The 221,159-nt window shown below is 51.5% G+C and carries 177 protein-coding genes and 3 tRNA genes (1 of these 180 cut by a window edge); 69 read left to right on the top strand and 111 right to left on the bottom strand.

The window, feature by feature from the left end:
- Positions 1 to 224: 224 nt before the first annotated feature.
- From DEV76_RS14490 to DEV76_RS14440, 11 genes are all read right to left on the bottom strand, one after another.
- Positions 225 to 572 carry a hypothetical protein gene (locus DEV76_RS14490; protein ID WP_157962899.1) on the bottom strand — a complete coding sequence of 116 codons (348 nt, stop codon included), beginning with the start codon at positions 570 to 572 and terminating at the stop codon, positions 225 to 227.
- A gap of 327 nt (positions 573 to 899) precedes the next feature.
- Positions 900 to 2,471 carry an SLC5 family protein gene (locus tag DEV76_RS14485; protein ID WP_109698626.1) on the bottom strand — a complete coding sequence of 524 codons (1,572 nt, stop codon included), beginning with the start codon at positions 2,469 to 2,471 and terminating at the stop codon, positions 900 to 902.
- Positions 2,468 to 3,856, bottom strand: a complete 1,389-nt coding sequence (locus DEV76_RS14480) for a hypothetical protein (protein WP_109698625.1) — start codon at positions 3,854 to 3,856, stop codon at positions 2,468 to 2,470. The genes DEV76_RS14485 and DEV76_RS14480 overlap by 4 nt, the downstream gene beginning before the upstream one ends.
- A 15-nt stretch (positions 3,857 to 3,871) precedes the next feature.
- Positions 3,872 to 4,630: an SDR family NAD(P)-dependent oxidoreductase gene (locus DEV76_RS14475; protein ID WP_109698624.1), complete on the bottom strand. Its 759-nt coding sequence runs from the start codon at positions 4,628 to 4,630 to the stop codon at positions 3,872 to 3,874.
- Between the two features lie 24 nt (positions 4,631 to 4,654).
- Positions 4,655 to 5,833: a galactonate dehydratase gene (gene dgoD / locus DEV76_RS14470; protein WP_109698623.1), complete on the bottom strand. Its 1,179-nt coding sequence runs from the start codon at positions 5,831 to 5,833 to the stop codon at positions 4,655 to 4,657.
- Positions 5,830 to 7,152 carry an aspartate aminotransferase family protein gene (locus DEV76_RS14465; RefSeq protein ID WP_109698622.1) on the bottom strand — a complete coding sequence of 441 codons (1,323 nt, stop codon included), beginning with the start codon at positions 7,150 to 7,152 and terminating at the stop codon, positions 5,830 to 5,832. The genes dgoD and DEV76_RS14465 overlap by 4 nt, the downstream gene beginning before the upstream one ends.
- A gap of 258 nt (positions 7,153 to 7,410) precedes the next feature.
- Positions 7,411 to 8,889, bottom strand: a complete 1,479-nt coding sequence (locus DEV76_RS14460; RefSeq protein WP_109698621.1) for a RagB/SusD family nutrient uptake outer membrane protein — start codon at positions 8,887 to 8,889, stop codon at positions 7,411 to 7,413.
- An 11-nt stretch (positions 8,890 to 8,900) separates the two neighbouring features.
- On the bottom strand, positions 8,901 to 11,987 hold the full coding sequence (locus tag DEV76_RS14455) for a SusC/RagA family TonB-linked outer membrane protein (protein ID WP_109698620.1): 3,087 nt from the start codon (positions 11,985 to 11,987) through the stop codon (positions 8,901 to 8,903).
- Between the two features lie 686 nt (positions 11,988 to 12,673).
- Positions 12,674 to 13,306, bottom strand: coding sequence for a GntR family transcriptional regulator (locus DEV76_RS14450; protein WP_109698619.1), 633 nt, complete (start codon positions 13,304 to 13,306; stop codon positions 12,674 to 12,676).
- A 70-nt stretch (positions 13,307 to 13,376) separates the two neighbouring features.
- Entirely contained in the window at positions 13,377 to 14,303 is a 927-nt protein-coding gene (locus DEV76_RS14445; RefSeq protein WP_157962898.1) for a YihY/virulence factor BrkB family protein, read from the bottom strand.
- A gap of 125 nt (positions 14,304 to 14,428) precedes the next feature.
- Positions 14,429 to 15,199: an alpha/beta hydrolase gene (locus DEV76_RS14440; protein ID WP_109698617.1), complete on the bottom strand. Its 771-nt coding sequence runs from the start codon at positions 15,197 to 15,199 to the stop codon at positions 14,429 to 14,431.
- Positions 15,200 to 15,680: 481 nt separating this feature from the next.
- On the opposite strand from DEV76_RS14440, the gene DEV76_RS14435 reads away from it, so the two are divergent.
- The 4 genes from DEV76_RS14435 to DEV76_RS14420 all read left to right on the top strand — a co-directional run bounded on the left by DEV76_RS14435 (position 15,681) and on the right by DEV76_RS14420 (position 25,300).
- On the top strand, positions 15,681 to 19,049 hold the full coding sequence (locus tag DEV76_RS14435; protein WP_232826952.1) for a histidine kinase dimerization/phosphoacceptor domain -containing protein: 3,369 nt from the start codon (positions 15,681 to 15,683) through the stop codon (positions 19,047 to 19,049).
- Positions 19,046 to 22,396 carry a tetratricopeptide repeat-containing sensor histidine kinase gene (locus tag DEV76_RS14430; RefSeq protein WP_109698615.1) on the top strand — a complete coding sequence of 1,117 codons (3,351 nt, stop codon included), beginning with the start codon at positions 19,046 to 19,048 and terminating at the stop codon, positions 22,394 to 22,396. Before DEV76_RS14435 ends, DEV76_RS14430 begins: the two co-directional genes overlap by 4 nt.
- Positions 22,393 to 24,312 carry a sigma 54-interacting response regulator gene (locus DEV76_RS14425; RefSeq protein ID WP_109698614.1) on the top strand — a complete coding sequence of 640 codons (1,920 nt, stop codon included), beginning with the start codon at positions 22,393 to 22,395 and terminating at the stop codon, positions 24,310 to 24,312. The genes DEV76_RS14430 and DEV76_RS14425 overlap by 4 nt, the downstream gene beginning before the upstream one ends.
- Before the next feature lie 70 nt (positions 24,313 to 24,382).
- Positions 24,383 to 25,300, top strand: a complete 918-nt coding sequence (locus DEV76_RS14420; protein WP_109698613.1) for an NAD(P)/FAD-dependent oxidoreductase — start codon at positions 24,383 to 24,385, stop codon at positions 25,298 to 25,300.
- On the opposite strand, the gene DEV76_RS14415 is transcribed toward DEV76_RS14420, so the two are convergent.
- From DEV76_RS14415 to DEV76_RS14400, 4 genes are all read right to left on the bottom strand, one after another.
- Positions 25,301 to 25,972, bottom strand: coding sequence for a Rossmann-fold NAD(P)-binding domain-containing protein (locus DEV76_RS14415; RefSeq protein ID WP_109698612.1), 672 nt, complete (start codon positions 25,970 to 25,972; stop codon positions 25,301 to 25,303).
- Positions 25,973 to 26,080: 108 nt separating this feature from the next.
- Complete coding sequence (locus DEV76_RS14410) at positions 26,081 to 27,286, bottom strand: multidrug effflux MFS transporter (protein WP_109698611.1); 1,206 nt, start codon at positions 27,284 to 27,286, stop codon at positions 26,081 to 26,083.
- Positions 27,287 to 27,408: 122 nt separating this feature from the next.
- Positions 27,409 to 28,569 (bottom strand): mannonate dehydratase, encoded by a 1,161-nt coding sequence (gene uxuA, locus DEV76_RS14405; protein ID WP_317048086.1) that lies wholly within the window; start codon positions 28,567 to 28,569, stop codon positions 27,409 to 27,411.
- Between the two features lie 25 nt (positions 28,570 to 28,594).
- Positions 28,595 to 29,815 carry a molybdopterin molybdotransferase MoeA gene (locus DEV76_RS14400; protein WP_109698610.1) on the bottom strand — a complete coding sequence of 407 codons (1,221 nt, stop codon included), beginning with the start codon at positions 29,813 to 29,815 and terminating at the stop codon, positions 28,595 to 28,597.
- Positions 29,816 to 29,911: 96 nt separating this feature from the next.
- Between DEV76_RS14400 and DEV76_RS14395 the strand changes: the two genes are divergently transcribed.
- The 7 genes from DEV76_RS14395 to DEV76_RS14360 all read left to right on the top strand — a co-directional run bounded on the left by DEV76_RS14395 (position 29,912) and on the right by DEV76_RS14360 (position 37,913).
- Entirely contained in the window at positions 29,912 to 30,955 is a 1,044-nt protein-coding gene (locus DEV76_RS14395; RefSeq protein WP_198652064.1) for a cyclic nucleotide-binding domain-containing protein, read from the top strand.
- 390 nt (positions 30,956 to 31,345) lie between these two features.
- Positions 31,346 to 32,710, top strand: coding sequence for a mercuric reductase (locus DEV76_RS14385; RefSeq protein WP_109698607.1), 1,365 nt, complete (start codon positions 31,346 to 31,348; stop codon positions 32,708 to 32,710).
- Positions 32,707 to 33,438 carry an ABC transporter ATP-binding protein gene (locus DEV76_RS14380; protein ID WP_109698606.1) on the top strand — a complete coding sequence of 244 codons (732 nt, stop codon included), beginning with the start codon at positions 32,707 to 32,709 and terminating at the stop codon, positions 33,436 to 33,438. The genes DEV76_RS14385 and DEV76_RS14380 overlap by 4 nt, the downstream gene beginning before the upstream one ends.
- Positions 33,435 to 34,979, top strand: coding sequence for an ABC transporter permease/substrate-binding protein (locus DEV76_RS14375; RefSeq protein ID WP_109698605.1), 1,545 nt, complete (start codon positions 33,435 to 33,437; stop codon positions 34,977 to 34,979). Before DEV76_RS14380 ends, DEV76_RS14375 begins: the two co-directional genes overlap by 4 nt.
- Position 34,980: 1 nt before the next feature.
- Complete coding sequence (gene egtB, locus DEV76_RS14370) at positions 34,981 to 36,162, top strand: ergothioneine biosynthesis protein EgtB (protein ID WP_109698604.1); 1,182 nt, start codon at positions 34,981 to 34,983, stop codon at positions 36,160 to 36,162.
- 3 nt (positions 36,163 to 36,165) lie between these two features.
- Positions 36,166 to 37,149, top strand: coding sequence for an L-histidine N(alpha)-methyltransferase (gene egtD, locus DEV76_RS14365; protein ID WP_109698603.1), 984 nt, complete (start codon positions 36,166 to 36,168; stop codon positions 37,147 to 37,149).
- 128 nt (positions 37,150 to 37,277) lie between these two features.
- Entirely contained in the window at positions 37,278 to 37,913 is a 636-nt protein-coding gene (locus DEV76_RS14360) for a glycoside hydrolase family 18 protein (protein ID WP_109698602.1), read from the top strand.
- Positions 37,914 to 37,990: 77 nt separating this feature from the next.
- Here the strand turns inward: DEV76_RS14360 and DEV76_RS14355 are convergent, their stop codons facing one another.
- Complete coding sequence (locus DEV76_RS14355) at positions 37,991 to 38,881, bottom strand: aldo/keto reductase (RefSeq protein ID WP_109698601.1); 891 nt, start codon at positions 38,879 to 38,881, stop codon at positions 37,991 to 37,993.
- A 4-nt stretch (positions 38,882 to 38,885) separates the two neighbouring features.
- The gene (locus DEV76_RS14350; RefSeq protein ID WP_109698600.1) at positions 38,886 to 41,117 is read right to left on the bottom strand and encodes a beta-N-acetylhexosaminidase; all 2,232 of its coding nucleotides are present in this window, start codon (positions 41,115 to 41,117) and stop codon (positions 38,886 to 38,888) included.
- A gap of 126 nt (positions 41,118 to 41,243) precedes the next feature.
- Here DEV76_RS14350 and DEV76_RS14345 point away from each other — a divergent pair, with 126 nt between their 5' ends.
- The 7 genes from DEV76_RS14345 (at position 41,244) to glsA (ending at position 49,711) form a co-directional block, all read left to right on the top strand.
- Entirely contained in the window at positions 41,244 to 42,665 is a 1,422-nt protein-coding gene (locus tag DEV76_RS14345; RefSeq protein WP_109698599.1) for an amidohydrolase family protein, read from the top strand.
- Positions 42,666 to 42,861: 196 nt separating this feature from the next.
- A complete protein-coding gene (locus DEV76_RS25935; protein ID WP_157962897.1) occupies positions 42,862 to 43,056 on the top strand; it encodes a hypothetical protein in 195 nt (64 codons plus the stop codon).
- 198 nt (positions 43,057 to 43,254) lie between these two features.
- The gene (locus DEV76_RS14335; protein ID WP_109698597.1) at positions 43,255 to 44,220 is read left to right on the top strand and encodes a GlxA family transcriptional regulator; all 966 of its coding nucleotides are present in this window, start codon (positions 43,255 to 43,257) and stop codon (positions 44,218 to 44,220) included.
- 292 nt (positions 44,221 to 44,512) lie between these two features.
- Positions 44,513 to 45,904 (top strand): glutamate decarboxylase, encoded by a 1,392-nt coding sequence (locus tag DEV76_RS14330; protein WP_109698596.1) that lies wholly within the window; start codon positions 44,513 to 44,515, stop codon positions 45,902 to 45,904.
- Between the two features lie 34 nt (positions 45,905 to 45,938).
- The gene (locus DEV76_RS14325; RefSeq protein ID WP_109698595.1) at positions 45,939 to 47,390 is read left to right on the top strand and encodes an amino acid permease; all 1,452 of its coding nucleotides are present in this window, start codon (positions 45,939 to 45,941) and stop codon (positions 47,388 to 47,390) included.
- Positions 47,391 to 47,415: 25 nt separating this feature from the next.
- Positions 47,416 to 48,693 (top strand): DcaP family trimeric outer membrane transporter, encoded by a 1,278-nt coding sequence (locus tag DEV76_RS14320; RefSeq protein ID WP_157962896.1) that lies wholly within the window; start codon positions 47,416 to 47,418, stop codon positions 48,691 to 48,693.
- Positions 48,694 to 48,712: 19 nt separating this feature from the next.
- Positions 48,713 to 49,711, top strand: coding sequence for a glutaminase A (gene glsA, locus DEV76_RS14315; RefSeq protein WP_109698593.1), 999 nt, complete (start codon positions 48,713 to 48,715; stop codon positions 49,709 to 49,711).
- Between the two features lie 83 nt (positions 49,712 to 49,794).
- On the opposite strand, the gene DEV76_RS14310 is transcribed toward glsA, so the two are convergent.
- Together DEV76_RS14310 and DEV76_RS14305 are read right to left on the bottom strand one after the other, a co-directional pair.
- Entirely contained in the window at positions 49,795 to 50,685 is an 891-nt protein-coding gene (locus DEV76_RS14310) for a 3-hydroxyacyl-CoA dehydrogenase family protein (RefSeq protein ID WP_109698592.1), read from the bottom strand.
- Between the two features lie 62 nt (positions 50,686 to 50,747).
- Positions 50,748 to 51,386 carry a carboxypeptidase-like regulatory domain-containing protein gene (locus tag DEV76_RS14305; RefSeq protein ID WP_109698591.1) on the bottom strand — a complete coding sequence of 213 codons (639 nt, stop codon included), beginning with the start codon at positions 51,384 to 51,386 and terminating at the stop codon, positions 50,748 to 50,750.
- A gap of 109 nt (positions 51,387 to 51,495) precedes the next feature.
- Here DEV76_RS14305 and DEV76_RS14300 point away from each other — a divergent pair, with 109 nt between their 5' ends.
- The gene (locus tag DEV76_RS14300; RefSeq protein ID WP_109698590.1) at positions 51,496 to 52,593 is read left to right on the top strand and encodes an Mrp/NBP35 family ATP-binding protein; all 1,098 of its coding nucleotides are present in this window, start codon (positions 51,496 to 51,498) and stop codon (positions 52,591 to 52,593) included.
- Here the strand turns inward: DEV76_RS14300 and DEV76_RS14295 are convergent.
- Positions 52,590 to 53,033, bottom strand: coding sequence for an RDD family protein (locus DEV76_RS14295; protein ID WP_109698589.1), 444 nt, complete (start codon positions 53,031 to 53,033; stop codon positions 52,590 to 52,592). The two genes, DEV76_RS14300 and DEV76_RS14295, sit on opposite strands and share 4 nt — an antisense overlap.
- Positions 53,034 to 53,089: 56 nt before the next feature.
- Between DEV76_RS14295 and DEV76_RS14290 the strand changes: the two genes are divergently transcribed.
- Positions 53,090 to 53,716 carry an FMN-binding negative transcriptional regulator gene (locus tag DEV76_RS14290; RefSeq protein ID WP_109698588.1) on the top strand — a complete coding sequence of 209 codons (627 nt, stop codon included), beginning with the start codon at positions 53,090 to 53,092 and terminating at the stop codon, positions 53,714 to 53,716.
- A gap of 43 nt (positions 53,717 to 53,759) precedes the next feature.
- Here DEV76_RS14290 and DEV76_RS14285 read toward each other — a convergent pair whose 3' ends face one another.
- Entirely contained in the window at positions 53,760 to 55,130 is a 1,371-nt protein-coding gene (locus DEV76_RS14285; protein ID WP_109698587.1) for a Gfo/Idh/MocA family protein, read from the bottom strand.
- Positions 55,131 to 55,160: 30 nt separating this feature from the next.
- Complete coding sequence (locus DEV76_RS14280) at positions 55,161 to 56,024, bottom strand: sugar phosphate isomerase/epimerase family protein (RefSeq protein WP_157962895.1); 864 nt, start codon at positions 56,022 to 56,024, stop codon at positions 55,161 to 55,163.
- Positions 56,025 to 56,138: 114 nt separating this feature from the next.
- Between DEV76_RS14280 and pyrF the strand changes: the two genes are divergently transcribed.
- Positions 56,139 to 56,939: an orotidine-5'-phosphate decarboxylase gene (gene pyrF / locus DEV76_RS14275; RefSeq protein ID WP_109698585.1), complete on the top strand. Its 801-nt coding sequence runs from the start codon at positions 56,139 to 56,141 to the stop codon at positions 56,937 to 56,939.
- 62 nt (positions 56,940 to 57,001) lie between these two features.
- Here the strand turns inward: pyrF and DEV76_RS14270 are convergent, their stop codons facing one another.
- The gene (locus tag DEV76_RS14270) at positions 57,002 to 57,439 is read right to left on the bottom strand and encodes a YciI family protein (RefSeq protein ID WP_109698584.1); all 438 of its coding nucleotides are present in this window, start codon (positions 57,437 to 57,439) and stop codon (positions 57,002 to 57,004) included.
- 74 nt (positions 57,440 to 57,513) lie between these two features.
- Between DEV76_RS14270 and DEV76_RS14265 the strand changes: the two genes are divergently transcribed.
- Entirely contained in the window at positions 57,514 to 58,692 is a 1,179-nt protein-coding gene (locus tag DEV76_RS14265) for an acyl-CoA dehydrogenase family protein (RefSeq protein WP_109698583.1), read from the top strand.
- A gap of 20 nt (positions 58,693 to 58,712) precedes the next feature.
- Positions 58,713 to 59,699: an FAD:protein FMN transferase gene (locus DEV76_RS14260; protein WP_157962894.1), complete on the top strand. Its 987-nt coding sequence runs from the start codon at positions 58,713 to 58,715 to the stop codon at positions 59,697 to 59,699.
- A gap of 70 nt (positions 59,700 to 59,769) precedes the next feature.
- On the opposite strand, the gene DEV76_RS14255 is transcribed toward DEV76_RS14260, so the two are convergent.
- The 9 genes from DEV76_RS14255 to DEV76_RS14215 form a co-directional block, all read right to left on the bottom strand.
- Positions 59,770 to 60,393, bottom strand: a complete 624-nt coding sequence (locus tag DEV76_RS14255) for an outer membrane beta-barrel protein (RefSeq protein WP_109698581.1) — start codon at positions 60,391 to 60,393, stop codon at positions 59,770 to 59,772.
- Between the two features lie 49 nt (positions 60,394 to 60,442).
- The gene (locus tag DEV76_RS14250) at positions 60,443 to 61,084 is read right to left on the bottom strand and encodes a DUF4136 domain-containing protein (RefSeq protein ID WP_109698580.1); all 642 of its coding nucleotides are present in this window, start codon (positions 61,082 to 61,084) and stop codon (positions 60,443 to 60,445) included.
- Between the two features lie 266 nt (positions 61,085 to 61,350).
- A complete protein-coding gene (locus DEV76_RS14245; RefSeq protein ID WP_109698579.1) occupies positions 61,351 to 61,992 on the bottom strand; it encodes an HAD family hydrolase in 642 nt (213 codons plus the stop codon).
- A gap of 63 nt (positions 61,993 to 62,055) precedes the next feature.
- Entirely contained in the window at positions 62,056 to 63,369 is a 1,314-nt protein-coding gene (locus DEV76_RS14240; protein WP_109698578.1) for a DUF2130 domain-containing protein, read from the bottom strand.
- 137 nt (positions 63,370 to 63,506) lie between these two features.
- A tRNA-Leu gene (locus DEV76_RS14235) sits at positions 63,507 to 63,590 on the bottom strand.
- A 96-nt stretch (positions 63,591 to 63,686) separates the two neighbouring features.
- The gene (locus tag DEV76_RS14230) at positions 63,687 to 63,944 is read right to left on the bottom strand and encodes a Txe/YoeB family addiction module toxin (protein ID WP_109698577.1); all 258 of its coding nucleotides are present in this window, start codon (positions 63,942 to 63,944) and stop codon (positions 63,687 to 63,689) included.
- Between the two features lie 2 nt (positions 63,945 to 63,946).
- The gene (locus DEV76_RS14225) at positions 63,947 to 64,201 is read right to left on the bottom strand and encodes a type II toxin-antitoxin system Phd/YefM family antitoxin (protein WP_109698576.1); all 255 of its coding nucleotides are present in this window, start codon (positions 64,199 to 64,201) and stop codon (positions 63,947 to 63,949) included.
- A gap of 87 nt (positions 64,202 to 64,288) precedes the next feature.
- Positions 64,289 to 64,372 (bottom strand) — tRNA-Leu (locus tag DEV76_RS14220).
- Positions 64,373 to 64,425: 53 nt separating this feature from the next.
- Positions 64,426 to 65,568, bottom strand: a complete 1,143-nt coding sequence (locus tag DEV76_RS14215; RefSeq protein WP_109698575.1) for a sensor histidine kinase — start codon at positions 65,566 to 65,568, stop codon at positions 64,426 to 64,428.
- 113 nt (positions 65,569 to 65,681) lie between these two features.
- Between DEV76_RS14215 and DEV76_RS14210 the strand changes: the two genes are divergently transcribed.
- Together DEV76_RS14210 and DEV76_RS14205 are read left to right on the top strand one after the other, a co-directional pair.
- The gene (locus DEV76_RS14210) at positions 65,682 to 66,722 is read left to right on the top strand and encodes a glycosyltransferase family 2 protein (protein ID WP_109698574.1); all 1,041 of its coding nucleotides are present in this window, start codon (positions 65,682 to 65,684) and stop codon (positions 66,720 to 66,722) included.
- Positions 66,723 to 66,781: 59 nt separating this feature from the next.
- Complete coding sequence (locus tag DEV76_RS14205) at positions 66,782 to 66,976, top strand: hypothetical protein (protein WP_109698647.1); 195 nt, start codon at positions 66,782 to 66,784, stop codon at positions 66,974 to 66,976.
- A gap of 542 nt (positions 66,977 to 67,518) precedes the next feature.
- Here the strand turns inward: DEV76_RS14205 and DEV76_RS14200 are convergent.
- Together DEV76_RS14200 and DEV76_RS14195 are read right to left on the bottom strand one after the other, a co-directional pair.
- Entirely contained in the window at positions 67,519 to 68,283 is a 765-nt protein-coding gene (locus DEV76_RS14200) for a hypothetical protein (protein ID WP_109698573.1), read from the bottom strand.
- 278 nt (positions 68,284 to 68,561) lie between these two features.
- Positions 68,562 to 68,634: transfer RNA gene (locus tag DEV76_RS14195), tRNA-Gly, on the bottom strand.
- Between the two features lie 196 nt (positions 68,635 to 68,830).
- Here DEV76_RS14195 and DEV76_RS14190 point away from each other — a divergent pair.
- Positions 68,831 to 70,039, top strand: coding sequence for a DUF6786 family protein (locus DEV76_RS14190; RefSeq protein ID WP_109698572.1), 1,209 nt, complete (start codon positions 68,831 to 68,833; stop codon positions 70,037 to 70,039).
- Here the strand turns inward: DEV76_RS14190 and DEV76_RS14185 are convergent, their stop codons facing one another.
- Positions 70,040 to 70,636 (bottom strand): IMPACT family protein, encoded by a 597-nt coding sequence (locus DEV76_RS14185; protein ID WP_109698571.1) that lies wholly within the window; start codon positions 70,634 to 70,636, stop codon positions 70,040 to 70,042. It lies immediately after the preceding gene.
- A gap of 9 nt (positions 70,637 to 70,645) precedes the next feature.
- Complete coding sequence (gene ribD, locus DEV76_RS14180; RefSeq protein ID WP_232826950.1) at positions 70,646 to 71,635, bottom strand: bifunctional diaminohydroxyphosphoribosylaminopyrimidine deaminase/5-amino-6-(5-phosphoribosylamino)uracil reductase RibD; 990 nt, start codon at positions 71,633 to 71,635, stop codon at positions 70,646 to 70,648.
- Between the two features lie 99 nt (positions 71,636 to 71,734).
- Here ribD and prmC point away from each other — a divergent pair, with 99 nt between their 5' ends.
- Positions 71,735 to 72,595 (top strand): peptide chain release factor N(5)-glutamine methyltransferase, encoded by an 861-nt coding sequence (gene prmC, locus DEV76_RS14175; RefSeq protein ID WP_157962893.1) that lies wholly within the window; start codon positions 71,735 to 71,737, stop codon positions 72,593 to 72,595.
- Between the two features lie 57 nt (positions 72,596 to 72,652).
- On the opposite strand, the gene DEV76_RS14170 is transcribed toward prmC, so the two are convergent.
- From DEV76_RS14170 to DEV76_RS14155, 4 genes are all read right to left on the bottom strand, one after another.
- Positions 72,653 to 73,066 carry an ExbD/TolR family protein gene (locus DEV76_RS14170; protein ID WP_109698568.1) on the bottom strand — a complete coding sequence of 138 codons (414 nt, stop codon included), beginning with the start codon at positions 73,064 to 73,066 and terminating at the stop codon, positions 72,653 to 72,655.
- 26 nt (positions 73,067 to 73,092) lie between these two features.
- Positions 73,093 to 73,812, bottom strand: a complete 720-nt coding sequence (locus tag DEV76_RS14165; protein ID WP_109698567.1) for a MotA/TolQ/ExbB proton channel family protein — start codon at positions 73,810 to 73,812, stop codon at positions 73,093 to 73,095.
- A gap of 73 nt (positions 73,813 to 73,885) precedes the next feature.
- Positions 73,886 to 75,136, bottom strand: coding sequence for a peptidase T (gene pepT / locus DEV76_RS14160; RefSeq protein ID WP_109698566.1), 1,251 nt, complete (start codon positions 75,134 to 75,136; stop codon positions 73,886 to 73,888).
- Between the two features lie 75 nt (positions 75,137 to 75,211).
- On the bottom strand, positions 75,212 to 75,640 hold the full coding sequence (locus tag DEV76_RS14155) for an FKBP-type peptidyl-prolyl cis-trans isomerase (protein WP_109698565.1): 429 nt from the start codon (positions 75,638 to 75,640) through the stop codon (positions 75,212 to 75,214).
- 99 nt (positions 75,641 to 75,739) lie between these two features.
- On the opposite strand from DEV76_RS14155, the gene DEV76_RS14150 reads away from it, so the two are divergent.
- Both DEV76_RS14150 and fmt read left to right on the top strand, forming a co-directional pair.
- Complete coding sequence (locus DEV76_RS14150; protein WP_109698564.1) at positions 75,740 to 76,900, top strand: exo-beta-N-acetylmuramidase NamZ family protein; 1,161 nt, start codon at positions 75,740 to 75,742, stop codon at positions 76,898 to 76,900.
- Between the two features lie 19 nt (positions 76,901 to 76,919).
- A complete protein-coding gene (fmt, locus tag DEV76_RS14145; RefSeq protein ID WP_109698563.1) occupies positions 76,920 to 77,837 on the top strand; it encodes a methionyl-tRNA formyltransferase in 918 nt (305 codons plus the stop codon).
- A gap of 67 nt (positions 77,838 to 77,904) precedes the next feature.
- Here the strand turns inward: fmt and DEV76_RS14140 are convergent, their stop codons facing one another.
- From DEV76_RS14140 to hemH, 6 genes are all read right to left on the bottom strand, one after another.
- A complete protein-coding gene (locus tag DEV76_RS14140) occupies positions 77,905 to 78,957 on the bottom strand; it encodes a LysM peptidoglycan-binding domain-containing protein (RefSeq protein WP_109698562.1) in 1,053 nt (350 codons plus the stop codon).
- 123 nt (positions 78,958 to 79,080) lie between these two features.
- The gene (locus DEV76_RS14135; protein WP_109698561.1) at positions 79,081 to 80,463 is read right to left on the bottom strand and encodes a methyltransferase RsmF C-terminal domain-like protein; all 1,383 of its coding nucleotides are present in this window, start codon (positions 80,461 to 80,463) and stop codon (positions 79,081 to 79,083) included.
- 27 nt (positions 80,464 to 80,490) lie between these two features.
- Positions 80,491 to 82,059, bottom strand: coding sequence for an NAD(P)(+) transhydrogenase (Re/Si-specific) subunit beta (locus tag DEV76_RS14130; protein ID WP_198652063.1), 1,569 nt, complete (start codon positions 82,057 to 82,059; stop codon positions 80,491 to 80,493).
- Positions 82,060 to 82,065: 6 nt separating this feature from the next.
- On the bottom strand, positions 82,066 to 82,374 hold the full coding sequence (locus tag DEV76_RS14125) for an NAD(P) transhydrogenase subunit alpha (protein WP_109698559.1): 309 nt from the start codon (positions 82,372 to 82,374) through the stop codon (positions 82,066 to 82,068).
- Positions 82,375 to 82,402: 28 nt separating this feature from the next.
- Complete coding sequence (locus tag DEV76_RS14120; protein WP_109698558.1) at positions 82,403 to 83,536, bottom strand: Re/Si-specific NAD(P)(+) transhydrogenase subunit alpha; 1,134 nt, start codon at positions 83,534 to 83,536, stop codon at positions 82,403 to 82,405.
- A 138-nt stretch (positions 83,537 to 83,674) separates the two neighbouring features.
- Entirely contained in the window at positions 83,675 to 84,718 is a 1,044-nt protein-coding gene (gene hemH / locus DEV76_RS14115; protein ID WP_109698557.1) for a ferrochelatase, read from the bottom strand.
- Positions 84,719 to 85,029: 311 nt separating this feature from the next.
- Here hemH and hemA point away from each other — a divergent pair, with 311 nt between their 5' ends.
- The 7 genes from hemA to hemL are packed head-to-tail and all read left to right on the top strand — an operon-like array spanning position 85,030 to position 92,151.
- The gene (gene hemA / locus DEV76_RS14110) at positions 85,030 to 86,283 is read left to right on the top strand and encodes a glutamyl-tRNA reductase (RefSeq protein ID WP_109698556.1); all 1,254 of its coding nucleotides are present in this window, start codon (positions 85,030 to 85,032) and stop codon (positions 86,281 to 86,283) included.
- A 15-nt stretch (positions 86,284 to 86,298) separates the two neighbouring features.
- The gene (gene hemC, locus DEV76_RS14105; RefSeq protein WP_232826949.1) at positions 86,299 to 87,210 is read left to right on the top strand and encodes a hydroxymethylbilane synthase; all 912 of its coding nucleotides are present in this window, start codon (positions 86,299 to 86,301) and stop codon (positions 87,208 to 87,210) included.
- Positions 87,200 to 87,919, top strand: a complete 720-nt coding sequence (locus DEV76_RS14100; RefSeq protein WP_157962892.1) for a uroporphyrinogen-III synthase — start codon at positions 87,200 to 87,202, stop codon at positions 87,917 to 87,919. The genes hemC and DEV76_RS14100 overlap by 11 nt, the downstream gene beginning before the upstream one ends.
- Positions 87,916 to 88,944 (top strand): uroporphyrinogen decarboxylase, encoded by a 1,029-nt coding sequence (hemE, locus tag DEV76_RS14095; protein ID WP_109698553.1) that lies wholly within the window; start codon positions 87,916 to 87,918, stop codon positions 88,942 to 88,944. The genes DEV76_RS14100 and hemE overlap by 4 nt, the downstream gene beginning before the upstream one ends.
- A 1-nt stretch (position 88,945) precedes the next feature.
- Positions 88,946 to 89,851 carry an oxygen-dependent coproporphyrinogen oxidase gene (gene hemF, locus DEV76_RS14090; protein ID WP_109698552.1) on the top strand — a complete coding sequence of 302 codons (906 nt, stop codon included), beginning with the start codon at positions 88,946 to 88,948 and terminating at the stop codon, positions 89,849 to 89,851.
- Between the two features lie 26 nt (positions 89,852 to 89,877).
- On the top strand, positions 89,878 to 90,849 hold the full coding sequence (hemB, locus tag DEV76_RS14085) for a porphobilinogen synthase (RefSeq protein WP_109698551.1): 972 nt from the start codon (positions 89,878 to 89,880) through the stop codon (positions 90,847 to 90,849).
- 12 nt (positions 90,850 to 90,861) lie between these two features.
- On the top strand, positions 90,862 to 92,151 hold the full coding sequence (gene hemL / locus DEV76_RS14080) for a glutamate-1-semialdehyde 2,1-aminomutase (protein ID WP_109698550.1): 1,290 nt from the start codon (positions 90,862 to 90,864) through the stop codon (positions 92,149 to 92,151).
- A gap of 98 nt (positions 92,152 to 92,249) precedes the next feature.
- Here hemL and DEV76_RS14075 read toward each other — a convergent pair whose 3' ends face one another.
- Together DEV76_RS14075 and DEV76_RS14070 are read right to left on the bottom strand one after the other, a co-directional pair.
- Positions 92,250 to 93,023, bottom strand: a complete 774-nt coding sequence (locus DEV76_RS14075; protein WP_109698549.1) for a carboxylesterase family protein — start codon at positions 93,021 to 93,023, stop codon at positions 92,250 to 92,252.
- A gap of 59 nt (positions 93,024 to 93,082) precedes the next feature.
- Positions 93,083 to 93,871 (bottom strand): hypothetical protein, encoded by a 789-nt coding sequence (locus tag DEV76_RS14070; RefSeq protein WP_109698548.1) that lies wholly within the window; start codon positions 93,869 to 93,871, stop codon positions 93,083 to 93,085.
- Between the two features lie 172 nt (positions 93,872 to 94,043).
- Between DEV76_RS14070 and DEV76_RS14065 the strand changes: the two genes are divergently transcribed.
- Positions 94,044 to 94,637: a DUF4142 domain-containing protein gene (locus tag DEV76_RS14065; RefSeq protein WP_109698547.1), complete on the top strand. Its 594-nt coding sequence runs from the start codon at positions 94,044 to 94,046 to the stop codon at positions 94,635 to 94,637.
- A gap of 228 nt (positions 94,638 to 94,865) precedes the next feature.
- On the opposite strand, the gene DEV76_RS14060 is transcribed toward DEV76_RS14065, so the two are convergent.
- Positions 94,866 to 95,342, bottom strand: a complete 477-nt coding sequence (locus DEV76_RS14060; protein WP_109698546.1) for a hypothetical protein — start codon at positions 95,340 to 95,342, stop codon at positions 94,866 to 94,868.
- A gap of 365 nt (positions 95,343 to 95,707) precedes the next feature.
- Positions 95,708 to 96,184: a hypothetical protein gene (locus DEV76_RS14055; RefSeq protein ID WP_109698545.1), complete on the bottom strand. Its 477-nt coding sequence runs from the start codon at positions 96,182 to 96,184 to the stop codon at positions 95,708 to 95,710.
- Positions 96,185 to 96,622: 438 nt separating this feature from the next.
- On the opposite strand from DEV76_RS14055, the gene DEV76_RS14050 reads away from it, so the two are divergent.
- Positions 96,623 to 97,396: a hypothetical protein gene (locus DEV76_RS14050; RefSeq protein ID WP_109698544.1), complete on the top strand. Its 774-nt coding sequence runs from the start codon at positions 96,623 to 96,625 to the stop codon at positions 97,394 to 97,396.
- A 354-nt stretch (positions 97,397 to 97,750) separates the two neighbouring features.
- On the opposite strand, the gene DEV76_RS14040 is transcribed toward DEV76_RS14050, so the two are convergent.
- Together DEV76_RS14040 and DEV76_RS14035 are read right to left on the bottom strand one after the other, a co-directional pair.
- The gene (locus DEV76_RS14040) at positions 97,751 to 98,149 is read right to left on the bottom strand and encodes a hypothetical protein (RefSeq protein ID WP_109698542.1); all 399 of its coding nucleotides are present in this window, start codon (positions 98,147 to 98,149) and stop codon (positions 97,751 to 97,753) included.
- A 19-nt stretch (positions 98,150 to 98,168) separates the two neighbouring features.
- On the bottom strand, positions 98,169 to 98,582 hold the full coding sequence (locus DEV76_RS14035) for a DUF3592 domain-containing protein (protein WP_109698541.1): 414 nt from the start codon (positions 98,580 to 98,582) through the stop codon (positions 98,169 to 98,171).
- A gap of 197 nt (positions 98,583 to 98,779) precedes the next feature.
- Here DEV76_RS14035 and DEV76_RS14030 point away from each other — a divergent pair, with 197 nt between their 5' ends.
- Positions 98,780 to 99,883 (top strand): calcium:proton antiporter, encoded by a 1,104-nt coding sequence (locus DEV76_RS14030; protein ID WP_109698540.1) that lies wholly within the window; start codon positions 98,780 to 98,782, stop codon positions 99,881 to 99,883.
- On the opposite strand, the gene DEV76_RS14025 is transcribed toward DEV76_RS14030, so the two are convergent.
- Positions 99,884 to 100,276, bottom strand: coding sequence for a DUF5071 domain-containing protein (locus DEV76_RS14025; RefSeq protein ID WP_109698539.1), 393 nt, complete (start codon positions 100,274 to 100,276; stop codon positions 99,884 to 99,886).
- A gap of 22 nt (positions 100,277 to 100,298) precedes the next feature.
- Entirely contained in the window at positions 100,299 to 101,090 is a 792-nt protein-coding gene (locus DEV76_RS14020; protein ID WP_232826948.1) for an O-methyltransferase, read from the bottom strand.
- A gap of 191 nt (positions 101,091 to 101,281) precedes the next feature.
- On the opposite strand from DEV76_RS14020, the gene DEV76_RS14015 reads away from it, so the two are divergent.
- The 9 genes from DEV76_RS14015 to DEV76_RS13975 all read left to right on the top strand — a co-directional run bounded on the left by DEV76_RS14015 (position 101,282) and on the right by DEV76_RS13975 (position 114,287).
- Positions 101,282 to 102,517, top strand: coding sequence for a hypothetical protein (locus tag DEV76_RS14015; protein WP_157962891.1), 1,236 nt, complete (start codon positions 101,282 to 101,284; stop codon positions 102,515 to 102,517).
- A 113-nt stretch (positions 102,518 to 102,630) separates the two neighbouring features.
- Entirely contained in the window at positions 102,631 to 103,581 is a 951-nt protein-coding gene (locus tag DEV76_RS14010) for a hydrogen peroxide-inducible genes activator (protein ID WP_109698537.1), read from the top strand.
- 58 nt (positions 103,582 to 103,639) lie between these two features.
- Positions 103,640 to 104,200 carry an RNA polymerase sigma factor gene (locus DEV76_RS14005; RefSeq protein WP_109698536.1) on the top strand — a complete coding sequence of 187 codons (561 nt, stop codon included), beginning with the start codon at positions 103,640 to 103,642 and terminating at the stop codon, positions 104,198 to 104,200.
- Between the two features lie 94 nt (positions 104,201 to 104,294).
- Positions 104,295 to 105,377, top strand: a complete 1,083-nt coding sequence (locus tag DEV76_RS14000; RefSeq protein ID WP_109698535.1) for a FecR family protein — start codon at positions 104,295 to 104,297, stop codon at positions 105,375 to 105,377.
- A 242-nt stretch (positions 105,378 to 105,619) separates the two neighbouring features.
- Positions 105,620 to 108,874, top strand: coding sequence for a SusC/RagA family TonB-linked outer membrane protein (locus tag DEV76_RS13995; protein WP_198652062.1), 3,255 nt, complete (start codon positions 105,620 to 105,622; stop codon positions 108,872 to 108,874).
- A gap of 11 nt (positions 108,875 to 108,885) precedes the next feature.
- Entirely contained in the window at positions 108,886 to 110,379 is a 1,494-nt protein-coding gene (locus tag DEV76_RS13990; protein WP_109698534.1) for a RagB/SusD family nutrient uptake outer membrane protein, read from the top strand.
- Positions 110,380 to 110,400: 21 nt separating this feature from the next.
- Positions 110,401 to 111,225, top strand: a complete 825-nt coding sequence (locus DEV76_RS13985; RefSeq protein WP_109698533.1) for a LamG-like jellyroll fold domain-containing protein — start codon at positions 110,401 to 110,403, stop codon at positions 111,223 to 111,225.
- A 9-nt stretch (positions 111,226 to 111,234) separates the two neighbouring features.
- Positions 111,235 to 112,578 (top strand): glucoamylase family protein, encoded by a 1,344-nt coding sequence (locus DEV76_RS13980; RefSeq protein ID WP_109698532.1) that lies wholly within the window; start codon positions 111,235 to 111,237, stop codon positions 112,576 to 112,578.
- A 2-nt stretch (positions 112,579 to 112,580) separates the two neighbouring features.
- Entirely contained in the window at positions 112,581 to 114,287 is a 1,707-nt protein-coding gene (locus DEV76_RS13975) for a family 43 glycosylhydrolase (protein WP_109698531.1), read from the top strand.
- Positions 114,288 to 114,362: 75 nt separating this feature from the next.
- On the opposite strand, the gene DEV76_RS13970 is transcribed toward DEV76_RS13975, so the two are convergent.
- Together DEV76_RS13970 and DEV76_RS13965 are read right to left on the bottom strand one after the other, a co-directional pair.
- Positions 114,363 to 116,504, bottom strand: coding sequence for a carboxy terminal-processing peptidase (locus DEV76_RS13970; RefSeq protein WP_109698530.1), 2,142 nt, complete (start codon positions 116,502 to 116,504; stop codon positions 114,363 to 114,365).
- A gap of 210 nt (positions 116,505 to 116,714) precedes the next feature.
- On the bottom strand, positions 116,715 to 117,896 hold the full coding sequence (locus DEV76_RS13965) for a PQQ-dependent sugar dehydrogenase (RefSeq protein WP_109698529.1): 1,182 nt from the start codon (positions 117,894 to 117,896) through the stop codon (positions 116,715 to 116,717).
- A gap of 131 nt (positions 117,897 to 118,027) precedes the next feature.
- On the opposite strand from DEV76_RS13965, the gene DEV76_RS13960 reads away from it, so the two are divergent.
- Positions 118,028 to 119,284 (top strand): MFS transporter, encoded by a 1,257-nt coding sequence (locus DEV76_RS13960; RefSeq protein WP_109698644.1) that lies wholly within the window; start codon positions 118,028 to 118,030, stop codon positions 119,282 to 119,284.
- 7 nt (positions 119,285 to 119,291) lie between these two features.
- Here DEV76_RS13960 and DEV76_RS13955 read toward each other — a convergent pair whose 3' ends face one another.
- A complete protein-coding gene (locus tag DEV76_RS13955) occupies positions 119,292 to 119,783 on the bottom strand; it encodes a YkgJ family cysteine cluster protein (RefSeq protein WP_109698528.1) in 492 nt (163 codons plus the stop codon).
- 175 nt (positions 119,784 to 119,958) lie between these two features.
- Between DEV76_RS13955 and gcvP the strand changes: the two genes are divergently transcribed.
- Both gcvP and DEV76_RS13945 read left to right on the top strand, forming a co-directional pair.
- The gene (gene gcvP, locus DEV76_RS13950; RefSeq protein WP_109698527.1) at positions 119,959 to 122,841 is read left to right on the top strand and encodes an aminomethyl-transferring glycine dehydrogenase; all 2,883 of its coding nucleotides are present in this window, start codon (positions 119,959 to 119,961) and stop codon (positions 122,839 to 122,841) included.
- Between the two features lie 336 nt (positions 122,842 to 123,177).
- Complete coding sequence (locus DEV76_RS13945) at positions 123,178 to 125,970, top strand: TonB-dependent receptor (RefSeq protein ID WP_198652061.1); 2,793 nt, start codon at positions 123,178 to 123,180, stop codon at positions 125,968 to 125,970.
- A gap of 265 nt (positions 125,971 to 126,235) precedes the next feature.
- On the opposite strand, the gene DEV76_RS13940 is transcribed toward DEV76_RS13945, so the two are convergent.
- The 6 genes from DEV76_RS13940 to DEV76_RS13910 form a co-directional block, all read right to left on the bottom strand.
- The gene (locus DEV76_RS13940; protein ID WP_109698525.1) at positions 126,236 to 127,558 is read right to left on the bottom strand and encodes a sensor histidine kinase; all 1,323 of its coding nucleotides are present in this window, start codon (positions 127,556 to 127,558) and stop codon (positions 126,236 to 126,238) included.
- A 2-nt stretch (positions 127,559 to 127,560) separates the two neighbouring features.
- Positions 127,561 to 128,238, bottom strand: a complete 678-nt coding sequence (locus DEV76_RS13935) for a response regulator transcription factor (protein WP_109698524.1) — start codon at positions 128,236 to 128,238, stop codon at positions 127,561 to 127,563.
- Position 128,239: 1 nt separating this feature from the next.
- A complete protein-coding gene (locus DEV76_RS13930; protein ID WP_157962890.1) occupies positions 128,240 to 129,100 on the bottom strand; it encodes a hypothetical protein in 861 nt (286 codons plus the stop codon).
- A gap of 408 nt (positions 129,101 to 129,508) precedes the next feature.
- The gene (locus tag DEV76_RS13920) at positions 129,509 to 130,216 is read right to left on the bottom strand and encodes a hypothetical protein (RefSeq protein WP_109698521.1); all 708 of its coding nucleotides are present in this window, start codon (positions 130,214 to 130,216) and stop codon (positions 129,509 to 129,511) included.
- An 85-nt stretch (positions 130,217 to 130,301) separates the two neighbouring features.
- Positions 130,302 to 131,825 carry a DUF4955 domain-containing protein gene (locus DEV76_RS13915; protein ID WP_109698520.1) on the bottom strand — a complete coding sequence of 508 codons (1,524 nt, stop codon included), beginning with the start codon at positions 131,823 to 131,825 and terminating at the stop codon, positions 130,302 to 130,304.
- 59 nt (positions 131,826 to 131,884) lie between these two features.
- Entirely contained in the window at positions 131,885 to 132,394 is a 510-nt protein-coding gene (locus DEV76_RS13910) for a DinB family protein (RefSeq protein WP_157962889.1), read from the bottom strand.
- Positions 132,395 to 132,478: 84 nt separating this feature from the next.
- Here DEV76_RS13910 and DEV76_RS13905 point away from each other — a divergent pair, with 84 nt between their 5' ends.
- From DEV76_RS13905 to DEV76_RS13895, 3 genes are read left to right on the top strand one after another with little or no spacing between them, the layout of a single operon-like run.
- Positions 132,479 to 134,368, top strand: coding sequence for a CocE/NonD family hydrolase (locus DEV76_RS13905; RefSeq protein ID WP_109698518.1), 1,890 nt, complete (start codon positions 132,479 to 132,481; stop codon positions 134,366 to 134,368).
- 29 nt (positions 134,369 to 134,397) lie between these two features.
- Entirely contained in the window at positions 134,398 to 135,099 is a 702-nt protein-coding gene (locus DEV76_RS13900; protein WP_157962888.1) for a membrane or secreted protein, read from the top strand.
- A gap of 35 nt (positions 135,100 to 135,134) precedes the next feature.
- Positions 135,135 to 135,848: an FKBP-type peptidyl-prolyl cis-trans isomerase gene (locus tag DEV76_RS13895; protein ID WP_198652060.1), complete on the top strand. Its 714-nt coding sequence runs from the start codon at positions 135,135 to 135,137 to the stop codon at positions 135,846 to 135,848.
- Between the two features lie 132 nt (positions 135,849 to 135,980).
- On the opposite strand, the gene DEV76_RS13890 is transcribed toward DEV76_RS13895, so the two are convergent.
- From DEV76_RS13890 to DEV76_RS13815, 16 genes are all read right to left on the bottom strand, one after another.
- Complete coding sequence (locus DEV76_RS13890) at positions 135,981 to 136,961, bottom strand: TlpA disulfide reductase family protein (protein WP_109698516.1); 981 nt, start codon at positions 136,959 to 136,961, stop codon at positions 135,981 to 135,983.
- Between the two features lie 63 nt (positions 136,962 to 137,024).
- Positions 137,025 to 138,209, bottom strand: a complete 1,185-nt coding sequence (locus DEV76_RS13885) for a TlpA family protein disulfide reductase (RefSeq protein ID WP_109698515.1) — start codon at positions 138,207 to 138,209, stop codon at positions 137,025 to 137,027.
- A 27-nt stretch (positions 138,210 to 138,236) separates the two neighbouring features.
- Positions 138,237 to 140,381, bottom strand: coding sequence for a carboxy terminal-processing peptidase (locus DEV76_RS13880; protein WP_109698514.1), 2,145 nt, complete (start codon positions 140,379 to 140,381; stop codon positions 138,237 to 138,239).
- Positions 140,382 to 140,480: 99 nt separating this feature from the next.
- Entirely contained in the window at positions 140,481 to 141,308 is an 828-nt protein-coding gene (locus tag DEV76_RS13875) for a hypothetical protein (RefSeq protein WP_157962887.1), read from the bottom strand.
- Positions 141,309 to 141,337: 29 nt separating this feature from the next.
- The gene (locus tag DEV76_RS13870; protein WP_109698512.1) at positions 141,338 to 142,825 is read right to left on the bottom strand and encodes a RagB/SusD family nutrient uptake outer membrane protein; all 1,488 of its coding nucleotides are present in this window, start codon (positions 142,823 to 142,825) and stop codon (positions 141,338 to 141,340) included.
- 25 nt (positions 142,826 to 142,850) lie between these two features.
- On the bottom strand, positions 142,851 to 146,504 hold the full coding sequence (locus DEV76_RS13865; RefSeq protein WP_232826947.1) for a SusC/RagA family TonB-linked outer membrane protein: 3,654 nt from the start codon (positions 146,502 to 146,504) through the stop codon (positions 142,851 to 142,853).
- Positions 146,505 to 146,587: 83 nt separating this feature from the next.
- Positions 146,588 to 147,709, bottom strand: a complete 1,122-nt coding sequence (locus DEV76_RS13860; RefSeq protein WP_109698510.1) for a FecR family protein — start codon at positions 147,707 to 147,709, stop codon at positions 146,588 to 146,590.
- Positions 147,702 to 148,253 carry an RNA polymerase sigma-70 factor gene (locus DEV76_RS13855; RefSeq protein ID WP_157962886.1) on the bottom strand — a complete coding sequence of 184 codons (552 nt, stop codon included), beginning with the start codon at positions 148,251 to 148,253 and terminating at the stop codon, positions 147,702 to 147,704. Before DEV76_RS13855 ends, DEV76_RS13860 begins: the two co-directional genes overlap by 8 nt.
- 297 nt (positions 148,254 to 148,550) lie before the next feature.
- Positions 148,551 to 149,546, bottom strand: a complete 996-nt coding sequence (locus DEV76_RS13850; protein WP_109698508.1) for a chorismate synthase — start codon at positions 149,544 to 149,546, stop codon at positions 148,551 to 148,553.
- Between the two features lie 5 nt (positions 149,547 to 149,551).
- A complete protein-coding gene (gene aroA / locus DEV76_RS13845; RefSeq protein ID WP_109698507.1) occupies positions 149,552 to 150,829 on the bottom strand; it encodes a 3-phosphoshikimate 1-carboxyvinyltransferase in 1,278 nt (425 codons plus the stop codon).
- 2 nt (positions 150,830 to 150,831) lie between these two features.
- On the bottom strand, positions 150,832 to 151,857 hold the full coding sequence (gene aroB, locus DEV76_RS13840; protein WP_109698506.1) for a 3-dehydroquinate synthase: 1,026 nt from the start codon (positions 151,855 to 151,857) through the stop codon (positions 150,832 to 150,834).
- 22 nt (positions 151,858 to 151,879) lie between these two features.
- A complete protein-coding gene (locus tag DEV76_RS13835; protein WP_109698505.1) occupies positions 151,880 to 152,965 on the bottom strand; it encodes a chorismate mutase in 1,086 nt (361 codons plus the stop codon).
- A 37-nt stretch (positions 152,966 to 153,002) separates the two neighbouring features.
- Entirely contained in the window at positions 153,003 to 153,845 is an 843-nt protein-coding gene (locus DEV76_RS13830) for a prephenate dehydrogenase (RefSeq protein ID WP_109698504.1), read from the bottom strand.
- Positions 153,842 to 155,026, bottom strand: coding sequence for a pyridoxal phosphate-dependent aminotransferase (locus DEV76_RS13825; protein ID WP_109698503.1), 1,185 nt, complete (start codon positions 155,024 to 155,026; stop codon positions 153,842 to 153,844). Before DEV76_RS13825 ends, DEV76_RS13830 begins: the two co-directional genes overlap by 4 nt.
- Positions 155,027 to 155,048: 22 nt before the next feature.
- On the bottom strand, positions 155,049 to 155,879 hold the full coding sequence (locus DEV76_RS13820; RefSeq protein ID WP_109698502.1) for a prephenate dehydratase: 831 nt from the start codon (positions 155,877 to 155,879) through the stop codon (positions 155,049 to 155,051).
- A 1,298-nt stretch (positions 155,880 to 157,177) separates the two neighbouring features.
- Complete coding sequence (locus DEV76_RS13815) at positions 157,178 to 157,390, bottom strand: hypothetical protein (RefSeq protein ID WP_109698501.1); 213 nt, start codon at positions 157,388 to 157,390, stop codon at positions 157,178 to 157,180.
- A 136-nt stretch (positions 157,391 to 157,526) separates the two neighbouring features.
- Here DEV76_RS13815 and DEV76_RS13810 point away from each other — a divergent pair, with 136 nt between their 5' ends.
- From DEV76_RS13810 to DEV76_RS13800, 3 genes are all read left to right on the top strand, one after another.
- Positions 157,527 to 158,090: an RNA polymerase sigma factor gene (locus DEV76_RS13810; protein WP_109698500.1), complete on the top strand. Its 564-nt coding sequence runs from the start codon at positions 157,527 to 157,529 to the stop codon at positions 158,088 to 158,090.
- Between the two features lie 22 nt (positions 158,091 to 158,112).
- Positions 158,113 to 159,189 (top strand): trypsin-like peptidase domain-containing protein, encoded by a 1,077-nt coding sequence (locus tag DEV76_RS13805; RefSeq protein ID WP_109698499.1) that lies wholly within the window; start codon positions 158,113 to 158,115, stop codon positions 159,187 to 159,189.
- 207 nt (positions 159,190 to 159,396) lie between these two features.
- A complete protein-coding gene (locus tag DEV76_RS13800) occupies positions 159,397 to 160,623 on the top strand; it encodes a hypothetical protein (protein ID WP_109698498.1) in 1,227 nt (408 codons plus the stop codon).
- Between the two features lie 65 nt (positions 160,624 to 160,688).
- On the opposite strand, the gene DEV76_RS13795 is transcribed toward DEV76_RS13800, so the two are convergent.
- From DEV76_RS13795 to DEV76_RS13725, 15 genes are all read right to left on the bottom strand, one after another.
- Positions 160,689 to 161,429, bottom strand: a complete 741-nt coding sequence (locus DEV76_RS13795) for a carboxypeptidase-like regulatory domain-containing protein (RefSeq protein WP_157962885.1) — start codon at positions 161,427 to 161,429, stop codon at positions 160,689 to 160,691.
- 136 nt (positions 161,430 to 161,565) lie between these two features.
- Positions 161,566 to 161,751, bottom strand: a complete 186-nt coding sequence (locus DEV76_RS13790; protein WP_109698496.1) for a CsbD family protein — start codon at positions 161,749 to 161,751, stop codon at positions 161,566 to 161,568.
- Positions 161,752 to 161,821: 70 nt separating this feature from the next.
- Positions 161,822 to 162,757, bottom strand: coding sequence for an aldose 1-epimerase (locus tag DEV76_RS13785; protein ID WP_157962884.1), 936 nt, complete (start codon positions 162,755 to 162,757; stop codon positions 161,822 to 161,824).
- A 14-nt stretch (positions 162,758 to 162,771) separates the two neighbouring features.
- Complete coding sequence (gene xylA / locus DEV76_RS13780) at positions 162,772 to 164,100, bottom strand: xylose isomerase (RefSeq protein WP_109698494.1); 1,329 nt, start codon at positions 164,098 to 164,100, stop codon at positions 162,772 to 162,774.
- A 12-nt stretch (positions 164,101 to 164,112) separates the two neighbouring features.
- Positions 164,113 to 165,603: a xylulokinase gene (locus DEV76_RS13775; protein ID WP_109698493.1), complete on the bottom strand. Its 1,491-nt coding sequence runs from the start codon at positions 165,601 to 165,603 to the stop codon at positions 164,113 to 164,115.
- 37 nt (positions 165,604 to 165,640) lie between these two features.
- Positions 165,641 to 167,284: a sodium/sugar symporter gene (locus DEV76_RS13770; RefSeq protein WP_109698492.1), complete on the bottom strand. Its 1,644-nt coding sequence runs from the start codon at positions 167,282 to 167,284 to the stop codon at positions 165,641 to 165,643.
- Between the two features lie 136 nt (positions 167,285 to 167,420).
- Entirely contained in the window at positions 167,421 to 168,890 is a 1,470-nt protein-coding gene (locus DEV76_RS13765; RefSeq protein WP_109698491.1) for an alpha-L-fucosidase, read from the bottom strand.
- A 19-nt stretch (positions 168,891 to 168,909) separates the two neighbouring features.
- Positions 168,910 to 171,297, bottom strand: coding sequence for a glycoside hydrolase family 95 protein (locus DEV76_RS13760; protein WP_157962883.1), 2,388 nt, complete (start codon positions 171,295 to 171,297; stop codon positions 168,910 to 168,912).
- An 86-nt stretch (positions 171,298 to 171,383) separates the two neighbouring features.
- A complete protein-coding gene (locus DEV76_RS13755) occupies positions 171,384 to 172,493 on the bottom strand; it encodes an NAD(P)/FAD-dependent oxidoreductase (protein WP_109698489.1) in 1,110 nt (369 codons plus the stop codon).
- Positions 172,494 to 172,791: 298 nt separating this feature from the next.
- A complete protein-coding gene (gene ilvA, locus DEV76_RS13750) occupies positions 172,792 to 174,048 on the bottom strand; it encodes a threonine ammonia-lyase IlvA (RefSeq protein ID WP_109698488.1) in 1,257 nt (418 codons plus the stop codon).
- A gap of 132 nt (positions 174,049 to 174,180) precedes the next feature.
- Positions 174,181 to 175,224: a ketol-acid reductoisomerase gene (gene ilvC / locus DEV76_RS13745; protein ID WP_109698487.1), complete on the bottom strand. Its 1,044-nt coding sequence runs from the start codon at positions 175,222 to 175,224 to the stop codon at positions 174,181 to 174,183.
- Between the two features lie 49 nt (positions 175,225 to 175,273).
- Positions 175,274 to 175,816 (bottom strand): acetolactate synthase small subunit, encoded by a 543-nt coding sequence (gene ilvN, locus DEV76_RS13740; protein ID WP_109698486.1) that lies wholly within the window; start codon positions 175,814 to 175,816, stop codon positions 175,274 to 175,276.
- Positions 175,817 to 175,842: 26 nt separating this feature from the next.
- The gene (ilvB, locus tag DEV76_RS13735) at positions 175,843 to 177,594 is read right to left on the bottom strand and encodes a biosynthetic-type acetolactate synthase large subunit (RefSeq protein WP_232826946.1); all 1,752 of its coding nucleotides are present in this window, start codon (positions 177,592 to 177,594) and stop codon (positions 175,843 to 175,845) included.
- Positions 177,560 to 179,239, bottom strand: a complete 1,680-nt coding sequence (ilvD, locus tag DEV76_RS13730; RefSeq protein WP_109698484.1) for a dihydroxy-acid dehydratase — start codon at positions 179,237 to 179,239, stop codon at positions 177,560 to 177,562. Before ilvD ends, ilvB begins: the two co-directional genes overlap by 35 nt.
- Positions 179,240 to 179,498: 259 nt before the next feature.
- Positions 179,499 to 180,401 (bottom strand): branched-chain amino acid transaminase, encoded by a 903-nt coding sequence (locus tag DEV76_RS13725; protein WP_109698483.1) that lies wholly within the window; start codon positions 180,399 to 180,401, stop codon positions 179,499 to 179,501.
- Positions 180,402 to 180,413: 12 nt separating this feature from the next.
- Between DEV76_RS13725 and DEV76_RS25930 the strand changes: the two genes are divergently transcribed.
- The gene (locus tag DEV76_RS25930) at positions 180,414 to 180,650 is read left to right on the top strand and encodes a hypothetical protein (RefSeq protein ID WP_142676385.1); all 237 of its coding nucleotides are present in this window, start codon (positions 180,414 to 180,416) and stop codon (positions 180,648 to 180,650) included.
- A 194-nt stretch (positions 180,651 to 180,844) separates the two neighbouring features.
- Here DEV76_RS25930 and DEV76_RS13720 read toward each other — a convergent pair whose 3' ends face one another.
- Both DEV76_RS13720 and DEV76_RS13715 read right to left on the bottom strand, forming a co-directional pair.
- The gene (locus DEV76_RS13720; protein WP_109698482.1) at positions 180,845 to 181,912 is read right to left on the bottom strand and encodes a phosphotransferase enzyme family protein; all 1,068 of its coding nucleotides are present in this window, start codon (positions 181,910 to 181,912) and stop codon (positions 180,845 to 180,847) included.
- Positions 181,913 to 181,917: 5 nt separating this feature from the next.
- Positions 181,918 to 182,817 carry a sugar phosphate nucleotidyltransferase gene (locus DEV76_RS13715; RefSeq protein ID WP_109698481.1) on the bottom strand — a complete coding sequence of 300 codons (900 nt, stop codon included), beginning with the start codon at positions 182,815 to 182,817 and terminating at the stop codon, positions 181,918 to 181,920.
- Positions 182,818 to 183,077: 260 nt separating this feature from the next.
- Here DEV76_RS13715 and DEV76_RS13710 point away from each other — a divergent pair, with 260 nt between their 5' ends.
- The 4 genes from DEV76_RS13710 to DEV76_RS13695 all read left to right on the top strand — a co-directional run bounded on the left by DEV76_RS13710 (position 183,078) and on the right by DEV76_RS13695 (position 188,534).
- Positions 183,078 to 184,448 carry an alpha-L-fucosidase gene (locus tag DEV76_RS13710; RefSeq protein WP_109698480.1) on the top strand — a complete coding sequence of 457 codons (1,371 nt, stop codon included), beginning with the start codon at positions 183,078 to 183,080 and terminating at the stop codon, positions 184,446 to 184,448.
- Between the two features lie 36 nt (positions 184,449 to 184,484).
- Positions 184,485 to 186,806: a family 20 glycosylhydrolase gene (locus DEV76_RS13705; protein ID WP_109698479.1), complete on the top strand. Its 2,322-nt coding sequence runs from the start codon at positions 184,485 to 184,487 to the stop codon at positions 186,804 to 186,806.
- Positions 186,790 to 187,695: a 1-aminocyclopropane-1-carboxylate deaminase/D-cysteine desulfhydrase gene (locus DEV76_RS13700; protein ID WP_109698478.1), complete on the top strand. Its 906-nt coding sequence runs from the start codon at positions 186,790 to 186,792 to the stop codon at positions 187,693 to 187,695. The genes DEV76_RS13705 and DEV76_RS13700 overlap by 17 nt, the downstream gene beginning before the upstream one ends.
- Positions 187,696 to 187,826: 131 nt before the next feature.
- Positions 187,827 to 188,534 carry a hypothetical protein gene (locus DEV76_RS13695; protein ID WP_157962882.1) on the top strand — a complete coding sequence of 236 codons (708 nt, stop codon included), beginning with the start codon at positions 187,827 to 187,829 and terminating at the stop codon, positions 188,532 to 188,534.
- On the opposite strand, the gene lipB is transcribed toward DEV76_RS13695, so the two are convergent.
- The gene (gene lipB / locus DEV76_RS13690; RefSeq protein WP_109698476.1) at positions 188,531 to 189,262 is read right to left on the bottom strand and encodes a lipoyl(octanoyl) transferase LipB; all 732 of its coding nucleotides are present in this window, start codon (positions 189,260 to 189,262) and stop codon (positions 188,531 to 188,533) included. The two genes, DEV76_RS13695 and lipB, sit on opposite strands and share 4 nt — an antisense overlap.
- A gap of 45 nt (positions 189,263 to 189,307) precedes the next feature.
- On the opposite strand from lipB, the gene DEV76_RS13685 reads away from it, so the two are divergent.
- Positions 189,308 to 190,372, top strand: a complete 1,065-nt coding sequence (locus tag DEV76_RS13685) for an RluA family pseudouridine synthase (protein WP_109698475.1) — start codon at positions 189,308 to 189,310, stop codon at positions 190,370 to 190,372.
- A gap of 80 nt (positions 190,373 to 190,452) precedes the next feature.
- Here DEV76_RS13685 and DEV76_RS13680 read toward each other — a convergent pair whose 3' ends face one another.
- Positions 190,453 to 194,769, bottom strand: coding sequence for a T9SS type B sorting domain-containing protein (locus tag DEV76_RS13680; RefSeq protein WP_109698474.1), 4,317 nt, complete (start codon positions 194,767 to 194,769; stop codon positions 190,453 to 190,455).
- A 310-nt stretch (positions 194,770 to 195,079) separates the two neighbouring features.
- On the opposite strand from DEV76_RS13680, the gene DEV76_RS13675 reads away from it, so the two are divergent.
- The 5 genes from DEV76_RS13675 (at position 195,080) to DEV76_RS13650 (ending at position 201,355) form a co-directional block, all read left to right on the top strand.
- Positions 195,080 to 195,925: a hypothetical protein gene (locus DEV76_RS13675; RefSeq protein ID WP_232826945.1), complete on the top strand. Its 846-nt coding sequence runs from the start codon at positions 195,080 to 195,082 to the stop codon at positions 195,923 to 195,925.
- Positions 195,926 to 196,226: 301 nt separating this feature from the next.
- Positions 196,227 to 197,030, top strand: coding sequence for an SDR family NAD(P)-dependent oxidoreductase (locus DEV76_RS13670; protein WP_109698472.1), 804 nt, complete (start codon positions 196,227 to 196,229; stop codon positions 197,028 to 197,030).
- Between the two features lie 540 nt (positions 197,031 to 197,570).
- The gene (locus DEV76_RS13660; RefSeq protein ID WP_109698470.1) at positions 197,571 to 198,497 is read left to right on the top strand and encodes a hypothetical protein; all 927 of its coding nucleotides are present in this window, start codon (positions 197,571 to 197,573) and stop codon (positions 198,495 to 198,497) included.
- Positions 198,498 to 198,594: 97 nt separating this feature from the next.
- Complete coding sequence (locus tag DEV76_RS13655; RefSeq protein WP_109698469.1) at positions 198,595 to 199,560, top strand: FimB/Mfa2 family fimbrial subunit; 966 nt, start codon at positions 198,595 to 198,597, stop codon at positions 199,558 to 199,560.
- A 106-nt stretch (positions 199,561 to 199,666) separates the two neighbouring features.
- Positions 199,667 to 201,355 carry a T9SS type B sorting domain-containing protein gene (locus tag DEV76_RS13650; RefSeq protein ID WP_109698468.1) on the top strand — a complete coding sequence of 563 codons (1,689 nt, stop codon included), beginning with the start codon at positions 199,667 to 199,669 and terminating at the stop codon, positions 201,353 to 201,355.
- 69 nt (positions 201,356 to 201,424) lie between these two features.
- Here DEV76_RS13650 and DEV76_RS13645 read toward each other — a convergent pair whose 3' ends face one another.
- The 7 genes from DEV76_RS13645 to DEV76_RS13615 form a co-directional block, all read right to left on the bottom strand.
- Positions 201,425 to 202,339 carry a hypothetical protein gene (locus DEV76_RS13645; RefSeq protein WP_109698467.1) on the bottom strand — a complete coding sequence of 305 codons (915 nt, stop codon included), beginning with the start codon at positions 202,337 to 202,339 and terminating at the stop codon, positions 201,425 to 201,427.
- A 60-nt stretch (positions 202,340 to 202,399) separates the two neighbouring features.
- Complete coding sequence (locus tag DEV76_RS13640) at positions 202,400 to 203,251, bottom strand: anti-sigma factor (RefSeq protein WP_109698466.1); 852 nt, start codon at positions 203,249 to 203,251, stop codon at positions 202,400 to 202,402.
- 8 nt (positions 203,252 to 203,259) lie between these two features.
- Positions 203,260 to 203,811, bottom strand: a complete 552-nt coding sequence (locus tag DEV76_RS13635) for an RNA polymerase sigma factor (RefSeq protein ID WP_109698465.1) — start codon at positions 203,809 to 203,811, stop codon at positions 203,260 to 203,262.
- 113 nt (positions 203,812 to 203,924) lie between these two features.
- Positions 203,925 to 204,503, bottom strand: a complete 579-nt coding sequence (def, locus tag DEV76_RS13630; RefSeq protein WP_109698464.1) for a peptide deformylase — start codon at positions 204,501 to 204,503, stop codon at positions 203,925 to 203,927.
- A 52-nt stretch (positions 204,504 to 204,555) separates the two neighbouring features.
- Positions 204,556 to 204,969 (bottom strand): Holliday junction resolvase RuvX, encoded by a 414-nt coding sequence (ruvX, locus tag DEV76_RS13625; RefSeq protein ID WP_109698463.1) that lies wholly within the window; start codon positions 204,967 to 204,969, stop codon positions 204,556 to 204,558.
- Between the two features lie 3 nt (positions 204,970 to 204,972).
- On the bottom strand, positions 204,973 to 205,845 hold the full coding sequence (locus DEV76_RS13620) for a UbiA-like polyprenyltransferase (protein WP_109698462.1): 873 nt from the start codon (positions 205,843 to 205,845) through the stop codon (positions 204,973 to 204,975).
- 3 nt (positions 205,846 to 205,848) lie between these two features.
- Positions 205,849 to 206,385 (bottom strand): RNA methyltransferase, encoded by a 537-nt coding sequence (locus DEV76_RS13615; RefSeq protein ID WP_232826944.1) that lies wholly within the window; start codon positions 206,383 to 206,385, stop codon positions 205,849 to 205,851.
- 86 nt (positions 206,386 to 206,471) lie between these two features.
- Between DEV76_RS13615 and mutS the strand changes: the two genes are divergently transcribed.
- Positions 206,472 to 209,069, top strand: coding sequence for a DNA mismatch repair protein MutS (mutS, locus tag DEV76_RS13610; protein WP_109698460.1), 2,598 nt, complete (start codon positions 206,472 to 206,474; stop codon positions 209,067 to 209,069).
- A 311-nt stretch (positions 209,070 to 209,380) separates the two neighbouring features.
- Here mutS and DEV76_RS13605 read toward each other — a convergent pair whose 3' ends face one another.
- The 6 genes from DEV76_RS13605 to DEV76_RS13580 form a co-directional block, all read right to left on the bottom strand.
- Positions 209,381 to 211,072, bottom strand: coding sequence for a SusD/RagB family nutrient-binding outer membrane lipoprotein (locus DEV76_RS13605; protein ID WP_109698459.1), 1,692 nt, complete (start codon positions 211,070 to 211,072; stop codon positions 209,381 to 209,383).
- 18 nt (positions 211,073 to 211,090) lie between these two features.
- The gene (locus tag DEV76_RS13600) at positions 211,091 to 214,378 is read right to left on the bottom strand and encodes a SusC/RagA family TonB-linked outer membrane protein (RefSeq protein ID WP_109698458.1); all 3,288 of its coding nucleotides are present in this window, start codon (positions 214,376 to 214,378) and stop codon (positions 211,091 to 211,093) included.
- Positions 214,379 to 214,966: 588 nt separating this feature from the next.
- Positions 214,967 to 216,271 carry a calcium-binding protein gene (locus tag DEV76_RS13595; protein WP_109698457.1) on the bottom strand — a complete coding sequence of 435 codons (1,305 nt, stop codon included), beginning with the start codon at positions 216,269 to 216,271 and terminating at the stop codon, positions 214,967 to 214,969.
- A gap of 10 nt (positions 216,272 to 216,281) precedes the next feature.
- Positions 216,282 to 216,815, bottom strand: a complete 534-nt coding sequence (locus DEV76_RS13590) for a redoxin domain-containing protein (protein ID WP_157962881.1) — start codon at positions 216,813 to 216,815, stop codon at positions 216,282 to 216,284.
- 100 nt (positions 216,816 to 216,915) lie between these two features.
- Positions 216,916 to 218,607, bottom strand: coding sequence for a SusD/RagB family nutrient-binding outer membrane lipoprotein (locus tag DEV76_RS13585; protein WP_109698455.1), 1,692 nt, complete (start codon positions 218,605 to 218,607; stop codon positions 216,916 to 216,918).
- Between the two features lie 34 nt (positions 218,608 to 218,641).
- Positions 218,642 to 221,159, bottom strand: the 3' portion of a protein-coding gene (locus DEV76_RS13580; RefSeq protein ID WP_109698454.1) for a SusC/RagA family TonB-linked outer membrane protein. 839 nt of this gene lie beyond the right edge of the window; 2,518 of the gene's 3,357 nt are visible here — the last part of the coding sequence; its start codon lies beyond the right edge, outside the window — the gene reads right to left on this strand; it ends in the stop codon at positions 218,642 to 218,644.

Below are 221,159 nucleotides of genomic sequence, written 5' to 3'. Positions count from 1 at the left end.
TGGGCTATCGCTATGCGCTCTGAATCTGAATATTGGCTTTTTCTGCCCTGCGTCTTCTTCATAAAGGAAATTTAATTTAAACGTTATTAAATCCCTAAACTGTAAAGCCAATTTTGAAATAAGACACCCCAAAGGCAGTAACAAGGCAGTGAAGAGGCAGGAATTAACATAAAAGCGCAGAAAATCATGCCCGGAGTAATGTTGATAGTGGGTTACAGGTTCTGCTATTCGGTAAAAGCCAGCAATCGTTTCCGGGTGATGACGCCATAGCCCCGCTTAGCAGGGTCCGCATCATAGAGCCGGGCCATGGAGGCCGTGGACTCCTTAGAAAGCCATTCCACAAATTCCTCCCGGGTACGGAACCGGCGCGGCTCGTATATTACCCCTTTGTATAATTCCCCATAAAGGAAATCCCCGTAATCGTCTTTCTCCATCCCCATCCCGCAATATCCCGCGCGGCGGTAACCAATGGAACAACCTTCTTCCAGTTTTGCAGCCACCTCCATAGCCAGCTCCTCCCCGAAAGGCGCCCTGTCTTTATACATTTCCCTTAAAGAGGGTGTTGAACTCATTGCATTCCTCGGTTTGACGCCATGAAAGTAATGGAATACGGATAAAAACTTTCATGAACAGGGTTCATAAAGGGTACTGAAAAGCCATTTAATCGTAGAGAAAATGGCTTCTAACCGTATTGTAACCGTATTAAAACAGTATGCTAACCGTATTGTAACCGTATTAAAACAGTATTCCTGAAGTATCAGCGTAGTAATAGCCCGGCAGTAATATCGCATTGTAATCGTATTACGGCAAAAGAGGTCAGGCGGCACTTAGACTTCCAATAAAAACGGGAATGAGGACAAAGCCCCACTCCCGCTATCGTCTATGAGTGCAAAAAGAAATTAAGCGAAACGGATGTAGAAGAACAAAACCACCGCCGTAATGATAGCCCACCAGAAAGCAGGGTTGCGGATGCCACGGTTCATGGCCCGCTGGTCTTCCGGCAGGGAAAGACTTTCCTTATTCCAGATTAGCCCCGCCAGTTCTGCTTCCGGTTTGGGCTTAGTAAGGAGGCTCACGATCACGCAAACCGCCATACAGGTCCAGAATACAATGCCGGTTCGGTTGAAGAAAGGCATCTCCTTAAAATAGTGATCCAGCACCAGCGACATGGGGATGGTTAATATCCCTGCAGCCAGCGCACCCGCATTGGTGGTACGCTTCCAAAGGATACCCAGCAGGAACATCACAGCAATACCGGGTGTGAACCACCCATAAGCATTCATGAGGTAGAGGAACACCGGCTTCTCACTGTTGGTAAGGAACAAAGCCGTACAGCCTACACCAATCACAATCACTACCGCCCCGGAGATCTTACCGAAACGCACCGCCTCTTCGTCGGTAGCGTTCTTTTTGATGTAAGGCAGATAAATATCGTTGGTGAGGATGGAAGTACAGGAATTGATAGCCCCGCTCAGGTGCGACATCACGGCCGCAATAAGCCCCGCCATCACTAAACCTACCAGTCCGGGAGGTAAGAGCTCCGCCACCAGTACGGAGAACAGCATATCGGGCTTCTCCAGGTTGGGAAACAGCTTAGGCGCTACCAGCGCGGGAACGGTGATGATGAGCGGAACGAGGAATTTGAGATAGTCTCCAAACACCACACCCATCCGCGCATGCCATTCGTTTTTGGCTGCCAGCACCCGCTGTACGAGGAACTGGTTGGTGGCGCAATAAAATACACTGATACAAACAAGTCCGCCGAGGTACATGGTCCAGGGGAAGTCGGCATCGGTATGCGGGAGGATGAGATCCCAGTCTTTCGAAGTTTCCAGCACGGCAGAAATACCCCCTGCTTTGGAAACCGTTACGTATGTAAGAATGATACCGCCCAATACCAGCACACCCAGCTGCAACATCTCCGTCCAGATCACGGCGCGGAGCCCGCCGGTGATGGTGTACACCCCGGTTAACCCGGCGAGGATCACCACACAGGTCATCACATCTATCCCGAACAGCGAATGCAGTGAAAGTGCGCCGAGATACAATACGGCACTGATCTCCACCAGCACATACGTAAGCAGGATAAGCCCGGCGTAAGTGGAACGGGCTGCGCTGCCGAAGCGCCGTTCCAGGAACTCGGGCACAGTGTAAAAACCATTACGGATATAGAATGGCAGAAAGATCCAGAGTAATGCGTTGAAGCCAAGCAGGATGGCGCCCCACTCCATGGCGATAGCCACAAAGCCGCGGTTGTAAGCCATACCCATGGCGCCTACAAGGTGGTGGGAGCTGATGTTGGCGGCAATGATACTGCCCCCGATCATCCACCACGACATTTTATCGCCGGCGAGGAAATAATCGCGGCGCGTTTTTTTATTCTGACGGGATGCATAGATACCCAGGGCTATTACCCCCAGAATATACACGCCGAAAATGGCGGCGTCCATGGCAGTTAAGTGGAGATTCATGCAGGGATGTTCAGTTGATGTGAAATGTTCAGCGCGGTGCGGGTAAGCAGTTCAAGACCTCCCTCGCGGAAGGGCGTTTGCCATACGGCATAGCTGTCGCGCTGATAATGACCGGCCGGGGGCAGATAGCCCGCATAGCCGTTTACGATGTTGATGACCGCTACGGCTGCGGGCGCCAGTTGAGCCCGCAAATCAATCTGGAAGGCGGAATAGGCTTCGTTAGGCTGGCCGGCGAGGAAAGCGCCTCCCAGTTTCCAAACCCAAAGGGGCATGTCTGCATGTGTACCATCGCCCAATGATTTGCGGATACCCCGCTGCCGCCAAAGGCGTTCCTTGCGCACATGGTCTTCACAGGAAGCCCATAATGCCTCGATCTCTGCCAGCGTGGGCAGATCCTTCAACGGCATGGAGATAACCTCCATTTGGGCCTGTAAATCGACAGAAGGGGCATAATCCTCTTCCTGCCAGATACCCAGGGGCGCACCGGATTCCACGGCTCCCTGGTATACGAGCTCCTTTCCTGCGGGCAGCAATCCGTCGAGGGCTGATAACACAGCGTGCCCCAGCTGGCGGCCATAACGGTCGGCCAGACGGGTATCGCCACTATACTGCTCCCTCGGCGAAAGCTCTCCGGAGGCACCCTGCAGAAAAAGGCAGGGAGCACCGGTGGCCGACTCTACCGTTTCCCGCATAGCGCCCACGTAATCGGGTGAAATAAGTGCGTTGTCCCATGCAAGGGTGGTGGGGTGACAGGCGTAATTGACGACCGTACCCATCACACGCCCTTCCCCATCCGTGATACGCCCGGCCAGCAGGGTATCGTCTGCCGCTTCTGATGGGTTAAAACCCACCACATACCGGTTACCTCCCGGCTCGGGGAGGTCCCTGTTTACGGCGAGGGAGCAATGCCCGTAAGCCCAGCTCAGGATAGCAGGTAAGGCGGATTCCAGTGCTTCCGTTGCGGCTTCAATAGCCATGGCCTGCACATGCTGCAGGAAGGGAATAATGTATTCTCCACCTGGCTTCCCTGCATCTTCACTGAAGGTGCCGGGGCCGGCGTGGGTATGGGAAAGACAGAACATGAGGCGGGAAGCATCCAGCCCCAGTGCCTGCAAAATGCCTTCGCGGAGCGTACGCTCATCCTGCGCGCTCTTCCACCATCCCAGATCCGCACCGATGAGTACGAGCGGCTCGCCTGCATCGGTATCACGGAAAGTAGTGCATACCAGCATCAGCTGACGGTGAACGCCCGAAGCCACATCGTGCTTTGCAGCGCCCCAGTTACGGGCGAAGATGCCAACCGGCGGTGTGATATCTCTCTGCGCCACCCCAATAATACCGGCAAAGGCTGCAGGATGCTGGGGCGCTGTGGAAGAACGGTGCATGGAAGGAAATACTATTTAGCGTAATAAATTGAGGCCGCCATCCATCAGCAGCGTAGCGCCGGTGATGTGGCGGTTTTGCGGATCGCAGAGCTTAACGATCTCCCTTGCGATCTCCGCGGGAGTGATCAGTTTGCGGACGGGAGTTTTCAATGCTGCGGCGGCACGCTGCTCGGGAGCTTTCTCCCAAACCTGCCGGCTCACCCCTGCATCTACATACCCCGGTGCAATTTCATTGACCATAATACCATGAGGCGCCAGCTCCAGCGCCATGCTCTTGCTCAGCATGCGCATACCCGCTTTTGATACTGCATATGCAGGAATGCCGGGGTGAACGGCTTCTGCCGCCCAGCTGCCTACATACACAATGCTGCCCGTCAGTTCGAGGTCCAGCATCCTGCGGGCGGCTGCGCGGGTAAGATAGAAGGCACCATTGAGATTGATGTCTATCTCCCTTGCCCACTGACCCGCCGTAACATCCAGCAGTCCGGCGAGGGTAACGGTAGCCGCATTGGCCACCACCATCCGCACGGGCCCCAGTGCTGCTTCGGCGGTAAGTATCCATTGATCCACCGCCGCTGCATCCGTTACATCTACCCGGGTGTAATGAGCAGCTACGCCCTTGCTTTCGAGTTCTATGAGCAGGGGCGCAGCTTTGTCCTCCGGCAATACGTCGCCAATGGCGATGTTTGCACCGAGCGCGGCAAAAGCCATCGCCACAGCGCTCCCAATGTCTCCCAAACCACCGCTGACTGCGAGTGTTGTACCGTTGAACATATGAATGTTTTGAAAAATTATCTTTTACCAGTCGCCCACAGCCCCGTCTGCATAGAAAGAGCGCTGCAGCACTTCCTGCCGGAAGGGATGCTTCTTTACCACGGCTTCGTTGATCTCGATGCCGAGACCCGGACGGGTATTGGGCTTCACGATGCGGCCTTTCTTCTCCACCACAAATCCTTCGCTCACCACTTCCTCACGCCAGGGCACATCGCTGTGTACGCTTTCACATATGGCGTAAGATGGTGTGGCAAAGCCCAGCTCTATTGATGCGGCAGTACTTACCGGCCCCTGCGGGTTATGCGGCGCCAGGGCCACGCGGTAAGCTTCTGCCAGTGCGGCAATTCTACGCGCTTCACTCAGTCCGCCGCAATGGGTGATATCCGGCTGCAACACGCTCACTGCGCGTTTCTCCAGCATATCCCTGAAGGCTGCGATACCAACGAGGCGCTCCCCGCTGGCGATAGGTGTTTTTACCGCACGCTGGATAGCGGCGATATCATCCATGGCTTCGGGCCAGCAGGGCTCTTCAAAGAAGTACAGGCCATATGGCTCCAATGCCTTGGCAAACTGCATACCCATCAGCGGACTGGGCCGGGCATGACAGTCAACCATAATATCGATATCCTCCCCTACCGCATCGCGCATGGCTTTTACGCATGCTTCCGCATAGCGGATAGGGCGCATGCCTTCGAGGGGCATGGTTTCAGGAACCGCCATGGATTTGAAGGCGGTAAAACCATCTTCCACAGCCGCCTTTGCCAGTTCGCCAAAGCGGTTGGCATCATCGGCACGGGTTTCGTAAAAGTCTTCCATCTTACCACCGCCAAGGTGGCAATATAAGCGGATGTAATCCCGCACCCGGCCGCCCCATAGTTCGTGGCAGGGTACGTTATGTATTTTACCGAGGATGTCCCAGAGGGCGAGGTCGATGCCGGAAATGGCCGTGCCGCGCACGATGCCGTTGCCATGCCAGAAGTGCTGGCGGTACATCATCTGCCAGAGATATTCGATGCGGCGGGGATCTTCCCCGATAAGCAATTGCGAAATATCTTCAATGGCGCCTACTACAGAGCGGGTATGCCATTCCAGCGTGGCTTCGCCCCAGCCATAAAGTCCCGGCTGGTCAGTGATCACTTTCACGAAAATCCAGTTACGCATCCGCGCATGGCATACCTGCGTTTCTATTGCCGTTATTTTCATATGGCCGCAACGATTTTTTGAGTTTTTTCAAGTGTTTCCGCAATATCCGCTTCGGTATGCGCGTAAGAAATGCTGCCTTGTTTAATAGGCGTGGGGAAATTGAAGATCCCCTCGCTGATGAGCCTTTCCCGGTACTGCTTATCGAAAGCGAAATCGTGGTGATTGGCAATATCATGAAAATCCACGGGAACATGGTCCATGAAATATACGCAATATGCCGATCCCTGCCGCGCCACCTGGAAAGGACGACCCTTTTTGGTAAAGATCTCAGTCAGTCCTTTTTCCAGCGTAGCACCCAGCCGCTCCACATGGCCGTATACATCCGCTTTGGGATCTGCCAGCTTTTCTACCGTGGCAATAGCCGCGGCAGTTGTAAGCGGGTGCGCGTTATATGTTCCTGCAATGAGCACCCTCTTTTTCTTTTCGGGGTGGATGAAGTAATCCATGTACTCCTTCTTCCCTGCAATTACACCCATAGGGTAACCATTGGCCACGGCTTTACCGAAAGAGCTAAGGTCGGGCTGTACGCCAACGATAGACTGGTACCCGCCGAGGGCATGCCGGAAGCCTGTTTTCACTTCATCGAAGATAAGCAGGAAACCTTCCTCATCCGCCAGTTTGCGTACCGCCTGCAGGTAACCTTCCTGCGGTTTCAGGATGCCCACGTTCTGAAGGATGGGCTCCATGATGAGGCAGGCTACGGGATATCTTTTCAGCACATAGCGGATAGATTCAATGTCGTTGTAGTTCACCACATGCACGAGGCTTTGATGGCTGGTGGGGATACCGGCAGACAGGGCGTCTATCGGATATTCTCCCGGGCTCACTCTTGCACCGATTTCACTGAGTGGGCTGATTACGTTGCAGGCCACATCGTTGTGCCAGCCATTGTAACCGCCCTGCATCACGATCACATGGTCGCGGCCGGTAACGGCACGGGCAATGCGGATGGCGTGATAAGTGGCTTCGGAGCCGGTGGTGGTAATCTGGATACTGTCTGCCGTAGGCACATGCTTTACAAACAGCTCGGCAAAGATGCCTTCCAGGTTGGTGGGGCCGGCGCTCATAAGAAGTGAATCTGCATGCAGCGTTGCTTCCACAGCACGGTTCACATCGGGGTCGTTATGCCCTAGGAATGCAGCGGCAAAGCCCGCCTGATAATCGATGTACTCGTTGCCTTCCAGGTCCCAGACACGGCTGCCTTTCCCTTTCACGAAGCAAATGTTAGGTTCGGATTTGCGGTTCAGCGATACTACGCCGCCAGGGATCCATTTTTCATTTTCCTGTAATAATGCGGATGATTTGGGCCATGCATTCATAAACTTGTAACGGTTATATTCAAAAATTAACTTTCCTTCTTAGTTGCACCGGCTGCTGCTTTAGTGAGTTGCCCCGGTGAGTGTTTTCCGCGGATGCAATACTGCTCCTGCCGGATAATGACCAGCCGGGAGGTACTTCTCCCGGCCTGTGGTCATCTTAACTTAATCCAATGCAAATGTTCCCTTCCGCACAACACATCAGCGTCGTACCTTTCAAACACAGTGCGGAAGTGAAACGGTCATTCATCCTTTCTTACTTTACTTTTTATATCCTTCGTTCTGATCCATCACACCGGGATTGTACTGATCAATCTGGCGCTGCGGAACAGGAAATACTGCCATATAAGACTGCGGCGTAAGTGTTACGGTTTGAGCAGCGTTGTTGGCCGGTACATACAGGCGCTCTTCCTTCGTCATTACCGTGAGGAATTTACCGGTACGCACAAGGTCGAACCAGCGCTCCCCTTCAAAAGCCAGTTCCAGCTGGCGCTCCAGCAGCAGCTTGTCGAGGAAGTCTGCCGGAGCAGCGATATCGGCAGCGGTATAATTATGCGAAGCATCACCGAAAGCTCTTTCACGCACTTTGTTCAGCGCGGTAAGCGCCCCGGCTTTATCGTTCGTATTATACAGTGCTTCCGCCTGCAGCAGCAGCACATCGGCATACCGGATCACCGGAATATCCAGACCGGAAGTATTGTACAGATGCTTGTTAGCGAATTTGCTGACATAGGGATAGAAGACAGGCGGATCGTTCGGTGCCGTGGGCGACACTACGAGATCCGTGATGGTATTAGCCTTCCGCTTATCTCCTGCTACATATAGCTTATTAAGGCTCCACGAAGGCAAGGCAGTTTCCACCCCGCGCTCTACGATGTTGTACACACCGCCGTTGGGGATGAACGCGGTAGACAGGGTTTGTCCGTTCACGCTTTCCACATACTTCATGGTGAAAATGATCTCACTGTTATCTTCCGTGGCCGGGTTCCACATGGTAGCGAAGTTGGGCACGAGGTTATATCCGAAATCGTTGGCTGCTTTGTTCAGCAGATCCTTCGCATTCGCATAATCCTTCCGGTAGATGTATACCTTACCCAGCAGTGCGGTAGCCGCACCTTTGGAAGCCCTGCCCTTTTCCATAGCGGCGGCGAGGGGCAGTTTATCCACTGCATCCTTCAGATCGGAGATGATGAGATTGTACACATCATCTACCGAAGCGCGGCGCTGGTTGCGGGCTTCTTCAATAGAAATCTGTGTGGTTACGAGGGGCACTGCGCCAAAGGCACGTACCATATCGAAATAGAACAGGGCGCGCATGAATTTGGCTTCCCCGATAAACTGGTTCTTCGCATTACCGGTATAATCAGTTGGCTTATCAATATTCAGCAGCACCTGGTTGGCTCTGTAAATACCTGCGTAGTTCGATTCCCAGAAACCCGCCACCACGTTGTTATCGGGCGTAACGGTAAGACCATCGATATCACCTGCACCTGCAATAGGCGAGTTGGTAGACATATACAGGTTATCGGAAGGCGCTTCCATCAGCACATAGTCCGACATGCGGCGTGCCTGCAGGTTGCTGTATATACCGATAACGGCTTTATTGACTTCGGAAGAAGACCGGAAGTAATTAGTGGTGGTCAGTATGGACTCAGGTTCCATGTTCAGCAGGGCATCATGACAGCCGGCTGCGCCGAGCAAAATGGCCAGTGCCTGCAACGAGAAAAATATTCTTTTCATACTGATGGCAATTAGAAGTTAAAGTTGAAACCGATGGCGTACACACGATTGACAGGCTCAGAACCGGAGTTGTAACCGGGCTTGCTGCCGATACCGCTGATCTCACCCAGCGTGGTACCTTCCGGATTGTAACCGTGGAATCCTTTTTTCGTGAAGATGAAAGGATTGCTGGCCGACAGGTAAGCACGGAAAGAGTTGATGCCTGCGCGTTTGAGGATACCATTGTCGGGCAGGGTGTAGCCGAGGTTGATGTTGCGTACTGCAAGGAAGCTGGCGTCTTCAATATAAATATCAGAACCGGCCTGGCGGGTGAGGGTAGACAGGGCGCTGCCGGGCATCCGTCCGTTTCCGGGATCAGATACCGACCACCACTGGTCCTGCACGAGCGAGCGGCGCATAGCACCGAGGAGCGCACCCTGATAGAACTGGTTTTCGTAGTTATACATTTTAGCACCAAGGGAAGCCTGCATGGCAATGCTCAGGTCGAAGTTCTCGTACGTGAAGTTGTTCACCATACCGAGGATGGCTTTGGGCTGGAAGTTGCCAAGGATCTCCTTGTCGGCGGGCGTTATGCTGCCATCGCCATTGGTATCCTGGTAAATAGGCATACCCGGCTTGGTACCTGCGAGAGAAGGATATTTGGAAAGTGATTCCGCATCTTTATACACACCAATTGCACGGTAACCGTAGTAAGAGAACATCGGCTCCCCTACTTTCAGAATCCAGGACATACCCTGCGCATCAGGCGTAATACGCTCGGTTACACCGCCCAGATCTTCCACACGGTTCTTGTTCATAGCCACGTTGAAGGAAGTCTGCCAGCTGAACTTAGGCCCTACGATGTTGCGGGTTGTCAGTTCTACTTCAAATCCTTTATTGCTTACGTCGCCAATATTGGTAAGGCCGCTGGTAAAGCCGGTAGTGGAGGGAACGGATACGTTATAAAGCAGGTCGTAAGTGCGCTTGCTATAGTAATCGGCCACGATCTGGATACGGTTCTTCAACAGGCCCAGTTCAATACCCACATCCCAGCCTTTGGTTTTTTCCCAGCCGAGGTTGTTGTTCTCGAAGTTAGACTGCGCCTGTCCTTTGATCACCCCATTGTTGGGAGAATACACTGCGTCTTTGATCTGCCCGAGGTACTGGAAGTCGCCGATGTTGAAGTTACCGGTAACACCCCAGCTGCCGCGTACTTTCAGGTCGCTGATAGCAGTGATGCCTTTCATGAACTCTTCCTGTTTCACACGCCAGGCCACGGAAGCAGAGGGGAAGTAACCCCATTTGTTATTCGGGCCAAAGCGGGAGCTGCCATCTGTACGGATAGAGGCAGAGAAGAGATACTTTTCTTTAAAGCCATAATGAACACGGCTGAAGTAAGATACCAGGCCCCATGCGGAGTTGGCGGTGTAAGACTTCGTTTGGTCGATCACCGCATTGTTCAGCGTATGGATGGTTTCGTTCACATAAGAATTGGGAACGGCATACATATAAGAGCCTTTCGAACGGTTCTTCTGGTACGATGCACCGGCAATGGCTGAAAGCTCATGGCCGCCACGGAAGGAAGTATTGTAGCTCAGTACGTTTTCGTTCAGCATATTAATGCTGGAAGTAACGATATCGCTGCCGCTGTTCTGGAAGGTAGACAGGGCGTAGCTTGTCTGGAAGAAATCGGAATTGTTATAAGAGATGGCCGACCCTACGGAAGAGCGGAGAGACAGGCCTTTGGCCAGGTCTATCTTCAGGTAGCCTTCACCGAGGTTGGAGAAAGTAGCGCCATAGCTGAATGTACCGTTCAGGATCGCAGCAGGACTGGTTTGACCAGACACCACGGCAGACCAGTAATCCCGCGGACGGGGGTAGGTACCATTGGCACGTTTCCCTTCTACAAAGCTGGGGATCTTGGCGTAATCGCTCACCACACGTTCAGACAAACGGCGTTTGCTGTACGAGGGGTTCAGCATAAAGCCGATGGTCACGTTTTTGCTGGCTTTTACATCTACATTGGCACGCACGCCATAGCTTTTGAACCAGGTATTCTGTACAGTGCCCACTTCATCTTTATAGGTGCCGGACACGTAGTAAGTCATTTTTTCAGTACCACCACTTGCGGAGATGTTGTAGCTCTGAATAGGAGCGGTTTGCATCACTTCATCCTGCCAGATCACGTTTGCACCGTTATTGATAACGGGGTTCACCTGGTAGGTAGCGGGCCTGCGGGCATCGCCCCAAACGGGGATAGATACATCGGCGCCGGGGTTGGCCCAGAGCCATTCGCGGTTCTGGAATTTCACGGCATAGTCGTAATACTCCTGACCGGTTATCCAGTCGTCGTGTACCCTTGCTTTTGAAATACCGGCGAAGCCGTTGAAGTTGAAGCGGGTTTTACCTGCCGAGCCTTTTTTCATGGTAACGATGATTACACCACCTGCGGCGCGGGAGCCGTAAATGGCGGCAGACGATGCGTCTTTCAGTACTTCGATAGACTGTACATCGTTCATATTGATCATACCGAGGTTACCACCGGGTACACCGTCGATCACCACGAGGGGTTCGTTACCGGCGTCGATAGAGCTGGCGCCGCGGATGCGGATGGTGGGAGCCTGGCCGGGCTGGCTGCGGTTCTGGGAGATGTTTACCCCGGCAAGGCGGCCAACGAGGGCGGCTTCAGGCCTGCCGGCGGGCACCTGGTCGAGGATGGTGTTCTCTACTTTGGTAACGGAGGCGGTTACCGAACTTTTTTTCATGGTGCCGTAACCGATAACCACCGTTTCGTTCAGCATGGTTTTGCTTTGAGCGAGAACGATGCGGATGCTGGAGCGGCCGCTTACGGGTACTTCAATTTTGTCGTACCCGATATAGGATACCACGAGTACCGCATTGTCTGCAGCGCGGATGGTGAATTCTCCTGCGGGAGTGGTAGCGGCGCCGTTGCTGGTGCCTTTAACGAAGATGGTGACGCCAGGAAGCGGGGTGTTGCCGATGCTGTCGACTACGATCCCTTTAATTTCGCGGGCATCCTGGGCAAGTGCGGGCCTTGTGGAAAAGAGGCCGGCGAGTGCAACAAATAACCCAAAGAGGTAAAGCTGTCTTCCTTTCATGATGCTGGTTAATAAAATGACGATTAAAAAAGCTGGTTTCACATCCGATCGGGCCGGTAACAGGCATAGCGATGCCCCTCCGCCCGAAGCGGTGTTTCTCATGACGGTATGTTAAAATCTAATGCTGGTCTGATGGTAATTTCCCGGGCATCCACCCCTCTTGAACAAATCCCGGGTACGTACACGTCTTCATAACGATGTCTACAAATATATGGTTCTTTTGTAAACAAAAAAATAATTCAGGGAATTTCCGGTAATCTTCTTTTGCCGGGAAAACAGCCTTCCTGAGGGATCAAAACCCGTGGCGGAAGACATTACCGGGGGAAGCTTCGGGCATACTTCCAGGATAAGGCACTTTAAAGGGCTGGATAAAGCAGAGATAAGCCGCCCTTAAGCCGCCTTTAAGCCGCCCATATCCCGCCCATAAGCCGCCCCTATATAGAGGCGGCTTATCTACGGGTTATCCCCGGATTAAGGGAGGGTTATTTACGGATTATCCTGCTATCAGGTATACGATCGGCCTCTCTGAACCCGGGAGGAGCCATAAATCTTAAGGAATTGAGCAGTAAAGGAGGCGGAGTGCTTAGCGGAGGGTTGGGGCAGCTGTAAGCGAAGAATTATGCCAAAAAAGAAGGGCCGGGAAAGGATTTTTGTCCTTTTCCGGCCCCGGATATCGTGTAAGTCGTTTAAATCAGTCCAAGGGCGGTTTCCTCCCCTCTTTCGAGGTGCTTCACCAGGGTTGCCTGGGCCAGCTTGAGATCCTGCTTGCGGAGGGCGCTTACGATCTGGCGGTGCTCCCGGTCGGTTTGTGCGTAATCGTCCATGAGCATTTTGCCCAGTTTCATATGGAACAGCGGGATGTTACTGTATTGGTACAGCTCCATGAGCTTGGCGTTGCAGGCGCCATAGATAAGGGTTTCGTGAAACTTCATGTCTGCATCGCAGGCGCCGCCGAGGTAGCCTTTTTCGACCATGGCGGTAAAGTCTTCACAGATCTTGTCGAGCGTATCGAACAGGGCGGGGTTGGGTTTCTGGTGCAGGAGGCGGAGGGCACCCAGCTCCAGCAGCTCCCGCAGTTCGCGGATCTCCCGGATGTCATTGGGGGTCATCGACTTTACGAAATAGCCGCCCTTTTCCCCGAAAACCACCAGATTTTCGCCCAAAAGGCGGGTAAGGGCCTCACGGACTGCCATCCGGCTCACTTCCTCCTTACGCGCCCACTCATCTTCTTTGAGGCGCATTCCGGGAACGAGCTGGTTGGATAAAATCTGACGACGGAGGTCAACATATACTTTATTCGCTAAGGAATCTGTCTTCATGGGTATTTTGTATACGAATTTCGACTGTAAAAGTAAACAAGAAAAACCATACCGTCAAAGTCCGCCCCCACTACTCCGGCTCCACATCCTGTAACTGGTATTTGATAGCATACTTCCGGGGCTGGATAGGCTTGCCGCTGGCATTGGCCCATACATTGGCAAAGGTGGCCCCGTAGTAAAAGATAAGCGAAACATAGAAAACGAACAACAACAATAATACGGTAGAGGCCGAAGCCCCGTAAATACTGTTGATATTACTGTACGTGAGCAGCCAGCGGAGTACGATTTTCCCGATCGTAAAAAGCACCGCCGTTACAAACGCCCCTGTGAAAATTATCTTCCAGCGCACCCTGCCATCGGGCAGCAGGTAAAACACCAGTGCAAACCAGAGGGTGGCGGTGAGCAGGGAAAGGAGGTATTGCAGAACGCTGTTGTAGTATACGCCAACGTTTGGCCAGTACCGGGTGAGGTATTCGCCGATAAATGCCTGGGCCGAATCGCCCACGATACCGATTACGAACAGCACGCCCGTACACAGGATGAGCGCCACTCCTTTCAGGCGCGATACCATGATCTGTTTGAAATTACCCCGTACAACGGGCCGGAGGCTCCACAACTGGTTCACGGAGCTGGTCATTACTTTCAGGAGGGTGGTGGCTACAAACAGGAGGAATACGAACCCAACACCTGCGATGAGCCAGTTTTGTGCAATGCCCCTGAATGCCTGGAGGGTTTCCACTACTTCGTGGGTAGCTTCGGGACCAATCACTTCCCGGAGTTCGCCAAACAACTGGCGGGAGATGATACGCGGCTCAAAAATAAGCCGCAGGGTTTGAATGATGATGACGAGGATGGCCGGCAGGGCGAAGGTGGTAAAAAACGCCGTGGCTCCCGCCATCCGTAAAGGATCGTTCGCCTGTAGTGCATTGAACGCATCCCTGAACGAATAAACGAAAACCTTCCATCGCTTTTCCTGCCTTGTGTTGCTCTTTACCATACATTCCGGAGGGCACACCATGGCGGCCCGGCGCGAAATTAAATGAAAAAACCGGAACAGGACTATTCCGGTTGGTTCGTTTAACCTACAACTGTTACACTATCAGTAACTAATATCATATGCCTTTATACATTTTTCTTCAGCCATTGATGGATGAACGCGGCATTCCCCTCCCAGCCACGCTGCCCCAGCACGGAGTGGGTTTTACCCGGGAAAAGCTTGTATTCCAATACCCCTTCGCTGCGGCTGTATTTCTTATAATTCGTATGGTTCAGGGATGCGGGCATGATGTGATCCTTTTCTCCGGCCACAAATAACAGGGGCACATGGGGCTTCCGGAAATCGATCTTCGCCTCCTTCCCCAGCCCGTCGCGCGCCAAACGCTTGGATTCGGGAAGCACCAGCTTATCATATGTTTCCTGCTGCTCACGGAGGCTGAGCCCGTTCGTGAATGCATACTGCCACTGGGACAGCGACATGAGGAAGGTTTTGGAAGCGGAAGTGAAAAGGCCCAGCGGCCCCCAGGTAGACCGGAAGAAGGATGGCTCGAATGTTAGCACCCCTGCCGGCGGCACCGAATGGATGGCCACCCCTGCCGCAGCAATATCTCGCTGGAGCATGAGCTGTACCAGCAGGCCGCCGAAAGAATGCCCGATAAGAATGGGCTTTTCGGGCAGGCTGGAAATGATATCACTGAAGTAGTTCTTCAGATCGGCCAGGCGGATGGAAGCAATGGCGGGGTCGGGATGACGTGCGCGCAGGACAGGCGCAGGCTCGCTTTTGTGAGGCCATGGCGGAACTATACACTGGTAACCTTCTTTTTCGAAATAAGCCTTCCAGTCGTCCCAGCAGGAGTGGTGAACGAAGCAGCCGGTGAGAAAAACGATCGTTTTCATATAGGTTGTTTTGAGGTTTTTGCCAAATGGGGTGCCATAATATCAACTCCTTATCCCGCAAGGGTTTCCACTTTTCTCACCGGATATTGCCAGCGAAATATCGTTGCAATCCATAACGGCTCAACGAAATAAAGTGGTACTTTCATCCCGGAAAACCAATCATCGCTCCCATGTCTTTCACCTACCATGCCTTTGCAGGGCATATTCTCTGTCCGATAGCCTTAATTCAACACCATGCCCGGAATTTTGTTCTCCCGCACCTTTGTCCGGCCTTCCATTTACAACGAAATTTCGTGGTCTGCTTCTTTCCGCAACGAAATAAAGTGGTATCTTGATAATGGTAAATCGTTGTCCCGTTAAATCTACATCATCACCAATCAATCCGGCAACCCGCCCCCACGGGCACACCGGCCCCAAATGGCGTACCGGGATAAGCAGGAAAACTTTCGGCTTTGGCTTGTTTTATGAACTGGCGAATCTAATGAACAGTATGCTGCGCACTTTGTTGATGCTATGCCTGACCGCCCTCCTGTACCTGCCGGCTTCCGCGCAGGACGGTCCGCATCTGCGCGACTCCGTAGCCGCCGCGGCCAATGATACCGCCCGGGCGCTTTACCTCATACGCCTCGGCGAACATTACCTGACAAGGCCCGGCAATCTGCCAAACGATATGGACAGCGCCCTGCTGGTGTTGGAAGACGCGCGAAAACTGGCCATCAAAAACAATTACCTCCGGCTATATACCCGCTGCATCTTTTATCAGTGCCTCGTACATATTGAGGCCGGCAATATCTCCCATTCGGTAGCCCTGCTCCCGGCGCTGGACAGCAGCGAGCAAACCATCGTTTCCGTTTTCCTCGCTTCCGCCTTTCTCACTAAAAACGGGGAGTACAAATACGACCTCGACAGCTCCGTGATGTATGGCCGCCAGGCACTCGTACTGGCTAAGGCAACCGGACAGGACTTCTACATCCCCCATATCAACGAAACACTGGCCACTGCGCTGACAGACAACCGCGACCTTCCCGCCGCCCTCGCCATGCTCCCCGATGTGGCGCCCGCCACGCAGGTGAGGATACTTTACAACATCGGTAACTATTACCGGGCAAAGGAATTAGAAAAAAAAGAAGACCTCGATACGGCCTATATGTTTGCTTACCGCGCCATGGAACTGGCAAAACAACTGAATGACCCCAAAGCCATCAGCGATTGCGCCTACCTCCTTTCGCGGACGGATATGGAAGCCGGCAGATGCAAGCCGGGTATTTACTACTTCCCACTCCTGCGCGGCGAGCAGCTGGGCCATGTAGCCTACTGGACGGCCCTGGAATCGCTCCGGTACGGAGACCCTGCAGACAGTACGCAGCGCTACATGCAGCTATCCCGGAATGCATACGGCTCCGTTAAAAACACTGAAGGATTGCGCAAATGCGGAGAAATGGACAAAGCCATCCGGCTGCTGCAAACCAGTGAAGCATTTATCCGTCAATTACCTGCAGACCGCCGCTTCCAGGCCTGGTGGGATACCGCGGCTAAATATGCCATACCCGGCCCCCTGCTGGATGATCCCCTCATGTTTGCCGCCATTGGCTGCTTACACCGCGCACTGCAATTAGGGGATTCCATCAACAATAATAACTACCGCTACAAAGCCTGGATGCAGCTGGGCAACTATTATTGCAAAACGGGGCTTACGGGCCTTGCCTGGAACTACTTCAGGCTGGCTGCAGATCAGCAGCTGCAGCTAAACCATACGGCTTCAGTAGCTGCCATCTGGCAATATGCGGGCGATGTACATTATGTATCGCGGTATAATTTCGCGAAGAAAGCAGCTGCATACCGTATGGCAAGGCACTACTTCCTCCTTGCGAAAAATGACAGCAGCGCCCTGAAAGCCGGGCTGGAAGAGGCCCGTAATTATTTTGACGACAGCCGCATAGCCGAAGCCAACGCTCTGCTGGATACGCTGCTCCAGCAATTCCCACCGCACAGGCATAAGGATGCATTCAGGATCTATCAGTTCCTATCAGGCATAGCACAACAAAACGGAGATAACACCACTGCACTCCGGCATTCCATTACAGCACTCAGGGAGGCGGAACTGCAAAATAACCGGCACCAGGTAAAAGCAGCCAAAGTACGGCTGGCAGAGATCTACAACGACCTTGGCGATTATGAAAAAAGTATCGGCCTGTACCGCAGCAGCCTCGACCTTCACCGGCAGCCCGGCTTCTTCTTCGACTATGCCTCCGCTTTCATGCTGGCAGAACTGCTCATAGAACACCGGAGCCCGCAGGAAGCACTGGACTTTCTCGAAGAAGCCAGCAGGGCGCATGCTCCTAACGACCACTACTCCCGCATCCTGCTGGCAGGCACCTGCGGCAGGTGTTATCATGCCATGGGCCTACGCACCCAGGCCGAAGAAGCTTTTCAGCAATCCATCAAAAACATGAAGCTGGAAAGGATCACCGCCAGAGTAGGCAGCCTGCTGCAATACAACATCGGTAAATTCTATTTCGAAAACGCCCAGTACCGGCGCGCTGCAGAACATCTTAATAATGCAGCCACCAACAAATCCAGCCATACCGGGATCAGTCTTGCCCGTAACATACAATACCTGCTGTTCCAATGCGATTCTGCGGAAAACCGTCATGAGCAGTCCATCGCCCATTACCAGCTTTACAAATACTACAACGATTCCCTGTTCAGCATCGCCCAAAGCAGGCAGATATCGGAGTTGAACATCCAGTATGAAACGGAACAGAAAGACCAGTCGCTGCTGGTGCAGGCGCAGGAAATACAGCTCCGCAAACAGCACATTGCCCTGCTGGAAAGGCAGGGGCTGCTGCAACTGAACATGCTGCAACATGCGCAACTGGAACAGGAGCACAGCATTAAAGAAGCGTTGCAGAAAGATCAGGAGATTAAGCTGAAAAGTAAAAGTGTTGAGCTGCTGAAGCAGCAATATCAATATCATGAAAGTGAGCTGGCGCAGGAAATGCTGCTCCGCAACGTAACCTTCGGCGGCGGGGCATTGCTTATCATCATCATAGGCCTGCTGGTAAACGGTTACCGGCTGAAGCAAAGGAACAACCGCTCGTTAAGGCAAAAGCAAACCGAGATCGGGCAAAAGAACCTGTCGCTGGAGAAACTGCTGGGCGAGAAGGAATGGCTGTTGAAAGAGATACACCACCGGGTGAAGAACAACCTGCAGATCGTGATGAGCCTGCTCAACAGCCAGAGTGCCTATGTGCAGAACGATGCAGCCCTTACCGCCATCCGCGACAGTCAGCACCGGGTACAGGCTATTTCACTCATTCATAAGAAACTGTACCAGTCCGATAATGTAGGGCTCATCTTCATGCCGCATTACATACATGAACTGGTGGATTCCCTCATACAGGGCTTTGATGCAGACCGGCACCTGCGCTTCCGGCTTGAGGTGGCGCCTATTCAGCTCGATGTATCACAGGCGGTGCCATTGGGCCTTATCCTTAATGAAGCAATTACCAATGCCATCAAATACGCTTTCCCCGGTAACCGGGAAGGGCTGATCGATATTACTTTTGAGCAAACTGCGGAAGGGTATTATGCGTTAACGATTAAAGACAATGGAACAGGCTTACCGGAAGGCTTTGACCCTGCCCAATGCCGCTCACTGGGTATGAGCCTCATGGAAGGGCTTAGCAGTGAACTGGGCGGCCACTTCGCCATACGCAACAACGGAGGTACTGAAATCCATATATGGTTCCAGACAGAAAACTACCTCCGGCATGAGTTAGTACTGCAGGATGAGAGCGCCCTTCCCGCCATGCAAACATCACCTTTAAAAGCAGCTGCAGCAGAATGAGTCACTCCAATACATATGGCCTTCTTCTGAAAGCATGGTTACTGCTATGCTGGCTGCTGGTAAACGGAGGAAGTGCCTGTGCACAAAATGCCGCTGCCGTCCGTGATGCCATTACCAATGCAAAAAGTGATTCCCAGCGTGTAGTCCGTTTACTGGACGCTGGTAAATATTATATGCTTAAACCCGGGGAAGCAAAAGCGGATATGGACAGTGCGTATCACTTCCTCGAACGCAGCCGCCAGCTGGCCATCCGTATCGGTTACCAGGAGAGGTATATGTGGATACTATACAGCATAGCCAACCTGTGGATAGAGATGAAAACACCATGGCGGGCTGCACAACTGGCCCCTTCCCTTGCACCTGAACAGGAAGCATCCATCTACTCCAACCTTTGCTACCATTATACCCTGAAGCCCGGAGAACACAGGTATGATCTGGACTCTGCCGTGCTGTATGGGAAGAAGTCTATCGCCATCGGTAAACGGGAAAAACTGACGGGCATCACAGATGCCAGCTTCATGGCACTCATTTCCGCTTTGATGGAAAGCAAACAACTTGCCGCCGCCGTAGCCCTGCTTCCAGAAGTACCAATAGGCAGTAAAGTTCACTTACTGCACCGCATCAGTTACGACTATCTTACAAGGAACTCCGGAAGAAACGCTCTTGATCTTGACAGTGCGGATATTTACGCCAGGCAATCCATCCGCCTGGGCCGTGAGCGGAATGAACTTGAACTGGAGCACCGCAGTTTTTATATACTGGCATATGCTGATCTCCATCGTGGCCAGCATACCCGTGCCAAGCAATATGTTCCTCACCTGAAAAACACTTATAAGGGCGATATATGTATGATATTGGCCAACTGGCACCTGAATCCGCCATTTAATGCAGACAGTGCCCGCTATTACGGAAAGCTGGCGGCAGAAGGGTATAGCATGGCAGGTAATAAAAACGGTATCACCCGCGCCAATGACCTGGTGAAAGCGGCAGATGTAGTGCTTTCCACCCCCTCCCGCCTCCCCGCCTCTCTAAACGGAGCAGCGCGTTACCGGAAGCTGGTGGATATGGGGCGGCAATACCAGTCGGGCTTCCCCGCCTTCGACCCCAACCAGCTGAGTATTGCCGTCAATTACTTCAGCACAGCCCTCCGGATAGCAGACTCTCTTGGCCGGGATACCATGCGGGTAGAAACCTGGAAAGAACTGTGTAAAACGTATTGCATGATGGGTGATCCTGACAAAGGCAGGAAGTATTTAGACCTGGCCCTCGCACATTATCAGGCAAAGCGGCACATTACCATGATCGCATATCTATGGGTGTATTACGCCAACAGCATCCGCCGCCAGCGGCTCAACTACCATCTCATAGCAGCAGCTTATGGTAAGGCAAGGCAATACAATGCCATGGCAGGAGATAAAGAAAATGAAATTGAAACGGCCCTGGAAGAAGCCAGTTACCTCCGGGAAGATGCCCGGCCGGATGAAGCAAGGGCCTTGCTGCTGGAGTTGTCTAAGAAATATGCCAATATGCACCCTGTGGCTTATAAACTCAACCGCCACCTCGCCTTCCTTGCCCAGTTGCGGGGAGATATGAGCGCCGCTTTACAATATGCTTTAACCGGCCTCAAAATGGCGGAACATGCGCGCGACACTTCCGACATCAAAATATTCCATACCCGGCTGGCAGATATTTATTACGACCTGGGGCAGTACGAAAACAGCATACAGGCATATCAGAAAGTGTATAAGAATGCCCACAACAGGGGTATTAACGTCGACTACTATGCTGTGATTGCACTTACAGAATCCCTTATCAGGCACCGCAACCCTGCAGAAGCACTCGCTTTCGTTCAGCAGGTATACCGCGAGCACCCGCCTGGCTCCTTCTATCCCGAAAGACTGCTGCAGGGCGCCCTTGCATTAAGTTACCATGCGCTCGGGCAAAACGATCTTGCTGAAAAATACTTCATGCAATCCATCGACAACCTCGACAACATTCGTGTTGGCGATAAACTCTATACCCTCCTGCATTTCAATACCGGTAGTTTTTTCCTCCATAAACAGAAGTATACCGAAGCAGCGGAGCACCTCCGTAAAGCCATCCGCTTCAGGGCTGATATTGCCAGTGTTGCCCTTACCAACAACGCGCACTACATGCTGTTCCAGTGCGATTCAGCGCTGGGCAACTACCGGCAGGCCATCGGGCATTACCAGTGGTTCAAGTATTATAACGATTCCCTGTTCAACGTTTCCAAAAGCAGGCAGATTTCGGAACTGCAGATTCAATATGCTACGGAGAAAAAGGATCAGTCGCTGCTGGCACAGCTGCAGGAGATCAAACTGCGTAACCAGAGCATCCTGATCCTGAAGCGCGATAGTTTGCTGCAGCAAACCAAACTGCAACAGGCAGCATTGCAACAGGCAGAGATTACCCGCGATGCGGAACGGAAAGACCAGGACCTTCTCCTGAAAGAGAAAAGTATGCAGGTACTGAAAAAGCAGTCGCAGATCAAAGTAAGCGAGGTGAGGCGGGAACGGATCATCAGTAACGTATATTTTGGCGGTGCGGCACTCCTGCTTGTCATCATCGGACTGCTCATCAACGGTTACCGCCTCAAGCAAAAGCACAACCGTTCACTGAAGATCAAACAGGTGGAAATAGGGCAGAAAAATACTTCGCTGGAAAAGCTCCTCACTGAAAAAGAATGGCTCCTGAAAGAAATACACCACCGGGTGAAAAACAACCTGCAGATCGTAATGAGCCTGCTCAACAGCCAGAGCGCTTACCTGCAGAACGATGCTGCGCTGGGTGCCATCCGCGACAGCCAGCACCGCGTACAGGCCATTTCTCTCATCCATAAAAAGCTGTATCAGTCCGATAATGTAGGCGTCATCCACATGCCGCATTACATCCATGAACTGACGGATTACCTGCTCGACTGCTTCGGCGCCGGCCGCCGCATACGCCTTCAGTTAAACATCGCACCCATCCAGCTCGATGTATCGCAGGCTGTGCCATTGGGCCTCATCCTTAACGAGGCTATCACCAATGCAATCAAGTACGCCTATCCCAATAACGCGGAAGGTATTATTCACATAACGCTTGAACAGGAAACAGGCGGTAATTACGCACTTACCATTGCCGACGATGGTAAGGGACTGCCGCCTGATTTTGATCCGGGACATAGCCGCTCGCTGGGCATGAGCCTTATGGAAGGTCTTAGTAATGACCTCGGCGGACAGTTCAGCATCCACAGCCGGCAGGGCACCGTGATTCATATCCGGTTTACGGAAGACACGTTTGCCCACCCGGTATTGTCCATTCACCAGGAAAACCTCGCAGTATGAACGAAAAAGTGTTGATCGTAGAAGATCAGTTTGTAGAAGCCAACGATATCCGGCTTATGCTGGAAAAGAACGGCTACCGGGTTTCCGGCATCGCACGCTCGGTACCCCAGGCGCAGGAAATGATCCTGCAGGATAAACCCGACCTTGTGCTGCTCGATATATTCCTCAAAGGCCGGCAAACCGGTATCGACCTTGCCCATGAACTGCGTGAAGCCAACATAGCATTCATTTACCTCAGTGCCAACTCCAGCCAGGATGTGCTTACGGCCGCAAAAGCCACAGAGCCTTACGGCTTTCTCGTGAAACCATTCCGGGAAAGGGATGTGCTGGCCACGCTGGAAATAGCGCGTTTCAGGCATGTAAACAGCCTTGAATCACATTTGCGGAGAGAGAAGGTGCTGCGTAAAGCACTTGCACAACTGCAAACCGCAGGCGGCACCACGGAAGAGCGGCTATTGCAGGCGGGTATGGCATTGCAGCCTTACATCCCGTTCGAATACCTGTCTGTAAGCTTCCGCCGCAAAGGACAGTTTACCCACCTCCGCGACTACCGCCGCATAGGCTACAACGAATACCAGGAGCTGGGCCTTCCTGAACTGGGGAACATTACCGGCCAGCAGCCGGAAGCATTGGCGCAGTTGCAGGGATCGCAGTCATGGGAACAACCTGCGATCTTTAATGGTACCGCATTTGTAAAGGAACAACGAAATGTTCCTTTCCTGCAGTTGCTGGCAAAATCGTTCCGGCTGCAATCATCTTTCGTATATCCCTGCCTGCTGCAAAACGGCGATACCTGCCTGCTGCACTTCTTCAGTAAAATGCCGGAAGCTTACCTGCCCATACATCAGGAGATCTGCCAGCGCCAGCGCGATCTGCTGGCTGCACTTACAGATGACAACAACGGCAAATCACCTGCTACGGAAAACACCCCGGTTGTTAAAAAAGCACAGCAGGCGAAGGTGTTCGATGGCATCGTGGGCAGCAGTCATTTACTCCTGAAAGTATTCGACCACCTGTCGCAGGTAGCCCCTATCGACACCTCGATCCTCATTCTGGGAGAAAGTGGTACCGGTAAAGAAAGGATCGCGGATTGCATTCACCGGCTATCTCCCCGGCGAAACAAGCCCTTCGTGAAAGTGAACTGTGCTGCCCTGCCGGCATCGCTCATAGAATCTGAGCTTTTCGGCCATGAGAAAGGCGCTTTTACCGGTGCGGCCGACCGCAGGACCGGTAAGTTCGAACAAGCCAACGAAGGCACCGTATTCCTCGACGAGATCGGTGAAATGCCCATAGAGCTGCAGGCAAAACTATTACGCGTATTACAGGAACGGGAAATAGAACGCCTCGGCAGCAGGGCGCCCATTCACATCAATGTGCGCTTCATTGCCGCTACCAACCGCAACCTCGAGAAAGAGGTGGCAGAAGGCCGTTTCCGGCTCGATCTCTATTACCGCCTGAACGTATTCCCCCTCACACTGCCCAGCCTGCGCGACCGGTCGGAAGATATTCCGGCACTGGTGGCACACTTCATATCCGTCTTCAACCAGAAAACCGGGAAAAGGATTACAGGCGTTACAGATAAGGTTATGGCGCAATTGCAGCAGTACCACTGGCCCGGCAACATCCGGGAACTGGAGCACCTGATAGAGCGCAGCATGCTGCTCAGCCGGGGGCCTAACATCGAGGAAGTAATACTCCCCGGGTTCCGGCAAACTGAGCATATTCCCGCCCCCGTTACCGATAACCGCATTAAAACCATTACTGAAAACGAGCGCGATCACATCCTGAGCGTCCTCAAAAAATGCAATGGCCGTGTATGGGGAGCCGGAGGAGCCGCAGAACTGCTACAGGTGCCGCCTACCACGTTACATTCCAAGATGAAAAAGCTGGGAATCCGGAAGGAACACCTTCCTTAATCCGTGAAAAGTACAATTATGACCGGCATTAACACAATGGTCCGTATACTGTAATCACTACTTTTGCAACATGGTAGCAAATAATAACAATTCCTACGAAGTGATAGTAGTCGGCGGCTCATCCGCAGGCCTTAGTGCGGCCCTTACTCTGGGGCGTACCATGCGGCATACGCTTGTACTCGATGGTGGCGCCCCACGCAATAAACCTGCCGGGCATGCCCATAACCTCTTTACCCGTGACGGTACGCCGCCGGCAGAACTGCTGCGCATTGCCCGGGAGCAGCTGGTGCCTTACGAAACAGTAAAGCTCCAGGAAGGATATGTTACCACTGCCACAAAAACCGATAGCGGCTTCCTGCTCACAACGCAGGACGGCGTGCAATATGCCACGAAGAAAGTAATACTCGCCACCGGTGTGAAGGATGACCTTGCTGACATTCCGGGGCTGCAGGAATTGTGGGGGAGCCGCGTGATCCACTGTCCGTATTGCCACGGCTGGGAAGTACGCCATCAACCCGTATGCGTGATCGCTAACGGTGAAGCGGCGGAACATTACGGCATTACACTCTCCAACTGGCATAACGATATTACCTTCCTCACACAGGGAGAAAGCACTATCAGTACAGCAACCTTCGATAAATTCAAAGAGAAGGGTTACCAGGTAAAAACTGCTGCCATTGCATCGCTGGAGAAAAGCGGCAGCGGGGTGAAAGTGAAACTGGAAGATGGGGAGGAACTAACGGCAGGTGCGGTGTATTACCGTCCGGAGAAACTGCGCTTTCATAATTCACTGGCGGAGCAACTGGGTTGTGATATCAGTCCTGATGGTGTGGTAACCGTAGGTGCAGCATTCGACACTACGGTGCCTGGTGTATTTGCCGCGGGTGACCTCACACATCCCGGTTTGCACCAGTTGTATATGGCCGCTATGGGAGGCCACCTCGCAGGTACCAACGCCAACCGGCAGCTTACTCAGGAAGCCTGGTGATTACTTGATGGCAGCCAGCTTGTGAATATCTTTCACTTCAATAACCCTTGAAGAATATCCGTTGCGCGATACTTCGATCATGGCTTTGCCCAGCTCCTGCAAGGTGCTGGCGAACCCGGGGAAGAGTGTTCTGAAGAATGGGAACATCCAGCCCATGTACTTATAGGCTTTCAACAGGTGCTTTTGCCCAGGCGTTGCTTTAAGTAACCCGGGCCTGAAGGCGTACACAGCGCGGAAAGGAAGCTTCATCAGATCGTTCTCCGTTTTCCCTTTCACTCGTGCCCACATTACGCGGCCCTGCTCGGAGCTATTGGTGCCGGAGCCGGATACGTAACAGAAAGCCATTTCAGGGTTACGCTCTGCCAGCATTTCTGCCACATGCAGCGTTAGCGTGTAGGTAAGCCGGTAATACTCCGGCTCGTTTTTTCCCACGGAGGAAACTCCGAGGCAGAAGAAGCAGGCATTATACCCTGCCAGCTGATCGGCTATGGGACGGATGTTGAAGAAATTCTCATGAATGATTTCCCGCAACTTGGGATGTGTTATTCCGGAAGGACTCCGGTTGATGATCAATACTTTATCTACATGCGGATTATCAAGGCATTCCAGCAGAACGCCCTCTCCGACCATTCCGGTGGCGCCCGTGAGGATGACGCTGAGATTTGCAGGCATGTGGGGTAGTATTTTATCCGAATGTAACACAATTCCACAGTACTACCTATGACAAACTAACTACAGCTGATCTGCCGGATATATCCGTTACCGTGATGTGGCAGTATTTCAGGCATTTACGGTTTTGGCTGCAGCGATCCTGCTTCTTCCTATCAGCAGGACTAACAACGATAAGAAAGCAGCACCAGCCATACATGCAGCCATGGGCAATGCAGTATTTTCTTTAAACAGGCTCACACATACAGAAGCCAATGCCCCTGCCCCCATTTGCAATGCTCCCATAAGGGATGATGCTGTGCCCGCATTCCGCGCAAAAGGCGCGAGGGATAATGCGGCGGTATTGGGATTCACGAAGCCAAGAGAACTGAGCAGCACGGCCAGTATGGCAATGGTACCACCCAGGCCCAGCCAGCCCTGCCAGGCACCTAGTGCAAATATGATGGAGGCTACCGTCATAACAGTTAAAGCAACCGGCAAAATCTGTTCGCTTCTGAAGCGTTTCAGCAACAAAGTATTTACCTGGCTGGCCCCGATAAAGCCCACGCTCAGTGCGGCAAATATCCATCCATACGCTTTATCCGACAGGTGGAACACTTCCATGAATACTTTTGGTGAACCGGAAACATACGTGAACAAAGCAGAGAAAGCCACCGCACCGGTGAGGGTGTAGGTATAAAACTGCGGTACCGTCCACACCGACCAGAAGTTCTTAATGATTGGCATCGGCATGAGAGAAAGCGTAGTATCTGGCTTGAAGCTGTCGGGCAGCCAGAGGATGCATGCCAGCAGCAAAGCGATGCCCATCACTGTCAATATCGTAAACACGGAATGCCAGCCAATGGAACTGGTTACATACCCGCCAATAGTGGGGGCCACCATGGGCGAAGCGCCTACTACCAGCATGAGCAATGCGAACACTTTCGCGTTTTCATTCACCGGAAAAAGATCGCGCACCATGGCCATAGCGGCTACAGCAGCAGCACAGGAGCCTACTGCCTGGAAGAAGCGGAGATAAATAAGGCTATCCAGCGAGGTGGAGAATATACAGCCAATGGATGCCGCTATATACAGGAGCAACCCGGCATAGAGGGGTTTCTTTCTCCCGAAGCGGTCCAGCAGCGGGCCGTATAACAGCTGGCCCAGTGAAATACCGATGAAATAGCTGGAGAGTGTAAGCCCCACTTCCGATACATCCACCCCCAGATCTTTCGCGATGGCGGGAAAGCCGGGGAGGTACATATCAATCGTAAAGGGGCCCAATGCGGTAAGGCTCCCCAGGATGAGGATCAGTGATAAATAAGCAGAACGTTTCAAAGCAAGGTTTTGAAATAATAGTTACACCAAACAGTTATTCACCGTTCAGGACAACATCAGGTAATACAATAAATTAAAAGGCAGATTGTTGGGAAGAATGCACGCAAAGATAGGAAAATGTTTTAAAACCGGAGCAAAGCATGCTCCAGCCCCCTCAGCTCTGCAAGTCCTTTTAACCGGCCAATACCACTGTAGCCGGGATAGGTTTGCTTTGCCAGATCATCAAGCATCTGGTGCCCGTGATCGGGCCGCATGGGTAATGAAACCTTGCGCCTGCGCATGATACCGGTGAGGGCGCGGACCACAGCAAACATGTCAACATCCCCATCGAGGTGATTGGCTTCGTAGAAATCTCCGCCGCCATTGCGGCGGATGTTGCGGAGGTGGATAAAGTGAATCCTGTCTCCCATCCGCTCCACGATACCGGGCAGGTCGTTATCTTCCCGCACGCCGAGAGAGCCGGTGCAGAAGCATAGTCCGTTTGCAGCAACGGGCACTGCATCCAGTATGGCCTGCAGCTGCGCTTCGGTACTTACAATGCGGGGGAGGCCCAGCAGCGGGTAAGGGGGATCGTCCGGATGAATGGCGAGACTCATACCAATTTCTTCGGCTACCGGCGCTACTTCACTGAGAAAGGCAAAGAGGTTTTCCTGCAGGGTATCTGCATCGATTTGAGCGTATTGCGCCAGTGCGTAGAGCACTCCCTCCCGGGTAAAACGCTCGTCGCTGCCGGGGAGGCCCAGCAGGGCATTGTGAAAGAGTGTTTCGCGTTGGGATGTTGAAAGCGTATTTAATTTGGCTTCTGCCAGTTTAATCTCTACAGAGGAATAATCCTGTTCTGCATTCGGGCGCTTCAGGAGAAAGAGGTCGAAGGCGATGAAGGCTGCCCTGTCGTAGTACAGTGCGCGTGCGCCCGTGGGCAGTTCATAATTGACATCCGTCCGCATCCAGTCCATCACCGGCATAAAGTTATACGTAACCGTTTTAATTCCGCATTGGGCGAGGTTATGCAAACTGTCTTTATACCGGCTGATATACTGTTGTACGTTATCCGCAGATTGTTTGATGTGTTCATGTACCGGGAGACTTTCCACTACCGACCAGCGCATGCCCGCAGCTTCAATAAGGGCTTTTCGCTTTTCGATCTCATCAACCGTCCAGATATCACCAACGGGAATGTGATGTAATGCGGTTACCACACCGGTACAACCGGCCTGGTGTATATCGCGCAGGCTTACGGGATCGTTAGGCCCGAACCAGCGCATGGTTTGCTCCATCGGCATGGAAGTGGAAGTTTAGATGCGATGGTCAAGTTGGAAAATTCTGCCTGAATATCCAAACGGGAAAGGCATTTCCGGCTTCGAAAACGTTTGAAGTTGATGGAAGCGCCATAAAACCATCGGCATGGGTGAGTGCCCAGAGGTCGCCGGAGCCCATATGCGGAATAGGTTGTGCCAGCAATACTGCTTCCGGTGATAGGGCGAGCTTAACGGGTATAAAGTATTCGAGGGGGCGCGTGAAAGTGAGTGTTTCCGACAGCAGGGCCATTACAGGCTGGCGGAGTGGTAAACCAAGGCAGGCTTCCAGCCAGGGGCGGATGTAGCGAGCGTAGTTGGTCATGACAGATTGCGGGTTTCCCGGAAGGGCAAATATTACCGGGCCTCCCGGCAGCTTTCCGAAGCGGATCAGTTTTCCGGGCTTCTGCCCTATCCCGTCCACTATAGTTTCCATCCCTGCTTCGGCCAGTATTTCAGGGAGGTGGTTAAACCGTCCGTCGCCCACTGCGCCTGTGCAAATGATAACATCGCAGCGGTACAGCATGGGGAGTAATTCATCTGCCATGCGCGGCTTCTCATCGGCCAGGTGTACTATATCTGCGGGGATGCCCATGTCCTGTAAACCGGCGGCCAGGCTAAATACGTTCGACATACGTACCTGGTGGGGCTCCGGTTTGTTCCGCACTTCCACCAACTCGTTCCCGGTGGCTACCAGCAGCACTTTGGGCAAAGCGCTTACTTTCACTTCCGCCTTCCCTGTTCCGGCGAGGATGCCTATTTCTGCGGGGCCTATCCTGATGCCCGGCTCCAGCAGGGGCTTGCCGGCATGTGCGTCGGCACCTTTGCGGTGGATATGCTGTCCCGGTTCCACATCTCCTGTGATGGTGAACCTTCTGAACCCTTCATGCTCCGTTACTTCCAGCTGGTCGAAGGGTACCACGGTATCGGTGAGTTCGGGCATTACGGAGCCACGCATTACTTCCATGCCATCGGCCAGGTTAGCGAGCTGCAGGCAGGGCATCCCTGCCGCCTGTATGCCTCCGGAGCCAAATACCCGCTGCCCGCGGGCGTAGCTGTCGAATGCGATGGCCAGTCCGTTTACGGTTACGCGGTCGTATGGCGGCAGCGGCCTGTCGGCATGCACCGTTTCGCGCAGTACACGGCCTTCTGCAGCTTCGAGCAGCACGGTAGTAACGCCAAACCCCGGGGCGGCACGCATCATGGCGGAGAAAGCTTCGGAAACGGTCATCATAACGGTGGGTTTTGCTTACTAAATTTAGCCTATTGCCGCCAATGCGGCAAATCCGCGGCGGCCAACAAATGCAGCAAGGGCTTTGTTTATTATGGCATGCCTACCATTCTCCTGATCGAAAAGAAAGACCGCAAACGCGGAAGTATCGCCCCCTTACTGGAATCTGCCGGTTATACCGTAGCGCAGGCTGCCGGCGGACAGGAAGGTATTTCCCGCATGCGCGTACACCCGCCCGACCTGGTGCTGTGTGATATGAATATGCCGGGGGTAGACGGGCTGGGCGTGCTTCATGTGATGCAGCAGGAAGGCCCGCTGCAGTTGGTGCCCTTCATCCTCCTGCTGGATGCCTGGGACCCGCATCGCTTCAGGGAAGCCATGCAACTGGGGGCCGATGATGTGATGATACGTCCCTTCTCCGGAGCGGAAGTATTACAAACCATTGCCGTGCGGCTGGAGAAACGGCATCTGCTCCTGCAGAACGCTGCCGCCATTAATCCTGCCAGTGAAACTGATTTCCGGAATATCATCCGCGCTTTTATCACCGACCGTAATACCGTACGCCTCGCACCCCATGAGGTGATTTACCGGGAAGGTGAAACACCGCGGTACATGTTTTACATCCTCTCAGGAAAAGTGAAAACCATTAAAACGCATGAAGACGGGAAAGATTTGCTGATCAGCCTGTACAAACAGGGCGATTTCTTCGGATACATTGCACTGCTGGAAGAAGACCGGTATAAAGCAACGGCCCTTGCGATGGATGAAACGGAGCTGGCATTGATACCCAGGAATGATGCGGAAGAAATGCTGGAGCGGGTGCCACTCATCTTTCAGAAGTTTGTGCGGATGCTGGCACGCAACCTAACGGAAAAGGAAAACCGGCTGGTAGGGATCGCTTATGATACGCTGCGCAAAAAAGTGGCCAGTGCGTTGGTGCATTTGCGGAACAAATACCACCAGGGCACCGGCCAGTATAAGGTTAACATTGCCAGGGATGAGCTGGCTTCTCTCGCCGGAACTGCAACGGAATCACTGATCCGTACGCTCGGCGAATTCAAGCAGGAAAAACTGGTGGCCATCAAAGGCCCCGTTATTACATTGCTTGAGCCCGGCAGGCTGGAAGAAATTGCGTTTCATTGAAGCGCCTGCCGGATGTACATATATAACAAAACAACACCACTGATTTTTTTGTAATGAACCCCTGAAACAACCGTATTATGCTATACTGTCATATATTCATTCGTTGTTTCATTCATCGGTTGTTCCTGCGGGGTCTGGTTTTTCCGGATATAAACCGCCCCCTTTCGAAGGCGGCTATCTGGTATGTATGAAGCGGTTACTTCGTTTGCAATAATTGTATAATGCAAATGTAGAAAGGGTGGGAAATGTGGGAAATGACACGCGTCAGGCAGCAACTGATACTCGTCAGGCGGAACGGTTTTTGGAGAGCCTACAGAAACCATGTTCCGAACATTGTAAGGGCGCAGTTTGTTATAGAGCTTTACAGCGCCTGAAAAACCCTTTTTCAACATGAAAAAATACGATGCCATCATTATCGGGGCCGGTCAGGCAGGTACCCCGCTTGCGCGGAAGCTGGCAGGTGCCGGCTGGCGCACCGCACTGATAGAGCAGCGCAGGATAGGCGGCACCTGTGTAAACGACGGGTGTACCCCTACCAAAACCATGATAGGCGCTGCGCGCATATGCTACATGGCTGGCCGTGCCCGGGAATTCGGTATCACTTTATCCTCCACCGTCCCTGATCTCTCTAAAATAAAAGCGCGAAAAGATGAAGTAGTACAACAATCTTTTGACGGCCTCACCCGCGCAGTTTCCAAAACCGACAACCTCGATTATCTGGAAGGCAAAGCCGTATTCACCGGGATGAAAACGGTGGAAATAAACGGCGAAACACTGCACGCGGAACATATATTCATCAATACAGGGGCCAGTGCGGCTATACCACCCATAAAAGGCCTCAGCACCGTTCCTTATCTCACCTCCACCACCATCCTCGACCTCACGGAAGTACCGGAGCACCTTTTCATACTCGGTGCGGGATACATTGCCATGGAAATGGGGCAGATGTACCGGCGGTTCGGATCGCAGGTAACCATGCTGGAAAAGAGTAACAGGATTCTGGGGAAAGAAGATGAAGACATTGCTGCGGAAATTCATAAAATACTGGAAGAAGACGGCATTACTATCCTTACTGGTGCCGAACTGAAACAGGTGACATCCGATGACGGGCACCTGCGGCTGGAAGTATCGGAGAACGGAGCAACGCGCACCATCACCTGCAGCCACATACTCATAGCAGCGGGGCGGCCACCCAATACTGCAGACTTACAACTGGAACAAACAGGGCTTCATGCAGAAAAAAATGGTACCATTGCTGTGAACGACCGCCTGGAAACCAGTGTTCCCGGTATTTATGCATTGGGCGATGTGAAAGGAGGGCCTGCATTCACACATATTTCATATAACGATTACGTTATCGTATGGCAGAATCTCCTGGAAAATAAAGAACTTTCCATCCGCAACAGGCATGTTCCGTATTGCATGTTCACCGATCCGGAACTGGGCCGTATCGGGCTTACAGAGCAGGAAGCAAGGGAGCAGGGGAAGAACATCCTTGTTGCTAAACTGCCACTTACGAAAGTGGCACGCGGTATTGAATCAGGAGAAACAAGGGGATTGATGAAAGCCATAGTAGATGCTGATACCGGACTGATATTGGGTGCTGCCATAGTGAGCGTTTCCGGTGGAGAGATCATGTCGGTTTTACAGATGGCCATGATGGGTAACCTTACCTGCCGGCAATTACGCGATGGAGTATTCGCCCATCCCACCTTTTCAGAGTCCCTTAATAACCTGTTTATGTCCATCACATGATTGAAGCCAGCCAACTTTATAAAGCTTTTGACGGGCGCCCTGCGGTGCAGGATGTATCATTCACCGTTCCTGAAGGCGGGCGCCTCATGTTACTGGGCACCAGCGGCAGCGGTAAAACCACTACCCTCCGCATGCTCAACCGCCTGCTGGACCCCGATAACGGAAAGATATTTTTCCGGGGGAAAGACACCCGCACCTTCCGTCCGGAAGACCTCCGCAGGCAAATGGGCTATGTGATGCAGCAATATGGCCTCTTCCCGCACTATACCGTGGCAGAAAACATCGCCATTGTACCTAAACTGCTGGGTTGGGATAAAGCCCGCATCCGCCAGCGTACCGAAGCACTGCTGCAGAAACTGGGCCTCTCCTGGGAAGCGCATGCCCATCAATATCCCGCACAGCTCAGTGGTGGCCAGCAGCAGCGTGTAGGCCTTGCCAGAGCGCTTGCGGCAGACCCTCCCGTTCTCTTAATGGATGAACCCTTTGGCGCCCTCGACCCTGTTACCCGCGCACATATACGCCAGGAGTTTAATGAGCTGGACGAGTTCAAAAACAAAACCGTAGTAATGGTCACCCACGATATCCGCGATGCCCTAGAACTGGGCGACCGTATCGGTATCATGGACAAAGGCCGGCTCATCCAGACCGGCACGCCTGAAGAACTGCAGCAGAACCCTGCCAACGATTTTGTGGCGGCATTCCTTCACGGTAAAACCGAGGCGCCATGAACGATTTCCTGCAATTCCTCCAGAGCCAGTCGGGCAAACTGCTAGAGCAAACGCTCACGCATATACATCTGACTTTATTATCGGTTGCCCTCGCCATCCTTGCGGGTGTGCCATTGGGCATCCTCATCGCCCGGAAGCAGAAGCTGGTGGGTATGATACTCGGGTTTGCCGGAGTCCTGCAAACTATTCCCAGTATTGCATTGCTGGGTTTCCTTATCCCGTTACTGGGCATTGGCCCTAAGCCTGCCATCTTTGCATTATTCCTGTATGCACTACTCCCCATCATCCGCAATACCTATACAGGCATCCGCGGGGTAGATGCCACGGTGCGCGAAGCGGCAGTTGCCATGGGCATGACGAACGGACAGGTACTCTTTAAAGCAGAAATGCCCCTCGCCATGCCGGTAATACTCGCCGGCATACGTACTGCCGCCGTCATCAATGTGGGGGTAGCTACGCTGGCAGCGTATATTGCCGCGGGCGGACTGGGAGAATTCATCTTCGGAGGCATAGCATTGAACAATACCAACATGATACTTGCGGGTGCTATTCCTGCTGCGTTACTGGCTATCCTGTTCGACTTCCTGTTGTCGCGCGCACAAAAGCTCAGCATGCGGCATTTCCGCTGGGCAGGTGCTGCAGCAGTGATTGTGTTTGCCCTCTCCGCCATGACGCCTGCTGCCAAAGGCAAATTACTGGCGGGCTTTACGCCTGAATTCATGGGCCGGGAAGATGGATGGCTGGGACTTAAACGTATATATCACCTGCGCATCCCCACCGTTGTCATCAACGATGCCGTGATGTACCAGGCTTTACATGAAGAGAAACTGGATGTGGTGAGCGGATATAGTACTGACGGGCGCATCAGGGCATATAACCTTGTTATCCTCGACGATGATCAGCACATCTTCCCGCCATACTACGCCGCCCCTGTAGTCCGCAAGGATGCACTGGAGCGCTTCCCGGAACTGGGTCCGGCGCTTGACCTGCTGGCCGGACGTATCAACGATTCGGTAATGACATACCTGAACTACCGGGTAGATTTCCTGCATGAAAGTCCTGCCACCGTAGCCCGCGACTTTCTTGACAAACAGGGCCTCCTGAAACCGCAAAGGCATGGGAAAAAAGGTGTGGTGCGAATGGGTTCGAAGATCTTCACGGAGCAATACATCCTCTGTGAAATGTATAAACTGCTGGTGGAAGGAAACACAGAATTGTCAATTTCTTCCAAAACAGGACTAGGTGGCACGAAAATTTGTTTTGATGCATTAACGAATGATCAGATTGATTTCTATCCTGAATATACCGGCACCGGCCTGCTCGTGATATTACAGCAGCCTTTAACGGAGAATCTGAGAAATAAAGACAGCGCCTACAATTTTGTGCGCGACCGGTTCGAACAGCAATACGGGCTGCGCTGGATGCAGCCTATTGGTTTCAACAACGCATATGCACTGATGATGCGGGAAGCAGCGGCAGCGCAATTCGGCATCCGCTCCATTACCGGTCTCACTCGTTATCTGAATACGCAAAAAAATTGACATGTTAGAAGTAAGCACTCCCTCCGCGCTTGCCAGGCATTACCTGCAGGTGCGGAAATGGACGGAAACGATTTGCCGCCCGCTACAAAAAGAGGATTATGTGGTACAACCTGTAGAAGATGTGAGTCCGCCTAAATGGCACCTCGGCCACACCACCTGGTTTTTTGAGACCCTTATTCTTAAAAAATTCCTGCCTGGCTACACGGAATACGATGCCATGTTCAATTACGTGTTCAACAGCTATTACGAAAGCCTCGGTACCCGTGTGATCCGGACAGACAGGGGCAACCTGAGCCGCCCCACGGTAGAGGAGATCTACAAATACCGCAGTTATGTGGATTCTGCCATGGAGCAGCTGCTATCCCGGTCTTTATCAGCAGAAGCCGAAACACTCATTACCCTCGGCTGCCAGCACGAGCAGCAGCATCAGGAGCTGTTATGGACAGATATCAAATACATCCTCGGCCACAACCCCCTCTTTCCCCCATACAACCTCGAAGAGCCTCCTGCGCCGCAAACCGTGGTAAAGCAAAAGTTCATTAACATGGAGGAAGGAGTCTACGAAATTGGCTTTGAAGGAGAAGGCTTCTGTTACGACAATGAACTGAACCGCCATAAAGTATACCTCCAGCCTTATGCGATAGCAAACAGTCTGGCCACCAACGGTGATTATCTCGCATTCATGGAAGCAGGCGGCTATAAGGAATTTTCCTACTGGCATGCCGAAGGCTGGGACTGGGTGAAGCGCACGCAGGTTAATTGCCCGCTGTACTGGCATCAGGAAAACGGCCAATGGATGCATTACACCCTGCAGGGCGTGGTGCCAGTTGTGCCAGGCGATATCCTTACGCATATCAGCTTCTATGAAGCTGCCGCATTTGCTGCCTGGAAAGGGATGCGGCTGCCTACTGAGTTTGAATGGGAAGCGGCGTCACATCTTTTCGGATGGGGCAGGCGCTGGGAATGGACGGAAAGTGCGTACCTCCCCTATCCCGGCTTCGAACGGGTGGCAGGCCCTGTAGGTGAATACAACGGAAAATTCATGGTAAACCAGAAAGTACTGCGCGGCGCATCCGACTTCACACCGGAAGGCCATAGCAGGCATACATACCGCAACTTCTTTCATCCGCATTTACGCTGGCAGCTGACAGGCATCCGGCTGGCTAAAACCTTAAAACCGTAACCGATGAGAACAGTAACCGCCATTATGGCCCCGCCTGCCTCAAAAGCACGCCAGGCTTTTCTCCGCGACGTGCTGGAAGGCTTACAGGGCCACCCGAAAAGGCTGCAGTCGAAATACTTTTATGATGCCACCGGCGATGCCCTCTTTCAGCAGATCATGCATTGTGCAGAATACTATCTCACGCGCTGCGAAATGGAAATCCTCGAAACACAATCGGCCGCTATAGTTGCCACCATCCGTGCAGTAGTTCCCCAGGCCGATCTTGTGGAACTGGGCGCAGGAGACGCTTCCAAGTCCGTACACCTGCTGCGCGAATGGATGCGTGCAGGTATGGGGCACCGTTATTACCCCATCGATATTTCGGGCAACATCATCCGGCATTTGCAAAATAAACTTCCTGATGTCCTGCCCGGCCTCGAAGTGCATGGCCTCAATGGAGAATACATGGAGATGCTGGCCCAATCAGGTCAAACTGCAGGCAAACCCAGACTGGTAATGTTCATGGGCAGCAGCATCGGTAACTTTACGCCGGAAGAAGCCACCGGATTCTTATCGGAAGTACGGCGACAGCTGCGCCCCGGCGATTTCCTGCTTACCGGTTTCGACCTTCAGAAGAACCCGCGCCTCATCCTCGATGCGTATAACGACAAGCAGGGCCTTACCCGCAACTTCAACCTCAACCTCCTTACCCGCATTAACCGGGAGCTGGATGCTGACTTCCTTACACAACAGTTTCTTCATTACCCTACATACGACCCCGGTACAGGAGCCTGTAAAAGCTACCTGATCAGCCTCCGCGATCAGGCAGTACATATCGGCGGCACCGTTGTCCGCTTCCGGAAAGATGAGCCCATTTACATGGAGATATCGCAGAAATATACGCCTGAAGGTATTCTTCAGCTGGCTGCCAGCTGCGGATTTACACCCATAAGAAACTTTACAGACGAAAAGGGCTGGTTCACAGATGCATTATGGCAGGCGAAATAGCACAACAGATATTGAATATCAATGAATAGTACTTCCCATCTGTATGAGTGAATACATCCGTACGGATGGGAAGTAAAACAATTCCTGTTAAGTCTTGTTAGCATAGGAAGACTAAATGCACCAAAACCATGAAAACTTCTTACTGTTTGACCCTCTTTGCAGCTGTATTGCTATCCGCCTGTGGTACTACAACCCAGGTCACTAATTTCTGGAGAACCCCGGACGCCCCTCAGAAAACGTATCATACTATCTTCATCGCAGCCATGGTACATAATGTAGGCGCCAAGCAGTCGATCGAAAACAACCTGGCAGCAGCGGCACAGAACAAAGGCTATAAAGCCATTAAAAGCGGAGACATCTTCCCTCCCAACTTCACCAAAGAAAACGTGCCTTCCAAAGAAGCTATCCTTAACAGGGTGCGTGAACTGGGATGCGATGCCATTTTCACGATGGCTGTTGTAGATAAAACCAGCGAAACCCGTTATGTACCCGGCTCCGGACCTTATGCCCCCTACCCCGCCTGGGGCTGGTACGGCAGCTTCTGGGGATATTACAATTACTGGTACCCCACCATGTACAATCCGGGATATTATACTACCGATAAAACCTATTTCCTCGAAAGCAATATGTATGATGCGCAAACGGAATCACTGCTGTTTTCCGTACAGTCGGAATCCATCAACCCAGGCAGTATAGAAGATTTCTCACGCAGCTATACGAAGTCGCTGGTACAGGCGCTGGAGCGGCAGGGCTTATTGAAATAAATCACGTGAATGTACAGATAAGAAAAAAGGCTGATCAGTTTAACTGGTCAGCCTTTTCCATATAGGGTAATTAAAAACTATACATGCTGATCGTATTCCCGCACCGGCACGCTGGCAGTGAGCATCTCGTATTCCGCTTCATTCAAGCGGGGAGCTGCCGATGCCGCATCTTCCAGCTGATGCACCGTGCGCAATCCGGTAACGGCACTTGTCACAGCAGGATGCATCTGCACGAATTTCAAAGCAGACTGTGCCGGGCTGCGATGTGTGCCGGAAACTTCCGCGATGGCCTCCTGCGCATGTTCTACTTCCTTTTTCGTTAAGTGCAGGTAATCCACGGCAGGCTTCCCTGCCAGTAATCCTTTGGCGAGGCTTCCACGTGCCAGTACGCCAATGTTATGCTGTTCCAGTATTGGCAAACACGACATCTCCGGACGCCTGTCCAGCAGGCTGTACTGCATCATCACACTCACGATCCTGCTCCTTCGTGCATATTCACGGATCACATTCGGCCGGATGGATGATATGCCATAGTACCTGATTTTACCCTGCTCCTGCAGCAGCTCGAATGCTTCTATGGCCTCGTCTATCGGATCATCGATGGTTCCGCCATGTAACTGGTACAGATCGATGTAATCCGTTTGCAGACGCTGCAGGCTTTTCTCCACACATTCCAGGATGTAGGATTTACGCGGGTTCCAGTCCCACCCCGAACCATCGGGCCGCCACTGGTTGCCCACTTTGGTAGCCAGGATCACGTCTTTACGTTTTCCTTTAAATGCTTTACCAACGGAGCTTTCATTGAAGCCTTTCTCATACAGGTCTGCCGTATCAAAAAAGTTAATTCCCAACGCCACAGCGCGATGGATGATGCGTGCATTATCCGCATCATCCATCCCGAGCGACATACACCCGAAAGACACTTCGCTGATCTGCAGCGCGCTGCTGCCGAGGGTTTTGTAATTCATACTTCTAATATACGATAATCTCATCCGTGAACAGGAAACCCTTCTGCACCGGAGCTTTCACCCTGATGTAACGGCCTTTCTGCCCACTGAGAACGAACCTAAAATCTTTGAAGATGAGCTTTTCGTGGGAAGGCGGTACATCATTCGCCACCGTGATGGCAGGTATGCTTTCAAATGCCTTCGGGTCATCTGCCACCTGCACTTTTACTTCTGTTGGCATATATACACCCGGGCCGGTAATCTGCATAAAACCGATGGACAGGCTTTCCAGTGGCTGCGAAGTACCGAGGTCGATGGTTACATCCAGTCCTTTGCCGAGGAAGCCCTGCCACTGTCCGTCGCCGTAGGTGAGCGACCCGCGGTAACCATTCACCAGCGTGGCCGCTTTCTGTGCGGGATAGCTGCCGCTCCATGGAGCGTTGTATGTGACGGTTTTGCCGATTGCTTTATGATAATGAACCGGCACTGTTACGGGGCGCCCCATCAGCATGGTATCACGGAAAACTGCGGCCGTCAGCTGAGCGGTACCCGGCACTTCTACCGGAGCAGTATATAAAGCGGATGCTGCATTGGGGCGCGTACCGTCGAGGGTATAGCGGATCACGGGTTGGTATTGTTCTGTTTCAAAAGAAACGATGGTTAGCTTACACACCGTATCGATCACCGTTTTCGGTTCCAGCTGTACCGACGGGCGGTAGTAATTCACCTGTTTGCGTTGAAGCAGGCGGTAATGTGCCTGCAGTCTTGTTTTAAAATCGTTCCAGTTGCGTTTATCCTTTTGCGACCATACTACTTCCGAAAGTGCGAGCATTCTGGGGAACACCATGTATTCCACCTGGTAGGTGGTAGGCATATATTCCGCCCACACATTGGCCTGAGCACCCAGTACGTGATGTGCCTTATCTGCAGATAGCTCCGCCGGCACAGGCTCATAGGAATAGACTTTAGACAGCGGCAGATAACCGCCGATGGTGAGGGGCTCTGTGGAAGGGTCGGACTGGTAGCTGTCGAAGTAACAGTAACCACCCGGTGTCATCACCACATCATGCCCTTCAGAAGCGGCAGTAATGCCACCCTTCTCACCACGCCAGCTCATTACAGTGGCTTCCGGGGCAAGACCGCCTTCCAGAATTTCATCCCAGCCCATCAGCTTGCGGCCGTTGGCGATGAGGAATTTCTCCATCCTTTTCACAGCATAACTCTGCAATGCCTCTTCATTAGCCAGATGCTCGTGTTGCATACGGCGCTGGCATTTGGGGCACTTCTTCCAGTGAGATTTATCGGCTTCATCTCCGCCAATGTGGATGTATTGAGATGGGAAAATGGTCATTACTTCGCGCAGTACATCTTCGAGGAAAGTAAATGTGCTGTCGTTCCCGAGGCAGAATTCTGATTGTTTATAAGGCTCTCCTGCACAGGACAGGTGCGGGTACACCGCCAGTACTTCTTCAGAGTGGCCGGGCATTTCAATTTCCGGGATCACCGTGATGCCGCGGCGAGCCGCATAAGCCACTACTTTACGGGCTTCATCCTGTGTATAATAACCGCCATAGGCATTGGGATGGCCTTCTTCCAGATAATGGCGCGGGCTTTTCCACCATTCCATGTAGTTGGCATGTGTGCGCCAGGCAGCCTTCTGCGTTAATGCGGGATACTTTTTGATTTCGAGGCGCCAGCCTGCGCCATCGGTAATATGCCAGTGGAAAATATTCATTTTGTACATGGCCATCAGGTCTATGTACTTATACACAAATTCCAGCGGAAAGAAGTGGCGCGACACATCCAGGTGCAGCCCCCTGTATTTGAAACGCGGCTCATCTGCAATCGCTACTGCGGGTAATACCCGCTGGTTGGCCTGCGTGCCCATGATCTGGAGCAGTGTGTAAATGCCATGGAGCGCACCGGTACGGCCGGAGGCGTATATTTTTACTGATTGCGGGTCTATTACAAGCCGGTAGGCAGCACTATCGGCCTGTTTACGGAGTATTTCTTTCAGGATGCGGATACTGCCGGTTTGCGCTCCTTTCCCCTGCAGCGGAATGCCCGATTGCTCCGACAGTAATGCCGCCGATTCCCGGAACACCGGATCTGCGGAAATAACCGTTTGGGAGGTAATGGTAAATTGTCCCGCTGCTTCCTGTAACTGAACGGGGGCGGGTATTACATTTACCCGCTGCGTTTGCGCCTGTGCAGTTATACCTGCTGCCAGCAGCGCCATCAATCCGAATCGCTTCATTATTCACTGTTATTTAAATACCGGGGTGAAATTAATACATCCACGGGGAAAGTGCTTCTTTTAAAAGTCCCGGGATTGTTTCAACAAGTACCATTGCAGCAAAATGCATGGGTGTATTTTCACAGGATGAAACGAACGCTGTTCTTCCTTTTCCTCTCGGGAACCTTCTTTTCCGCGCATTCCCAGAAAGCTCCGGCCGATCTTATCATCCGCTCCGTGTCGGTGATCGACGTGGAACGTGGCCGCACCGCTGCCAACCAGGCTGTGGTGGTGAAAGACGGGCGTATTATTGCCGTAACACCTGCCAGCAAATTACGCCACGCCGCACCTGTGGAAGTAGACGGTACGGGTAAATTCATTATGCCCGGCCTGTGGGACAACCACATGCATTTTGGCGGTGGCGATACACTTGCCCACGAAAACCGTAACCTGCTGCCCCTTATGCTGGCCTATGGCATTACCGGCGTGCGCGACTGTGCTGCAGACATCAGTCATTTTGTACTCCCCTGGCGCGATTCTGTTGCTAAAGGACTGCTCGAAGGCCCGCACATCTTCACCTCCGGGCCTAAGCTGGAAGGGTATAAATCTGTGTGGAAAGGCGATATAGAAATCGGTACGAAAGAAGAGCTGGGCAAAGCGCTCGATTCTTTACAGGGACTGAAAGTGGATTTCGTGAAGATCACGGATAACACACTGAAAGCGGATCTTTATCTCGAAAGCATCCGGGAAACACGCAAACGCGGATTCGTTATTTCAGGGCACGTGCCTTACGCCATTCCCATGAAAGAAATCGTGGATGCAGGCATCAGCTCTATTGAGCATATCACTTACCTGCTGAAAGCCGGATCTTCGGAAGAAGAAAGCATCAGCCGCAAAGTAGCTTCCGGCGAGCTGAAGGGCCGCGCGCTCACCGATAAAGTAAACAGCACTTACGATAAAGCTTCAGCACTGAAAATGTTCCGCTATATGGCGTCTAAAGGCGTGGCGGTAACACCTACGCTGAGCCTCGGGCATATCCTGTCGTACTGGGATAAGCACGACCGCCGCAACGATGATTACCTGCGTTACATCGGTAAAGGACTGCAAAGTACCTATGCCGGCCGTGTAAACAGCATCATGAAACACGATTCTGCCGCAATTGCATTCCGCAAGGCGAACTACGAAAAATCGTCTGCCGTGCTGGCCGATCTGCAGCAGGCAGGCGTAATGATCCTCGCGGGTACTGATGCGGGATACCTCAACTCTTATTGCTATCCCGGCCTGGCGCTTCACGAAGAGCTGGCCCTGATGGTACGTTATGGAATGACGCCGCAGCAGGCGCTGAAGGCTTCCGTGATAAACGGACCTAAATTCCTCGGCAAGAAAGGTTATGGCACGGTAGCCCCCGGCATGCATGCCGATCTCCTGCTGCTGGATGCCAACCCGCTGGAGGATATTCACAACACACAGAAAATCCGCGGCCTCGTTTCCGGAGGGAAATGGAGGGACCGCGTATATCTCGATGAACTGCTGGCCGAAACCGCAAGGCGAACGGCTGCAGGGATTTGATATACCATTCCCATGGTAAAAAACCGAAGGGCTGTCTCCATTCCGGAGACGGCCTTTTTTTATGGTTTCATATTTGCCGCTCATCAAGGAGATTACTCAGTTAGTATATTTTTAATATATTTAAACAATTAATACTAGCGGATAGACACCGATAGTCTGGAAAGTAGCCATTAGAAGAACCGAAAACACCAGGAAAATGAAGGAAGAAAAGCACAAACCGCTGGAGATTATTGAAAACCTGAAACTGCCACCGCCGGAAAATGAAGCCCCTCAGCAAGGGAGGGATTGTCCGGCATGCGGGGCACGTTCGAGCAAACAGGCAGGGCTTACCCACTGTGTTTATTGCGGGCATGAGTTTCAGACGGCCCCGGCAAAAAGGGAACGCCGGTAAAGAAAAATTATGTATGAAAAACGGGTTAAGCCGGCTGGATCAGCCGGCTTCCCTATTGGAGGCAGGGTTCGGAATGATGTGTTAAAACCCAGCATAGAAGGGCCTTTCGTGCCATTGTTGTTTCAGGATGCCACAGGATACGGGCTGCATGTGCCGGAAAAAAACAGTATTTTCGATGTTCATCCGCCAATGCCATTTATGAAAAAGCTATCCGTACTACTCACGAAGCATTACAGGCCCATCAGTATCGCAGCAATCCTGGACGTATTTCAGACCGTAAATCACTATTATCAGGAAAACACCGGCTTACCGTATTTCGACATCCGCCTTATCAGGCATCCGGAAGACGAAACGGCTGTATTCCCTGACGAGCAGTATCAGCCTCTTTCGCATGAGGAAGTTACCGCATCGGATCTTGTGATAATTCCCGCATTCAGACCGGGGAACATTGCAGATTTTTTACGGGAGAATACGGCCTTTGTGCCCTGGGTACGCCAACAGGCCGCCAATGGAGCCGAAGTAGCGAGCTGCTGTACAGGAGCTTTCCTCCTCGCGGCCACAGGCTTGTTAAACAACCGCCGCGCTACCACGCATGTAACAGCCGTAGAAGCGCTGTCGCGCATTTTCCCTGAAGTAATCGTGGACCCCGATGTGGTGGTGACCGACGACCGTGGTGTTTACACCAGCGGGGGCGCCACATCCACTTTCCATCTGCTCCTGCACATCCTGGAAAAGTATTGCAACCGCACTACGGCCATTTACACGGCGAAAGTATTCGCCATTGATATGGACCGTGCGCAGCAATCCTATTTCGCCAACTGGCTGCCTTCCCGCGCGCATAACGACGAGCTCGTGACTGCTGCGCAACAACGCATGGAAGAGCGTTTCCAGGACAGGGTAACGGTGGAAGAAGTGATCCACGACCTGCCCGTTAGCCGCCGCAACTTCATCCGCCGCTTCAAATCCGCCACCGGCGTAACCCCCATCGAGTATTTGCAGCGCATCCGTATCGAAGCCGCAAAGAAGTTGCTGGAAGAAAGACAGGACAATATCACCGGCGTTATGATACAGGCCGGATATGAAGACGCCAAGGCCTTCCGCCAGCTGTTCCGGAAAATGGTAGGCCTCTCCCCGAAAGAATACCGCGAAAAATACGCGGGCTAAAATCTCCCTGATACTGACTCTAAAAATTTTTGTACTGACCCGCTTTCCCTGGAAGTGGTACGGTAATCCTTTGCCCCTCCTTTGCCCAATAGCACAATCGTCACGATTTATCATCTTCCCTTCCTGCTCCCCAACTGCCGCTGAACAAATTCCAATTTAATCCTGTTAATCAATCAGTAAACCCTTTCCGAACATCAGCACTGCACCCTATTGTAAGCATGCGCACCGGCCGCGCCCGGCGTAGCTATGCCTTGAAGTAACCGTATATCCTTAATCCAATAAATAACGTAACATGGCATTACATGAAAAAAACGCGGTTCGGGGCTTCTTTAAAGAAGCAGTGTATGCTTCCTCAGACCTGACGATCTCAGCGCCGAAATACAAATTCCCCGGCGTGGAAATGGACCCCAGGCATGCTTATGCAATTGTGTCGGACGAAATGCTGCTGGATGGTAACTCACGGCAAAACCTCGCTACTTTCTGCCAAACGTGGGTAGAGCCGGAAGTACATCAGATCATGGATCTGACGATCGATAAAAACATGATCGATAAAGATGAGTATCCCCAAACGGCCGAGATAGAAAACCGTTGCGTACACATGCTGGCCGACCTCTGGAATTCGCCCGATGCAGAAAACACCATCGGCTGCTCTACCACAGGATCATCAGAAGCCGCCATGCTGGGGGGCCTTGCACTTAAATGGCAATGGCGCAACCGCCGCAAAAAAGAAGGGAAAGATACCAGCAAACCCAATATCATCACCGGCGCCGTACAGATATGCTGGCATAAATTCGCGCGTTACTTCGATGTGGAAATCCGCGAATTGCCCCTGAGCCCCGATAAGCTCACCCTCAACCCCGAAGATGTTGCCGCTGCCTGTGATGAAAACACAATCGGTGTAGTTCCCACCTTCGGCGTTACGTTTACCTGTATGTATGAAGACGTAAAAGCCATAGGCGACCGTCTCGATAAACTGCAAAAAGAAACCGGGCTCGATATCCCCATGCATGTAGACGCCGCCAGCGGCGGCTTCATTGCTCCGTTCGTAAACCCTGAAATAGTATGGGACTTCCGCATCCCCCGCGTGAAATCCATCAACGGCTCCGGCCATAAGTACGGCCTTTCTCCATTAGGCGTGGGTTGGATCATCTGGCGCGACCGGGCCGACCTTCCCGAAGACCTCATCTTTTACGTAGACTATCTCGGTGGCAACATGCCCACCTTTGCACTGAACTTCAGCCGCCCCGGCGGACAGATCATTACCCAGTACTACAACTTCCTCCGCCTTGGCCGCGACGGGTATAAGAAAGTGCAGGAAGCCAACCTCGGTCATGCCCAGTATATCGCTGACGAAATCGAGAAGCTGGGATTGTTTACGCTCTTCTACAATGGCAGAGGCGGTTTACCCGGCGCCAGCTGGAAGATCAAAGATGGGGTAACACCCGGCTTTACGCTGTATGATCTGGCAGACAGGTTGCGGATGCGCGGATGGCAGGTGCCCGCATATCCCCTGCCTGCACATATGCAGGATGTGGTGATACAACGGATACTGGTGCGCCACGGCTTCAGCCGCGATATGGCCGCACTGTTCATCAATGATGTGAAACGCAGTATCGAGTACTTCACCAACCACCCGGTAGCTTCTTCTGCCACGCAGAAAGAATCCGGCGGTTACCACCACTAAACTGCACATCCCATTCCTCATCAACAATTACAACATGGCATCAGAAAATAAATCGATCACCACCGTACAGCTGGCACTAATGACAGCTGCGGCGGTGATCTCCCTCCGGGGTTTGCCCATGATGGCGAAAGAAGAACTGACGATGTTTTTCTACATCGGCTTCGCCACCTTCCTGTTCCTCATGCCTGCCGCACTGGTAGGCGCAGAGCTGGGCAGCGCCTTTGCCGCTAAAGGCGGCGGTGTATACACCTGGGTGAAGGAAGCATATAATCAGAAACTGGGCTTCCTCGCTATTTTTCTGCAATGGATTCAGAACGTAGTATGGTACCCAACCGTGCTGGCATTTGCCGCAGCGGGTATCGCATATATGATTGGCCGGCCGGAGCTGGCGCTGAACGGTACATTCGTTGGCGTTTTCTCCATCGGTATTTACTGGTTCGCCACATGGATCACCTTTAAGGGAACCGACATCGTTTCAAAAATATCGAGCCAGGGTTTCCTGATCGGTACTGTACTACCGGGTGTTACCATCATTGTGCTGGCTGCTATCTGGCTGGCATCCGGCAATCCGCTGGAGTTCCTGAATGTTCCGGCAGAGCAGCATTCACTGGTACATGAAGTGCAGGGGCGCATCCATCCCCGCCTCATTCCCGGCATCAATGGCATGGGTGATATAGCTTTCCTCGCTGGTATCCTCCTCCTGTTTGCAGGGGTGGAAGTACACGCGGTACATGCACAGGAGCTGTCTAATCCGCAAAAGCAATTCCCGGCAGCTATATTCCTCGCTGCATTGATATCTTTCGGACTATTCACACTGGGGTCTCTTGGTATGGCGGCTATGCTGCCTTACGATCAGATCGATCTGCAGGGCGGTTTGTTAGTAGCGTTCGACCAGCAGTTTGCCCGCCTCGGCGTGCCCTGGGTTACTAACGTAATGGGCGCCCTTACCGCATTTGGTGTACTGGCGGGTGTGATGTCGTGGATATCCGGTCCCAGCCGTGGTTTATTGTGGACAGCCAAAGACGGGCAGCTGCCGGCATTCCTCGCGCATACCAATAAAAACGGCGTACAAAGTCATATCCTCATCGTGCAGGGCTGCATCGTGTCTGTATTATCCAGCCTCTACTTTATCATGGATGATGTAAACGTGGCCTTCTTCCTGCTCAGCGCCCTTACCATCGGGCTGTACCTCATCATGTACATGCTCATGTATGCCTCGGCCATTAAGCTGCGGTATACCCAGCCCGACCTGGTGCGTGCTTATAAAGTGCCGGGGGGCAATACCGGTATGTGGCTCATTGCAGGCATAGGGTTCCTGGCGGTGGCGTTCTCCTTCGTGGTAGCCTTCTTCCCGCCAACGCAATTGCCGGTGGGTAGTCCGGCCTTCTATGTGGGCGTGGTGGGCATCGGAACCGTGGTTTTCGTAGCGGCACCATTTATCATCAGCGCTTCCGTGAAAAAGAAACCAACACCTGCAAGAACCTGATTCACCTAATACGCACAGCATGAATATGCGACAGATAATGTGGCAGGCGGCAAGATGTGCGCTCCTGGTGGCCGGCATGCTTACTTTCAGGCATGCCGGTGCCCAGGACCCTCAGTCGCAAAAGCGCCTGGACTCCCTCGACGCCAGGCTGCGGCGGCTGGAATTCCGTATAAACCGCATGGACCCCGAAGCCCGGTCACAAACAAGAAGCGCAATCGAATCCGGCAGATATGGCGGCTTTGTGGTGACCGATAACAAAGGTGTGTCCCTGGAAATCGGCGGCTTCGTACAGTTCGATGCCATTCACGATTTCCACCGCACTACCAACCACGATGCCTTCCAGCCCAGCGCCATCCTCATCCCCAACGATCATAAAACAAGTACTTCCTATTCCATCCGGCAAACCCGTTTCAATTTCATCGGGTCTGTACCTGTTGGAAAGAATACATTGAAAACCATTCTGGAATTCGATCTCTTCAACCCCGACGGTTCTTCCACTCCCCGCCTCCGTCATGCATGGGGAGAATATGGAAGGTTCGGGGCAGGCCAATACTGGTCTAATTTCATGGACATCGATGTGTTTCCCAATACACTGGATTATTATGGCCCGAATGCCATGATCTTTTCCCGGCAGGTGCAGGTACGGTATACACAACCGGTGGGGCAGCACACGAAAATCGCCCTGTCGCTCGAAAAGCCCAGTGGTAACATTACACTGCCTGCAGACAGCGGATATGCCAGTTTGCAGCAGCTGCCCGATGCGGTAGTCAGTATCCGGCACGATTGGGGTACGGGCAATCACGTCAAACTCGCCGGGGCATTTCACCCGCTCACGTATGAAACCCCTGCGCTCGACCGCAAAAGCACGCCCGGCTGGGGTGTGAACCTTACCGGCAGCTTCCAGTTTCAGAATAAAGACAACATCGTATACCAGGCAGCCTATGGTGAAGGGATCGCCAATTACTTCAATGATATCGGCGGCAACGGGTATGATGCCATTTATCATTCTCCCGAGCGGAAGCTCAATACCGTTCCGGCTCTGGGCGTGATGGGTTTCTACGACCACTGGTGGTCGGATAAGTGGAGCACCACTGTTGGCTGGGCTTATCTCACGCTGAGGCCCAAAGCTTACCAGCCGCCCGCAGCATTTCATTTTTCACATTATGGCGTGGGCAACCTGCTTTGGTACCCCAACGGGTTCATGAAAGTGGGCATAGAATATCTGTACGGTTACCTGAACAATAAAAGCGGTTTGCATGCAGACAATCATCGTTTGCAGCTGTCTGCCATGTTCAAATTCTAAACCTCAAAAACGTGCGACAATGAAACGTTTGTTACTAAACCTGCTGGTAGTTGTATGTATCCCGCTTGCCTTGCCGGCGCAGGATCTGAACGCGCTCCTGAAAGAAACGCATGCGAAGTTCAACAACCTGCCCGGTGGTGCCAACGCCAATTACATACCCTTTCTCGCCAACGTACCATCCAACCTCTTTGGCATTGCAATCGTAACGGCAGACGGGAAGGTGTATGAAGTGGGCGATTCGAAATATGAGTTCGGTATCGAATCTATTTCCAAAGCATTCGTACTCTGCAAAGCCATGATGGAAGTGGGGCCGGACAGTATCATGCATGGCATCGGCGTTAACGCCACGGGTATGCCCTTTAATTCCGTCATCGCCATTGAGCTGGAAGGTTACTCGCCACAGAACCCGCTCGTGAATGCGGGGGCCATGGCGGCCAACAGTATGGTGAAAGGGCATAATAAAGATGCCCAATGGCGAAACGTTTTAAATTACCTCAGTGAAATGGCCGGGCGGCCGCTTACGCTCATTGAAGAACTGTATAAATCAGAAGCCGCCACCAATCAGCACAACCGTGCCATTGCCATGCTTCTGGAAGCATATGGGCATATGTGGGCCGACCCGCTGGATGCCTGCGACAGCTACACCAAACAATGCTCTGTGGGCGTTACCGCCAAAGATCTGGCAGTGATGGCGGGCATGCTGGCTAACGGAGGTGTGAACCCTGTTACACGTAAACGGCTGCTGAATGAGGCATATGTGCCGAAAGTACTGGCAGCCATGTCTATGGAAGGATTGTATACTACATCAGGGGAATGGCTGTATAAGGTAGGCCTGCCGGGTAAAAGCGGAGTAGGCGGCGGTGTAATTGCCGTGGCACCGGGGAAGATGGCCATAGCCGCATTTGCGCCCCCGCTCGATCCTGTGGGCAACAGCGTGAAAGCCATGGCCGCCATTCAATACATCGCTGAAAAGCTACAACTCAACCTCTATCAGTCTGCCGCAAGGCATCAGCAATAACAGAACTTTGATGTGGGATTTGATGAAAAGACCCGCCTGGCGATTTAAACTGCCGGCGGGTCACTTTTTTTATGGCAATATCATTACTGGCGGAAGCGGTCGCTCACGACGAGATCTTTCCCTGCGCCTTCGTATTTGTAGAATCCTTTGCCGCTCTTCACACCAAGGTGCCCTGCGGTAACCATGTTCACCAGCAGCGGGCAGGGCGCGTATTTCGGCTGGCCGAACCCGTCGTGCAATACACGGAGGATGGAAAGGCAAACATCGAGACCGATGAAGTCGGCCAGTTGCAACGGGCCCATTGGGTGCGCCATGCCCAGCTTCATTACGGTGTCGATAGATTCCACACCGGCCACGCCTTCATACAAAGCCTGGATGGCTTCGTTGATCATGGGCATGAGGATGCGGTTGGCAATAAAGCCGGGGTAATCGTTTACGATGCAGGGAACTTTACCCAGTTTGAGGGAGAGCTCGCGTACCGTATCCGTCACTTCATTTTCCGTGGCATAACCGTTGATGATTTCCACGAGCTTCATAACCGGAACGGGGTTCATGAAGTGCATGCCGATCACTTTGCCGGGTTTGGAAGTAGCGGCAGCGATCTTAGTGATGGAAATGGAAGAGGTATTGGTGGCGAGGATGGTGCCGGGAGCGGTGAACTGATCCAGATCGCGGAAGATGCGCAGTTTGAGATCCGCATTTTCGGTAGCGGCTTCCACTACCAGGTCTACATCTTTTACACCGGTTGCAAGGTCGGTGAAGGTATGGAGGTTGGCGATGGTATCCTGCTTAACGGATTCGGTGATAATTTCTTTGGCGAGCTGCCGGTTAAGGTTGCGGACGATGGTGTCGAGGGCTTTATCGAGCGCGGGCTGCGCCACGTCGATGAGGTGAACGGTGAACCCGTTTTGCGCAAACACGTGCGCAATGCCATTTCCCATCGTGCCGGCGCCGATCACGGCTACTTTCTGCATAACGTACAATTTTGGTGAATGATGCGGCAATTTAGGAAAAAGGCGGCAACGGGCCGCGAAGGTTAATCTTTCCTTTTGAAATCGCCCCGCTTCCAGGATTCCAGGAACTGTGCCCAGGCAAGGGGGTTGAAGATATTCTGCGGAGGCACCTGGCCTGCGTAGTACAGCGATTGCTGCTGCTTTTGCATGAACACATTATACGCCCCGCCTCCATCGATAGCCATGCCCTGCGCAATTGCACGCAGTTTGGCCTGCTCGTTGTTCTTTCGGGCAATCTCATACATATCGTTGGGGATATCCATGCTCACAAAGAGCTTTTCGAACTCTTTGCGTGTGGGGTATGGTTTGATGATGGTTTCGGTCAGATATACGGTATCCTCCGCCATCAGCTGGATCATGGAATAACGGTTGCCGGGGAGGTCCAGCGGAATTTTGTAATCCTTCCTGCGGAAGCCCACGGCGCTGAAAGAGAGGGTATCCCCCTTAAAAGCAACAATAGAAAAAACCCCCACGCTGTTGGAGATGGTTCCACGGCCCTGGCCCTTTACCAGAATACTCACTGCGGGTACGGCCCGAAGGCTGTCTGCCGTCATGGTTATACCGGAAATTTGTATAATGCTGTCTTTGAATGCTTTGAATTGTGCAGAAGCAAATAACGGCAAACACACCAGGGAAAAAAGTATGACAAGATTTCTATACATGTAGGTACTAAGATACAGGATACTGCCCGCAATGTCCAATATAAAAGCGACAAATTAAACCTCATTTATGGTTAACTTTGCTGATCGCAATCAAATTTAACAACAATTTATGATCACAAAAGAGAAGGTCCTCGAGGCGCTGTCGAATGTGGAAGAACCCGATCTGGGCAAGGATCTGGTGACCCTCAACATGGTGAAGGACATTGAGATCGACGGAAATAAAGTGCAGTTCACCGTGGTGCTTACCACACCCGCTTGTCCGTTGAAAGACATGATCCGGAATGCCTGTGTAAATGCCATACACCACCTCGTTAGCAAGGAAGCAGAAGTAGAAGTTAAAATGACGGCCAATGTTAGTACCAACCGGAAAGACGGGCAGGCCCTTCTTCCCAACGTCAAGAATATCATCATGGTCGCCTCCGGTAAAGGCGGCGTAGGTAAATCCACCGTTGCCGCCAACCTCGCCCTGGCCCTCGCAAAGGACGGAGCGAAGGTAGGCCTCATGGATGCAGACATTTACGGCCCCAGCGTTCCTATCATGTTCGGCGTTCGTGGTGAACGACCCATGATGGTAAACGTGAATGGTAAAGGGATGATCGCTCCCATGGAGAAGTTCGGTATCCAGTTCATGTCTATCGGCCTGCTGGTAGATGAGAAACAGGCTATCGTATGGCGCGGCCCCATGGCCAGCAGCGCTCTCAAGCAATTCGTGAGCGATGTTCACTGGGGCGAGCTGGATTACCTGGTGATAGATATGCCTCCCGGAACGGGCGACATTCACCTCACCCTCGTACAGTCTGTACCCGTTACCGGTGCGGTGATAGTAACCACTCCGCAGGATGTGGCGCTGGCAGATGCCAAGAAAGGTATCGCGATGTTTGCCAGTCCGCAGATCCGTGTGCCGATCATCGGCCTGGTGGAGAACATGGCTTACTTTACGCCTGCAGAACTGCCCAACAACAAATACTACATTTTCGGGAAAGAAGGCGGTAAGCGCCTCGCTGAAGAGCTGGAGATCCCCTTCCTGGGGCAGATCCCGCTTGTACAGAGCATCCGTGAAGGCGGAGACGAGGGCATTCCGGCAATATCCGGCAACGACCCCGTGTCACAGAAAGCCTTTGCAGACTTCGCCGGAGCTACCGCACGCAGCATTGCCATGCGTAATGCCAACGTGGAGCCCACGAAAATCGTAGAGATCGTCGTTTAAGGCAACGAATTTTTCAATACCACTACACTCCCGGCGCTGAGGTCGTGAATGGCCCGGCGCTCGGGATTGAAGTGGATCGTGATAAACGACAGCCAGCCGAGCATAAATTTTACTGCATACCGGATAAACGCCGCCCATAAAGGGATCTTTCTCCGGATATCTTCCGCCCGGCGCACCCTGATCCCTGTAATCCAATTGCCGACCGTACATCCGAAGGCCGTGCCCAGCGGTTCATAAACACCCCAAAGCGCAATAAAAATGGCGATATTCACCCACTCAGGAGCCCCATCGCCCAGCGCATCCAGCAACCGCGAAGCAGGCACCATTAACAGGATGATAAAAAGAACATCGATCAGTGAAGATTGAATACGTTTGACGATAACGGGAAAAGCAGGCTCCTGCGTTTCGGCAGGCTCAACCCGCGGAACAGTTGCTTCCATGGCATCAGGGATTTGAATTCGTAACAATATTATCTCAATTATTCATACCTGCCAACATGTATACGCCCAAATATTTCCAGGAAAACGATTGGAACACCGTATCCGAATTCATCCGCAAGCATTCTTTTGCCCTCCTGGTAAGCATCCACGGCGGGGAGCCCTTCGGCACTCACATCCCCGTTGAACTCGAAGAAACCGAACCGGGAACCTTTGTGCTGAGAGGCCACATCGCCAACGATAACCCCCAGTCGCAGGACTTTACCTCCGGCCAAACCTTCCTCGCCGTATTCACCAATCCCCACGCTTACATCTCCTCCTCCTGGTACGAAAAGGAAAAAATCCCTACCTGGAACTACATAGCAGTACACATTTACGGTAAACTCCGCATCCTCACCGAAGCAGAGCTGACAGACTCTCTCACCAAACTGATGGACAAATACGAGTCTTCTTCCAAATGCCCCGTTCACATTTCTGACATCCCCGAAAAGTCTTTACAGAATAACCTCCGCGCCATTACCGGCTTTGAAATGTCGCTGGACAGGGTGGAGACGCGTTTTAAGCTCAGCCAGAACCGTAACGACCGGGATTACCACGAGATCATCCACCAGCTGAAAGCTTCCGGTGATTCGCAGGCAGCGGAGATAGCGGAGGAAATGGTTAAAAGAAGAAAGGCTGAACAGTAGAAACTGCCCAGCCTGCCTTTTCCTATAGGTTAGGTTTAAACGATTAGAGTGTAAATACCTTTCCTCCTACCATCACATCCTGCTTTGCTTCGTCGAACGTGGCTTTCTGCCCTGTACGGTAAGCTGCCGTGCCCATAATGAGCGCGATGGAGTGGCTGTAGGCCGCTTCGATAGGAGCATTTGTTTTCACGTCCTGTTTGCGCACACATTCCATCCAGTTGCGGACGTGGGCATTGGTGGTATCGTCTCCTCCGGTATTGGCGCCGCTTTCCACAGAGCCTGCTGCTTTGGACAGATCCATATCCGGGAGCAGGTTGGCTTTGAGGCCCATGGCGCTGGCTTCTTTCTCACGGAGACCGCCGTTGGAAGAGATTTTATTGGTGCTCATATCGATCATGCCGCCATTGGAGTAGTACAATTCTTTCGTACCTCCGGCGGAGTTATGGAAGCGGGAGCTGTACACCACCTGGAAACCCGATGCGGGATCGTTTTGAGGGCCGTATTCCAGCACAGCCGTGAGCGTATCCGCATTGGTACGGCCGTCTTTCCACTGATAAATGCCGCCGCCTGCTACCACGCTGCGCGGGTGTTCCAGTCCGGAGAACCAGTGAACGGTATCGATCTGGTGCGTCATCCACTGGCCGAAGATGCCGGAGGAATAAGGCCAGAAGAGGCGGTATTCCAGATACTTGCGGGGATCCCATGCTTCTTTGGGACGGGTGCAATGGAACCGGGCAAAATCCACATCGGCCTGGCGGATATCCTTTACGAGGTCGGGCCTCCGCCAGCGGCCGGGCTGGTTCACGTTCCAGGTCATTTCCACCATGGTGATAGGCCCGAACTTACCTTCCTGTATGAATTTTGCGGCCGCATGATACCCTGCACCACTACGGCGCTGCGTGCCTACCTGGAAAATGCGTTTGGAAGCTTTCACGGCTTTGAGGGCATTGCGCGCATCTTCCATCGTTTCCGCGAAAGGCTTTTCGCAATACACGTCTTTCTTATTGTTCACGGCCTCAATAGTGTGAAAGGCATGCTGGAAATCGGCCGTGGCAATCATCACAGCATCGATATCCTTGTTGCGGTACAGTTCATCGTTGTTCACACAGGCTTGTACGGAATGGCCGAGTTTGCCTTCCAGTACAGACTTCCCTTCTTCCCGGCGGCGCTTCCAGATATCGGAAACGGCGATGATATCGAAGTTCAGATCTTTGTGATTGTTGAGAAAACAAGGCATCAGCGCCTGGCGGAAACGGTCGGAGAAGCCTACAACGCCTACATTTACGCGATCGTTGGCGCCTATAATGCGTGCGTAGCTGCTGGCAGGCATACCCATGGCACTGAGTGCCACGCCGGCGCCTCCCATCATGGAAAGCTTCAGAAATTCCCGGCGGTTCTTGTTGCTAATAGTCATAGTGGAATGTTTTTATCGTGTTGTTATTGGTTACTGGTATACGGCGGCGAGCTGGTTACGGAGGTAATCCAGAGCCGGGCGGCACTCCTGCGGCATGTTCTTCCATCCGCATTCCATGGTGATGCGGCCTTTGTAGCCTGCGGCTTTGAGGGCGGCGAGGTAGGGCTTAAAGTCTTCCCCCGAAGTGCCCGGTGCGCGGCGGCCTTCTTTTTCGGCTATGTGGCAATGCACGAGGTAAGGCGCGGCGGCGGCGATGGCCGTTGGCGATTCCCCTTCGCGGAGCATATGGTAAATATCGACCGTGATCCTGAAATTGGGATGATCCACCGCTTTGGCGATTTGGGTGACGATGGCCAGACTGTTGATGAAATTATCTTCTTTGGCGTTCAGGTTCTCGATGGCGATGATGCGGCCGTGTTTAGCTGCCACTGCGGCCATCTTGCGGGAAATGGCGATCAGTTCTTTCATGGCGGTGGCTGAATCCTGTCCTTCTGCCAGCTTGCGGGCTCCTGCGGAGCCGAAAACGATGATGCGCACCCCTGCTTCCTTAGCCCGTTGCATGAGGGTGTCTACATACCCGAGGATGGCTTTCTCGTCGGCTTCGGCGCCGGTGAGGCGGATGGTGCCGGGGAGGAAGAGGTTACAGGTCACCACTTCCAGCTGCATGGCTTTAATCCTTGCCAGTGTACGGCGGTAGGCGGTGTCGGGAACGGAGGGGGCAAAGAGTTTGCGGGCGCCTTCTTCTATGTAGGTATACCCGGCGGCGGCCAGTAAACTGTCGTTATCAATCGAGGTTGCCACCCCTATTTTGGGCATCCCCTTCTTTTGTGCATTCGATTGCATAAAAGACAGGAGGAGGAGTGCGGAAAAGACGTATGTTAAGTAAAATTTCATGGAATTCAGTTTTTCGGAAATCGTGGATGGTGGAAAAATTAAGAAGGAAAATTGGAAAATCAAAATCCGGAATTGATAAAAATGGCGGAAATTCGCGCTAACTGAAAATATATTATGAATAGACAGGAATTGGTGAAGCTCATCAGAGACCGGAAATCGTATCTCTGTGTAGGACTGGATACGGACATGCACAAAATCCCCCGTCATCTGCTTTCTCACCCCGACCCGATGTTCGCCTTCAACAAAGCCATCATCGACGCAACCCGCGATCTCTGCGTGGCTTACAAGATCAATACGGCCTTCTACGAATGCCAGGGCATCCGGGGCTGGGAGAGCCTGCAGCGCACAGTGGAATACATCCCTAAAGACAATTTCACCATTGCAGACGCAAAACGTGGCGATATCGGCAACACATCCACCTACTACGCTAAAACATTCTACGACACCTATGGCTTTGATTCCGTGACGGTTGCACCGTATATGGGGCGCGACAGTGTGGAGCCTTTCCTCGCTTTCCAGGAGAAATGGGCTATCGTACTGGGGCTTACCAGCAATGCCGGCAGCCAGGACTTCCAGCTGCAACCATCAGGTAACGGCCAGCTCTACGAAACCGTTATCCGTACCTGCGCCTCCTGGGGCACGCCGGACAATATGATGTTTGTAGTAGGCGCCACCCAGGCAGATTCTGTAGCTGCCATCCGCAAGATCGTACCGGACCACTTCTTCCTCGTACCCGGTGTGGGCGCGCAGGGAGGCAGCCTGAAAGATATTTCCGAAAAGGGAATGAACGGTGATGTGGGCCTTTTGGTAAATGCCAGCCGTGCCGTTATCTATGCAGGTAACGATGAGAAGTTTGCGGAAGACGCGCGTAATGCCGCCCTCGCCCTTCAGCAGGAAATGGCCACTTATCTGTAAAAGTATATTGGAAATCATAGCGAAACGCTCCCGGAAGGGGGCGTTTTTGCATTCAGGGGAGTTTATTTGAAAAGACAGTTGCGGGCCGTCCACCAGGGTTTTACTTCAAACTGCAGCCTGCCCGTAAGTACGGCGGTATCGCCTTTCACCAGCGAAACGGCCTCCAGGCTGTCGGCCGCTTTCAGCACATACATGCCGCGCATGGCATCGTAATCCGCGAAAGCGCCCGCTAGGATCATCCTCCCGTCTTCCACCAGGCGGCGGATGTGCAGGATATGCCCCTCATCGATCAGCGCGGCAGATGCGGGATCCTGCTTTGTATTGGCCCCGTCTTTGAAAAATACCATCCAGTATTGCTGAACGATAGTGGTTTTGGCCACCGTATCAGTTACGGCCGAAATATTCCGTTTTGCTTTATGCTGCTGCAAACGGGACGAAAAACTGGCTATCACAAACGTCAGGAAAACCCCGAGGAGGAACACAGGTATCAATTTGGCCATATCACAGATTTGCGGGCCGAAGGTACAACTTTGGCGTAATTCCGTAAATTCGGACGTAAGCAAAAATCTAAGCCATGCACCAGGACCTTTTCCAATCGCCCGATTATTATGCCATCGATGAACTATTATCTCCCGAACACCTGCTCGTGCGCGATTCCGTGCGCGAATGGGTAAAGAAAGAAATATCCCCGATCATAGACGACTGCTGCCAGCGTGCAGCGTTTCCCGCACACATCCTTCGCCCCCTGGGGGCACTGGGCTGCTTCGGTCCCACCATCCCCACTGATTTCGGTGGCGGCGGAATGGACTATATCGCGTACGGGCTCATGATGCAGGAGCTGGAGCGGGGCGACAGCGGTATCCGGTCCACGGCATCCGTTCAGGGTTCGCTCGTCATGCACCCGATTTATACATTCGGCAGCGATGAACAGAAACAGCGCTTCCTGCCCCGCCTGGCCACCGGTGAGCTCATGGGCTGCTTTGGCCTCACAGAGCCTGATTTTGGCTCTAATCCGGCCGGTTTACTCACATACTATGAAGATGATGGCGACTACATCCGCCTGAGCGGTGCCAAAATGTGGATTTCCAATGCCCCCTTTGCAGATATTGCCGTGGTTTGGGCCAAAGACCCGGAGAATAAGATCCGCGGTGTAATTGTGGAACGAGGCATGGAAGGGTTCAGCACGCCTGAAACCAAAGGCAAGTGGAGCCTCCGCGCCAGCGCTACCGGCGAGCTGGTGATGGACAACGTACGCATACCCAAAACGAATATACTCCCCGGCGCCCGCGGACTGAAAGCCCCCCTCTCCTGCCTCTCCTCTGCCCGCTACGGTATTGCATGGGGAGCCATAGGTGCAGCGATGGATTGTTATGACACGGCACTCCGCTATGCGAAAGAGCGCGTACAATTTGGCCGCCCCATAGCCGGCTTCCAGCTCATACAAAAGAAACTGGCGGAAATGATCACCGATATCACCAAGGCGCAGCTCCTCAACTGGCGGCTGGGTGTGCTGCGCAATGCAGATAAAGCCACTCCCGAACAGATTTCCATGGCCAAGCGCAATGCCTGTGAAACCGCTACGCATATAGCCCGCGAAGCCCGTCAGATTCTCGGCGCCATGGGTATCAGCGGCGAGTACCCCATCATGCGGCACATGATGAACCTCGAAAGCGTGATCACCTACGAAGGCACACACGAAGTACACCTGCTCATTACCGGTATGGACATTACCGGTCTCAATGCTTTCTCATGACCTTTTATTATTTTGGGCGCATGAAGGGCATTATTCTGGCAGCATGCTTACTTGCCGGTCTGCACACTGCAGCACAGCAAACCGTTACCATCTCCGGTAAAGCACAGGGCACCTATTACATGGTCAAATACCTGAGTAAAGACACTACTTCACTCCGCCCCGAAGTGGAATCCCTCTTCCGGCAGATAGACCGCTCTCTTTCCCTCTACCTCCCCGGCTCCCTCATCAACCGGTTTAACGAAGGAGAGAAAGTAGTGATGGACGTACATATGCGCCCCGTGATCCGCAAAGCACAGGAAGTAAGCCGCATTACAGGCGGACTATTTGATATCACCGTTAAACCACTGGTAGACCTGTGGGGCTTTGGCGTGGTACGCCATCAGAAAGGCAAACCGGCCGATGCGGAGATTCAGCGCACGTTACAGCGCGTAGGCTACGATAAGCTGCTCATCCGCTCCAAATACCTGCTGAAAAAGCAACCCGGTGTGGAGATCGACTGCAATGGCATTGCGCAGGGTTATACCACGGATGTGATAGCCAGGTTCCTGCAGTCGCGCGGGATTCGTAATTACCTCGTGGATGTGGGCGGCGAGCTGATGGCTATGGGGCATAACGATAAAGACCAGCCGTGGACGGTAGGCATCGAGCGCCGGCAGGAAGATACTGCCAGGCCCGAAAAAGGATGGCTCCGCCTTACTAATCGCGCGGTAGCCACCAGCGGTAATTACCAGCGTTATTTCGATGAAGGCGGTACCCGCTTTGCCCACACCATCCATCCCAAAACCGGCGAAGCCATTCACAACAACATCATCACCGTTACCGTTACGGCACCCAATGCCATGACGGCCGATGCATTCGATAATGCCCTCATCCTCCTCGGAGTAGAAAAAGGCCTGGCCTTTATCCGCGAACATCCTGAGCTGGGGCTGCAGGCATTGTATATCTACAAAGATGCAGACGGCACCGTCCGCGAAAAATATTCCGAAGCCTTCTTCGAAGTGCAGTAGGTACAAAAAAATGGGGCCGCCCTTACGGCGGCCCCTCCACTTCACATGTTCCGTTAATTGGTGGTCCTTATTACTGGATATGGAACTTCAAACCTATGTTAGCCTGTACTGAGTTGAAATTCTTGATCTCATACTGCTTGTAAGGCGCATAATTATATTGCACGCTGGCGTTGAACATAAATGGTGAGTATTTTCCGAAGGGTACGTTGATACCCAGCTCGGGGCTCACCTGGAACGCCCACTTATTCTCTTTCTCTACAAACTCACCCCAGTACTTTTCGTAATTCATATTGGCAGTACCGATACCGATGCCTGCATATGGCAGCACGGCTGCGTCGGGCTTGGTAAAGGTGTACTGTGCCGTGGCGAGGATGGGGATGGTTTGCAGTGTACGGGTTTGTACGGCGGAGATGTCTTCGCCTTTACCGGGGTACACGGCGCGGGGTAATCTTTGGTAGTAATCCGCGAAACCGGTTTTCAGTCCTACGGCAAACTGATCATTGATATGATACTGTACGCCAACGTTCCATCCGCGGAAGCTGGTTTTATCCGCATAGTCTTTCAGGGATCCGAGGGGCTGTGCTGCGGAATAATTGATATTTACGGAAAGGGGCGGACGGCTTTGTGCGTGAGCGGCTACAGTACCGCCGGCGATGATGGCCAGGCCCATTATAATTGCTTTAATACTTTTCATGTCGTTCGTTTTTTTAACATTACCTGTCTGTTACAAAATCCCACCCGTATTAAAGAGTGGTTTTCAGATACTGGCTCTGATCGAAGATGGATTTAACCATGCTATCGATGTTGTTGCCATTCCAAACACCGGTACCGCGCAGCATGGCATTCCAGATGGCTGTGAGCTGGTTGTTGCCGGATTTGGCATTCTTCAGGTCCACCAGGTCGATGGCCACTGATTTTTCATTGTACCTGAAAACGGAGTAGTAGCTGGGGAACCAGTAATTGAACCCGGGATATCCCCAGTAGCCTGCATCCCAATAGCCGGGGAAGCCTGCCCAGTAACCGGGATTGTACCCGATGGAAGTACTGGTAACATCGATACGGCTTACGTTCATGGCGAGGTCGGGCTTAGCCGCTTTATCTACCAGTGTGTAGCCGCGGGACTGCATCTGGGATTTCAACTGGGCAAGCAATTGCTTGTCGTACTGCGTCAATTCTTTTTTGGATGCTTCCCGGTTGCTGATCACCGCAACAGAGTCCACTATACTGAACGTTTTAAATGAGGTGAAGTCAGCTTTCTCGTCGTAGTTGGTCACATAAATGCGCGATTCGTCGGCGGTCATGTCATTCAGCGGCTCCTTGCGGCAGCTGCTGATGAGTACCATTGCTACTGCGAGCGCACTTAACATCAGTCCTGTCTTTTTCATATGTGTTCTATTTTATTTCCTTATAGTCAAATAGCCGGAAATGCTGCCCGTTACTGCTGCAGGCGGGCATGCATTTCTTTGCTTCTTCACACATTATCATTTTCACGTTCCGGCCTGTTTACTATTCAACGCTATAGACGCATGAATGTTACCGGCCGTTTACCATAAAAACGTTAAAGTTGACTAAAGGAAATGTTAAAGCAAAGCCGCCATGACGGCGGCTTGCATATGAAAATACGATGATATGAAAAGAGGGAGGAATATTACTATTGTTGCTGTAACGCAGCAGCGGTGAGGATTCCGCGGGATTGGAGTGCTTCGCGGAGTTGTTCGGGAGAAGTGAAGTGGATAGATTCGATACCGAATGCTTCCGCACCCTGAACATTGCGGAGATTATCATCAATAAAGATGGCCTGCGATTTGTCGACCGCGAAACGATCTGTCAGTAACTGATAAAATGCCGCATGCGGTTTACGCAGTTTTTCTTTTCCTGATACTACAATACCATCGAACCACTGCAGCCAGGGGTATTCCATGATAGCGATGGGAAATGTTTCGCTGGACCAGTTGGTGAGGGCGTATAATTTATAACGGCCACTGTCTTTCAGTGCTTTCAGAATCTCCACCGTACCGGGAATATCTCCCCCGAGCATTTCCTTCCATCTGCCGTAAAACGCGCGTATCTGTGCTTCGAAAGCAGGATGCTGCGCCACGAGCAGTTCTGTTCCGTCTGCCAGGCTGCGGCCTTCGTCCTGCATCTCGTTCCAGTCGGATGTGCAGATGTTTTCCAGGAAGTAATCCGTTTCCTCCGGCGTGGCAAAAACTTTACTATACAGGTAACGCGGATTCCAGTCTACCAGCACAGCGCCCAGGTCGAATATAACGGATTGATACGTGTGGTTATTCATGCAGTAAATGTATGTCGGGAAATGCCCCGGTGCAAGGATTATATAACATTTATTTTGAAAATATTAGTCGTTGGTACCGTCGGGCGTCCCAAGGAGTGCTTCGGCTGCATCATCGAGCAATTGGAGGTCTACCGAATCGCTTCCCGCAATGCCTTCGATGGAGCCTTTGATGTGGGCTGCGTTGAGCAGTACTTTCTCCAGTTGTTTTTCGCGGGCTTTCCAGAGCTTTTCCATGGCTTCGCGTTCTTTCTGGATAGACATCTTCATGGACCGGAAACCCTCGCGTATAGCGCTCCATTGTTCCGCAAACTCACCGCTGGTGAGGTAGTGGTACAGCAGGTGCATTTTATCGCCTTTGTTCTCCTGGCTTTTTACGGCGTTGTATACTTTGAGGATGGCATCGCGCAGTACCCAGGTAAGGCTTTTCACTTCGGTGAAAGTGCAGATCCAAACGCCGTCTTTTTCACCGAAGCGCTCCATGTCTTTCGGCAGGGCCTGTGTTACGAGTACGGCCACGTCGGCGCCTTGTGAGCGCATGTCTGCCTTCAGTTTTTCGATCCATTCGCGGGAGAAGTCTTTCGTGCGTTTGGATTCATAAATAATGCGGCCGCATTCCTGGCCGAACTGATTGCGCACGGTCTGGATACAGTCTGCACCGCGCACGCCTTTACCTACTTCGCTGATGGCATCGAAAGGGAAGGCGGAGCGGAGCATTTCTTCCAGTGCCAGTTCCATTACTTCGCCCTGCAATTGCATGGAGCCCTGTTCGGCTTTGCGGCGCATTTCTTCCGCGAGGCGGCGCTGATCTTCCAGCTGCTTTTCCATTTCGCGGAGGCGCAGCTGGTATTCGGTTTCCCGTATGTTATTACGCTCCGATTCTTCGCGGCGTATCTGTTCTGCGATGTGGTTGCGTTCTTCGATGATCTTCTTCTGCATGATGAGATCCAGCTCCTGTTCGCGGTTCTGGAGTTCCTGTGTTTTGCGGAGGAAGTCCAGCTCCCGGAGGCGTGCTTCTTTCAGCTTTTCTTCATTCGCAGTTTGGGCTTCGCGCATGAGGTTGAGCTGGTTTTCGAAGTCGGCCGATACGTTTTTACGGATCTGTTCACCAAGTGTTTCCTGCAATTTTGCTTTTTCGGACTGGAGGCGTTTATGGAGTTCATCTTCCTGGCGCTGGCGTTCGGCCGAAACCTGCTGGCGTTCGAGAACTATTTGTTGTTTGGCCTGTTCTACTTCCGACTTCTGGGCTTCGAGGGTTTCCACTCTTTTGCGCCATTCGGATTCCATTTTACCACGGAGGTCCTTTTTTATTTCGGCGGCCATGGCATCTTCCATGACAAACTGTGACCCGCAGTTGGGGCAGTTAACGTTTGTTCCCATATTTCACATGATTTAGCCTGCGGTCAAGTTACAGGCGTTGGTGCGCATAGTATCTGCGCGGTGGTAAAGTTAGCCGATTTTCCAGTTCGTGGATGAGGGGCAAAAAAAATCACCGGTTGAAAATCAACCGGTGATAGTGCGGAGGAAGAGATTCGAACTCTCACACCCTTTCGGGCTCTACCACCTCAAAGTAGCGCGTCTACCAGTTTCGCCACCTCCGCTGTTGTCAGGGTCGCAAAAATAGTTTCTTTTCTGATAAATTGATCATTTATCGGAATAATCTGAAGAATATTTTTCCTGTTTCCATTGATATCCCTTCAATGATAATGAAATCTACACTGTAAAATATGCAGCCGTTTTTCCTTGACAGCATATACCAAGCGATGTTCATCGGTTATCCGCCTGCTCCAATATCCAGCCAAATCTCCTTTAAGTGGCTCGGGTTTACCAATACCCTTAAAGGGAGACCGCATTGCATCTTTAATCAGTTCATTTATGCGTTGTAGCACTTTTTTGTCCTGTTGTTGCCAATAAAGATAATCTTCCCATGCATGGGTTTGCCACGCTAACTCCATAACTATTTTTCAATTAGTTTATGTTTAACGGATTTTCCTTTATTCATTTCCGTTATTGCTTCTTCTAGTCTTTTACGGTTAGCCTTGGTACTTGTCAAATGTAAGGTTTCTTGCAATGCATTATATTCGTCTAAATCCATTACAACAACATTTTTTCCCTGAGATCTGGCAACTACAACAATTTCTCTATCGTCATTGACTGCATTTAAATTTTCAGTGAGATTACTGCGAAACTCTGAATAGTTAACAACTCTCATAAGTACGTATTTGAGTACAAATATACGTACAAATATTAATAAATGCAATAATAAAAAAGCACCGACTGGAAACCAGCCGGTGCTTCGTGCGGAAGAGGAGATTCGAACTCCCAAGCCCTTTCAGGCACTACCACCTCAAAGTAGCGCGTCTACCAATTTCGCCACCTCCGCGTGCGTTGTTGGGGATGCAAAAATAAAGCCTTTTCGTAAATATCCAAATAAATTTATTTCCGTAGCCAGATCCGGAACGTGGTACCCTTGTTTACTTCAGACGATTTCACCGTCAGCCGCCCTTTATGGTAGTCCTGAATGATACGCCTGGCCAGCGACAGGCCCAGCCCCCACCCTCTCTTCTTGGTACTGAACCCCGGACGGAATATTTTCTCCTGCAGGCGTGCGGGAATCCCTTTTCCGGTATCGGAAATATCGATAATAAGGTGTGCCGGATGGTTTTCTATAACGATCTGTATCTGCCCTTTCCCCTCCATAGAGTCGAGCGCATTTTTCAGGAGGTTCTCCACTACCCAGTCGAACAATGTGGGCGAAATCATGGCCGTTACTTCATGCTCCGCCGTTTGCAGTGAGAAGTTCACTTTCTGCGGGGCACGTTTCTTAATGTACGCCATCATGGAGGCTACCTGCTCCACCACATTGCGTTCTTCCAGTTTGGGCACACTGCCTATTTTCGAAAAGCGGTCGGTAATCAGTTTAAGGCGGTCTACATCTTTGGCCAGCTCTGTGGCCAGGGGCCGCACTTCTTCATGCTCTTTCAGCAGTTCCACCCAGGCTTCCATGGATGATAATGGCGTACCCAGCTGGTGCGCGGTTTCCTTCGCCATGCCCACCCATACCTGGTTCTGGATGGCACGGTTGGTGGATGAAAGTGCAAATAATGTAAGCCCGATAAACAGCGCTACCACCAGCAGCTGTATATAAGGATAGTAACGTACCTGGCGCAGAATAAGGGAATCGCCGTAGTAGATGTAGTTGTTGGAATGACTATCCACCGCCATTACAAATGGCGGATGCTGGCGCTTAAAGCCTTCCAGCTGGCGTTCAAGATAATTTGTGTCTTTGGCCACCTGCTGCGAATCGAGGTTGCGGTGGTCGATGATCTGGCCCTGTTCGTTGGTGAGGATGAGAGGGATGGTGGTATTGGTAGTCACGATCTCCACGGCCAGGTTAAGATTGGCATCGGGAGAGGCTTGCAGCAGTTCGCGGTTGGCTTCTACCCATGTGGCCACCTTCTTCGTTTCTTCCTGCTGTATTTTTTCGGAGAGGTTATTCACAAACCAGATGGTCGTTACAATTATAACGACCGCCACTGCGATCAGGGAAAATTTCCAACCGGTAAATTGTCTAAACATCAGGATTTGGATAAAGACTGCAAGCCTTAATAATAAACTAATTTAGTAATATTTGGAGGCTTTGTTGCATATTTGCAACGCTAAAAATTTACTTAAAGCCAAAACATACCCTTTTGTCAGCATTGCCATCGGTAGCGGTCGTTATCCTCAACTGGAACGGAAGAGATTTCCTCGGGAAGTTTCTGCCCTCCGTGTGTGCGTCTGTGTACGGTAATCTGGAAATTTACCTGGCCGACAATGCATCTACCGACGATAGTGTGGCCTTCACCCAACAGCACTTCCCAGCTGTAAAGATCATCCGCAACGCTACCAACAGTGGTTTTGCAGGCGGTTATAATGAGGCCCTCCGGCATGTGAAGGCAGATATTTTCGTGCTCCTGAACCAGGATGTGGAAGTGGAAGCCAACTGGATAACACCTGTTATAGAACATATGCAGGCCAATCCGGATATGGCTGCCTGCCAGCCTAAACTGCGTGCGTGGCACGACCGGGAAAGCTTTGAATACGCCGGTGCTGCAGGCGGATGGATGGATATCCTCGGGTATACCTTCTGCCGCGGGCGCATCCTGTATACAACGGAGGTAGATAAAGGACAATACGACACCCCGCAGGACATCTTCTGGGCCAGCGGTGCAGCGCTCTTCATCCGTTCTGCCGCTTATTTTGAAATGGGCGGCTTCGATCCCTATTTCTTCGCGCATATGGAGGAAGTTGATCTTTGCTGGCGGCTGCAGCGGGCGGGGTATAGGATCGGGTACTGTCCACAGTCGGTAGTATACCACGTTGGCGGGGGCAGCCTGCCGCAGGGGAATCCGCGGAAGCTTTATCTCAATTTCCGGAACAACCTGATCATGCTGCGTAAAAACCTCCACTTCCAGGAGCAATGGATCATCCTTTCGCAGCGCCTGGTGCTGGATATGCTGGCAGCGGCTAAAAGCCTGGCGGCCGGCAAACCGAAAGATATGATGGCCATCTTCCGTGCTTACCGCGATTATTACCGCTGGCGCCGCGAAGTGGAGAAAACACTGACGGACACACTGCCCCGCAAACGGCTTTTTGATCTGCAGGGAGTATTCCATGGCATCATGATCTGGCGGTATTATTTCCTGAACCGCCGCAAGTTTTCCGAACTCTCCAAGCCGGGGAAGAAATAACCCGGTAATTTGGGATTTGATAATATACTTTGTAAGTTTGCACAGCGAAAAAAATGTATATGGAGCATACAGTTGAAAATAAGAATGACTTCACCCGTGACTGGGTATCTTCCTCCCGTTTCCTGTTTTACCTGAAACTGGCTTGTATCCTGGGTTTTGTATTAGGCGGTTGCTATAAACTGTCTGAACACAGATACAAAAAACCGAAAGTAACTGTACCGGAAAGCTCCCAATACAGCCCGAAATACAAATAATCTCCGGATTAAAAATATAGAAGCCGCACTGCACAGTGCGGCTTTTTTCATGCCCTGAATGGCCACTTTTAAGCCCTTTCCCGGGATGATTTTCGTCAGTTTGGATAGATGCATTTATGCATTAAAACCGTTCGGCAAATAAGCTTCATCATTACAAGGCAATTAGTCCATTTTAACCATAGGAATACAACATTGAGGCATAGATGGGAAAAAGCGGTGTAAAAGAGCATTTATAAGGGGGATAATGAAGGGTTAAAAGAGGCTTTAAACAGGGTTCAATATGCCTGTAACTATCCTTCAACCTACCGGTAACATAGCAGCAACCTACCAGTACCCATGGAGTAAAGGTGGACTTGATGTGTAGTTGATGTCTATTTGAGCTGCAGGTGAGTTATAGTAAATAACAGGCATGTAAAGTGAAGGCCGGATGCCTGCAGCCCATGACAATGCCTGGCGGAGGAATGGCCTGCCGGGCAAATTGGGGTTCCATATTATTTGATAATGAATTAATTACAACAAAATATCCCTTTTATGGCTGTGGGTCATTCCCGGGGCATTTGATCCTGACCGTTATTGGCGGGAGCCGTATGCTGTGGAAGCTCCGGCGGCAGGAGGAGCAGCTTCTTACGGGGACGCGATTTGGGAAGGGGCGCTTCCCGGGGCTGATCCCCTATCACTGCAATGATATCCGCAGCATTATACTTCCTGTCATAGGAGGTACCGTCTTTCAGGAAGGTTCTCACCTGAAGAGTCACCAGCAAAGTTCCTTTACCGGGTACGTCTACCGACAGGTCCGCTCCTGCGAAAGGTTGCTCCAGGTCGATGTGCAGCACGTCTGCATCCATCCCTGTAACACTACGGGTGGTAAAGTCGATCCGGGTGGCGATGATCTTTAACTCCATTCTTACAGCATCTCCATAGCCCTGCAGCTTCTGCGCGGGGATGTGAAGTTTACCATTCTGCGAGAAGACAGGCTGCCCGGGGAAGAACTTTTCTATACCGGCGTGCCTGTTGAACCTAAAGCCTTTCAGCCCGGCGTGGTTATTTCTGCCGGCGGTTACGATGGTACTATTAAGCCGGTTCACGACGTGGCCATCGCAGAGGATGTCGATATCAGGCGCAACAGCGCTGCGGATAAGGGCGCCTTTGCGGCTGGCAGCACCGAACCATTTGGCGGAACGGCGGGTATTTGCCGTTTGCCTGACGGTTTCCGGGGCAGTGCGCACACAGTATTTACCATTGCGCTTGTAGGCTATGAGGTTGCCTACCTTACCTGAAAAAGTGATAATTGAAGTTAAAATGGCCATTACAGGACTTTTTTGTTGTAACTGAATATACGTAAGACGCACAAGAGGGGTGACAGGGGTGTATTCGTGGATTTTTAAAGCGACTGCGACCCATTTTCAGTTTGTGCAATGGCAATCGAAGTAAGGTTGGATATTTTCGATTGTCACTTCTACCAGGGTTAGAAGTTTTCGAAACTTAGGTTGTCAGGATGTATTTATGAGAGACGGGGAATTAAATCGGATAGAAACAAGCATAAACAAAAAAGCCTGACTGCTATGCAATCAGGCTTCTTTTTCTGAGCGGAAGACCGGGCTCGAACCGGCCACCCCGACCTTGGCAAGGTCGTGCTCTACCAAATGAGCTACTTCCGCTTGTCCGTTTTGGGATTGCAAAAATAGGAAACAGTTTCAATTCAGCAAATAATATTCTCAGAAAACTTAAAAAAAAGTTTCGCCTGTAAAGGCGCATCCCCCGTAAGCCGCGCCCATACTGAGAATGCGCACTTACCGTTATTAAAGAAATTACTTTATCATTGTACAATTATTGCCAGCGAGACCATTTCCGCATATGAATAAATTCACACTGGCCGCCTGCTCCATCGCCCTGTTTTGCGCATGCAACAACAGTCCCAAACCGGAAAAGGCGCCTGAACAACCAGGAGAAACCATATCCCGGCCCGATAATTTCGCAGAAGATATTACTTTCCTCCGCGAATTTGCACAGCCGGCCGTATTGAAAGACAGCACCAGTAAATCCGCCATCGCCATCATCCCTGCATGGCAGGGCCGCGTCATCACCTCTTCGGTAGAAGAAAACGGCCGCAGCTTCGGCTGGCTCAATTACAGCACCATCGAAAACGGGAAAGCTGATGAATTCAGTACCTACGGTGGTGAAGACCGCTTCCTCCTCGGCCCGGAACCCACACCTGTCATCGATACAACAGTTTCCGAAAACGGAGATTCCGTTACTAAGCAAGCCACACCACCCGCACTAACCTCCACCCGAACCCTGCAACAGGTATCTTCCGCCAAGGGTATCACCGTCCTGGAAGGTGCTATCGGCATACAAAGTAAAAACGGCAACACTTTACATACTTCTGTTTCCCGCACCATCTCCCTCCTCTCCCGCCGCGATCTGCATAATTATCTCGGCGCCGATATTCACCGGAACATGCGTGCTGTTGGTTTCCATTCAGATAACATCATCATCAATTCCGGCGACCATCGCTGGGATACGGCGTATGGCACCACCTCCATCCGCATACGCGGCGTATTCCCCGTTACGCAGGCATCCATTGCCATCATTCCCCTCCGCCCCGGCGGTATAGTGGAAAACAGCGCAGCCCTGCCTAAAGAGCGCTTCCTCATTAAAAACAATATTGCATTTTTCAGGGCCGACGGGAACCTCTCTGCAGAAATAGGTGTGAAACAATCGTCCGCATTAAACTATGTGGGCCTGTACGACCCGGAGCGTGAAGTACTCACAGTTGTGCAGTTCACATTGCCGCGCAATCTGGCATTTTACCTGGGCGAAACCATGGAAGACAACCGGGCAGAAGTACTTACCATCCGCAACAACGGTCCTGAAAACCCTTATGCCCGCGGCCGTTTCATGGAAATACAAAGCGCTTCGCCCGCCGCCCTCCTGAAGCCCAAAGGCAGGATGCAACACTTCCACCGCACCATCCATCTGCAGGGCAGCGAAAAGCACCTCGGTGAAATCACGAAGAAATTGTTCGGGGTTACCGTGAAAGAATTGAAAGCGGCGCTGCCGTAACTACAGCGCCTTGATCTCGAGATTGTAAATATCGCGCAGGCGCAGCAAAGTGAGGTCCAGACTGTCTTTGGGGATACCTATTTCCATACTGCAGAACAGCTGGATGTCCTGCTTTGCAATTGTACATCCATTCTGCTTCACCACCATCATCACATCGTTGAGGATCGTATAGTCGAATATCAGCTGAAAGCGCGCTTCCACATTCTTCTGCACCGCGGGGATCAGCTGAAGCACCAGCGCACAGCTCATTTTGTATGCATTGATCAGGCCCGGCACACCCAGCAGGGTACCACCGAAGTAACGGACTACCACCACCAGCACATCCGTGAGCTGCTTGCTGTCGATCTGCCCCAGAATAGGCTTACCGGCAGAGCCCGCAGGCTCTCCATCGTCTACCGCGCGGAACTGCATACCGTCGGTTCCCAACCTGTAAGCGTAACAGTGGTGTGTGGCTTTGGGGTGTTCCTTTTTCACTTCCTGAAGGCATTCCTTCACCTGCTCGGCACTCTTCACCGGGAAGGCGAAAGCGAGGAATTTACTGCCCCTGTCTTTGAATTCGGCTACTGACTTCTTCTCAATCGTATAATAAACGTTCATTTCCTGTTTTTAAACCGTGTCCGGCACAAATGTGTCTATCCGGTCGCCGGCAATATAATTGCTTTCCTGCATAAGGGCGTGTTTAAGTACCGGAGCGGGCAGTCCGCCCCCGAGTGCCGCCTGTCCTGTAATAACGCGTGCTTCGTCCCAATGCCTGCCGCTGATGAATTGCTGCAAAAGTACAGCGCCTCCTTCCACGATCACGCTCAGGATATTTTCACGATGTAATTGTGCGAGCACCTGCGGCACGAGTGGCTGGTCCCGGTTGATCTCATCCGCTGTAAGGATCAGTGTGCGAACGGTTCCGTCGTGCAGATGATGACTGCCGGGTACTTTCCGGTCGAGGTCGAGCATGATACGGATGGGTGATTTACCCGGCCAGAGGCGTGCAGTAAGGCGCGGGTTATCCAGCAAAGCAGTTTGTGTTCCTACCATAATCCCCGCTTCCTCCGTTCTCCAGCGGTGAACAAGGCGGTCGGCATAAGGGTTGGAGATGCGGACGGGTTCTCTGCCGGGAGGGGCCATGTAACCGTCTGCCGATTGCGCCCATTTGAGGACCACATAGGGCCGCTGCTGCTCATGGAAAGTGAAGAAGCGCCTGTTCAGCTTTCTGCATTCCGCTTCCAGCACCCCTACTGTTACCTTAATACCGGCTTCCCGCAGTTTTTCGATGCCTTTGCCCGCTACCTTGGAGAAGGCATCCACGCAGCCTATTACCACTTCGGGGATTTGCTGTGCCACTACAAGATCGGCACAGGGCGGTGTTTTACCGAAATGGGCGCAGGGTTCGAGGGAAACATACATAACCGACCGCGGGATGAGGTCCTGCAATTCCGGGGGCACGCTGTTCACACAGTTAACCTCGGCATGCGGCCCGCCGAAGGCGTGGTGGTAGCCTTCGCCAATGATGACACCCTCATGCACGAGCACGGCACCCACCATAGGATTGGGGGCGGCATGACCTGCGCCTTTCAGTGCCAGGGCGATGCATCGTTGCATAAAAATTTCGTGCGGGTGGTGGTTCATCATTGCGTCGTAAATGATATGTTTGCAAAAATATCGTTTCAGCGGCTATTTTCCGCTGTTTTGCCGTATAACATGACCATCCAATCTGCATTTGCAAATCTGATCAATGCCATCCGCCCCCTGTACGACAACCGGGAAGCTGCCAATATAGGCCACCTTCTTATGGAACATCTCACCGGCCTGGGTAAGCTGGACCGCATCGTGCACAAGGATATGGACCTTTCCCCCAAACAGGAATCGCAATACAATGATGCCCTTGAACAATTGCTGGCCGGCAGGCCCATCCAGCACATTACGGGGAAAAGCTGGTTTTACGGCATGGAACTGATTGTGAGCGACCAGGTATTGATCCCCCGCCCGGAAACGGAGGAGCTGGTGGAATGGGTACTGCTCGACCATCCGGCCCAGCCCGCCCTCCGCCTGCTGGACATTGGAACCGGCAGCGGGTGCATCCCCATCGCCCTTAAAAAACACTGGCAGGCGGCCGATGTATGGGCTATGGATGTAAGTGCCGGCGCCCTCGCCGTAGCAGGCCGCAATGCACAGCTCCAGCATACCCCTGTAAATTTCCTGCAGCAGGATGTACTGGCCCCCCAGGCGGCCGCAGTACTCCCCTGCCTCAATATTATCGTCAGCAACCCGCCTTATATCCCCGAAAAAGAAAAGGCAGGCATGCAGCCTACCGTTCATGCATTTGAACCCTCCAACGCCCTGTTTGTGCCCGATAATGATCCCCTTTTGTTTTACCGCCGCATTGGCCAGCTGGCACAGGAAAGACTGGAGCCTGCAGGAAAGCTCTACTTCGAGATCCATGAAGATTATGGACCGGAGGTAAAAACCGAACTGGAGAAACAGGGGTTTGCGGATGTAAACCTGAAAAAGGATATGTTCGGGAAAGACAGGATGGTGCGTGCCACAAAGCGCGGGGCATAAAAAAAACTGCACCGTTGCGGGTGCAGTTCCAGTATAGCTACTTTGATTTTCCGGTAATTACTTCGCTGGTGTATTAGTCGGCTTCGCCGTACCCAGCACCGTTTTAGCACCCAGTTGCCGTGCTATCTCCATCACTTCGATGATCTTGCCGATAGGCACGGTTTCTTCCGCATTGATAACAATGGTATTGTCTATTTCACCTGCGGGCAGCTTGGCGGCCAGGGCAGCCTGCAGCTCATTGAAGTTGACAGGACTGGTGCCTACGAAATACCGCTGTGCTGCATCAATGCTTACCACCACCGTTTGTTTGGCTTTGGTATTGGAAGTAGCCTTCGGCAACGCCAGTTTGATGACGTTGGGATTGGCCAGGGTGGAGACAATCAGGAAAAACAGCAGCAGGATGAACAGGATATCGTTCAGTGCGCCGCTGTGCATTTCCGCATGCCTGTTGCTTCGTCTCCGCAAATTCATGATTGATTCAGTTTCTGATGAAGAATTTATCGTTTAACCGGCTCCATGAGCACGTCAATGAAATCAGCGGATGCTGCTTCCATCTTGTTCACCACCTTATCGATCTGCGCCTGCAGGTAGCTGTAACCTACATAAGCAACCAGACCGATGATAAGCCCCGTTGCGGAGGTCACCATTTTCACATAGATACCGCCTGCGATGCCGCCGAGCGTCATATCAGAAGTCTGGGAGATGTTGAAGAAGGTCTGGATCATACCGGCAATGGTACCAAGGAATCCGAACATGGGGGCGATACCGGCGATGATGGACAGTACCACGAGGTTCTTTTCCATTTTGTAGATCTCCAGTTTACCCACGTTCTCCATTGATTTCTCAATGCTGTCTACCGGTTTACCGATGCGCTGGATGCCTTTATCGATCATGCGGGCAATAGGGCCGGCAGTGTTCTTGGAAAGGGAGCGGGCAGCGCTGATATTATCGGAAGTGATCTGATCGCGGATCATTGGCATGAAATTGCTTTCCAGCTTAGCCGCGCGGGAGATGGTGATGTATCTTTCCACAAAAACATAAATGGCGATCACGGAAAGTACCCCGAGCGGGATCATCAGCGGGCCGCCTTTTACAATCATATCCCACAGCTTCATTTCCTGCGTGGCGGTGGCGGCGTGTTGAGCGGCCGTTGCCACTGTGTCGGCCTTCGGCAGCAGCAGCGAATCCTGCATTAGCGTTACGAGTCCTAGCAACATGTATTTAATTTATGTTCGTTTTGTATAAACAAGGGATCAAAGTAATAATAAAAACGCATTCACCGGCAATAAATTATACGGCGCGCTCTTCCCATACACGGACGAGCTGAATGATTACATCAACGGCTTTCTGCATATCCTGTACGCTCACATATTCGTGCTTCGAATGCAGTGCCATCTCCCCTGTGAAAATATTCGGACAGGGCAGGCCCATAAAGGAAAGCCTTGAACCGTCTGTCCCCCCGCGGATGCTCATCTTCAATGGTTCCACACCCGCGCGGCGGATAGCTTCTTCCGCATTGGCCGCCACTTCCGGGAACTTCACCAGTACTTCTTTCATATTACGGTACTGCTCTTTCACTTCGAAAACACCAGTAGCTCCGGGATGCTTTGCCACCACGTTTTCCATGATCCTGCGCAGGTAAAACTCATGCCCTTCCAGCTCTGCGGTGGTAAAGTCGCGGATGATGAATTCCATCTCCGCCTTCTCCGTAATACCGTCTATCCGCACGGGATGGATAAAGCCCTGGCGGTCTTCGGTAGTTTCCGGACTGAGGATATCCTTGGGCAGCGAATGCAATATCTCCGCAGCGATCTTGATGGCGCTCACCAGTTTGCCTTTTGCGGCACCCGGGTGGGCACTTACGCCGTGAATGGTAATCTTAACCCCATCGGCAGAAAATGTCTCATCTTCCAGCGCACCGAGCTCTCCCCCGTCGAGGGTATACCCGAACTGTGCACCCAGCTTCTGCATATCCACATGCTGCACACCGCGGCCTACTTCTTCGTCGGGCGTGAAGAGGATACGGATCTTGCCATGTGGCACTTCGGGGTGTTGGATGAGATATTGTGCGGCATCCATGATTTCGGCCACACCGGCTTTGTTATCTGCCCCCAGCAGGGTTTTACCGCTGGCAGTGATGATATCGTCGCCTATCTTCTGCGACAGGTACGGATGTTCCTGAACGGAGATGATCTGCGAAGGATCGTCGGGCAGTACAATGTCTTTTCCGTCGTACTTACGGTGCAGGATGGGCTTCACGTCTTTACCCGAACAATCGGGCGCGGTGTCCATGTGCGCACAGAGGCAGATGACGGGAACATTCTTATCGGATGTGGCGGGAATGGTGGCATATACATACCCATGTGCATCCAGTTCTGCGTCTGCGATGCCGATCTGCTGCAATTCCTGTACCAACAAGCGGCCCAGGTCTTTTTGCTTCTCAGTGGAAGGGAATGTAGTGCTTTGGGGATCGGATTGGGTATCGATGGTCACGTAGCGGAGGAAGCGGTCGGTGACGGAGTATGCATAGTTATGTTCCATATGGGTATAAAAAGTGAAAGTAAAAAGCAGCGGACCACTTTTTACTTTCAGGAATTTTATGAGTAAGAAACCGGATTAAACGATCTCTACCAGTTCAATTTCAAATACGAGGGGCTGGCCAGCCAGCGGGTGGTTTGCATCGAGCTTGATAAACTCGTCGGTGATGGCTACCACTTTCACAGGGAACACCTGGCCCTGGGGGTTGCTCATCTGCAGGTCCATACCAACCTGGGGATTGAGATCTGCAGGGATGTTCTCTTTAGGGAATTCCATGATCAGCTCTTCGCTTTTAGGGCCGTAAGCTTCCTCAACGGCAATATTGAGCGTTCTCTTGTCTCCGGGTTTCATATCGAGCACACCGTTGTCAAAACCCTTGATCACCATGCCGGAGCCTACCTTAAACTCGAGCGGGTCCCTTCCTTCGGATGAATCAAAGGTTTCGCCATTTTCTAACCGCCCGTGGTAATGCACGCGAACGGTATCGCCGGTCTTAACTTGTTGCATATAAAATATTTAAAATAAGATAATAGAAGGTGAAGGTACAATTTTTGTTTTTTATTTACGGTTTGCCACCTTATTTTGTTGCACCCAACACAATTTCGCATGCGATATATCCTGAATATACTGATCATCAGCTGCCTGGCCTTAACCGCCACTGCACAGCAGCCAAATGTTCGCACCGGCGCACAGCGCACCGAAGCTTACCTGCCCCTCCTGAAAGGAAAAAGGGTGGGCATGCTGGTGAACCAGACCTCCATGATAAGCCCGCAAACCCACCTGGTGGATTCCCTGCTTGCCCTGAAAATTAACATCACCAAAATATTCAGTCCGGAACATGGCTTCCGCGGAATGGCCGATGCCGGTGAGAAGATTGATAACAGCCGCGACAGCCGTACCGGTCTGCCCATCGTTTCCCTGTACGGCAAACACCGCCAGGCCGATGCAGCAGATCTGGCCGATGTGGACGTCCTTATCTTCGATGTGCAGGACGCCGGGGTGCGCTTTTACACCTACATTTCCACGCTGGAAGAACTGATGGTGTCTGCCGCTCAGCATAAGAAATCCCTCATCATCCTGGACCGTCCCAATCCCATCGGTCATTTCATAGACGGGCCCATACTCGATACCGCCTTCCGCTCTTTCGTAGGCATGCAGCCCATCCCTACGGTTCATGGTATGACAGTAGGTGAATACGCACAAATGCTCAACGGGGAAGGCTGGCTGAAAGGGAAGATCAAATGCCCCATCACCGTCATCACCTGCGAAAATTACGACCACAATACCATGTACCAGCTGCCGGTGCGGCCCTCGCCAAACCTGCCCAACATGCGGAGCATCTACCTTTACCCGTCCACCTGCCTGTTCGAAGGCACTGTTTTCAGTCTCGGCCGCGGAACGGATAAGCCCTTCCAGGTGTATGGCCATCCGCTGCTGCCCAAAAACCTGTATTCCTTTACACCCCGCAGCGTGCCGGGTGCTAAATCTCCGGTGCTGATGGATTCGCTGTGTTACGGGTACGATCTCACCATCACTGATCCCCTCACAGACCAGATTGATCTGAGCTTTATCCTCAACGCATATCAGCTTTTCCCGGAAAAAGCACGCTTCTTCAATAACTTCTTCGACAAGCTGGCGGGCAGTGCAAAACTCCGTCAGCAGATACAACAGGGCCTTAGCGAGGCGGCTATCCGCAAAAGCTGGGAACCCGGCCTGAAGCAATTTGCCGCCATACGGAAGAAATACCTGTTGTATACCGATTTCTAAATTGAATACATTTGCATCCATGAGAATCATTTTTATGGGCACGCCCGACTTCGCCGTTGCCTCTCTCGATGCACTGGTTCAGAACGGATATAATGTGGTAGCCGTGATCACGGCGCCTGATAAGCCTGCCGGCCGCGGCCTGCAACTGCAGCAAAGCGCCGTTAAGCAATATGCTGTACAGCACAACATACCCGTGCTGCAACCCGAAAAACTGAAGAATCCCGCGTTCCTCGACGAACTGCGCGCCTATAAAGCCGACCTGCAGGTGGTAGTAGCATTCCGCATGCTGCCCGTTGTAGTGTGGGACATGCCGCCCCTCGGCACCATCAATGTACACGCCTCCCTCCTGCCCCAGTACCGTGGTGCAGCGCCTATCAACTGGGCCATCATCAACGGGGAGCAACGCAGTGGGGTTACCACCTTTAAACTGCAGCACGAAATCGATACGGGTAATGTATTGTTCAGTAGTGAAGTACCCATCCGGCCGGATGAAACCGCGGGTGAACTGCACGATGAACTCATGAAGGCCGGTGCTGAAACACTCCTCCGCACCGTAGCTGCTTTGAAAGAAGGCAACCTCCATGGCCAGCCCCAGCAGGAAATAGAAGCAGGTGAACTGAAGCATGCGCCCAAGATCTTTAAAGACGATTGCCGTATTAACTGGGAATTGCCGCTGGAGAAGGTTTACAACCTGGTACGCGGGCTCAGTCCATACCCCACAGCATTCACCATGCTGCAGAACAAAACACTGAAAATCTACAAAGCGGAAATGGAACCTGCCACGCATAACCAGGCACCCGGCAGCGTGCATTCCGATAAGAAAACATACCTCAAATTCGCTGCAGAAGGCGGTTACCTCAACGTGCTGGAGTTACAGCTGGAAGGGAAGAAGAAGATGGGGACAGAAGAATTTCTGCGGGGTTTCCGTTTCGAATAACCGCATTGCTGAAAGTAAAAAGGGGCGCCTGGATACCAGGCGCCCCTTTTTTATGCTAAGGTTGCGATTACTTCACGTCTTCATAACTCAGTTCGCAATAGAAGCGGCCTTCGTTGGTACCGAGGGCATCCATAGCGGCGTCGCTCAGTTTAATGATGAGGTTGGCATTGGCTTTCAGTTGCGGAATAGCGTCGAGCACTTTGGCGTAAACAGACCTTCCGTTGAGGGGATTGGTCACTTTTACGATGGTGCCGCGGGGTGCGGCGTTGTGCAGGGCGTAATATTTACCTGAACCTACTACTGCATTGCTTTTAAACCATGAACCGGGGCCTTTCTCTTTCGTTACATCGCGGCCGTTTCCGGTTTGCTGATTATAAGATGATTCAAACCCGCCTTCCGGTACCTCAGGCGTACGGCCCAGGCTGGTAGGCGCTTTCTCCACTGGCCTTGTTTCCGGAGCTGCCGGCTGGCTGGGAGGCGTTACCGGTTTGGATTCAGGAGCAGGAGCCTGTGATTTGGGTTTGGATTCAGGAGCCGCCGTTTGACTGGAAGATACTACAGGCCTGGTTTCCTGCGGTACTGGCTGAGGTTTGGTTTCAGCCGGTTTGGGAGCAGGAGCTGCCGCCACATCCGCTGGTGCAGGTACGGGCGCTGTGGGCAATACTGCCGACTGGCCGCTGCCTTTCACATAACCTACGATCAGGAAAGCATCTTTCTGTACACCATCGCCGGTAAGGCGGTTCCAGTCGCGCACATTGTCCAGCGGCACTTTGCCGTAATTGACATGTATGCGGTAGAGGGTTTCCTTTTCAGCAACGCGGTGATATACCGGGCGCACGCCTGCGCCGGCACTTTTCGTTTGCACGAAGTTATTCTTGTTGAGGGGAATGAGGACTGCTTTACCAAGGCTGAGCCCTGTTGCCATATCCATCTTGTTCCTTGCCGCAATCTCTTTGGGGCTCAGGCCGTAAGCCCTTCCCAGGCTGTACCAGGTCTCTCCTTTCTTCACGGAATGTGTCAAATAGAGATCGGGCGAAGCGCCCTGTATCAAAAGCGTATCCTGTGCGGCTACCCTTATTGTACCGGCCATCAACACACCCAACATTACTGACTTTAACATATTTACTAATACTTTAAGGGAACGAATATAAAAGTTTCCATCCAATTTCTGCTGCCGGGCGTGGAAAGTAAATATCCACGCGGTTTATGCACATTCACAAGAACGCCGGAACACCCGTCTGTATTATATTTCCGGCATGCCGGACTTTAATATGCGCATTTCTTTCGGATAGTAGTTGTTGACACGGTTGGGGAGGATCTTGGCCCATCCCAGGTTCATGCCTCCGAAACGCATGAGCGCCCAGCCTTTTATGACAGCATCCAGGCGCAGGTCTTCCTTGCGAAGATAATGCAATGCATCTTCCAAAGTTAATTCCGTTCCGGGAAGTTCGGGTGAAATCAATGTACTGAGCGCCAGCTGATGGTCGGGGATCAGTTCTTTGGCAGAAAGCTGTCCAGCCTTCACGCCCGCTTTCCGGATGTATAATTGCTGCAATAGCGGCATTTCTTCCGCTACGGCAGGTGATAATAACAACACCTCACCATCGTGCGCCATCATGCGCACATCCACGTCTGGCTTCAGCCATGGCAGCACACGCTCCACATCTTTCTTCGCCAGCTCACTGAATTTACTCTTTCCTTTTTTAGGAACAGCCGCATCACCCTCCTTCCGGAAGCAGGCAATGAACAGTCCTTCGCCCTTTACTTTATCAGGGTAAAAACGGTAGCCGGATGCCTTATGTACAGGGGATTCCGTAGGAACGATATTCCAGCTTTCCTGTATCTGCAATGGTAAGGATACCAGGTTTTCATGTTCCATCAGCCAGTCGAGGATCTGCTCATCTTCTTCACTTGCATAGGAACAGGTGGAATAAATGAGTGTGCCGCCGGGCTTGAGGGCAGGCAATGCATCGGCCAGGATTCTTTGCTGGCGCTGGCTGCAGAGTATCACATTATCGTACGACCACTCCTGTACCGCATCAGGATCACGGCGGAAAAGGCCCGAACCGGAGCAGGGAGCATCTACCACCATTACGTCGAAGAAGTTTTCGAGGCGCGAGAAATCGCGGGGATCATTATTGGTGACCACTACATCCGCCGTTCCCCATCTCGACAGGTTATCTGCCAGCAGCGCGGCCCGGGAGCGGATCACTTCGTTGGATACAAGAAGGCTCCCTGCAGGCAGTGCAGCCTGCAGCAGTGTGCTTTTACCACCGGGGGCAGCACAGAGATCGAGGGCTTTGAGTGGAGCCGAAGAAGGTACCGTTTGCCGCAGGGCTTCTTCCAAAAACATCGAAGAGGCCTCCTGTACGTAGTAAGCACCGGCATGAAACTGCGGGTCGAAGGTGAAAGAAGGACGGGAAGAAAGATAATAACCGCCTGTAGTCCATGGTACGCGTTCCGCATCCAGCTGGGGAAATACAGCTTTGATGCTTTGCACCTTTTGCGGCTGAAGGCGAACGCTGGTAATCCTTTCCGGGGAATCGTGCACCGCGAGGAACGCGGCTTCGTTATACCCGGGAAGACCTATCAATGTATCCGTAAATGCCTTTGGTAATGCTGGCACAGTTTAATTTTCCGCAAATGTAAAGATTTATAACGTTTTCACTTCCGCTACCAGCTGCTGCAGCACCGACTTGGCATCGCCAAACAACATGGAAGTTTTAGGCTGGAAGAACAGTGCGTTCTCAATACCGGCGTATCCCGGCTTCATACTGCGCTTATTCACGATCACCATTTTGGCGAGTTCTACTTCGAGTATGGGCATACCGTAAATAGGGCTGGCAGGATCCGTTTTGGCAGCAGGGTTCACCACATCATTAGCTCCCAGTACCAGCACCACGTCTGTAGCAGCCATGGCGGCATTGGCGGTTTCCATCTCTTCCAGCTTCTCGTACGGCACATCTGCTTCCGCCAGCAGCACGTTCATATGCCCCGGCATGCGCCCTGCCACAGGATGGATGGCGTAATTCACTTCCACCCCTTTCTCTTCCAGCAGCTTTTCCAGCTCGTGGCAAACGTGCTGTGCCTGCGCAACAGCGAGGCCGTAGCCCGGTACAATCATTACTTTGCTGGCATACCGCATCACTACAGCGGCGTCTGCAATATTGATCTCTTTGTAATTGCCTTCCACTTTTGCCCCGCCACCTGCAGCCGTACTGCCGCCGAACGAGCCAATGAGCACATTCTTCAGGGAGCGGTTCATGGCTTTACACATGAGGATGGTGAGAATAGTACCTGCGGAACCTACAAGGATACCGCCCGTGAGCATTACAGGGTTATCGTATAAGAAACCACCGCAGGCCGCAGCCACACCGGTGAAAGAGTTGAGCAATGATATCACAACCGGCATATCTGCCCCGCCGATGGGCATCACGAACATCACTCCGTATACGACAGACAGTGCAAGGATGCTGTAAAACAGGGTATTGATCAGCCCGGTATCCCGCATGCTCTGAAACTGTATATCCGGCAATGCGGTATTGGATGGGTAGGAAGTCCACCCGCCGTTTCCGCTGTTGAATTGCTGGTGCACATCATACAGCAGCCAGGCAGATGCAATGACGATAGCGGCGAGCACTGCGAGGTTCACGATGTGCTGGCCGTTGAAGGAAAAGTCTTTCACTTTCCCATTCAGCTTACCCCATGCGATCATGCTTCCCGCGAAGGAAACTGTGCCGATAATAAGCCCCAGCAGAATGATGAGGTATTTGCCGGTGGGGTTGCCAAAGGATTCTCCGATACTGATATCGCCGGAGAGCGCCGCCTGCCCTACTGCATCTTTTATAAGTTTTGTAATGCTGATGGTGGTGGTGCCATTGGTGAGGTGATCGAACTCTACGATGGAGATGAGCATGGCGCAGGCGCCGCCCATTCCGTTGAAGAGGCTCACCATTTCGGGCATGGCCGTCATTTTCACCTTCCTGGCAGCCAGCACGCCAACTACGGTGCCGATAAAGAGGCCGCCGAAGATCCAGCCGTAGTTATGCAGGCGTGCGCCATCTTCTTCATATAGAAAGATGGTTCCTGCAATAGCGATAAACATCCCTGCCGCCGCAATGAGATTGCCTTTGCGGGCGGTAGCGGGGTTGCTGAGCATCTTGAGGCCCACGATAAACGTGATGGAGCCGATGAGGTAAGCGAGCGTCAATAATCCGGGCATAATGGGCTATTTCTTCTTTTTAAACATTTCCAGCATACGGTCTGTCACCACAAAACCTCCCACCACATTCAGCGTACCTAGTATTACGGCAAGGAAACCCAGCACCAGGGCCAGGTAGTTATCCGCTTCAGCCTTCCCCATCACAATGATGGCGCCGATGATCACCACACCATGAATGGCGTTGGCGCCGCTCATAAGAGGGGTATGCAGCACGGAAGGTACCCGGGAGATCACTTCTATCCCTAAGAAAACTGACAGTATCACGATGTATACCATCTCGATGTGGAGTTGCAGAAAATCCAGGATTGCGGTCATATTCTTTCGGTTGGAATGGGTTGAAATATTATACGGCTGCGGGCTGCAGCTGTTTTACGCGCTCGTTCACCACCTGCCCTTCCCGGGTAATACAGGCTCCCTGTACAATATCATCTTTATAATCGGGTTGCCACTGCCCTTCCTTACCGATCATCAGCTTCAGGAAGTTGAGCATATTTTTCGCGTAGAGTTTGCTGGCATCCGCAGGTGCCGTGCCTGCCAGGTCGGAGTTTCCAATGATGGTAACGCCTTTATGCAGCACGGTTTCCCCGTTCTTTGTGAGGGCAGTGTTTCCTCCGGTAGCGGCAGCGAGGTCAATGATAACGCTCCCTGTACGCATGGCTTCCACGGCAGCTGCAGGCAGTAATATGGGAGCCGGTTTACCGGGTATCTGGGCGGTAGTGATTACAATATCCGCTTTAGCAGCGCTTTCCGCGATACGGGCCGCCTGCCGCTGTTTGAAATCATCACTCTGCTCTACGGCATAGCCTCCGGCGGCAGAAGCATCGGCTGCGCCTTCCACTTCCACGAATTTGGCCCCGAGGCTCATTACCTCTTCCTTCACTGCCGGCCGGGTGTCAAATACTTCCACCACGGCTCCAAGCCTGCGTGCGGTAGCGATAGCCTGTAAGCCTGCTACCCCGGCGCCAAGGATGAGTACTTTCGCCGGAGGAATGCTGCCCGCGGCGGTCATGAGCATGGGAAAATAACGGCTGTAGGTAAATGCGGCCAGTAAAACTGCTTTGTAACCTGCAATGTTGGCCTGGGAACTGAGCACGTCCATACTCTGGGCGCGCGTGGTGCGGGGGATGGAATCGAGACTGAAAACGGTGAACTGCCGGGCGGCAAGTTGCTGCATAAGGCCGGGATGGTAGAGGGGCTGATAAACACCGGCCCAGGTTTTACCCGCGGCCGCCTGCTCATAGTCTGCCGCTTCCGGCGGACGAATAGTGAGCAGTACATCCGCTCCCTGTAAAATATCCCTGCGGGATTTAAGGGCTGCACCGGCCTCCCGGTAACTATCGTCCGGATAAAATGCCGCAGCCCCAGCGCCTTCCTCCACCCATATTTCCACCTGTTGCTGAACAAGTTGCTTCACGACTTCCGGAACGAGCGATACCCTGTTTTCTCCTACTTTTTCTTTGAGAACGGCCAAGATCATCAGTGTTGGAATTTAGCTGACGGAATTTAGTGAAAAAATCCGGTCCGGCCGAATTAATATCCCCCATTCCCCTCTAAGCTGCATAAAAAAAGCCGGCGCATATACGCCGGCTTCTTCACTTATATTCTTCAGCAGTTTTTACACCGCTGCTACTTCCATTTTCTCGCGGCACAGGATGCCAAGCGCCTTCACCCATTCCGGATGCGTGTTCACACAGGGGATCATCGTGAAGCTGTCGCCCCCGCTGGAAATAAACGTATGCTTACCTTCCACGGCGATCTCTTCCAGTGTTTCAAGGCAGTCAGACACAAAAGCCGGACAGACCACCAGCAGCTTCTTTACGCCTTCTCCGGGAAGGGAACGCAGGCGCTCATCGGTATAAGGCCTGATCCATTCCTCACGGCCCAGGCGGCTCTGGAACGATACGCTCCATTTATCTCTCGGGATACCTAATTCCTTCGCTACCAGCTCGGCAGTAACCGTCACCTGGTGCCGGTAGCATTGCTTATGTGCGCGGGAATCCACATGGCAGCAGTCGTTCACCTTCAGGCAATGGTTGCCTGTAAGGTCTCCTTTACGTATATGCCTCACCGGTACGCCGTGGTAGCTGAAGAGCAGATGATCGAAATCCTGCTCCACATACGGGCGCATGCTTTCTGCAACGGCATGGATATAATCAGGATGGCGGTAAAACGGCTCGATCACTTTCAGTTCGAAGGGATAGCGCTTTTTGCGGTAAATTTCTTCCGCATACACTGCCGCAGTTTCAAAGCTGCTCATGGCATAATGCGGATAAAGCGGTACAAGGATCACCTGCTTAAGGCCGGGATGCTCCTTTACCAGTTTATCGAAAGTATCTTCCGGTGAAGGGTTGCCATACCGCATGGTGATCTCAACAGGCATCTCCAGATCGTGCTGCAGCGCTTTCTGGAGTTGTTTGGTGAGCACGATGAGGGGGGAACCTTCTTCCCACCAGATGCTTTTATAAGCCTCGGCACTCTTTTCCGCACGGCGCGGAACGATCACTCCGCCCACGAGCAGCTTGCGCATGAGCCAGGGATAATCGATCACCCGCTTGTCCATTAGAAATTCAAGGAGATATTTTTTAACATCGGGCACGGCAGTAGAGTCCGGCGAACCGAGGTTCATGAGCACGATGGCGGTATCAGATATTGCGACCATAAATCTTCTTTCGTCAAAATTCCTGCAAAAGTACATGCTTTTACAGGTATCTTCCTCATGCTCTGTCATTAAATTGTTAGATTCATCTCTTGCAACCAGCCACGGACAAAGACTTTCGCATGACACCCGTCATCTCCCCACGTCATGCGATTGTTACAATGCAGCAGGAGAAAGGAACACGGCCGACTGATCTAAATCATTTTTTGGCAATGGCTTTCACCATAGGGAGAAATGACATACCGGTGACAGCCTCTGACGTGGTTTTGAAGTGTATGCAAGTATTTTTGCACCCGGAAGCTTAGAAGAAAATCATGCAGGTCAATCAGCCTAAAGACATATCACATTTTCATATCGTTGGGATCAACTATAAGAAAACTGACGCTGCGATCCGGGGACTATTCGCCATCAACCCAGACCAATATCAGCAACTTTTACAATCCGCACATGCCGAAGGCATGAACGATCTGTTCGTACTCTCTACGTGCAACCGCACTGAGATATACGGTTTCGCAGCGGATCCTGCCGATCTGATGCGCCTGCTCTGCGATGCCGCAAGCGGCAACCTGCAGGTGTTCAACAGCCTGGCATACGTAAAATCAGGCGAAGGCGCCGTACGCCACCTCTACCAGGTGGGCACCGGGCTGGACAGCCAGATACTTGGCGATTACGAGATCATAGGCCAGATAAAAGGCGCAGCTAAGTTTGCGAAAGCAAACGGGTGTGTGGGCACTTTTCTGGAAAGGCTCGTAAACAGCGTAATCCAGGTTTCCAAACTCATCAAGAACGAAACAGGCCTCAGCTCGGGCACCGTATCGGTAGCATTCGCCGCCGTACGCCTCCTTGAAAGCAAGGTTTGCGACATACAACAAAAGAACATCGTGCTTCTCGGCGTCGGCAAAATAGGCCGTAACACCTGTAAGAACATGATGGAATACACCGGCGCGCGTAACATCACCCTCGTAAACCGTACCACTGCCGTAGCGGAAGACTTCGCCGGTAAACACGGCCTGAAATACGCACCCTACGAGCAGCTGGATGATACACTCCGCGCGGCAGACGTGATCCTGGTGGCTACCAACGCCCCCCAGCCCACCATCCTCCGCAAACATATGGAAGGTACCGGCCCCAAGCTTATCATTGACCTTTCCATCCCCTTCAACGTAGCTGCAGACGTGCGTGAGCTTGGTCATGTGGAAGTGGTGAACGTGGACGACCTCAGCAAGATTCAGGACGAAACCCTCGCCCGCAGGCTGAACGAAGTACCCAAAGCCATCTCCATCATCGAAGAGCACATGGAGGAGTTCCTCTACTGGTTTAAAATGCGCAAGCATGCCGTAGTACTCAAAGCGGTAAAGGAAAAACTCACCGAGATCCACGCCCGCGAAATAAAAGAGCAAAAGAACGGCGCACAATATAACCTGGAAGACATCGAGGAAGTATCTTCCCGCATCATCCAGAAAATGATCAATCTCATGGCCGGCAAAGTGCGCAAGGAATCCGAAAAGGGCGATCAGTACATCGCCATGATCAGTGAGATTTTCGAGACCGGCAATAACCAGGAATAAAACATAATGGACAAGATGATCCGAATAGGTACACGGGATAGTCAGCTCGCAATGTGGCAGGCTAATCTGGTGAAAGATTTATTGACGCAAAAAGGTCACGAAGTAGCACTCGTCCCCATTAAAAGCGAAGGCGATATCGACCTCGTTACCCCCCTTTACGAGATCGGTGTCCAGGGTATTTTTACCAAAACCCTCGACGTTGCGCTCCTTGCCGGTAAAATAGACGTAGCCGTACATTCCTTCAAAGATGTACCCACGCAGCTGCCACAGGGGCTGGTTAACGCAGCCATCCTTGAACGCGGTCCGGTAAAGGACCTGCTGGTTTACAAAGGAGACACTTCCTTCCTCGAAAATCCATCTTCAATCGCCAATATCGCAACCAGCAGCATCCGCCGGAAAGCGCAATGGCTCCGCCGTTTCCCCAATCATCAACTCCATAACCTCCGTGGCAATGTTATCAAACGCCTGGAAAAACTGGAAGCCGAAAACTGGAACGCCGCCATCTTCGCCGCAGCAGGACTGGAACGTATCAACGTACGCCCCGCCACTTCCATTGAACTCGACTGGATGATACCAGCCCCCGCACAGGGCGCTATCGTAGCCGCCTGCCGGGAAGATAATACGCCTGTACGCGAGGCACTCGCTCTCCTGAACCATACTGATACCGCTATCTGCACTACAGAGGAAAGAGCGTTCCTGCGCACCCTCCTCGGCGGATGCACCACCCCCATCAGCGCCTACGCTTATATCAGCGACGGTGAAATGATCTTCGAAGGCAGCCTCTGCAGCCTCGATGGCTCACAATCGCTCCATACCACCCGCCGCGTTGCAGTTTCGGCAGCAGCAGGTACCGGGCACGATGCAGCACAGGAAATTCTTGCCAGGGGCGGCGATATTATTGTTCAAGCCATCAGAAATGCCCAGTGATAAGCACCGCATATTAAGCACCAAAGAGCTGCCCGATTCCCTCCGGCTGCTGGCCACCGCAAGGAACATCACCCTGCGCGACCAGCCCTTTATCGACATACTCCCCGTGCGCACACCCGAACTGGAAGCACGCCTCAAAGCGATAGCACAGGGCGGTAAAGTGTTGGTGTTTACCAGTCCCAATACGGTTAAAGCCGTTACAGCCCTCTGGGGGCAGCCGGCCGGCCAACAGGTATACTGCCTGGGCGGTGCTACCCTCGAAGCCATCGAAAAAACCATTCCCGGTTCGGAAATACTCGGCACCGGCATCAGCTCCCTCGAGCTGGCAAAGCGTATAGTGGCCGACGGTTCCGTGAAAGAAATCGTATTCCTTTGCGGTAATATCCGCAGGAACGATCTGCCCGGGCACCTGCTGGCCAACAACATCGCCGTAGAAGAACATATCGTATACGAAACGGTGGAAACACCCGCCCTGCTGGAAGAAAGCTACGACGGGGTGCTGTTTTTCAGCCCCAGCAGCGTACGCAGCTTCTTCCTCCATAACCGCCCCAACGGGCATACCGTGTACTTCGCCATCGGGGAAACTACCGGGGGCGCGGTAAAAGAAGCCACCGGCATACAGCCGGTTATCAGCCAGGAGGCATCTGTGCCGGCACTGGTTCAAACTGCCATCGATTATTTTGACAACATTAATTATAGCAACGAATGAACGGATTACAGAACGATCTGCTGCTGAAGGCCCTTTCGGGCAGCCCCGTATCCCGCCCCCCTGTGTGGATGATGCGCCAGGCCGGCCGCTTTTTACCGGATTACATCAAACTCCGCGATAAATACTCTTTCTTCGAACGTTGCCAGACGCCCGAGCTGGCTACAGAGATCACCGTAATGCCGGTAGACCAGGTGGGTGTAGACGCAGCCATCATCTTCTCCGACATCCTCGTGGTGCCGCAGGCCATGGGCATGGAAGTGCAGCTCATCGAAAAAGTGGGCCCCATCCTCCCCCAGCCTATCAAATCAGCAGCAGACCTCAGCCGTATTCATATCCCTGATGTGAACGACAGCCTGCATTACGTGATGGACGCCCTGCGCCTCACCAAGCAGACCCTCGCCGGCCGCGTTCCCCTCATCGGCTTCGCCGGCGCCCCCTGGACGCTCCTTTGCTATATGGTTCAGGGCAAAGGCTCCAAAACCTTCGACGAAGCGAAGGCATTCTGCTACACCCAGCCTGAAACCGCGCACGAACTGCTGAACCGCATCACCGAAACCACCATCGCCTACCTCAAAGCGCAGGTAGCCGCAGGTGCCGATGTGGTACAGATCTTCGACTCATGGGGCGGCCTCCTCAGTCCGGAAGACTTTGAAACATACTCTCTCCAATACATCCGCCGAATCGTGGCCGCACTCCAGGGCACCGTTCCGGTAATAGTATTCGCCAAAGGCGCCTGGTTTGCCCTCGAAGAGATGGCTGCCACCGGCGCACAGGGCCTCGGCCTCGACTGGTGCATCAAGCCCCACCTGGCGCGCCAGATGGCTGGTCCGGCAGTTACACTGCAGGGCAACTTCGACCCCGCGCAGCTCATGAAGCCCATCCCGGAGATAAAGAAATCCGTGAAAGCCATGATCGACGCTTTCGGCCCGCAGCGCTACATTGCGAACCTCGGCCACGGCATCCTGCCCAATATCCCGGTAGATCATGCCAAAGCATTCATCGAAGCCGTTAAGAACTATGCATAATATGTCCGTAAAAGACCGGTTCATCCCCTTCATCCACCAGTTGCAGAACGAGATCTGCGCTGCGCTGGAACAGATGGATGGCAAAGCGAAGTTCCGGGAAGACCGCTGGGACCGTCCCGAAGGCGGCGGGGGCATTACCCGCGTCATCTCCGGCGGTAACGTATTCCAGAAAGGTGGCGTAAACACCTCTGTGGTAAGTGGCAAACTGCCGCCCGTAATGGCTCAGCAGTTTAAAGTGCCCGATAACAGCAGCTTCCTCGCAGCCGGCCTTTCCCTCGTTATCCATCCCGAAAACCCTTACGTGCCCACCGTACATGCCAACTGGCGGTATTTTGAGCTGTATGGGGAAGACGGGCAGGTGCAGGACAGCTGGTTTGGTGGCGGTGCCGACCTTACCCCGTATTACATTACCGGGGAAGACGGCAATCATTTTCACCGTACCTTCAAGGATGCATGCGGCGCGTATTATGAACAATACAAGCGCCAGTGCGATGAGTATTTTGTGAACAAGCACCGGAACAATGAAGCACGCGGCATCGGCGGCGTGTTTTATGACTACCTCCGTCCAACAGCGGAGCGTACTGCCGAAGATCTGCTGCAGTTCCAGTTCTCCAATGGCAACGCTTTCCTGAAAGCCTATCTGCCCATCGTGGAAATGCGGAAAGAAACGCCGTATGGAGAAGAGCAGGTGAACTGGCAGGAATACCGTCGCGGCCGATACGTGGAGTTCAATCTCATCCACGACCGTGGCACCTTGTTCGGCCTCAAAACCAACGGGCGCATAGAGTCCATACTCATGAGCCTCCCTTCCCGCGCACGCTGGGAGTACGACTATCACCCCGCACCGGGCAGTCCGGAAGCGGAGCTGCTGGAGTACCTGAAGCCGCGAGAATGGGTAAAACCGTAACAGACGAACCTTTAAATATTTCAGTGATGATCAGAAGAAACAGAATATTGCGCACCTCCCCTGCCATCCGTGCGATGGTGGCGGAAACTATTTTGACCCCTGCTAATTTCATTGCCCCCCTTTTCATCGTGGAAGGCAAAGGCGTGAAAGAAGAGATCTCCTCCATGCCCGGTTATTTCCGTTATTCCCTCGACGGTACCGTGCAGGAAGCAAAAGAACTCTGGAACATGGGCATTAAAAGCGTGCTGCTGTTCATTAAATGTGCGGATGAACTGAAAGACAACAAAGGCACCGAAGCCGTAAACCCCGACGGGCTTATGCAGCGGGCCATTAAAGCCGTGAAAGATGCAGTGCCGGGCATGGTAGTGATGACCGACGTAGCCCTGGATCCTTTTTCCAGCTACGGCCACGACGGAATCGTTGAGAACGAAGAAATCGTGAACGATGCAACCGTGGAAGTGCTGGCACGTATGAGCCTCAGCCATGCCGAAGCCGGAGCCGATTTTGTAGCCCCCAGCGATATGATGGACGGCCGCATCCTCGCTATCCGCGACATCCTCGAAGAAAATAACTTTACCAAAACCGGTATCATGGCATACAGTGCCAAATACGCCAGCTGCTTCTACGGTCCTTTCCGTGATGCGCTGGATTCCGCTCCCGGTTTTGGTGATAAGAAAACCTACCAGATGGATTACGCCAACGCCCGTGAAGCCCTCCGCGAAACGCTGATGGATGTGGACGAAGGTGCCGATATCGTAATGGTAAAGCCCGCCATGGCTTATCTCGATATCATCCGTTTGATCAAAGACAGCGTAACCGTTCCTGTTAGCGCCTACCATGTAAGCGGCGAATATGCCATGATCAAGGCAGCAGCTAAAATGGGATGGATCAATGAAGAAAAGGCTATCCTGGAAAGCCTCACCAGCATCAAACGTGCCGGGGCCGACCTCATTGCCACGTACTTCGCCAAAGATGCAGTACGCCTGTTAAACCAATAAAACCCTGCAACGATGTTTACAAAGAGCCAAGCATTATTCGAAAAGGCCAATAAGGTGATCCCCGGCGGCGTGAACTCTCCCGTACGCGCATTCCGCAGTGTGGGTGGCACACCCGTATTCATGCAGCACGCCAAAGGCGCTTACATGTATGATGTGGACGGTAACCGCTATGTGGATTATATCAACTCCTGGGGCCCCATGATCCTCGGCCATGCATATGAGCCGGTGGTGAAAGCTATTCAGGAATACGCCACCTACTCCACCTCTTTTGGTGCTCCTACAGAACTGGAGATCACCGTGGCGGAGCAGATCATCAGCATGGTGCCCAATATCGAAATGGTGCGCATGGTGAACTCGGGTACCGAAGCCTGTATGAGCGCCCTGCGCCTTGCGCGCGGGTTTACCGGCCGCAATAAAGTCATTAAGTTCGAAGGGAATTACCATGGGCATGCCGATCCGTTCCTCGTGAGCGCAGGCAGCGGTGTGGCCACCCTCGGCATACAATCCGTACCCGGCGTAACGCTTTCTGTTGCAGAAGACACGCTCAGCGTGCCTTACAACAACCTCCCCGCTGTAGAGCAACTGGTTGCCGAATACCCTGATCAGATAGCCGCCATCATCGTGGAGCCCGTTGCGGGCAACATGGGCTGCATCCTCCCGCAGGCAGGCTTCCTCGAAGGCCTCCGCAGCATCTGCGATAAAAACGGTATCGTGTTTATCATGGATGAAGTGATGACCGGCTTCCGTCTAGCCAAAGGCGGGGCTCAGGAGCTGTTCAATGTGAAAGCCGATATCGTAACCTTCGGTAAGATCATCGGTGGCGGTATGCCCGTAGGCGCTTTCGCAGGAAGGCGTGAGATCATGGAGCACATTGCTCCCGCGGGTAAAGTATACCAGGCAGGTACCCTCAGCGGTAACCCCATCGCCATGATCGCGGGTTACACCTTGCTGAAAACCCTCGCTGACCATCCCAATATCTACACCCAGCTGGAAGAAAAAACCAATACACTGGTAAGCGGTCTCCGCGAAGCCTTTGGTGCTGCGGGTGTCGTATACCAGATCAACCAGATTGGGTCGATGATGAGCGTACACTTCGCTGAATATCCCATTGTAGACTTTTCCTCTGCTTCGGGCGCAAACAACGAGCTGTTCCGCCGCTTCTTCCACGCCATGCTGGAAAGAGGTGTATATCTGCCCCCTTCTGCTTTCGAAAGCTGGTTCATCTGCCACGCACTGGGGCAGGATGATATCGACTTTACCGTGGAAGCCGCCAAAGCCTCCATGCAGGCCATTAAAGCATAACAAAAACGCCCGGAGCGTAATGCTCCGGGCGTGTATATACCTCGTTAACGATCAATCCGGTTATTGTGAGAGTGGAAGCTGCCTTAGGGCAGCTTTTTTTATTTCAGCTGATGGGAGAACAGCCATGGGAAAAGCTCAGGGTCTGTAAATACATTATCCCAGCTGTTGTGCCCCACACCAGGGTATTCCGTATATCTTACATCTGCTCCTTTCTCTTTCAGTATTTCGAAGAACAAACGGCTGGAGGCAGGTGGTACCACGTTATCATCCGCTCCATGGAAGATCCATACTGCTGTATTTTTAGCATAACGCTTGGCCAGCTTTTCATTACCCGCGCCACAAATCGGGAAAGCGGCTGCAAAACGCGCAGGGAAACGTGCCAGCATATCAAATGTACCCATACCGCCCATAGACATACCGCCTACGTATAAACGCTTTGTATCCACGCTTCCGGAAGCCATAAGGCTATCGATCAGCTGATACAGCAGCCGGGAGGGTGCAGTAGGCGGCAGGGAAGCGGGGAACTCGAAGATCCTGTTGCCTGCACTGTCCTGTTTAGCCATCATGGGTGCCCAGGTGGTGTTATCAGCACATTGCGGGAATACCACGAAAGCGGGGTACTGCTGGCGCAAAGTATCGTTCAGGAACATTTTGCTGCCGTGAATGAGTTGCTTCTCATTATCATTCCCGCGCTCACCAATGCCGTGCATGAAGATGATAAGTGGATAGGTTTTACCTGCATTATACCCGGCCGGCGGGAGGATGCGGTATGGGAGCGATTCGCCGCCGCGGCTGAACCAGCGGGCTTCAAAGCCCTGCGCACTGGTAAGTAAGGGACACATCACCAGTAAGGATAGTAAAAATTGTCTCATACCACCAATTTAAGCAATTACCGGACCTTTTTGGAATGTTAACAATTTTCCGGACTGGTCTATTTCCGCTCCTTATGTTCCCAATAATATCCCCTGACCTGGTTGAATACCAGCAGGCTGTGGCTTTCCAGCGTTTCGATGCGGATCTCACGGAAACGGTTACGGTAACGCAGTGCGAAATAGACGGCTCCCAGCGTAGGGGATTTCACATCCTCATATTCCAGTTTCACATCTCTCCCGTTATTCAGCCGGAAGCCTTTAAAGCCCCCGCGGTAATATTCCTGGCGTTCAAGTAGCTGCTCGCCTTTTTCATCGAACCGGTAATGGAATTCCCCGCCATACATGGCTACCTCTGCCGGCTGAAGGGCCGGTAACAGCCAGATGGAAATACTGCGGTCGCCGTTTAGCCGAATGAATTTATTCATCCGCACATACGAACGCCCCAGCATCACGCCGGCATTCCTGTAAGCTTTGCGTATACCGCGGGATACACTGCACATCATGGCGGTATCGGGTGGTGTGGTCACCAGTTCTATAGAATCCTGCCGGTTGATGCAATAATGGATGGCGAGGTCGTAGGCGGTATCCTGAAACTTGCCGTAGGCACCATACCACATGCTATCGCGACCTTTGTACACGAACCACTCCTTTCCCGTGCGTTGCAGGAGGTCCATATCGGCATGTGTAACCGTATCGGAAAGGCGCCAGGCGGCACTGTCGTATTCGATGAGCCACTCGGCAGTTTTTACATGCGCCGAAAACTCAGCTATGGGAAACTTATAGTGCTTTTCAGGCCCGCTGAAATGAAGATGTACCAGCAAAAAAGCCAGGTATTTCCAGAATATCATAGGATAGGGCGTTGAATCTCTATTCAAATATATAAAAAATAACTATACATAGAACAGAGAATACACTACGGGCAGCAAAATCCACACTTTTCCGCAACGGAGGGCTAACAGCAGGAGAAAAATGGGTGGCACAATCTTTTCACTATAGCACCTGAACCCAAACATCAGATTTATGAAACGCATTTTTGTTTATTTTCTCCCGCTGGCTATTGGTTTTGCAGCATGTAATAACGCGGGCACCAACAACAACAATGACACCACCATGCCCTCCGACACTGGTATTACGGACGATATGGCTAAAGACGTTAACCGTGATGTATTACCTTCCGATTCCGTTGGAGATGATGCAAAACGAGTGGTAAAAGCAGCAGAAGACGGATTATTTGAAGTAAAATTCGCACAGGAAGGACAAACCAAGGCATCTTCCGCATCGGTGAAAGCATTGGCCAAACATATGGTGCAGGATCATGAGAAAGCTAACAAAGAACTGATGGACCTGGCAGCCAGTAAGAACATTATGTTACCCACGGCTATCAGCGACGGGCAGCAGAAAGATATTAATGACATTGCTACCAAGACAGGCAAAGACTTTGATAAAGCTTTTGTAGACAAGCTCGAATCAGCACATAAAGATGCAATAGACTTATTCGAAAAAGCAGCAGACAAATCAGAAGACCCGGATATCAAGGCATGGTTTGCAGGGAAAGTGCCCGTGCTTCGTTCACATCTTGAAATGGTGCAGAAAGAAAAAGACAAGTTGAAGTAATTCCATCTTTCCCAATAAGGGTGGCCTAACTCAGAGCCTGAGATACATACCTTTAACCACCTGATCCGGGTAATGCCGGCGCAGGGAACGGAAAGATCGGATAAGGGGGTTGAGCAATTGCTCAGCCCCTTTTTTATCCCCTTCCGGACGTATTCCTACGTCAGATGTGCAGTTAGCACTTGCAGGGATAAATAATTAATCTCCGGCAGACAAATAATATTTTCAACATTATAGATCCAGTACTATATACGTTCTTTCATCCAAACGATAACTACCTGTTACTAAAGTATCGGTTGGGGCATGAAAAATGTGATAAGGTCCCTCTCCGGTAAACCAGATATAAATATTGCCCCTTTTAAATTCAAGTTCGCGAATATCAAGATCTCTCATAATATCCCAAAACGTTTCACTGTCCCACTTATGCATTATACTCTCCACTACTGACACTGAATCAGCAACTCTTTTTACAGATTCTTTATACCTCTTAATTTCCCTATAAAAAGTCATTTCCTCAACATCTGTATGTTGCCTGGCGGTTTTATCTAAAATGGCAAAGAGTTTATCAAACTTCCGAATATTACCTTCGTAAACGTCGATATATTCAGGCTTTGTATCAGTATGTTGAAATTTCATTACTACTAATACTATTGCAAAAACTGAGAAGAAACAGAAAATATAAAATTTCCTATACTTACGGAAAGACATAACTAACCTTTGAATCTATGATAGTATGAAAAAAGGGATACCCGCGTAAGAATCCCCAGCGAATATGAAACGTTCGCCCTACCGGATATGTGATGATATGTAAGATATTAAATCTAACCGGCCAGGAAAACCTCATACAATTTCCACACTCCCTCCTGTATTATACTCTACAACACGTGCATACCTTCGCTCATTATCTTCATTTTCTTCAACCTGATAATCAATCACTACTCCGGTGGCCGTCAAACCAGACTTCCTGAATTTCCGGAACTACCGTACATCCCGAAGACCTTTCCAAACAACATGATGCAGTACGATTACATCAAACAAAATGATGAAAGGTATTAAAAAATAATCCATACAATTTACTTCTTCGCAGCTGCCTGCTGCAATATTTGTTTCTTTAGAATAGGAACTTCCATTGCCATACTCAAATGTGCCCACATCTGCTTCTTCGGATGCTTCGCTGGCAAAACCATTTGTAAATTCTTCAATGCAGGATGTTTCAGCAAATACAAATGATCCGGACCGGTAAGTTCCGTTTCTTCAAGAGCGAGCGTTTGCAGAGAAGGCATTAGTTCCAGCACTCCTTCCAGAGAAGAAAGGCTCCCCATCCCCTTCAACCGCAGCACCTTTAACTTTGCAAAAGCCCCCAGAGATGTAATCTGAAGCTTCGGGGAATTAAGGATTTCCAGTTCTTCTATTACCGAATTATCGATACCCACTTCCTGAAATGCTTTTACTGCATCATCCGTATCCACTGATTGCAATGTCATTTTAGACATTCCGTTTTCACGGATGCTTATCGTGTAAGTACTTGCATCGTTTTGCTGAAAACTCATGCTGTTGTATTTGATAAATTAATTTGAAATTCCGGATCCCATTGAGAAAGAGCATCCATCCAAATGGAGTTTATTCCACAGGCAACTATGGTACAGTGAATCAATGCATAAACGGGTACACACAAAGCGTATAATGGTTTCATCGGCAGGCCGGGTATAGGGAAAAAAATCAGGGTAATATACGGAAGTTTTATTATAGGTACTTAAGCAATTGATTTATACCAGCATAAACCAAAGAAAGATCCTTTCAGGTATCCCAACTTTCGAAAACAGCTAAACCGCAAAGCTCCCTGGTTCGAAAATATCTATGCTTTAGTACGATTAGCCTTAGACGTTTAACAACGCCTAATGCACTGATATTGAATATCTTCTAATGACAATCACCCACGGTTCCGGTGCGCTTTTTGTATATTAAGGGATAACAAAAAACTCAATATTATGGCCATCTTAGATTCTCTCATCCCCTTTACCGGAAGGCTCGGCAATATCATTGCCTACAAGCGAAACGGTAAACACTGTCTACGCACCGTTCCTGAAACTGTGCGGCAAACTGCTAACACCCGCCGTGCTGCTAAAACGTTCGGCGCAGCCAGCCGTAAAGGCGCTCTTGTCCGCAATGCCATCAGGCCGCACCTGGACATCTTCCCCGATCGTGCGCTGGTTAACCGCCTCAACAGCTACATTTTAGATGCAGGCAGAAACAACCACGCAGGCCTGAAAGGATTCCGCTTCAATGGTTACACCGGGTTAAGCAAGTACTTCGGCCTGCCGCCGGTATTCACTAAAGACGGCAGGCTCCATATTCCCCCGCAATGCTTTCAGCGATTTAAAAAAGCCGTCCGTATGGAGATCAAGGTGATCGCTTCCCGGATTGATTTCAGTACCCGTACTATAACTGGTACAGACACTGCCGTGCTGAGCATTGATCTGAACGAGCGCTTCCAGGATTTCGATGGCGGGGATCTGTGGGTGAATGTTCCCGGTAAAGGCACGCTGGTAGTAGCATTACAGGTAAAGCAGTTCTTCGACGATTTTGACATCCGCGATAGGAAGTGCGAAGCAGCAGATATCATCGCCGTTGTAGAAGACCAGCCAAAGCAATTGGTAAACATATCTTCTAATCCCCACAGGCATCTTTCTTACCCGCCACGCACCATCATCCACAAACCGGTTCCCGCTCAAAACGGGCTGCCGGTTATCCAGCGGGAATAGCGAATCGCCATAATGGAGAGTTTTTGTTATAACTAATTAAATATCAGACAATATGGAACCCAAATCTACCCGGCAGGCCACTCCTCCGCCAGCCAATGCCATGGGCCAAAGGTGCCCGATCTTCCCTTTTCCTGCCAGCCATCAGTAAAACCCCAACTCCGCACCGCCTCCGCACCGCCTCCGCACCACCTCCGCACCACCTCCGCATCAAGTCCACCTCATCTCCGAACTTAATTGCAGGTTCACCCGTAGTTGTCGCGTACATGCTACGTAGATGCTACCCGGTAATAAGCTTGTAATAAGGTAGTAATAAGCTTGAAACTGCATTGTACCCCTAGTCAACAAGTACAATTATCAACCTGCTATCATAATACGGTTTAGCTTGTATTTCCCATCTTTACCTATACGGAAAGAGAACACGATAACAGATTCAGACTTCACCTCCCCATTCTCTATATGCTTCACTTCATACTTAATCCAGTCATTCGTTACCGTTTTCTTCCCCCTTTTAAACCAGTCTTCCAAAGTGCGGGCCTTAAACAGGGCCTCAAACTTCTTTTTCAATTGGTCATAATTACGGATGTAACTGTCATCCTGCGGGGAACCAATGCTGATCTCGAATGGAAGGGCACAGGCGGTGATGAGCGTATCGGCCTGATGGGTTTTCACCCATTGAACGATCTGGTCGCGGCTCTGGGCTGAGGCGAAGAGGGTGAAAAAGGTGCTGGATATGGTTAGGATAATGGCTTTCATCGATTGTATTTATCGCAGATTAACGTTCATCAGGGTACACAAAGTATTTAAGACTATCGGAGTACGGGAGATGGAACCCCTCGAAATCCTGCCGGTAAAGCAACAAGAGACTATTATCAGGATCAGTTGTATCTACAGCAACAGGCAACGGGCGGCCCGGTACTATGGATTTCCATTCTTCCGGAACAAACAGCCAGCGCACAGCAGCATAAGCTTTCCCCTGATACGTGTAATGATAAGTGATCCGGTCGCGCTTCTTAACGCCCCGCTCGTCGATTTCCACGACGGTTCCGGTAGTGAGGGCATGGTTTTCCCTGAGGCTCCGCTCAAGAATGTTTTCGCGGACGTTCACATATATCAGGAAGCCCGCAAGCAATACGAAGAAAATGGGTAACCCCCATATGAGGCTTTTGGTGCTGGAAAGTGGGGACATAGTTGTAAGGGGTTGTATAGTTCAATAAATCAGGGTCACAACATGGGCACGGGACACGCCCAAACATATCACAATCTCCCCATATTACAAACTTCCCTTCAACAAAAGGCCCTACTTATCAGTTATATTAGCAGCCATCTCCCAAATTTTAAGGTAATTCTAATGTGACGGGGAGCCTCATTTACTTATTTTACGCCATGCCAAATAAAAATTTACTCTACCGCAAATGGAACATCTCGCTCCCCCTTTGGTCGCTTATAAGCCCATTAATCGGAGCTTTTTTCCTCGCTTTTGCGGGTGAAAATATAGGAGGATGGTTTGCCGCCATACTGGGTATATCCCTGATCAGCGTCGTATTGTCTGCCGTACACCATGCCGAAGTGGTAGCCCATAAAGTGGGCGAACCCTACGGCACCCTCATCCTCGCTCTCGCCATCACGGTCATAGAAGTATCGCTCATCGTTTCCATGATGCTGTCTAAAGACGGTGCCGGCTCTACCACGCTGGCCCGCGATACCGTGTTTGCCGCCATTATGCTTATCAATACCGGTATCATCGGGATTTGCCTGCTGTGGGGCAGTTATCTGCATAAGGAACAGATCTATATCAAACAGGGTGTTAGCGCCGCGCTGGTGACGCTTACCGCCATTTCCGTACTCACGCTTGTATTGCCCAATTTCACCACCAGCGCTGCCGGACCGGTATATTCTTCCAGCCAGCTCATATTCGTAGCCATCATCTCACTGGTGCTGTATGGTGGCTTTGTGTCGGTACAAACCGTGCGCCACCGGGATTACTTTCTGCCGGAAGAAAACGAGGGAGATTATCACGCCGCGCCGCCTACAAGGCTCACCATGGTGGTAAGCCTCATTACCCTCGTGCTTTCACTGGCCATTGTAGTGCTGCTGTCTAAGAAATTATCGCCCACCATCGAGGGTATTGTAGTAGACCTGGGCGCCCCCAAATCACTTGTAGGGGTCATCATCGCCGCAGTGATCCTCATGCCGGAAGGCCTCGCTGCTATCCGCGCCGCCCGTAAAAACAGATTGCAAACCAGTCTGAACCTGGCACTGGGTTCCGCACTGGCATCTATCGGACTTACCATACCCGCCGTTGCATTGGTATCCATCATCGCCGGGTTTGATGTAACACTGGGTATCGATACGAAATCTACTTTATTGCTCTTGCTCTCGCTATTCACGATCAGCATATCCTTCAATGCTGGGCGCACCAACATCCAGCAGGGGGTTGTATTGCTGGTGATTCTGGCAACATATCTGTTCACGACGATTGTTCCGTAGCTACAGCAGGTTCCATTCCTCCGCCAGCTCGCGGGCGGCCTGTGCTGTGTCATCACAGATCTCACCGGGGGTGGGGTCTGTTGCGATGCGCATGAGCAATGCCAGCAGGTTAGTGTCGCTCAGCGGAGCACGGGCTTTTTCGAGGAGGTAAATACAATTGGTTTTCCAGATGTTATCATCTGACCGGAACACCTCACAAAATTCCGCACCCAGCTCGTGGATGTAGGGCATGAGGTAATTGTAGATAGGATTGAAGTGGGGAGAGTTGATATCCTGCAGCCATTCCAGCAAAGCCATGGCATAAGGCCGGGCTTTGGACCACTCCGTTTTCCGGAGCAGCTTAATGGCTTCTTCGTCGCTTTTATGAGCGGGCACGAAAGGCGGATATTTCATACCGGAATTTACGCCGGTTTTCTCAGAATTTAATGGTAAAATGCTGTTTCATCTTGAAATCCGGACTGATAAAGGCGATGCCGATAAAGAACAGATCGATGGTAGTGGTTACGGAAGGATGGGCCTTCACCGTTTCCCAGGCCCGCTCCATCCCGGGCGTCCAGTGAACATCGTCGAATATCACGATGGCGGATGGCGGCAGGTAAGGCAGGCATTCTTCAAAATACCGTACCGTGGGCTCTTCGCGGTGGTTACCGTCTATATACACGATATCGGGCTGGGGCATTTGCTGTAATACTCCTGCCAGTTCGGTATCGAAGTTGCCGGTGTGCTGGCGGATATTATCCAGTCCGAGGGACGAAAAGTTCATTTTAGCCAGTGCAGCGATATTCGGGCACCCTTCTATGGTATGCACCGTAGCCCCGGCAGAAGCCATATAGGCGGTGGAGAGGCCCAGGGAGGTACCCAGCTCCAATACATTACGGGCGCCGAGGTGCTGCACAAGGCGGTAAAAGAGCTGGCCGAATTTAGGCGGCTTGGCTGCATGCCGTGCAATATCGCGGACGCGCCGGGTATTGGAAGCACCGGTGAGTGATCCCGCACCGAGGTCGGTCACCTGCACCACATCACTGCTTTGCAGGAGGCGGGTACGCAACAGCTCCACCGGCTCATATGCCGGGAGGAAGCCTTTTTTATTCAGCACTTCCTCTACCAGAGTAAAAACGAATGGCGAATGCACATCGTGCCGGTTGCCCGCCGTTAAATAATAACGGATAAATTTCTTCGCCAGTGCCGCCTGATGCCGTATGCTCAATGTCAATATGTTTTAACCCGAAACCGGGGGTAATTCAGCCGCCAAAGGTATAAAAAAGGGCTAATACGATGATCCGCTTTTATTGACTATGGGTTATACAGTAAAATTTATCACTATCTTTACATGTTGGAACTATTTTTGGCATTATATTTTCTTTAAGGTTTTCTTAACATAAAAAGGACATTACAAGCATGCTCAAGCTAATCAGATGGATGATGCCATTTGCGATGACAGGATTTGTGACGCTGACCGCATCTGCGCAAGACCCTACACCCCCGCAGCCGGATCTCAAACCGCCGCAGGTAAAGGGCGCCGATACGACCATCAAGAAAATAATGGAAGATCTCCAGAAAGTGGCCGACAGCGACAAACAGAACGCAAAAGCCATCGAACAGCTCTCCCTGGGCAGGGAACTGGATAATATCACCAAATACGACCTGATCAAGAACAACCTGATCCAGGCCGCTGAAACCTACTATCTCCTCAATAAGAAGATAATCGACCTCAAATCCAGGACCACCACCTCCAACCTCGACGTTTTCATCACCTCGCTGAACAACCCCGAAAGTAAAGAACTGGGCTTTTCCCTCAGCGACCGTGTTGTGGAACTGGTAGAAAAAATCATCCTGAAAGGTAAAAACGATAAGAACGAACGTAATACCAAACTGGTGGAATCCACCAAATCCATCATCAACAGCCCCATCTTTAAATCTTTCACCTCCCTCACTCCCCCGCTGGCCATCGCCAGCTCGGTGATGAACTTCCTCCACAGCGTGAGCCAGTCCAACAAGGCTATCAACCACAAACTGCTGCAGGAATTCGAGAAGGAGCTGAATAAATATGTGATCTACTACACCGCGCTCAACGACGCTAACCAGAAGTTCGAGTTCGGGCTGAATTTTAATAAAGACCAGCTCTCCCTCCTGCAGGATAACATGTACGACCACCTGGCCTTCACCTCCCAGGTACTGAAAATGCCCCTGCCCGCCCGTGGCAATAAAACCATCGCCGAATCCCTGAACGATTACTTCATCGATTTCAGGAAAGATAAAGTGATAGACTTTTTCGCCAAGATGGAAGCACAATACACCAAAGGCGGCAAGATCAACTACGAAGGCCTCCTCCGCGATAATCCCAATCTGAAGGAAGCCAATAACCAGCTGGAAGATCTCGTACTCATGACCAAACGTTTTGAGAACCTGTATAACGAATACTTCAGTCTGCTCGACTCCTACTACACCAAGGTGAACCACTCCCTCCGCCTCGCACAGGATAACGCCCTGGCCGACCGGGCCATCGTGGAAGCCAAGCAGAACGAGTTCCGCGGATTGAAAAACGAAGCCGTACAGGAAATACAGGCTTCCATTAACATGCGTGAGCTGCTCCTCAACGTCGATAAAATCAAATACCGCTACCGGATATTCTAATCTCCGGCATACGATAAACTACTGATGGATTACGAACGGTCAAAAGCCGTTCGTAATTTTTTTATAGGGATACCCCTATACTCCCGTAACTTGCAATAGATTTTACCAATATCATGACAACGGTTCAACTGGAATATGTAGTAGCGGTAGATACGCACCGGAGCTTTGTGACCGCCGCGGAGAAGTGCTTTGTGACCCAGCCCACGCTGAGTATGCAGATTCAAAAGCTGGAAGACGAACTGGGCATTAAGCTCTTCGACAGGAGCAAACTGCCGGTAGTACCCACAGAAATAGGGGCTGCCGTTATAGCCCAGGCACGCATCATACTAAAAGAAAATGCGCGTATCCGGGAAATCATCGCCGACCGTAAAAAGGAAATCCAGGGCACCCTCAAAGTAGGGATCATCCCCACCCTCGCTCCTTACCTCCTGCCCCGTGTTCTCACTTCCTTCCTGAAGAAATACCCTAAGGTTAAGCTTGAGGTATGGGAATACTCCACCGAACAGATCATTACCCTGCTGCGCCAGGAACAGCTCGACTGCGGACTGCTCGCCACCCCGCTGCACAACCAGCACCTCGAAGAGCATCCTTTGTTCTATGAGAACTTCGTGATTTACGCCGCCAAAAGCAATAAGCTAACCGAAAAGAAACTGGTGGATGCGGGCGAGCTGGATGCAAAAGACATCTGGGTGCTCAACGAAGGCCATTGCATGCGCAACCAGGTACTTAATATATGCCACGATAAATTCGGTATGGGTGAATTCAAGAACCTCGAATACAACACCGGCAGTGTGGAAACGCTGAAACGCATGGTGGAACTGAACGAGGGATACACCATTCTGCCAGAACTGAGCCTGCAGGACCTGTCGGCCAAACAAATGAATATGGTCCGCTTCTTTAAGGCCCCCGAGCCGGTACGCGAGATCAGCCTGGTGACGCACCGCTACTTCATCAAACAGGCGCTGATAGAGGCTTTCCGGAAAGAAATCCTTGCCAGTGTACCCGATAAGATGAAAGTCCGCAAAACGCGGAAGGTGATCGACATCCTGCTGGAAAAACCTTAACTTGTGTTAGCCCGGACTGCCCTCCCGCCCCGCAGTCCCGGCCTCCGATCCCACGTTTATGACGACACAGGAATTACAACGCCGCATTGCGTTGTACGACGACGAAGCGGCTTACCGGGAACTTTTTAACAGGTTCTACAAACCTTTACTCCAATTCGCCACTGCTTTCACGAAATCAGCTGAAGCAGCGGAAGAAGCCGTGTCTGACGTGTTCATCAATATCTGGGAGCGCCGCCGCCAGCTGGATACCATCGAGAATCTGAAAGTATACCTCTACGTTTCCACCCGCAACGCTTCCCTTAAATATCTCCTCAAGCAACAAAAACAGGCCTCCGTATCGCTGGATGATCTGGTGATGGAGCCTGAAAGTCCGGCCCCCGACCCTGAGCAGGCCCTCCTTACCGCAGAAATGGCCGCCCAGGCGCAGCAGGCCATCCAGCAGCTGCCTCCCCGCTGTAAGCTGGTGTTTAAGCTTATCCGGGAAGACGGGTTGCGGTATAAAGAAGTGGCCCAGATCCTGAACATCTCCGTCAAAACGATCGACAACCAGCTGGCTATTGCCCTGCAGAAGATCGGAACGGCGCTGAAGATGAACTTGAAAAAGACGATAAAAGACTGATTACCCGCACTCTACAGATTCCTCAAATATTTTTTTGATTTCCCTTTAGTAGATTCTTCCTTTAACGGGATCTATATGTATAACCACCGACGTTATGCAAACAGAAGACCGTATATGGGAATTAATAGCCCGGAAATTGTCTGGCGAAGCTTCGCAGGAAGAGCTGCGGGAGCTGGACAATCTTTTGCGTTCCCATCCGGAGCTGCACATCCCCGTGCAGGCTGTGAACGACCTCTGGCCCCGTAAAGCCCCTGCTGATGACGCTGCCACTGCAGCAGCCTGGGAGCGGCACCGGGAGCGGATGCGGCAGGCGGGCATCCCTGAAATGGAGCACGCAGCCGAAGAGCCTTTCCTGCTGGAAGCAGTACGCCCCCGCCCCTGGAAGCGCTATGCCGCCTGGGCAGCCGCAGCGGGCATTGTACTCTTTTCCGTTACCTGGCTCATCCGTTCTAAACAGGGCAGTCCGGAAGCGGCGGCCCCCAGCGAAGTATTTGTTAAATATGGCAATAAAACCCGCGTACAGCTGCCCGACGGTACTACCGTATGGCTCAATGCGGGCAGTAAGCTCACTTACGGGCGCGATTTCGGCAGCGCCGGCAGAGAAGTGACCCTGGCAGGCGAAGGATTCTTCGACGTGGCCAAAGACCCCGAGCGGCCTTTCACCATCCGCACCAGCCGTATGAACATCCGCGTGCTCGGCACCCGGTTCAACCTGCGTGCATACCCCAATGATCAATCATCAGAAGCTGCCCTTCTGCAGGGCAGTATAGAAGTATCCCTCAGCAGCAGGCCGGCAGAAAGGTTCCTGCTGAAGCCCAATGAGAAAATTGTGGTGCGCGACGAAGCTGCCGCCCCTGCCGCCACACCGCAAAAAGAACGCGAGCCTATCATGGCCATCCGCGCACTGCAATATCAGGCTGCAGACAGTAGTCTGGCCGAAACCTCCTGGATGGATAATAAACTGGTGTTTACCGATGAGCCGTTCACCGCCGTGGCGCTCAAAATGGAACGCTGGTACAACATCCCCATCCGGTTTAAAGATGCGGAAACTGCGCAATTACGCTTCACCGGCTCGTTTGAGAAAGAGTCTGTAGAGCAGGCGCTCCGCGCACTGGCGATTACGGCGCCATTCCGTTACAGGATAGAAGCAACCGAAATTATTATTTCACGTGACTGATTAAAACCAAAAGCTAAACTCACCCGTATGCCAATTTCCAACACTACCTAGCAGAAAAGCAGAAGGGCGAGGCTCCGTTTGCACCGGAACCCCGCCCTGGATCGAACATGTTAACGGCAACTACCAGCCTGGTAAGCTGAGGGCTGCCCATTATCCAACCCGTTTCAATGTAAAAATATATGAAAAAGAGCAGGATTTTTCCCGGGCTCCCGGGAAAACATTTCCTATTAAAGCTTGCTGTTATGATGAAACTGACGGCTGCCATCCTGTTAACCGGCTTCCTCCACGTTTCCGCCGGGGTTTATTCGCAGGACAGGATCACGCTTCATATGAAGTCCGCCGATCTGAGAAAAGTGCTGAACGCCATCGAACAGAAATCCGGTTACCGGTTCCTGTACCATGAAAATCTGCTGAACGCGATGAAACGGGTCGATGTATCTGCCGAAAACGCCGATGTACTCTCCGTGATGGAACGTATGCTTCAGTATTCGCCGCTGGCATTTGAACTCGTGAACGAGCGCCTCATAGTGCTGAAAAGAAAGCCCACCGCCGAAGCCATGGCCCCCGTTACCGGCCGCGTTACGGGATCAGACGGTGCGCCCATCCCCGGTGCGGCTATCCGCATTAAAGGCACTTCCCAGGGAACTATCACAGACGCTACCGGTATGTTCTCCATCAACGCCCCCAAAGGCTCGGTGCTCCAGATCACTTTCATCGGGTACACCCCGCAGGAAGTAACCGTAGGCGACCAGAATGTGATCAACATCACCCTCGCCGTGGCACAGGAGCAGCTGGAACAGGTAATCGTAATCGGTTATGGTACCGCCCAGAAGCGCGACCTCACCGGTTCCATCGTTTCCGTTAAAGGCAGCGAAGTGGCAGATAAACCCTCCGCCAACCCCATGAGCTCCCTCCAGGGCAAGGTGCCCGGCCTCACCATCGTGAACAACGGCCGCATGAACACCGACCCGGATGTGCGTATCCGCGGTACCAACACCATCAATGGCGTGAAACCCATTTATGTGGTAGACGGGATCATCAACGATAACATCAACTTCCTCAACCCCGCCGACATCGAATCTTTCGACGTACTGAAAGACCCCTCCTCCCTCGCCATCTTCGGCGTACGCGGAGCCAACGGGGTTATCACCATCACCACCAAAAAGGCGAAAGCTGGTCAAACCGTCATCAACCTCAACTCCACGGTGGGTATCAAGAAAGTGGTGGACCGCATCAAAGTGGCAGACGCGGCGCAGTTCAAGACCATGTTCAACGAACAGCTGGCCAACCAGGGCAACCCCGCTTATGATTACTCCAACTGGCAGGGTAATACCAACTGGCAGGATGAGATCTTCCAGGATGGTATCCTCAACTATAATAACCTCAGCATCAGCAACGCCACGGAAAAGAACAAACTCTACGTAGGCATGGGTTACACCACTGAGCAGGGACTTATCAAACACGAAAAGCTGCAGAAGATCACCATCAATATGAACGATGAGCTGCAGGTGACCAAAGCACTGAAGTTCGGTGTAAGCTTCTCCGACTACCGTGCGCAGCTGCCCGTTACCAAAGATGTGGGCGGCGCCATCACCGCGGCTCCCATCGCTCCCGTATACAACGATGAATACGGCTTGTATCATACCATGCCCAGCTTCCAGCGTGCGCAGGTGTTCAACCCCATGTACGACGTAGAACTGCGGAAGAATATTGCACACAACATCGAGTACCGCGCATTGGGTAGTGTGTTCGCAGAACTGAAGCTGTTCCGCGATCTTACATTCCGTTCCTCTTTCTATGTGGATTACGGGTTCAACAACAACCGCTCTTTCACTCCTACTATCACGTTCTATAATCCGGAACTCACTTCCCGCAGGGATTCAGTGGTAAAAACCGCTTCCATCAACCAGGAGCAGAATATCTACACCAAAGTACAAAGCGATTACCTGCTTACCTATAAGCGCTCCTTCGGGCACCACAACCTTACGGCGCTGGCAGGCTTCACCACTTACTATAACTCTTACGAGAATACAAAGGCCAGCGTACAGCAGCAGAAAGGCCGCCCCATCCCCCACAACCACCGCTACTGGTTCGCCAACAGCGATATGGGTGATGGCACTACCCTCCGTGGCAGCGGCCAGGCATGGGATATGGCTACGCTCTCCTACCTCTTCCGCGGGCTCTACAACTACAAAAACAAATACCTGCTGAATGCCTCTTACCGTTTGGACGGCTCCAACGCCTTCCAGGCACTGGGCAACCAATGGCAGCACTTTGCTGCGGCAGGCGTGGCCTGGGTAGCCAGTGAAGAACCATTCCTGAAAGATGTTTCGTGGATGGAATACCTCAAGATCAAAGGCAGCTACGGCGTGCTGGGTAACCAGAACGTGGGCGACCGCCGCTATCCCGCATGGCCGAGCCTCACCGGCGCCAACTCCGGTGTGTTCGGTGAAAACATCGTGGTAGCCCTGCAGCCGGAATACTTTGTAGCCAAAGACCTGCATTGGGAAACTGCCCGCTCCTGGGAAGCCGGCTTCGAGATCACTACGCTTCGCAACCGCCTCCGTGCAGAAGCTAATTATTACAACAAGCTCACCAAAGACATCCTCGTGATTCTCCCCTCCACCGGTGTATCCGGCGGCGTGGGTGAAATGAAGAACGCGGGAACCGTGTCTAACAAAGGGTTTGAACTGATGCTGAACTGGAATGATAAGATTAACCAGGACTGGAGCTACAGCATCGGCGGTAACCTCACTACCATCAAAAACAAAGTGGAAGCCCTCAACCGCAAAGGCTTCAACATCATCTCCGACCCCTCCTGGACGCAGGAAGGCTACCCCATCGGCTACTTCCACGGCTATATCCACGACGGTATTTACCAGACGCAGGAAGAGATCATGAAATCTCCCGTGAGCGAACTGGGTGAAGTAAAAACCGGCGACATCAAATACCGCGATGTGAATAAAGACGGCAAGATCAATACCGACGACCGTACCATGATCGGCAATCCCACGCCCGATTTCACGTATGGCATTGCCGCTACCATCAGCTACAAGCAGCTCGATCTCGGTGTGGAAGGACAGGGCGTATATGGTAATGAGATCTTCCGGAACTGGGGTAAGATCAGCACCTTCACACAAACCAACTACCCCACTTACCGCCTCGACCGCTGGCATGGCGTGGGCACCTCCAACTGGGAGCCTATCCTCCATACCGGCCGTGGTAATAACACGCTCAATTCCACTTACAATATCGAAGACGGCAGTTACTTCCGTATCCGCAATATCCAGCTGGGTTACAGCTTCACCAAAGAGCAGCTGCAGCGGCTCAACATGCAATCGCTGCGCGTGTTCGTGAACGCACAGAACGTAAAAACGTTCAAACGCAACTCCGGGTACACACCTGAGTTCGGAGGAACCTCCACATCGTTCGGGGTAGACAACGGATCTTATCCGCTGCCCGCCATCTATTCCTTCGGCGTCAACCTTAACTTTTAAACTGCCGCAACATGAAAAAAATCATTCTTCCCATATTCATGCTCAGCATCGGTGTAGCAGGCTGCAGCAAATTCCTTGAACGCAAACCACTGGGCCAGTATACGCAGGACGATCTGGGGCTCAGCGCCCTCGAAAGCCAGGTAATGGCCATCTACGCAGGGCTCCGTACCGAAGGATGCTCCGGCGTGAAGTTCGGCGCCGTGCACAGCATCCGGTCAGACGATGCTATGAAAGGCAGCATCGCCAGCGATGGCGTACCTGCAGAACAGATGTTCGATGATTTCAATTACCTGAGAGACTTCTGGCTGCTCAACGATTACTGGGGCGATCATTACAAACTGGTAAAGCTCTGTAACGATGTGATAGGTGCGGTAGATAAGATCTCTGACCCCAAACCCTCCGAGCGTGTAAACCGTGCAGAGGCCAAATTCATCCGCGCATATGCTTACTTCAATCTTGTTCGTGCCTTTGGAGACATTCCCAAGATCGATTTCATTGTAACCACCACCGCGGAAGGCAACGTGCCCAAGAAGCCCGTAGCCGAGATATACGCCCTCATCGATGCCGACCTTACGGAAGCCGGTACCGTGCTGCCCGCAGCATGGGAATCTACCTACATCGGGCGTTCCACCAAATGGGCCGCGAAAGCACTGCACGCCAAAACATGGATGACGCGCGGCAATTGGGGCTCTGCCCTCGGCGCCTGCCGTGAAATCATCAACTCCAATACCTACAGGCTATACGAGCCTTACTGGAAAGTATTCACCGAAGAAGGAGAAAACAACATAGAATCCATTTTCGAGATTCAGGCGTTGTACAACGCCACGCAGGACTTCGGCATCCAGTACGCCAACTACCAGGGCGTACGCGGCTCCGGCAGCTGGGATCTTGGCTGGGGATGGAACCTGCCTACCGAAAACCTGTACAATGCATTCGAACCCGGCGACCCGCGCAGAGAATACACCTGCATGGCCAACAATGCTCCCGACCCGTATGGCATCAACGGCACCATTACTTCACAGGCAGGGCTCACCGGCCAGTGGTACAACCGCAAGGCATACACGCACCCCAATATCCGTAACAGCATGGGCGGCGGCGTTCCCCGTGCAGGGCGCTGGCTAAACATGCGCATTATCCGGTATGCCGATGTACTGCTCTGGGCAGCAGAAGCAGCCAACGAACTGGGCGGCGCTGCCAATACAACCGATGCACTGAACTGGCTGGAAATGATCCGTGCCCGCGCACGCCAGGGAGCTCCTGCCGGTACATTACCCAAAGTGGTAACTACCGATCAGGCAGAACTGCGTGAGAAGATCCGCCACGAGAGAAGAGTGGAATTCGGTATGGAACACGAACGCTTCTACGACCTGGTGCGCTGGGGCATTGCGGAAGATGTATTTGCACAGCTGGGTAAAAACTACCAGCCCCGCAACCGCTACCTGCCTATCCCCCAGCCGGAGATCGACAAGTCCGGCGGTGTACTGAAGCAGAATCCTGATTATTGATCCAATTAAACGACCACAATCATGTTTATCCATAAATTCCTCCTCACCATATGCATCGCCGCGGCAGGGCTTGCTTCCTGCCAGAAGATGGAAAGGCCGCCACTGGTTATTATTCCGGATGATACGGCGAAGCTGAACGGTCCGCTCCAGCGCAACCTCTGGTTCGAGAACAGCGCTATCGACAGTATCTATTACGAAAAAGGCGTGCCTACCAACGTAACTTACGTGGACGGTGTTCACGGCAAAGCCTATAAAGGCGCGTCCAACGCCATGATGGTGTATGCCGCCGGTTCAAAGATCGGCTCCATGACGAGCTTCACCGTTGCCTTCTGGATCAATACCCAGAAGCATACCGGCGGTGCGCAAACGGTGTTTGTATTGGGCCGCTCCTCCGACTTCTGGGGCAACCTCTTCGCACTCATCGAAGGCAATGGCGATGCGGCAGATAATTCCATGCTGCTGAAATTCAAGTTTGCAGACAACTGGGTAGAGTTCAATAACAACAACGGCGTTAACCGCCTGCCCGACATGTACGGCAAATGGCGCCACCTTGCTTTCCGGTACGATGCCGCTACCTCCGTATTCAGTGCTTTCCTCGACGGCGATAAAATTGCACTGCCTGCAGGGGTGGCCAACCGGGTGAAGAACAACCAGCCGCTGGGACCATTGGAGTTTAAAGACCCCATGAAGTTCGTGATTGGCGGCTTCCAGCAGCATGCCGGTGTGTTCAGCACTACGGTAGACGGATGGATGCAGCGCTATTCCGGTATGCTCGACCAGTTTAAAGTATATACCGTTGCCATCTCTGATGCCGACGTTAAATCATTATTCACCAACAAACGTTAGACCGCAACCATGCTTAAGCCCCTACTCTGGGCCTTCCTGTTAATGGGTAGCCTGTCGTCCTGCTCCGGCAAGGGCGACGGCTCTCCCGCACCAGGGCCCGGGCCCGTAAAGGACACGGCCGACAAATTCCCGCGCATCACCCGCGAAGCATTGCTCACCAAAGTGCAGCAGCAAACCTTCAAATACTTCTGGGACTTCGGGCATCCGGAAAGCGGTCTATCCCGCGAACGCAATACCTCCGGCGATATCGTTACCTCCGGCGGCTCCGGCTTCGGGGTAATGGCCATCATTGCAGGCGTACACCGCCAGTTTATTACCCGTGCCGAAGGACTGGCCCGGCTGAAGAAGATGACAACATTTCTAAAAACCAAAGCCGTTGCTTACCACGGCGCCTTCCCCCACTGGCTCAACGGCGCCAGCGGCGCCACCATTCCATTCAGCCCCAACGATAACGGTGCCGACCTTGTAGAAACCTCCTACCTCATCCAGGGCCTGCTTTGCGCCCGCCAGTTCTTTAACGGCGCCGGTGCAGAAGAAGCCGCGCTCAGGCAGGATATCAACGATATCTGGCACGCCGTGGAATGGAACTTCTTCCGTAAAAACGGGGAACAGAAGCTCTACTGGCACTGGAGTGCCGATAAAGGCTGGGCCATGAACATGCCCATCGCCGGCTGGAACGAATGCCTCATCACCTACGTACTGGCAGCATCCTCCCCCACCCACGCCATCCCCAGATCGGTATACGACGATGGATGGGCGCGCAACGGAGCCATGCGCAGCAACAAAGTATATTACAATCATACCCTTCCCCTGGGTCCTGATTATGGCGGCCCGCTCTTCTTCGCCCACTATTCCTTCCTCGGCCTCGATCCCAACGGGCTGAAGGATGCCTATGGCGATTACTGGGAGCAAAATACCCGCCACGCACTCATCAACTGGAACTACTGTAAGGCCGATCCGCAGGCACGCGGGTACTCCGATAAAATATGGGGCCTCACCGCCAGCGATATCAAAGACGGGTACACCGCCAGCTCACCCACCAACGATGTTGGAGTGATCGCTCCCACAGCTGCATTGGCATCTTTTCCCTATACGCCTGAACAATCGGGCATGGCTTTGGATTATTTCTATTACAAACTGGGCGATAAGCTCTGGAAAGAATACGGGTTCATTGATGCCTTTGCTCCCAAAACCGGCTGGTATGCCAGTTCCTTCCTCGCCATCGACCAGGGACCTATTATTGTGATGATAGAAAACCACCGCAGCAAACTGTTCTGGCAATTGTTCATGAGCTGTCCGGAGGTGAAGACGGGATTGGCCAATTTAGGGTTTCAAAGCCCGCATTTACAGTAATCATGCGCAAAACGCTTATTGCTTTGCTGATGCTCACAGGCGTAGAAGCATCCGCTCAAAACACTTACTGCAACCCGATGAACCTCGATTACGGGTACACCCCCATCCCCAATTTTGCGGAATGGGGGAAACACAGGGCCACGGCCGACCCGGTGATCGTTCCCTTCAAAGGAGACTACTACCTTTTCAGCACTAACCAGTGGGGCTACTGGCATAGCCCCGACCTTCTGCAATGGACTTTCGTTTCCCGCAAATTCCTCAAGCCCTGGCATAAGGTGTACGACGAGCTCTGTGCCCCTGCCGCCTGGGCCATGGGCGATACACTGTTTGTTTTCGGCTCTACCTACAGCAGTAACTTCCCCATCTGGATGAGCACCGATCCCAAAGGGAACGAGTGGAAAGAAGCGCTCGACTCACTGGAGATCGGCGGATGGGACCCCGCCTTCTTTGTGGATGACGACGAAAAGCTGTACATGTACAACGGCAGCAGCAACCGCTACCCGCTTTACGGCGTGGAAATGGACCGCAAAACCTTCGCCCCTAAAGGCACGCGGAAGGAAATGTACCTGCTGGAAGACTGGCGCTACGGATGGCAGCGCTTCGGCGAGTACAGCGATAACACTTTCCTCGATCCCTTCATCGAAGGCGCCTGGATGACGAAACACAACGGTAAATACTACCTGCAATACGGCGCTCCCGGTACCGAATTCTCCGGGTATGCCGATGGTGTGGTGGTAGGTGAAGGTCCGTTAGGACCGTTTACCCCACAGCCCGATCCCGTGAGTTATAAACCCGGTGGCTTTGCACGCGGGGCGGGGCATGGTGCCACCTTCCAGGATAAAGCCGGGAAGTGGTGGCACATCTCCACCATTGCCATATCCGTAAAGAACAACTTTGAACGGCGGCTGGGGCTGTGGCCTGCAGGCTTCGATAAAGAAGGCGTAATGTACTGTAACACGGCTTTCGGGGATTACCCGCATTATGCCGACCAGCGCTTTACCGGATGGATGCTGCTGAACTATCAGCAACCCGTTACCGTTTCCTCCACCTTAGGAGCGAACCTTCCCAACTTTGCCGTGGATGAAGACATTAAAACCTACTGGAGCGCCGCCACCGGCAACGCGGGAGAATGGATACAGACAGACCTGGGCGCCCTCTCCACCGTGGAAGCCATCCAGATCAATTACGCCGACCAGGACGCGGAGTTCCTCGGCAAACAAACCGATACCTATCATCAGTATAAGCTCCTGTACTCTCCTGATGGCAGAAAGTGGCATTTACTGGCCGATAAGAGCCGTAACCGTACCGATGTGCCGCACGACTACATCCAGCTGGAAAAGGCCGTTAAAACGCGTTATATAAGACTTGAGAATGTACACATGCCAACCGGCAGGTTTGCCATCAGCGGTTTACGCGCCTTTGGCACCGGCCATGGGGCAAAGCCAGATACGGTGAACACCTTTATGGTGCTGCGCACGGAAAAAGACAAGCGCAGCGCATGGATTAAATGGTCGCCGTCAATAGATGCCTATGCTTACAACATCTACTTCGGCACCGCGCCGGATAAGCTGTACAACTGCATCATGGTACACAGTAAAAACGAGTATTATTTCAAGGGAATGGACCGCACGCTGCCTTATTATTTCCAAATCGAGGCCATCAACGCAAACGGCATATCGCCGCGCAGCCGGGTCATAAAATCAGAATGAGAGAATCTATCATCAGCCAAAATGAAAAAAGGGTAAAGCAACGGTGCTTTACCCTTTTCTATTAATGCGATATACTTATTGCTTAGGGGCCGGGGCCTTAGCATCCGTATAGTTATTCTTCAGTTTAGGGAACGATTGCTGCATGATCAGGTCGTTCATCACATTCACCGCTTCGCTCAGGTAAGGATCTTTATTACGTGCTTTCAGCCAGTCTTTGTTACGGGCCAGTTTCACGGTGTCGGTTCCTATCTTCTGCAGATCTGCCTGAAGGCTGCTGATATTGAGCGGTTTCACCTTATCGTTTACGGAATCGTAGCGTTTGAGCGCTGCGGCATTCTTTTTCTGGTCTGCCTTATAAGAGTTCAGATCCAGCGAATAGGTTTTCTGCTCATCCAGTTTTTTCAGGGTGGCGATATTTTCGTTGATCATACGGAACGCTTCGTTATTAGCGATGCGTTCTGCAGATTTAGCTTTCAGCGGTGCCACATCTACCGGTTCGCTCCATGCAGCATAATCTGCTTTAGGAACAACGTCCCATTTGAGGGCGTCTTTATCTTTCTTTTCGCCTACTTCGTAGTAGGGAGAAGGCAGCACCACGTCAGACTCCACGCCTTTCAGCTGTGTGGAACCGCCGTTTGCACGGTAGAATTTCTGTACGGTGAGCTTGATAGCGCCGAGGCTGCCGCCTGCGTCGCCTTTCACGAAAGCATCGAGGTCCAGCAGGCGCTGTACGGTGCCTTTACCAAAGGTGCTGGGGCTGCCGATCACTACGGCACGCTTATAATCCTGCATGGCTGCTGCCATGATCTCGGAAGCGGAAGCACTGAACTCGTTTACCATGATAGCGAGGGGGCCGTCGTAAGCCACGCCTTTATCACGGTCGCGCTGCTGCTGTACTTCGCCGGAGCGGGAACGTACCTGCACCATGGTGCCTTCCGGAACAAAGAGGCCTGCCATTTTGATAACGTCGGGGAGGGAACCGCCACCATTGAAGCGGAGGTCGAGGATGATGCCATCTACTTTCTCAGCTTTCAGTTTGCGGATCTCTTCTGCTACATCGTCATAGGAGAAAGCGCCCTGGCGGTCGTTAAAGTCGGCATAGAACTCAGGGAGGTAGATATAACCGATCTTATGCTGACCGTTGATAACGGCAGATTTTGCGAATACATCATCGAGCTTGATCTCATCCCTTACGATGGGAATCACTTTCACAGTACCATCCACGCTTTTTACGGTAAGTTTCACCACGCTGCCTTTGGAGCCGCGGATGTGGGTAACGGCTTCTTCAACGGGGAAACCGCCGATGTCTACCGGTTCTTTATCACCTTCCCCTACTTTCAGGATCACGTCATCAGCCTTCAGCTGGCCCTGTTTCCAGGAGGGACTGCCGGTTACGATGCTTACGATCTTGATACGTCCTTCCTCTTCCCGGAGCTGAGCGCCAATGCCGTAGAAGCGGCCAGACATAGACTCCTGGAACGAACGTTTTTCCAGCGGGGGCATGTAATCGGTGTGGGGATCCATCGTGGTAGTGATGGCATTCATGTAGAGGGCGAAACGGTCGTCTTCCTTCGTACGGTTCTTCAGCCGGTCGAAGTAGCGGTCGTATACCTTCTTCACTTTCTCGCGGGCTTCCACCTCAAGCTGAGCGTCGGTCTTATTGGATTTATCTTTATCACGGATGGTGATAAGATCTGCATACTTTTCGAGGGTGCGGTATTTGAGGGCCTTGCGCCATGCTTCCACACGGGCGGCTTCGTCTACAGGCCATTGTGCAGCATCGGGGTCAAGGTCTACCTTCTCGGGTTTGGAGAAATCGAAGGGCCTGGAGAGCACTTCGGGATAGATGGCAGCCACTTCGATAGTGCGCTTCTTGATCAGCTCTGTGCTTTTATTGAAGAAATCCAGTGGTGCGCCTTCCAGCTCATCATCCACATGGTTCTCCAGTTTCTTCAGCTCGTCGATATCGCTTTTCAGGAAGAACTTCTTCTCACCGTCGAGGTTCTTGAGGTATTTCGTGAACACTTCACGGGAAAAAGCATCATCGATTTTCTTAGGCTGGTAATGGCCTTCTTTCAGGATCTGGCCCACCAGGGTCATGATCGTCTGGTATCTTCCGGGCGGGTCGTCATTCGCGCCGATCTTTGCAAAGGCAAATATTCCTGCCGATATGCCGATGAGCAGTATCGGTACAACCGCTTTCATTTTCAACTTCATAACCCTGTATCTATTACGGATATTTTCAAAATCAGACGGCACAAGGCCGCCTGTGGATTCTCTAACCAAATATAAGCCTAATTCTCAGTGTAATAAGGGCCTGTATTCGTTTTAACATATTCTTTCAGTCAAAAACCGTGCAATATACCATTCCGGCTTACCGCTGGCCTGCCAGCTCCGCCATTGATAAGCCGGAATGGCAGGTTCGTCCTATTTTACCAGCTTGTAAACTCCGCCTTTATTGGAAGTTCCCGCAATTGTCACGAGCAGGTATATTTCACCGGCCTCGTCCTGGCCAAAGCTTAACAGCTGCAGGTTACCTGCTGGTTTATTGGCAAACTGCAGATCCTGCCGGGTCCACTTTTGCCCCTGCTGCGTAAGGGTCCAGGTTTTACCGTTGTAATCCCCGAAAATGTACTTCCCGGTAAGCGCCGGCAAGGCTTTGCCACGATAGATGTATCCGCCGGCAATGCTGATTCCGTCGCTATGGTCGTATTCATGGATAGGCTCAATAAGTTTAGACTTATCGGCCCCGGCGGGAACATTGAACTCGTGGTACCCTTCCATGATCCGCCAGCCGTAATTACCGCCTTTGGTCACGATATCCACTTCCTCATACTTGTTCTGCCCCACATCTCCGGCAAACAGGCGTCCGGTCACTTTGTCAAACGAAATACGCCACGGATTACGAAGGCCATACGCCCAAATCTCTCCTTTGGCTCCTGCTGTTTTAACAAATGGATTATCTGCCGGTATCCTGTACGGCGAGCCGTCTACATCAATGCGGAGAATCTTCCCCAGCAGGTTGGTCAGGTCCTGCCCGTTACCAATTGTACCGTGCTTATCGCCACCGCCGCCGCCATCGCCCGAAGCAATGTACAGCAGGCCATCGCGGCCGAAGATGATATCGCCGCCGTTATGGTTGCTTTCCGGCTGGTCGAATTCAATTACCACACGTTTGGTGGAAGCACTGGCAATATTGCCGGAAGATTTGGTTACCCGGTATTCCGCAACCACGGACTTGTGGTTCACTTTTCCTTTTACCGGGTTGGCGACCGGTGCGCTGTAATAGAGATAGAACTTCCCGTTGTGTTTGAACCGGGGATGGAAAGCCATGCCCAGCAGGCCCCTTTCATCATAGGCGGGGTTCACTTTCACCATATCGGCACTTACGTCGATAAACGGTTCGGCGAGGAGTTTGCCGTTCTGGATGATCCATACGCGGCCTTCTTTCTGGAGAACAAACTGGCGGTTGGACCCGTCGCCCGGCACAGCCATGCACACGGGCGACTGCACCTGGTCGGTCACCAGTTGCAGCTTTACCTCCTGTGCGGAAGCATTAAGGGCACAGATCGTCAGCACACCTGAAAAAAACGATGTTACTAGCTTCATACTTTCATGGAATTTTAGACGGATAAAAATAATGCTTCCCGTCAATCGTTTGCTAAAATTCTGAAGGAAGGGAAGGAAAAGCTTTTAACCGGAAACGCTTACCTTTGGCACGGAATAAAAAACCGTATCGCTTGGATGATGTTGCCATACCCCGGAACGACCCTTACGCATCGTTAAGGAACACAGAATTCAGGTACTTCCTGGTCATACGTTTCGCGCTCATATTCGCGCTGGCCATGCAGTTCGCCATCATAGAATGGAAAGTGTACATGCTCACCCGCGATCCCCTGAACCTGGGCCTTATAGGGCTGGCAGAGTTCATTCCCGCCTTTTGCCTGGCGCTCTTCGCCGGTAATATCGTAGACAAGAAAGAGAAACGCGGCATGGTACTGAAATGCCTCGCAGGATACATCGTAGTGGGCACAGGGTTATTCCTCCTTACCTGGGATGATCTCATGCAGGGCGTCCCCAAATCATGGGTGCTCATATCCATATACTTCCTCGTTTGCTGCGGCGGCGTGATCCGCGCCTTTGTAAGCCCCAGCAACTTCTCCCTCCTCGGCCTGCTCGTACCGCGCAGCCTTTACATCAACGCCACCACCTGGAGCACTTCCGCATGGCAGATAGGCGCCATTGCCGGTCCGGCCTTGGGCGGACTCTGCATTGCCGCTTTCGGCGTACACTGGTCTATGCTCCTCGTACTGGCATGGATACTCGTAGCATTCTATTGCATCCTGCAGATTTCCCGGAAGCCGGTACATTATAAAGAAATGGGAGAATCGGTGAAGGAACGCCTCACCAAAGGATTGAAGTTTGTATGGGACACGAAAGTGCTCCTCAACGCCATGACCCTCGATATGTTCGCCGTACTCTTCGGCGGCTCGGTAGCCATGATCACCATTTACGCCAACGATATCCTGAAAGTAGGGCCAGAAGGCTTCGGCGCCCTCCGTGCCGCCCCTGCCATAGGCGCTTTCCTTACCGTGATGGTACTGGCCCACAAACCCATCGTAACCCGGGCTGGTATTAAACTGCTGGCAGCCGTATTCGGATTCGGGCTGTGCATCATCCTGTTCGGCATATCCAAAAACTTCCTGCTTTCTTTAGCCGCACTCTTCGGCAGCGGTATGCTGGACGGTATCAGCGTGATCATCCGTCAAACCATCCTGCAGCTCAAAACGCCCGACGATATGCGCGGACGGGTATCTTCCGTCAGCTCCATCTTCATCGGTTCCAGTAACGAGCTGGGATCGTTCGAGAGCGGTGTGGCAGCAAGGATCATGGGCCCGGTAGGCTCTGTTGTATTCGGCGGATGCATGACGCTGGGCATCGTTATCACCACCTACATCATCTCCCCCGCTATGCGCAAGCTGGATCTGAAAGCGTAACCTTTCCTTATTTAATAATGGATTTCAGCCGTTCCAGCACGTAGAACACGGCCGGGCAGATCGTGCTGTTCAGCAGCGTGGTGTTGGGCCGCTTGAGGAACTCGTAGCTGTCGGTATACGGGTAATTGTGGCAGTCGCCCGGGCGCACATCATAAATACTGCAGTAATTATCTTCCCCCAGGAATGCGCAGGGGCTGCGTTTCATCACATAATCCCCGTCTTCATCCAGCCGGAGGTATGTTTCGATGAATATGGACTCGCGGAGGCCGAGGTGTTTGGAAATGCGCTTGATATCCGGGGTTTTGAACCGGGGACTGATAGACTTGCAGCAGCCTGCGCAGGAGAGGCAGTCGATCTGCGAAAAGGCTTCATCATGTAAGCCGGGCAGGTGCTTTTCCACACCTTTCCCTTTACGCGTTTGCATTTTCTGCAAAAACTGTTTGTTCGGTTTCTGCTGTTCTTTTGCTCTTTTCTCCCAATCGGTGAGGCTTACTGACATTGACGGTATTTGCCGCAAAAATAGGATAATCCTGCGGGATGAAAATTCTGTGACAAACAACCGTTGAAACAACCCGCTTATATCAGTCCTGTATCCCCTGTAGAGTGCCCGTTTTGGCCATTGTGGAAAAACATCATAGCTTTGCGCATTCTTTCAATTAATACCTGCTTACATCATGAATTTATTGAATACATTCAAGCATGAATTCATTGGCCGCCACATCGGGCCCAATGATGCGGAAACCCGTGCAATGCTCGAAAAGATTGGAATCGGAACGTTGGATGAACTGACGGGCAAAACGGTGCCCGCATCGATCCGGATGCAGCATGAGCTGGCTATCCCCGAAGGGATGAGCGAGCATGCTTACCTGGGAATGCTGAAAGATATCTCGCTGAAAAACAAGGTATTCAAGAATTACATTGGTCAGGGGTATTACGACACCATCACGCCCAGCGTGATCTTACGCAACATCTTCGAGAATCCGGGATGGTATACCCAGTACACCCCCTACCAGGCTGAAATCAGCCAGGGCCGTCTGGAAAGCCTCCTGAACTTCCAGACCATGGTGAGCGACCTTACCGGCCTCCCCATCGCAAATGCCTCCCTGCTCGACGAATCTACCGCCGCGGCAGAAGCAATGACGATGTTCTTCAACGCACTGAACAAGGATCATGAAAATATCAGCCGTGGTAAATTTTTCGTAGACGAGCGCGTAATGCCTCAAACGAAAGACGTGGTGCTCACCCGCGCCATGCCGCTGAACATCGAAGTGGTATTCGGTAACTACGAAACCGCAGCCATCGACGAAACTTACTTCGGCGCCCTCGTGCAGTACCCCGGCGCAGAAGGCACCGTGGCAGACTACCGTACTTTCATCGACAACGTACACGCTACCGGCGCTTTCGTAGCCATGGCTACCGACCTGCTGGCGCTTACCCTCCTCACCCCTCCCGGTGAGCTGGGAGCCGATGCCGCTATGGGCAGCGCACAGCGTTTTGGTGTTCCCTTAGGTTTCGGCGGCCCTCACGCTGCTTTCTTCTCCACTAAAGAAGAGTTCAAGCGTGCCCTCCCCGGCCGTATCATCGGCGTGAGCGTGGATGCACAGAACCAGCGTGCCCTCCGTATGGCGCTCCAGACCCGTGAACAGCACATCAAACGCGAAAAAGCTACTTCCAATATCTGTACCGCCCAGGCCCTCCTCGCTAACATGGCTGCCATGTACGCCGTGTTCCATGGCCCGGAAGGACTGAAAAGAATCGCCCTTAAAGCATCCCTGATCACCTCCGCCCTGAAAGCCAAACTGGCTGCAGCAGGCGTACAGGCGGTGAACAGCGGTCACTTCGATACCATTACCCTTTCTGTAACTGACGCCGCCGCACTGCATACAAAAGCAAATGCAGCCGGTATCAACTTCCGGAAAGTATCCGCCACACAGCTGGGTATTTCTGTGGATGAAACTACTTCGGTAGATGACGCCAACGCTATCCTCGCTGTATTCGGCGCAGGCAAGCTCACGGAAGCAGAAGTGGAAAGCGCGGCCAGCGGTATCCCCGCCAGCCTGCAGCGTACCAGCTTCTTCCTGACGCACCCTGTATTCAACAGCCACCACAGCGAAACAGAAATGATGCGCTACATCAAATGGCTGGAGAATAAAGACCTTTCGCTGAACACTTCCATGATCTCCCTCGGTTCCTGCACCATGAAACTGAATGCTGCTACCGAAATGATCCCCCTGAGCTGGAGCCACTGGAGCAAAATGCACCCCTTCGCCCCTACCGATCAGGCAGGCGGTTACCTCCAGATCGTTCAGGAACTGAGCGATTACCTTTGCAAAATCACTGCGTTCGACGCATGCTCCCTGCAGCCTAACTCCGGCGCACAGGGTGAATACGCCGGGCTCCTCGCCATCCGCAACTACCACATCAGCCGTGGCGAATCGCACCGCAACGTGATCCTCATCCCCATCTCCGCACACGGTACCAACCCCGCCTCCGCTGTAATGGCAGGCTACAAAGTGGTAATCGTAAAGGCACTGGAGAACGGTTACATCGATGTGGCCGACCTCAAAGCCAAAGCGGAACAACACAAAGACAACCTCGCCGGTGTTATGATCACCTACCCTTCCACCTACGGTGTGTATGAGGAAAGCGTGAAGGAGATCTGCCAGATCATCCACGACAACGGCGGACAGGTATATATGGACGGCGCCAACATGAACGCACAGGTAGGCCTCACCGCCCCCGGACTCATCGGAGCCGACGTTTGTCACCTGAACCTGCATAAGACTTTCGCTATCCCTCATGGCGGCGGCGGTCCCGGCATGGGCCCCATCTGCGTGGCCAAGCACCTCGCACCGTTCCTGCCCGGTCACGTAGACCTTCAGGCAACAGGCAACGGCAGCAAACAGGCACACGCGGTATCCGCAGCACCTTTCGGCAGCGCATCCATCCTGCTCATCTCTTACGCCTACATCCGCCTCCTGGGCCGTGCCGGTGTGAAGAAAGCAACTGAATACGCCATCCTCAACGCCAACTACATGAAAGCGCGCCTCGAAAATGCGTACGACATCCTGTACACCGGCGTGAGCGGTACCTGCGCCCACGAGTTCATCGTGGACCTGCGCCCCTTCAAAGGCACAGCAGGCATCGAAGCGGAAGATGTGGCCAAGCGTTTGATGGACTACGGCTTCCACGCTCCTACCATGAGCTTCCCCGTTGCGGGCACCATCATGATCGAGCCTACGGAAAGCGAGGATAAAGCTGAGCTGGACCGTTTCTGCGACGCCCTCCTCTCCATCCGTGAAGAGATCCGTGCCGTGGAAGAAGGTAAAGCAGACAAAGCCAATAACGTGCTGAAAAATGCACCCCATACTCAGGCAGTAATTACCGCCGACGAATGGACGCGCCCTTACGGCCGTCAGGCAGCCGCGTTCCCGCTCGAATACGTGAAAACCAGCAAGTTCTGGCCTTCCGTATCCCGTGTGAACAACACCTTCGGCGACCGTAACCTCATCTGCACCTGCGAGCCTACCAGCTCCTACGCAGAAGCCGAGGCATAAGCAGCAACGCTTTATTGAATCATACCAGGAGCGGCCCGGCAGTAAGTAATTACTGACCGGGCCGCCTTCTTCTTGTACCATGTCCGCAAGTATGTTGACTTCCCCCCTTCCTTCCCGCTTACTTGTTTCAGGCTAAACTTTGGCTAGTTTCCGTGTAGCTTCTTATCATGATCAACTCAACTTATAAATTTCAGCCGTTGGCGTGTGGAATTCTTCCGTTCATGCATCTTTTAACTATTGAATTCGTTTATCTACGAATCTTTCGTAATTTGCTGTCTTAGAAACCAATTGTTCCCGATGTACCGTAGAAATCTATTCCTGACAATCGCACTCTGTATGATTTGCTTCACCGCTGCTACCGCCCAGCAGCGAACGGAGATGAAAGGCACCGTGGCGGACTCCGCCAGTAAAGAATTCCTGGAAATGGCCACCATTACCGCCCAGGATCCTAAAGACAGTAGTCTTATCACTTATACCCTTTCCGACAAAAAAGGCGCATTCCGCTTAACGGGCCTCCCCGCCAACAAGCCCATCCGCATCCTTATTTCCTACACCGGCTACCGCACCTGGATTAAAACCCTTGGAACAGACCGTGGTACCGACCTTGGGAGCATCCCTCTTGCAATGGCAGCAAAGGAACTGGGTGTGGTAGAAATTGCAGGTAACCGGCCGCCGATCAGTATCAGGAAAGACACGATTGAGTTTAACGCCGATGCCTTCAAGACCCGGCCCAACGCCGTACTGGAAGAGCTGCTGAAAAAGCTGCCCGGGGTGGATATAGACCCCGAAGGCAAGATCACGGTAAACGGGAAGGCAGTTTCAAGAATATTGGTTGATGGCAGGGAGTTCTTTGGGAACGACCCAAAAATCGCCCTTAAGAACCTCCCTACGCACATCGTGGACAAGGTGCAGGTGGTAGACACCAAAACCAAGCAGGAAGCAAAAATGGGCATAGAAAAGGACGGGGAAGACAGAACCATCAACTTCACCCTGAAGCCCGATAAGAAGAGGGGCCTTTTTGGTAGGATCACCGGAGGATATGGTACCGATGAAAGATACGATGCCAGCGGTATGCTCAGTTTCTTCAACGGGCCCCGCCAGATCAGCGTCATCGCTTCCTCCAACAACCTCAACAGGATGGGCTTTACCATGAATGAAGTGGTAGCAGCAAATCCCATGCGGGGTGGCGGCATGTCCATATCCATGGGAGGCAGCGGAGGAATGAGCGTAAATGGCCTGAGCTTCGGAGGCGGAGGCGATGGTATCCGCACCACCTCCATGGCAGGCGTGAACTATAATGATGAATGGGCCAAAGACCTGAAGTCGAACACCAGCTACCAATGGAACAACACCAACTCAAAATTCAACACGATATCCGAGAACCGCTATAACGATGGCCGCAGCATCCTCGGCAACCGCGACGGCTACAGCCGTAACCAGACGCATAGCCTGAACCTGAACCTCGAATATGCGCTGGACTCCGTAACCACCATGACCATCAATCCCCGGTACAACAATACCCGCCAGAGTTCTAATACCAGCAGTATTGAAACTACCTTCCGGGATTTAGAAGATAAAGCGAACGAACGCAATGGCCGCAATATTTCCAGAGATGAGCAAACCAATTTCGGGATGGATGTAAATGTGATGCGCATCCTGAACAAGAAAGGCAGAAGCATCGGCATAAGACTGAACGGTAATTTCGGAGACAATACCGGCAATGCTTTCAACTATTCCGACCAGCAGTTCTTCGTCAATAACCTGCTGGATTCTACCAGCGTACTGGATCAGCGCAGTATCACTTCCGCTAAAAGGGAAAACTACGAAGCCGGCATCACCTATGTACACCCCATTAATGACAATTGGAGACTGAATGCCGGATACAGCTTCCGACATGACATCAATAACTCGCGCCGCGAAACTTTCAACTTCGATGAAGACCTGAAAGGCTATTCCGACCTCGACAGCCTGTACTCCAACAAGTTCAATAACAAAACTACCTCTCATCAACCCAACCTTAACTTCCAGTACAGTAACAAGAAGAAGACGTTCCATGCTACCATCGGCGGTGGTATGATCTATAATACCCTTGAAAACATTTCGTTTTACGACAAGCGGGAGTTCAGGCAGGAGCAAACCAATTTCAACCCTAACACCCGCATCAGCTATACGTTGCCGAATAAAGCACAGCTCTCGTTCTCCTACAACGGTAATACCCAGCAGCCTTCTATTGAACAGATGCAGCCCGTGCCAGATAACAGCAACCCGCTGAGCGTACGCATCGGTAATCCGAATCTGAAAACATCTTATTCACAGATGTTCTCGATCAACTTCAACAAGTTTTCTCCCAAGGGCTACGGCATCTTCTCCAATATTGGCTTCCGCCCTACTACCAATCAGTTCTCCACCATTACTAAAGTGAATGCAAACGGCAGCCAGTCTACCCAAACCATCAACGTAAACGGTGCGTATAACATGAATGGCCATGTGAATGCCAGCTACAATAAAGTGAAAAAAGATTACCAGTTCCGCGTGAATGGGGGTGGTTTCGTCAGCTATTCCAACAACGTTAACTTCTCGAACATCAACAACAAGCGGGGCGATACGGCAGTGTATAAAAACATCAGTAAAAACCTCAGTGTCAGTCCCAATTTCAATACTTCGTTTTCCTGGAAAGAGCTGCTGGACGTGACAGTAGGCTACCGCCCTTCCTACAGCCAGGTTACCAACAACCGTACAAATGTAAAAACCACCAACTTCACCCAGCGGGTATCAGTTGGCGGTACACTGTACTGGCCCAAGAACTTCTTTGTGGAAAACGATTTCTCCTATAACTACAACGCCAACATCGCTCCCGGTTTCAAAAAGGGCATTGCCCTCTACCATGCTGCAGTGGGTTACGAATTCATGAAGAAGGCTGCCAACGTTAAGCTGTATGCTTACGACATCTTCCATCAGAACTCGAACATCCGCCGCACCGTTTCCGAACTGGGTACATTCGATACCCGGACCAATATGGTGGATCAGTACTTTATGCTGTCGCTCACCTATAACTTCAACAAGTTCGGCGCTAAAAACCCCAGCAACCGCCGCAGGGATGGTAACCGTATGATGGATTTCTTCTTCTAGCCTTCCGCCCTTCTAACATAAAAAGGCCGCCTGTTATGGGCGGCCTTTTTAATTGCGGTTAGTGAATTCCTTATGATAAAGGGAAATACAATTTTCTTTGGGGCTTTGATAATCCGGTGTAGTGTTTCCGGGAACGCTGCTCTACCGGCCGGTTGTATAATGTCTTTGTTCGCAGAAACAAGGCAGCAATTGAAGAGCTGACAGACGTATCACCTTTCAAATCACGAATTTCGAACTGCGAACCAAGATGCAGCCCAATACATTCCTACGCCTTTGCAATGCCCGCCCTCGGAAACAACACAACGAAAGCAGCGCCCTTTCCTTCCTCGGATTTCACTTCCAACGATATCTCATGATGCTTCGCGATGGAAGACACGATCGACAATCCTAATCCCACACCTTCGCCTGCCCCGATTTTGCGGAACCGCCCGAAAATGGCTTCCAGCGAATCCTCAGGTATACCGATCCCCGAGTCTTCCACAGTAATGGAATAACTGCCGTCGTCCGCTAAAGAATCGCGGATCCAAATGCTGCCTCCCGGGCGGTTATAACGGATGGCATTATTGACCAGGTTATGGAAGAGCTGGAAGATCAGGTCCCGGTTCATGTCCACCGCCACAGCTCCGTTCACCCTTAAATGGAATCGCAACTGTTTTTCTTCCAACCGGTGCCCCAATTCCTCCATCACCTCTTTAAGTAACTCCGACAGCGGGAACTGATCCTCCCGCGGGAACTGGTCGTTCTCAATGCGTGAGATCAGTAGCAGCGATTGCACGATTTTTCGGAGCCGGTGAACGGTGTTCATCATTGCTCCCAGTTTTTGCTGCGTTTGGTCTCCTACCGATTCGTCCATCATGAGGTTCTCGATCTTATGCTGAAGGATACTGATGGGTGTCAACAGCTCGTGCGAAGCATTGGCGGTGAACTCCCGCTCTTTGTCAAAAGCCTCCCTTACCTTATCCATAAGCCCGGACAGGGAATCGTCCAGATACCGGAAATCGGCAGTGGTCGTTTTAACTTTCGGCGCATCGTCTTTGAAAGGGAATTTTCGCGCGAGGAGCTGGTTGCGAATGATGTCTCCCAATGGCCTCAGCAGGATACGTGTGTAAATAAGGTCCAGGATAATTGTTGTGAAGAGCAATCCTGCCAGCAGGTAAATAGCCATTTTCTGCAAAGGACGGTTGTATTGTCCGATGGAAGCCGCCGTTTTGCCGACTTCCAACATATACGTTGCTCCTTCATAAGTAAACAGATGGGTAAGCACCCGGTATGTCAGCGTGTCGTTTTCCACCACCCGGCGCAATGTAGCGATGGTATCACCTGCATTACGCCGGTCTGTCGGTTCCAGGGAAATATACTCTTCTTTCAGCATCGTATAGCTGCCATAATCCCTTTCGCCGGCCAGGTAATATTCCAGGCCATTCTTCCCGATCACGTTCAATACTTTCTTCTTCTGTTCCTGAAGGTAGTAATCGTTGTACTGAAAGGCGATCCTTTCTACAAGGAAAGGCAGCGCCAAAACGAACAAGGTCACGATGCCCAGTTTGGACAACGTAATGAACAATGTAAGCTTAGTGCGCAACCTCATGATCAGACACAGATTTTATAGCCGATATTCCGGATGGTCTGCAACCATTCTGTCGATGCCTTCGCAGCAAGTTTCTTCCGGATATTCTTGATATGTACGTCGATGTAATTGGAGTCGTAGTCTTCGCCGGCGTAGCTCCCCCAGATATGTTCGCTCAATTGCATCCGGGTGATGGGACGGTTCTTATGCAGCAACAGGTAACTCAATACATCTGTCTCCTTTTTAGACAATGGCACCGCCGTTCCTTCATGCAACACCTGCCCGCTTCCCAAATCCATCTGGAACTCCCCCAGCGATACCAGTTTCTCGCGCAGCCCGTATTTACGGCGTATAACCGCCTGCATACGCGCGTGCAGCTCCGGCAACGAAAACGGCTTCGGCAGGTAATCGTCCGCACCCAGGTCAAGCCCCCGGATCCGGTCTTCCACCTGGCCCCGGGCCGACAAAATGATGCATGACAAATCGGGCATGTCTTTCTTGGCTTCGTACAACAGCGCCAACCCGTCTTTATCAGGCAACCCAAGGTCGAGCAGCAGGAAATCATAGCTATTGTCTTCCAACTTGAGAAGCGCTTGTGCAGCCGTATAAGCGATGTCGCAATGGTACCTCGATTGCCGCAGGAATTGTTCCATCTCCCGGGCAATCAATACCTCGTCTTCAACGATCAATACTTTCGTCATATCAAAATTGATAATAAACACTGCATCCGAAAAAATGATTCGTCCTTCCTCCTCCCACCTGTGCCGCTTTTCCAAGCACTGAAGCCTGGTAAGCAGCCTCGATCATATAATGTGCACGGGTGTAGGACAATGGGATACGCAACGAGTACGACAACATATCGAACCGCGTAGATTCAACCGTTGAGACGGAAGAAGAGCTTCCTCCCGCAGGTATACCGGGTATGACCGGCAATGGAATCCCCAACACACTGTCACGGTAACGCTTCTCCGTTACATAAGTATCGTAAAAATGCTGGGTTCCGCCCGTGATGTCGATAGAAGGTGTAACGGCCAGCAGATCTTTTCCTGCGGCGAAGCTTCCCAGCCGGATCAGTTTCTCCGTGGAAAAAGTCACGAACACGTCTTGCTCCTTTCCGAAATTATAATCTACGTTGATTGCCGACGTGGCCCAATATTCATACTGCAGGGAAGCTCCCGCGTTATCAGGGCTCGCTGCCTGTAACAGGGGAGAATTTTCCGGGTAAAAGGCATGACTGTAGCTCAGGTCGGCCGACCATTTCTTTCCGAGTTTAAAAGCATACCCTACGCCCAGGCTCCCCGCAGATACTGCCGAGGTACTGTCATCCAACAACCGGTACGCCATGCCCGTAAAGTAAAATCCGCTGCGCATTTTCAGTTGCGCGACGCCTGCAATGTAAGGAGCCCTTACTTCCGCCTTCTGCCCATAATAACTCGCGTCGCTCATCCCCGTCAACGCCAGCGTTAGCGTCAGCGCCGGAGATTTGACGTCCGAACTGTCTTGCGCGCGTGCGGAAATCCCCGTCAACCATATCGATATGGCTAGTATGCATAAGTTTTTCATATGGTTACTTTTCTAACCGACCACCCTGATCACCCTCCGGATCGCTCCCGGCCGGATGATCCGGACCGGCTTCACCGGCATCGGCGCCGGTACGGCTATAGGTTTTATTTTTCTTCTCGATTTTGGCACTTCCTTTATAATGTCTGGCAATGGCGCCGTTTTGACTTCCTGCAATGGCACCGTTTTGCTTTCCGGGATCTGCGGATTTTTCTCCCCCGGTTTACTGGCAGCCGGGATCGAATCTAACGGTGTATTGGTATGCAACGGCCCGCTTCGTCCGAAAGCAGGACGAAACAAACCGATGAACACAATCATTAAACATGTGGGAACTAATAACCTCCGCATCTGGGTAAAAATAACAGGTCTATGCCGTTTTTTAAGACTGCATAAACCTGCTGAGGTTTAATTTTACAATATGCTGATACGCCCGGCGGTAATGCTCTTCACCTGGGCTCTTACCGGAGAAACGTTGATTTTCATCACATTACTTACGTTTCCGGCCGTATTTATTTTTACCGGCGCCGTACCTTTTAACGAGCCATTCACAAGCCCATTCGCCTCTGCAATCGGCTTCTGCACCATCTCTACTCCACCATCTAAAACGCCTGACACCTGCTGCGGCACCTGTCCGCCTTTCGAATTGCTTTCCAACAGTGCCCCGGCCTCTGTCGCGGAACGCAGTTCGCCACCAACGGATCCAACGGCAGCCGAAGCCTCCTGCTTCACCTGCACCGCCGCATTTACCGAAGATTCCGCGCCTGCAGCCGCCTGACTAACCGCATCAGCACCCGCCTCCTTCACCGCCGAAATCTCACCTTTCACTGACTCTACGCCACTTTTCACCTCTTTCAACACCGGCCGTGTATCTACACTGGCACTTTGCTCCGTCTTTACACCTGACTTCGAAGCGGCCTTCACATCTCCCGGCACCGACACTGATTTTTCGGCCGAATGCTCGGCCTGCACCGATGTACCCGCTTTCACACCTTGTTTTTCCGCACGTACTTCCCCACCGGCACGAACCACCGCCTGCTGCCTGGAAGTAACCTGCTGCGCCGATGCGGCTGAAGCCATTGCAATAAATACCGCAAAGAATACTTTTCCTTTCGTTTTCATAAATGTCGATTGATGGTTAAAATTTGATGTTATCCATGCAAACATAAATCGACAAGATGAAGCGAAAATGAAAAATGGGAAGAAGCTATTTTTTCAGCGCCTTTTCCTTCAAACGCAATGCCAGCTGCGCTTCAAAAAGACTGCGCGGCTGCACTTCCTTACCGGGCAGCTCGTTGCGGCCTTCGTTCTTAAAACGAATGTCCCTGTCTGCACGGAAGCCAACAAATACAGGCTGCGCGAAGGTATGATTCTTCCGCTTCTGCAAGTCCCAGAAATCATAGGTAAAGTCCCAGGTAGAGCGGTGGTAGAAATTCCAGAATACGAGATCGCGCCCATGATGCGGGAAGCCCGGCTGCGGCCCGCCTATATTACGGAATACACCGCCACGGATATCATCGAACAGGGTGGCGTAAGGCTGGCCGGAGTGACTGTCTATATTCTGATCTACCGCCATTTTACATTGTGTAACTACGGTATTAACGCCAGTATAGCCGGTTCCCGGGCCATGGTGAGATGAAGTAAATTCACACATCTTCACCAGCACACCATACCCCGATCGGGCATGCACCGTGCTGTGCCCGCCCTTACCACCAAAGGTGTTATGGATAAGCGTGATGCGGTACCCTGCACGGATGAACACGCCTTCATTCCAGTCATTGAACGTACAGGAACGTATCCACGAATCCTTCACATATTCCATGGCCACAGCACACCATCCGGCATCGTGGATACTGTCTTTATGATGCACAAACTCTTCCGGATAGCTGTTCCAGTTTCCGGTGAAACGGATATGCTCAATTCCGCATTCTTCCAGCGCTTCGTAGCTTTCCAGTATAAAGTCGTGCCCTTCCACCGGCTCAATGGGGATGTGCAGGGGATTGATAAAGCGGACGCGGTTACCTTTCACTTCAGCGATGGTATGGATCTCCTGGATGTTCATACCACCGTTGTTACCAAAGAGGCGGGTCCAGTCTTTATGCAACTCCTGCGGAGCAAAGTACCTGCGGGTGAAGGCTTCGCTTTTATGGCGGAGGGTAACATCCTGTCCGGCTTTGAGGGCCGATGCATCTGCGACGGTTACCCAATGCCCGCCGCTTTCTGCCTTACCGGTAATAACGGCGAGGCGCTTAGTAGTACGATGTTCCGGCTCAAAGCGGAACTGCCGGGTACCGATCCTCATGTTAGTGGCAAAGATCTCGGTACCACCCTCCCCGCTGCCGGCGCCCTGCAGTACGATGCCGGACTTTTGGATGGTGATCTTTTTGGACTTGTCGTTGTCCGGACATATGAGAAAGCGCCCTGCGGGGAAGCGTACCACGCCACCGCCCGGGTTTGCCTCTGCGGCACGGATGGCAGCCTGAATAGCCGCATCATCATACCCCTCATCGTTTGGCTTAGCGCCATAGTCCGTAACATTGAACTGCTTTTTCGCTGCCGGATCGGGCAGCTTCTTTTCCGAGAAATGATACCCTGCATAGGAGAAATCGGGCAGGGTGCTGGTTTTGCCTTCGCGGTATGCGGAGGCATACGCTTTCCAGAGTGGCGCTTCCTGCGCAAGGACCGTCGTTCCCGCAATAAGGCATGCGGCGATGGCGTAGCTAATTTTCATCGTGGATAATTTCCGTAATACTACCGGTTTTTGCCGGTAGAAAATGATAGTAATTTGATCTACAGATATCTTTCTTTCACCACCTCCATGTGATGGATGGCATGGCCAAGGGTGATATAAGCCAGTGCGCGGACGCTAACGGACTTACCGCTGGCTATTCCGGTGCGGGAAAGCTCCTCTTCGTTGAGGCTGCGGAAGAATATATCGGATGCATTACGGACAAACTGGAATTCCTCCACCATATCGTTCCAATCGCGGTGCTCGGTACGTGCCACTTCTGCAAATTCGTTTTCATCGAAGCTGGGCAGCTCGTTAGCATCTTTCCGGGCAAAGTTCAGGGCACGGTAGGCAAACACCCGCTCCGCATCGATGATATGCTGCAATACCTGCTTAACGGTCCATTTATCGGGAGCATAAGCAAAAGTTCTCCGAACAACAGGAACTTTTTTGAGGAATGCCAGCATAGCGGCAGTGTGTTTACGGAATGCAGGGATAAGATCTTCTTCGGGTACTTTGCTGATATATGTATCGTAATACCCGGCGTACTCGGTGGGTAAGGGTCTGGGCATAGTGGCTAATTTAGCATGGAAGTTAAGGCAAAATAGTGTCATCTGCGGCAGATGAATTATATTTATAACGATCAATTAAAAGACATGTCTAAACCAATGTTGGCCCTCATCGGGGCCATGATGGCGTTTTCCGCCGTTTTCGCCCAACAGGAGCACGAGCCCTCCTGGCTGCAGGAAAATTACAACAAACAGGAAGTACAGATCCCCATGCGCGATGGTACCAAACTGTTCACCGTGGTGTTCTCTCCCAAAAATACCCCGGGCAAACACCCCATCCTCCTCGAGCGCTCTCCTTACAGTTGTGCACCTTACGGCAGCGGCACATTTCCTAAAATGCGCGCCAGCTTTGCCCATTACCTCCGCAAAGGATACATCATCGTGAAACAGGATGTTCGCGGCCGCTGGATGAGCGAAGGCAAATTCACGGATGTAAGGCCTTATAACCCTGCTCCCGCTAAAAACGAAACCGATGAATCTACCGACACTTACGATACCATCGACTGGCTGGTGAAAAACGTAACCGATAACAACGGTAACGTCGGCGTTTCCGGTATCAGCTACCCCGGTTTTTATTCCACCATGGCATCCCTGAGCCATCACCCCGCACTGAAAGCCGTAAGTCCACAGGCACCGGTGACAGACTGGTTCATTGGCGACGACTTCCACCACAACGGTGCTTTCATGCTGAATGACGCGTTCGATTTCTACAGCGGGTTCGGCAAGCCGCGCCCCTATCCTACCACGGTTGGGCCCACCGGCTACCCTTACACCAACATGGATAATTACAATTTCTTCCTCGAAGCAGGCACCCTTCCGCAGATCGCAAAGCTGATGGGTGACAGCATCGCATTCTGGAAAGATCTCTATAGCCATCCCAACTACGACGCCTGGTGGAAAGCACGTAACGTGCGCCCCCATCTGAAGCAGCTGCGCCCCGCCATGCTGGTAGTAGGCGGTACCTTTGATGCCGAAGACTGCTTTGGCGCATGGGCCACCTATCAGGCCATCGAAAAGCAGAACCCCGGGATCAGTAACCGTATTGTGATGGGGCCATGGTATCACGGGCAGTGGTCTACCGATGACGGTAAATACCTCGGCAACGTACAGTTCGGCGCCAATACCGCCGAATGGTACCAGGAGCATATTGAGCATCCGTTCTTCGACCAGCACCTCCTTGGCGCGCCTGAAAAGGACATTGCCGAAGCTACCGTCTTCTTCACCGGAGAAAATCAGTGGCGTACCTTCGGCCAATGGCCCGCTGCCGGCGTACAGGAGAAAGCCATTTACCTTCAGCCCGGCGGAAAGATGCAGTACAGCAAGCCCGCCTCCGGCAAAGCCTACAGCCGTTATACCAGCGATCCTTCCAGGCCGGTACCTTACACGGAGGATGTACATCATACCCGTACCATCAGTTATATGACAGACGATCAGCGCTTTGCCGCCCGCAGGCCCGATGTGCTGGTGTTCCAGACCGATACGCTCACGGAAGACCTGACCCTTGCAGGCCCCGTAATAGCCGACCTGCTGGTGAGCCTTACTACTACCGATGCCGACTTCGTGGTGAAAGTGATCGATGTATTCCCTGACGGATTCAGCTATGGAGGAGCCGCCGCTCCTACTGCTCATTCCCGCTACATATCCTCCACCTACCCCATGGGAGGCTACCAGATGCTGGTGAGGGGCGAAGTGATGCGTGGCAAATACCGTGAAAACTTCGCGCAGCCGGTTCCCTTTGTACCTGGTAAAGTGACGCCCGTGAAGTTCACCCTGCCCGATGTGGCGCATACCTTCAAAAAGGGCCACCGGTTGATGATCCAGATCCAAAGCAGCTGGTTTCCGCTGGCAGACAGGAATCCGCAGATATTTACGGATATTTACAAAGCAAAACCGGAAGACTTCACCCCGTCAGACATCAGCATATGGCACAACAACACCCATGCTTCGCGGATAATACTGCCGGTACTCAGCAAATAAATCATCCACCACGTTTAAAATACGCAACTATGAAAGCATTGCTCACAGCATTCCTATCTGTCCTGCTTATGGCAGGGTACGCACAATCCGGCGTGAACGGCGCCTGGGTTTATACGCCTGAAGTTCCCAGTGATACCACGGCCATCCTCCTCATTCAGGACGATTACTTCTCCGTCACCCACTTCACTCCCACTGCATTTATCGGCACCTTCGGCGGTACCAATAAAACCGAAGAAGGGAAAATGACAAGTACGTTTGAGTTCTCGAGTATGGACAAAGAAATGATAGGCCAGACGCAGGTAGTGACCTATCAGCATAACGGCGACCAACTGTCAGTAACCCTCCCCGACGGTATGGTGCTCCGCTGGAAAAGGGCACCCAGCACAGCGAACGACCTTGCCGGTACCTGGCGCATCACCGGGCGTATGAACGAAGGGAAGTTCTCGGAAATGAAGCCCGGTCCGCGTAAAACATTGAAAGTACTTACCGGAGGCCGCTTCCAGTGGATAGCCATGAATACCGAAACGAAGGAATTCTTCGGTACCGGCGGCGGATCCTATACGTTCGAAAATGGTAAATACACTGAAAATATCGAGTTCTTTTCCCGCGATAATAACCGGGTAGGGAAAGCGGTACAGTTTGATGCGAAGGTGGAAGACGGGAAATGGCACCACAGCGGTAAAAGCACCGCCGGAGACCCCCTGAACGAAATCTGGAGCCGGATAAAATAATTGGTTATATTGCGCTACAAATTTTATGTATCTGTATGATTTCCAGAAAAAGCCTGTTTATCTGTGTGCTGAGCTTAATGAGCGTACAAGCCGCCTATAGCCAAAGAAAAAAGAAGAAAGGCCCGGAAGTTCCGCCGCCGCTGACTATGGTTACCACACTCGACTCCGTTTCCTACACCATCGGGAACGATATGGGCGAGATGCTGAAAAAGCAGGGGCTCGACTCCATCAACCTGAAGCTCTTCTTCAAGGCCATTGAAGACATCTATAAAGGCGATTCCGCCATGATTACCACTGAAAAGGGTATGGGCGTGGTGAGCAATTATCTGCAAAAGATAAAGCTCGAAAAAGCCGCTAAGAATAAAGCCGCAGGTGAGCAGTTCCTTGCTGCCAATAAAACCAAAGAAGGTATCAACACTACCGCCAGCGGGCTGCAATACCAGGTGCTGACCAACGGCTCCGGTGCAAAGCCTTCCCTGCAGGATAAAGTGAAAGTACATTACCGCGGCACTTTGATTGACGGTACTGTATTCGACAGCTCCATCGATCGTGGTGAGCCTATCGTATTACCGCTCAACGGTGTCATCAAAGGCTGGACAGAAGCCCTGCAGCTGATGACCGTAGGCTCCAAATGGAAACTCTTCATCCCTTCCGACCTTGCCTACGGCGAGCGTCAGGCAGGTGCGAAGATCTCTCCCAACAGCGCACTCGTATTCGATGTGGAGCTGCTGGAAATCGTGAAAGAATAATCTGAAGAAGGAAGTTTATAACCCGCAAGGCTGATCATGTAATGGTCAGCCTTTTTTTGTCGGGCTTCCACCGGTAAAAGCAAAAGCCGCCTGTATGCAGGCGGCTTTTGCTATGGAAACGAATACCGGATGTTATTGAACAAGCTTCGTCAATACCTCACCCATCTTCTCTTTCTCGTAATAGTTCAGGAGTGCGGCGATCTTACCTTGCCTATCCACAATGATCAGGTAAGGGATCGTGTTGATGTTCAGCATTGCCCTGACGCCTTCCCCTGATTTGAATGCGCCTTCGGCCAGCACCTGCGTCCATTCCATATGCAGGCCTTCCATCGCGCCTTTCCACTTCTCTGTACTCTCGTCTACCGAAACGCTGACGAACACTACATTCTTATCTTTGAAGTTATTGTAATGTTCACGCAATTTGGGAACGAAAGCGATGCAGGGAGGGCACCAGCTTGCCCAGAAGTCGAGCACTACATACTTACCGGCCATATCGCTCATTTTGAACGGTTTGCCGCTGGGATCCACCAGTTTGAGCACAGGAGGAAAAGGCACGCCGGGCGCTACTTTCCTAAGTGCTTCCACCCTTTTCATAAACAACTGGCCATTGGGGGAGATTTTATCAGAAATAGTCAGCAGTTTCTCCACTGCTTCCACATCGCTTTTCTCCCTGATGAATGAATACGCTATCCATGCGCTGAATTCATCGCCTACGTTTTGCTGCAGGTACTCCATTGGGCTCATACCGCTGCTGGAAAAGGCCCAGTACTGCCCGTTCATCTTCCCACCTTTCACCTTGTCGGTACCCAGTGTTTCAAAGCTGCAGTTCACTTCATATTCAGCGTTCTCCAAAAGCATCCGCACCAGCTTGGTGCTGATCCTGAGGTTTACCAGTTGCGGCCGGTCAATATGGCCGGCGTAAGTGAATTCCCCGTTCACGATCTTTACTTTTTCAGGGAAAGGCATGGCTCCCAGATCGAGTTTGCTCAATCCCTGTACTTCAACATAACCGTTGAGAATTCCGGTTACTTTTCCTTTGATGACGAAGCCGTCTGCACCAAAGCAGCAAACCGGCAGCATCAACGGCAATAATATTTGTATGATGCGTTTCATGTTATAATTTTTTTATGGAATGAAACAGGCAACAGTTGTATTACTGTTGCCTGCAGGAAATGGTTATTTGAGTTTTTCTTCGAGCAGCTTCATCAGCGTTTCATCAGACAGATCGTTGGCTACTACCTTTCCATCCGGATCAATCAACACATTAGACGGAATGGCTTTCACTCCAAACTTTGCAGAAACCGGTTCTCCCCAGCCCCTGAGGTGAGATACGTTCACCCAGTTCAGCTCATATTTGGCGATGGCTTTTTCCCATCCTTCACGTTTGGAGTCCAGCGATACGCCTACGAAAACCAGGTTTTTATCCTTGTATTTCTCCTGTAACTTCTTCACTTCCGGTATTTTGCGGAGGCAGGGACCGCACCAGCTGGCCCAGAAATCGATAAATACATATTTGCCTTTGAAATCGGACAACTTCACGATTTTGCCGGATACGTCAGGGATTTCAAAATCCGGAGCGGCGGCGCCGTTCGCTATCTTACCGGGAATATTCACGGCAGCGCCCTCTCCTATCGATAATGTAACGCCAAGCGGATCTACTTTACCGGGGTACTTATGCCGCATGAGAATACGCTGGGATTTCGCGTGATCGCCCAGCTTGTTGTACATGGAGTCGAAGAATTGCCTGTCCCTGCCGAAGTATACCGTCATAATATACCCGCACACACCTGAATTGGGATTTTTAGTCATCCATTCCTTCAACCTGTCTTTCATCCGCTTATCCACTACCCCTGCTTCCTTCAATATTGTATCGCATGCTTCTTCGTCACCGATAGCTCTTGCCTCACCATATTTCTTTTGCAATGCGGCCAGCAACTTGCCGTCGCCGGTGAAGGGATCTGTGAGTTTGCTAACTTCCTGCCATTCCTTCACATACGGGGCACCGGAAAAAGTTGCGTCATCAAAATTGCGGCCTTTGCCTTTGATATCCATTTTCCCGTCTTCGAGATAAACTACGGCAGCATCTTTCTCTGCCACATGCCCGATCTGCATGATATACATGCTGCCCCCCTTTTGCATTGGCATGCGCATCTGGAATCGGTGGTTCTTAACGATGCCCATCGCAGTGTCTCCGGAAAAAGGTTCGTACAGGTAAACGGTATCCCCATTTCTCGTCTGCTCAAGGTGAGCTGTTACCACCGCGGCCGGTTCTGGCGGTTCGTTTATAAATTTCACCCGCTTGTCCTGCGCCAATGCGGTAATGCTGCCCAGGCACAGGAGGCCTGCAATTACTTTCTTCATGGTTAATTCATTAAGTGAACGGAAGTATTATTGTTTGTTGATGGTTGCTTTAGTAGCTGGTGCAGGGTTGGCGATCATGTCTTCCAGAATGGTAACCGTTTCGGCGATATACACATCTTTCGAAATCCTTTCCAGCCAATCCTTGTTTACTTTCTCGCGTTCCGCATCGTTGCGGAAAGCAGGGTTGATTTCACGATCGGTGCTCAGTACCACCTGTAATCTTTGGCCGGCAGGTAACTCCCGCAGCGACTGGATTTTTTTGACCTCGCCGTACCATTGGCGGTGCTGCTCCTTATAAGTATCAAGATCCAGGGCTGCAGGCTTTGCCAGTTGCTCCCTCAGCCGGTGGCTGGCTGCTTCCACACTGGTGAACACCGGGCTGTTGGCAATACGAGCCTTCGCCTTACGGATCACGGTTTCATATTCAATGATGGGAATTGCAGGCGTTATCGCCGGTACGGCTACACTATCATAAGGCATTACGGAAGGATAGTCTTTTTCCATCACCGACTGTGTATACATGGCCGTTTGCAGCACGATGTCGGAGCTAACGCCTTTCAGTTGGGTAGATGCGCCGGAGGCACGGTAAAATTTATCCATCGTAAGGCGCAAGGTTCCATAACGCACATTCTGAATGCCTTTAGCTGTATCGCCCATTTTACCCAAATTCTGCATTTGCTGGGCGGTACCCTTACCGAAAGTGGTGGCGGTGCCTATAATCAACCCTCTCCTGTAGTCCTGTATGGCTGCAGCAAAGATCTCTGAAGCCGATGCGCTGTGCTCATCCACCATCACGGTCAATGGCCCCGTATACATGACTTCTTCGTTGTTTACGCCGTAACGGTTCAAAACGGTCCGGCCTTTCAACCAGGATATGGCCGATTTAGGGATGAAGTACCCGCACATACGTACCACTTCATCCAGCGATCCACCGGGGTTGCCGCGAAGGTCTATGATTAGGCCTTCCACTTCTTCCTGCCGCAGGCGCGACAGTTCCCGGAACACATCGTTTGCGGCGCCACCTTTTTTACCGGTAGCATCGATATAAAAGTCGTTCAGCCTGATCAGCCCGAACTTCTTCCCGTCCTTTTCTATCACCACGCTTTTCGCCTTGTTTTCCGTATCCACGATCTCTTCGCGCTTTACGGTTACCGTACGGGCCTGCTCTCCGGGTTGCTGCAACTCCATCTTTACGGTGCTTCCTTTCTCCCCGCGGATCATATTTACGACAGCGCTGTTGGAAATACCGCTTACCGGCTGCAACCTGCCCTTTTCGTCACCGATCGAGAGAATATGGTCGCTTTCTTTGATCAGGCCGCTCATGTAGGCCGGTCCTCCCGGTAGCAGGCGCTTCACATAGAATTCACCGTCTTTGATCTCCAGCTCTATGCCAAGGCCGAAATACCGCTTGTTCAGCATTTCAGTCAGTGCACGGTCCTGCGGACCGGAAAATCCCGTATGCGCATCAAATTCCAGGGCCACAGCGTTCAGGTACAGGTCAAACTTTTCCGCTACGCCGCGTTGCGTGCGCAATACACGGAACGCTTCATCAAAATACTTCTTCACCTTCCCGCGTGCTTTTACTTCGGTTTCTGTACTGAAGCCTTTAGCCAGTGCGTTGCTGTCTGCAGCAACGGCGATATCCATATAGTTTTTCAGCACGTGCCAGGTCAGCAGTTTCCGCCAAAGCTCTTTACGTTCGCCCTTCGTGGCGGAAAACGGTTCTTCCTTCCGGATGTGCTTTACTGTTTCTTTCTTACTGAAGGTAAAAGGCTGCGCGATCAACGCATTATAGTCAGCTTCCACTTCAGCGATGCGTTTGGCATATATCTGCAGGATCGCTTCGAAGAATGCAGGGTCTGCCTTCAGCAACTGGTCGTCTATCTGTGTACGGTATTGTTCCAGCAGTTTAATGTCTTCCTGCAGGAACACATCGCTGTTGGGGTCCAGCGTGTGGATGTAGCGCTTCCAGACGTTGATGGAAAAAGTATCGTTCAACGCTCTGGGCTGATAGTGCTTCTGTTGCACCCTGTCCAGCATAGACCTGATGGCGGCACTGCGGAATGCCGGGATGGCTTTCGGATCTTCCGGCGACTGCGCAATGGCTCCAACACTTGCCAACAGGGCGTAGGCGGTCATTAAGAGGGGTTTCCCTCTTTTAAATTGCTTCATATGTAAATGCTTTAATTCGGAATAATCAGTTGTTAAACAGGCGAAAGGAGAACTAAATAGGGTGATTCATGAACAGGAAAAAATGATGAATGACGGCGATCAGAATTTATTCCCCAGTTCCTGCGGGTCGAATCCGAACTCGGATTTGAAATAATTGACTACGATACCGTATTTCCGCTTGAAAAGACCTTTACTGTCTATTGCAGGCCGGAAGTAAGCATTCTCTATTTCTGCTTTCGGCCTCGTCATCATTGCCTGCAGATAGCCCAGGAAATCAGTAGTTACGTTGAGGTTCGGGCCTACCGGTTCAATGATGCCGCATTGATTTTTCTGAAGGGTTGTATTAATCGTAAGGTAATCATATCCTGCAGGCATGCTGATCAGGAATTCGTTCGGTACATGCAGTGAAGTGGCGCGGTACGCCCGGTCCAGGTAAGCGCGAACCATATTTACGCGGAAAGCCTTCAATTGTGCGGGAGTGGCCAGTTGCATGAGCGTACTGTCTGCCCACCCGATGGTAAGACTGGCATGTGTGGCATCATACCCGGTTACACTGCGGGTAGCTCCTGCGCCGATATAGGAAGCCAGCAATATCTTGTATGGCATGGTGCGTTTCAGAAACGGCTCAGGGAAAAAATTGATGATATTATCGTACACCGCACGCAATACCGGACTGATGTAAACCGGATTGGCGTTGAATGCACTGTCGGCTTTCCGGATGATGTAGCCGTAACCATAATCGCCCTGGGTAAAGCGGTACAGAATATAAGTTTTGTATTGATTGTAGCAGGCCATGATCGAATCGTCGTAGCTGCTGTTGCCCTGCGGCAGCAGGTTCACCGTTGCAGGTGTTGAAGGCGTGAGCGCAGCTTCTTTGTTGCAGGCGATCAAAATAGTTGCAGAAAGTATCAGGAAATATATTCGCATAAAACTTCTTTTTGACTGTTTAACTGGATTTATCGCGGCATGCGGGTGCCGTTATACTGGGGGTTCTGCGTAAGCGCCGGGTTGCGGCTCATAACCTGGTCGGTCAATGGTAGCACATACATTTTATCCCTTGCCTCCAGCCGGAATATTTTCGTAGTGGAAGCATCCGGCCGGTAAATGTGTTCTATGGCCGGCATGCCATAACGCCTCAGATCGAACCAGCGGTGCATTTCTTCGAGGAACAATTCGCGGCGGCGCTCCTCACGGCACATTTCCAGCAATTGAGCAGCCGGCACGAGCGTCCAGTTCTGAAATGCCGCACTTGCTATACGAAAGGAGCGGAGCGTGTTCAGGCTGCTCAGCGCCTCGTTGGCCGCATTTGCTTCGCCAGTGGTTTTATACTTCTGGATATATGCTTCCGCCCTGTTGAGATACACCTCTGCTATCCGCCAGGAGGGTGCGTTCTGATAGGGCACCGCAAGGTTGGTGGCATACTTTTGCTGGGAAAAATCCGGGGCTATATAGGGTTTCAGCTCAGGCGGATTGACGAACATTCCTATTTGCTTCCGTAAGTCGGACGCTTCAAAGGTATTAACCAGGTTATGCGACAGATCGAACGTTTGCGCGAACAGTGCTGGCGCTTTCTCTTTTTCCGATCCATATGTCCAAACCGTTTCTACATTGTTGATCCCCAATACCGGCTTGTTAACCGGATCGGGCACGGTTCCCCAGGCATTCAGATCCATGAGGCCGGCTTGATACGCCAACACCTCGTCTGCATGTGCAATAGCTTTGTCCCACTTTTCTTCGTAGAGGTAAACGCGGCTGGCCAGTAAGTTCGCCGCCAGGTAATTCATGCGCGTTTTATCCCTGATCCCTTTGTAATCGCTCAGCAAAGAAATAGCGCTGTCCAGATCGTGCTCTATCAGTTCGTACACTTCCTTTACGGTATTGCGTGCAGGGAATGTTTCCGACAGGTCGGCTGTTGTCCTGATGGGGATTCCCGGCATTTTATCGGGTGTAGTGGTGGAATCATTATATGGAGCTGCATACAGGTTCACCAGCATGAAGTGATAGAACGCCCTGAGCGCATATGCCTCTCCTTTGATCCGGCGCCTGTCTGCCTCGTTGCCCTTTGCCCCGTCTATATATTCAATCACCACATTCGCACCCAGGATCGTGCGGTAATAGACGATCCATGCGTTAAAATTGTAGTTGGACGATAGCGTCAATGCAAGCTCCGGGTAATTAGGCTGCCATTGGAATATGGGCGCCGCGATATCTGCCACGCCGGGAATGCCGATCGCGGAGGAATAATAGGCTTCCACATCATCGTCCAGGTAAACCGCCCAACTTTGGAGAGGCCCCAATCGTTCCGGATACCCGTCTGAAAAAAGTATCTCCCCGTAATGTTCGGTTGTTTCCGGAACTATGTCTGATTGCGCTCTTTCACTCAGAAACTTCTTACAGGATACCAGGCAACATGCTGCCGCAACGATTAAAATCAATTTCTTCATACAATATCAAATTGAATGGATCAAGTTAAAATGCAGCATTCAGGCTGAATACGAACTGCCTTGTAATAGGCAATGCCGCGGTGCCTACTCCATCCGTTTCCGGATCCTGACCGTTCAGTTGCTTACTGGCAATGGTGAATGCATTATTGACTGCCAGTCCTACCGACAGGTTTTTAACCCTTACTGCCTTCAGCGAAGCTGACGGGATGCGATAATTCATGGAGATATTGTTGCACCGGAGGTAATCATTCCTTACGACCCACTCGTCTGAAAGCCCATACATCATGAGCGGCTCGAACTGATAAGTAACAGATCTGCCGGTTGTTGCAACGGGGCCGAGGTATGGTACTTCGATATACCTTAACTTAGTGCCCATGTTATCATAACCAATTAAGCCCGGAATATCGGTATGGGCTTCATCCCCGGGCTTACGCCAGCGCTGCAGGTAATCACGGCTTATATTCGTAAAGGGAGACGGCACCCCTTGTCCTACAGTGGTCCGTTCGAATGGAGCATTCAATCTTTTACTACTGCCCAGGCTCAGGAAAAACATCCCTGTCAGCGAAAATGATTTGTATGTAAGTGTAGGAGAAACGGACATGCTTATTTTAGGATCCAGCTGTCCGGAATAGACCAGGAACTTTTCGGGGTCACCGGTTTTCGGATGCAGGTCCATATTCGCGAAAGTTGGTACCCCGGTAGCATCCAATCCTGTGTAGATATAGGAATAGAACCCGGAGATAGGCCGACCGGGGATGTGCCCGCTTCCATTGAAGAAGCCGGCGTAATTTTCACTTTCATTCTCCTTATCCTTCCGGTTGGTATTCCTCGACGAAACGAAGGTCATGGTAAAAGTGGTGTTCTTATTCCTGATCAAGTCAACGGCTGCCATGACGTCGAGGCCTTTGTTATATAACCGGCTCCCGTTTTTATACATGATGGCCTGTCCATATTCGTATGCGATCTGCACCCTGTCCAGCACATCGATGGATCTTTTCGTATAATAATCAACATTCACTCTTACCCTGTTATTCAGCAAGGCTACGTCGGCGCCGATATTCCACTGGCGCGTCTTCTCCCAACGCAGGTCCGGATAAGGCAAAGATTTGATTCGCAGCAATGGCACCGCTATGGCAGTAGCAGCAGTACCTGTGTTCCCGTATGTGGCGATCAGCCCCGGTCCTACAGCTTCCACCAGATTCCCCTGTGTACCGTAGGAAGTACGGATCTGTGCGTTACTCAATATTCCGGTTGTCGGGAACCATTCTTCCGATGCAATATTCCACCGTCCGGAAATACTGTAGTTAGGCCTGAACCGGGAATTGGAATACTGCCCGAAACGGTTCGAACCATCTGTTCTGACCGTGCCGCTCAGGATATATTTGTTGCGAAGGTTATAAGCTGCCGTACCATACCAGGATACCATGTTATTCACTTTATCGGTAATCTCCTGGCGGCTAAAAGTGCTCTGGGATATAGGCGCCGCGTAAAAAGATCTTCCCCGGTCCGGGAAATATCCCGGCTGCGTGGAGCTATACCCTTCCGTTCTCTCACTACGGATCTCGCTACCCAACGAAACATTGAACTGATCCCTGTCTCCGAACAGCGATCTGGTATATTCCAGGCTGTTTCGCATTCCCAGCGACATAGCCGATGATTTATTGATATAAGCCAGTCCGCCTGTTGGCAGTATCGAGAAATTTTTTGCAGCCTCGGTAGGAATTTCGCCCATGGCCCATCCCCTTAGTTTGGTGACATAACTGGACCGCTCATCTGCAGAGGAAAAGCCGTCTGCATTATCCAGTATGATATTAGATTGGTTCCTGAAATAAAATCCGTTGGCGATCTTATAATCCAGCGCCAGGTTCATACTGGTAGACCGTACTGTGCTCTCATTCGTTGTATGTGCTATTTCGTGTCCTGTATTATAGAGGAACGTACTTTTTTCAACCGGCAGGTATGGGTTAACACTCGGCGTACCCGATATCGTTGTACGCCCGGTAGCGATTGGATAAAATACGTCCGGATCAAGCGTTCTGCTGGTGGTAAGCGCATAACTCAGCGGGCTTACTCCATCGAAATAACCAGTAGCGCTGGTCATGGAGCTATTCATGGTAATGTCCAGCTTTATGCGTTTGGTGGGTTCGGAATGAATGTTGAGGCTGGCGTTATAGCGTTTGTTGCCGTCCAGTTTAGCGGCACCGTTATTAGCTGCGAAGCCCAGCGATGCATAGTAGGTGGTTTTGCCTGTACCGCCACTGATGCTCAGGTTATGCTGCGTGCTCACCTGGTTCCGGAACAGGACTTTAAACCAGTCGGTATTACGGGTTTCGATCACAGCTACGCGGCGGTTGAATTCCTCCTCCGTAATTTCCCGGCTATACAATGCATAACGCAGTCCTTCGTAGGACAGCTTCTCCTCAAAACCGGCGTTGAACCGGGAGTACACGGTTTCATCAGCTTCCAGTTGCCGCGAAAGCTCTACGCGCTCTTTCGAGTTCATCAGTTTCATGCGGTTATAATTGGGGATAGCCTGAAAACTTATGTTTGAATTATAGTTGACCTGCATCTGCCCTATCTTCCCCCGTTTGGTGGTAATAACGATTATACCGTTAGCCGCCCGCGAGCCATAAATGGCGGTAGCGGCGGCATCACGCAGGAAAGTAAAGCTTTCGATATCAAAAGGGTTCACGCCACTGATGGCGTTTCCCATCAATTCGTAATTGGCGTTGGATTGTGCCGACACCAGGTTGTTCAGCACCGCTGAAGAAATATTCACGGGATCGGGACGGATCATTCCGTCTACCACGATCAGCGGGGCCGCGTTACCTATCAGGGTGGACGTGCCGCGGATGCGCATTTTTGCTTTAGCATTCACACCGCCCGAATTATTGATCACCGTTAAACCCGGCACCTTACCCTGCAGCATCCTGTCTATAGACGGCACGCCCGGCTGCAGCACTTCCGCAGCGCTCAGTTTCAGGTAAGAGCCTGTTGCTAAACGGGGATCGATCTTCTGGTAACCATTCACCACCACTTCCTGAATATCCCGGGCGATCGTATCCATTTTGATCAATACCAGCTCATTGTTGTTGACAGGCGAAGCTTTGAACGTGGCAGACTTCATCCCCATGAGGGAAAAATTCACCGTTTCTTTGTCTCTTGCCATGAGCATAAAAACGCCGTCGTTTCCTGTTACCGTCATTTCACGCGATTCTGACCCGCGGATGTTTACACCCGAAAGAGGAACGCCATAAGTATTGGTGACCCGGCCGCGGAATACTACAGACAACTCCGTGTCGGCCGGCTTGTTCACCACCTCCGGCCGCTTCTCATAGATTACGATTCCGCCCATCTCCTCCGTGAATTGCAGGCTGGTATTGCTGAGGAGCTGTTGCAGGAATTCGCGGAGGCTTACCTCCGTTACCTGGATTGTTACCGGCTGCTGGCGGCCTACCAGCTCGCTGTTATAAGAAAACCGCACCTTCGTCTGAATGCGGACTTCCTTCAGCACTTTACTCATGGATGCCTTATTGGCCTTGTAGGTGACTTTCCGGGACAGGATGCCCCCGCTTTGTCCGAAACTGTTCCCGGTGGCTAGCAGGAGGCCCAGCAGCAGGATGCATGAGAACCATGCGGCATGGCAAGGCCTGTCTTTCCGCAGAAAGATCAAATCCATACGCTTTATCATACGAATGCAGATTTTTTAATAGTAAATTCCGATAGTTGGTTGACGGTGTTTCCCCTTGTTATTGTTATTGATTACCGGCCGGATATCTTCCCCACCCGGACGGTCCTGTTTTGTACACTAAAGCTGATATTATCCATACTAATACGGATCAGGTTCAACGCCTCCTGCAGATGCCCGGGGCGGCGAAGGTCCAATGTAAAACGGAGCGATGATAATGAAGCATCGTCGAATTCAAAATGATAATCGTAACTGCGCTCTAAATAACGGCATATCTCCGCGAGCGTGGCGTCTTCGAAAAACAGGTCGCCGTCTTTCCAGGCGGTATACAACCGGGTATCTACTGCTTGTTTTTCCAGTTTGCCGGATTTGTAGACAGTTTGCTCGTCGGGTAAGATCATTTCCCTGCCTGCGCCGGCGGTTACCAGCAGGCGGCCGGTAGCCAGGGTAGTGGTAACGGTCTGGTCGAAAGTATTCACGTTAAAGGATGTGCCTAATACCTGCAGGCTGTTACCGCCCGCATGAACAACGAATGGATGCGCCGCATCGGCTTTCACTTCAAAAAAAGCCTCTCCTTCCACATGCACTTCGCGGTTGTCGCCGCTAAACACAGCAGGGAATCGGAGTTTCGTATCTGCATTCAGCCACACCCTGGAACCGTCAGACAACTGGATCCTGAACTGCAGCCCTCTCGGCACATATAATTCATCCATCTGCGAAGAAGCCGCCGTTGCATCACCTGCGGCGTACATTAGTGCCGCGGTATCGGCATGTACCTGTGCGAGGCTGCCATGCTGTATGGTTTGAGTATCCTGCCCCAGTTCCACCGTCCGGCCGTCACCCATTTTCAGTCTAATTTTGCCTTCTGGCGCCGCATTGGCCAGCTGCCCTCCCTGTTCCCCGGTTTGCGAACCGGGCAGCATCATCCATACGCCAATGCTTATGGCAAGGAGGACTACCGCTGCGGATGCGAATTTGAAAATCATTATCACGCGCACCCTCCGGCGGGCGGCTTCAAACTGCCTCCAGCGTTCATCCACGGGCACATTGCGCTGAGCCAGCTGCGCTTTCATGAACCTGACCGCCGCGAGTTCACGCAATTCCTCATCCGTGAGCCCGCCAGCAGGCGGCTCTCCGTTGTAGAGCTCTGTGAGCTTGTCCCAGTCAATATTCTGATCGTCTTTATTTTCAGGCATATAACAAGCTAATTAATGGGGCTATCAATCTGATCATCCATCCGCACTCTTTCCGCAAATATTGCAGCGCCAGTTTGATCTGTGTTTTTACGGTGTTGATGGAAATGCCCAGCTGACCGGCAATATCCTTGTACCGGAGGCCATCCTGGCTGCTCAGCAGGAATATTTTCCGCCGCTGTTCAGGTAACCTCGATACGGCGGCCCAAAGTGCATCGTGCCGCAAATCCTCTTCATCGTCTTCCGTTTCGGGGAAATATTCACTTAGCCGCTCAATCACTTTCATCTCGTCCAGTTTTACTTTACCAGACTTCTGAATATAGGTCAGCGAAGCATTCTTTACGGCTCTTACCGCATAACTTTTAAAGCCATAATTAATTGAAATGTCGTTACGTTTATTCCAGCAATACAAAAAGAAATCCTGCACGATGTCGCGCGCGGCGTCATTATCCTCCACGATGTAATATGCCACTGTACACAATAATAAATAGTGCTGCCTGAATTGTTCCTCGAACGAAACAATTTCACCTGATTTCGGTTGATGCATACCTTGCTTTGTACTGTTGTCCCCGGTTGTACAAAGTATAAAAATATCCGGATTTATTACATTCATCGGCGATTATGGCTATATGCGTGTGGCAGGATACTACCCGCCGGATTCTTCTACATACGATTTTTCCCATGTCGGCGCTGATGGCGGCCTTGTTATAAAACAGGCTGATATGGTTAAAAAAAGGGTGAAGGGCTGACTAATTATTTTAAAAAAATTTTATCGGGGCCTCCTGAAAACAAAAATCCCGGACACCTCGCAGTATCCGGGAATCTATGAAGTTTGGTGTAATGCTCAGGAAAACACCCTGGGGCGGCGTTGCTCCAGCAGTGCAAAGTCGGCCAGTACCATAGCGGTAACGGCTTCCAGCACTACAGGCACGCGCAGGGCAATGCAGAGGTCGTGACGGCCTTTTACGGAAAAGGTTTCCACTTCTCCGGTAGTGATATTGAGCGTTTGCTGCTCTTTGGGGGTGGATGATGTAGGCTTCACCGCGATGCGGAATACCAGCTGGTTCCCGTTCGTTATACCTCCTACTACACCGCCTGCATGGTTGGTAGCGGTTTTGCCTTCCATATCAATGATGGGATCGTTGTGTTCGAGGCCCTTCATCTTTGCAGCGGCAAATCCTGCTCCAAACTCAATACCTTTCACTGCAGGAATTGCGAATACCGCATGCGCCAGGTTCGACTCTATGGAATCAAAGAAAGGTTCTCCCCATCCGATGGGTAAACCATCTACCCTGCACTCTACGATACCGCCAACAGAATCCTTCGCTTTAATGGCTTCTTCCAGTCCCTGTTCAGGATCGGCGATGCCACCTACTTCGGTGATTTCTGCTTTAACGGAAATGCTGTTACCCAGTATCTTTTTGGCAATAACGCCCGCTGCCACCAGGTTAAGGGTAAGGCGGCCGCTGAAATGCCCGCCGCCACGGTAGTCTTCGAATCCGCCGAACTTCTTCGACGCTACAAAGTCTGCATGCCCCGGACGGGGAAATTCCCTCAGCTTGGCATAGTCTGCACTGCGGGTATTATTGTTTTCGAAAAGGATGGTTACCGGGGCGCCGGTAGTATGGTCGTTGAACACGCCTGACTTCAGGAACGGCAGGTCATCTTCCTTCCGTGGTGTAGTGCCCCGTGCGCCGCCTTTACGGCGCTCCAGGTCGGCCAGAAAGTCTTCCTGCCGCAGCGGAATACCAGCAGGAACGCCGTCGATATTGACGCCCACACTTTCCCCGTGCGACTCTCCGAATACATTCACCCTGAATAATCTGCCGAAACTGTTCATGTTGTTTAGTGTTTTACGGTTTCCCCTTCAATAGCCACCGTAGCACCGAGGAGCTGCAGATGGTCGTAGAATTCGGGGTAAGATTTGTTGATGGCTTCCGCATCTTCCACGATCACGGGGCCATCGGCTGTGAGGGCTGCAACGGCGCAGGCCATGGCAATACGGTGATCGTTGTGCGAGCTTACGCGCGCTCCTTTGATACCGGTGCCGCCATGTACATGCATGATATCGCCATCGAGGTCGATACGGATACCCATTTTACCAAATTCCTGCTGAAGGGTAAGGCCACGGTCGCTTTCCTTATGCGCCAGGCGGCTTACGCCTTTAATAACCGTGGTGCCTTTGCAGTTGGCTGCAAGTGCCACAAGCGGAGGGAAGAGGTCTGGACAGTCGGTAGCATCAATCTCAAAAGGTTTCAGTCCGCCTTTACCCACTATGATGGTGAACATACCGGGCAGAATGTCGGCGCCTGCTTTTTCAAGGGCTTCCATAATGGCCTTGTCTGACTGGGCAGACTGTGTATTGAGGTGATGTACTTCCGCCTTGCCGGCCACTGCTGCGGCCACGAGGAGGAAAGCAGCGCCACTCCAGTCACCTTCCACGGTGTATTCACAGGCGCGGTAAGTTTGAGCGCGTTCGAAATGGAATTTTTCGAAGTTCTCATTGCGCACCTTCACTCCGAAATGCTCCATCAGTTGCAGTGTGAGTGCAATGTATGGTTTGCTTTTCAGGTTATCCACCGTGATGGTTGCTTTCTCTGCCACGCTTCCGAAGGCCATGAGGAGGCCGGTGAGGAACTGGGAGGAAAGGGAACCGTCGATGGTAATGTCTTTTGCCTTGAGGGGGCCTTTGATATCGAGGGGGAGTTTACCACCATTGCTTTTTACCTGTACGCCCAGCTGGGGAAGTACGGCTTCAAAGAAATCCATGGGCCTTGTAACGAGGCTGCCATGGCCGCTGATGGTGATATTACGGTCGGCCAGTGCGGCAATGGGTGTAAACATCCGGATGCCGAGGCCTGATTCCCCGCAGTTGATCTCGTCGTAGAAAGGAGCCACTCCCTTGCTGGTGATGTGTATCTCTTCGTCTACGCGCTTTACCATGGCACCGAGGTTTTCGGCTACTTCCAATGCGGCGAGGCAGTCGTTGCTGAGGCCCGGGTTGCGGATAACCGTTTTCCCATTGGCCAGGAGCGCCGCCGCCACCGCGCGCTGCATGGCGCTCTTGGATGGATTGGCGGTCACGTTGCCGCTGATGGTGCCGGGTTGTATCGTTGCTATCATGGCTATATTTCTTGTAAGATCTGTTTCAGCTCATCGAGCAGGATCGGTTTGGTGATGGCCTCACCGATCCTGTTCAGGAGCACGAAATGAATGTGGTCTTTTTCACGCTTTTTGTCCAGCCGGAAGATGTTGAACACCGCTTCCTTGTCGGAATCCATGGTCACCGGCAGGCGGTAATCATTGATCAAACGGATGAGGCGGTTGGTTTGTTCGGGTGGCAGCTGGTTGTATTTTTCGGAGATCTTAGCGGCTGCTACCATCCCGATGGCCACTGCTTTACCGTGGGCGATGTTCTCAATTTTCTCTACGGCATGGCCAAGCGTATGCCCGAAGTTCAGCCAGCGGCGTACACCGCTCTCGAACTCGTCTTCCAGTACGAATTTTGTTTTGATTTCTACAGACCGCTGAACGAGGTACTGCAACACTTCCACATCCTGCGCCAGGGCTTTGTCCTTATTGGCTTCGAGGTAAGTGAACAGATCTTCGTCGTAGATACATGCGTATTTGATGATCTCCGCGAATCCGTTGCACCACTCCCCTTCAGGCATGGTAGAAGGCAGCGAATAGTCGAACAGGATAAAGGAAGGCTGATTGATGGTACCCAGCATGTTTTTATGCATGCCATGGCTCACACCGTTCTTCCCGCCGATAGAAGCATCTACCTGCGCGAGCAGCGTAGTGGGAACGAAAGCGAAGGGAATGCCGCGCATGTAAATGCTGGCGGCAAAACCGGTAACGTCTGTCAGCATACCGCCGCCAATGCCCACGAGCATTGTTTTACGGTCAGCCTCCAGTTCTATCAGCCCGTCGATGATCTGTTCCATCACCTCCATCGTCTTGTGATCTTCCCCGTCGGGCACCACCAGCTTCTTCCAGCCGGCGAAAAGATGCCCGTAATGTTGGTCCACATTTTCGTCTACCAGCAGCACAGTCCTTGATTTGTCGGCATAATCCCCAAGTTGGGCGAGGCTTCCGCCGAGGTAATAATTGCAGGATGACTGCTGGAAACGGTGAGTTTGTTGTATCATATTCGTACCGGAAAATATTGGCTTAGTCGTTCATCACTTTGTTCTGACGGTTGATGGATTCCAGGTGAACAGCGTCGAAGTATTTTCCAATGAAATCTTTGCTGAGGCCCAGTTTCTCACCAGCACGGATACCACGGTCGAGGATCTCGTTCCAGCGGTTGGTTTGCAGGATGGTGATGTTGTTATCTTTTTTGTACTGACCGATTTTTTCCGCGATTTTCATACGGTTACCCAGCAGCAGCAGGATCTCGTCGTCGATACCGTTGATCTGGTTACGCAGTTTTTCCAGTGCAGTATTGAAATCTTTATGGTCTGTACGCTCGTGTCTCCAGGTGATGTTGTCGAGCATTTCGCCGAATTTCTCGGGAGTGATCTGCTGTTTGGCATCGCTCCATGCGTTATCAGGATCCACGTGCGTTTCGAGCATGAGACCATCGTAATCCAGATCGATGGCTTCCTGGGCTACTGCCTGTAGGATGTCGCGGCGGCCGCTGATGTGGCTCGGGTCGCAGATCATTGGTAATTCAGGATGACGGCGTTTCAGTTCGATCGCCAGGTGCCACATGGGGGCATTGCGGTATTCAGTGTTACCGTAGCTGGAGAAGCCACGGTGAATGAGGCCTACTTTTTCGATACCCGCTTTCTGGATACGCTCCACCGCACCGATCCACAGTTCCAGGTCGGGGTTGATGGGGTTCTTGATGAGCACGGGTACTTTTACACCTTTCAGCGCGTCAGCGATTTCCTGAACGGAGAAAGGGTTTACGGTGGTGCGGGCGCCGATCCAGAGGATGTCTACACCAAAGTGCAACGCATCTTCCACTTGTTTGGCAGTAGCTACTTCCACGGTGATGGGCATGCCGGTGAGGTCACGCGCTTTCTGCAACCAGGGCAGGCCCTTGGTGCCAATTCCTTCAAAGGAGCCCGGACGGGTACGTGGCTTCCAGATACCGGCACGGAGTACATCTACCTTACCGGTTTTTGCCAGCGCAAGGGCGGTGGCCAATACTTGTTCTTCCGTTTCTGCAGAGCAGGGACCGGAGATGATCAGCGGCTTCTTGTCCGAAGCCGGATCGGCGAATTTTGTTTTTGCTAAGATCTGTTCCATTTTGTTATCGTGATGTGTTAGTTATTGAAAAGGGTGATTACTTCAGAATCTTTCTGATTTTATTGCTCTTCTGAATGAGCTTGTAGAAGGTATCGTAGTCTTCTGCCTGCAAGAGCTGCTTCATCTGCTCCAGCTGGCGGATATGCTCGTCCAGCACATCCAGCACATTGTTACGGTTGTGTTTGAAGATGGGTACCCACATATCCGGCGAGCTTTTCGCAAGGCGCACGGTAGATTCGAAACCACCGCTGGCCAGTTCAAAGATCCTGCCCTGCTCCTTCTCTTTCTTCAGTACCGTTAATGCCAGTGCAAAAGAAGTGATGTGGGAGATATGAGATACGTAGGCCGTATGCAGGTCATGCTCTTCACCGTTCATGTACACGATGCGCATGCTCAGCTTATCTACCATCGCTTCCACCATTTCCAGCGCATCTTCATCACTGTTCTTCACATCGCAAAGCACCATGGTTTTGCCGGAGAAGAGGTTTCTTACTGCTGCTTCGGGGCCGGAATACTCGGTGCCGGCCATCGGGTGGGCGGCAACAAAGCGACCTCTGTTGGGATGACCGGCAACGAGTTGCAGTAATTTATGTTTGGTAGAGCCTACGTCCATGATTACCTGTCCGGGCTTTGCTTTATCAAGGATGCTGACAATAGTTCCCAGCATGGCATCTACCGGGATGGCCATGATCACCAGCTCGGAACGCTCCATAGCGTCTTCGAGGGTGGAGCCTTCGTCGATAATGCCCAGTTCCTTCGCTTTTGCCAGGTTATCTGTGCTATGATCCACCCCGATGATCCAGTTGGCTACTCCCCGCTCTTTGAGGCTGAGGGCCAGCGAGCCGCCGATGAGGCCTACGCCTACTACCGCTGCTATCATACGTGGGCTTTTTTACGGTCTGTAATTTTTTCCTGTACCCGGCCGATGGCTTCGGCGAACACCTGTTCGTCGCGGCAGAGGCTCACACGGATGTAGCCCTTACCATTTTCTCCGAAAATACCGCCGGGGGTGATAAAGACATGTGCCTGCTGCAGTACTTCGTCGCTCACGGCAAACCCGTCTGCATACCCCGCAGGGATCTGCGCCCATACGAACATACCCACCTGGTTACGGTCGTAAGTGCAGCCGATAAGGTCCAGCAGTTCAAATACCTTGTTGCGGCGGCCGGCGTAAATGGCGTTCAGTCCGTCGTACCAGTCTTTCCCCAGCTCCAGTGCGGCCACAGCGGCCATCTGTACGGGCTGGAACATGCCGGAGTCCATATTGGATTTGAAGCGCAGCACATCGTTCAGGAATTCTGCTTTGCCGGCGAGCATACCCACACGCCATCCGGCCATATTACCGGATTTGCTGAGGCTGTTCAGTTCCAGGGCTACTTCTTTAGCGCCGGGCGTGGCCAGTAAGCTGGCGGGCCTGTCGTTCAGGATGAAGCTGTACGGATTATCGTGACAAAGCAGGATGTTATGTTCGGTGGCGAAGGCCACGAGTTTTTCGAAAGTATCTTCCTTAGCCTGGGATCCGGTAGGCATGTGGGGATAGTTCACCCACATCAGCTTTACCTTGGAAAGGTCGCGCTGTTCCAGTGCGGCAAAGTCGGGCTGCCAGTCGTTGGCCGCTTCGAGGGTGTAGGTCACGGGCGTAGCGCCGGAAAGCTGCACCGCGGAGCGGTAGGTAGGATATCCGGGGTCCGGGATGAGCGCTTCGTCGCCTTCCTGGAGGAACGTCATGCAGATGTGCATGATGCCTTCCTTGGAGCCGATAAGGGGCAGCACTTCGGTATCCGGGTTGAGGGTAACACCGTAGAAGCGGTTGTACCAGCCGGCCATGGCCTGCCGCAGTGCGGGGATGCCTTTATAACCCTGGTAAGCATGCGTATCAGGTTTGGCAGCATATGCTGTAAGTGCTGCGGTAACGGAGGGGTGCGGGGGAAGATCCGGACTGCCGATGCCGAGGTTAATCACACGGGCGCCGGCTTTATTCATGTCGTCGATCTCCCGGAGTTTCCGTGAAAAGTAGTATTCCTCGGTATGCTGCAATCGTTTGGCTACGGATGGTTGCATTGGTGTTAGATTATTGTTGGTATCAGGTATGCGTATTGCCTTTTTTGTAGATCCCCAGTACAGTCAGCTGCTCCGTGAGGGGCGCGATTTTCTCGAGCGCCTGGTGGAAGTGGTCGGGGGAATCAAATTCCATGTCGGCATGAAAATAATAATGCCACTCTTTCGCCGGTATGGGGAAGCTCTGGATCTTACTCAGGTTGATGCCTTCTTCCGCGATCATGGTGAGCACGCGGGCGAGGCTTCCCCGCTCATTGGAAGTCTGGAAATATACGGAAGATTTATTAGCATCAGCAGGCGTCTTCACGCCATTCCGGGAAATTGCCAGGAAGCGTGTGTAGTTGTTTTTAGCCGTATGGATGTTGCGGCCGATAATGTCCAGCCCGAAGATGTCGGCAGCAAGCTGTCCGGCGATGGCTGCGGTAGACTTCAGTTTCTTCTGGCTCACGTGTTTGGCGCTAAGTGCGGTGTCTTCCGTTTCCACCAGCTTGATGTGCGGGTATTGGGCGAGGAAGTCCATGCACTGCAGGAGTGCCATGGGGTGAGAGTGTACTTCGCGGATATCGTCGATCGTTTGCCCGGGGAGTACCATAAGGTTCTGATTGATCTGCAGGTACAGCTCACCGGTGATGTGCAGGCCGGAGTTTTTGAGCAGGGAGTAGTTAGGCAGGATGCTGCCGGCGATGGAGTTTTCGATGGCCATCATGCCGGCGTCCACTTCAGCTTCCCCGTTCTTCACTTTACGGACGAGTTCCGAGAAGGAGGCACAGGCCTCGATGGCGGTTTGTTTGCCGAAGTAGTTCTGGGCGGCTATCTGGTGGAAACACCCTTCAAATCCCTGGATCGCGATGCGCATATATGATGTTTAAAATTCTGTTGAGCAATAAAAAGGGCCCCGCTTGTGGCGGGACCCTTTCGTTCATTTGACCGGCGAACCGTTGTCACAAGAGAGTCCCGCTTTCTTTTGCGTAAAAGAAAAAGTAAAAATAGCAGGCATAAAATCGTTTCTGTGACATATCTGGCTTTTACCGGTTTGCATAATTTGTAAAAAGAAAAGGCCCCCTTTTGCAGGAGGCCCGTTATATTTTTTTATCTGTTTGGATCAGCAAAAAACGAACCTCCTAATTCTGGTACCAGAAAAAGTAAAAGCCGTAAAAGTATCCAAAAGTATGCTGTTGCATCAGATAATGTGTTTGCGTTGTTTGATGAAACAAAAGTAAGGAGGGATTTTATTTTCTCAAACAGGGGAGATGAAATATAAATTTCTTCTAACAAAGAGCCAATTTACTTAGACAGAATTCAAAAAACAGCAAATAATCTCATTCTCATAGATGGTAAAAGGGTGTTTTGTATGCTATAGCAAATAATTTATCCTGTTTATTGGCCGGCTCCTGTTGATGATAACGGATCAAGTTGAAAAGTTAAGTTACCCGTCATCCTGTTGCATGAATTTAAGTCGGAGAGATCCGTCCGTGGCATCTCAAAGCCCGAAGCCTGGGCACATTGCTTCTTTAAACCTTCTTTTGACATAGTGTTACCTGCCTCTAATATAAGTGTTATCAGGGGGGAGCTTCATCGATTTATGGGGAATGTGTAGGGATTAATTAGGGTATATATAGCCTATGTATAGCCCCTTATATCCCTATACATAGGCTAAATATAGGCTAAGTATAGGCTATATATAGGCTAAATATATATGGGCCCGGAAGGAAGTTACAGGCAGTTTACCCCGGGACTAGCCAAGGGTAAGCTTACGGTTGGGTATGCGGAAAACAGTCACGCGCTAAACCGGCCACCATTTTTGTGTATGATGTAGTTTTTTCTTTTCAACCGGAAATAGACAAATGGAAGAAAAGCTATACTGGAAGCAGTTCTTGAGAAGGCAGGTGTGTACTATAGGACAAATTTTGTGAGGGGGTGTAGTTCCAGGATGAATGACCCGTGTCTGGGCAGGTGGTTGGGGGAAATTGTATGCCTGAGTTCCCACTCCCCAGGAATTTGACTTGATCCGGAACAAGGGCTTTTCAAATGGTATTTAAGCACTCTTCAAGCACTTTGCAAGTGCTAAGGGTCTATTTTTGAGGCACTTAGAACAAAAAAAAGCCCCGGCATTACGCCGGGGCCGGATTGAATATCCTTTATGCTTGCCTAAAATTAGTGTTTAGCAGCAGAATCCAGTTTCGCAGCAGTTGAGTCCAGAACCTGAAGGGTAGAATCAGCAACTTGTTTCAGAGTGTCTACTGCGTTAGTAGCGTCCTGAACCAGGCTGTCAGCTTTAGTAGAATCATTTTCAGTTGCAGTACCAGCGTTGTTGCAAGCAGCTACGAACAGACCCAGTGCGAGAGCGAGGAAACCAATTTTTTTCATTTTGATACGTTTTAAGGTTTATTTGAAATGAGATTTAACCTTTATACCCGGATCAGAAGAAAGGTAACCCGCAAAATGAAAAAAAATTTATTTTGCCTACTTTGGGTTACTAAACCTGCCCAAACCGTATTAATCAGTGAATAATCTTTTGCACATAGAAAAGGATCAGGAATTACTGCACAGATTAGCGGCCAATGACGATAAAGCTTTAGAAACCATCTATTTAGAGCATTATCCCATGGTTGCGAGGATGATCATGCAGCACAATGGGTCGGCGGACGATGCCAAGGACATTTTCCAGGAGGCGATGATTGTATTATATGAAAAGGCAAAAGAGGGGAATTTTGTACTCTCTTCCCGGTTAAAGACCTTCCTCTATTCCGTTTGCCGGAGGATGTGGCTGAAAAAGCTCCAGAGCGGGCCTGCCAGCACTGCCCTCCCGGAAGATGTAGAGGAATCTGCCGATGCAGCCGATGCGCTGGAGGCACATCTCGAAAAAGATGCGCAGTTCCGGCAGATGGAAGCCGCCATGGGGAAGATCGGGGAACCCTGCAAAACCATCCTGGAGGAATATTACATCCACCGGAAAAGTATGCAGGACATTGCGGAACAGTTTGGCTACACCAATGCTGAAAACGCCAAGAACCAGAAGTACAAATGCCTGATGCGTCTGAAGAAACTATTTTTTACCAACATATAATAAAGCCAGCAGGAATACTGTGATGAACGATTTACATAAAATACAGGAAATAGAACGCTACCTGGACGGTGAAATGACCGCTCCGGAAAAGGAAGCGTTTGAATCCCTCCTGCGCCGGGACCCCGCCCTTCAGCGGGAAGTTTCCAGCCATGAGGCGTTCCTCTCCCAGCTGAGGGCACATGGCTCCCGGCAGGATTTCCGCTCCCGGATGAACGCCATCCACCCCAAAGCCATTACACCGGCCCAACCGGCCCCCACCCCCGTGGTGCCGCTTACCAGCCGCCGCCGTACCTGGTACTCTATAGCCGCAGCTGCTTCCATCGCCCTCATTACCTCCATGGCTACAATGGCGATCATGCAGCGCTCCGCTAAAAACTCCATCACCGATAAGTATGAAGACGTACGCCGTGTGCTGAACAACATCCAGCGCTCGCAGAACGCCATCATCCGCGATATCAACAGTAAAAATACCGGTCCGGCCAACCCCGGCACGTATGGCGGCACCTGCTTCGCCATCAGCCGCAACGGCTATATGGTCACCAATTACCATGTAATAGCCGGAGCCGACTCCATTTATCTTCAAAACAACAAAGGCGAGGCTTTCAAAGCCGTTAGCGTATTCGAAGACGTGTCCAGCGATCTGGCCGTTCTCCGGGTGGCCGACAGCAACTTCCGCTCCGCCCCGCTCCCCTATACGCTCAAAATGCAGCCTTCCCGCCTCGGCCAGGAAGTGTTCAGCATGGGCTACCCCCGCGACGAGATCGTTTTCGGGATGGGTTACATCAGCGCGCAAACCGGCTTCAATGGCGATACCCTGGCCTACCAGGTTTCCATCCCCGTTAAACCCGGCAACAGCGGCGCTCCGCTCCTCGATATGAACGGTGAGCTCATCGGCATCATCACCGGCCGCCAGTCTACCTCAGAAGGCATCGCCTTCGCGGTAAAATCCGGCCACCTGAAAAGATTGCTCGAAGAACTCCCGAAAGAAAAATTCAACCGCAAAGACCTCAAACAGAAAAATCAGCTCTCCGGCCTCCCCCGCGTGGAACAGGCACGTAAAGTAGAAGAATTCGTATATATGGTTAAAGTGTACAACTAAGCGATTGAAAAATGAAAAATAGAAAGACCGGCTGCACAGGGATTACCCCCGAAGCAGCCGGTCTTTCGCTTTAAGTGTAGAAATACGGGTTTTTACGGAGATACAGGTTTTTCATGCATTCTAACTTTGCCCCATTCTAAAAGTTATTATGCAATCATGAAAAGATTTTTGTTTTTACCCCTTCTACTCGCGGCAACCACACTTTTAATGCAATGCTCCCCAGACAAACCCGTAAATCCTGACCCGGTTCCCGGAAACGGCAATGGAAACGGCAACAGTGACGGAAAAGGCGCCCCTCAGGCCAAAGGCACTCCCGATGGTACCGTATTCCGTAAAAAGATCGGTGCTGCCGGCGGCACCATTGAATATCCCGGGGGCCGCCTCACCCTCATCCTCCCCGCTGGTGCAATAGAAAATGAAACGGAATTTATCATTCAGCCCATTACCAATACCACCCCCGGTGGCAAAGGGCTTGCTTACCGCCTCCAGCCAGAAGCACTGACTTTCAAAAAGCCCGCTACGCTGCAGATTAAGTATACGGAGGAAGACCTCAACGGCACCATACCTTCAGCACTGGGCATAGCCACCCAGAAAGCGGATGGTATCTGGTACGCCCAGGGCGCAGTACACAGGGAAGCCGAAAAAACCATTGAAGTGAAAACCACCCACTTCTCCGACTGGAGCTTCTTTGAAGCTATTTCACTGGAACCACACCTGTCTGTAGCTGATCTGGGCCAGCAGGTTACACTTGCTGTAAAATACGTGCTCCCGGGCAGCGACGACGATCTGCTCGTTCCCCTCACCAAAGAAGGCCAGGAAGCAGCCCTTGTAGATCCTAAAACTTTGCTGGACCCTAAGTTCGTTGGTGAATGGACGCTTCAGGGCAGCGGCACGCTGGCCGGAACAGGGAATACCGGCAAATACACCGCTCCCGCCAAGATACCGGCTGTGAATCCCGCACTGGCCATAGTCAACATCAAATCCAAAGGCAAAGCGGTGGGTATGGTCATGGCCCGCATATTCACTGCACCGGAAGGTATTTCCGTATCCATCGCAGGTGGTGATTATACCACCTATGGCAATGCCGGCGGGCATATCACTACCGGAGAAAGCTTTGTGATGGCGGATCAGAACGGAACAACCGCCAGTGTAAAATGGAATGGCAAAAGCACCGGGAAATTTGCCTGGAATGCTACCAACATCCTCTTCCTCCTCAACATCGGCACTTCTAAAACATACGCACAGGTTTACAACGCAGGCGGAGAGGCAGTACCCAGCCCCGGAGAGGTGGAAGTAATGGAAACCGGCAATGTGGGTGGCTGGATCATCGGCACATTCCAATTGCAGAAATCAGGATACTTTATATTCACTACCCCGCCCACTACCGGCACCACTACGGTCAAAGGTCTTTTTAAAGTGAAGCGGCTGAATTAAGCTTATGAAAACAAAAACGGCTGACCTGTAAGAAGGTCAGCCGTTTTTTTTATGTGGTAAAGCTGTTAGTCGTTTTCTTTCATGCGGGCGGCAGGGTTCTGGCGCCATAATTTGGCCCGAACGGAGATCCACATGATCAGGTCTTCCTGATTAATGGTGCGCAGCATATTGTAACTGGGTGTATAGATCTGGGTAAACTGCAAAAGGGAGTCGCCTTTAAAACCGGTTACTGAGCTTACAAAGCTTTTGGAGTAGCGGTAATCAATAAACTGGTTCACCTCATTCTCATCGTACAACTTTTTGAACTTCCGGAGGTCTTTCTGGCTTCTGGAACCGCGGGTAAAGGGACTGAACACCACGCCGAACCCACCCTGAGTCCGCTTTTCCGTATTCACCAGTGTTTGTTCTTTTGCTTCGAGGAAAGGCCTGAACTCTTCGTACCGGGCCATGGAATCGAGCTGGTAAGCGTTGTATTTCCCGGAAATCTCTACCTGGGGCAGGAAGCGTTCGCGGGCTTTGAGGCGTACGTTGGATACCTGCGTGCCTGCCAGGTTAACGACCTTCACGCTGTCAGACACATATCCGATGAATGATATCAGGATTTCATCTCCCTGCCGGGCGGCGATGCGGTAGTAGCCTCCCTGGTCGGAGAAAACGCGGGCACCGGTTTTCTTATTCCGGATGGTGGCGGGGTATAAAACCAGCTTTCCGTCGGAACTGGTTACCTGTCCCCGAAGGGTCACAGGCGTTTCATTCTGTGCCATTGCAGGCAATGCTGCCACTCCCGCCAAACAGGTCAGAAGCATGGTTATCAAGTACAATCTGGTGGTTTTCATATCAATTCTAACATTTGCGTCCGGTAAATAGTTATGACACGAATGTAATATAAAAAAGCAATTCCCGAAGGAATCGCTTCCCCGGGAATTGCGGCAGTTTCGTTGGTTAAAGGGAGCGGATCAGTGATATGACCTCATCCCTCGTTATACCGAGTTTGATTTGAATCTGGCGGATGAGGCGGTCGTCTTTCCCCTGCTCATAGGAGAGATCCGTTTCCGTGAGGTCTGCAAACAGCTGTTTCAGCTTAGACTTGATCTCGCTCCACCGGTCCTTGATCATCAGGATGTCCATGGCATGACAATTTACATGTTAAACAATGAAGGGGTTATGCCATAAATCCAAAGTCTGTGCCAAACAGCAATTAGAGCCCGCTGATCTTCAACGCCGTCTGAAAAATGACACTTGTACCCGCTTCCACCGTTACCAGTCCCATTCCATTATTAAAGGCGTTAGGAGCTCCGGTCAGGTTCTCTACGGCGATGCTGTTCCGGTGCGGCGGGGTATACACCTGCAGCACGGGATAGCTTTTATCGGGATAGAACTCGATACGGATCTTCTTTTCCGGGTCCGTAAGCGTACACAAAGGTGCAGGCGCTTCAAAATCCAGCATAAAAGAGTTATCGAGGCTTACCCCGTTCATGCTTTTACCGGCATTAAACTCCGTAAACGGCAGCACCTTACCCGTAGGGATGAGCTTTTCATCGAACTCCACGATGGAGGTGCTGGTAAACTGCAGTTCCAGTTTATCTACCGGGGTACCGGTGGTAAAATACGGGTGCCAGCCATCCATCAGGGGGATGGGAGCATTATGCAGGTTAAAAACTGCCGTGGTAACCTGGAGGGTTTGCTCCGGCAGCAGGCGGTATTGTACTTCGCAACGGTAAGGGAACGGATATCCGGGATCATCACCATTATAGTGATGCTCGAGGGAGATTTCCGCAAAGCTGTCTGTTGCCTCTTCCTTTATGAGGGAAAAAGCCTGATCGAACAGCAGGCCGTGGATGGGTGATTTGCGGATGGTATAATCCTTCCCCTGCCAGTTGTACGTACCGTCTTTAATACGGCACGCAAACGGACTGAGCTTTACGCTCTTGAAGCTGCCCAGAACACCCGCCTGCAGGTCCGCCACGCTGGCGTAGCTGTCGATGAGGTTGAGGGAGCCGGTGCCGTGAGGCACGCTGAATGCGTGCAGCAGGGCGCCATAGTTGGGGATGATCTGTACTTCCGCCCCTGCATCGTCCTGCAGTGCGATAATGGAAAAGCCGTTCTCTTCTTTATGCGATATACTGAATGCCATGCTTCGATTTTGCCCTAAATATACTGATTGATGATGTTTTCCAGCCATTCCTGACGGCCGCTTGTTTGTTTTGGCTCACCATTAGCAATGGCAAAGGAGCGCAGATCTTCGAGGCTAAGCTTGCCGGTTTCGAATTCCTGCCCTTTACCAGCGTCGAAAGAAGCGTAGCGGTCTTTACGGAACTGGCGGTAAGGTGATTCGCGCAGCATACGGTCGGCCACAAAGGCGGCGCGTGCAAATGCATCCATACCACCGATGTGTGCATGGAAGATGTCTTCCAGATCAGTAGAGTTGCGGCGTGCCTTAGCGTCGAAGTTCACACCGCCGCCGGCAAAGCCGCCTGCTTCAAGGATCACCAGCATGGTTTCCACCAGCTCGTTGAGGTTCATGGGGAACTGGTCGGTATCCCATCCGTTCTGGTAATCGCCGCGGTTGGCATCGATGCTGCCCAGCATACCCGCATCTGCCGCTACCTGCAGCTCATGCTGGAAGGTATGGCCGGCGAGGGTGGCGTGGTTCACTTCGATGTTCAGCTTAAAGTCTTTATCAAGGCCATACTCACGGAGGAAACCGATCACTGTGGCACTGTCGTAATCGTATTGATGTTTGGTAGGCTCACAGGGTTTGGGTTCGATGAAGAAGGTACCCTTGAAGCCCTGTTTCCGTGCATAGTCGCGCGCCATGGTGAGGAAGCGGCCGAGGTGGTCCAGCTCACGTTTCATGTCGGTATTCAGCAGCGTCATATAACCCTCACGGCCGCCCCAGAATACGTAGTTTTCACCACCGAGAGCTATCGTGGCATCGAGGGCGTTCTTCACCTGTGTGCCTGCGTAGGCTACCACAGAAAAGTCGGGGTTCGTGGAAGCGCCGTTCATGTAACGCGGATTGCTGAACACATTAGCGGTACCCCAGAGCAGTTTCACGCCGCTGGCTTTTTGTTTTTCTTTTGCATAATCAACGATCGCCTGCATGTGCTTTTCATACTCAGCGATGCTGGAGCCTTCGTCGATAAGGTCGATATCGTGGAAGCAATAGTAAGGAACACCCAGTTTGGTGATGAACTCAAACGCTGCATCCATCTTATCTTTCGCCTGCTGGATGGGATCGCTGGCGGTAAGCCAGGGAAACGCTTTGGTACCAGGGCCGAATGGATCGCCGCCGGTGCCGCAGAAGGTATGCCAGTAGCTTACGGCAAACTTGAACAGCTCGCGGAGTGTTTTGCCATTGATGGTAGCATTCTCATCGTACCATTTGTACGCAAAAGGATTGTCGGATTTGGGGCCTTCGAATTTCACTGCCCCCACATTGGGAAAATACGTTTTGTTTCCTGTAATGATCTGCATGGAATATGAGTTTTATCGGTTCGATAATATTTGCTGAAGTTTGATCTTCCAATCGGCATAAGCCTCCTGGTAAGCGCTCTGTACACGGGCATCCGGTGCAATGGCTTCGAGTAAGTCCATCCCCCGGAAGGCTTCCTTAAAGGAAGAGAAAACCCCTGCCCCAACGCCTGCTCCTCTTGCCGCGCCCTGCGCTCCGTCGGTATTATATAATTCAATTTCAGCACCGGTTGTATTTGCGAATGCCTCGCGGAAAAGCGGACTGAGGAACATATTAGCCTTACCTGCGCGAACGCGTTTGAAGCTAAGTCCCATTTCGCGCATGATGTCCATCCCGTAAGCGAGAGCGAACACGATACCTTCCTGACCTGCACGGAGTAAGTGCCCCTGTGAATGTATCCCGAAATCGAGGCCCTGTACACTGGCGCCGGGGAGCCGGTTGGCCAGTATCCTTTCCGCCCCATTCCCAAACGGAAACACCCGCAGCCCTTCCGCACCGGGAGGTGCCTGTTCTGCCAACCCGTTCATCTTATCATACGGTATACCGCCCGATACCTGCCGCAGCCAGCTGTTGAGGATGCCCGTGCCATTGAGGCACATGAGCACGCCGTTACGCTTTTCTTCAGCTGTATTGTTCACATGGATAAAGGTGTTTACACGGCTCTCTGCATCATACGCCGGCTCACTGCCCACGGCATATACCACTCCGGAAGTGCCCGCAGTGGTAGCGGCTTCTCCGGGTTGCAGCACATTCAGTGAAAAGGCATTGTTAGGCTGGTCTCCGGCACGGTAAGTAACCGGTGTTCCTTCTTTCAACCCAAGCAATGCTGCAGCCTGTTTCGTAACACGCCCCTGCTCCCCGAATGTGGGCACTATGGGCGATAGCAGCGAGGGATCGATGCCATACAACTGCAACAGTTTATCCGACACCTTGCCCGCTGCAAAGTCCCAGAAGATGCCTTCTGAAAGGCCGGACAATGTAGTGGCCGGTACACCGGTGAGGCGCATGGCGATGAAATCGCCCGGCAGCATGATGTGCCGGATCTTCGCATACACCTCAGGTTCGTGTTGCTGAACCCACCGCAGCTTGGAGGCGGTAAAGTTACCGGGAGAATTGAGCAGGTGCGGCAGGGTGTAATCACTGCCCAATTGCTTCGCAGCTTCGTCTCCCGTTTGTACAGCGCGGGAATCGCACCAGATGATGGAAGGCCGCAGTACGGCGAGCTTTTCATCCACACACACCAGCCCGTGCATCTGGTAAGCAATACCGATGCCTTTAACGGCAGTGGCATCGAAGGGATGCTGTTGCTGCAGGCGGCTGGTGGCTTTCACTACTTCTTCCCACCACATTTCCGGGTCCTGTTCGGCAAAGCCGGGCTTGGGAACACGGATGCGCAGCTCTTCGTCGGAGCCGGTGGCAGTAGCAAGGCAGCGCCCGCTCGATGCATCGAGCAGCGCTGCCTTGATGGAAGAAGATCCAATATCGTAACCTAGTAAAAATGACATATTCGCAGACGTGGGAAAAAGATGCTATTGGTAAATACTACCAGAAAATTGTGTACAAAGCCGCCAGGATACCGCAGATGATGATCGCACCCACCGTAAAGCCGGGAGCGAGCTTGAACATAGAGGTATCGATATCGAGCGCTTTGGGATTGTTTTTGCTTTTTGGGTCCATCAGACTGATGATCACCATCACTGCCACGATGATCACAAACACCCAGCCCATACGGTTGATGAACGGCAGGTCGGGGAAGATGAACATGAGGGCTACCGACAGCGGGATGGCCAGTGCAGCGCCAGCCAGTGCAGCCGCGGCAGTGGTACGCTTCCAGAAGAAGCCCATGATGAAGATGGCGAATACACCCGGAGAAATGAAGCCGGTATACTCCTGGATAAACTGGAACGCCTGATCGAGGTTGCCCAGTGCGGGTGCTACGATAGCGGCAATGATGCAGGATACGATGATGGCAATACGGCCAACATTCACCTGCTCACCTTCAGAAGCTTCTTTCTTGAAGTGTTTCTTGTAAATATCCAGTGTAAAGATGGTGGCGATACTGTTGGCTTTACCAGCGAGGGAAGCCACGATGGCAGCGGTGAGTGCCGCGAATGACAAGCCTTTCAGGCCTGCAGGCAGCAGATTGAGGAGGATGGGATAAGCATGGTCGGGCTTCACCTGTGCCACACCATCTACCACCACCTGCATTTCCTGCTGGAACATACCGTTCTTCCACAGTACATAGGTTGCGATACCGGGCAGTACTACGATGATGGGCATGAGCAGTTTCAGGAAACCGGCAAAGAGCAGGCCGTTGCGTGCGGTCTTCAGATCGGCACCCAGCGCACGTTGTGTGATGTACTGGTTGCAACCCCAGTAGTTGAGGTTCACGATCCACATACCACCGATGAGTACTGCCAGACCCGGAAGGTCTTTATAGTTCGGATTGTCTTTTTCAAATATCATATGGAAATGCTCCGGCGCTTTTTGCCGTAGTAATCCTAACCCGTCCCACATACCATTCAGCGTATTTCCGCCATCGAGCACACCGCCGAAGTGGTTAGATACGAGGTTGAGTGCGAGGTAAGTAGTAGCGAGACCACCAAGGATGAGGAAGAACACCTGGATCACATCCGTAAAACCGATCACCTTCATACCACCCAGCGTAATGATGATGGCAAATACCGCCAGCCCGATCATACAGGCCGTAAAGCTGAAGCCGGAGATGGTGGATACCGCGAGGGCACCGAGGTACAGGATGGAAGTAAGATTCACGAACACATACAGCAACAGCCAGAACACTGCCATGATAGTGGCCACCGTTCCGTTATACCGCTGGCTTAGGAACTGCGGCATCGTGTAAATCTTGTTCTTGAGATAAACCGGCAGGAAGAAGACCGCAACTACCAGCAGCGTGGCAGCGGCCATCCATTCGTAAGTAGAAATGGCCAGGCCCATTTTAAAGCCGGAGCCGCTCATACCGATAAACTGCTCGGCAGAAATGTTAGAGGCAATAAGGGATGCGCCAATAGCCCACCAGGTCAGCGAGCCTTCGGCAAGGAAAAAGTCTTTCGTGTCGGCATGCGCCTTCTTCTTTCTTTGGTAAATGTAATAACCGTAACCGGCCACAATTACGAAGTAAATCGCAAATACGATGTAGTCGTACGGTAAAAGTTTGTGATTCATATTAGTATCAGTATAACGTGAAGTGGATTAGTTTGTCAAGATAGCAACAAATTTTTAATTGTTAATTCTACAGTTAAAAATATAAATAAAAAAAAGCCGGGCGGTTACCCGTCCGACTTAAATACTTCATTATCAATTAACTGGCTTTGGTAACCTTAAACGTCCAGGCGTATTCTCCGGGCGTTTCCTTTGCAGAAAGCTTCGGTACGGTAACGCGGATGCCTTTCGCGGTTTTGGTCCACTTCAGGCTGCCGGGGTGCCCCAGCAGCTGTACAGTGGTGCCTGCAGCCGGTGTTACGCCGTTGATGTCCAGTGTGCCAACAGGCATTACCGGAGCAATGGCGTACACCACATCGCCCTTACGGGTGAAGAAGAGCTCCTTGCGGGCATAACCCGGTGCGGGGTCTACGGTTTGCTTCAGCAGTACTTCTGCACTTACATAACCAGTATGCTTGGGCTGCTCGCGGTTGCCGGCCGTCCACTGTGCGGGTGTTTTCCAGGCACGGGTGTCGTAGATGGCTTCGCCGTTAATGTCGAGCCATTTGCCGATCTGCAGTAAACGTTCCTGCATAATGGGGGGAATCTTGCCATGCGCATCCGGCCCGATATCGAGCAGAAGGTTACCGCCACCGCTCACAATATCGAGCAGGAGGTAGATGAGCGACTGTGCGCTGTTGTAATCCTCGATATCTTCGTTACGGTTGTAACCGAAGGAGTATCCCATACCACGGCACTCTTCCCATGGCCTGGTGAATGTTTTACCTACTTCATATTCTGTAGTGAAATAACCACCGTGCTTCTGACGGATGCCTTTACCCCAGCGGTCGTTGATCACAACAGATTCTTTCACGGGCGATTCGTTGTACAGCCAGGTGAGGAAGTCGAGCGACTGCCAGGTGCTGTCTGTCTGATCCCACTCACCATCAGGCCAAACGATGTCGGGCTTGTAACGGTTCACGAGGTCTTTCAGCTGAGGGATCATGTGTGTGGTCACATATTCATTATACTTCCCGCTGGAGTACAGGGGGTTGTACCATTCGTAGAGGGAATAGTAGAAGCCCATTTTCACCGGTGTTTTCTTCACTGCAGCGGTAAGGTCGCCCAATACGTCGCGTTTGGAAGCGGCGTCCATCGCGTTCCAGGGACGCCCGAAGGCTTTGGTGGCTTCCTTGCTGGGCCAGAGGGCAAAGCCATCGTGGTGCTTGGAAGTGAGTACTACGTATTTGGCGCCTGATTTTTCAAACAGTTTGGCCCATGCCTCGGGGTCAAAGTCTTCTGCTTTGAAGAGGTCGGCAAACTGGTAATAGGAGAAATCCTTTCCGTATACCTTGTTGTGATGATCGAGAACGGCGGTAGTACCGTTCTGTCCGTTACCATAAGTTTTACCGGATTGCAGCCATTGCTGATACCATTCGGAATACACCCCTTTCGGTGCCCATGCGGGTACGGAATACACTCCCCAGTGAATGAAGATCCCGAATTTCGCATTCTCGAACCATGCGGGAACGGGCCTGCTGTCGATCGATTCCCACGTGGGCTTATACTGCGCCATAGCGGTGGCGGGCAGCAGCGCCCATACCAGGAGCTTCAGCCATTTTCTCATCATATACTTGCTTGTTTATTTGTCAGAGTAACTGCTCTACCGGAACCTGTACGGTTTTTCCTCTTTCAACCGATAGCGGTAATAAATGCTGTCCGTATTTAAGTACAATATTCCGTCCGGTGGTAGAGCGCAGCGTGATGGCGGTCAGCTTTCCTTCCGCCCACGTCAAATCCAGTTCAAAGCCCCCTCTTGCACAAAGCCCTGTCACACTTCCCGTTTTCCATTGTGCAGGTAAGGCGGGCAGCAGTTCCACATAAGCCCCGTGGCTCTGTAGCAGCGCTTCCGCGATACCGGCCGTTCCGCCGAAGTTACCATCGATCTGGAAGGGCGGGTGGGTATCGAACAGGTTGGGCAGGGTGCTTTTGGCCAGCAGGGCCTGCATGTTGTTATACACACTGTCTGCCTGCTTAAGACGGGCGTAGAAGTTGATGATCCATGCACGGCTCCATCCCGTATGCCCGCCGCCTTTAGCCAGCCTGCCCGTAAGGGTGCGCATGGCGCCTTCGAAAAGACTGGGCGATTGTTCCGTAATCTGTGTACCGGGGTGCAGGCCAAACAAATGAGAGATATGGCGGTGCCCCGGTTCCACTTCTGCATATTCATCGATCCATTCGAGAATACGGCCGTCTTTCCCCGTACGGGTAGGTGGTAACTGGCGGATAATATCTTCCCAGCGCACCACATCGGCAGAGTCGGTACGCAGTGCCTGTGCAGCGGCTACGCATTTGGAAAGGAACTCGCGGATGATCTGGTTATCCATGGTAGGCCCGTAAGTAAGACCAGTGGCCTTGCCGGTAACGGGGTGAACGAACTGGTTCTCGGGAGAGCTGGCGGGAGAGGTAACGAGGTAACCTTCCGGACTTTTTATCAGATAATCTTCCACAAACTCGGCATGTTCCTTCATGAGGGGATATGCTTTTTCGCGGAGGAATTTATAATCGAGTGTAAATGCGAAATGTTCCCAGAAGTGAAGGCACATCCAGCTGGCGCCCATAGGGAAGGTACCCCAGCCTACGCCGTTCTGCACACCGGTTTTACCAAACGCATCTGTGCAGTGATGCACCACCCAGCCACGGGCGTTGTACATCTTTTTAGCGGTGATGCGCCCTTCGGGGCGGAGGCGGTCCATAAAGTCGAACAGCGGGACTGTGGTGAGTGACAGGTTCGTCACTTCCGCAGGCCAGTAGTTCATCTGCAGGTTGATGTTGGTATGGAAGTCGGCATTCCAGGGCGCATCCATATGCTGGTTCCAGATGCCCTGCAGGTTGGCGGGCAATACACCCGGACCGCGGGAGCTGCTCAGCAGCAGGTAACGGCCATACTGGAAATACAATTCCATAAGGTCTACATCCGTACCACCCTTTTTCACAGCCATCAGCCTTTCATCTGTAGGCAGTTCGCTATTGGGGGAATTGCCCAGGTCAAGGCTAACGCGTTGCATGATGGGACTGAAATCCGCGATATGCTTTGCTTTGATGGCTGCGTATGATTTTGCCGCAGCAGCTGTCAGCAGGCGGCGTGCTTTGGTCATAGCTACTGCCGGTCCGGGATCGAGGTCCTGCTTCACGGCATTATAGCTGGTAGCGCCCTGAATATAGAGCGTTACCGCACCGGCGCCTTTCACATGTATGGTACCGCTTTTTGCAGCAACAGTACCACCTGAAGGCACAACCTGTACGATGCCCGCAAAACGCATATGTGCACCTTCGGGGCCTTTATTCTCTTTATCGTTTTTATCGATGATTTGTCCGTCGAGTACAAGCTGCCGGCCAACGGCGGTTACCTTCGCGTCCCTTACCTGCATGGATGTATCGCGGGGATCTGGCCGGGTCAGGGAAAGCACGGCATTGATAGCGCCCGGTTTGGAAGCGCTGATATGTACAACAATAATATTGTCGGGATTGGAAGCGATCACTTCCTGTTTGTATGTTACACCGTTGGCGCTGAATGTGGTAAGTGCTACGCCGGAAACGAGTTCCAGGCTGCGGCGGTACTGCTCTGTTTCTCCGAAACCATAGTCGATGTTCACGTTCATCAACGTTTGGTTGGAACGGAAGCTGCGGGCAGGGCGGGCGGGATTACCGCCATCGGTAGCGAGGAAATGTTTGTCGGCAATAGCGAAAGCTTCCGCGTTTTTGTTTTCGAAGATAAGACGGCGGATGGTGTCGAGGTATTTACCGGCATCGGCGTTGGCATCATTGAATTTAACGCCTGCCCATACGCTTTCCTCATTCACCTGGAGGATTTCCTTACCGGTACGGCCGTAAACCATGGCGCCGAGGCGGCCATTGCCTACGGGCAGCGCTTCCTCCCATCTGTTGGCTGGTTTGGAATACCAGAGTGTGAGAGGTGACTGTTGCGCCAGGGCCGAATTCCCCAGCACCATCATGAGTACAAGGATCTTTTTCATAACCGTAAACGTTGCTTGAACAATATACTGCATGCCCCCTTTGCATACAAGCGGGGGCGAAATAAACACCATTATTGGCGATAATCTTATGCCGGAATCATTGCTGCCAGCATGCGACCGGCTTCGGAACCGATGGCGATGCCCATCCCTCCCATTCTCACTGCAAGGAATATACGTGCTGAATGTGCTTTAATAATTGGCTCTTTCGTACTGCCAAATGCCATAATGCCCGACCAGCGGTGCTCAATGGCCACTTCGCGCCCCGGCAATATAATAGTCCGGAGCTTTTCTTCAAGGTCGGCCTGTATCACCGCATTGAGTTCCAGTTCGGTAGTGGCTTCCCCTAACAGATCGAGGTTGCGCCCGCCGCCGAAAAGCACGCGGCCCTGCAGTTCACGGAAATAATAATATCCTTTATCGAAATGATATACGCCTTTAAAAGGGAGGTCTTTCACAGGTTCGGTCACCAGTACCTGCCCGCGCCCGGGGGCAATATCCAGGTTAGGGATGAGCGCCGGGGTGAAGGCGTTCGTACATACTGCCAGGTAAGGTGTTGTAAAAGAAAGTCCGCCGGCTACCCTGACGGTTACGGCGGTGGGGGATTCATCAATCCCAAGTACTTCGCATCCGGTTTTGATCTCTATGCCACGCTCGAGGGTGAGGTCGATAAGGGTGCGCATCATCATACCGGTATTTAATTCCCCTTCGAAGTTGTTCTCAACCAGATGCCTTGCAACGATGCCTGTTTTGGGAAGTTTGTCGTCGGCCATGGTAAATGCCGGTCCGGGGAGGATGTGGCTGAGGAGGCTGTTCACTTCATCGAGCCGGTCCAGTGCCGGGATCTCTGCTTCGGATATCAGCTCGTAGCTGCCCCGCTCGCGGTAATGCATCCGGTCGTCTCCGATACGGGCACGCAGTAATTGGAGGCCTTTACGGCGCAATTGGACGAGTTTCACCACATCATCGGAATGCATATATGCCAGATCGTCCAGGATCTCTGTAAGGCTCCCGATACAGGCAAAACCGGCATTGCGGGTGCTGGCCCCTACAGGCAGAAGTCCGCGTTCGAGTACAGCGATCCTTTTTTTAGGGTATTTCTCCTTCAGGCTGATAGCAGTGGACAGGCCCACGATGCCGCTGCCGATTACGATGCAGTCGTATGCGAGTAAACTTTGCTTTTCCCAAAAACTGAGCATATTGCGAATGTATGAATACTCCGTTAATAAGACAATGCTGGTTAAAGGGGGATATTGTGCCATCATTTCTAACTTAAACAGCATTAATTCTCCAATGATCCTTCAGTGATCCTTCAGTCAAACACCCTCAAACCTGTACCACCACTGAACACCACTGAAGGATCACTGAAGGATGGCAGTAGGATGTCAGCAGGGAAAAACTATATCTAATTGAATTACAAATGTTTATATAAAAACATAAAAAAGCCCCGATCAATCGACCGGGGACTTAACACTACTACTATAGGTTGAACCAATACTAAACGAGGTAGCCGAACAGATTGTCGTCTTTATTCAGTTCGGTATAATGCACATTGTATTTTTCCATGTTGGCCAGCAGCTTGTCATAATCTTCCCGGAACTTCAGCTCCACCCCTACCAGGGCCGGGCCGGTTTCCTTGTTATGCTTCTGGATAAACTCAAACCGGGTGATATCATCATCTGGCCCGAGTACATGGTTCACGAATTCCTTCAGGGCGCCGGGACGCTGGGCGAAGCGCACGATAAAGTAATGCTTGAGGCCTTCATAGAGCAGGGAGCGCTCTTTGATTTCCTGCATGCGGTCGATGTCATTGTTGCTGCCGCTTACTACACACACTACCTTCTTCCCTTTGATTTCTTCCCGGAAATCATCGAGTGCCGCTATGGAGAGGGCGCCAGCGGGTTCTACCACTATTGCGTCTTCGTTATACAGGCGGAGGATGGTGGAGCAGATGCGCCCTTCGGGCACGAGGCTCATTTTATCGAGCACATCGCGGCAGATACTGAAGGTGAGATCGCCCACTCTTTTAACGGCTGCACCGTCCACAAAGCGGTCTATTTCCGGAAGCGTAACCGGACCGCCGTTTTCCAGTGCTTTCAGCATGGAAGGGGCGCCTTCCGGCTCTACGCCTATGATCTTTGTCTGCGGACTGAAGGTGCGGAAATAAGCGCCTACGCCGGAAGCGAGGCCGCCACCGCCGATGGGCATGAACAGGAAGTCGATATCCTGCTGCTCTTCGAGGATTTCGAGACCAACGGTACCCTGCCCTTCGATGATCTTCAGATCGTCGAACGGGGGGATGAAAGTCATTTTATGATCGCGGGTGAAAGCCTGGGCTTCGGCGGAGCAATCATCGAAGGTATCGCCCACGAGGCGGATCTCGATGCTGTCGCCCCCATGCATTTTCACCTGGTTTACTTTCTGCTTTGGAGTGATGATGGGCATGAACACAACGCCTTTTACATTCAGGCGGCGGCACGACCATGCAAAGCCCTGTGCGTGGTTGCCCGCGCTGGCGCACGTAACGCCGTTGGCGAGGCTTTCCGGAGGGAGGGTACACATCATGTTGTAAGCTCCGCGGAGCTTATAGGAGCGTACCACCTGCATATCTTCTCTTTTGAGATACACATCGGCCTGATATCTTCTGCTAAGGTTGGTATTGTATGTGAGGGGCGTGCGGGTAACTACGCCTTTCAGCCTTGCGGCGGCTGCTAAAACCTGCTGCGTATCGATTGTATGGAGAACTTGAGACATTATGATGGTTGGTTAAAATAAAAAAGAAAAGTACCGGGTGGAAAGGAACCTGCTTCAAATCAAGCAAACGCCGCCGCAGCCGGCTCCTTTCATTTTCCTGGTACTTTTCATATTCTATTTTTTGTGGCTTTATTATTTGCCGGGGCGGAGCTGACGCACTGCTGCGCCTGCCTGCCACATTTCGCTGTTGCGAAGCTCTTCCAGCTCAGCATTCAGCTTCTCGCGGTAGTCGGCCTGACCGTTAGAATCGATAGAGCGCTGTGCTTCTTTACCTGCAGCTACGGAAGCATACAGTTCGTCGAATACAGGCTGGGTAGCGTCACGGAATTTCTTCCACCAGTCCAGCGCACCGCGTTGAGCAGTAGTGGAGCAGTTGGCGTACATCCAGTCCATACCGTTCTCAGCAACGAGGGGCATGAGAGACTGAGTGAGTTCTTCCACGGTTTCGTTGAAGGCTTCAGACGGAGAGTGACCGTTGTTACGCAGGGTTTGGTACTGCGCAGCAAAGATACCCTGGATACAACCCATGAGGGTACCACGTTCGCCGGTGAGGTCGGAGAATACTTCTTTCTTGAAGTCGGTCTCGAACAGGTAGCCGGAACCAACGCCGATACCGAGGGCGATAACGCGGTCACGAGCGTGGCCGGTAGCGTCCTGGAAGATGGCGAAGGAAGAGTTCAGGCCCTGACCTGCGAGGAACAGGCGGCGGAGAGATGTACCGGAACCTTTAGGGGCAACCAGGATAACGTCTACATCAGCCGGAGGAATGATATTGGTCTGCTCTTTATAAGTGATACCGAAGCCATGAGAGAAATACAGGGCTTTACCTTTGGTGAGGAACGGCTTCAGGGTCGGCCACAGTTGAATCTGACCGGCGTCGCTGAGCAGGTACTGGATGATGGTGCCTTTCTGAGCAGCTTCTTCGATTTCGAAGAGTGTTTCGCCGGGTACCCATCCGTCAGCAACGGCTTTGTCCCAGGTTTTGGAATTCTTGCGCTGACCGATGATCACGTTGAAACCATTGTCTTTCAGGTTAAGCGCCTGGCCGGGGCCCTGTACGCCGTATCCGATGATAGCGATAGTTTCATTCTTCAGCACTTCTCTTGCCTTTTCCATGGGGAATTCTTCTCTGGTTACTACGTCTTCCAGAACCCCGCCAAAATTGATGGTTGCCATGTTGTGATAGTGTTGTTTAAAAAGTTTTAATGTTTGTGTTACTGATAAATTAATCTTTCAGGTTGTCTGCTTCCAACAGGCTCAGATCCTTGAGATGTTCGTGGAAGCGGCGGCTCCATTTAACGATGGCCACCCTTCCGCTTTTAGTATATTCGATCAGGCCGTACGGCTCCAGTTTCTGAAGCATGCCGATCAGTTCCTGCTGGTGCCCGGTTTTCTCCAGTACGAAGTAATCGGGGGTGATGGTGAGGATGCGTGCATTGTTGTCGCGTATGATCTTCTCGATATCGCCGTTGTGAAGGCTTTTCGTAGATACTTTATACAGCGCCAGCTCCTGGTATACCACTTCGTCTTCGTCATGTACGAAAGCGCGGTGGATCTCGATGAGCCTTTCTATCTGCCCTACCACTTTCTCCAGCAATTCCCGGTTGCTCATTACGGTGATAACGAACTTATAGATGCCAGGCACCTCCGTTTCGGCGGTGGTAAGGCTGGTGATATTGATGCCACGGCGCGTGAAGATCACGGTGATGCGGTTGGTGATCCCGCACCGGTCTTCTGTGTATACCGTAACTGTATATTCTTTTTGCATTGTTGGTCCTGTTAATGGTTAATGAACTACTCGAGGCGGATGGATGTGAGCGGTGCGCCTGCGGGCACCATTGGGAATACGTTATCTTCCTGTTCCACCACTACTTCCAGCAGGTAAGCGCCGGGAGTGTCGAGCATTTCTTTTACGGCACCGGCTATTTCGCTGCGCTCAGTAACTTTCCGGCCCGGAACGAAGAACCCTTTCGCGATCTGCACGAAGTCGGGGTTGATCATTTCGGTGGAAGAATAGCGCTTGTCGAAGAACAGCTGCTGCCACTGCCGAACCATTCCAAGGAAGTTGTTATTCAGGATTACGATTTTAACGCCGATCTGCGTCTGGTAAATGGTTCCCAGTTCCTGCAGCGTCATCTGGAAGCAACCGTCTCCAATCACCGCCACCACTGTTTTATCCGGCGCACCTACTTTGGCGCCCATGGCAGCCGGGAGGCTGAAGCCCATAGTGCCCATACCACCGCTGGTGATGTTGGTGTTGGGATTCTTGAAGCGGTAATACCGGCTGGCGATCATCTGGTGCTGCCCTACGTCGGTTACGAGGATGGCTTCGCCATTGGTTTGTTCGGAGATGAGGCGTACCACTTCTGCCATTTTAAGCTGGCCTTCAGTAGGGTACAGTTCCTTTCTCGTTACTTTCTCTTCTTCCATACGGTCTGCCGCACGGAAGGTTTCCAGCCATTCTGCGTGATCCGCCTTATTGATGAGAGGGAGCAGTGCGGTAAGGGCATCTTTCGCATCGGCATGTACCGCTACGTCGGCATTGATGATCTTGTTGATCTCAGCTTTATCGATCTCGATGTGGATGATCTGCGCCTGGCGGGCGTAGCTGTTTACTTCGCCGGTCACACGGTCGTCGAACCGCATGCCTATGGCGATGATCACATCTGCTTCGTTGGTGTTGATGTTAGGACCGTAGTTACCGTGCATACCCAGCATACCCACATAATTGGGATGCGATGTAGACATGGCGGAGAGCCCCAGCAGTGTGGATGCTACAGGTATCTGTGCTTTATCAGACAGTTCTACCAGCAGTTTTTCCGCACCGGAGATGAGGATGCCGTGGCCGGCGAGGATGTAAGGCTTTTTAGCGTTGTTGATCACATCAGCAGCTTTCTGCACAGCCTCCATGTCGAGCACGGGAACGGGTTTGTAGCTACGGATATAATCGCAGGCTTTATACTGGAAATCGAGCTTACCCACCTGCGCGTTCTTGGTAATATCTACCAGTACCGGACCGGGGCGGCCGCTTTTCGCTACATAGAAAGCTTTGGCGATAGCGCCCGGGATATCTTCCGGACGGGTAACCTGGATATTCCATTTAGTGATGGGCGTGGTAATGCCGATCACGTCGGTTTCCTGGAAAGCGTCGGTACCGAGGAGCACAGCAGCAACCTGGCCGGTGATGCATACCATGGGGGTTGAGTCCATGTAAGCATCTGCGAGGCCTGTTACGAGGTTGGTTGCGCCGGGGCCGGAAGTGGCGAACACTACGCCGGTTTTGCCACCGGCACGGGTATAACCCTGAGCGGCATGCGTGGCGCCCTGTTCGTGACGTACCAGTATATGATGTACTTTATTCTGAAAATCATAGAGGGCATCATAGATGGGCATAATAGCACCACCGGGGTAACCAAAAATGGTGTCCACGTCTTCGGCAATCAGTGACCGTATAACGGCTTCCGCACCGGTGATGATCTCGGGCGTGGCGGCTTCCCGCTTATCAGAGTCTTCACTCTTCATCGGTAACACATCCTTCTGTTGCATTTTTAACTTGTTTAGCGTATTTAAATAAGATTCCTTTCGTTGCTTTGAGGGCAGGCTGTTTCCATGCCGCCTTCCGTTTTGCCAGCTCTTCGTCCGACACATGTACTTTGATCACGTTATTCACCGCATCGATCTCGATGATGTCATCGTCGTTCACCAGCGCGATGGTGCCGCCGTCGTAGGCTTCAGGACAGATGTGCCCAACCACGAACCCGTGGGTACCGCCGGAGAAACGGCCGTCGGTGATGAGCGCAACGCTCTTGCCCAGACCAACGCCCATGATCGCGCTGGTAGGCTTAAGCATTTCCGGCATGCCGGGTCCGCCTTTGGGGCCTACGTAGCGGATAACGACGACATCGCCTGCTTTTACGCGGCCATTCTGTATCCCTGCGATCAATTCAAATTCACCATCAAAAACACGGGCCGGACCGGTGAAGGCTTCCCCTTCTTTACCGGTGATCTTAGCCACGGAACCCAGTTCGGCGAGGTTGCCGTACAGGATCTGGATGTGGCCGTTGGCTTTCAGCGGCTTTTCGAGCGGCACGATGATGGGTTGCTGCTCAAATTCGATATCGGGTACCGAAGCCAGGTTCTCCGCGATGGTTTTACCGGTAACGGTCAAACAATCACCGTGGAGCATTCCTTTTTTCAGGAGGTATTTCATTACCAGGGGCACGCCGCCGATCTCGTGGAGGTCCTGCATCATGAAGCGGCCGCTGGGCTTGAGGTCAGCGATGAGCGGAGTTTTGTCGCTCAGGCGCTGGAAATCGTCCATGGTGAGGTTCACGCCTACCGATCTTGCGATGGCGATGAGGTGGAGCACCGCATTGGTGCTGCCGCCGAGGGCCATGATAACTACGATAGCGTTTTCGAACGCTTCGAAGGTCATGATATCGCGCGGTTTAATATCTTTCTCCAGCAGCAGGCGGATGGCTTTACCCGCAGCGAGGCATTCTTCTTCTTTTTCCTTGCTGATGGCAGGGTTGCTGGAGCTGTAAGGGAGGCTCATACCCATGGCTTCGATGGCGGAGCTCATGGTGTTGGCCGTATACATACCGCCACAGGCGCCGGCGCCGGGGCAGCTATGTTGAATGATTTCTTTGAAATCGGAATCGTCGAGGTTGCCGGCCATTTTCTGTCCGAGGGCTTCAAAGGCGGAAATGATGTTGAGGTCCTGTCCTTTCCATTTACCGGGGGCAATGGAGCCACCGTATACCATGATGGCAGGGCGGTTAAGGCGCCCCATGGCGATCAGGGAGCCGGGCATGTTCTTATCGCAGCCGGGCACGGTGATGAGGCCGTCATAATATTGAGCGCCGCAAACAGTTTCAATGGAGTCAGCAATCAGATCACGGCTTACGAGGGAATAGCGCATACCATCGGTACCGTTGCTAATGCCGTCGGATACGCCAATGGTGTGGAACATAAGGCCTACGAGATCGTTAGCCCAAACGCCTTCTTTTACTTTTTTCGCCAGATCGTTCAGGTGCATGTTACAGGTGTTGCCATCGTAGCCCATGCTAACAATGCCCACTTGTGCTTTCTTCAGGTCACCTTCCGTCAGTCCAATACCGTACAGCATGGCCTGGGCGGCCGGCTGCGTCTGGTCTTGCGTAATCGTTTTGCTGTATTTGTTTAACTCCATGATCTATCGGTTAAATACCGTTGTCGGCTGTCTGAAATATTAAATTATCGTTGAAATTATATCCGGGGCGCGTGAAATTCAAACCTATAATTCGGCTGCTCCCGGTCTTCAAAAGGTGGCATTGAGAGCCAAAATCCGCTATGGGTGAGGGTTGGAGAGAAAAGCGTTTACGCCATTCAACGGCTGTGTAACGCTTTCAGGAGGGAGGAAGGGGCTCCCCTGCCAGCGGATCCTTGCCGGCAGGGGAATTCCTTCAATATCAGGCAGGAATAGCTGCTTTATCGAATTCTTTCTCCAGCACTTTGGCTTTGTAAGCCTGCTGAATGATTTTACCGAGGGATTGTGCCCAGGGTTTGGCAAAACCTTTGTTGTTGAAGCTGTCCCAGCCTACCACTTCGGCAGCGGTACCGCAGTAGAACACGCAATCTGCGCCTTCCAGCTCTTCCACAGTGATTTGTTTCTCTACCAGGGGTATTCCCAGTTCGTGGCAGATCTCGATTACGGTTGCACGGGTGATACCGGGCAGGATGTTGCCTGGGGCGGGTGTATAGATAGTACCGTCTTTCTCGTAGAATACGTTGGCGCCGGGGCCTTCAGCCACAAAGCCGTCGATATCCAGCAGCAGTGCTTCGTCGAAACCTTTGGACTTCGCTTCCTGAGAGGCGAGGATGGAGTTTACGTACAGACCGGCAGATTTGGATTCGATTTTGAACGCTTTCGGGTTCGGGCGCTGGTAGGAAGAAAGCATTACGCGGAGGAGCTTCTCGCCCAGGTAAGCACCCCATTCCCATGCGCAGATGAGGATGTGCGTTTCTTCAGCTGCCTTCAGCGTCATGTTGGGAGGGCAAATGGCGAGCGGACGGATGTACGCTTCTTCCATATTGTTCAATTCCAGGATCTTATAGCATGCGTCGATCAATTCTTGGTTGTTGAAGTCATACGGCATGTGGATCAGTTCGCAGGAGCGCTTAAAACGGTCGAAGTGCTCTTTCGCCTTGAAGATCTTCACTTCCCCGCTGGCGGTTTTATATGCGCGGATCCCTTCAAATACTGCGTATCCGTAGTGCAGCGACTGGCCGTACAAGTCGATTTTGGCCTCAGAGGCTTTCTGGAAAGCCCCGTTAAAGTAAAGAATCGTGTTTTCGTTGTAATAGCTATACATAAAAATTGGAATTTGCGTACCCAAAAAAAAAGCCTTCCCGGTGGAGGAAGGCGTTTATTGTTTGTTATTATTATACACGCTGGTCTATCCTCCAATTGGCTGGCGGGTAATAATGACAACGACGATCACGACGAGCGTAATGGCCCAGTTGAGCTGAGCTACGATGTGATTGATTGCGTTATTGTCTTTGTTTACCCACATGGAGGTGCTGATGATTTTTTGTTATCTACACAAATGTATAAGGGTTGAAAATAAAAACCAACACAAATCTCAATATTTTGAGAAAAATTAATCCCGACTCCGTTTTTTAAGAATATCGAAATAACTCAGCTATATTTTGGATAAATTTCAAAAATACCGCAATATACCCGCACGCCATCTAACATAAAAAATGCCCTCCCGGCTTTACCAGGAGGGCATTCCCTATAATATATACGTTTCCTTTAGGAAGCGAGGCACTTATCGATCACCGCCTGCAGCGCAGGTTGCTTTTCGATGAGGCACTCCAGCAGCGTAAGCTGGTTCTTCGCACGGTTGAAGTTATGCTCAGGATACTTGATGGGATAATACACGTCACCATTCAGGTAATCTGTCAGGAAACGGATGCCCTGCATATAGATCATGAACTTGCCGGCATAGAAAAGGTGTTGTTTCTCAGTTTCGGTAAGCGTACTGCCTACTTCTGAGAGGTATCCTTTCATAAGGGCTTCGTAATATTCCTCCCGTACCTGTATCTGGCTGAAATCACGCTCTTCCTCCGATACGGGGCATACATAGGTACGCACCATATCCCCCAGGTCGGAAATTACCTTACCGGGCATCAGGGTGTCCAGATCACATACGCAGATGCCTTCGAAGGTATCCTTCTTCAGCAAAACGTTATTGATCTTGGTATCGTGATGCATGAGGCGGTCGGTAAACTCAGGGTTGGTTTTAAGCGACTCAAACGTTACGGCGATATCGCTGTAGCGGAGGAACTGCTCGATGAGTGCTTCGGCAAATGCCTTCCTTTCTTCCTTCGCCGTACGGATGGCCTCCTGGAAGGAAGCGTAGCGCAGGGTGAGATTATGGAAGTTGGGGATAGATGCCCTGAACTCATGCAGGTCAATTCCATGAAACATGCGAGCCATCAAACCGAACTGCTTCGCCGCTTCGTATGCCTGGCGGGTGTTATCTGCCTGGTCTACCGACGTGGAATCCGCGATGAAGGGGATCATGCGCCAGTATTCTTCCCCGTGCTGATACATCTCCTCCCCTTCCTTTGTGGGAATGGCTTTGATGAAGAGGTATTCCGGATGGTGCTGGTCGAGGTAATCGCCGGCCAGCTTCAGGTTGCGGGCAATCACATCCGGCTCGCGGAAAACGTAGGTATTGATCCGCTGGAGGATGTAACGCTGGTTGTTTTCCCCGGTCAGCAGGAATGTGTTATTGATATGTCCGCTCCCGAATTTCTGCATGGAGAACTCGGCGGGCTGAAGCCCGAATGCGCTAAGGATGTCGGTATGTACCATTTTACTTATTTCCAGAGGTTGTCAGGATATTCTCCCTTGTTTACGAGTGCGGACAGAGAGGCCTGCACGCCCGGCGCATCTTCTTTATAGGTAACGCCGAACCATTGCGAGCTGGTAGGGATCACTTTCACGGAGCCGAGGCCGGCAGCGATGAAGGAATCTACCACGATGGGGATGAAGAATTCAGATTTAGGATTGGAGAGATTTTGTTCCAGGAACTGCGTGAAGAGCTTCTCGCTTACTTCGAACACAGAAGGATCGAAGCCCCAGAAGTTCATGGATACCGGCGTTTGAGGGCCCAGTTCCACTTTAACATCACCGTCTTCATAAGCGATCTTACCATCTTCCACGGTGATTTTGGTACGCTCCACGATACCAGCGAGGTTGCCGGCGTCGTTTACTTCGCATACACCACGGGAAACGGAACCGTAATCGCTCACGGTTTTGCCCAGCTCATACCCTACTACGCTGTAGCGGTTAGAGTCGCACTCGTCCTTCAGAAACTCCGCCATCTTTTTGAAAGCGTCGTAGCCGTAGAAGTCGTCTGCATTGATCACTGCAAAAGGCTCATTGATGGCATCTTTCGCACAGAGCACTGCGTGGGCGGTACCCCAGGGCTTGGTACGGTCTGCAGGTACTTCGAAGCCATCCGTAAAGGCTTTCATATCTTGAAAAACGTATGCCGTTTCCACTTTTCCCTTCAGTTTGGGCTCGAATATCTCTTTGAATTCTTCAGCGAAGTTTTCGCGGATAATAAATACGATCTTGCCAAACCCTGCGCGTATAGCGTCATAGATGGAGTAATCGATGATCGTTTCACCGCTGGGGCCAAACTGCTGGATCTGTTTCAAACTTCCATACCGGCTCGCCATTCCGGCTGCCAGGATCAATAAAGTCGGTTGCATTAGCTGATATTAGTTTATAATGTCAAGTCGAATTAATATCGGGGGCTAAAAATAAACATTAAATTTTTCCCAAACCGGTTAAATCCTTATTTTTTCGACCGGTTATACAAAAAAGACGCCGTTTTTATTGAATCCGTCTATTTTTGTAAGCCTGCCTCCTGCGGGAGCAGCACCCCCATTCATGCCAGCACCTATGTATGATAAGCCACGGGGAACGGGGGAAACAGTGAACATGATTTTCAGGTTAACAAACATTTCAAATGAAAAAACTAGTATTGGCGGGAGCCATGGCATCGCTGCTTGCTTCCTGCGCACAACAGGGACCGAAGGAGCAGAAAGAGCAACCTCTTCAACAGCAGCAGCAAACGAAGCCGGATGAGATCAGGGAGAAAATGCAATGGTTCGCCGACGCCAAGCTTGGTATCTTCATTCACTGGGGTATTTACTCCGTGAACGGGATCGATGAAAGCTGGAGCTTCCATAACAAAAAGATCTCACATGCCGATTACATGGCACAGATAAAAGGCTTTACCGCTGACAAATACGATCCCCAGGCCTGGGCAGACCTTATCGCCGCCTCCGGCGCCCGGTATGCGGTGATCACCACCAAACACCACGACGGTGTTGCCCTCTGGGACACGAAGTTCAACGACCTCAGCACCGCCAAAAGCACACCCGCCAAACGCGACGTGCTCACGCCATTCTTCGAGGCCATCCGCCAGCGCGGCATCAAAGCCGGTGCTTACTTCTCGCTGATCGACTGGACCAGCAACGATTATCCCGGATTCCTCAAAGACAGCAGCCGCTATAAGGTTAAAGACGACCCCGAGCGCTGGAAACGCTTCCAGCAATTCTACCAGGGACAATTGGCAGAAGTCATGAACCAGTTCAATCCCGACCTCTGGTGGTTCGACGGCGACTGGGAACACAGTGCTGACGAATGGGAAGCGCAGAAAGTGCGCAAAATGCTCACCACCCATAACCCCAACACCATCATCAACGGCCGCCTTATGGGCTATGGCGATTACGACACGCCGGAACAGAACTTCCCCGTTCAGCGCCCGCATTTCGAATGGTGGGAGCTGTGCATGACCATCAACAACAACTGGGGATGGCAGCCGCAGGATACCAACTGGAAAACACCATATGAAGTAATCACCATCTTCGCCGACGCTATCAGCAATGGTGGTAACATGCTCCTTGACATTGGCCCGAAAGCAGACGGTACCATTCCCCCTGAGCAGGTAAACGTACTGCGCGAGCTGGGCAAATGGAACAAGAAGCACGAAAGCGCCATCTTCAGCACATTGGGAGGCATCCCCCAGGGCCACTTCTATGGACCTACTACTTTAAGTAAAGACTCTACCACATTATACCTCTTCCTCTCCGGCAAAGTAACCGGACAAGTCATGGTGAAAGGGCTCGACAACCAGATCAAAGACATTACGGTTGTTGGCAATGGCACTAAACTGTCGCATAAGATCGTAGGCAAAATCAGCTGGAGCCCTGTGCCCGGCCTTGTTTACATCACCGTGCCTGAAAACGTGCAGGATGAATACATGACTGTTCTGGAACTGAAGCTCGACAAGCCCGTGAAACTGTACCGCGGCAAGGGAGGATTGCAGGGATAGCCAACGCAGTCAATTCCACAGCATAAATACGCACAGATGAAACAAACGCTCCTATCCACTTTAGCCCTGTGCCTGACGTTCGCCGCATCGGCGCAACTGACGGTTAAACCCCAGGTGAACATCGTTCCCGCCCCTGCCTCGCTGGAGGAGAAAACGGGAACGCTGACCCTGCAGGGCACATCCGCCCGGTATTTCGCCAACAGCGAAACCGCCGAGCGTATGGCAAAACTCTATGCCTCCTATCTCGACGCCAATTTCGGCCTGAAGCTCGAAAAAGGCACTATGCAAAACGCACAGGTAATCTTCTCCGACGACGATCACCTGCCCAATGAAGGATACCAGCTCACCGTCACCAACCGGAAAGCGGTGGTGCAGGGGCATGAAGCTGGTCTCTTTTACGGCCTGCAATCCCTGCAGCAGATCTCCCGCAACAAAACAAAGCTGGGTGTGGTGCTGCCGGCTGTAACCATCAAAGACCAGCCGCGCTTCGGCTACCGCGGTGTAATGCTCGATGTAGGCCGGTATTACCTGCCCGTGGAGTACATCAAACAGTATATCGACGTGATTGCCTCCCTGAAGCTCAACCGCTTCCACTGGCACCTCACCGAAGATCAGGGCTGGCGCATAGAGATCAAGAAATACCCGCGCCTCACCACCGTGGGTTCGCAAAGGAAGGAGACCAACAAAGGCCATCTCAGCGAAAATAAGTACGACGGCAAACCGCATGGCGGTTTCTACACCCAGGAAGAGGTGAAAGACATTGTAGCCTATGCTGCACAGCGCTTCGTAACGGTTGTTCCCGAAATCGAAATGCCGGGCCACGCACAGGCTGCACTCGCCTCCTATCCGCAGCTGGGCTGCACTGGCGGCCCTTATGAAGTGTCTACCAAATGGGGTGTACACCGCGAAGTGTTCTGCGCCGGCAACGAGGAAACATTCACTTTCCTTGAAGATGTGCTTACTGAAATACTGCCCCTCTTCCCCAGCCAGTATATCCATATAGGTGGCGACGAATGCCCGAAAGAACGCTGGAAGGAATGCGCCAAATGCCAGTCGCGCATTAAATCGCTGGGCCTGAAAGACGAACACGAATTGCAGAGCTATTTCATCCGCCGGATGGAGAAATTCCTTAATAACAAAGGCCGCAAGATCATTGGCTGGGACGAGATACTCGAAGGAGGCCTTGCGCCCGACGCTACCGTTATGAGCTGGCGGGGTGAGGCCGGTGGCAAAGAAGCTGCCCGTCAGCGTCACGACGTAATCATGACGCCAAACACCTACCTCTATCTCGACTATTACCAGGGCGCTCCCTCGGCTGAGCCACTCGCCATCGGCGGTTACCTGCCACTGGAAAAGGTTTACAGCTACGAGCCGCTCCCTAAAGACCTCACGCCCGAAGAGCAGAAGCATATCATAGGCGTGCAGGGCAACGTGTGGACGGAATACGTACCCTCCGGACCGGTATCCGACTACTTCACTTTCCCCCGCGCCCTCGCGCTCGCGGAAATCACCTGGACGCCAAAGGATAAGAAGGATTACACCGACTTCCGGAAGCGTATGCGCGGCGTTCTGTACGACCTCGACAAACGTGGCGTGAACTTCCGTATCCCTGAAGCTATCGGTGCAGAAAATACCGTGATGGCCGACATTTCAAGCGGCGGTGGCGAAGGCGTAGGCGCCTCTTCCATCCAGAACGCCGCACAGCGTTCCGTAGTGAAGCTGGAGCCTCCCATGGCAGGTGCAGTGATCCGTTATACCACAGATGGCACCACGCCTACAGCGCAAAGCCCTGTAGCAAACGCACCCATCATCATAGCTCCGAAACCCGACGAAACCATTACCTTCAAATACATCGTAACCCTTCCTGAATCCGGCCGCAGCAGTGCGGTGTACAGCAACACCTACACGCGCAAATCGTATAAACCTGCGGTAAGTGTAACGCCCACTGGTAAAGGCGTGAAGTTCCAGGGCTACTTTAAGGCCTTCCCTTCGGCCGCAAAAGTGAGTGGCAATGCCGACACTTCCGGTGTAATGAACGATTTCTCTATCCGTGCATTCCAGCGCCACCCCGAATTTGGCGTAACGTATGAAGGATATGTGAAAGTGGAAGAAGACGGTGTGTATGAAGTAGGCTCGGTTTCCGACGATGGTTCCATCGTGACCATCGATGACGAAGAGGTTGTGAATAACGACGGTGAACATGCAGCAACTGCAAAAACAGGTATAGTTCCCCTGCGTAAAGGCTACCACCGCATCCGCGTGCAGTATTTCGACGCAGGCGGGGGAGACATTTTGCAGGTAACAATCGGACTCAAAGGCAAACAAAGCCTTAACTTGCGGAATGCACTTTACCACTAAAGACTTACTGCAACAATTCAATACAGCATGGCTGCCCGGGAACCTCCAGGCAGCCATGCTGCGTTTGGATCGTATCCATCCGCTGGTGCAGGGCAATAAATGGTTTAAGCTGCAGCGTAATCTTGAAGCAGCCGGCTCCCGTCCGGTTGTAACCTTCGGCGGGCCATGGTCGAACCACCTGCATGCAACCGCTGCAGCCTGCAAATTGCTGGGTTTACCCGTTACAGGGATTGTGCGGGGGGAGGCACCGGCCGTTCCATCCCAAACCCTCAGGGATGCAGCCGGGCTGGGTATGCATATCCTCCACGTTCCCCGGGAATTATACGATGCCCTGAAAAAGGGCGATGTTACCCGGGCGCCGCTCGACCTGCTTCCCCTGCTGGAAAGCGCCTGTATCATCCCGGAAGGGGGTGGAAATGAAGCCGGGGCAGAAGGGTGTGAAGACATCCTTGAACTGGGGGATTTCAGCCCGTATACACACGTTTTATGTGCCGTTGGTACAGGTACTACCCTGGCCGGACTAATAAACGGAGCTGGTAAGCGGGGGCTTAGAGCGGAGATTTGGGGGATTTCAGCGCTGAAAGGGGCTTTTTCACTGGATGATGAGATCCGCGGCCTGCTGAAGGGGGAAATGGTTGAATGGGAAGTATTGCATGATTATCATGAAGGCGGATTTGCTAAGGTAACCCCTGAGCTCATAACGGAAATGAATGATTTTTTCAGGCAAACGTGCATTCCTACTGACCGGGTATATACCGGAAAAATGGTGCTCGCCTTCCGGAAACTGGCAGCAGCAGGAGAATTTCCTCCCGGAAGCAAAATACTGCTGATACATACCGGAGGGCTGCAGGGAAATGCCTCATTACCGCAAGGAAGTTTGCATTTTTAACGGCTGTAGGCCAATACTGGCAAGGTTCTGGTGAAGGATGGGCAGTTCAGTAGACTTTTACAGGACAGCAGCGTATATTTGGCGTTCAGATCCTAAATTTGCCAACTTAAGAGACTAGACAGATGTACTGTATGAAGCAGACGGTTAGATGCATTATCGTGATGATTTTCTTAACGGGAGCCTTTTCTGCCGCCAAAGCGCAGGAAGCCGTGCCGCCCGTATTGCCCGACTTTTCGGCGCTGATTAAAACCGGAAAGATCCAGCTCGACTGGATATCCGGGTTCCCTAATGCCGTGCAGATCGGTGTACAGCGTTCGCTCGACAGTGTGCTGAACTTCACGACCATCGGCTACGCCACTAACCCGGCTACCCAGCGCAATGCTTACCTCGATAATAAGCCCCTCCCCGGTAAAAACTATTACCGCCTGTTTATTCTCTTCAAGAATAACACTTACCTGCACTCCAAAGTAGTACTGGCCACGGCAGATACCTCCATTGCGGGCGATACCAAGATCGGCGCGCAGGACATACCTACGATGACTACTACCTCAGAAGATGGCAAAAAAGAGGTTATCCCCTGGAAACCATCCAATTACATTTACACTACTGCCGACGGCAATATCAATATCAAGCTGCCGATGGCGATGCAGAAGAAGTACCAGGTGAAGTTTTACGAGCCTACAGGCGTGTTCCTGTTTGAGGTGGAGCATGTATCCGAGCCTTTCCTAATACTGGAGAAGGCCATTTTTATGCATGCAGGCTGGTTTGATTTCGAGATTTTCGAGAATGGCAAACTGCTGGAGAAATGGAACCTGTATATTCCTTTGAGCTACCGTTAACGGTTTGCTGCAAATAAGGCGCCTTCCACCATTTCTGCGCCGAAGATTTCCGCGAAATGGTATACGATCCGGGCCCGCACTTCCTCCACAGGCAATGCGCGCCCGGTTTCTTTTTGCATGGAAGTCACAGATTTATCCTGGATGCCGCAGGGAATGATATTTTCAAAGTAAGAGAGGTCGGTATTAACGTTAAGGGCGAAGCCGTGCATGGTAACCCAACGGCTGCAGCGTACCCCCATCGCACAAATCTTACGGGCCCGCCCCGGAGTTTGAGGGTCCAGCCACACACCGGTTTCCCCTTTGGAACGCTCCCCTTTCAGTCCAAAATCCCCGATAGTGCGGATAATTACCTCTTCGAGGTTGCGCAGGTAGCGGCCGATATCGGTATAAAACCTTTCAAGGTCGATGATGGGGTACCCCACAATCTGCTCTGCCCCATGGAAGGTAATATCGCCCCCACGGTTGGTTTCCACGAACTGGATGCCTTTGGCTTCCAGCGCTTCACTGCTCACCAGGAGGTTTTCCGGATGGCCGCTTTTACCGAGGGTATATACAGGGGGATGTTCGCAAAACAGCAGGTGATGGCGGGTTTCGGCAACTGCACCCTCCCCTGCCGCCCGGGCGGCGGCTTTGGCGTCTGTATTCTCCCGGAGGAGCCTTTCCTGCAGGTCCCAGGCCTCCCGGTAAGGGATCTGCCCCAGATCATTCACGATTATCTGCTGTTTCATCGCCTGCAAAGATAACTTAAAGTATCTTTGCAAAAATTTTTACCGATGACCGATCACATGCCGGAACTGGAAGACGAACTCGATAATGGCGAAGGAAGCGAACAGATATTCGAACGCGTGAACCTTGTGGTAGACAAGGGGCAGGAACCCCTGCGTATCGATAAGTTCATCCAGGCCCGCATAGAGGGCGCCACCCGGAATAAGGTACAGCAGTCCATCGAAAAAGGCATGGTACTCGTGAACGATAAGCCCGTAAAAGCGAATTATAAGGTCCGCCCGCTGGACCGGCTCATCGTATATTCCACCCGTAACCCGGAAACTGCCGAAATAAAGCCTGAAAACATCCCGCTCGATATCGTGTATGAAGATGATGATGTAATGGTGGTGAACAAGCACCCCGGCATGGTGGTGCACCCCGGCTGCGGTAATTCGTCAGGCACCCTCGTAAATGCCCTGGCATGGTACCTTGGCGACGAAAACGACCGTTCTGCCGTAGAACCTGCCATCCCCCGGTTCGGCCTCGTACACCGGATTGATAAAAACACGAGCGGCCTGCTGGTGGTAGCGAAGTCTGATAAAGCCATGACCGACCTTGCCAAGCAGTTCTTCGACCACACCGTAGAACGCCGCTATATAGCCCTGGTTTGGGGCGATTTTGAGGAAGATGCAGGCACTATCGTGGCCCACGTAGGCAGGCACCAGCGTTTCCGCAAAATCATGGATGCTTACCCCGACGGGGAATATGGCAAAGAAGCCATCACCCACTACGAAGTACTGGAGCGCCACAATTACGTAACCCTTATCGCCTGCAAACTGGAAACAGGCCGTACACACCAGATCAGGGTACACATGCAGCATACAGGCCACCCGCTTTTTAACGACGACACTTACGGTGGAGACCGTGTTGTGAAAGGAACCGTTTTTGCCAAATACAAGCAATTCGTGGATAACTGTTTCGAGGTCATGCCGCGTCATGCCCTGCATGCGCAAACACTGGGCTTTATCCATCCCCGTACCCGCCAGCACATGCAATTTGAAAGCCCGCTCCCTGCAGACTTTACCGGAGTGCTGGAGAAATGGAGAAGGTACAGAAGGAACAGTGAAGATTGATATATGACGCTGAATGCGTAGTAAATACTTAAAGTAAACAGGAAGGGCAGCCATGTGGCTGCCCTTCCTGTTGGGTGAATTTAACGCATCAGCAACAGCGTTCCGTTTTCCTGCTTTCGCTCTTCTCCTGCCAGCTGGTATTCGCACATCCACACATAGGCTCCTGCCGTTGCAGGCTGCTCCTGAACAAGCCCGTTCCAGCCTTTAGCCGGATCTCTGGATTCAAAGACCAGATTACCCCACCTGTGGAAGATTCGCAGGTGATAGTATGTAAGCACCACTTTAACCACGGGCCTGAACAAATCATGCCGTCCATCGCGGTTTGGGGTAAAAACGTTGGGGAACCATACTGCTGTAATACAATCCTTCATTGTCACAGTTACTTCCTCCCGACCCCGGCAGCCGTTGAAATCAGTCACTTCCAGCCAGTAAGTACCCGGCTGGCGGACAGGTATGGCAGGAGACTGATCTCCCGTACTCCAGCGGTAAGATGAGAAATTGCCTGAGCTTTGAAGGGTGTAGCTTGCCTGCCTGCAGATTTCCATATCACCGGGAAGGAAGCCTGCTGGCAGGTTAGTAAATCGTGCTATTTCTACTGTATCGGCAGCAATACAACCATTTGCACCTGTTACCGTAACCCACCATTTACCCGGCTGATTAACAGTAATGGCATTCGTTTGTGCACCAGTACTCCAGTTCCAGGAAACTCCCGAACCCGCCTGTAATGTTTTACTTCCTCCCTCGCAAAGGATACCATCCTGTGGCAAGCCCACAACCGGAACGGGTAGTATGGCACCAATTATCAGGGTGTCATAGGTTGCGCAGCCTTGCGGGTCAATCGCCTGCACCGTATAGCGGCCGGCGGCTTTTGCATAGAAAGAATGCTCACTGTTACCAGTACTCCATACTACATTGTTGAAACGCGAAGGTGCCTGAAGCAGCAGGGAATCTCCTGCGCAAAGGTTTATATCTGCACCAAGAGTTATTTTCTCTGGCAGGATCATAGTAACACGTACCGTATCCCGCACAAAGCAACCCGGATCTTTTTCAGCAGTAAGTATGTAAACAGTATCCTGATCGGGAAACAGTGTAGCCTGATTACCCTGCAATGTTTTATTAAAATCAGTATTCCAGGTGTAATTGTTAAAGCCCTGTGGTATATCAACTATTACACTTGCTTCCACACATTTCCTGATATCCGGGCCAATGCTGAAAGCATAATCGGGCTGCGGCAGGAGGGTGATTTCCTCAACAAATGTATTGCCGCATTTATCCGTAACCGTTACACTGTAATCTCCCGGTGCCGATGCGGTTAACTTGCGGGTTATACTTCCGTCGTGCCAGAGATAGGAAGCAAAACCATCGCCCGGGTCCAGCACCACTGTATTGCCCTCGCATATAATTCTGTCTGCCCCGAGAACTGCAGTAGTTGCAGATTTCACTACTTCCGCATTCACAAATCCGGATATTATCCTGCAGCCGCCGTCGATACTCCCGGTAATGCTTGTGGCGCCTTCCTTTTTGAATTTAATGATAAGCTCTCCGTCTGATTGGGAAATGATGTCCGCCATTGTGGGATCTGCCGACCAGGAAACAGGCTCCTGGCAGCCGGAAGCTTTGTTGGCCCGGTAAGTGTAAGTCTGAGAAAGATCGCAAATTTTATCAGGTCCGGTAATACTGATGCTACCGCAAGTAGTAGGCACATCGCACGAAGGAACAGCAAACACGGCCGGAACAGGATCGGTATATACGGTTGCCGGTACGATATTGCCCACGCTGATTGGGGAGGCACCGAGCAATGTTGGTACATCTTCCTGCAGAGTTAAGGATACAATAGTTCCGGTTTCCTCCACACTATAACAATTGCCTGCAGTTGCTCCTTCGATCACGCCGTTCCGGTCGGTACGCATAATGATACCTTCTTTCGCGCTTTCATGATATTTAAGGGGGAAGTAATTGCCGGTTAATAGTATTCCTTCACCATCAGCCCTGGCACTTGTAATACCATGTGATTTCAGGTTGATGTATTTACGTGACCAGGCCAGCTTACCATCTTTAGAAAATTTCATGATACTGATAGCGGTATCGCGGCCCTGATAGGTTTCATGGGCGAAGATCAGCGAGTCTCCCGGAGCTGAATCCATGTGGGCAGGTACCGTTTCGCCGATGAACTGATGACTATATGGCCGCACAAGTTGTTTATCTGCAAGCTTCCATCCACCCAATTGCGCTCCGGTTTCCGAATTGAGCCGTACAGCTCCCACGCGATAATCCCAGTTAAACAGTGAAATCTCGCTGTATAATCCTATTCCAAGCGTCAGCTCATTTCCGGATTTCTTCAAATGAAATGCATCTAATTCCTTTCCCGGCACGGAAAACTGGCGTACCCAATCCAGCCCGCCGGTGGCCGCATTAAAGCGTGCCACTGCTAAATATCCGTTAGGATGCTGGCGAACATATTCCAATGCCAGAAAAACAGAACCGTTTTCGCAAATGAGTCCACGGTAAAAAGGATTCAGTCCCTGGAAGTCGATAGCATTTTCCCAAACCACACTTCCGGCAGCACCGTCTATCCGCATGAGGCCATTCGCTATCCCAAGTATGATATCCCCGTTCTCCGCCTCTGTTGCGGAGTTAAACCCGTAAGTGCCGCTGAATGGATAATGAACTTCCTTAGACCATACCACATCACCGTTCTGATCTATTTTCATCAGTGCACCATACCCGTATACTAGTATAGTGTTATCGCTCAGTTTCAGCATTCGTTGCGCAAACTTGGTAGCTCCAATCGAATGATCGAGCACGATATGTTTCGCCCATCGGATAGTACCATCTGGCTTAACTTTCACCAGCTGCGGAAATATGTAGGAGGAATGAAAGAAACGATAAGTCAATGTAAGAATATCACCATCGTCCATCCTGACCCCATCAAACATACTGGTCTCTAAGTTATCTGCTATCTGCGTAAACATGCCCTTTGTGCAGGCGGCGCCCGACCCGGCCGGGCGTAACGGCTTGCATAGTGTAGCAGCACACCCCCCCGAATTCCGGGCAAACAAGCCTGCCTGTTCAGCTGGCAATACGGCGTCTGCCAAAGGTGGTGTCGACTGTATAGAACTCCATGTATAATTAAGGTTAGCTACCAGTACATTATTAGTATTCCAGAGGCCGTATGGCCAGGCTTCACAGGAAGACTGGCCTGCTTTGCCCGTACGATCTGCTTTGGTTACTGCAATGTCTACATTATCCGTTCCTTCAAGGTTTCGGCCAGTGCCCACCCATCCAAAATCTTCCATCAAATCCACATCCATCATGGTTCCTTCCTGATGGTTATAACCTACATTTACAGCTGGCCGCCCTGTTCTGTCCACATGCGAGATTGTTCCTCCGTTGCTAAAAATATAATCGCTGTGGTAACCAACCAGCACTCCATCTCCGGGTACAGGTATAATCCGGGCATATGTTACACGCCCATTGCCCCTTATTGGTCGTATCTCACTTTTAACAGGAGAAACTGTAATATTCCACTGTGCATCGAGCTGCATCATTATCAGAGAGAATTCCGGATTGGGTTCGTCTAAATTACCATATGGCTTATACGTTTTTAATGTCAGGTTGATCCCGCCGGGATGTACCTCAATTGATGCACCTTCTTCGTGCCATCCCGGAGTCGCGGAAAACTTGCGGGCCGCGCTTACGTTTCCATTTGCGAGGTTCATGCGCATCAGGAAGGCATCACGGTAATCGCCACTCGTATACCCGGATATATATAGCTCACCGGAAGATTCAGTCATAGCGAGCACTCCTTCATCATTTCCTTCATCGAACCGCTTAGACCACATTATATCTCCTGCGTTGTTAAGCCGCATCACCAATACATCGGCTACCGCCGAACTATCGTTTATATTGGCAGCAATAGCATACCCGCCTGCAGTGAGCGGCAGCACTTCGATGCCTTTCAGACTATCGGTTATACCGGCGCTGAATTTCCTGTTCCAGGAAACGGTACCATTTGCATCGGTTTTCATTATCCAAAGTGCTCCACCAGGGGACATTGCAGTAACGGATGTTCCTATGGCAATAAATCCGTCGTCAGGCGTTTGTTTTATCCGGTACAGGGTATCATCACCAGCCTGACCATACAATTTCGACCATTCAATATTGCCTGCCGGGTTGAGCTTCATAATGAATCCATCTGTTCCCCCTGCACCACCGGAATTGGAATTGCCAGCCACAACAACATTACCATTTCGGGTATATACAACGGATTGGCCTTCGTCCCTTCCCGGGCCGCCATATTTCGCGTGAAATACTTCCACACAGCGTGTCTGTGCATTCAGGAATGTGGTGTAACAAATGCAACAATAAAAAAAGATAGTGAATCGGATGAATTTCATGCAGTTACAGGGAATATAGACCTAAAAATAAGCAAATTACACAGAAGTCCCGCAAAGGAAGGGTGCCGCCGGGACGCTAATAGTGGCTTAAAGATAGTATTTGTACTGCGATCCCATTACCTCATTCATTCGTATATTCAAACCCGTTTTAACCCACAATGAACACATCCCTATTACCGAATTGCATTGAATCATTGAACCATGCTGTCAACAACCCATTTATAACACCCTCAATGCAAACAACATGAAAAAAATGAAGCCTGCGCTGCTAGCGCTATTCCTTTTCTTTTCCGCTTGCCATAAAAACGCAATGCAGGAGAGCCCAAAACCTGTTACCCAAAAATCAGATCCTGTTCCTGTCCAGTTCAGTGTGGCCGATTTTCTCCGGCAATATGAAACCCTGCCCGGCGGGCGGCGAAGCCCTGATGCCGCAAGAGATTCTTCTCTCGGAAAAATCAACTATATCACTTACCAGGCCATAAAAGATAACATAGCGGTGAGTACCATCCACCAAGATTCACTTACGCCAGCTGCGGATTTCGGCCGCATTCGGGATACTTTGCTGCCCGGCCACTATATCTTCCGTTTTCTGGCCTATACCCACCCGCTCCGGTTCGACAGTACCCTGGGAACGCTCCGCGGATTCGGACATGAGATGGGAGAAAACAATGTACTCGATCCCATTGGCGATATTTTCGTTGCCGCAGTGGCCTATTCCGTATCTCCGGACTCTCCTGCCATCGTGCATGCGCAAAAGCTGGAACGTATGGTAGGTAAGGTGGTGCTGAACATAAAAGACGCCGAAGCTATTTACCAACAGAACTACGACATTGAGATCTTCATATACCCCACCTGGCAATTTTATTACTGGGACGGTGGCACTGCTCCCAACCTCTTACCATACAACTCCCTTGTGCCACGTACAGGTGCACGAACTTTTGAAGCATTCCTTTTCCCATCCGGCAGTCCGTCGTACCAGGTATGGATCAATGTGCGGAATAAGCAAAACGGAGAAGTGGTACTGGCCAGACCCATTCCAGGGGTTACCATTTCCCCTAACCGCAAAACGATCCTCACTGGTAGTCTTTTCGGCCCCACCGCCTGGGATCTTCATTTGAATGATGAATGGGACGATGATATCGATCTGGAGTTTTAACAACGGTTAAGAACGAGGCCGTCTCTCCTGTTTAAAAACCGGGAGGCGGCTTCGCTGTAATTCCAGAAATGTCGAAGATGTGCTATCAAATCAATATTGTGATCGAGATTGCATCATGGAGGTGGATAATAAATTGATATTAAACAGATTAAGACACCCATTTAGAACAAGGAGGAGCTGTTAGAGCATGAGCCATATAAAGTCCAAACCGGTTTATTTGTCTCAAAAGGCCCCGGAATATGTCATGTATGCACTCCTTTTGGTACCTGTAATATGACTAGGTTCGGGTAAATTTTCCCACATGATGTTATCAGGAAAAAACGCGGTGATTTATGGCGCCGGAGGCTCCCTCGGCGGAACCATCGCGCAGGCCTTTGCACAGGAAGGCGCCATTCTGTACCTCACCGGCAGAAATACGGACTCGGTGAACAAAAAGGCGGAAGCCATTCGTGCCGTCGGAGGCGAGTGTCATACAGCAGTTGTGGATGCGCTAAATGCTGTGGCTATAGAAAAGCATCTGGCAGGCTTGCCACGTGTTGATATTTCATTTAATGCTATTGGCTGGGAAGACAGGCAGGATTTGCCGCTGACGGATATGGATCCTGAAGATTTCCTGCGGCCGCTGCGGAGAGCCATGGAAACGGAATTTCTTACATGTACCGCAGCTGCACGGGCGATGATGCGGCAGCAATCCGGCGTTATACTCACGTTAACGGCTACGCCGGGAGGTATAGGGTATCCGCATGTTGGTGGATTTGGTCCTGCATGCTGTGCAGTTGAAAGCCTGACTCGTAATCTCGCATCAGAAGTGGGGCCTTATGGTGTGCGTGTGGTAAACATCCGTTCAGGAGGTTCGCCTGACTCCCGCCCTTTCCGTGAGGCCATAGAACAGGGAGGTGATGTAGTGAAAGAATTCCTGCATAAGCTGGAAGCAGACACCATGCTGAAGAAGATGCCTATGATGGATGACATCGCCAATGCAGCAGTTTTTCTCGCATCTTCCCGGGCGGATAAAATCACCGGCGTTACACTTGATATTACTTGTGGCACTACCAGTGCATTGAACTATACAGTTCCAACTATTCCCTTCCTCCAACACGATTAACTCCCCTTCCGTCTCGCCCCCGGCTACACGAAATAGCCGGGAATTTTTCTCAAAATATTGTACTGCGCAGGTAGGTTGCGTTGTATCGGTTTACCTTTACAACATGATAACCGATTTACCTTTAATAACTGTAACCCGTGAAGTTTATTTCCCACACAATTCATCTTCCCTACAATATCTATTGTAATTATTCGTATTAATAGGTTGACGAAATATTTAGCATTGACATGAAATAAAATATCCCGGATACCCATGTTTGTCATTGCCTGTGTTTAATCCAATTTCAAAATGAAAATAAATCCTTTACGCTGCATGCGCCCGAACCCAATGCAGCCCTATGTCACATTCGCCGCAAAATGTCCGATTAAACTGATGACATATTCCTTGCTGCACTAATGCTTTGATGTCAGTAAAATCCTGACGGTCATCAAAGTCGGCAGTAACTCCCATGCTTATGCCCGCATGTGGTATGGACGTGTTATGCCCAGTTGTTATCGAATGCATTACTCTCAACAATTTTTCACTAAAAATTCAATACTTATGAAACAAACCCTTTGCGTCATCGCAACAACAGCCCTGTTTTTCTTTGCATGTAAAAAGCAATCAACCGAAGCTCCAGAAACATATTACCCCTCCGGAGAAAAGTACCCGATTCAAGTCAATGTATCTGATTTCATTAAAAAAGTTGAAACGATGCCACTGCCTGGGGCACGGAATACATCTCCACAGGCAAAAGATTCTTTACTGTCTAATAAAGTATCGCATATCATCTATGGTGTATTCCAGCAGCCCAATCATACTTTTATCCGGCAGATCCGACAGTCTGTTAATGTTAATCCCATCACCTTTGGTTCTATTCGCGATTCACTTCCTGCAGGAAATTATACCATTCTGCTAATTGCAGCGCAAGACTCCGTTAATTATGTTGAAGGAACTTATATGTGGATGGTACCTCACATTGAGTATGGTGTTTTAGCTCCGCTAGGTGATGTTTATGCAAAAATGTTTGATTTCACTGTTACTCCCGGAGCCCCGAATGTGATTGAAGGAACAACATTGAACCGTGCTACTGGTAAAATTGAAGTGAATGTGCTGGATGGTGCAGCACTGGAAGCCAATAACCAGGAAGTAGTTGTAACTGTATCTAATCTGAATCATCGGTTCCATGTAAGTAATTTTCAGTCTGAGTGGGAAATGGAGTTGCCCATGACCACACTCTCTCGCATCACTGCAACCCGGTATGAAGGTCATATTCTTAACAAAAATGATCTCTATGTTACTATCAAGGTAAAGGATAAATCAACCGGCGCAGTCATCTCCACCAAAACATTGAGCAATATCGCCGTTGGAGTCAACCAACGTACGATTATTTCAGGCAACCTCACCGGCGCTAATTCCAACTCTAATGGCAACTGGGACATCCACTTGAACCAGGACTGGAATTCCGACATCGTGGTTGAATTTTAAAGAATAAATATGAAACGTTGTTTAGTAAAAGCCAAAACTAAACAACCCCGCCTCTAAAAAATATATTCCTTAATCACCCACTAAAAACATTATCATCATGAGACAGATTTTATTTTCAGCCTGTATACTGGGATTTGCCTTATTGGCTTGCAAGAAGGAAATTGCCCCGGAGGAGCCTTCTGTTGTATCTGACAAAAAAATAGCTGTTCAATTCAATGTTTCAGACTTCCTGCGGCAGCAGGAAGTCCTGCCTACTCCCGGTGGAAGAAAATATCAAACTGCCCAGGGCAGAGACTCCCTGCTGTCTGAAAAAGTTTCCAATGTTTACTATTTCGCATTTGAAAAATCCAGCGGAAATAAAGTACACCTCAAACATCAAACCCCTGCCAATTCCGGCCTCAATTTCGGGTTAATTAAGGATACTCTTTTACCAGGAAGCTATACCATTCTGATGGTTGCATCTATTGACTCTCTCAGGATTATCAGCGATGGAGAAATTATGGGATCTGGTCCGGAACTGGGAACTTTAAGAGCCTCCTACAATTGGGATAATCAAGATTTCCTGTATCCGCTGAAAGATCAGTTCTTCAAAAAATTTGACCTGATTGTTCCTTCCTCCGGAGAAGTACCCCAGGCAAATATCAGCCTCGACAGATACATGAGTAAAATCGAAGTACGGGTGAATGATGCCGCTGCACTGGAAGCAGACAACAAGGATATTGAAGTTATTGCTTTCGGAGCACACAATAATTTCCATTACAACAGCGCCAGCCCCAGCTGGGGTGGTTTGAATCTCCGGTTCTCAAAATCCTCAGGCAATACTTATACAGCATATGCTTTACCTTCTGCCGCACCACATTACGAAGTCAAAGTAATTGTTAAAGAAAGAGGAACAGGCACCGTCCTGAACACGAAGGTTATCCCGAATGTGACTGCCACCAAAAACAAAGCAACTATTCTTAGTGGTAATGCACTGTCTGTTACGCCAACTGAAGAAAAACCTGAATGGCATATACAGTTGAATGTAATCTGGGAAGCCTCCAGCCCGGTCATTGATTTTTGATCCCGGTCATTTTAAATTACCAGCTCCCGTGCCCTTAAAGCCCGGGGGCTAATTATTTTATTAAAAACAATCTACATATCAGAAATTCCGCTAATTTAGCGGTGTCATGGTTCCTATGTTCAACCGTTTCAGGACGCTTCACCTCTTCCTGCTATTTCTCCTGGTGGCTGTATCTTTTTCCGCCGCCGCACGCCCCCGTCTCACCAACTTTACCTGGAACACCACCTGCCTTAACGACAGCGTTGCTTTCACCATCACCGACGATACCACCGGCATAGATTCCGTGAAATGGTATTTCGTGAGCCCTCCGGTAAACACCGAAGATTCCAGTAACCGCATCACCGGTGCCAAATACCGGTATACAATGCCCGGCACTTACACCGTCACCCTTAAAGCATACCGCAACGGGGTAGAGGATATTTCCATACAGTCGATCACCATTGTACCGCGACAAAACATCGACCTCGGGCCTCAGAATATAACTATCTGCGAAGGCGGCAATATCACACTTACCGCTCCTGCCATACCCGGTGCTACCTATGAATGGTATTATCTTGAGGATACCGTGCCCGGCACCAATACTTTCACCGCTACAGAAATGGCTACCTATCACGTTGCCATCAACGGCTGCCGCGAAATAGATTCGGTGAACCTGTTCATCTCCCCCATTCCAACCATCGATCTGGGGCCTAACCGAACACTTTGTACCGGCGAACTTTTCACACTCGATGCTACGGCTCAGAACGCCACATACGTCTGGAGTACAGGGGAAACAACGCCCACTATCGTGGCTTCCGGAACTGGAGGCACCTATCGCGTAACCGCTACGGTAGATGGCTGCGGTGATTATACCGATGATGTCACCATCACCTTCGCAGGAGCGCCCTACCCTTTCAATCTTGGCAACGATACCCTGCTCTGCCCCGGCGAATCCATTTTGCTGAATGCGGCACGACCCGGCGCTACCGCCTATGATTGGAGCACCAGTGCCACCTCCCCCACCATCACTGTGCGCCGGAGCGGTAATTTTTCAGTGTTCGTTAACATCAATAACATCTGTTCAGTTATAGATACCATCGAAGTACAATACAGCCGCCTGCGCGACTTTAGCCTGGGTAACGACACTTCCCTTTGCCAGGGCAACTTTCTTGTGCTATCTGCCGACCATGGCACCGGCAATTACCGCTGGCAGGACGGCTCCGATCAGGCTACCTATTACGTAGACTCAACCGGTTATTATAGTGTGCGGGTGCAGATAGGGCGGTGTGTAGAGCAGGATACCATTCGTGTTGTATTTGAGGATTCTCTCCGGGTGTACCTTGGTGAGGACACACTCATGTGCCTTGGCGAAACACTGAACCTTCGTCCATTTGGCGGGGGGAGTAATTATAAGTGGCAAGACAGTTCCACTGTATCCACCTTCCCCGTTACTACCCGCGGCTGGTACGCTGTTGTAGCACAAAATGCCTGCGGCAGGGCGGTAGATTCTATCCGCGTAAGCTTCGCTCCCTGCGATTGCGTGATGTACTTCCCTACCGGCTTTACTCCGAACGGGGATGGTACCAATGATTTCTTCCGGCCTAAATACCGGTGTGAAATTGGTCAGTATAAGCTCAGTATCTACAACCGAATTGGTAATTTCATGTTCCATACCACAGATCCGCAGGTGGCCTGGAACGGATTTTATAACGGCATCCCGGCCGATGTTGGCACTTATGTATGGATCGTGGAGTATGTAGACCTGGCAAACCTGAAATATTACCGGAAGCAGGGTACCGTTACCCTCATCCGCTAAAAGATAGCTGTAAAATGAAAAATCCCCCCGGCAGAACCGGGGGGATTTTTTTATGGAAAGAGGGCGATATCAGTTTTTGAATTCTGAGAAGCGTGCGGTAAATACGGCCGTTTCCCTTTTCTTGAAAGGTACATTCCAGGTACCATCATACGTAATGAGAGCAGGCAGCAGGAGATCTCCGGATTTAGTCATCTGCACATTCATTTTCACATTGAAATCGAAAATGAGGGTTTTGTAAGACAGGGAATACTTACGCCCAACTATTTCCATCGTTTCCTTATTAAACCAGGTAATCAGCTCATCATACACGATCTCGGCACGGTCGATGCTGCTGAGGCTTTTCTTCATAACTGCACTAAAAACATAGCAATCCACACCTGCAAGTGCATGTGATGTGACGCTGAAATCGTAATACCGCATAAGATGGGGATCGAAAACGGCTACTTTGCTGCCAACAACCGGCACCCCTGTAATTGGTTTTCCGGGGTTGAAGATGAGCTGCTTAAGCTGTGAGCGATGGCGGGCCAGACTTCCTTTGGCAGGGCCGCTCTCGTCTCCGCAAACAGTACCTTTCGTGAAAAACAGGTTCGCGTACAGCTCGGCGGTGTAATAATTGTAGCCGCCTTTGCGGTCGTAGAAATTGCCGGTAGTTTTCTCGGTTAGCACCTGCATGCTGCGGCAGCCGTTCTGCATCTGTTGTTGGGTGCGTGATACGAGGGAGGCGATTGTTTTACCGCCTTTACGGTCGGTGATCCTGATATCATTTTCGGCAGTGAAACCTACTATGCGGAGATTCTTGAAAGCGCGGTAAAAAGTAGTGTCTTCCTCTACGCGGCGGATGAATCCGTTTACGTCGAAGCCTACACGTTTGGCTTTTACAACATGCTCGTCGAGATTGACGGTCATGCCTTTATATCGTGCGGTATCCTGTGCGGAAGCGGATATGGCGGGAAGGGTTAGTAAGATCAGGAGGATTTTTCGCATTGCTCAAAAGTAAGTATTTCCTGTCAGGCATGTGCAAGAATCGGGCCTGAAGGGGATGCATCAGCCGGCCACTTTACCGGCCACGAACATGGACGCGAGTGTTGGTGTAGGGGAACCGCCTTTCTTTTCGAGGGTGACGGCGAACATCTGGGCACTGGTAACGGCTTTCATTTTCTGGAAACCTCCGGTGGCTTTGCTCATGTCGAACACGCCGGCGTCCACAGGTTTACCGTTGACGATGCTCCACAGCTGGTATTGCTGATCGGGCGCAGGTTCAGGGAGATTATGTACAGTAAGCAGTACTTCCTGTGATTTGGGATCCCAATAAACAGTAGCGAGCAGGCCGGGCCTGGTAGGCGTTACGGTATACATGGGCACCATTTTCATGGTACGGATGGTAGCGAGCATATGCTCACTTTCTTCCATACGGGTCTGGAAAACTTTCTGTTCAGCAAGCATTGTCTCCTTTTCGTTGACAAGGGCTTCATATTTAGTTTTCCATTCATTATCCTGGCTGGCCTGCTGGTTGATATAATACCCGCAGGCAATGAGCCCAACGATGGCAGCGGCAGCTACTACTCTCCATGCAGGATGCACGAGTTTAAGGGGTTTCCGTTCGCGGGGAACCTCTACTTCGTATGCTGGGGCCGGGCCGGCAGCCAAAACGTCCGTCATTTCTGAGGACTGGTCATTATTAATCTGAAGAAACAGCTTGTCTTTCACGCCGGCAGGCGGCTGAATGCTTTGCAGGTTGACATAAGTTTCCATATCGAGCTGAACCGCGTCTACTGCGGTTCTAAGCTCCGGCGATTGCTCCATAGCGCTGTGCAGATCCCTAACCTCAGGATCGGTTGCCAGCCCGGCTACGAAGCTTTCGATGATACCGGATGATATGTAACGTTGAACGTCCACTTTGCTAATTACATCTGTTTTAAAATAGTCCTCAATTGAATGATCGCATTGCGCATGCGCGTTTTGACGGTGCCCAAAGGTATATCAAGCACTCTGGCGATTTCTTCCTGAGTACAACCTTTATAGTAGGCAAGGTCAATAATCGTCCGCTGTTCTTTACTCAGCTTTTCCAGCACTTTGGTGAGGCCAAGGTGATCCACGGATGGATGAACTGCAAGCTGACTTGTTTGTAGATATACGTCGTTGTTGAGTTCATGGATTTTTTGATCGAGCTTATGCGCTTTGGATCTGAGGGTATCGATGGCAGTATTACGGGCAATATTGAGCATCCAGGTAAAGAGACGCCCTTTTTCTGTGTCATACTTTTCTATCCCGCGCCAGATTTTTAAAAATACTTCCTGCAATACATCACTGGCAATATTTTCATCATTGAGCACTTTCAGCACCACGCCGTAGAGCGCTGGCGAATAATGATCGTACAGGTAGCCGAATATCTGCTGGTCCCGAGCGCGGAGGCCCTGCACCAGTTCAATTTCGGTATATGTATTAGAAGTTCCCAAGTGTTGGATTCGGAAATAGTGGCCCTAAAATAATAAAAAATATTACAATATCAATTTATCAGGCATAAATATATTTTTTAATGCCGGACCTTTGTACCCTTTTCAGGACACTATTATTTAGGAAAAACCATCTTATAATCCACCCGCACTTTCCCTTTCGAAATATCATCGAGCCGGCTTTTGATCAGCCTTTTCTTCAGGGGCTTCAGGTAGTCAATAAACAGTTTACCATCTATATGATCATATTCATGGAAGATCACGCGGGCAGTTACCCCGTGAAATGTTTGCTCATGCGGCTGAAAGTTCTCATCTACATACCGCAGGGTTACCTTCTCCGGGCGGTATACATCTTCACGTACCTTAGGAATACTGAGGCAACCTTCGTTATATGCCCAGTCGTCTCCGTCTGTATCTACAATATGTGCATTGATAAATACCTGCTTAATGCCCTTATCTCCGGGAAAATCATTCTTTTCTCCTTCTTCCAGGTTATCAATAATCTGGGCACTATCTACCACAAATAACCGAATCGGCTTATTGATCTGGGGCGCAGCCAGGCCTACCCCACTGGATGCATACATGGTTTCCCACATATTAGCGATGAGCTGCTGCAGGTTAGGGTAATCGGGCGTAATGTCCGGACAAAATTCCCGGAGCACAGGGGCTCCATAGGCTACGATTGGTAAAATCATTGTTATACTGAATCTGTTGGAAAATGCAAATTTAAGAAATTCCCGCAAGCCGTCAACCGTTGAACTGGAGGTACTCCTGCAGGATAATGGTGGCGCTTATTTCATCGACCAGCCCTTTTTGTTGCCGGTCCTTCTTCTTCAGCCCGCTGTCCAGCATGCTCTGAAAGGCCATTTTTGAGGTAAAACGTTCGTCTACCTGCTTCACGGGCATCTCCGGGAAATGCTTTCCCAGAATGCGGATGCACTCTTTCACCAGCGCAGTGGCATCTGTGGCTGAGCCATCCAGGTTACGGGGCATGCCAATCACGATCAGCTCCACCGCTTCCGCAGCGAAATATTTCTTCAAAAACGGGATCAGCTCATGCGAAGGAACAGTACCTAACCCGCTGGCAATCATCTTCAAAGGGTCGGTTACCGCCAGTCCGGTTCTCTTCTTGCCATAATCTATGGCCATTATTCTCGGCATTCGTCAGTTTTTGAAAATGAACATATCTGCGATGGCAAACACGGCGTATACCACACTGGCAATACCATTGGTGGTCATAAATGCAATATTGACCTTCGACAAGTCGTTGGGCTTCACCAGCCGGTGTTGCATGATCAGCATAACGATAAATACGGCTGCCCCTATCCAGTACATCCAGTGAAAGTCGCCCATCAGCCCGATAGCAACGGCCAGGCCTGCAGTAATTACGTGCAGCACTTCCGAAAAGCGGAGCGCTCCGGCCTTACCGAGCCAGGCAGGAATGCTGTGCAACTCCTGGGAACGGTCGAAATCTTCGTCCTGCAGACTGTATATTATATCGAAACCACTCACCCAGCACAGCACCATCACACTCAGCAATACCGGCAGCAGGCTGAAATAGCCCGTTACGGCCAGGAAGGCACCGATTGGCGCCAGCGACAGGCCCACGCCCAGTACGAGATGGCACAGGGCGGTAAAGCGTTTCATATAACTATACCCCAGCACAACTATCAGCGCAACGGGTGACAGGAAAAAACAAAGGGGATTGATAAACCAGGTGGTACCCATGAACAGGATCACATTGCCGATCACGAAATACAGGGCGTTGGAGGCACTGATTATACCAGCGGGGATCTCGCGTTTGGCCGTGCGGGGATTACGGCGGTCGATTTCCGCATCCAGCCAGCGGTTAAATGCCATGGCCGCACTCCGTGCAAATACCATGCAGAGCACTACCAGCAATAAAAGCTTCACGCTGAAAGGCTCGCCGGCCCAGGTCACTGCCAGGAAAAAGCCGGTCAGTGCAAACGGCATGGCGAAAATAGTGTGACTGAACTTTACGAGCGACAGGTAATTCCGGATTGTGTCTGTTGCCATGAGCTATTTTACTTTAGTCAGTTTACAATACAGGTCCCAGATCACGATCCCCGTACTTACAGAGATGTTGAGGGAATGCTTCATCCCCAGCTGGGGTATTTCAATACAGCCATCGGCCAGCTGCATTACGGCAGGGTCTACGCCTGAAACTTCATTACCGAACACCAGCGCGAGGGGCTTCCCCGCTGCTGGCTGAAAATTATTCAGCATAACGCTGCTGGCGGCCTGTTCGATGGCGATGATAGCAAACCCTTCGGCCCGCAGGGCTTCCACCGCCTCAACGGTTGTGGGGAAATACTGCCATTCCACAGTATCTGTAGCACCAAGGGCCGTTTTCTGGATATCCCGGTGCGGAGGCACGGGGGTATATCCACATAAAACAATACCCTGGAGCAGGAATGCATCGGCCGTACGGAACACAGAACCCACATTATGCATGCTGCGGACGTTATCCATCACCACCACCAGCGGCGTCTTGTCCGCCGCTTTGAATTCTGCCACTGATTTCCGGCCCAGTTCGTCCATTTGTAACTTCCGCATGGCGCAAAGATACTTTAAGGGGGCATATTGCCCTCATTTTTTCCACCTTCCATCCGCCTTAGCGCCCGGCTCACTATATTTGCCGCATGGCTAAAAGCAAATCGGAAGAAACTCCCCTGATGATGCAGCACAAATCCATCAAAACTCGGTACCCGGATGCCGTGCTGCTTTTTAGGGTAGGAGATTTTTATGAAACGTTTAATGAAGACGCGGTAATCGCGTCCAAAGTCCTTGGAATTGTTCTCACCAAAAGAGCCAATGGCTCTGCCACGTTTGTGGATTTGGCCGGCTTCCCGCACCATTCGCTGGACACCTACCTCCACAAACTCGTGAAAGCCGGTCACCGCGTAGCCGTGTGCGACCAGCTGGAAGACCCTAAAATGGTGAAAGGCATCGTTAAGCGCGGGGTAACCGAAATGGTGACCCCGGGCGTGGCAGTCAATGACAAACTGCTTGAAAACAGCCAGAACAACTTCCTGGCGGCCGTTCACTTCGGTGGTGAAGTTACTGGAGTAGCCTTCCTCGACATCTCTACGGGCGAATTCTACATCGCCCAGGGCAGCGTGGAATACATCGATAAACTCCTTCAATCCTTCCGCCCCGCCGAAGTCATCTTCGCCCGGCAGCAACAAAAGCACTTCCGCCAGACCTTTGGATCGAGGTTTTACACCTATAACCTCGATGAGTGGATATTTACCGGTACCTATGCCCGCGAGATCCTCCTGAAACATTTCGAGACACACAACCTGAAAGGGTTCGGTGTGGAGGAAATGCACGAGGCCATCATTGCCGCAGGCGCCACCATGCATTATCTTAAAGACACCGAACATCCGAACCTGCAGCATATCACCAGTCTCCAGCGTATCGATCAGGACGATTTCCTGTGGATGGACCGATTCACCATCCGCAACCTCGAACTGCTCCAAAGCACAGTGGAACAGGGTAAAACGCTCATCGGTACCCTCGACCATACGCTGACCCCTATGGGTGCGCGCCTGCTCAAACGCTGGATCGTGTTTCCCCTCAGGGATATTCAAAAGATTAATGAAAGGCTCGACGCGGTGGAAACCCTCATCCGTGAAACCGAACTCACCAGTAAGCTCCAGCAGCACCTCCGCAATGTGGGCGACCTGGAAAGGCTTGTATCTAAAATCCCCCTGCGGAAGATCAATCCGCGTGAAGTGATGCAGCTGGCGAAGGCGCTGACGGAAGTGGAAACCATCTCTGCCCTGCTTTCCGATACCACCGACCCGCTGTTAAGACAGCTACAGGAACAGCTCGACCCCTGCAGGCCTATCCTCGACAGAATCCTGCAGCAGGTGGCAGACAATCCACCCGTACTCGCCAACAAAGGCGGCGTTATCCGGGAAGGGGTAGATGCCACGCTGGACGACCTCCGGGCTATAGCTTCCAGCGGTAAGGAATACCTGCTCCGCATCCAGCAGGCAGAATCGGAAGCCACCGGTATACCCTCACTCAAAGTAGCCTTCAACAATGTGTTTGGTTACTACCTCGAAGTTACCAACACGCATAAAAACAAGGTTCCCGAAACCTGGATCCGTAAACAAACCCTTGCCAACGCCGAGCGTTACATTACACCGGAGCTGAAGGAATACGAAGAGAAAATTATCGGTGCGGAAGACAAGATCATGGCGCTCGAAATACAACTGTACGACGCACTGATCCTCGAACTGCAGGAATACATCGTGCCCGTACAGCGCAATGCGCAGGCGCTTGCCCGCATCGACTGCCTCCTGTGTTTCGCCCACAATGCTTTGCAGTTCAAATACCGCAGGCCTGTGGTGAACGACAGCTATCATATCGATATCAAAGAAGGCCGCCACCCTGTAATTGAACAGGGGCTGCCTCCGGGAGACAGCTACGTCAATAACGATATACTCCTCGATCACGAGGGGCAACAGGTTATCATTCTAACCGGTCCCAACATGTCGGGTAAATCGGCCCTGCTGCGGCAAACAGCGCTCATTACCCTCATGGCGCATATGGGCAGCTTTGTGCCCGCCACTGCTGCGGAGATCGGGCTGACAGATAAGATATTCACCCGTGTAGGCGCCAGTGATAACCTGAGCGGAGGGGAATCTACCTTCATGGTGGAGATGAACGAAACCGCCAGTATCATCAACAACATTTCCCCGCGCAGCCTTATCATCCTCGATGAAATCGGGCGGGGAACAAGTACATACGACGGTATTTCCATTGCCTGGAGCATTGTGGAATACCTTCATGATATGACGGAGCACCGGCCCAAAACTCTTTTCGCCACGCACTATCATGAGCTCAACGAGCTGGAGAACACCCACTCCCGCGTGAAGAATTTCCATATCACGAATAAGGAAGTAGGTAATAAGATCATCTTCCTCCGCAAGCTGGCACCCGGCGGCAGCCGTCACAGCTTCGGTATACATGTGGCTAAGATTGCAGGTATGCCTCCCATGCTTATAAAGCGGGCCAATGAGATCCTTTCCCAGCTGGAAAGCCAGCATATTGAAGCACCCATGGAACAGATTGCCGCGCCGGTACAGAAAGTGCAGCTCAGCATTTTCGACAGTCACAGCGATACCTTCCAGGCTATCCGTGATAAGCTCACCGAAGTAGACATCAACCGCCTCACACCCGTGCAGGCCCTGATGAAACTGAGCGAAATCAAAGATTTGCTACAATAGTATTTTCGCACAAATATTTAATTTATCACACAATCAGAGTTAATGAATACAGGCGAAATTGATATTAAAGTTGGGAAAAAGTGCTTCTAACCGTATTGTAACCGCATTAAAACAGTATAGTAACAGTATAGTCGTAGTATTAGCGCGGTATTAGTGTGGCATGCATACAGCATTGAAACGGTATTAGCGCAATTCAATAGGGTATTTTTGAAAGTTACCAGTTGATTGAAAGACTTATAGTTTAAACTTCCATAAAAAAACCTCCGGACATACATCCGGAGGTTTTTTATTATGATCATACGTAACTGAGGCTATTTTTTATCCCACCAAACACGGCCGGTGATATCTTCCACCGAGTTACCATATTCACCGGACTTCATCATATCGGCAATCGCGGCATCGCGGTTAGCCTGGTTGAAGTTGGTAGTAGGCAGCGGCCAGCGGCGCGGAGTTTCCATACGGAAACCACCTACCATAAAGTCAGTGCGGTTCAGGATACCGCCTACTTTAGGATAACCGAGCAGCTTAAAGTAACCCCATGATTCCCATGGTGATTTGAAGCTGTTCAGATATTGCTGGATGCCGATCTTCTCGAGTTTCTCGTCGTTAGTACCGGTAAATGCAATAGCAGGGCGAGCCAGATAAGCTGCGATGGCAGCATCAGTAGGAGCCGCGTAATCAACGATTTTGGCGAGGTTAGCCATAGCGTCATAGCTCTTTACAGAAGCAGTTACCCCTTTATCATACCAGGCTTTAGCGTCATCGGTAATGATTCCTTTTACGGCCAGTTCAGACATGATGAAGCAAACTTCAGCATATGAAATGAACGGCTGCGTGTATTGGCCATTACCATTACCATCGGAACCGAGGTCGAACAGGCGGTTCTGGAACTGGGAAAGCGTATCCACGCTTACAGTTACTTTCTTACCACCTTCGGTGATTTCGTAGGATTTCACACCGAACAGCTGGGCATATTCAGGACGGTTACGATCATCCGGGCTTTCAGGCAAACCAACGTACTGACGCGGATTGTATACCGCAGTAGCCGGGAATGCTCCGCCGGTTTTCAGGCGGTTAAAAGTAGCTTCGGTGAATTCGTTCTTTTTGAAGAAGAGCCCAAGGCGGGGATCCTGTGTATCGAACATGAAATCGATCAGCTTTCTGCTGCCACGGGTGGCAGAACCCTGCGCGTTCCAGTTACCTCCACGGGCGAAGTCGTTGCTGGAAACGAATTTCCATTCGTCTGCGCTGCTGGTGAATACTCCTGCGGGGCTGGCCATCACTTCTGCAACGATGGCTTTCAGCTTTTCCGGATTGCGTTTAGAAAGGCGCATGGCGAGCTTCAGGCGAAGCATGTTGGCAGCTTTTGCCCATTTCTTCACATCACCGTTATAGAACACATCGGTAGAAGCGTTGTAAGATTCAAATGAACCCGTAGCAGTCAGTGCAGCGATAGCGGCTTTCAGCTCATCATCGAACACATTGAACAGGGTTTCCTGCGAATCGTATTTCGGGAGCATGATTTCCTCGGAACGGGCGGTCAGCGCCTGTGTATAAGGAATACTGCCGTTTACGTCCATAACACGGAAACCGGAGTATACTTTGTGAATTTTCGCGATTGCAGCTACCTGCGACCAGCGGGTCTTTTCCTCACCCTGCATGTTGTTCACGATACGCTCGATCTCAACGAGGTTACGGCCGATGCTGGTATAGAATGCATGGTAATATTCATTCACACGCGGGTTGGAGAACATACCGGAGTTATTGCCTTCGGCATAGCTCACGGTATACTGCATGTAGCGCATGAGGAACTGGTAATGTTCGTAAAACCAGTCGAAATCACGATCCACCATTGCTTTCTGCGAAGTGGTCAGCAGCATGGACGCAACGATGTCTTTGCTGATGTTCGGATTGGTATTGGTATCTGTAAAGTCTTTGGTACAGGCGGTTGCGAATGTAGCCAACGCCAGGGTGCCAATGCCTAATTTATGCAAACTTTTCATTGTTAACTTTTTTGTTGATTAGAACCCAAGTTGAATAGTGGCTGCCATGTTGCGGACAAACGGGGTACCACCGTACTCAGAGAATGCGGAAGTAGCGTTGTTACGGATGCTTTCCGGATTGATGTTATCAGGCAGCTTGTTGTACAGGTAAGCCAGGTTGCGGCCCACCAGCATTACGCGCACCTTATTCAGCTTCAGGCGCTCTGCGAATTTCGCAGGCATGGTATAACCGATAGATACTTCGCGGAGTGATATATAAGACGCATCGAATACGGAAGCCTCGCGGATACCAATACCCCAGTCGCCCACCATGCTGTAATACTCATAAGGGCTCAGCGGAGATACATAACCTTTGTCGTAAGCATCACGGTAAGTCATACCACCCAGGTCCACATCATTGCCATTCACTTTCACTTTATAACCATCTTCAAACACACCATTGGGGATCATACCGTCGTTACGGCTACGGCCTTTGGAGTCAGTCCAGGCCAGACCACCGTGTTCGGCATCGCGGCCTTCGATAGTGGAAGCCACTGTACCACGGCCGGTACCGTATTGGTGAGAAGCAGAGAAGATATCGCCACCGATTTTAGCCTGTACGAGGAAACCGAGGCTCCAGTTTTTATACTGGAAGTTGTTGCTCAGGCCAAGGTTGAAATCAGGCGTAATGTTACCTACCACTGCGTTGCCACGTTTGAATTTGTAGCGAACGTCGGAGTTGTTGGGAGAAATCGTGGGCAAACCGTTTGATTTACCATTAGCACCATAATAAGGAGTATAACCATAAGGAGTTACAAGGGTACCGTAAGCGGAACCTACCTGTGCAACTACGTTCACATCCTGATCACTGCCAAGGATAAATTCCTTTACACCGGGATACAGTTCTACAATTTTATTGGTATTGCGGCTACCGTTCAGGGTTACATCCCACTGGAAGTCCTTTTTATCAATAGCGCGGCCGTTGATGGCGATCTCAATACCTTTGTTCTGCATTTTACCAGCGTTGATAAAACGTCTTTCAACACCGGACTCTTTTGCAACTGCGAGTTCCAGGATCTGGTCGCGTACATTGGTATGATACCAGGCAACATCGACACCAACACGGTTGTTGAAGAAGCGAACGTCAGCACCTACTTCCACAGATCCCGCCATAGAGGGAACGAGGTTACGGTTAGGCAGTGTACCAGGCTGGTAAATACCGGTCAGCGGGGGCTGGCCCTGCGCGCCGTTCCAGTTGGTATTTTCTGCGATATAGCCTTCGTTATTTTGCCATGCTCCCATGTCTTTACCAACCAGTGCATAAGAAGCGCGGAGCTTACCATACGTCAGCCATGAAGGGATGCTGGATTTGAAGGATTCAGTGAACTCCCATGCACCGCTCACAGAAGGATAGAAGTAAGAAGGTGTTCCGGAACCGTCCATATAAACCAGGGCGGACGACCAGTCGTTACGGCCGGTCACATCCAGGAAGAATGCATTTTTGTAAGTGAAGCTCGCTGCGAAAAACAGGGAGTTGATATAACGGGGAGCCAGTTTAGAAGCATTGATAGATACCGGGCTCACACTGTTGGAGAGGGAGAACATACCGGGGATACGCAGACCACCGTTTGTGTTAGAGCTCCAGGAAGTACCGATATCGGAACGCCACATTTCACCACCCAGGTTCACTGCAACTGTGAAATCATCGTTGATCTTCGGCGTGATCATGGCCATACCTGTAAGGGTATACTGGTTCCTGTTCTGACCTGCAAGGCTGAAGTAACCACGTGAACCGGAGTATTTAGGACCCCAGCCCAGCTGGCGGCGGTCGTCGTCGCGGCCTTCGTTGGAGAAGTTACCACGGGCAACGAGTTTCAGCCAGTCGGTAACAGTACCTGTGAGGGAGAGGTTACCCATGAACAGGCGCTCTTTACGGGTCCAGTCGTCGTGTTCCAGGGAGAACCAGTAGTCAGCACCGGGGTATTGGCCCAGGTAGCTGTTCAGGTCGCCGGAACCGGGGTTCGGGCCCATGTAGCGTGCCTGCCAGTAACCCGGATCATAGTTACGCGGGAAAATGTAGATCCATTTACGGCCTACGTTCTCGTTGGTATAATCACCGCCCTGACGGGTAGGGTTGCTGGATTTGGAAGCAGAATACGTTGCACCTGCTTCTGCAGTCAGACGTTTGGAGAGCTGTGCAGAAGCTTTGAGGGCGAATACGTCTCTGTTAAATCCGTTGTTCGGCATTACGCTGTTGTTGTCGAGGTGGGAATAGGAAAAGCGGAAGTTCGCTTTTTCGTTACCACCTTCTACGGCAACGTTTGTATTGAAGTACTTACCGGTCTGGTAAGTATTTTTCCAGTTATTAGGCATGGAAGCGAAAGGCACGAGATCACCGTTGATAATGCGGGCCATGCTGCCGTCCATTTTAGGACCGAAGCTGAATGCACCAGCCCATTCTACAACATTCTCACCATTTCCGTTTTTATTAAAGAACGGGTTATAACCTGCACCATAGCTGTTTTGCAGCGCAATGGGTGTGCGGTAAACCTGTTCGAACTGAACGGTTTGGCTGAAGTCTACACCGAGGCCTTTACGGGAAATACCTTTCTTGGTGGTGATGATGATAGCACCGTTGATGGCGCGGGAACCATAGAGTGCGGTTGCGGCAGCGCCTTTCAGTACGGTAACGGTTTCGAAGTCGTCAGGGTTGAGGTTCTTCAGTACGTTACCGAAGTTTACCGCGTTGTCAGACACTTCGTTCTCGAAGATGGTACCATCTACCACAAAGATAGGCTGGTCCTTATTATCGAGGGATTTAGCGCCGCGGAGTACGATACGGCTGGCTGATTGAGGGCCGCCTGCAGCTCCGGAAATTTCCACACCGGCAACTTTACCCTGGAGGGCGGCAACCGGGTTAATGGAATTGGTTTTGGCGATTTCACCGCCTTTCAGTTCGGTGATGGCATAACCAAGTTTACGCTGTTCGCGCTTGAAGCCCATGGCGGTAACCACTACTTCGTTAAGGCTGCGCTGATCGTCTTTCATTACAATGTTGAACGACGAAGCGGAGGCGGGTACTTCCTGATTGGAGTAGCCCATGAATGTAAATACCAGCGTGGCAGAGGGATCGACGTTGATCTTGAAAGACCCGTCGCCGGAAGTAACGGTACCATTTGGAGTACCTTTTTCCAGGATGGTTACACCGGGGAGCGGTGTGCCGGCGGCATCTTTGACCGAGCCGGAAACTGCTTTCTTTTGCTGCGCCCAGGCTTGTGGGGCGAAGCAGCATAACAGCAACGTGGCAAGCAGAAGAATTCTTCGCATAGCTTCCTTAGATTTTAATTTGAGTGATACGTGAATGAGAAAACATGAAATATGAAAAAATAGATATCCTTATCGTCTGATCGACGTCTGCGGCAGGGGAAGCGCAAATGCTTTCCCGGAGCGCATGACAAGCGATCATGGCAATACAATTCCATCCGGCGTGGAAAGCCGGTCTACATACTGTTAATTATGCGGCTGATAATAATGGGAGGGTGTTGGCTTCCTGGTAAATTGGCTAGTCAGCTTGGTTAACCCTGTTCACTGTTCAATAATCAATAAATCGTTTTAGCATAATGGTTCCGAAAAAACCTGTGCAGCTTTCTTCACTCCCGCCCCTTTCTTTTTCTCTGTTTCCTTTACCAGTAAAACGTTTTAGCATTTAACTAATAAAAAAAACCTGTGGCAAATCAGGGGACACTTTTCATTTTCACGCACAAGTTGAGTTCGACTATACGAACGGATGCAACTTAGTTAAAGTTGCCGTACAACCAAAAGAAAAATTAACTTTTTTTTGATAATTGGTTAACAGGACCTTCACACTGGTAAAAATAATACCAGTGCATGTGTAAATAGTATGCGTTTAAACACCTAATCTATTATCAGCTGCTCATCGCCGGGCTCGTAGGGTAGAAATACCATTAGCATGGTCATCATCTCCTGCGTGGTTTTCATGTCACCATCCGCGAAGATCATCCGCGGCGGATTGAAGGGGTTATTCGGGTTTTTAGATGTATTGTCGTACGTACCTTCCACCGTAAGCACAGAGCCTTTGGGCACTTTAATCAGGTTTTTGAAACGATAAATTTCCTGCCATTTAAAATCCCAGTCAGGGATATCTACCAGGCGCACTGTATCGCCCTGCGGGGTAGTGGCCCAGGCTTTGAAACGCTTACCCAGCAGGTGCATATGCGGCCAGATATACAGCAGGCTCTGATCTCCCGGTGTAGCTACTTTCACGGTGAAGGTTTTCACAGAATCTGCCTGGATCATGAAATAAGGCTCAATGTCCCGCTCTCCTACCCCGCCACTGCCAATACTGATCACTTTCACCTTCCGGGCTATGGGCTTTTTTGTAAAAAACAGGTTCACTCCGCTAATGCTTTCCTCATTTTTCCCCGAAGGTGCAAAATGCACCGTGAGCAGGATCACTCCCCGTTTAGGCATCACCCATCCCATGCCTGCAGGGTACGATTCCAGGGTAGTCCCGGGGATCCATCCGCCATAATAGGTCATGCTTTTTTTATAGGGCAGGTATTGATCATACTGTGTGCGGTCTTCGCCGGAAAGATCCACATACGGGGCGGTACCGCGAATATCTATACCTTCTTCTACAGGATGAATGGCAAAGTTGGCGTGGTGTACTACTTTTTTATTATTGGAAACGAACTCCAGTGCTTCCACATTCATGGAATCTGCCAGTTCGAAAGGTATTTTGAAAACAATGAAGCGCTCTTCGTTATCTCCTTTCACGAGGAAGGGCTTATCAGTTTTGAGTGTGAGATCGGGTGCACGGTGGTATAGAGTTCCGCTTACAAAGACTGGAGGTTTTACACTGCCTTTGCCTTCAGGGGCTTTACTTTGTGCCCACCGGCTGATGAGTGAAATTTCTTCAGGGGTTAGTTTTCTTTCATGTGCAAAGCTGCGATAGGCTGCATCGGGCTTCCAGGGAGGCATATAGCCTGATTCCACTACTTCGCGGATAAATGTGGCACGGCGGGCTACATCATCGTAAGTAACCAGCGGGAAAGGTGCGGCTTCGCCCTGCCGGTGGCAGGGAGTACAATTCCGGTGGATAATAGGGGCTATATCCTTGTTGAAGGTTACTTCCTGCGCGGTGGCATGCAGCGTACAGGTGAAAAGCAGCATAAGGCTGAGGCAGCTTCTGAGCATCATTACAACGGGCTTAATAGTCATTGATGAGGCAACCTATGGGTTCCGTACGTCGCGTAACAACGGTAAGCCCTGTGCGGTTGCGGGCAATTGCATCTTCCAGGAATTTTTCGGTGACCAGGCGGCGTTTCTTACCAAGGCTCACCATCCGGTTATCGATCATCCCACGATATACGAGTGCGCCATTGGAGGCAAAATAAAAGGCTTCAGGTGTTGCAATCCCCTGCAGCGATCTGGTAACTGACAGCGCCGGGTCCTGCAATAAGGGGAAAGGAATATCATATTTCCGGGCAAAATCTGCTACAACTGCGGCATTATATACTTTGCCGGGTACGATCCCATAAACTTTCACACCCGGGAAACGGGTATGCAACTCACGGAGTACGGGAGCGTAATTCTTACACAAGGGGCAATCCGGAGCAAGAAGTACCACTACGGTACCTTCCTTTCCGGCTTTAAACTCCCCTCCTGCGCCATGCAGAGTACGCAGGCGGGCAACCGGCAAACGCAGGGTATCAGCAGCACTTGCGAATGCCGAACATAACAACAGTAAGAATATTAAGCTTCCGGATTTCATCCTTTCTCAATGTAAGAAAAAGAAAAACCCCGGCTCATGGGAACCGGAGTTTTTCTTCAAATTTCAATCTTTATTTCTTGTCCCACCAAACGCGGCCGAGGATGTCGGTAGGGCCTTGTCCGAATTCCGGATCTTTGGCCATGTCGTCATAAGCGGCTTTCGCATTAACGTAGTTACGGTCTGTAGATACAGGGATACCGAAAATCGCTCTGCGTGGCATTACCTGCTCAACTCCGTCTGCCATCACTCTTTCCCAGGGGAAGATGGTGGAAGTGGCACTGGGGTAGCCGGTACGTTTGTAAACGCTCCAGCCCTCATTAGCCTGTTTAAAGAAGTTGATATAGGATTGCACTGCAATCTGCTCGAGACCATTCGCTGCTGCCCACTTCACTTTGGGAGCATTGTAGGCTGCATCGATCTCAGCACCGGTAGCCTCGCTGAATTCTACTACCGCCGCGTCTTTAGCGATCTGGCTGTAATATGCCATGGAAGCTTTCACCCCTTTCTCGTACCAGGCTTCCGCATCTCCGGGAGCACCTACTACACTGCGTACAGCGAGCTCTGCGCGGTAGAAGCATAGTTCAGCATAGGTGAGCAGCGGGAAAGTAACTTTACCGGTTCCGCCATTTGATCCTGGGCAGAAGAGACGATATTGTATACGGCTGAGGGTATCCAGCACCAGGTCGGCACCGTTCTTACGGATGGTCCGGGTGGTGTAGTATTTAGCATTTGCAGGATCAGCAGCGGCATCAGGAGATGCAAAGCTGCCAACATATTGGCGGGGATTGAATACTGCAGTGGGAGGCAGCTTTTCCTGCGCTTTTGCCAGATCGAAGTTTTCCTGGGTATAGGAGTTCTTTTGGAACATCATACGTAACCGAGGATCGTTCGTGGAATACAGGAAATCAATCATTGCTTTAGGCGCACGGAAGATGGCTCCTGTCGGATCCCAGTTGTTTCCTGAACCAGTGTGCTCGAAAGAAGTAACGAAATCCAGGTTATCGGCATTACTGCCGAAGTTGTCGCCGGCATTGGCCAAAGCCTCTGTTGCTATTGATTTGGCTTTCGCGGCATCACGCTTCATCAGTCTCATGGCAATACGTACACGCAGTGCGTTTGCAGCCTTTACCCATGACTGGGCATCCCCTTTGTAGAACATATCGGCATTACCGTAAGAGGCCTGACCGGATGCAGTCTTGAGGGTGTTGATGGAAGCTTTCAGCTCGTTTTCGAAAGTATTATACAATCCCTGCTGGTTATCGTAAGTGGGGGTCATAGTACCGCCATAACGGGCCTGGAATGCATTGGTGTAAGGCATACTGCCATTGATATCTGTGGTGTATACAGCGTAATACACTTTCAGGATGGTGGCAATCGCTCTTTCGTGCTGGTATTTGTCCTTTTCCCCGGCGGGCATAGCGTCTATGATCTGCTGTACATCTGTAAGTACGTTACCTACGCGGCTGTAGAAATATCCACGGCGCTGGTTGAAGTTACCTACTTCAGACATAAACGTTTTACCATTACCGTTCTGGGGAGTATGGTACTGCATCCACGGCATCATGATGCGGTAGTAATCGTAGAAGTATTCGAAATCCGCTTCGAAGGTGGCAACCACGCCATTGGCGAACTGCTCTTCTGGTTTCAGGTTGTAGATTGTGCCGGGATTGGTGTTGTACGAAATGAACCCTTCCTTCTTACACGCTGTTGCGCCCACAGTACCTGCAATCGCCGCGGCCATCCATATTTTATTCAGTTTCATGTGTTTCTTTTTTAGATGATAACATTATTCCGGATTAGAATGCGGCGTCCAGTTTAACACCGAAGCTTCTTACGTAAGGCAGACCTCCGTATTCGGCAAAGGTTGCGTTACGGTTGCTGAGGAAACCGCCTTCAGGGAAAATGTCATCTTTAGTTGTCTTATACAGATAGGTAAGGTTACGGCCGGTTACGCTAAGACGCATGTTCTGTACCTTCATCTTGTTAGCAAAACTTTGCGGCAGATTGTAGCCTACTGTAATCTCGCGGAGAGATACCCAGCTGTTCTCGAAAGTGGAGTATTCGCGGATACCGGTAGACCACTGCGTGAGACGTGCATAATAAATGCGGGCGCTTACAGGTTGTACGATACCCTGTTTCACTGCTTCATTATAAGACATGCCGCTCACATCGTAGGTCTGGCCATTAGGAGCTTTGATATTGATACCATCGGCAAATACACCTTCAGGAATAATACCGTCATCGAAAGTACCGGTCACGTTACCATTTGCATCAAATGTTTTGCGGGTAAGACCACCAAATGCTGCGCTGCGGCCGGGCAGTGTGCTCAGCAGGGAACCGTTGGTGGAACCATACTGATGCGTACCGGAAGCCATCAGGCCACCGATCTTGCCATCGATCTGGAAGCCGAGCATCCAGTTCTTGTAACGCAGGGTGTTAGTAGTACCGAAGAGGTATTTCTCCATCATGGAACCCAGTTCCTTGTCGGGCTGGCCTACTTCGGAGCGGCGGTAATAGCTGCCATTTTGTTTCAGCAGTTTCTGACCGTTGCTGGCATGCGACTTGGGAGTACCATCGGCATTTTTTGCCTGGTATTCTGCATAAGCGTAGCCAGTGATAATGGTACCGTAATCTTTACCTGGACGGGCAACTGAAGTCATGTCAGCACCAAATGCCATTTCCAGCGGGAAGCTGGCAACACCATCGGCCAGTTCAATGATTTTGTTGCGGTTACGGGTGTAGTTGATAGTAGCGTTCCACTCGAAATCTTTCGTGCGGAAAGGTACCAGTGTCAGCAATACTTCGATACCCTTGTTCTGGATATTACCGGCATTGATGAACTCGGAGCTAACACCGGATTCAACTGGTGCTGGCAGCGGAAGCAGCTGGTCGAAAGTATTTTTCTTATACCAGGTGAAGTCTACTCCAATGCGGTTATTCAGGAAGCGTACATCTGCACCAAATTCCCATTCTTTAGTGGTCATCGGTTTGATGTTCAGGCTGCCCAATGTGCTGCCGTCGAATCCGTAACGGGCAAATGAACCGTCGGGCCAGTTGTAGTTATTGAGATAACGGTAGTAACCACGGCTGGTTTCCCAGGCAGTTACGCCCTGGCCGGTATGTGCGTAGCTGGCACGCAGTTTACCGTAAGACAGCCATTTCATTGCATCTACACCTTTCAGTGATTCTGTAAAGATGTAGCTGAGGCCTACTCCGGGATAGAAGTAGCTATGGTCGCCTTTTCCTGTTTTAGGATAAAGCAGGGTCGAGTTCCAGTCGTTACGCGCGCTGAAGTTCAGTGTCAGCATACCCTTGTAGGTAAGGTCGCCATACAGGTAAGCAGCATCAATACGTTTGCTGGTACCATAGGCCCGGGGATCTTCGATACCTGCATCTGCACCAACAGCATTGATTGAGTTGCCAAGGAAGAAGAGACCGGGGGTTCTGAGACCACCATTAGTATAAGCACGGGCAAATTTAGCCGGCTCGAAGCGCTGGCTTTCACCACCTACTGAAACGGAAAGTTCCAGGTCTTCATTCAGTTGTTTATCGGCAGACAGTAAGCCCTGAATACGGGTGTTACGGCGGCCGGTTTCAAACACTTCATATCTGCCATCGCCACCAGACCATCCAAGGCCACGGCCCCAGTTTTTGGTTTCGCGTTCTGTGTTTGCATCGTTGATGTTGGCACGAACCAACAGGTTCAGCCAGGGTGTGATGCTGGCTGTAATGTCCAGGTTAGCGAGGAGTGTTTTCTCTGTCTGCCGCATGTCTGTATACTCACGGTCGAACCAGAGGTAACCCAGCCCGTAGGGATCGTTACGGCTTACACCACCGGTGCTGTCCAGGTAGTTATTCATCCAGTATTTGGTGTCGTAGTTACGCGGGTTGAAATACACCAATGCAAATACAGGGTTATTACCGCTGCCCTGTGCAACAGGGTTTTTGCTGTTAGAGATGGTATATTGTACGCTTGCATCCAGGTTCAGGAACGTGGAAACTTTCTGCGTGGCGCGCACGGCGAAGTTGTTACGCTTCAGCCATGTACCGGGAGTAATATAGGTGTTGTACAGATTGTTGTAGGAAGCACGGAATGAGTTACGGTCGCTACCACCTTCAATCGCTACGTTTGTATTAACGAATTTACCGGTGGAAAATGCATCGAGAAGGTTATTGGGCTTGGCTGTCCAGTCGATCATACGGCCGTCAATATCCTTTACTTTCTGCCCATTGAAACGGGGGCCAAAGCTCCAGAAGAAGTTGGCGGGATCTACCTGATCTACACCATTCGCATCTTTAGAGAAAGTAGGACTG

It is taken from the genome of Chitinophaga deserti, assembly GCF_003149455.1.
In the GTDB taxonomy this organism is placed as follows: Bacteria; Bacteroidota; Bacteroidia; order Chitinophagales; family Chitinophagaceae; genus Chitinophaga; species Chitinophaga deserti.
Note: the sequence above shows the minus strand (reverse complement) of the source record. Positions and strands in the feature narration are given on the sequence as shown.

Coding starts and splice junctions, on each gene's coding strand:
- DEV76_RS14490 (WP_157962899.1), bottom strand. CDS start 572: ATGAGTTCAACACCCTCTTTAAGGGAAATGTATAAAGACAGGGCGCCT.
- DEV76_RS14485 (WP_109698626.1), bottom strand. CDS start 2,471: ATGAATCTCCACTTAACTGCCATGGACGCCGCCATTTTCGGCGTGTAT.
- DEV76_RS14480 (WP_109698625.1), bottom strand. CDS start 3,856: ATGCACCGTTCTTCCACAGCGCCCCAGCATCCTGCAGCCTTTGCCGGT.
- DEV76_RS14475 (WP_109698624.1), bottom strand. CDS start 4,630: ATGTTCAACGGTACAACACTCGCAGTCAGCGGTGGTTTGGGAGACATT.
- dgoD (WP_109698623.1), bottom strand. CDS start 5,833: ATGAAAATAACGGCAATAGAAACGCAGGTATGCCATGCGCGGATGCGT.
- DEV76_RS14465 (WP_109698622.1), bottom strand. CDS start 7,152: ATGAATGCATGGCCCAAATCATCCGCATTATTACAGGAAAATGAAAAA.
- DEV76_RS14460 (WP_109698621.1), bottom strand. CDS start 8,889: ATGAAAAGAATATTTTTCTCGTTGCAGGCACTGGCCATTTTGCTCGGC.
- DEV76_RS14455 (WP_109698620.1), bottom strand. CDS start 11,987: ATGAAAGGAAGACAGCTTTACCTCTTTGGGTTATTTGTTGCACTCGCC.
- DEV76_RS14450 (WP_109698619.1), bottom strand. CDS start 13,306: ATGAAGACAGATTCCTTAGCGAATAAAGTATATGTTGACCTCCGTCGT.
- DEV76_RS14445 (WP_157962898.1), bottom strand. CDS start 14,303: ATGGTAAAGAGCAACACAAGGCAGGAAAAGCGATGGAAGGTTTTCGTT.
- DEV76_RS14440 (WP_109698617.1), bottom strand. CDS start 15,199: ATGAAAACGATCGTTTTTCTCACCGGCTGCTTCGTTCACCACTCCTGC.
- DEV76_RS14435 (WP_232826952.1), top strand. CDS start 15,681: ATGAACAGTATGCTGCGCACTTTGTTGATGCTATGCCTGACCGCCCTC.
- DEV76_RS14430 (WP_109698615.1), top strand. CDS start 19,046: ATGAGTCACTCCAATACATATGGCCTTCTTCTGAAAGCATGGTTACTG.
- DEV76_RS14425 (WP_109698614.1), top strand. CDS start 22,393: ATGAACGAAAAAGTGTTGATCGTAGAAGATCAGTTTGTAGAAGCCAAC.
- DEV76_RS14420 (WP_109698613.1), top strand. CDS start 24,383: ATGGTAGCAAATAATAACAATTCCTACGAAGTGATAGTAGTCGGCGGC.
- DEV76_RS14415 (WP_109698612.1), bottom strand. CDS start 25,972: ATGCCTGCAAATCTCAGCGTCATCCTCACGGGCGCCACCGGAATGGTC.
- uxuA (WP_317048086.1), bottom strand. CDS start 28,569: ATGCCGATGGAGCAAACCATGCGCTGGTTCGGGCCTAACGATCCCGTA.
- DEV76_RS14400 (WP_109698610.1), bottom strand. CDS start 29,815: ATGATGACCGTTTCCGAAGCTTTCTCCGCCATGATGCGTGCCGCCCCG.
- DEV76_RS14395 (WP_198652064.1), top strand. CDS start 29,912: ATGCCTACCATTCTCCTGATCGAAAAGAAAGACCGCAAACGCGGAAGT.
- DEV76_RS14385 (WP_109698607.1), top strand. CDS start 31,346: ATGAAAAAATACGATGCCATCATTATCGGGGCCGGTCAGGCAGGTACC.
- DEV76_RS14380 (WP_109698606.1), top strand. CDS start 32,707: ATGATTGAAGCCAGCCAACTTTATAAAGCTTTTGACGGGCGCCCTGCG.
- DEV76_RS14375 (WP_109698605.1), top strand. CDS start 33,435: ATGAACGATTTCCTGCAATTCCTCCAGAGCCAGTCGGGCAAACTGCTA.
- egtB (WP_109698604.1), top strand. CDS start 34,981: ATGTTAGAAGTAAGCACTCCCTCCGCGCTTGCCAGGCATTACCTGCAG.
- egtD (WP_109698603.1), top strand. CDS start 36,166: ATGAGAACAGTAACCGCCATTATGGCCCCGCCTGCCTCAAAAGCACGC.
- DEV76_RS14360 (WP_109698602.1), top strand. CDS start 37,278: ATGAAAACTTCTTACTGTTTGACCCTCTTTGCAGCTGTATTGCTATCC.
- DEV76_RS14355 (WP_109698601.1), bottom strand. CDS start 38,881: ATGAATTACAAAACCCTCGGCAGCAGCGCGCTGCAGATCAGCGAAGTG.
- DEV76_RS14350 (WP_109698600.1), bottom strand. CDS start 41,117: ATGAAGCGATTCGGATTGATGGCGCTGCTGGCAGCAGGTATAACTGCA.
- DEV76_RS14345 (WP_109698599.1), top strand. CDS start 41,244: ATGAAACGAACGCTGTTCTTCCTTTTCCTCTCGGGAACCTTCTTTTCC.
- DEV76_RS25935 (WP_157962897.1), top strand. CDS start 42,862: ATGAAGGAAGAAAAGCACAAACCGCTGGAGATTATTGAAAACCTGAAA.
- DEV76_RS14335 (WP_109698597.1), top strand. CDS start 43,255: ATGAAAAAGCTATCCGTACTACTCACGAAGCATTACAGGCCCATCAGT.
- DEV76_RS14330 (WP_109698596.1), top strand. CDS start 44,513: ATGGCATTACATGAAAAAAACGCGGTTCGGGGCTTCTTTAAAGAAGCA.
- DEV76_RS14325 (WP_109698595.1), top strand. CDS start 45,939: ATGGCATCAGAAAATAAATCGATCACCACCGTACAGCTGGCACTAATG.
- DEV76_RS14320 (WP_157962896.1), top strand. CDS start 47,416: ATGCGACAGATAATGTGGCAGGCGGCAAGATGTGCGCTCCTGGTGGCC.
- glsA (WP_109698593.1), top strand. CDS start 48,713: ATGAAACGTTTGTTACTAAACCTGCTGGTAGTTGTATGTATCCCGCTT.
- DEV76_RS14310 (WP_109698592.1), bottom strand. CDS start 50,685: ATGCAGAAAGTAGCCGTGATCGGCGCCGGCACGATGGGAAATGGCATT.
- DEV76_RS14305 (WP_109698591.1), bottom strand. CDS start 51,386: ATGTATAGAAATCTTGTCATACTTTTTTCCCTGGTGTGTTTGCCGTTA.
- DEV76_RS14300 (WP_109698590.1), top strand. CDS start 51,496: ATGATCACAAAAGAGAAGGTCCTCGAGGCGCTGTCGAATGTGGAAGAA.
- DEV76_RS14295 (WP_109698589.1), bottom strand. CDS start 53,033: ATGGAAGCAACTGTTCCGCGGGTTGAGCCTGCCGAAACGCAGGAGCCT.
- DEV76_RS14290 (WP_109698588.1), top strand. CDS start 53,090: ATGTATACGCCCAAATATTTCCAGGAAAACGATTGGAACACCGTATCC.
- DEV76_RS14285 (WP_109698587.1), bottom strand. CDS start 55,130: ATGACTATTAGCAACAAGAACCGCCGGGAATTTCTGAAGCTTTCCATG.
- DEV76_RS14280 (WP_157962895.1), bottom strand. CDS start 56,024: ATGAAATTTTACTTAACATACGTCTTTTCCGCACTCCTCCTCCTGTCT.
- pyrF (WP_109698585.1), top strand. CDS start 56,139: ATGAATAGACAGGAATTGGTGAAGCTCATCAGAGACCGGAAATCGTAT.
- DEV76_RS14270 (WP_109698584.1), bottom strand. CDS start 57,439: ATGGCCAAATTGATACCTGTGTTCCTCCTCGGGGTTTTCCTGACGTTT.
- DEV76_RS14265 (WP_109698583.1), top strand. CDS start 57,514: ATGCACCAGGACCTTTTCCAATCGCCCGATTATTATGCCATCGATGAA.
- DEV76_RS14260 (WP_157962894.1), top strand. CDS start 58,713: ATGAAGGGCATTATTCTGGCAGCATGCTTACTTGCCGGTCTGCACACT.
- DEV76_RS14255 (WP_109698581.1), bottom strand. CDS start 60,393: ATGAAAAGTATTAAAGCAATTATAATGGGCCTGGCCATCATCGCCGGC.
- DEV76_RS14250 (WP_109698580.1), bottom strand. CDS start 61,084: ATGAAAAAGACAGGACTGATGTTAAGTGCGCTCGCAGTAGCAATGGTA.
- DEV76_RS14245 (WP_109698579.1), bottom strand. CDS start 61,992: ATGAATAACCACACGTATCAATCCGTTATATTCGACCTGGGCGCTGTG.
- DEV76_RS14240 (WP_109698578.1), bottom strand. CDS start 63,369: ATGGGAACAAACGTTAACTGCCCCAACTGCGGGTCACAGTTTGTCATG.
- DEV76_RS14230 (WP_109698577.1), bottom strand. CDS start 63,944: ATGGAGTTAGCGTGGCAAACCCATGCATGGGAAGATTATCTTTATTGG.
- DEV76_RS14225 (WP_109698576.1), bottom strand. CDS start 64,201: ATGAGAGTTGTTAACTATTCAGAGTTTCGCAGTAATCTCACTGAAAAT.
- DEV76_RS14215 (WP_109698575.1), bottom strand. CDS start 65,568: ATGTTTAGACAATTTACCGGTTGGAAATTTTCCCTGATCGCAGTGGCG.
- DEV76_RS14205 (WP_109698647.1), top strand. CDS start 66,782: ATGGAGCATACAGTTGAAAATAAGAATGACTTCACCCGTGACTGGGTA.
- DEV76_RS14200 (WP_109698573.1), bottom strand. CDS start 68,283: ATGGCCATTTTAACTTCAATTATCACTTTTTCAGGTAAGGTAGGCAAC.
- DEV76_RS14190 (WP_109698572.1), top strand. CDS start 68,831: ATGAATAAATTCACACTGGCCGCCTGCTCCATCGCCCTGTTTTGCGCA.
- DEV76_RS14185 (WP_109698571.1), bottom strand. CDS start 70,636: ATGAACGTTTATTATACGATTGAGAAGAAGTCAGTAGCCGAATTCAAA.
- ribD (WP_232826950.1), bottom strand. CDS start 71,635: ATGCAACGATGCATCGCCCTGGCACTGAAAGGCGCAGGTCATGCCGCC.
- prmC (WP_157962893.1), top strand. CDS start 71,735: ATGACCATCCAATCTGCATTTGCAAATCTGATCAATGCCATCCGCCCC.
- DEV76_RS14170 (WP_109698568.1), bottom strand. CDS start 73,066: ATGAATTTGCGGAGACGAAGCAACAGGCATGCGGAAATGCACAGCGGC.
- DEV76_RS14165 (WP_109698567.1), bottom strand. CDS start 73,812: ATGTTGCTAGGACTCGTAACGCTAATGCAGGATTCGCTGCTGCTGCCG.
- pepT (WP_109698566.1), bottom strand. CDS start 75,136: ATGGAACATAACTATGCATACTCCGTCACCGACCGCTTCCTCCGCTAC.
- DEV76_RS14155 (WP_109698565.1), bottom strand. CDS start 75,640: ATGCAACAAGTTAAGACCGGCGATACCGTTCGCGTGCATTACCACGGG.
- DEV76_RS14150 (WP_109698564.1), top strand. CDS start 75,740: ATGCGATATATCCTGAATATACTGATCATCAGCTGCCTGGCCTTAACC.
- fmt (WP_109698563.1), top strand. CDS start 76,920: ATGAGAATCATTTTTATGGGCACGCCCGACTTCGCCGTTGCCTCTCTC.
- DEV76_RS14140 (WP_109698562.1), bottom strand. CDS start 78,957: ATGTTAAAGTCAGTAATGTTGGGTGTGTTGATGGCCGGTACAATAAGG.
- DEV76_RS14130 (WP_198652063.1), bottom strand. CDS start 82,059: ATGCCCGGATTATTGACGCTCGCTTACCTCATCGGCTCCATCACGTTT.
- DEV76_RS14125 (WP_109698559.1), bottom strand. CDS start 82,374: ATGACCGCAATCCTGGATTTTCTGCAACTCCACATCGAGATGGTATAC.
- DEV76_RS14120 (WP_109698558.1), bottom strand. CDS start 83,536: ATGATCTTGGCCGTTCTCAAAGAAAAAGTAGGAGAAAACAGGGTATCG.
- hemH (WP_109698557.1), bottom strand. CDS start 84,718: ATGGTCGCAATATCTGATACCGCCATCGTGCTCATGAACCTCGGTTCG.
- hemA (WP_109698556.1), top strand. CDS start 85,030: ATGCAGGTCAATCAGCCTAAAGACATATCACATTTTCATATCGTTGGG.
- hemC (WP_232826949.1), top strand. CDS start 86,299: ATGATCCGAATAGGTACACGGGATAGTCAGCTCGCAATGTGGCAGGCT.
- DEV76_RS14100 (WP_157962892.1), top strand. CDS start 87,200: ATGCCCAGTGATAAGCACCGCATATTAAGCACCAAAGAGCTGCCCGAT.
- hemE (WP_109698553.1), top strand. CDS start 87,916: ATGAACGGATTACAGAACGATCTGCTGCTGAAGGCCCTTTCGGGCAGC.
- hemF (WP_109698552.1), top strand. CDS start 88,946: ATGTCCGTAAAAGACCGGTTCATCCCCTTCATCCACCAGTTGCAGAAC.
- hemB (WP_109698551.1), top strand. CDS start 89,878: ATGATCAGAAGAAACAGAATATTGCGCACCTCCCCTGCCATCCGTGCG.
- hemL (WP_109698550.1), top strand. CDS start 90,862: ATGTTTACAAAGAGCCAAGCATTATTCGAAAAGGCCAATAAGGTGATC.
- DEV76_RS14075 (WP_109698549.1), bottom strand. CDS start 93,023: ATGAGACAATTTTTACTATCCTTACTGGTGATGTGTCCCTTACTTACC.
- DEV76_RS14070 (WP_109698548.1), bottom strand. CDS start 93,871: ATGATATTCTGGAAATACCTGGCTTTTTTGCTGGTACATCTTCATTTC.
- DEV76_RS14065 (WP_109698547.1), top strand. CDS start 94,044: ATGAAACGCATTTTTGTTTATTTTCTCCCGCTGGCTATTGGTTTTGCA.
- DEV76_RS14060 (WP_109698546.1), bottom strand. CDS start 95,342: ATGTCTTTCCGTAAGTATAGGAAATTTTATATTTTCTGTTTCTTCTCA.
- DEV76_RS14055 (WP_109698545.1), bottom strand. CDS start 96,184: ATGAGTTTTCAGCAAAACGATGCAAGTACTTACACGATAAGCATCCGT.
- DEV76_RS14050 (WP_109698544.1), top strand. CDS start 96,623: ATGGCCATCTTAGATTCTCTCATCCCCTTTACCGGAAGGCTCGGCAAT.
- DEV76_RS14040 (WP_109698542.1), bottom strand. CDS start 98,149: ATGAAAGCCATTATCCTAACCATATCCAGCACCTTTTTCACCCTCTTC.
- DEV76_RS14035 (WP_109698541.1), bottom strand. CDS start 98,582: ATGTCCCCACTTTCCAGCACCAAAAGCCTCATATGGGGGTTACCCATT.
- DEV76_RS14030 (WP_109698540.1), top strand. CDS start 98,780: ATGCCAAATAAAAATTTACTCTACCGCAAATGGAACATCTCGCTCCCC.
- DEV76_RS14025 (WP_109698539.1), bottom strand. CDS start 100,276: ATGAAATATCCGCCTTTCGTGCCCGCTCATAAAAGCGACGAAGAAGCC.
- DEV76_RS14015 (WP_157962891.1), top strand. CDS start 101,282: ATGCTCAAGCTAATCAGATGGATGATGCCATTTGCGATGACAGGATTT.
- DEV76_RS14010 (WP_109698537.1), top strand. CDS start 102,631: ATGACAACGGTTCAACTGGAATATGTAGTAGCGGTAGATACGCACCGG.
- DEV76_RS14005 (WP_109698536.1), top strand. CDS start 103,640: ATGACGACACAGGAATTACAACGCCGCATTGCGTTGTACGACGACGAA.
- DEV76_RS14000 (WP_109698535.1), top strand. CDS start 104,295: ATGCAAACAGAAGACCGTATATGGGAATTAATAGCCCGGAAATTGTCT.
- DEV76_RS13995 (WP_198652062.1), top strand. CDS start 105,620: ATGATGAAACTGACGGCTGCCATCCTGTTAACCGGCTTCCTCCACGTT.
- DEV76_RS13990 (WP_109698534.1), top strand. CDS start 108,886: ATGAAAAAAATCATTCTTCCCATATTCATGCTCAGCATCGGTGTAGCA.
- DEV76_RS13985 (WP_109698533.1), top strand. CDS start 110,401: ATGTTTATCCATAAATTCCTCCTCACCATATGCATCGCCGCGGCAGGG.
- DEV76_RS13980 (WP_109698532.1), top strand. CDS start 111,235: ATGCTTAAGCCCCTACTCTGGGCCTTCCTGTTAATGGGTAGCCTGTCG.
- DEV76_RS13975 (WP_109698531.1), top strand. CDS start 112,581: ATGCGCAAAACGCTTATTGCTTTGCTGATGCTCACAGGCGTAGAAGCA.
- DEV76_RS13970 (WP_109698530.1), bottom strand. CDS start 116,504: ATGAAGTTGAAAATGAAAGCGGTTGTACCGATACTGCTCATCGGCATA.
- DEV76_RS13965 (WP_109698529.1), bottom strand. CDS start 117,896: ATGAAGCTAGTAACATCGTTTTTTTCAGGTGTGCTGACGATCTGTGCC.
- DEV76_RS13955 (WP_109698528.1), bottom strand. CDS start 119,783: ATGTCAGTAAGCCTCACCGATTGGGAGAAAAGAGCAAAAGAACAGCAG.
- gcvP (WP_109698527.1), top strand. CDS start 119,959: ATGAATTTATTGAATACATTCAAGCATGAATTCATTGGCCGCCACATC.
- DEV76_RS13945 (WP_198652061.1), top strand. CDS start 123,178: ATGATTTGCTTCACCGCTGCTACCGCCCAGCAGCGAACGGAGATGAAA.
- DEV76_RS13940 (WP_109698525.1), bottom strand. CDS start 127,558: ATGAGGTTGCGCACTAAGCTTACATTGTTCATTACGTTGTCCAAACTG.
- DEV76_RS13935 (WP_109698524.1), bottom strand. CDS start 128,238: ATGACGAAAGTATTGATCGTTGAAGACGAGGTATTGATTGCCCGGGAG.
- DEV76_RS13930 (WP_157962890.1), bottom strand. CDS start 129,100: ATGAAAAACTTATGCATACTAGCCATATCGATATGGTTGACGGGGATT.
- DEV76_RS13920 (WP_109698521.1), bottom strand. CDS start 130,216: ATGAAAACGAAAGGAAAAGTATTCTTTGCGGTATTTATTGCAATGGCT.
- DEV76_RS13915 (WP_109698520.1), bottom strand. CDS start 131,825: ATGAAAATTAGCTACGCCATCGCCGCATGCCTTATTGCGGGAACGACG.
- DEV76_RS13910 (WP_157962889.1), bottom strand. CDS start 132,394: ATGCCCAGACCCTTACCCACCGAGTACGCCGGGTATTACGATACATAT.
- DEV76_RS13905 (WP_109698518.1), top strand. CDS start 132,479: ATGTCTAAACCAATGTTGGCCCTCATCGGGGCCATGATGGCGTTTTCC.
- DEV76_RS13900 (WP_157962888.1), top strand. CDS start 134,398: ATGAAAGCATTGCTCACAGCATTCCTATCTGTCCTGCTTATGGCAGGG.
- DEV76_RS13895 (WP_198652060.1), top strand. CDS start 135,135: ATGATTTCCAGAAAAAGCCTGTTTATCTGTGTGCTGAGCTTAATGAGC.
- DEV76_RS13890 (WP_109698516.1), bottom strand. CDS start 136,961: ATGAAACGCATCATACAAATATTATTGCCGTTGATGCTGCCGGTTTGC.
- DEV76_RS13885 (WP_109698515.1), bottom strand. CDS start 138,209: ATGAAGAAAGTAATTGCAGGCCTCCTGTGCCTGGGCAGCATTACCGCA.
- DEV76_RS13880 (WP_109698514.1), bottom strand. CDS start 140,381: ATGAAGCAATTTAAAAGAGGGAAACCCCTCTTAATGACCGCCTACGCC.
- DEV76_RS13875 (WP_157962887.1), bottom strand. CDS start 141,308: ATGCGAATATATTTCCTGATACTTTCTGCAACTATTTTGATCGCCTGC.
- DEV76_RS13870 (WP_109698512.1), bottom strand. CDS start 142,825: ATGAAGAAATTGATTTTAATCGTTGCGGCAGCATGTTGCCTGGTATCC.
- DEV76_RS13865 (WP_232826947.1), bottom strand. CDS start 146,504: ATGGATTTGATCTTTCTGCGGAAAGACAGGCCTTGCCATGCCGCATGG.
- DEV76_RS13860 (WP_109698510.1), bottom strand. CDS start 147,709: ATGCCTGAAAATAAAGACGATCAGAATATTGACTGGGACAAGCTCACA.
- DEV76_RS13855 (WP_157962886.1), bottom strand. CDS start 148,253: ATGCATCAACCGAAATCAGGTGAAATTGTTTCGTTCGAGGAACAATTC.
- DEV76_RS13850 (WP_109698508.1), bottom strand. CDS start 149,546: ATGAACAGTTTCGGCAGATTATTCAGGGTGAATGTATTCGGAGAGTCG.
- aroA (WP_109698507.1), bottom strand. CDS start 150,829: ATGATAGCAACGATACAACCCGGCACCATCAGCGGCAACGTGACCGCC.
- aroB (WP_109698506.1), bottom strand. CDS start 151,857: ATGATACAACAAACTCACCGTTTCCAGCAGTCATCCTGCAATTATTAC.
- DEV76_RS13835 (WP_109698505.1), bottom strand. CDS start 152,965: ATGGAACAGATCTTAGCAAAAACAAAATTCGCCGATCCGGCTTCGGAC.
- DEV76_RS13830 (WP_109698504.1), bottom strand. CDS start 153,845: ATGATAGCAGCGGTAGTAGGCGTAGGCCTCATCGGCGGCTCGCTGGCC.
- DEV76_RS13825 (WP_109698503.1), bottom strand. CDS start 155,026: ATGCAACCATCCGTAGCCAAACGATTGCAGCATACCGAGGAATACTAC.
- DEV76_RS13820 (WP_109698502.1), bottom strand. CDS start 155,879: ATGCGCATCGCGATCCAGGGATTTGAAGGGTGTTTCCACCAGATAGCC.
- DEV76_RS13815 (WP_109698501.1), bottom strand. CDS start 157,390: ATGAAAAAAATTGGTTTCCTCGCTCTCGCACTGGGTCTGTTCGTAGCT.
- DEV76_RS13805 (WP_109698499.1), top strand. CDS start 158,113: ATGAACGATTTACATAAAATACAGGAAATAGAACGCTACCTGGACGGT.
- DEV76_RS13800 (WP_109698498.1), top strand. CDS start 159,397: ATGCAATGCTCCCCAGACAAACCCGTAAATCCTGACCCGGTTCCCGGA.
- DEV76_RS13795 (WP_157962885.1), bottom strand. CDS start 161,429: ATGCTTCTGACCTGTTTGGCGGGAGTGGCAGCATTGCCTGCAATGGCA.
- DEV76_RS13790 (WP_109698496.1), bottom strand. CDS start 161,751: ATGGACATCCTGATGATCAAGGACCGGTGGAGCGAGATCAAGTCTAAG.
- DEV76_RS13785 (WP_157962884.1), bottom strand. CDS start 162,757: ATGGCATTCAGTATATCGCATAAAGAAGAGAACGGCTTTTCCATTATC.
- xylA (WP_109698494.1), bottom strand. CDS start 164,100: ATGCAGATCATTACAGGAAACAAAACGTATTTTCCCAATGTGGGGGCA.
- DEV76_RS13775 (WP_109698493.1), bottom strand. CDS start 165,603: ATGTCATTTTTACTAGGTTACGATATTGGATCTTCTTCCATCAAGGCA.
- DEV76_RS13770 (WP_109698492.1), bottom strand. CDS start 167,284: ATGAATCACAAACTTTTACCGTACGACTACATCGTATTTGCGATTTAC.
- DEV76_RS13765 (WP_109698491.1), bottom strand. CDS start 168,890: ATGATGAGAAAATGGCTGAAGCTCCTGGTATGGGCGCTGCTGCCCGCC.
- DEV76_RS13760 (WP_157962883.1), bottom strand. CDS start 171,297: ATGAAAAAGATCCTTGTACTCATGATGGTGCTGGGGAATTCGGCCCTG.
- DEV76_RS13755 (WP_109698489.1), bottom strand. CDS start 172,493: ATGCTCAGTTTTTGGGAAAAGCAAAGTTTACTCGCATACGACTGCATC.
- ilvA (WP_109698488.1), bottom strand. CDS start 174,048: ATGTCTCAAGTTCTCCATACAATCGATACGCAGCAGGTTTTAGCAGCC.
- ilvC (WP_109698487.1), bottom strand. CDS start 175,224: ATGGCAACCATCAATTTTGGCGGGGTTCTGGAAGACGTAGTAACCAGA.
- ilvN (WP_109698486.1), bottom strand. CDS start 175,816: ATGCAAAAAGAATATACAGTTACGGTATACACAGAAGACCGGTGCGGG.
- ilvB (WP_232826946.1), bottom strand. CDS start 177,594: ATGCAACAGAAGGATGTGTTACCGATGAAGAGTGAAGACTCTGATAAG.
- ilvD (WP_109698484.1), bottom strand. CDS start 179,239: ATGGAGTTAAACAAATACAGCAAAACGATTACGCAAGACCAGACGCAG.
- DEV76_RS13725 (WP_109698483.1), bottom strand. CDS start 180,401: ATGTATAGCTATTACAACGAAAACACGATTCTTTACTTTAACGGGGCT.
- DEV76_RS13720 (WP_109698482.1), bottom strand. CDS start 181,912: ATGGTACATACCGACATCCTTAGCGCATTCGGGCTTCAGCCCGCCGAG.
- DEV76_RS13715 (WP_109698481.1), bottom strand. CDS start 182,817: ATGCAACCGACTTTATTGATCCTGGCAGCCGGAATGGCGAGCCGGTAT.
- DEV76_RS13710 (WP_109698480.1), top strand. CDS start 183,078: ATGAAAAAACTAGTATTGGCGGGAGCCATGGCATCGCTGCTTGCTTCC.
- DEV76_RS13705 (WP_109698479.1), top strand. CDS start 184,485: ATGAAACAAACGCTCCTATCCACTTTAGCCCTGTGCCTGACGTTCGCC.
- DEV76_RS13700 (WP_109698478.1), top strand. CDS start 186,790: ATGCACTTTACCACTAAAGACTTACTGCAACAATTCAATACAGCATGG.
- DEV76_RS13695 (WP_157962882.1), top strand. CDS start 187,827: ATGAAGCAGACGGTTAGATGCATTATCGTGATGATTTTCTTAACGGGA.
- lipB (WP_109698476.1), bottom strand. CDS start 189,262: ATGAAACAGCAGATAATCGTGAATGATCTGGGGCAGATCCCTTACCGG.
- DEV76_RS13685 (WP_109698475.1), top strand. CDS start 189,308: ATGACCGATCACATGCCGGAACTGGAAGACGAACTCGATAATGGCGAA.
- DEV76_RS13680 (WP_109698474.1), bottom strand. CDS start 194,769: ATGAAATTCATCCGATTCACTATCTTTTTTTATTGTTGCATTTGTTAC.
- DEV76_RS13675 (WP_232826945.1), top strand. CDS start 195,080: ATGCAGGAGAGCCCAAAACCTGTTACCCAAAAATCAGATCCTGTTCCT.
- DEV76_RS13670 (WP_109698472.1), top strand. CDS start 196,227: ATGATGTTATCAGGAAAAAACGCGGTGATTTATGGCGCCGGAGGCTCC.
- DEV76_RS13660 (WP_109698470.1), top strand. CDS start 197,571: ATGAAACAAACCCTTTGCGTCATCGCAACAACAGCCCTGTTTTTCTTT.
- DEV76_RS13655 (WP_109698469.1), top strand. CDS start 198,595: ATGAGACAGATTTTATTTTCAGCCTGTATACTGGGATTTGCCTTATTG.
- DEV76_RS13650 (WP_109698468.1), top strand. CDS start 199,667: ATGGTTCCTATGTTCAACCGTTTCAGGACGCTTCACCTCTTCCTGCTA.
- DEV76_RS13645 (WP_109698467.1), bottom strand. CDS start 202,339: ATGCGAAAAATCCTCCTGATCTTACTAACCCTTCCCGCCATATCCGCT.
- def (WP_109698464.1), bottom strand. CDS start 204,503: ATGATTTTACCAATCGTAGCCTATGGAGCCCCTGTGCTCCGGGAATTT.
- ruvX (WP_109698463.1), bottom strand. CDS start 204,969: ATGCCGAGAATAATGGCCATAGATTATGGCAAGAAGAGAACCGGACTG.
- DEV76_RS13620 (WP_109698462.1), bottom strand. CDS start 205,845: ATGGCAACAGACACAATCCGGAATTACCTGTCGCTCGTAAAGTTCAGT.
- DEV76_RS13615 (WP_232826944.1), bottom strand. CDS start 206,385: ATGCGGAAGTTACAAATGGACGAACTGGGCCGGAAATCAGTGGCAGAA.
- mutS (WP_109698460.1), top strand. CDS start 206,472: ATGGCTAAAAGCAAATCGGAAGAAACTCCCCTGATGATGCAGCACAAA.
- DEV76_RS13605 (WP_109698459.1), bottom strand. CDS start 211,072: ATGAAAAGTTTGCATAAATTAGGCATTGGCACCCTGGCGTTGGCTACA.
- DEV76_RS13600 (WP_109698458.1), bottom strand. CDS start 214,378: ATGCGAAGAATTCTTCTGCTTGCCACGTTGCTGTTATGCTGCTTCGCC.
- DEV76_RS13595 (WP_109698457.1), bottom strand. CDS start 216,271: ATGATGCTCAGAAGCTGCCTCAGCCTTATGCTGCTTTTCACCTGTACG.
- DEV76_RS13585 (WP_109698455.1), bottom strand. CDS start 218,607: ATGAAACTGAATAAAATATGGATGGCCGCGGCGATTGCAGGTACTGTG.